The organism is Carnobacterium iners (genome assembly GCF_900177385.1).
Classification (GTDB): Bacteria; Bacillota; Bacilli; order Lactobacillales; family Carnobacteriaceae; genus Carnobacterium_A; species Carnobacterium_A iners.
Map to the genome: position 1 here is coordinate 1,134,385 of NZ_FXBJ01000002.1, position 230,686 is coordinate 1,365,070.

The following is a 230,686-nucleotide window of genomic DNA, read 5'->3' on the forward strand; positions in this document are numbered from 1 at the left end:
ATGCCAAAACTGCTTTGGTCTTGGCATCTCTTAAAGATATTTTTTTGAAAAGGGATGGAAAAAGTGAAAAAAATAGACGCTATTCGTAAAGAAAATCAAACGTATACGATTTATGATGTAACTAGTCCAGAATTTAAAGCATACGGAGCTATTCTTGAAGGCTATGATATAGCAGGTATTAAAGAATACGCAGAAAAAGCGATTGATGTTCCTAAAGAAGGAAACAGTTATTCTCCATCTAATAGTGAATTAGAAACATTCAAAATCATTAAAGAAATAAAAGCAGATATTTATGCAGGGCTGCCAATAGAAGCTGGCGAGTGTGCGGGTAACAACACCTCATTTTCAGCATATGAGTACCATCAAGGTAGCGAAGTAAATATTGTTTTAACAGACGTTTTAATGGTATTAGGCAAAAGAGAACAAGCAGTAGATGGCGTTTTTAATGCGCAAAAAGACGCAAAAGTTTTTTATGTTCCAGCAGGTACTATAATCGAGATGTACGGCGCCACGCTTCACTACAGCCCTTGTATCGTAGATGAATCTGGATTCAAGGTGATTGTTATTTTAATTAAAGGATCAAACGAACCATTTGAAGGCGAATTCGAGACTAAAAATAAGGAAATTGTTAAAACAAACAAATTTCAATTGGTACATGAAACGAGAAAAGATAAAATAGCAGAAGGGGTCAAAATTGGCTTGGTTGGAGAATTAATCGTTCTTAAACCAGTTCATTAATAAGCTAGACAAAAAAACCAAGACAACTGTCTTGGTTTTTTTGTCTAAATAGGTAACTCTTATTTGAACGTCATTGAAAACGTCATTTTTTTAGTATCTGAAGTAGCTAAAATACAATTGCCTTTTTTGTCGTACAAATCGCCTATTTTACCAATTTGGTCAGGCAATCCGTAAAACGGTTCAATACATAAGAAAGGTGCTTTTTTATTTTCAACGGTCCATAGGGTTAAGTAAGGGAACTCACTTACTTCTAATGTAATACTATTCTTAGAAAGAGGACTAGATAAAGTAACACTCGCAACATTTTCGTCGATAATTAACAAGCCGTTGTCAAACGTTTGATAGTCTAATTCCAATACGTTCTCTTTTGTTAAAGCTAACTCTTTGTTGTTTCCTGTAATAAATGGAAAAGGTCCATCATCAATTTCTAAGACGTTAACAGAATTTTTTAAAGCTGGCTCAAAGGTCAACTGATAATCTGAAAAGACTCCGTCATTATTTAAAGGGATATTAAATCCGGGGTGAGCACCTAAAGAAAAAGGTAGTTTAATCGTTTCGCTGAGATTTTCAACGCTATAGTGAACAGCAAGATTTTTTTCTTCTAATAGATAGGTGATTTGTAACTTGAAATCAAAAGGATACATTTTTTTAGTCTGTTCATTTGCTGATAAAGAAAACAATGCTTGTTTGTCACTTTGACTGACAAGTTCAAAATCAAACTCTCTAGCGAAGCCGTGTTGACTCATTGTGTATTCTTTTTCTCCGATAGTATAAGCATCTTCATTTAGTTTACCGATAATAGGAAATAAAATAGGGGCCTGTCTTCCCCAGTACTGGCTGTTTCCGGTCCAAAGGTAGTCAAAGGCATCCACTTTATTATAAACCTTCGCAAGCTCTGCACCTTTTTCTTTAATAACAACAGTCAAATACTCATTTTCAATCGTAATCATTTAAACTCCTCCTTAGTTAATGTACCAAATAAATAGAATCTTGATTGACTAACCTATTACGATGGGTAAGCTCAGGCTAACTCGTCAAAGAGTTAACAGTATTTAGTGCTTTAGTGTGATTCATTTAAGTTTTTCTCTTGAATACGCTCACAATTATGTAATAAGGCTGAAAAAATTAAGATACTACTCAGTAAAACCTATCATTAAAAACAAACAAAGTCAAACAAAGAAAAACAAATGAAAACAAGAATAAGAACGATAAATAGTTGGATTAGCTGAGGAGTAGGGGTTAGCTAATGAGTGGATAATAAGCTAAAGAGCTTTACATTTAATACCCCTACACGTATAATAGTTTAATAGTATCTAAAAGAATTGAAAAAGAGTGTAAAGGAGTTTTAGATGTGTTGAACTTATTTTCTAATCCGGTTTTCATTCCTTTGCTTTTGATTAGTCTAGGAATTGGATTGTGGTGGCTATTGACCTCCTTAACGGTAAGTGAAAAGAAAGAGACGTTAAATCACTTTGTTGATAAAGTATTTTACTTTTTTTTTATTGCCTTTGTAGGGAACGGATTCTTTTATTTTTTTGAGATTATCGCTCTGCCTTATCGTGCATTAATCTTGTCAACGACAGCCGTATCTGTTAGCTTTCTTTTAGTGCTAGCTTATAGTTTTTATCGCTATTTAAAAAACGATAAAACAGAACAAAAAATACTAGGAGCTATTTTTCAATTGGTATCTTTAGTAGGAATCATTAACCATATGTATTATTACTTCTTATACAAAAGTCCTCTAATGATCGGATTGATTTTATTATTTTCCGGTTTACTCTTGTTATCTTCTGCTACACTCTTAAGAGGAGATAGTTGGATAATGGCAAGTGGCTTATTAGGTACTATTTTTCATCTTTTAATAACAAGAAGCCAATCGGTTTTGTATTTTGGCTTTGTTGTTACTCCCGAACTACTTGTTTTTATAGCAATTGAATGGATCATAGTCTTAGTCGTATTATTAAGGAGGCAAAAACAATCGAAACGGACGTAACATTATGGGTAGCTTTTGGTGCAGGAGTATTATCATTTTTATCTCCATGTGCACTTCCGCTATTGCCTTTATATATTTCCTATATCACAGGGAAAAATATTCAAGAAGTGAAAGAAAATAAATCATTTAAATTTAAAAAGAATGTCTTATTGCATTCTTTAGTATTCCTATCAGGAGTATCGGTTGTTTATATTAGTCTTGGTTTAGGAATGAGTTACTTAGGGGATGCTTTTAGTCAGTTGATGACTGGTTCAATTAGTCTACTATTGCAGCGATTTGCTGGTTTATTAATTATTTTTATGGGACTCCTAACTACTGGACTCCTTAAATTTCCGGCTTTGTTAGGAGATTACCGATTTTTAAAAGCCAATAAAACGGTTAGTTTTTCTTCTACATTTTTAGTAGGATTAGGCTTTGCTGCAGGTTGGACGCCTTGTATCGGACCAATCTTTTCTTCTATCTTATTATTAGGAACAGCAGTCGGTTCTCCTCCGTTACTTTATCTAATTATGTATGTAGTCGGTTTTTCATTACCCTTTTTATTGGTTTCTTTCTTTATAACTAAGTTAAAAAACATCTTGAAATACAGTGATTTAATTATGAAAATTGGTGGAGTTGTTTTAATTTTATTAGGTATTTTACTATTGACAGGTACCTTAGAAAGTATATCCGAATGGGTAGCCCGTTTATTAGAAGGAACAAAATTTGAATTATTAGGATAAATGAGGTGGACGAAAATTGAAAAAAATAATTTGGGCTATTTTAGGACTGGTACTTATTTTTGTTCTTGTCGATTTTGGCTATGACTTTGCTCAAGAGAGAAAAGATGAAAAACAAGCAGCTTCAGATGCTAGAATGCAACAAGAAGAAAGCCAATCAAAACAAGTCCTTGAAGAAGGCAATAACTCAGGGCAATTAGCTTACGAATTTGAAGCAGAAGATATGGCTGGGAGCATGGTAAAGCTATCAGATTATCGTGGAAAAAAGGTATTCTTAAACTTTTGGGCAAGTTGGTGTCCTCCTTGTAAAGTAGAGATGCCACATTTAAAAGAATTTTCTGAAACGCAAGAAGATGTGGTTGTATTAGGCGTGAATGTGACAACGTCAGAAACCGATCTTGCAAATGCTCAGCTATTTCTAGACGAATTTGATGTTGATTACCCAAATGTTTATGGCACGCAAAAAATGTTTAATTTATACCGCGTTCAATCCTTGCCAACATCTTATATTATTGATAGTCAAGGAGTTATTCAAGAGAGAATCGTAGGACCAGTAACAAAAGACGTCTTAACAACAAAATTTGATTTAGTTAAGTAAAGAACAGCAATTAGAGAGAAGGCAGAGTATGAATATATTCCCACAAGCTAAATCATTAAAAGAAATTTTAGAGTTTATTGAAGAACACCGCTTTTCATTTGTTTATATCTCGCGAGAAAATTGCAGTGTGTGCCATTCTGTTCAACCACAAGTACAAGAAATACTGAAGGAGTTTCCAACGATTCACCCAATTCAAGTGAGTGCAGATGATGTTCCAGAGGTAGCAGGCCAATTCACGGTCTTTACAGTTCCAGCATTATTACTTTTTGTAGAAGGAAAAGAAACAATCAGAGAAGCCCGTTTTGTAGTAATGGACGATTTGCATGATAAGTTTACACGTGTTGTCGAAAATCATTAAATTTTATTAAAAATAAAAGCTCTTTCAAAAGTTATTTTTTGAAGGGGCTTTTTATAGTGGTTTAAATCTACTGAGAACGTTGTAATCATCAAATGTATTTATATTTGATAATTACAATGAAATGGTCAATATAAGGAGGATTTGAAAAAAATGATAAGACATAAATAACGAAAGCGACTTAATTTAACAGATAATTTAAAAAATGTCTGAATAAAAAATCTATCTATTTAGTATCGTTCTATTAGTATTATGTTATACTTAGTGTAAGAATGTATAATGTAAATTTTAAGAAGTGAGAGCAGAGTATTCTAAAAAAAATCGCATTGCTTTGCTCAAAATAATATTAGAAAATTAGAATAATTATTTACCTGAAAGAGTTAAAAAGTACATATTTAACGTATTTAGATGATAAAAAAAGGATATAAAAAAAGATAGCCGAATCAGTAAGCAAAAATCTGAATAAGAGTTAAAAGTGAGTAAAAGCTAAAAAAAGTAGTGGGAACCTATCTTTAATCTAAGGTGCTAAACTAACTACGATACGATTCCTTTTTTTGATTATACCTAGGCTAGGAGATTAGATCAAAAATAAGTAAAAGTTTGCATTAAGATTAACGAGTAATAGCCGATTTTATATAGTAGAAGAGGAGGTTATCTATGGACGCTTTTCAGCTCTATTTCCAACCAAAAGTAAATGTGCAAAATGATCAAGTTCTTGGTTACGAAGTTTTATTGAGGAACACACACCATTGTCCTTGTTATCCTGCTTCCGATATGGAGGATATTATCAACAATCAACAAAAACACGCTCTTTTTTTAACTTGGTTTCAAAAAGAATTAACAGAGATAGTGGTATCATTTCCAATGTTAAATTTTTCTATCAATCTAGCACCAAAACAGTTACTTTATAGAGAAACGCATCTTTTCTTGAGCGCAATGCAACCATTTAAAAAACAGTTGGGTATAGAAATAACAGAAGCACCCATACTTTTTGTTGAAATAGCTCATTTTTCGAACGTTAAAATGATTGATAGTTATTTGGAATGTGCCCTCTCATCAATAAAGGAAAAAGGATACACTCTTTCTTTAGATGACGTAGGCTCGGGGCGAAATTCGCTAGAACAAGTTCTAAAATATGTTAAACACATCAATCAAATAAAATTTTCGTTAGTAAAGTATGCCCACAAAGGAATGGACGATGAAACAATTAAACTTTTTTTAAAAGCTTGGAAAAATTTCGCAGAAAGCTATCATTTGGAATTGGTAATAGAAGGTATTGAAGATCAGTTGACTAGCAATGCTTTTAAAGAACAAGGAATTCTTCTCCAACAAGGTTATCACTTTGGCAAACCATCAAAGAGTTTCAAATCTGAGGTCTATCAATAAAAGTAGAATAATGTAATTAAGCTAAAGGATAGGAGGTACTAAAATAATAAAATTAATCTTTCTGGGTACGATCGCCAATCTTTCTGTTATTAGTATGATGTCTTACTTAGGCATTAAACTCATTCCTAATGAAAGAAATTTTATTCTAAATAAAAAACAGAAAATATTGATTTTCTTATTTGCAGGATTAACAAGTTTTATTGTGATGTCTTTTTCTTTGGATTTGCCGGAAAATATGAAAATTGATTTGAGACATGTGATTATCATATTCTTAGTTCATTATTTTGGACCTACATTTTCTATTCCAATAACTATTTTTGTTTCAATTTTGCGACTCTATTGGGGAGTCAATCAAGCTTCTGTTTTGTCCGCTACGGCTTATATTTTAATAGGGGTTATATTATCGGTTCTATACAAATATCTGCCTACCTTTATTAATAGATGTGCAACATTGATTTTATTTAATACTCTTTTTGTAGTAACAGCTGGCTTTAATGTTTATTATTTAACTGGAAATATCTTGTTCAGTCTTAATGTATTCTTTTTATTTTGGCTAATTTCTACTACAGTAGTTGTCTTAGAAAAATTGTTTGTTGATGATATGATACGAAATCGGCAAATGTATTTAAGCGAAAAAGAATATGCAAAACGAGATTATTTGACAGGGTTACTAAATATGCGAGAGTTCAATAGACAATGGCAGTTAAATCAGAAAAATGATACTTATTACAATACTGCATTTTTGATGCTAGATGTTGATCATTTTAAACTAATTAATGATACATATGGACATCCAAATGGCAATTTAGTTTTACAGCAGTTAGCGATGATTTTGAGGATAAATGCTCCAGATACTGAGCAGATTTACCGTATAGGTGGAGAAGAATTCTGCCTCATTTTAACTAATTATACAGCTAGTGAGTTAAATGATTTAGCTGAAAAGGTAAGAGCGGTCGTTGCTTCAAACCCCTTTAAACTTGAAGAGGATAACAGTGTAGAAGTCACTGTTTCGATAGGGTTAGCTTCAACTGGAAATAAAGATTTAAAAAAACTGTATCGTTTAGCAGATCGTTGTTTGTATCAAGCTAAGGATCAAGGTAGAAATAGAGTAGTTGCTTTATCGATGTAACATAGTTCTTTATTAATAGGATTAGGAATTTTAAAAATAAAGAGTAGTTGAATTAAATAGAAACAAATTAAAGATTGAGGCTTTTGCTCAATCTTTTTTTTGAGGTAAAAAGCTTTACAAAAAATACCCTTATAGGTATAATGTGAATACGGTAAAGGGTATATAGCTGAAATGTAAAAAGGCTGAAGTTAAGAGTATTATAAAAAATGGTTAATACGATTTTACTCATAGTTATCTTTGAACAAAATTCACTAAGTAATGAGATGAAAAATTAGGAGGAATAATATGTTTTTTAAAAAAGTACCATCTATTTCTACAAAAGAGTTAGAAAATAAATTAGTAGAGAAACCGCAAATTATTGATGTTCGTGAGCCTCATGAATTCAAGGCTGGACATATTTCAGGTGCTAAAAACGTTCCGCTTGGGAAAGTTGCAAATCATGTTACAAAAGGAACGACTTACGTTGTATACCAATCTGGGATGCGCAGCAAGAGAGCAACCAAACAATTATTAGCTAAAGGACAAGATGTTGTGAACGTACGTGGCGGAATGTCAAGCTGGGCAGGTTCTGTCAGAGGAGGAAAGTTATAATGAAAATTGTTATTATTGGTGGAGTAGCCGGTGGAATGTCTGCGGCAACAAGATTGAGACGTTTAAATGAAACAGCAGAAATTATTGTATTAGAAAAAGGACCGTATGTATCATTCGCCAACTGTGGTTTGCCTTATTATATTGCAGGTGAAATAGAAGAAAGAAGCGACTTATTGGTCCAAACACCAGAACAATTGCATGCACGTTTTGGATTAGATGTACGTCCTAATAGTGAAGCCATGTTTATTGATTCTGATAAAAAAGAAGTTGAAGTGAAATCTGAAGAAGGAACGTATACGTTATCTTACGATAAATTAATTCTTTCTCCTGGATCTAAAGCATTTGTACCACCAGCTGAAGGGTTAGCTGAAGCTGAAAATGTCTTCACTTTACGTTCTGTACCGGATGTAGATAAAATTATGAATCACGTAGAAAAACTTAATCCTAAAAAAGCAGTTGTTATTGGAGCTGGCTTTATCGGTTTAGAGATGGCAGAAAGTTTGGTCAATCGTGGTATCCATGTCACTATTATTGAAAAAGCACCACACGTATTGCCACCTTTTGATGAAGAAATGGCTGCTTATTTAACAAAAGAATTAGAAAGAAATGGTGTTAAATTGCATACCAATCTTGCAGCGAGTGCTTTTAAAGAAAAAGGCCGCATAGTTGTATTGGAAAATGGCGAAGAATTAGAAAGTGATTTAACATTAATGTCTGTAGGGGTTATTCCAGAGACAACTGTTGCAAAAACAGCTAATATCCAAACAGGTATTCGTGGTGGAATTGTGGTAGATTCAAATTACGAAACAAGTGTTAAAGATATTTATGCCGTTGGTGATGCCATTATTGTTAAACAACAAATTACTGGTGAAGAGACAATGATTGCCTTAGCTTCACCTGCCAACCGTCAAGGTAGACAAGTTGCCGATGTGATTAGCGGGCTAAATAGAAAGAACAAAGGCAGTATCGGTACAGCAATTGTACGCGTATTTGCCGTGGTAGCTGCATCAACAGGTTTGAACGAACGCCAATTGAAACAAAGTGGCTTAGAATATGATGTTGTTCACGTGCAAGGTAAAAACCATGCAGGTTACTACCCTAATGCGAGCACTATTTTATTGAAACTTTTATTTAATGCTGCTACTGGTAAAATTTATGGAGCACAATCCATTGGAGAAGATGGTGTAGATAAAAGAATTGATATCATAGCAACAGCTATCAAAGGGGAATTGACTGTTGAAGACTTACCAGAATTAGAATTCACATACGCTCCGCCATTTGGTTCAGCTAAAGATCCTGTTAATATGGCAGGTTATGCAGCAACGAACATGATGGAAGGCTTATCTGAATCTGTTCAATGGCACGAATTAGAACGTATGCAAGAAGAGGGTTGGTTGTTACTAGACGTTCGAACAGAAAGTGAATTAGCAACGGATGGCAAATTAAAAGACGCTCTAAATATTCCGTTAGATGATTTACGTGAGCGTTTAGATGAATTGCCAAAAGAACAACCCATTATTGTTAGCTGTCAAAGTGGCTTACGTAGCTACATTGCAGAACGTATCTTAAAACAAAACGGATTTACTGCTAAAAACTTAGATGGTGCTTTTGCACTTTATTCTGTAGTAAATTCAGAAAAAGTGGCCAACTAATGTATCAATCTATTTCAATGCCAGAATTTGCACAAGAGTGGAAAAAAACAACGCGTCCTTTGGTTGATGTTCGTGAGCTAGACGAGTGGGAAAATGGTCATATTGAATGGGCTATCCATTTACCCCTTAGTGATTTTCCGAATTTAAACGACAGACTTGAAAAAGGGAAAGAGTATTTTGTTATGTGTCATTCAGGCGGACGTTCCGCAATGGCCTGTCAATACCTAGCTAAAGATGGATTCACTGTTACGAATATCATGGGCGGTATGTCTGCATGGAGAGGCGACGTTGTCTAAGTAGTTGTGATAGTCACCGCTAATTAGTAAAAATAAAAACGGATCAATTAAATACCTGTAGTAGAAAGCCAAGAGACATATATATTTGTTTCTTGGCTTTCATACTTGCTATAATAGAAGTTGTTCCTTAACAGAGCAACTTTTTATACTTTTTAAGCAAATTTTTTAAAAAAAGGAGAATAAGTATGTATGAGTCAATCGTTGAATTAAACCATGTGAGTTTTAAAGTAGCCGATAAATTAATTTTGAATGATGTGAGCTTTTCAGTAGACAAAGGAGAGTTTGTAACGATTACTGGACCATCTGGAAGTGGCAAAAGCACTTTATTAAAAATAATCGCTTCTATGCTTTCTCAAACAGCTGGAACTATTCACTACAAAGGTAAAAAAATTGAAGAGTACAACCCAATTGACTACCGTAAAGAAGTATCGTATGGTTTCCAAACGGCTGTATTGTTTGGAAAAACAGTGGAAGATAATTTGATTTTTCCATATGAGATTAGGCAAATATTGTTTGATCAAGATAAAGCAATAAGTTACTTAGAAAAAGTAGGATTAGATGAAAGCTATTTGACAAAAAATATCAACGACTTGTCGGGTGGAGAAAAACAGCGAATTGCTTTGATACGCAATGTCTTGTTTTTACCGGAAGTTCTTTTACTTGATGAAGTTACTAGCGCATTGGATGAAGAAAATAAACAAGTTATTGGCCGCTTTGTAAAAGAAATGAATCAAACTAAGCAGATTACTGTCTTATGGGTGACACACAACTCTAGTGAAGTAGAGGAATCAGATCGAGTGATAAACATTATTAATGGAGGAGTGGAAGAAAAAAATGGACTTGAGCATCAATAATACCTCGTTGGTTTTTGCAATGGGACTAGTTTTAGTTGCCTTAGCAATTGTCTATCGAGAAAAATTAGATTTAGGAAAAGATATTATTATTGGCGTTATTAGAGCAGTCATTCAATTAGTTATTGTTGGGTATGTTCTAGGTTATATTTTTAAATTGGATAATAATATTATTACGTTTACCATGGTACTAGTTATTATTTTTAATGCTTCTTATAATGCTGGCAAAAGAAGTCAAGGACTTCCAAATGCTTTTAAAATCTCTTTTATTGCTATTTTAACGGCGACATCTCTAACCTTAGCGATCTTGTTGCTATCTGGTTCACTTATCTTCAAACCTTCTCAAATCGTTCCTATTACAGGAATGATCGCCAGCAACTCAATGATTGCTATTGGGATTAGTTACCGAAATTTAAATGGGAAATTTACTGACCAAAGGCAACAAGTTTTAGAAAAATTAGCTTTAGGAGCAGACTTAAAACAAGCCTCTATCTCCATTGTTAGAGATAGTATTAAAGCTGGTATGTCGCCAACAATTGATTCAGCTAAGACAGTTGGACTAGTTAGTTTACCAGGAATGATGTCAGGTCTAATGTTTGCCGGAGTCGATCCGAATGATGCGATAAAATATCAAATCATGGTAACGTTTATGCTACTTTCTACAACGAGTATTGCCTCTGTAATTGCCAGCTACATGGCTTATAAGAATTTTTATAATGAGCAAAAACAATTAATTGGGTAACTCCATTTAATACGTTTAATAGCTAGCTAAAAACTTTTTAAAATAAAGTAGAAACACAAAAGAAAGTTCGCTGACACCAATAGTGTAGTGAACTTTCTTTCGTATCAAAAATTGAAATGAAAAAAGATAGACTAGTTGAGCGTGCTAGTCTAGTTGATTAAAAGACTGTATAATAACAATAAAGGGAAAAGATAGAAATTAAGCTTGCTAAATTAGTTGGGAAATAATAGATAAGAGGTGAAAAAAATGAAACCACTCGTTAAAATAGCTTTAAAATTATTGTCTTCTCCAAAAATAAACATGGAAGAAGATTATCTTTGGATTCGCAAGGTTCAACGGCTTTTTTCAGGAAAACCGATTCGCTCGAACTATCGAATTTTAGACCGGAAAATCTATTCAGCAGATAAAAGTCACGATATTCCGGTACGTATTTTTAAGCCAGCTGAAAAGAAATCAGACGAGGTTTTATTATTTTTTCACGGTGGTGGATGGGTAATCGGAGACATCAATACGTACACAAAACCTTGTATAAATATGGCTGATTTAACCGGAAGGACCGTTTATTCAGTAGATTATCGCCTAGCACCGGAGTTCCCTTATCCGGCGGGGCTAGAAGATTGTTACCGTGTTGCGGATGCGATGCTAGATAATCTATCGTTAATTGGACTAACAAGCGCATCCCAGTTAACCTTAATTGGCGATTCAGCTGGTGGAAATCTAGCAGCTGCTGTTTCTTTGTTGCTACGAGATAATCGAAAAGACTATCCACAAAAACAAATTTTACTTTACCCTATTACCTACTGGGATCACACGGAAAATTCACCCTATGAATCGATCAGAACAAAGGGAACAGATTACGGATTAACTGCAAAAAAAGTAAGTGAGTATATGGATTTGTATCAACCAGATAGAGAGAAAAGGAAAAGTCCTTATATATCCCCATTAATAGCAACTGATCTTACTAGACAACCGAATACGTTGATTCTGACATCTGAAAATGATCCCTTGCGAGATGAAGGTGAGGCATACGCAAAAGCACTAAAAAATGCTGGGAATACGGTACGCGTTTCTCGAGTTAAAGAGAGTGTTCATGGATTTATTACGTATCCTAAAATCTCAAAGTTAGTGATAGAAGCTTATCAACAGATAAATAACTTTTTAGACGAGGAGTAGGAAATAAGAAAGAAAAGGAGAAAATAAGATGAAACGAAAAACCTGGGTACGACTGGATAATGCTTCTAATATTTTTTTAGCTGCGATGACGAACAGAGACACAAAGGTTTTTCGTTTAACAGCAGAAATGACTGATTTTGTTGATCCTAAACTGTTGCAAAAGGCGCTAGACAAAACCTATGAACAATACTTGCTTTACCATAGTGTGCTGAGACGAGGAGTCTTTTGGTATTATTTAGTGATGAGTGAAATAAAGCCTAAAGTGGTAGCAGAAGTCTTGCCACCCTGTTCCCAACTTTATCATTTTGATCAAAAAGAACTATTGTTTAGAGTCATCTATCAAGAAAATCGCATTCATTTAGAAGTTTTTCATGTGTTATCAGATGGGATAGGCGCAATGTGGTTTTTTGAGGATCTCGTTAAAGAGTATGTTTATTTGCGGGTACATGAGATTGCTGAAAACAAGTGGGAAAAAACACCTCTCGAGATAGAACAACATTTAGAAGATAGTTTCAATCAACATTTCCGTCAAGAAGGTCAAAATACCTTTAGTGATGCTGCTCGATCCGCATTCTTCTCTGTTGTCAAAACAAGTAAGCAAGCAGGTAAAATAGTTGTAAAGTATGGTAAGAAAACATCTTCTTGGTTCGGTTCGTCTACAAAAATAGAATCCAATAAAAAACATATCTATCAAATAAGAAATAAAAAAACGCCAGATAACCGTCCTCGAGTAGTGGACTTAAGTGTCCCATTAAAAGAAACACTCCAATTGGCTAAAAAACAACAAGTCTCTTTAACAATTTATCTAATTGCTTTATTTTTTGAGGCTATTAGAAAAGCCGAAGTGAATTTTAAACAAACGGATACAATTGCTATTTCTGTTCCAGTTAACTTACGACAATTTTACAATTCGAACTCTGCTCGTAACTTTTTTAGTACGGTTTTATTAGAATATACGTATGGAGAAGAAGATGATTTTAATCATCTTTGTATAAGTTTAAGTGAGCAGTTACGCCACCACTTAGAACCTGAAAGATTATCGCAGCGGCTAAATAAATTAATTAAAGCAGAATACCATCCAATTGCACGAGTTTCGCTAAGACCCTTTAAAGATGCTATTCTAAAACTGATTAATCGACAAAATAACCGAAAGGTAACGGTTGCGATGTCTAATTTGGGACAATTAGCTTTACCGCATCCTATCAATACCTACATTAAGCAAGTTTATTTTAAAACATCAGCTGTTAGACCACAATTTTGTATGATTAGCTACGAGGATAACTTAACGATTAGTTTTACGTCGCCTTTTATTGACGTATCTATTCAAAAAGAATTTAGTCGTTTTTTAAGTGAAGCAGGTTTGCCCGTGAGCGTTGCGGTTAACCAAGTGACGACTGCTGAGTTAGGAGAGGAGAGCTAATGAGTTATTGTTCAGTATGCCAGACCGCCATCGAAGGCAATTGGAAAGACTGTCCCTTATGTGGTCAAGCACTTGATCAAAAAGCTGCAACAGCTGAATCTAATCCTTATCCACCCATTCCCTTACGCTACAATATAAAAAAAGTTTTTAGTCTATTAATGATTTTTACAATCATAATAGGGCTATTGTTCATAGGAATAGAAGAAATTTGGCTAGATCAAAGTCAAGGATTAAAACTAGCCGTACTTGGTATCGTGAGTTTATGGACAGTGGTTTATACTTTAATTAGAAAAAGAAGAAATATTGCTAAAAGCATTCTTTACTTATTGATTATTGTTTCTGTGATTAGCATCTATTTAGATTATTCATTGGAGTGGAATGGTTGGTCAACAACTTATGTGATTCCAGTTATTTGTATTTTTGCTGACTTAGCGTTAACGATTTCAGTGAAAATTATTTTCCTAGAAGTAGGAGATTACATTCTTTACTTGTTGATTGTGGTTATTTTAGGTTTTTTTCCAGCACTATTTCTTTTCCTTAATTGGACAACTAATCCTATTCCATCTGTATTATCGATCATTATTAGTGCAATTATGTTTATAGTTTTATTTGTTTCTCATAGAAAAGTTATTATGTTTGAATGGGAAAAACGAATGCAAATCTAATGGTTATTAGTAAATGAGTTGGGATTGATGAAAAATAAAAATAGCCTTCAACCTCTTACAGGGCGAACTTTGTAAGAGAGAAGGCTATTTTTATTTTTTAGGTTTTTTTGGACAAAATAAGGAAGTGTTTTCAGCAATAGTAGCAAATAGACCAAAACCGATACCTAGAATTGGGAAAATCATCCAACCAGGTGACCATGTCTGGAACAATAAACCTGAAATAACGTAAATTCCTGCAGCAAGTGGGAAAACGACGTTAGCCACGTTAGTTGTTAATCGTTCACTAGCTATTTTTTTTGGAGTATAGTTGCCAACGGAAAGCAGCTTATTGTAAGTGGCATAGATAATGCCGAAAAATACGAAAAGAAAGACACCAATAGAAACAAAGCTGAGTAAAAAGATAAGCGGCCAAAATGGATTTGAATTGATAAATAGTAAAGAGACTAAAAGAAAAACAACTCCTACAATACAAAAGAGGATACCCATTGTTATTCCTCTCGTAAATTGCGATTGGTACTCTGTTTTTTCTTGAGCTAATTCGGACTGTGTTAGAGAATCGACTGAAATCAGTTTTCCTTCTAGATTAAACTCTCGTTCTTTCATGCCAAAAGCAACGAATAAGCTAATAGCAATAGCGTTTAAAAGTAAAACTGGAACCAAAGAAAATAAGATCAGTTGCGTAGATTCTAAAGAAGAAAAGAAAGGGAGAAAAGGTGCGGTTTCTTGGATGAGTAAAGAGAATACTGGAGAAAATAATATAAGAGAAACACCACTGGCAACAGCTAAACTAAACCTCGAACGATGAGCCTTAAACATTTCGACTTCAGCTTTTGACCAACTAAGCGTTGTTTTGTCAACCTCAGATTCTTCAGTAGATAAGTTTATTTTAGTAAAGTAGTTATCTACGTCACCAAATTCAGCTAAAACGCTAGCCGTGGCTTGCTGTTGGTTTTGGTTTTCAGTGATTAATTGTGCGTATCTTTTTTCCATATCTGATAACATTTTTTGTTTTAATTTAACCATCTCTGGGGTTTGTGGTAACTGTTCAAAAATAGAATTGACGTAATTTATGATGATAAACATAACTCATTCTCCTTTCTTTGATAGATAAATGCATGGTTTATTCTTGAATAGAGTCAGTCAACTGTCTTAAGTAGCAAAGGGTTTAATCAAATGTTCTTTAACAAAGACAGTCAGCTATCCTACGCAAGTTCCCTTGAGTAGCTGCTAATGATTCAACGTATTTTCCACGTAATTTACCCATGGTAATCACCCTTATTCTAACACTAAAAAATTAATTATCCCTTAAGAAAATGTCATTATTTGTAGTAATGGGAGCCCTATAGGTAACTATTACTGTCCAGGGAACACCCATTCCAAATAACATAAACGAGCTAGAGAAAAGATAAGGCTAAGATTTCGACTAAACTAACTTAATCTTTTTCTCATAAAGAGGTTGTTAAAAAAGCGTTCTAATTTAGTAGAATTTTTCTTAGTGAAAATGAATAAAAAATAAAAAGAAAGAAAAAGCGCCTCAAATTGACTTTTTCTTTCTTCATTCACATTTACTAGTTAGTTTTCGCGTACATCTTTTATCGCATCTAATATTTCCACGTCTGCTGGAGAGATAGTGAAATCAAGTTGACTATTTTCAATGATACGACTTTCATGAATCGATTTTGGTAAAGGCAACGTCTCTTTTTCTATACAGTAACGAATAGACAACTGAGCAGGAGTTACGTTATATTTTTTGGCCATCCCAACTATCTTAGGACTATCTAAGATATCGCCTGTAGCTAAGGGTGAATAAGCTTCAACAAGAATGTTATTTGTTTTACAAAAAGCCAATAAATCTTTTTGGTCTCTTCCAATATAGAAAGGGATTTGGTTAGCCATTGGTACAATGTCGCATGCATCGATTAAAGCCTGGATATCCTCTATTGAAAAGTTAGAGACGCCAATCGCACAGATTTTTTTATCGTTGTATAATTTTTCCATTGCTTTCCAAGTTTGAATATTTTCTTTCGTACAATCTTTGCCGATTTCGTCCCATGGCCAGGGCGCATGAATAAGGTAAAGATCAATGTAATCCATTCCTAGATTTGTAAGCGTCGTATTGAAAGCTTCTAATGTTTCATCGTATCCTTTAATTTTCGCAGGTAATTTACTTGTTAGAAAAATAGCGTCACGGGATAAGCCAGAATCTTTAATGGCTTTTCCAACATTTTCTTCATTTCGATAGGCTAAGGCAGTATCAATATGCGTGTAGCCATTCTTGATAGTCATGGTTACAGCATCATACGCCTCTTCATTTGGAATCTGCCACGTACCGAAACCGATGTAGGGAACAGTCGTACCGTTATAAAAGGTAAATTGTTTCTCTTTCATTTGAAATGTCCTCCTTATTCTTTATCCATATTCGTTTGGTGAGTGGTAATCGTTTTCATAATTCCATTATACCAAAAATACTAGTGGATTAAAACGATAGAGATTTTCAAATGAAGAATCTCTATCATTTTTAATAGAAATCAATGATAAGAACGATTCAGAATGTGTTATGATGAATAAGATAAATAAAACGATACCAATAAAAAGTGAGGAATCAATCAATGAGTAAAACAATATTAACAGGTGATAGACCAACTGGAAAACTACATTTAGGTCATTATGTTGGCTCTTTGAAAAATAGAGTGATGCTACAAGGTGATGAAGAAAATAAAAATTTCATTATGATTGCAGATCAACAAGCACTAACAGATAATGCAAAAGATCCTAAAAAAATACAAGATAGTTTGTTTGAAGTTGCGTTAGATTATTTAGCAGTAGGCTTAGACCCAGCTAAATCAACAATTTTTGTACAATCTCAAATTCCACAACTAGCAGAATTAACGATGTACTATTTAAACTTAGTAACGGTTTCACGATTAAAACGCAATCCAACAGTAAAATCAGAAATCAATGAAAAGAACTTTGGCGAAAGCATCCCAGCTGGCTTTTTCATGTATCCGGTTAGTCAAGCAGCTGATATTACAGCCTTTAAAGGCACACATGTACCTGTCGGAGAAGATCAAAAACCAATGATTGAACAAACCAGAGAAATTGTGAAAGATTTTAATCGAATTTACAATACAAACACATTGGTTCTGCCAGAAGGCATTCTTCCTGAAAAAGGGCAAGAACGATTAGTCGGCATTGACGGCAAAGGAAAAATGAGTAAATCATTGAAAAATGGTATCTACTTATCGGATTCGTCCGATGATATTAAGAAAAAAGTCATGAGTATGTATACCGATCCAGATCACATTCACGTAACCGATCCTGGAAAAGTAGAAGGCAACGTTGTCTTCACGTATTTGGATGTCTTTGGAACAGATAAAGAAAAAATTCAATCCTTAAAAGAAGAGTACCAACATGGTGGTTTGGGAGACGTGAAAATCAAGCTATACTTAAATGATATTTTACAAGAATTCCTACAGCCGATTAGAGAAAACAGAGAACATTTTGCAAAAGACAAAAATGAAGTTTACCGTATGCTGAAAAATGGTAGCCTAGCTGCTGAAAAAGTAGCAGCGCAGACCTTATCTGAAGTTAAAGTTGCAATGGGGATCAATTACTTCGGTTAGTCTCTTTTAAATCAAACGTAAAGCTTACCCGACATTTTTTAATGCATCGGGCAAGCTTTTTTTTATTTGTTTTAAAAATATGGAGCGTTTCCTTCTTGATTCCTTTCAAAGCTTATTAAGTGTATCTGAAAGGCGATTCTTGGCATCTCAGGTTTGAAATCATTTATCGGTTATTCTTTTTCAGTAAAATTAAGGTATTAAATAAAAAGGATTTCAGTCATGAATTCAAAAGGAGGAAATGAAGATGGTAACGTTAGTTGGTGGAATAGTATTCTTGGTTTTAGGTTATTTTACGTACGGGAAATACATTGAAAAGAATTTTTTAATTGATCCAGACCGTGCGACTCCTGCAGAAGTATTAAAGGACGGATATGATTTTGTTCCGATGTCAAAATCGAAAAATGCTATTATAGAATTGTTAAACATTGCTGGAACAGGCCCCATTTTTGGCCCTATTATGGGAGCCCTATATGGACCCGTTGCTTATATATGGATTATTGTTGGGTGTATATTTGGCGGGGCAGTCCATGATTATATGATCGGGATGATCTCCCTTCGCAATAATGGTGCTCAATTACCAGAATTAGCTAGTAAATATTTAGGAAAACCCGTTAAACACGTGGTTAACATCTTTTCAATACTGTTATTAATGTTAGTCGGGACTGTTTTTGTAACATCACCTGCAAGCTTGATAGAAAGCATTACACCAAGTTGGTTAACGACAGGCACAATTGTAGTATTAATTTTTGTTTACTACATCATCTCAACTATTTTACCAATTGATAAAGCAATGGGTAAAGTGTACCCTTGGTTTGGTGGTATTTTAATCATCAGTACCATTGCTATTGGCGTTAGTTTATTGTTTGGTGGACACACTATACCAAACTTAACACTAGGCAATATGCAAAATTTTAATCCAGGGGGTACACCGATATTTCCTGCTTTATTTTTTACTATTTCTTGTGGAGCAATCTCAGGATTCCATGCAACACAGGCTCCGATGGTTGCACGTACCAGTACAAATGAGTGCGAAGGCCGATTTACTTTTTATGGCATGATGATTGCAGAAGGCGTTATTGCCATGATTTGGGCAGCAGCATCCATGTCTTTATTTGACGGTCAAACGCTGAGCCAAATGATCAGCGCTGGTACCCCTTCAGCAGTGGTCAATCAAGTTTCTATTTTATTGTTAGGAAACGTTCTTGGTACAATTGCTATTCTAGGTGTTATCGTTTTACCCATTTCTTCAGGTTTATCTGCTTTTAGAAGTTTGCGTATTATTTTATCTGATTATTTACACATCAAACAAGATACCATTAAGAAAATCCTCATGGTTACTTTACCATTGTTTGCTATTTCTTTTGTGTTAACAAATATGGATTTCACTATATTATGGAGATATTTCACTTGGGCAAACCAAGTGACTGCCGTTATCGCACTCTTTATATCAACGCGTTATCTATTCTTGAAGGATAAAAACTTTTTAGTAACCTTAATTCCTGGGGTATTCATGTTGTATGCCTGTGTGGTTTATATTATTAGTGAACCAATTGGGTTGCGAATGGGATTAACAGGATTGACCTATATCTTAGCATTCCTTGTTTCTTTAGCTATATTAGGTTTATTTTGGAAAACAGGACAAACTCAAAAAGCTGGACTGGATCCAAATGGAGAGATATTAAATGACCAACTTCCAATCGGCACATTTGCCAACGGAAACTAAGTAGAATTAACTGATCAATCACTCTTTTTAAGTAAGGTAACAAATTGTATCTATGAAAACAGACGAGTTTTTTTGAAATTCTTTCCACTGGGCACTTTTAATACGAAAACGAACGAGTTGCAGATGTTTTTTATCTAACTCCTCTGGAAAAGAGTGAAAACGGACGAGTTGGTTAATTTATAGAGCTGACTTGTCCTTTATAAAAATAAAACAGTGAAAAAAGTGACGTTTGGCAGAATTGAAGCAATAATAGATTCTTAAATAAGAAAAAGACGAGCAGGCTTCGTCTTTTTTTGTTTAATGTAAATTGCTAGCATAAAGGGCTCATTCTTCATGTGATTTCGCTTTCATGTTATACTGTGAGCAGCTAGATGCCATTTTTTAAAAAAGAGAGGAAGGAAAAGATGATGATGGAAGAATTAAAGAAATTGGTATTCGCAGGAATCGGGGGAGCTGCTCTAACTTATGAGAAAGCTCAAGAAGTCGTTGAGAATTTAGAAAAGAAAGGCAAACTTTCGGTAGAGGAAGGCAAGCGCTTAAAAGAAGAATTAGTGCAACGTAAAAATGGCAGCGAAAGAGAATCGAATAATCATGAAGATGTCGAAGCACACTTAATTGAGATGACAGCAACACATAGAAAAGATATTGATGAATTGGAAAGAAAAGTAGCAGAATTAACACAAAAAGTAGATGAATTAAGGAGTAAGCAATAAGTTATTAACGGTTAGTGGAGGTTAAGAGATGGAAAAGTCAGGTGGTGAACGATTAAGAGAGATTGCAACGGTTCTTGCTTCGTATGGATTTGGCTATCTCTACCGAACGAAGTTTAAAAATGCCAATCAAAAGCAAGATGCCGTTAGTCTTCGTAAAGCCTTTGAAGAATTAGGATCTAGCTTTATTAAAATCGGGCAAATTATTTCTACTCGTCCAGATTTATTGCCACAAGACTACATTGACGAACTGTCCAAACTACAAGATAACGTTCCTCCTTTTCCTTTTAGTGATATCCAACGTATTTTTAAAGAAGAATTTGGTGAAGAAATTAAAATGGTTTTTGATCAAATAGAAGAAATACCACTAGCTAGTGCATCTATTGCACAAGTTCACCGTGCTAGGATGAAAAATGGTGAGGAGGTTATTGTAAAGGTTCAACGCCCAGATATCGAAGAAAATTTGTTAAGAGACATTGCTTTATTTTCTCGAATTCTATCGTTAGCGCCAAATACGATAAAAGATTTGATCTCTGATTCTGATTTAGCTCTCAAAGAAATTGAAGAAGCTACAAAGATTGAACTAGATTTTAGAAATGAAGCGACTGCATTGCTTAAGTTTAAAGTATTCAATAGAGAGCTTGAATCTGTTGGAGTACCAAATCTAGTAATTGCTTATGTTTCGAAAAGAGTCTTAGTAGAAGAATACATCGAAGGAATAAAAATTCTTAATTTACCTAAATTAGAAAAAGAAGGTTACATTAAAAAAGATATTGCAGAAAAATTAATCGTTTGCTTTTTTTCACAAGTTTTTAAAGATGGTTATTTTCATGGTGACCCACATCCTGGCAACATCTTAATTAGAGATAAAAAAATTGTCTTTATTGATTTTGGAATTATGGGCGAACTAGCTGTCGGAAATAAAGAAAGTTTAATCAAATTATTAAAAGCAATTGTTTTTAATGACGTTGATTTAGTGATGAATATTCTTTTGAAAATAGGTGTAACAAAAGAACGGATTAATCAATATGAGTTCTATGAGGATTTAAATTATTTTTTTGAAACCTATTTAACGGCAAGTTACCAACAAATAAACATGAGCACGCTGTTTTCTGATATTTTGGAAGTAACCCAAAAGCATCGCATTATTATTCCCACTGATTTTACGATGTTGGTTAAGTCGATGGGCATGCTTGAAGGTATTTTAGCGGAATTAGATCCAGAAATAAATGTCTTGAAAGTTGCTAATCTTTATCTACAAGCGAGCGATGATTTGTCTCTTTATGATTCTATTTCTAAAGAAAAGTTAGCGATTACGAGCTACAAACTGTCAAAAGATATCATTGGTTTCCCAAACCAATTAAGACAACTATTAACGAATGCGAATAGTGGCAGAGCAAAGTTACACATTGAGCTAGTGGATGCCGATAATAAATGGAAAGGCCTCAATAAAATGGTTAACCGATTAGTTTTCGCGTTGATTATTGCGGCACTGATTCTTTCGTCAGCTATTATTGTCGCAATGGCGGAAAGTTCAAGTGTTTCTGTGATTGGGATTGTCATTTTTTTAGGTGCAGGTTTAATGGGCATTTGGCTCCTCATTTCTATTATTCGTTCAGGAACATTGTAATTAAACAGACAGACAGAAAAACAGTAAGCATATAAGCTTGCTGTTTTTCTGTCTGTTTGAATAATAAGGTTGCGTTTTCAAATCTTTTTTCTCTTGTTTTTTAACGACTTAATGGATGAGCTGAATGAAATGAGAGCCTTTTCTATTCTTGGCTAAATAAATTTCTTTTTTTTAACAATAAGTTTCAAATAATACTTAAAAAAAAGAAAAACTAACCGATATGGACAATGGCTAGTAATCTGATAGTTAATGAGATTTTAATCATATGATAAGTTGAGTGAAATAAATACGCCACGTATGAACTAGTCAATTTTGATTACTTAAGAGGAGGCTTTTTTAGTGGTTCGTAAAAATAAAAAATCAACAGTTAGAAAAAAAAGTATAGGAATGAAAGTCGGACTGACATTATTCTTGTTATTTATTATACCCGTCATAATTGTTTTATCAGCAACGACTATCAATACGAGAAACTCTATTACTAAACGAATTGAAGCAAGCGGAAAAAGCACCACAACTCAAGTAGCCAATCAATTTGAATGGGCAGGACAAGAGTTGGAAGATACAATAGAAGCCTTAGCTCAAAATCCTAATTTCAGATACACGGAAAAAGGGCCGGAAAAAAACGATGCCATCTTAGAAGATTTAAAACTAGCTAAAGCAAGTGGACTCTACATAGCAGATGCGTACTATGCACCAATAGAGGGCGGATTAATCAGAGAAGAGGCTATTGAAAATTTTGATAGTGCGTCAAGAGTTTGGTTTCAACGAGCTGTTGAAAGACGAGGGGCAATATTTTGGACTGAACCTTACACAGACCAAGTAACAGGAGAGATTAGTCTAACGATTTCTAAAGCCATTATCAAAGAAAGTGAAATCATTGGTGTAATAGGATTGGATTTGAGTCTTGAAAATCTCACGAAATTAATTACCTCATCGCAAGTTGGCACAACAGGAGAAATTTTTGTTCTTTCAGATAAAGGAAGCTATCTAATCTCTAGAGATCAAGAAAAAATAGGGAAAGATGTTTCAAATAAGCCAATCTTTAAAGAAGTAGATGATCAGTTTGGTTTTATCTCAGATAAAACCTTCAATAAAGATATTCAAACGTATTATAAAAAAGTTAGCCGTTTAGGCGTTATCATTTATGGAGCAGTCCATTCCGGTGAAATGGCTGAAGAAAATCAAGCAAGTATTAGAAGTGGTTTGATTGTAACCATGCTTTCTTTCGTCGTAGCACTAATAGTTGCTTTGTTGTTCACTTTGATTATTAAAAGAATTGCCAATACAATCATTTCAGCATTTACACGAGTCGAGCAAGGGGATTTAACAGTTCAAATGACTCATTCAGATATTACGATAATGCCTAAAATGAAATGGCTGGAAAGATTTAAGACTAATTCTAAAAAAACATCTAAAGTGGCTTCTAAGCCAGTTATTGAAAAAGAAATCAATGCAAATGGTGACGAGCTAAGTCAAATTGCTTTCTCATTTAATCGAATGGTAAAAAATTATAAAGCGATTGTTGGCGAGATTAAGAAAAATAGCCAAACAATCTTAGACATGACATTGTCACTAACCGAAATTTCAAAACAAACCACTTCTGCAACCGAAGAAGTCTCTGAAACAATCAGTGGGATTGCTGAAGCAACCGGCATACAAACACAAGATACAGAAGAAACAGCTAACAAAATGGATGAACTTTCAACGATTTTAGCAGGAGTTGAAGAAAGTGTTCAAAAAATTGGACAAAGTGCTGATGATACGACTGTAGCTAATGGTCTCAACAGTGAAAAAATGTTTGATGTATATGAAAATTGGCAAGCTAATATTCAAATGATGCTCCAATTAACAGAAAGCATCAATGCGGTTGATGAAGACATTCAAAGCATTGAAAACATTAGTAAAGCAATCAGTGGTATCTCGGCTCAGACAAACTTATTAGCTTTAAATGCTTCTATTGAGGCAGCAAGAGCTGGTGAATCAGGTAGAGGCTTTGCGGTAGTTGCTGACGAAGTAAGGAAATTAGCAGAGCAAAGTGCTCAATCAACTCGAAGTATCACAGATATTATTAAAACGGTTCAAAAGAGTTCTCAAACGATGATTGCGAAGATGAGTGAATCTTTTGAAGAAAGCGAAAAACAAACGAAAACCATTGACGAAGCGATTGATGCTGCTAATACCGTAACAGACCAAATGGACATTTTAGTAGAAAATATTATCAATGTAGTAGGCTTAAGTAGTCAAATTGAAAGCAAAAAAGATGATACGATTGCTTCAGTTGAAAATATAGCTGCTTCAGCACAAGAAAACTCTGCCGGTACCGAACAGGTTTCTGCAAACGCTGAAGAAATACTAGCAACAATGGAAGAATTTAGTGCAAATATTTATGACTTAGATAACATTGCGAAAAAATTAGCTGATGGAACAAGTCAGTTTAAATTAGAGTAAGATTTTTCTTGAAATTCAACGAATCATCTATCAATAGGACATTGAATCAGCAGGTACTCGATTGTGCAAAAAAGAAGCAAATAGTCCTTTTTTGTACAAAAGATTTCTGCTGGTTTTCTGTTATTATTTAAAGAGAGAGTCAAACAAGAGTATTGGAGGAACAAGATGGAAAAGTTTATTGTTTTCACTAGTGGCGCTCAAAATTTTGCCATACCTATCACAGCAATCGAAAAAATTATTATGATGCAAACCCCAACTAGAATCCCAGATACGTCTTCTTATCTATTGGGAGCGATTCCTTATAGCGATCAACTATTGCCAATTATTGACTTAAGTGAACGGTTATTCGGCCAAAAAACAGTCAGAACAGATAGCACGAAAATTATTGTTGCTGAATGGAAAGAGTTGAAAATTGGTTTAGTAGTAGAAGATGTCTTATCTGTTAGCAATTTTGCGGAACTGTCAAAAGATGAAGCAGAAGAAGATATGCGAGAAGCAGCCAAATATGTACGTGCTTTATTTAAAACAGAAGAAGGCATCGTTTTAGTGTTAGATGTAGATGACCTGTTCTCATCAGAAAATGAAAGAGAACTAATCGAATTAATCAATAAATAAAAAATCTTCAAAATGAGTCGTGAGATAAAAGAATGGGGAAAAGGCATGCTCAACGAAATAAAAGTAGGTATTTCAGACTATAAGGTAGCGAGGATACCTCAAGTATTAATGACGATTGGACTAGGTTCTTGTGTAGGAATTGCCATTTACGATCCTAAAACAAAAATTGGTGGACTTAGCCATATTATGTTACCAGACAGTAGTTCATTTAAAAATGCCAATAAAATTGAGAAATTTGCTGATTTAGCTATTCCGCAAATGGTCTCTGAGATTAGAAAAGAAACAAAAAATCAGAAGTTGATAGCGAAGATTGCGGGCGGTGCTAGTATGTTTCAAACAGCCAATGATTCTTATATAGGAAGTATCGGTGAACGAAATGTAGCTGCAGTCGAACGCAGTTTAAAATTGTTAAATATTCCTTTATTAGGAATCCATACAGGAGGAAATATGGGCAGAACAATGATTGTAGATTTAAATACTTTTGCAGTCACGGTTCGAATGGTTAACCGAGAAATTATCGTATTGTAACAGCGAATAGGAGCGAGTAGAGAAGATGGGAATAAAAGTGTTGGTCGTGGATGATTCTGCATTTATGAGAAAAATAATAACTGAAATGATATCAGAGGTAACAGGTTTAACCGTTGTTGGAACAGCTAGAAATGGCCATGATGCGTTGAAGTCTATCCCTTTGTTAAAGCCAGATATCGTGACGTTAGATATCGAAATGCCAGGTTTGAACGGGCTAGAGACACTTAAAAGAATCAAAAAAGAGTTTGATATTCCTGTAGTCATGATGAGTTCCCATAGCGGAGAAGCGATTACGATCGAAGCATTAGAGCTAGGCGCAATGGATTTTATTGAAAAGCCAGTCGATTTAAAAAATCAAGCAGCAGAATTTAAAAAAGAGATTGAAAAAAAATTAAACCACTAGTAGAGACAAAAGAAGAACGAACTCCAAAAAAACAAACAGAAAAAGGAACGACCACGAAAGAATGGCAAAAAAATGTTCCTAAAAAAATAGAAGCGATTGTTATTGGAGCATCTACTGGAGGGCCAAAAGCCTTATTACACATTATTCGTCACTTGCCAGAAACCCTGGCTATTCCAGTACTTATTGTGCAACATATGCCCAAAGGCTTTACGTTATCATTTGCTGAACGTTTAAATTTAAAATCAATAGTAACAGTCGTTGAAGCAAAAGATGGAATGGCTGTTGAAAAAGGGACAGTCTATCTAGCTCCAGGAGATTACCATATGACTATCAAAGAAAATAAAATCGCGTTAAATCAAACACCAAGAATTTTAGGAGTACGACCAGCAGTAGATTATTTATTCCAATCAGCAGCTATGCGTTATAAATCAACGCTAGTAGGCGTGATTTTAACTGGGATGGGACATGACGGCAGTGAAGGAATGAGAGAAATTAAAAAACAGGGTGGTTTTACACTAGCGCAAGATCGTGAAACAGCCGTTGTCTATGGGATGCCAGGAAATGCAGTGAAAAAAGGCGTGGTAGATGAAGTGGCTAGTTTGACAGAACTATCGGATAGGATAAATTGGATGATAAGGATGAGACAATGAGCCTAAACTATGAGTTTTTTTATGAATGGACCAATAAAAATTTAAATCTTAATCTAGCTGGCTACAAAGAAAAACAATTGCAAAGAAGAATTGCCAGTGTCATGAAAAATGCTGGTGCCTTTACGTTAGAAGATTATTCAAAAAGAATAGAAAAAGATGAAACCGTTAAACAACAATTCTTGGATTACATCACCATCAATGTAACAGATTTCTTTCGCAACCAAGATATTTTTGAAGAATTTGAATCAGAATTAAAAATCTTATCGCAGACCTTTCCTTCCATGAAAGTATGGAGTGCCGCGTGTTCAACTGGAGCAGAAGCGTATTCAATGGCTATGATTTTTGATAAACACCAATTGAGAATGGCTGAAAAAATCCTTGCCACAGATATTGATGAAACAATATTAAAAAGAGCAAAAGAAGGCATGTATAAAATTCACGAAATGAAAAACGTTCCTGCAAAAGAACGGTCAGCTTATTTTGATGAAAAAGAAGGAATCTTTTATTTAAAATCCAATATTAAAAATAAGGTGCAATTTAAACGACATGACTTAATCGCAGATAAATTCCAAAAGAATTTCCACATCATTGTTTGTCGAAATGTGACTATTTATTTTAAAAATGAAGTGAAAGAAGAGTTATATCAAAGATTCAGTGATTCACTTGTTAAGGGTGGCATTTTTTTTACAGGAGCAACAGAAGCTATCTACAGTCCAGAGATTTACGGATTGAAAAAAATATCTGCATTTATGTATGAAAAACTGTAAACTAAATAAAGATTCAAATAAACGAACGTGATACAAAAATCTCTTCTTCATTTAGTAAGAAAATGAAAGGGAGTGGTTGGTCTTGATAACAAATGTGACCAACAGATGAAATAGGAGGAACACTATGGATGAAAATAGTAAATACCTCGAATTGTTTTTTGAGGAAGCAGACGAACATCTACAAAGTTTGAATGAACAAGTATTGGAATTAGAAAAACACCCTGAACAATCTGGAATAGTCGACGTAATGTTCAGATCAGCCCATACCATTAAAGGCATGGCAGCTACGATGGGATTCGACACGATGGCTAAATTGACCCATAACATGGAGAATATTTTTGATTTATTGAAGTCAGATGTGATTCAAGCAGATGAAAAATCTATTGCGTTAATTTTTGATTGTTTAGATACTTTATCAGAATTGGTTGAAGACTTACGAGAAGACAACAAAGTTGAACGAGATATTTCACTATTGCTTGAACAACTAAATATGGTTGTAAACGGGGAAGATGAAACACCAACTGTAGAAGTAGACGAGACAGATGAACGGTTTAACCTAACATTACATAAACTAGAAGATTCCGATACTCAAGTGATTGAAAATGCGCTAGAAAATGGTTTCAATGCTTATCGATTAGCGGTTAAAGTAGCTGAAGACAGCAGTATGAAAAATGCCCGTGTTTTCTTAGTGATGAGCAAACTAGAACAACAAGGTGATGTGCTTTATGTTGAACCTGCCACAGAAGTGTTAGAAAATGAAGAGTTTGGAGAAGTATTCAAATTATTATTCTTGAGCAAGTCAGACGAAGAAACGGTTAAGAATCTTGCATTAGACAATAGTGAAATTGATGATGTATTGATCGAAACTATTAAAGATGTTCAAGCGCTCATCAACACCAACAGACTAGCGCCAGAAGAAAAAAAAGAAGAAGTTGTTGTAGCTGAAAAAGAACAAATAAATGAAGTTGTAAGCGAAAAAAATAAAAGTGCGGCAAAAACGTCACAAAAGCAAGCGATGAATCATTCGGTACGTGTGGATATTGATAAACTAGATACCTTCATGAACTTGGTGTCAGAATTAGTCATCTACCGCACACAATTAGAAGATTTTAGCACACAACTTCAATCTACCGGGTTAAATGAACCACTTGAACAAGTAGCCAGAATTAGTTCAGAATTGCAAGAATTGGTCTTGAAAATTAGAATGCAACCTGTCAGCGCAGTGATGAGTCGTTTTCCAAGAATGGTACGTGATTTGGCTAATGATTTAAATAAAGAATTTGAGTTAGTGATTGAAGGGGAAGATACAGAGCTAGACCGTACTGTTGTGTCTGAACTAGGAGAACCATTGATTCATTTAATCAGAAACGCAGCCGATCATGGAATTGAAATGCCAAGCAAACGGTTAGAGTTAGGTAAACCTGCTAAAGGGCAAATTAAAATTACTGCTTATCAAGAAGGGAACCGGGTTGTCTTAACTGTTTCTGATGATGGCAAAGGACTAAATCCTGCAGTCATAAAAGAGAGTGCAGGTAGAAAAGGCATTCCAACAGAAGGATTAAACGATAAAGAGTTGCAACAATTGATCTTGCATGCAGGATTTTCTACTGCAGAAGAAGTAACCAGTATTTCTGGACGTGGCGTTGGCATGGATGTCGTGAAACAAAAAATCAATCTATTAGGTGGAACAATTGAAATTGATAGTGTCATTGATAGAGGAACGATCTTTAGAGTGAATCTGCCATTGACTTTGTCTATCATCCAATCGTTGTTGATTAAAGTAGGAGAAGAAACTTTTGCTATGCCACTTGGTATTGTTCAAAAAATTATTAAACCAGCAGCGGCAGAGATTATTCAAGTCCACAATCGCGAGGTTTTCCTGTTTGAAGAACAAGCTCTTCCTGTTATTCGCTTGAATGAAGTTTTTGATATCCCAGCAATAGAAGGAGACAACCTTCACTTGATTTTAGTCAATCAAGGAGATAAACAATATGCTTTGGCAGTGGATGATATTATTAGACAACAAGAAATTGCGATTAAAAAACTAGGAACCGAATTATCCATGATGAAGAAATACTTAGGGGCAACTATTATGGGAAATGGTGGTATTATTATGATTTTAGATATTGCTAGTATCTGTAAAGAAACGGGTCAGGAGAACAATTATGAACTCTGAGTACTCTGCTTTAGAATTAGACGCTCTTAAAGAAGTGATTAATATCGGTGGTGGGAATGCCGCAACTAGTTTATCTAATTTAATTGACAAACCAGTAAATATGACCGTTCCTATTATAGAAATGTTGGATTATTCAGAAGTCTATGAACAAATTATGCCAGAAGATGCGGTCGTAAAAGCTATTATGATGAGAATGTTTGGTGATGCAGATGGGATGTTTCTGTTTACAGTCGATCAAGCTGCTTCTGAAAGTATTGTTAAGATGATGATGCCCGAAGGAATTAGTTATTCAGAACTATTAGCTGATTCAGCTTTACAAGAGTTGGTTAACATTCTAGTTCATTCGTTTTTAAATGCGATTATTAAATTGTTGGATATTCAGCTAGTAACTTCCGTGCCACTATTGACAAAAGATATGTTTGGGGCGATTATGAGTAGTGTCTATGTAGAACAAGGGCAATATGAAGAGTCCGTTATGATTATCAAAAACGAGTTTTACTACGCTGGAGACCGCTTAGAGTCTTCATTGTATTTTGTTCCTCAACCAGGAATACTAGAAAAAATGTTTGAACTATTAGGAGTCGGAGGAGAAGATTAATATGACAAAAAGAGTAATGATAGTAGACGATGCAGCATTTATGAGAATGAAACTAAAGGATATTTTACAAAAGAATGGGTATGAAGTAGTTGCAGAAGCACAAAATGGTATAGAAGCTATTGAGAAATATAAAGCAGAAAAACCAGATTTAGTTACGATGGATATCACCATGCCAGAGATGGACGGCGTAGAAGCTCTAAAAGGTATCAAAGCATTTGATCCAGCATCTAGAGTTGTTATGTGTAGCGCTATGGGACAACAAGGAATGGTAATGGATGCCATTCGTTCTGGAGCAGTTGATTTTATTGTCAAACCTTTTGACACAGACCGTGTTATCAAAGCGTTAGACAAAGCAGCACTGTAGGTTATTCAGATGACACAGATAATTGTTTTTACGCTAAATAATAAGTATTATGCCTTCTTATCTGAAGAGGTTGAAGAAATATTAAAAAAAATGCCTTGGACAGCCATTCCGCAATCCCCAGAGTGGGTACAAGGATTAATTAACCTAAGGGGAAACGTCATTACATTGATAAATTTTTACAAACTTCTATCTCCCTCTGTTGAAACGAAAGAATTATGTTACAATAATATTGTCATTGTGAAAAACAAAGATGAAAAATTAGCATTCATGGTGGATAATGTTGAATGGGTCACTGAAATTGATCCTGCCGATATTCAACATATGGCTAATAAAACCAATGATCATATCTCTGGATTGATTCAAATAAAAGATCAACTAGTGAATATGATTAACATGGAGACACTATTTTATAAAAATGAGGGATAATAGTGAAACAAGTTTTATCACAACAAGAAATTGATTCTTTATTGAAAGCTGTCAAAAGTGGTGAGATAGACGAAAAAGGGCTTGAAGAGCAAGAAAACGAGAAAAATAAAGTCAAAAGTTACGACTTTAGACGTCCTGCTCGTCTTTCTAAAGAGTACATCAGCACCTTAAATATGGTCTTTGAAGAATTTTCAAAAATTGTCGGAAACCGATTATCAACTCAAGTTAGGCATAATGTTGAATTGCATCTTGCTTCAGTTGAACAAGTGAGTTTTGATGAGTTTGTCCACTCCGTCCCACGTTTTACGTTAATGGGATTGTTTCATTCTAGGCCTTTAGAAGGCACACAAATTATTGAATTAAGTCCGCAGCTTTCTCTGCAATTAATTGATCTCTTGTGTGGCAGTTCTGAAGTAAGGTCTGACGAGGATCAACAAAATAAAACTAACTTTACCGATATTGAAAAAGCTATTTTGACAGACATATTGGGTGATTTCGTTCATTCTTTTGAATTGGCTTGGCAAGATGTTATCGAACTAGACGTAAAGCTAGAGACAACAGAAACCAATCCGCAGCTATTACAAAACATGTCTCCTAACGAACCGGTCATTTTAGTGACATTTACCGTTGACTTGTTCAATGTACGAACGTTTGCCAACATTTGTGTTCCTTATATATTTTTTGAAACGATTTTAGATAAATTAAGTTTGAAGAATTGGTTTGATACTGAAAGAGGAGCAGACCGTTCAGATAATAAAAGAATAGAAACCAGTTTAAATTCCGCCAAAGTAAATCTGGAAGTACTTTTAGGAAAAGCTACCATGACCTTAGAAAACTTTTTGCAGTTGGAGTTGGGTGATATTATTCCTTTAGATGGAAAAACATCAGATCCACTGGTTATGTCAGTCGAACAACGCCCACATTATCTTGTTAAACCGGGATTGAAAGGCAAAAATAGGGCAGTAGAAGTATTACAGTATATTGAAGGAGAGATAAACTGATGAGTAATGAAATGCTATCTCAAGAAGAAATAGACGCGATGTTAAATGGGCCTACTGAAACACTAACGGATACAATGAATGTAATTGATAAAGACCAAGAAGATATCATTGGCGAAGTTGGAAATATCACGATGTCCCAAGCAGCAACCACACTATCGTCTATTTTGAACCACCGAGTCACGATTACCACACCACGCGTCTCTTGTGTCAAGTTTGAAGAAATTATCAAAGAGAGTACAACGCCTAAAGTGGTGACAACAATCGAATTTAAAGCCGGTTTAGTCGGCAGTAACTTGTTAATGATGGATGTTAATGATGCAATTATTATTGCTGATTTAATGATGGATGGCGATGGTGATGCGACTGGAAAAGAGTTTGGTGAGTTAGAATTAAGTGCCGTTGGCGAAGCGATGAATCAAATGATTGGTTCATCTTCAACAGCGATGGCAACCATGTTAGAACGAACTGTCGATATTCTACCGCCAGACGTTGAAGTTTGGGAAGACATCGATGCGGTCCAATATGATAAAATCGCTGCGGATACGGTTGTCTGTAAGATTTCCTTCAAAATGACTGTCGATGATCTAATCGAAAGTGAAATCATGCAAATTTTCACATTAGATACCGTTAATGATATTTCGACCATCATGATGGGTAGCAACGACGCAGAAGTCTTAGACCATAAAAAGCCTGTTGCTCCAATTCAACAACCCATTCAAGAACAAAAAACAAAGCCAACAGCACAAACCGAACCAAACGATAGAGTAGCCATCCAATCACCTGGCTTCCAAGAATTAACCGATAACAACACATCAAATAATATCAATAACCTGGATCTAATCATGGATGTCCCATTGCACTTCAGTGTCATGCTAGGCGAAAAACAAAAATCAATCAAAGATATCCTATCACTAGGCACAGGCTCAGTCGTTGAACTAGATAAAATGACTGACGAACCCCTTCAAATATTTGTTAACAATAAACTAATCGCAGAAGGCGAAGTCGTCGTCATCAACGAAAGCTTCGGCGTCCGAATCACCAACATCCTAAGCCAAGAACAAAGAATCAAGAAACTAAAGTAAAAAACCAGGATGTGGAGAACTCTGTTCAGTCATGAAAGAAAAATAGGAAATGACAAAGAGGATGCTTTTTATCCTCACAGTCATTTATCATTTTTCCGAATGACTAGAGTTCGGAACTCAACTAAAGTAGGATGTGTAGTGCTCTTGCCAGCTCTGACAGGAAAATGAAAAATTACCGCAAGAGGCCACCGGCCTCGAGGATACTTTTGAATTTTCCCAAAGAGCTAGAGTACGCAACTCAACTTAGGAAGATGCGAAGAACGCTGCATAGGTACGACAGAAAATTAGAAAAATTACCGCAAAAGGCTGCAAGCCTTGAGGATAATTTTGTCTATTTTTCCGAGTGCCTAGCGTTCGTAGCTCATTTAAGAATAGGCACAGCCCTAAAAGAACCGATACTACGTATCTTTCAACCTAGTAACACCACTAAAAAAGAACTGAAACAATTTGTTTCAGTTCTTTTTGCTTTTTAATTAAGATTAGTGATTGTTTCGTTTCGCCATTTTATGTAGAATGAAATTAGTTTAGCTCTTTTAAATTTTTGAAAAATATTAAGGGTTAAGTTTCATAAACATTATCCGATATGGATTAAGAAGAAGAAAATAAGTCTATTAATCACTTATGAAACTGAATTTAACCCTAAAAATAAACTTTAAAAGTAGAAAAACTCAAAAGGAGTGCTGAAAGATGAAAATTGAAAATGGCTATAATAGCTACTTAAACGCGGTTCGTCAAAGCAAAGACAATATACCAACAAAAAATCTATCATCTAAAACTGAGCAGGTAAAAAAAGAAAATTCTGTTCAGGTCAATATTTCAGATACAGCTAAAAAAATGGCTCAAGCAAAATCTGCCGGTTCAAAAGATATCGATATCGAAGCGATTAAAAAATCTGTCATGGATGGAACCTACAGCGTTTCACCTGAAAAAATCGCTCAAGGTATGATCAATGCTATGAATGAGCAAGGGAAGTAAGGATAATAATGAAAAAACCAACTCAAGTGATCGAAATACTAAAAAAATTCAAAACAGTCTTACTAGCAGAAAAAAAAGCCCTAATAAAAAATGATAGTGCTAAAGTTATCGCTGTAATAGCAGAAAAAGAAACCTTTATGGAAGTTCTTCCAACGCTTGATGCAAAAGAACTCAATAAAGAAGACTTGTCTGGGATTGTGGAAGAAATAAAACAATTACAAGAGACGAACTTATTGCTAACAAAGCAAGCTTTGCAGTATCAAGGAAAAATGATGGAAGCTATCACAGATAGCGCCAAGACATCAGGTTCAACCTACTCTAAGAACGGGCAATACAGTGCTGAAAAACAATCATCGATTATCGATCAATCCCTATAAGAAGGTGGAAAAGAAATGTCAGGTTTATTTGGAATATTAAATAACTCATCAAAGGCTTTAAATGTTCAGCAATCGGCTCTGCAAACAACTAGTCATAACGTAGCTAATGCAAATACAGAAGGCTATTCAAGACAAAAAGTAAATATGGTAGCGGAGAATCCTTATACTGTTTCTGGCATCGGTCAATTAGGAACAGGGGTAAGAATTTCTTCTGTTGTTCGAATTGTCGACCCTTATGTTAATAATCAGTTGCGAAATGAAAACTCTTCTTTAGAGATGCACAAACAAAAATCGGATGTTCTCGGTCAGTTAGAAGTTGTTTTCAACGAACCTTCAGAGACTGGATTAAATAAAAGCATCAGTCAAGTCTTCTCTTCATGGACTCACTTAGCTTCTAACCCAGAATTAGCTGCTGCTAAGACAATGGTCGTTCAAAATTCAGAGAACTTTACAGACAACCTACACCATATGTCCAATCAAATAGAAAAATTGTACGATGGAACGGTTAAGAGTATTGAAAAAGACGTGTTAGATTTTAATGCTAAAGTAGGACAGTTAAGTTCGTTAAACAAGCAAATTTTTAATGTAGCAGTAAAAGGTGAATCACCAAACGATTTATTGGATCAACAAGATAAGATATTGGGTGAGTTAGCCGGAATTACTGGTGTAGAAGCTAGTTACGATAAATTTAACCGTATAAGCATCACTGTTGGTGGAGAACAAGTGTTAAATGGAAACTCTATAAAAACACTCGGAACATCTTCTGACTCTGTAGGTGGATTAGTCGTTAATCAAGAGGGTGGCGAGAAAACAGCTATTGCAATCAAAACCGGTAGTATCAAAGGCTCACAAGAAGCACTAGTAGAAATTGACAATAAAAAACAAGATTTAAACGATTTAGCATTCAATTTTGCGACTGCAGTAAATACGATACATAGCGACAACAAAGAAGGAATCCCATTCTTTGATCTGGACTCAACAAAAGATGGCAATTATGCTTCATCCATTACTGTAAATTCAGTAATCTTAAATGATGTGACTAAAATCAATGCTGGGAAAAATATTAAAGAAGGAGAAGTTGTCGGTGGTGATGGAACACGTGCTCAAGCGATAGCATCTTTACAAAACACATTACTAGGTGATCCAAAAACGGATATAAAGTACAATAAAGATACTATGTCTATTACTAATGTAGTTGGTGGCTCTACGGTATCAGGAGCCTACAATAATACCGTAACTGAAATGGGAATTGTGAAGCAACAAGCCGACAATATGGCTGAAAGCCAAGAAGGTTTAGTTAGTCTCTTGAAAGCTCGTCGTGAATCTATTTCGGGTGTATCTATTAACGAGGAAGTAGCCGATACAATGAAATACCAAACGGCATTTCAAGCTAATTCTCGTATCATTTCCGTCGTATCAGAAATGCTCGATACGTTAATCAATCGAACAGGGGTGTAATTCATGCGTGTAACAGATTCTTTAATGTCACAAAGTTTTTTAAGAAACTTAAGTACCAACACGAAAAAAATGTTGAAGTATCAAGAACAGCTGTCAACGCAAAAAGAAGTGAACAAGCCTTCTGATGATCCACTACGCATTTCTAAAATTTTAGACTTAAACAATACGATTATCCAAAATGACCAATACAAAACAACGATTAGTGATGCTGTTCAGTGGACGAATGTCCAAGATTCAGCTTTAAGTAGTACAACAAAGTCTTTACAACGAATAAAAACATTGATTCAATCTTCTGCTAATGGCACAATGACTCACTCTGATCGTCAAGCCAATAAAGCTGAGATTGAGTCAGAAATTCATGGAGTAGTAGATGCATTAAATACAAACTTTGGTGGACGATATGTCTTTGCAGGAATGAATACAACAGAAGTTCCATTTGAAGTTAAATCTGTAGATGGTGAAATTACTGAAATTATTTATAGTGGAACAAAGGAAACTGATGGGAATACCAATTTATCTCGGGAAATTGCACCAGGAGTTTCAATAGAATTGAATACTGATGGAAATGCACTGATGAACGAAAAAGGTACAAAAGAAAAACCCAATAATTTAGGTTCCTTTTTTAATGATGTATTGAAAGCTTTGGATTCAGATGATACTGAAGAATTATCTGGATTATTAGATAGAGCCGATCAGCAACTTGAAAATGTTGTATCCAATCGTTCTAAAACCGGAGCAATTTTCAATCGGTTAGAAGCAACATCAGAGCGTAATAACAGCGAGAAGTTAAATCTTAAAACGATGTTATCTGAAAACCAAGATATTGATCTAGCTGAAAAATATATGGAGTTTACAATGGAACAAACAGCGTATCAAGCTTCTTTATCAATGGGTACAAAAATTTTACAAACGAATATCTTGAACTATCTATAATAGATGGTTCAATTTTTTTGTAAAGTTTTACTATTCACACTTAAGTCTAATTCAAACTCACCGATATAGGGGATAGAAGGCAAGTTATTCTACTAAATATAAAAAAATATTAAAATATAAATAATAAAAAACACTTAACAGAAGATTAATCATGCCGATATAAAAGGTAGAAGGCAACACCTTCACAAATAGACTCTAGGAGGAACATTATCATGAGAATTAATACAAATACAGCAGCAATGAATACTTATTCTAACCTTACATCAGCTAACGCTTCAAAAAGCAACTCATTAGCTAAATTATCATCAGGTCTACGCATCAATAAAGCAGGAGACGACGCAGCTGGTTTAGCTATTTCAGAAAAGATGAAAAATCAAGTTAGCGGAATGACTCAAGCTTCACGTAACGCACAAGATGGTATTTCTTTAATTCAAACAGCTGAAGGTGCTTTATCTGAAACACACAGTATCTTAAATCGTATGCGTGACTTAACGGTTCAATCATCTAATGACACAAACACCATAGATGATAAAAAAGCTATACAATCAGAAATCAATTCTCTAACTAGTGAAATCGACCGTATTGCTTCTGATACAGAGTTTAATACGAAAGGTTTAATGAATGGCGGAGAGATTACTAGTGGATCTATAACTGATGCAAAATTAGACTATACAGCTTTAACCTCGGCATACGCAACAACAGGCGCTACTGGAGTAACATTTACAAGTGGAGCAGATACAGCACCCACTCTTGAGAAAATAAGCAAGAGTGATTTAAATAAAACTGTAGATTCATATAATTTGAAAAATGATATTTCAATAGATGATACTGATGGAACTGTTGGTGGTTCAGGTGGAGTTGACCTTGCGGAATTAACTAAGATCTATGACGCAGTGGCAGGGAATACTACTCCAACCACAGCTTTTGCTGATACTAGTGCAGCAAAAACTGCATTAGCTGCATTAACTACTACTCAAAAAACTGATATTAATGAAAAATATAATACATCTAAAGATATATCAGTAAGTGACATCAAAGAAGCAAAAACAACAAAATTTTCTTTCCAAATTGGCGCAAATGCAGGTCAAAAAATTGATGTTGAAATTGCAAATTTAAGTAAAAAAGGTTTAGAATTGACTGATTTAGATGTAGTAAATGGAGATACAGATAAGATATTAGAAAAATTAGATGAAGCTATTGGTACTGTTTCTTCACAACGTGCTAACTTAGGTGCTGTTCAAAATCGTTTAGATCACACAGTATCTAACCTAGCAACAACAAAAGAAAACTTATCAGAAGCTAATTCACGCATTACTGACGTAGATATGGCTGAAGAAATGATGAGCTTTACGAAATCAAACATCCTTTCTCAAGCATCAACTTCAATGTTGGCTCAAGCAAACCAAATGCCTCAAAGTGTCCTTTCATTATTACAATAATCAACTAAAACAGTTTAAACAGATTTCACAAAAAGCCGGCGCTTTGCCGGCTTTTAGTTTATAATGGAGTTTGTTTGCCAGAAGAATGGAGAAGACAGAGATGGATATTGTTCAAGCTATCAATACTGTGCTTCAAACACGTCCGATTGGGATTGAATCAAGTACTCAATCTAAATTCAAAGAAGAAAAAACTCAATATCAGCAAGAACAGTCACAAGAAGTGGTTTTTTCCAAAGAAGAATTGCAAAAAAAAGTAGATGAAATAAATGAGTATGTTCTAGGCTTCAATGCACAATTTTCATTTAAAGTGCACGAAGGAACAGGGAGAACATTTGTACGGTTGATTGACATGCAGACACACGATATTATCAAAGAAATTCCACCAGAAAAAATGATGGATGTTGTCGCTGGAATATGGGATTTAATGGGTATTGTAGTAGATAGAAAGGAATGAGAGCATGGCAAATGATTTAAGTTTTATGGGATCGTATTCAGGAATTGATATGAATACCGTTGACTCATTGATTCAAGCAGAGTCAGGTAAATTAGTGAAATTTACCAATAAACAAGCCAGTTTAACAACTGAGAAAAATGCATGGAAAGATATTAATACACGTTTAAGTAGTTTGTATGAAAAATTAGGAAGCTTACAAGAAGAAAAGACCTTTCAATCTAGAAACACGACAAGTTCTGATGCAACTAAACTAGCTATTTCCGCAAAAGAAAATGCTCTATTGGGTGATTATTCTGTTGAAGTAAAAAAATTAGCTACTTCTACTACAATAACTTCTGGAAAAATCCCGGCTGCAGAAAATAAATCGATTAAAGATGCACTAGATTTATCGGGAGACTTCACAATTAGCAATGATGAAGATAGTAAGGCTGAACCTGCAAAAGTAACATTTAGTATTGATATCAAAGCTGAAGATAGTTTGAAAGATGTTGCAAGTAAGATAAATGAGCAAACCAAAGCATCTGGCATTCAAGCCAAAATAGTCGATAGGCAAATTATTTTGACCGATACTAAAATGGGAGATCGTACATTTACCGTTGGGGGAGACCTTACTGAAAAATTAGGATTTAATAAAGATTCAGTACTTATAGAAAATAGACCGGATAGTACTACAGGTCAAAAGTCTGAAATAATTGTTGATGGAATAACGATTACTAAAGATACCAATACGATTGAAGATGCAATTGATGGCGTTACGCTAACGCTTAAAGAACTCAGTGAAACAGGTAAATCAATGACTGTAACAGTAAAAGAAGACACAGCGAAAACAGAGAAAGCAATCCAAGATGTAGTCGACCAATACAATTCTATTTTATCTTTTGTAGGAGAACAACTGAGTGTTGGTGATCCTTCGGCAGAAAAAAATAAAACCGGTGCTTTAGTCGGGGATAGTTCATTGATGCGTTTGGAAACCGGTCTTCGTTCTTTAATGACCGCCAATGTGAATAACGGCAGTACGTCTGTAAAAAATATGAAAGACCTAGGTATCTCGGTTGACCGAGAAGGAAAAGCTACGTTAGATACAAAAAAATTAAAAGAAGCGTTAGCAACAAATCCTACTGCTGTGAAAAACCTTTTCTTTGCAGCTGAAAAAGTAGAAACAGACGTTGAAGGTGAACCGTTAATGACTGCTGAAAAAGAAAACGGTATGGCGCAAAAAATGCGTTCATTGATTAATAGTTATATCTCTGATAAAACGGGTATTATTACAAATAAATCTAGTACTTTTGATAATGAGATTAAAGACATTAGTAAAAGTATTACAAGTTTTAATGAACGCTTAGAGAAAAAGCGCGCAAATTATATCGCGATGTTTACTCGCTTAGATACCGTTATGATGGAAGCCGAATCACAAATGGCTTATTTAAACAGCCAATTCAATCCACCAAGTAAATAATAGTTCTAAAAAAGGATGTTTTATAATGACAACAACTAAACACTGGAACCAAATGCGTTCTGAATTGTTGGAAAAGATGTATCAAGTCGTGACCTCCTGGGATGGAACAACCCAAGAAGCTTTAGTCATCACTGAAAAAAACCAAGAAATATTAATACATTGGCAAAACATGACGAAACAAGTAGGCAATGAAGAATTTTTGCCTTATACTGAAATCGAAAAAGAAAAACAAACAGAAATTTTGAGTTTCCAACAAAGAATGATCGCTTCTATCAGTAATGAACGTTTGGTAGTGATGTCTCAAATGAAACAGATCAACCAAAAAAATAAAGTGCGAGACAATTATGTTTCAGTGAAACGTGATTCGCTGTTTATTGACAAAGGTTTATAAAAAACAACCGGTCATCTTAGAAACAAGAAGAGACTAAGATAACCGCTACATATGATTTACTACAATAAGAAAATAAAGGAGAACAAACCTATGGGCTACAGAAACGTGCCAAATGTTTACAAACAAAACCAAATCTTAAACGCAACACCAAAAAAATTAGTCATCATGCTTTATGAAGGAGCCATCAAAAACTTGAAATTAGCTGAACTCTCAGCTGCTGATAAGAAAATTGAAGCAACCAGTAATGCCTTAATTAAAGCCCAAGAGATTATTCAAGAATTAATCGTGACGTTAGATTTTAAAAATGGTGGCGAAGTAGCGGAGAATTTAAACCAATTATATGATTATTTTATAACGGAGTTAATTAAATCCAATCGTTCTAAGGATCCAGAGAGCATGAAAAAAATTCGTGAGTCTTTAGAAGAGCTGCGCGATACGTGGCTAGAGATTTAAATTGAATTGTCGATTTTTAGACACATTTCGTTAATTTTTTAGACGTTTTTAAAAGGCCTTGAATTAATAGTGTTATCTTTACTTTTTCATAAAAGTAAAGATTTTTATTTTGTTTGAAAAGTAAGCGCTTAATGATAGTTGGAACCTTGACAACAGTTTTTTTCATAAACTAATGTCAAGTCTTTTTTTTATTTTAAAAAAATAATGAAAAATTGCTAAAAAATTAAACAAACAAAAGTTATTGCTCAATGAATTTAATTCGGTTATACTAACATTCGTGGAGAGAGAAGTAGATTTTTATTCAAAAATCCATACGTTATTTTAATATAAATACATAACGTACGTATTATTTTGGCAAATGTCTATTTTCTTTAAGCTAAATAAGTTTAAACGATAAAAACTATTTCGCAATGGGGGATATAAAATGAGTAATTCTGCGTACAATTTAATTAAGAATGCCCTTGATGCTACAGAGTTAAGACAGCAAATGATTTCAAGTAATATTGCTAATGTTAATACGCCTGACTATAAAGTAAATAAGGTTGATTTTGAAAATAGATTAGAAAAAGCCTATGACGGAATCGGAATGACAAAAACGAATGTCCGACATATTGGAATTGGCAATCCGGATGAGGTTACGGCGGTTGTGACAAAACGAACAAATTCTATTGTGAAAGAAAACGGAAATAATGTAGACATTGATATGGAAATGACCGATGAAGCTGCAACAACGATTCAATATAACGCTCTTATCACGCAACTAAATGCCAAGTATTCTATGATTCATAGCGCCATCACAAAATGATTCAACAATCTGGAGGACGAAATAATGTCGATTTTTAATTCCTTACATATTAACGCGAGCGGCTTAGGCTTGGAAAGATTGAAATTAGATACAATATCGACTAATATTGCTAACATTAACACTACGCGAACAGAAGATGGTGGGGCTTTCATAAAAAAAGAAGTGCTTTTCGAAGAAAGTTTAAAACAAGTTAAATCTCCTTTTACAGGAAATATGGAGAAAAAAAGTTTCGGAGTAAAAGCAACTGAAATAGCAGAAAATGAAGACGGAATCGTCATTGAATACAATCCGACTCATCCAGATGCCGATGAAAACGGCTATCTACAATTATCAAATGTCAATATGGCTGATGAGATGATTGAGATGATAACAGCTCAACGCAGCTATGATGCGAACGTTACAGCTATGAATGCGAGTAAAGAAATGTTAAAAAAAGCTTTAGAAATTAGAACAAATTAATAAATAATAGACATAGAGGAGAATGCAAGTGAATATAGAAAAATTAGCAACTAGTCTATTAACCGGCGAGAGTAAACCGGTTACACAAGCGATGAAAGCGCAAGAAGCACCAGAATCTGGCTCGTTTTCAGGGATGGTTGAACAAGCAATGGTAAATCTAAATGATAAACAATTGGCAGCCGATCAAGCTGTTCAAGGTCTTGCAGCAGGTGATGCTGACAATTTACATACGGTTATGATTCGTACATCAGAAGCTCAATTAACATTAGATCTAGCCTTACAAATGAGAAACAAATGCTTAGAAGCATATAACGAAGTTAAAAATATGCAATTTTAATGAGTAATCAAGGGAGCTACAGCACTAATGGGAAATTTTCAAAAAACATGGAATGGGATCAAAGAAGGTTGGAATGGTATAGGTAGACAAAAGCGTGCTAGCTTAGTCATCTTACTCATTTTGATTGCCTCAACTGTAATAGGATTAACGTATTACACACAAAAAGTAGAGTATGCAACGTTGTTTTCTAATCTAGAAGAGACAGATGCAGGAGTCATTGTGAATGATTTAAAAACTAAAAAAGTAAAATACAAACTAGAAGAGAATGGAACAACTATATTGGTTGATAAGAATCAAGTAGATACTTACCGAATCGATCTAGCCGTTAACGATATGTTGCCACAAAACTCAACGGGTTTTGAGATTTTTGATACGACAAGTATGATGGCTACCGATGAAGATCGAAAGATTATGTATCAACGGGCAGTGACTGGAGAACTGGAACGATCTATTTCAGCATTGGATTCAATTGAAACCGCTAAAGTCTTATTGTCTATGCCAAAAGAGAGTGTGTTTACTAGTCAAGAAGACAAATCAAAGGCATCCGCATCGGTTGTCTTAACAACGAGTAACGGTAAAATACCAGACAGTTCGGCTGTTCAAGGCATTGCTTCATTGATTGCTGGTGCAGTTGAAAATTTACCTAAAGAAAACATCAAAATAGTCGACACAAAAGGCAACTTGTTAAGTGCCGCCCTAGAAGACGATGCTAGTTTGAATGCAACTGATATGGTGAGCAAATATCAAGCAATTAAAAATAGATACGAACAAGAATTAGAAGAAAAGTTAATCGATACACTGGGTCCTATTTTCGGAACAGAGAATGTCAATGTTGCAGTGAGTGCAGATTTAAACTTTGATTCAGTTCAAAAAGAAAATGTGACGTATTCAGATGAACCAGTCTTGAGAAGTGAAACTGTTTCTGCTAGTGGTGGAACGATTGATGTTGCTGGAGGAATTGGAACCGATAATGTGGTTAATGAAATCATCGAAGGCGAAGGTGGAGTAAGTTCTTCCTATGACCGCACAGCTAATTATGAGTTGGACACAGAGACAACCAGTACAGCTAAAGCACCTGGTTCACTTAACCAATTGTCGACGTCGATTATTTTAAACAAAACCTTAAGCAAAGCGGAAGAAGATCAAGTCCAAGAAATTGTTAAAATGACGATTGGCTTTGCTGAAGACCGAGAAGACCAATTGACTGTCCAAGGGATGGAATTTACAAAAGGGCCAGAAGACGTTGTGCCAACTACTCCTAAAGAAATTATTGGCAACACCATTAGAGCAACCTTATTGAGAGATTGGCCTTATTTAGCTGGCGGATTAGGAATTCTACTATTGTTAATGATTTTAATGATGGTCTTTCTGAGAAAATCTAAAGATGATACGGATGACGAATTAGATTTTGAAGAAACTATAATAAACACATCAGCGAGTGATTTAACAAATGAATTAGAAATGAATAAAATGAAAAAACTAAAAGAAAAACAAGAAAAATTAGCGAAAAGAGAACGAATGGAAAGAAACGACCGAGAAGCGGCAGAGTTAACAGAAGAGTTAAATCAAGCTATGTCTGTTAAGGAAAAAGCAGCCAGAGAGTTTGCAAGAGATAATCCGGAAGCTTCTGCAGATCTGATTAAAATATGGATGAGAGATGAGTAGGTGGATGATGTGCAAGAAATAGATGGCATAAAAAAATCTGCAATATTGTTGATTTCCTTAGGGCCTGAAACAGCAGCGAAAATCATGAAAACATTGCCGGATAGCTATATCCAAAAAGTCAGCTATGAAATTGCCAATATTGATTACGTAAAACCAGAAGAACGCGATGCAATCGTCAATGAATTTATCGAATTATCACAAGCGAGAGAATACATGATTGATGGCGGAATTGATTACGCCAAAAACTTATTAAATATGGCTATTGGTCCTCAAAGAGCAAAAGAAGTGATCGATATGTTAAATCAGATTCAATTACGCGAGAGACCGTTCAATATCGCTAGAAAAGCCGATCCACAGCAGCTAACGAATCTTTTATTGAATGAACAGCCTCAGACAGTTGCGTTGATTTTGTGCTACATGCAGCCTGATAAAGCAGCGTTGATTTTATCTCAATTCTCATTGCCTCTGCAATCAGAAATTGCAGAAAGAATTGGAACCATTACAAGTACATCACCGGCAATTATTGAAAAGATTGAAAAAGTCATTGAAAACAAATTTTCTAATTACATTGAAAATGATATGGAAACTGTCGGTGGCGTTAAAACATTGGTTGAGATACTTAATTCCGTTGGGCGAAGCACAGAGAAGAACATCATTAGTGTCTTAGAAGAAAAACAACCTGAATTAGCCGAAGAAGTTAAGTCTAGCTTGTTCACCTTTGAAGATATCACAACGCTTGAAAAAGGCGATGCTCAAAAAGTTCTTAGAGAAATCGACAATGATGATTTGGCATTGGCGCTTAAAGGTGGATCAGATGAAATTAAAGAATTTATCTTTTCTAATCTATCTGAACGCGCAGTTGAAACACTTAAAGAAGACCTTCAATTCATGGGACCTTCTCGTTTATCAGCTGTAGAAGAAGCTCAACAACGAGTCGTTTCTGTTATCCGGATGTTGGATGAGAAAGGTGAAGTTTATTTGAGAAGAGGAGAACAAGATGCCATCATCTCATAATATTATTAAACGAAACCATTCTTTTTCAGAGGAACAAACGTCGTTAATTCAAACAAAATTAACTGTAAAAAAAGTAGTAGTAGTTCCAAAAGAAACAAGTAACGAAACGCATAAAGGTATCAACTATGAAGAATTAGCAACTATTAAAGCAGAAGTTTCAGCTGCGAAAGTACAAAAAGAACAATTAATTTTCGCTGCCGAACAAGAAGCGGAGACGTTGAAAGCAGACGCTGTTCAGACTGGATTTGCTGAAGGACAAATAAGCGGATACGAAGCGGGTTATTCAGTAGGTTATCTTGCTGGGATGCAAAAAGCAGAAGAAGAGAGTGTCAAAATGAAAGAAAATAGTCAGCAGATGCTGATGGAAGCCGAAGCATTTGTTGAAAAATACTATAAAGAACAAAAAGAAGCGTTGCTAGATTTGGCAGGACATATGGCAGAAACCATTGTCCATAAAACAATCGATACCTCTTCAGAACAAGTGATGGACTTAGTTAAGCCGGTTATTCATCGGTTGAGGCGTGAAAATCAGTTGATTACATTGTCTGTGCGACCTGAACAAAATAAATTAGTTAAAGAAAAATTAAGTGAGTTAGAAAAAGAGCACCCAGAGATTCGTTTTGCAGTATTAACGGACAACACGCTCGATGAAAACGGGTGTACGATTGAAAGTGCTCACGCGATTGTTGACTTACAAATACGAAAGCAACTCGATGCAATGCTGACTGAGATGAAAGAGATGGAGTGAAGTACCCGTGTTTAGCCTACCCTTTGAAGCGTATCACAATGAATTAAACAAAAAAACTTACCACTTAAAACTGGGTAAAGTTAGCCAGGTAACAGGTTTGATTATTAAAGTTGAAGGATTAGATGCCTTTGTTGGAGAGGTTTGCGAGATACGAATCAAGTCTTCCGATAGGATTGCTTTAAGTGAAGTAGTTGGTTTCGTAGAAGAGACGGTTTTATTAATGCCGTTAGATGAATTAGATGGTATTGGTCCGGGTTGCTTGGTACGTCCAACAGGAAAAATATTAAAAGTTGAAATTAGTGAAAAGCTTTTGGGCAATACGTTAGATGGCTTAGGCCGTCCGATGGATGAAAACCTGAAAGTAGATGGTGTCTTTTATGATGTTAATCGTAGTTCACCAAATCCTTTCAAACGTAAAAAAATTCAAGATATAATTCCAACAGGTATCAGAGCCATAGATGGTACACTAACCGTTGGCGAAGGTCAGCGGATGGGGATATTTGCTGGGAGTGGTGTCGGAAAGAGCACCTTGCTTGGTATGATGGCGCGTTACATAGAAGCAGACATCATTGTTATCGGTTTAATCGGAGAGCGTGGTAGAGAAGTTCTTGAGTTTATTGAAAAAGACCTTGGAGAAGAAGGCTACAAAAAGTCTGTTGTTGTCTGCGCAACATCGGATATGCCTCCTCTTGTTCGTTTAAAAGGTGCGTCAGTCGCAACGACAATTGCAGAATATTTTAGAGACCAAGGAAAAAAAGTGGTTTTAATGATGGACTCGGTTACTCGAGTGGCTATGGCACAAAGGGAAATTGGTCTTGCGACAGGTGAGCCCCCGACAACCAAGGGGTATACACCGTCAGTTTTTACAACGTTACCAAAGTTGTTGGAACGAAGTGGCATGTCAGAAACAGGATCAATTACTGCTTTTTATACGGTACTTGTTGAAGGGGATGACATGAACGAACCCATTGCCGATTCCGTACGCGGGATTTTAGATGGACACATTGTCTTATCGCGTAAAATCGCTTCAGAAAACCATTATCCGGCAATTGATATCCAAAATAGTATTAGTCGGTTGATGAAAGATATTACGACAGAAAAGCACCATTTAGCAGCCGGTAAGTTAAAAGAGAATATGGCGATCTATGCTGACTCAAAAGATTTAATCGATGTTGGAGCCTACCGAACAGGAAGCAATCCCTTAGTAGATAGAGCGGTTCAGTTAAATAACCCGATAAAAAATTTCTTAAGACAAAAAGTAGACGAAGAGATTGTGTTTGAAGATGTAGTTGCTTCTTTAAATACCTTGTTTAAAACGTTCTAAGCGAACAACTAGTTAATCGAATAACTAAAGTAAAAGAGGTGTAAGTGTTGAGCAAGTTTAAATTTTCAATGGAGAAAGTTCTGGATTGGCGTTCGGATACTGAAGAAACGAAAAAGAAAAATCTTGGAGATACTGAGAGAGAAAAAACCCGACAAGAAAATCTATTACAAGATATGGTCCAAGAAAATATAAAAATTAAAAATGAGACGTTAACTACAACGCGCATAGATATTTTACGTCGTCAAAATATGTATAAAGTTATGCTAGACGAAAGAATTATCCAGCAAAAAAATCAAATAGACATCGCAAAAAAATCAGTTGATATAGCTCGCTTAGAGTTAATGGAAGCCCACAAAGAAAAAAAGGTTATGGAGAAGTTGAAAGAGAAAGAATTCAACTTGTTAACAAGTTTAGAAAAAAGTGAAGAACAAAAACAATTAGACGAGATAGCTACTTTAAGTTATGGAAGAACGTATTATTAACTTTCTTCAAGCTTCGTTAAAAAAACGACTGAGATACATAAAAGATCAAAACAAAAAGATAAGAAAGGAGGTAAGCTAGATGGTTAACCCTCTCATCCAGTCAGTAAAAGCAACGGACATACGTCATATAGATAAGATAGTAAAAAAAGAGCCAGTATCTAAAGAACAGTTTCAAGCTCAATTATCTAAACAGACTAAAAAACAATTAAGCGAAAAAGAAACGAGTTCTAAATCTGAAGAAAAGACGAATGAATCGAAAGACAAGCCATTAAAGAAAGAGGAAGATCAAGTGACAAATTTTTTATTTTCGGGTTCTATAATGACTGTTCAAAACGAATTGTTAAAAGGATTGAAAATAACTCTACCTGAAGCTGAAATGGAAACTGCACAAGAATCAGGTTTTGAGTACATAAATGCAATAGACAAAACAAGTATAGAAAAAGGGTTAGAAGTAACACTAGCCGTTCAAAAAAGAAACCCAGAAGGAGCAACAGAACACAATAAATTGTCAGTAGGAAAAACTGTGGAAAATAACTCCAACCTCTCTTTTGAAGAAGTAACTACTCGAACGACAGCTGATAAAACGATAAATGGTTCACAAAAAAATATTATCGCTAATCTAGTTGTATCTGAAAGTGAGAACGATCAGCTTAATCAACTAGTAGATATAGAAATCAATTCAGATAAAACGTTGACTGATGTGACGTTGTCTAAAGATGTAGGAAATATAACTCTCTTTAATAACTTAATGACACCACGTCTATTAACGAAAGAGTGGACTCGAGCCAAAAATAGTATAGAAGCAGAAATACCTAATGAAATAGATCAACTAGTTTCAAATGAAGTAGTGGATTCCACCAAACTAATTGATCAACTAGAAAATGACTCTTCTGTTGCGAGTAAAGCTATTTTGAAAGAAAGTGATAAACTATTCTCAACACTTATTGCTAGTGAAAAAGAGCAGCAGCTATCAAGCGGTGACGAGGCAAATTCTACTGTTAAAGTAGATGGTTCAGGTGTTATTCAAAAGCAAGCAAGTGAACCAAGTGTTATAAAGGTAATGAACCAGGACACGATTAAACAAAAAGTCACTCATGAAGTCAATCAACTGATTTCAAAAGAAATAGAACAGTTTCAAACAAAAGGACAATCAAGTGCAAAAATAACGGTTTCACCAAAAGGGATGGGAGATATTTCTATTTCATTGGAGTTAAAAGATAACGTGCTATCTACAAAAATTATTGTGGACAGTTTGAATACACAAGAACTTTTAACCGGCGGGGTACCAAAGTTAGCTGACAATCTAAATCGTCATTCTATCCAAATAGGAGAAGTGAGCATTCAACTAGCAACATCAGATCAAAATGGTTCCCGTTTTGATCATAAACAACATAAAAAAGGGCAACAAGCAAAAATAAATAGGTCTAGAGGATTGAACGCAAAAAACATACCGGTTAAACCAACACCAGAAATAAGTGAGGAATTAGGACGATTGAGTATTTTAGTTTAAACGAATGGAGGAAGAAAATGGATATCCCAAATGAGTTCCATATTGGTTCAGTAAAAAGCCTAGCTCCAATTAAAGGCAAAGGAAATGAAATTTCGACAGATGATTTCTTACAAATTATGGCTGCAACGATGAAGATGCCTCCCATGCCAGGAGGAAGTGAAGGCGGTGGTGGTGGCGGAGAAACCGACCAGTTAACCCAGTTGGCCACTTTTAATATGTTAGATCAACTAACTAAAATTTCGGAGAAGATGAATTCCGGCTTATTAATTAATCAACAGCAACAGGCGTTTAATCTAATGGGTAAAGAAGTAAAAGTGTTAGATGGAGAAGGTTTTGCTACCGGAATCGTAGAAAAAGTTAGATTTGACAAAGGCTATGCAACCATCCAAGTGAACGGAAAGAATTTTTATTTGAACGATATTATAGAAGCAAGCAATAAAGCCTAAAATAAAAGTAAAAAACAACTAAAGAGATAGGGGCTAAAAAGCCTAGAGTCCGTAAAAACAAACGGATTAATTGGATGGAGGAAGCAATATGTTAAAATCTTTGTATTCAGGTGTTACGGGAATGAAAAATATTCAAACTAAAATGGACGTTATTTCGAATAATATAGCTAACGTCAATACGACTTCTTTTAAAACAGGAAGAGTTCGTTTTGAAGATATGATTAGTCAGACAAATGCTAGAGCACAAGCCGGAACAAATGCCCAACAAGTTGGACTTGGTGTGCAAGTAGGTTCAATTGATACAGTTATGTCGGGTGGATCATTGCAATCAACGGGTAGACCATTAGATTTCGCTATTGAAAATGGCGATAATTCATTCTTCACGGTCCAAAGCGGAACTGAAAAATTTTATACACGTGATGGTGGTTTCTATCTAGATAATACCGGAAACTTAGTGACCAGTAGTGGATTAAGCATTATGGGATACACACAAAGTGCACCAAATTTAACCGTTGATACTTTTGATACTGCTAATATAGCTAAAACACTAAGTGCGATAAAAATTACACAGACAATACCTGGTGAATTAGATGCTAATGGTAAAGACTCCTCTTTACAAGATTTCACGATAGATAAAGATGGCTATATTGTAGGAACTTATAGCAATGAAAAATCTTATATTGTAGGTCGTGTAGCCTTAACGAGTTTTTCTAACCCAGATGGTCTGGAAAAACAAGGTGGAAACTTATATGCAGAGTCAGCGAACTCAGGTAAAGCTGAACCAGGGAACCCTTCAGATCCAGGATATGGCTCTGTACGTTCAGGATTCTTAGAAATGTCTAACGTTGACTTAGCGAACGAATTTACTGATATGATTGTTACGAGCAGAGCTTACCAAGCGAATTCAAGAAGTATTACAACATCTGATACGATGCTAGAAGAATTGATTAACCTGAAGAGATAATCCATTAAGAAATAGTTCATCTCGAACGCTAAATTAGGTGTTCGAGTGTCTGTTTTCTATTTATAGCGATAGGAATGAGGATATAAAGTGATTGCTTTAACAGATGTTTCAGGAAGAGAGTTTTACTTGAATTGCGATTTAATATATAGAATAGACCGTTCTTTCGATACAATTATTACTTTAACAGATGGAAAAAAACTAAGGGTGATAGAAAAAGAACCTGAAATTGTAGAAAGGGTAATTGCTTTTAAAAGAAAAATACATAGCGGTTTTTCAGAGGGAGATCAATGAAAAAAAATATAGTACCATTTGTCGGCTTTATCTTAGGGGTTGCGTTAATTGTTTGGTCCATAACGTCTTCTGGAAACTTAACAAGTTTTGTAGACGTTCCATCGTTGATTATTACGCTAGGGGGATCATTTAGTGCATTGCTAATTAGTTATCCATTAAAAACATTGAAAAAAATTCCATCGATGGTTAAGAATTTAATGATGGATCCTAATAAAGACTATGGCAAATTAATTGAAGGATTTTCTGAATATTCTAGAAAAGCTAGAAGCCAAGGAATCTTATCTATTGAGGGCGACTTAAAAGATGAAGACAATGAATTGGTTGTGACGGGATTACAAATGGTTATTGATGGCATGGATCCAGAAAATATTCAAGAAATCTTGGATATAAAAATTGATAATATTGAAAAAAGACACCGTGAAGGTCAAGAAATCTTCTTCAAATGGGGAGAATTGGCTCCTGCTTTTGGTATGATCGGAACACTCATTGGGCTAATTATCATGCTTGGTGAATTAGATGACCCAAGCGCTATAGGAGTTGGTATGGCAACAGCTTTATTGACAACATTGTACGGTAGTTTTATGGCTAACTTAGTCTTTTTACCAATAGCGACTAACTTGAAATTGCAAACAGACAAAGAAATGCAAATGTGCGAAATGATTACGGAGGGAATACTAGCGATTCAAGCTGGACAAAACCCGCGTATTATCGAGCAAAAATTAAGAAGCTATTTGCCCGACGACAATAAAGAAGAGGTCTCAGAAGAGTCCGGACAACTTCAGCGTGAGGAGCAGTAAGGATGGCTAGAAGAAAAAAGGTAGAGCAAAAAGCCGAGAGTACAGGCGGATGGATTGTCACGTTTTCTGATTTAATGTCATTACTGCTAACTTTTTTTATTTTGTTGTACTCCATGTCTAGTGTTAGTGAAGCAAAGTTTTTAGAAGCTTCTCAATCGCTTCAAATGGCACTGAATGGAAGAGGCGGAGGAACGACTATCTTAACGGATTCAACATCAATCGTTAAAGAACCGCCGGCTTCTCCGACAGAAGAAGTTATTAATCCTGAAATAGAAGAACTTTACGAAAAAGTAACTGGCTATGTAGAAGAGAATGATTTGACATCAAAAGTTTCGATTGAAATGGATAAGGATGGTGTTTATGTTGATATTAAAGAATCAGTCTTGTTTGGTTCGGGTAATACAGATATTTCTGAGCCAGGCAAAAAAACATTGAGTGTATTAGCTGAATTAGTGAACTCTTTAAAAAATGATTTAGTTATTGAAGGGTATACCGATGATGTTCCAATTAGAAATTCGAGTTTTTCTAACAATTGGGAGTTGTCTTCAGGACGAGCAATATCGGTCTTACGTTATTTAAGTGAACAAGAAAAAGTTGATTCAAAACGTTTGTCAGCTAAGGGTTACGGAGAATATACTCCAAGCGTTCCAAACAACACAGACGCAAATAGAGCAATAAATAGAAGAGTGAATATTGTTATTGTTTACGATAGTCAGGAGGCCAGGCGTTAAATGAAAAAGAAATCAGATGGAAAAGAGACTGATGAAACTAAGAAGAAAAAATGGTTTCTTCCGGTCATTATTATTATTTCAACAGTAATTATTGGCGGAGTGATTGTCTTTGGTTTCACTTCGGGTAAAGCCCAAGCGTTTATGAAAAACTTGAGTGAAGAAAAAGTAGTAGAAACAACAGTCCCGTTGGAGGAATTTTTAATTAATTTGACTTCAGAAGAAGGTAAAAAGGAACAGTTTCTTAAAATTGAGTTATCTGTTTATAGCGAAGAAAAAGATTCACAAGAAGTCATTGTTACTAAGACTCCTCAAATCAGAAATGCCGTTATTAACGTATTAAGAAAACAAACGCCAGAGACTGTTTTCGGAGAAGACCAAGAATTGATTGCTCTAAAACAAGAACTGATTAGTCAAATTAATAAATCACTAGGAAAATCGCTTATTAGCGATATATTTATTACGAATATCATTATGCAATAAAGAAAGTGAAAGGAAGCTGAAACATGGGATTGGGTGTAGGTTCAGGGTACGTGGTTAAAAGTATTTTAGCATTAGTTGTGATTATATTTATTGCCAACTATAGTTTGAAATATTTAAATACTTTTATGACAAAAAAAGGAAAAGCGATCCGTATTATTGAAAGAACAGCAATTAATAAAAGCTCATCTATTTGTATTGTAGAAATAGCGGGCACTTATTATGTCATGAGTTTTACGGAGACGCGTAATGAAATCCTTAGAGAGTTAACAGGATCTGAAAAGGAAGCTGTTATTCAGTCTCAAGAATTGGAAGAAAGTAACCAAGAATCGCCTGATTTATTTAAGGGTAAGCCTACCCAGGTGTTTAAAGAGCTTCAAACATGGTATCAAAATTTTTATGAAAAGAGGAAATAAACTTGAAGAAAAAAGTACTATTCAGTTTGTGCTTTATCCTCTTTTTACTCATCTTTAGTTTTCCACAAACAGTTTCAGCAGAAAGTCTGATTGATGGCTTAACTGATGCGATTGAAAACCAATCTGATGGAACGTCAGATGTTGTGAAATTATATGTGCTGATGGGTTTACTTAGTTTGGCACCAACGTTTTTAATACTGACTACGAGTTTTACGCGAATTATCGTTGTGCTATCTTTTGTAAGAAGTTCATTAGGAACACAGCAAAATCCGCCTAACTTAGTCTTAACGGGCATTGCATTATTCTTGACGTTTTTTATTATGCAGCCGATTTATACGCAAGTAGCAGATGAGGCCTTAATGCCATACTTGAATGAAGAAATATCTGGCCAAGAAGCATTTGGAAAAGCGGAAGTGCCGTTAAAAGATTTTATGTATAGACAAACAAGAGATGAAGACATCAAATTATTCTTAGATATATCTGAAACGAAAAAACCAGATAATTTAAATGATTTGCCTTTAACGATTGTGATTCCAGCATTTGCGATTAGTGAATTGCGAACAGCTTTCAGTATTGGATTTTTAATTTTCATTCCTTTTTTAGTCATTGATATTGTTGTAGCCAGCATATTGATGTCAATGGGGATGTTCATGTTATCTCCGGTTATGATTTCGATGCCGTTTAAGCTGTTGTTGTTCGTCCTAGTTGACGGTTGGTATTTAGTCATCGAATCACTTGTTACAGGTTTTCAATAGGGGTGTAAAATGACAATAGTAAAAGTTTTAGACATTATCAGAGAAGCATTTACGACCATGATTGTTGTTGCTGGACCAGTATTAATCATTGCCCTTGTAGTGGGATTGTTAATCAGTATCTTACAAGCAACCACGCAATTACAAGAACAAACACTTAGTTTTGTTCCTAAAATATTAGCTGTAGTTGTTTCGTTAATCGTTTTTGGTAACTTTATGTTAAATGCTTTGATTGGGTTTACCCAAAAAATATTCGAAATGATTGCTATGTTGTGATCGAGTGGATTACGGGTCTTCAAGTTCAAACGTCACTTTTAATTCTAATGAGAATATCAGCCTTTTTCATGATTAGTCCAGGGTTTTCTATGAAAGGACTGCCTAATTTAGTTAAAATTGGTTTATCTGCTGGATTAACAATCGCAGCTTATCCAGTAACTCAAGCTTTATCATCACAAGTAACCATGCAGGTTTTTGCAGTTTTGGCAATAAAAGAAGTCTTATTGGGATTAGCTATTGGTTTTATTACAAAGTTAATCTTCTCCGCAATTGAGATGGCTGGTAACTTTGTCGATTTCCAAGTTGGTTTTCAAATGGGAGCTGTATTTGACCCAGCATTAGGTGTGAGCTCTTCCTATTACGGGAAAATTTATTACTGGATGTCGATTTGTATTTTCTTTATAACAGATTTACATCACTTAGTATTAAAAACCGTCATAAAAACATTCCAGTCTGTTCCAATAGAAAGTACAAATTTAGGTGGGTTCGGCGTTGAAGGAATGGTAAAATTGTATTCAATCGTTTTTGAAGCAGCCATCAATTTGGCTGCTCCGTTAACGATTGTGGCATTGTTTACCGAGGTAGTATTGGGATTGATTTCGCGAACGGTTCCCCAAATCAATGTGTTGATTTTAGGAATGCCATTGAAAATTATTGTGAGTTTCATTTTTATTTTATTATTATTACCAATGATATCAAGCAATATTCAAGATATATTGCCTATGATGACGAAATACATCAATGAATTTATCCAGTCGTTGCCGACAGCGTGAGGTGAGAAAAGATGGCAGAAAAAGATGGCAAAACAGAAAAACCCAGTCCTAAGAAGTTTAAAGACGCAAGAAAAAAAGGGGAAATTGCTAAAAGCCAAGATTTAACTTCTGCTATCACCTTTATCGTTTTTACCGGTGCTTCGGCATTTTTAGGACCATACATATTAAAGCAAGGATTTTTATACTTAAGAGTTTACTTATCAGAAGGACTGTTAGTCTCTGGAATGGAAAACAGTTTAGGCAACATCGGTATGAAAGCCATTATGTTTACTCTCGTATTAGCGGGGCCTTTTCTGGCTATTGGTTTTATTGCATCACTGTTAGCAAGCATGCTACAAACAGGTTTTCTATTTACAACTACGGCTATAAAATTTGATATTAAAAAAATAAATCCAGTTAGTGGATTTAAGAACATGTTTAGTAAAAAAACACTGTTTGCTTTGTTAAAAAATATTATGAAGCTTGGTTTAGTTTTTTGGATGTCATACTTGATGATTTCATCTTCGATAAACCACGTGATAAACTCAAGTAATGTTGGTACTGAGAAATTATTCTTCTTAGTTATGGAATTAGTTAAAAGCTTAGGTGTCCAATTAGGAATAGTATTGTTGGTATTAGGTATCGCAGATTACCTTTACCAAATCTATGATTACCGCAATGGGTTGAAGATGTCTAAACAAGAATTAAAAGATGAGTACAAGGAAAGTGAAGGAGATCCACAGATTAAAGGTAAGCGTAAGCAATTCCACAGACAGATGACCAGTGGTTCATTGATGGATGTGGAAACAGCGACAGCGGTCATCACAAACCCGACTCACCTGGCCATCGCTATTCGTTACGAAAAAGGAAAAGATGAAGTACCGATTATTGTTGCTAAAGGAGCCGACCATCAAGCAGCTAAAATTAGAGAACGAGCAAAAGAATCGAATGTTCCTATTATAGAAAATAAACCAGTTGCTAGGGCGATGTATAAATCGATTGAAGTGGGACAGCCTGTTCCAGTAGATATGTATCAAGCGATTGCTGAAATTTTAGCCTTGGTTTATCAAATGGAACAAATGAATAAACGCAAAATTTAAAATTGCTTTAGAAGATGAGGAGTCGAAGAGATGTTAACTGCTTTTACGGGAAAATTTGGAAAACTAACAGAATCATTAGATGTCTTAATAGCCTTTTTTGTAGTCGCTATTTTAGGAATGATTATTATTCCACTGCCATCTTTTTTATTGGATTTTATGTTGGTTGTCAATATTGCATTATCCATTACTATATTACTATTGACTCTTTTTTCTAAAAGCGTATTAGAGTTTTCAACCTTTCCAACCTTATTACTAATCACCACCATGTTCAGGTTAGCACTAAATATTTCTTCTACTCGACTAATCCTAACAGTCGGTGAAGCTGGATCGGTTATTGATACCTTTGCCAATTTCGTAGCAGGAAACAATATTGTAGTCGGAGCAGTTATCTTTATCATCATTGTTATCATTCAATTGATGGTTGTTACAAATGGTGCAAGTCGTGTATCAGAAGTATCGGCGCGTTTTACGTTAGATGCCATGCCAGGAAAACAAATGTCCATTGATGCCGATTTAAACTCAGGTTTAATTGACGAAGATACGGCTAAAAAAAGACGGTCAGATTTAGAACGAGAAACACAGTTTTTCGGAGCAATGGACGGAGCGAGTAAGTTTGTTAAGGGTGATGCCATAGCTGGTATCATTATTACAGTGATCAACTTAATCGGTGGAATTGTCATTCATACTGTCCAAAGTGATATGGGTTTTTTGGAAGCATTGAACCAATTTGGAAAACTAACAATTGGTGATGGACTAGTAAGTCAGATTCCTTCCTTATTAATTTCAGTTGCTTCTGGTATTTTAGTAACACGTTCAGGAAGCAGTACAGGTTTTGGTACTGTAGTAGGTAAAGAGCTGTTTAGTTCACCTAAAGTGATGATGATGTTGGCCTCTATTTTAATATTATTTGCTATCATACCTGGTTTTCCTACCCTTCCATTTTTAGTGTTGGGTTTAGCAGCAGGTGTTAGTGGTTACTTGACTATGGAGAATGAAAAAAAGCAACAAGCAGAAGATAAAACAGATGAAATGAAAAGCCAAACAGCCTTACGTACAAGGCAAGAAAAAAATGAAGAAGAGTCCATCACTTCGTTTCAAGTTGATCCGATTTCAGTTGAGATTGGTTATGGTTTGATTCCGATTGCAGATGAGACAAAGGACAATAACTTGATGGATCACATTTCCATTATTCGCAAACAAAGTTCTCACGAGCTAGGGATTCTCCTTAGTCCGATTCGTATTCGTGATAATCTGCAGCTAAAAGCAAACGATTATCTCATCAAAATAAAAGGAAACACAGTAGCAAAAGGAGAACTTTTCTTAGATAAATTCTTAATTGTCGATCCGGGTGAAACGGATTTTGATTTTGATGGTATTTTAACAAAAGAACCAGCATTTGGTTTAGATGCGATGTGGGTAAACGAATCAGATAAAGAAGCCGCAGATTTAAGAGGATATACGGTTGTTGAACCCTTAACTGTTTTAGTTACGCACTTAAAAGAAACGCTTTATAAATCAAGTTACGAATTATTGGGTAGACAAGAAGTCAAACAACTTTTAGAAGGCATTAAAGATAAATACGGTGTTGTGATTGATGAATTAATTCCAGATATTTTACGACTAGGCGAAGTTCAAAAAGTGCTGCAGAATTTATTAAAAGAAAATATCCCTATCAACGATTTAGTGACCATCTTAGAAACATTAGCAGATTATGGGAATACAACAAAAGAAGCAGAGTTGCTAACAGAGTATGTGCGCCAATCATTGAGTAGAACAGTAGTTAAGCCACACTTAGATGATAATGGAGTATTGCAAGTTGTGACGATACTGCCAGATACAGAAGAAATGATTAGTCGAAGCATTCAAAAATCTTCCGCCGGTTCAATTCCAGTTCTTCAGCCAGAAATGGTGACAAAACTGTTTGACAGTATCACAGCGACTCATAATCAATTGGTTATGAGAGGGGTTCCGCATGTTTTATTGTCTTCACCTAAAATTAGGCCCGCTTTGAAAAATCTGATTTCATACAATTTTCCTGATTTAGCAGTGTTATCGTTAAATGAAGTTCCTAATGATGTAGTGATTGAAAGCGTTGGAATGATAGAAAGTTAAGACAACCCAACAAAAAAATAGATTCATCAAATTTTCTAGATGAGGGGGAAAGCAGATGTATTATGAAAACAATCGGGAAAAAGAAATCATAAAATACCTGCCCTTAGTGGAAAAGGTGGTAAATGGGCTGAAAATTAAACGCAGTGAGTATGATCATAATGATTTGTACAATATCGGTGTGATTGGTTTAATGGATGCTCTTGAAAAGTTTGATAAATCAAAAAAAGTGCCTTTTGAAGGCTATGCTTACATCAGAATCAAAGGAACGATTATTGATGAAGTCAGAAAAACAGCACCTGTTTCAAGAACACGCATGACTCGCTTAAATGAATATTACCGTGCGAAAGAAAATCTTGAGAAATCAATGATGCGAACGCCGACAGAAATAGAAGTTTGTCAGGAATTGGCTATTACTGAAAAGCAGTTATCTAAAATACATGAAACCGTTCATCAGCTAGCTTCTGTTTCTTTAGAAAAAGCTATGTTTAGTGATGATGGCAATGAAAATGAATTGATTAATTTTTTAGAAGATAAACAAGTAGAAGATACCCAGGATATTCTTACCAACAAAGAGCGTCAAGGATTGTTAACAGAACATATCACTCAGTTATCTGAGAGAGAACAAATTGTTTTGAATATGTACTATGTTGATGAACTATCTTTAAAAGAAATTGCGTACGTTTTTGATATATCTGTGCCACGTGTTTCACAAATTCATGGAAAAATAATAGTGAAACTAAGAGAGTCGATGAGGAGAGAATACGATGATTAGAAGTATAGATACGCTTAGCCGGAATTTTAATGTTTTACAAAAAAGGCAAGAAAATATCAGTGCGAATGTTGCTAATATAAACACAGCAGGATATAAGTCACAGGAATTGATTCAAAGTACACTGGCTTCTAAGACAATGGTTAATCATCTAGGAGGTCCTAAATTGAACCAACAACAAAACCTAGGTGGTTTTAGTTTCGGCAATCAACTAGATGAAGTTTTCAAGAACTTTGAACCAGGTGGATTGAAAGGAACATCTTCTCAAACAGATTTTGCTCTAAGTGGAAATGGCTTTTTTACATTAGCTGGAGATGATGGACAAACGTACTACACAAAAAATGGTCAGTTTTTAGCAAACGATAACGGGGAACTCGTCAATCAGGATGGACACCGTGTGATGGGTAAAGATGCAAGTGGTCAACCAACTCCTATCCAGATGAATGCAACTGACTTTTCAGTAAATAGTTCAGGAATGATTAATGGTACAGCATTGCAGCTCTTGTTAACTGAATTTGAAAACCCAGCCACTCTAAATAGTATGGGTGGCACATTGTATACAGGGCAAGGTGGAACGATAATGAATGGTGAAATGACAGTCTTTCAAGGAATGATAGAGACGTCAAACGTTAAAACAGTTGATGAAATCACTAATTTAATGCTTGTTTCTAGAGAATTTGGAGCCAATCAAAAAGTGCTAAGTGTAGCTGATGAAACGTTAAAAAAATCAGTCAATGAAATTGGAAGAGTCTAGGAGGAAAAAGAAGTTGAGTATACCTTTAAGTATCAGTAAAAGTGGGTTAAATGCTATTCAAACATCGATGGATGCTCTATCAAATGACATTGCTAATGTGAATACAACCGGCTATAAATCAAAAAATATCCGCTTCAATGAATTATTGAAAAATGATATGAAGGGTGGAAACATCCTGTTATCCGATCAAGCGCAAAATGGCGCAATTAATAGAGGGACAAAAAGTGGTTATACCACTATGAATCATGCGCAAGGGTCGCTAATTTCTGATACTAATCCGTATCATTTAGCTATTGAAGGCAATGGTTTTTTTGGAGTAACCGATACAAATAATCAATTCTATTTAACTCGCGATGGCGCTTTTCAACTGAACGGCGATAAGTCTATTACTAACGGAAATGGCGATCGTTTAGCAATTGAAGCGGCTATCCCAGTTGAACAATGGCCTGAAGGAGACGTTAGTATTTCTGAAACTGGTGACGTTCGTATTCAATCAGCTAACGGAAATACACTCGTTGGAAAAATATCTTTGTTTAACCCTGCTAACACAGATGCAATGGTTTCAGTAGGAGAAAATAAGTTCAGTTATATTGGTGATTTTGTTGAACAAGATGGCTTAATTCAGCAGCATTATTTAGAGGCTTCTAACACAGATTTAGCTACGGCTATTACAGATATGATGTTAGCCCAACGCTCGTATTCTTTGAATATGAAAGTAGCACAAGGAACAGATGAAATGATGTCAGTCATTAACCAATTCAAACAATAGACCGAAATTTTTATTGCTAAAATAATAAGCATAATAGTACATTTAGTGACATGTCTCCTTAGGCAAACGCATTTACGATGTTAGGTTGACTCAAAATGAGTCAGGAAAGAATTTGAGGGTAGATAGGTGATGAAGCATGATTAAGATGGAAAATGTAGGAAAAACCTATCCTAAAGGAGTAAAAGCACTTCGGGATATGTCGGTATCGATTGAAGCTGGAGAATTTGTCTATATCATTGGAGCAAGTGGTTCTGGAAAATCGACTTTTGCAAAGCTAATTATCCGAGAAGAGAAAATGACTAAAGGGAAAATGACTGTTTGTGGATTTGATTTAGCAAAAATAAAAAGTAAAGACATTCCTAAATTAAGACGCCAAATAGGGGTAGTCTTCCAAGATTATCGGTTATTGAAAAATCGTACGGTTTTTGAAAATATTTCTTATGCATTAGAAGTAATCGGAACAAATCCTGAAGAGATAAAAGCCCGTGTAATAGAAGTGTTGATTCAAGTTGAACTTGAAGATAAAGCTGATCAAAAACCTACAGAATTATCTGGTGGAGAACAACAAAGAGTGGGAATTGCACGAGCAATCGCTAACAAACCTAAAGTTCTTATTGCAGATGAGCCGACTGGAAATTTAGACCCTAAAACAGCTCTAGAAATTATGCGTTTGTTTTACCGTATTAATTTAACGGGTACGACCATTATTATGGTCACCCATAACCTTGCTATTGTAAATAAAGTACACAATCGTGTAATCGAGATTAAGAATGGTGCACTTGTTGACGATAAATGTAAAAATAATGGAAGCTTGCAATATGATTATAGTTCAGGGGATTATATCTTTATTTAACTTTTATAGTTGTATTTGAAAATACTGAGACAATTGTCTTAGTATTTTTTCTTTTGCTATAAAGTTTTAATTAAATAGACCGATATAAAAAATGAGATGAAAATAGAAGGCAGGTGTCTGACAAGTTTGAATAGAGTACAAATCAGTTTTTAAAAAGCTAGCTTGTATTAATTTTTAAACTGTACATAAGTAAAAGTAAGACAACATGACAGGATTAAACTAAACTAATGAAAAAGAGGATTAAAAAAATGAAAAAAAGAAAAGAAAAAAAAGATAGAATTACAAGCTTAAATACAAAAATACTGGCAGGATTTGCTGTAATAGTTGTGTTAATCATGATGCAAAGTATGTACAATGTGATTTCTTTAAACGATGTAAATAAGTCAGTGGAAACCGTTATGGAAAAAGAACTAAAACTTTTAATTACCAATAATGCATTATTAGTAGATGTTCATAAGCGGACAAGTTTGGTACGTGGATTTTTATTATATGAAGATGAAGCTTACCGCACACAATTTAATGAAGAATTAGCAGGTGCGATAGCACTAGAAAATACAGCTCTTGAGACGAGTGACGCACCTGAAATGAAAAAACTCATTGGTAGAAAAATTTCTTTAGGAAATTTGACGGATGAAACTTTCGAAGCGTATGATAATGGGGAAAAATCTAAAGCTGAAGATATTATGAATCTCCAAGCTAAAGCATTGGAACAAGAATTAGAAAAGGGCTTTTCGGATTTATCGACTTATCGAGAAAAAAGAATTCAAGATTTAGGTCAAGAAATTATAGCAAACGGCAAAACAATGAGAAACTCTGGGATTATTGTGACGATTATTGTGGCAGTATTTTCTGCAATCATTGCTTATATTACCTCAAGAAACATCACAAGACCAATTAAACTTGTTATGAAACAAATGAAAGAAATCTCAGATGGTAACTTAAAAGTTGAGCCATTAACGGTAGCAACTAAAGATGAGACCGGCCAATTATCCGAATCAATGAATGTTATGCAAAATGTATTAAAAGAGATGATTCACAATCTTTCAGTTGCTTCGGAAACATTGACAGCTAACAGTGAAGAGTTAACGCAGTCAGCGTTTGAAGTAAAAGCTGGCTCAGAACAAGTAGCAACAACGATGCAAGAACTAGCTACAGGTTCAGAAACACAAGCTAATACAGCGAGCAGCCTATCGATTGTAATGGGTAATTTTACTAAAAAAGTTCAAGATACAAACAAAAGAGGAGACCAAATTAATAAAACGTCTCAACAAGTTTTAGAAATGACCAATCAAGGTGCAGAATTGATGGAATCTTCTACTCAGCAAATGCAAAAAATTGATCGAATTGTCCAAGATACGGTTGAAAAAATGGGAACATTGGATAACCAAACAAAAGAAATATCCGATTTAGTTTCCATTATTCAAACCGTTGCAGATCAGACAAACTTATTGGCTCTAAACGCAGCAATCGAAGCGGCAAGAGCGGGAGAACATGGTAGAGGATTTGCAGTTGTTGCAGACGAGGTTAGAAAACTAGCCGAACAAGTTGCGGTCTCCATTGCAGATATTACTGGATTCGTAAATACTATTCAAAAAGAATCAAAAAATGTAAGAGAATCTTTACAAATAGGTTATACAGAAGTTGAAGAAGGTACAGCACAAATTAAAACAACCGGAAAAACGTTTAATAAAATTAGTAAGTCGGTCACAAGTATGGTCAGTGAAATTCAACAAATTTCTAATAATCTAGAAAGTATAGCAGTCAATAGTGAAATTATGGGAAGTTCGATTGAAGAGATTGCCGCTGTTTCTGAAGAATCAGCTGCTGGAGTAGAAGAAACGTCTGCTGCTACACAACAAATTAGTAGTTCGATGGAAGAAGTATCTGGAAATTCAGAACACTTAGCTGCATTAGCAGAAAATTTAAGTCAAATGGTCAATAAGTTTAAACTATAAAAAAACCCATCAACTGATGACAAGAGAGGAATCCATCTTGTGTAATCAGTTGATGGTTTTTTTGATAGATAGAGACGTTTATACTATAATACAATGAAGACAAAACTCACTAGAAAGAAGGTATAAGAAAATGAATGAAAAACAACTTTGGAAAGAATTTATTGAGAAATACCCAGAATATAAGAATGAAAAATATGTAGTTTGGCAATATGGTGTTGTGCCTGACGAACTAGCTAACTTAACAAAGCAAGAAATAAAAACAGCTACTTCTTCAGCCTATGACATATATGCTTTAGAAGGAGAAGCTCTGCCCGAAATTGGCGAATGGAATATAATAATGGACAGTAAGGTCCAAGCCATTTGTATTACGCGAACGACGAAGGTCTATATTGTACCTTACAATGAAGTGACAAGTGATCATGCCTTTAAAGAAGGAGAAGGTGATCGCTCCTTAACGTATTGGAGAGCGGTTCATAAAGACTTCTACTCTAAAGAGTACGTAGAAAATAGGTTAGTATTCAGTGAAAAAATACCTGTTGTTTGTGAAGAGTTCAAATTAATGTATAAGGAAGACTAATTAACTGAAAGGATATCAGTAAGAAGCTGGCGGAACGTCGAACGATTTTCTTCTGTAAAAGGTTTAGGTCCTTTCGTTCGCTTGCCACTTTTACGAACCATTGCACTTAGATACCGATCTTGTAATAAGCGGTCAATATTATCTGAAGTATAACGATACCCACTATGGTGTATTACAATAGCTCCTTTTGCTAGCGCTAATGAAGCTAATCCGTAATCTTGTGTTACAAGTAAATCATCTTTCTTTAGTAGACGCATGATACGGTAATCAGCTGCCTCGGCACCCGTATCTACATAGATTGTTTCAACTCCGAAGGGCTGTTCTTTAGTTGAAAAATGAGAAATACTGGTTACTAAGATAATAGGAATTTGTTTAGCTATTCCTTCTGAGATAATGATATCTTTTACAGGGCAAGCATCTGCATCAATATAAATAGCTTTTGGTTGGGTTGCATTCATTAGCGGTAATCCTTTCTGTTGTTAAATAGTCTATTTAAAAATAGTCTAGGTTTATTTTACAAGAAATAAACGAGACGTGCAAAAAATGATAAGAATGACAAGATAATAGAACAGATAGGTAAATTAAAAAAAGATATCCCCAACAAAACGCTTTTTGCTGGGGATAACTTTTGTAGTTGAAGGTAAATTATTCTTCTTTTTCACCAATAACTTCTGGTTCAGCAGCTTCTTCAGTTGTCTCTTCTTCAAGAGCAGCTGGTTGCGCTACGATTACAACTGTTTCGTCTTGCTCATCAAAAACAGTAACAGATTTGTCTACGATAATATCTGCAACAGTCATAGAATCACCGATGGTTAGTTTGCTAACATCAAGAACATATTCGGTAGGAATATTATCCGGAGTTGTTTCAATTTCTAATTCATTTAATGTTTGTGAGACCATACCTAATTTAACTTTCTCAGTTCCTTCAAGAACAATAGGAACAGTAACTGTTAATTTTTGTCCTTTTTCAATTGCTTGAAGTTCTACATCTAAAATTTGAATTTTTATAGCAGAGCTTTGGTAATGCTTGATGATAACTTGTTTAGGCTTTTCGCCTTCAACAACAACATCAAAAATACCGTTTTTCCCTAATTTTTTTAATACCTCAATAAAATCTTTTTCATTAAATAGGATTGAAGTAGCGTCTCCGCCCTTGTTGTATACAACAGCTGGAATATCATGTTCTTTTCTATACCTCTTAGCTGAAGCCGTTCCAACTTCTGATCTTAATTCTGCGTTTACTTTCATAAATCTTTCCCCTTTCGTATTAGCTTAGTATAGTTGCTTTACACAATTCGTCTGAATCTAAAAAAAGAAAAGATCGAAAACTAAGCATTGAAATTATCTTCACTAACCATTATACCAGAGATAGATAGAAGGTCCAAACGAAATGATTTTAATGATAGTGTCAACTTATTGTTGGAAAAAAATAATGATACCTGGTTAAAGTAGTTTACTCCGTTTATGCAATGCCTACCGCACTTCGTTTGCTTCATCTGATAAATAAGTAAAAGAAAATTTCTTTTACTTATTTATCAGATCCATTTGAAAACCTTTATTTTCCTCGTAAACCTTTTAATACAATACTTAATGGTGTTTTTTTACTTTGCGTCAATGCAGGAAGATTACCAGATACACTTTGGAATTGTTGGCCATATTTTCGATTGACTCGTTTATCTAATTTTTCAATCGTTGTTCGATGAGTACAATCTTTTCTTTCCTTTTCTAGACCCTCTTTTATATCGCCTCCATTAAGCGTATAAGCTCTTAGCTTGGCAATGTGTTCCGCGCCTGTTAGGCTCCAACCTAAGGGCCTAGAACTTAATCGTGCAGATAGAACATGGCTCACGTGACCTTCGGCACTGCATCCAAAATAATCTAGATTCTTTTGATTTTGAATAGCCGTCCAGTGTCTAAAAATATACCTTTTAGACTCTAATAAAGCAATCCTTTCAGAATCGTTTAACTCATCATCTAATCGTGTTTGATAAAATAAGTGAAGGAGATCTTTTTGACCTTTTACTATCCATCCGTAGAGGATGGAAAACCACTCTTGGTGACCCACGCAGGCTTTTTTAATGTACTTTATTAAATGGAAACTATCTAGGATAAATGTACTATTTGGAATGATTTTAGCTCCTGCTTTAATCCAGGGAGCGCCATCTCCAGAAAGATAAATGTGTTTTACTTTCTCTAAATCATACGCTTCATCAAGATAGTCTAACACTGAGAACCATCATTCTTCATTATTTGGGTAAAGCCCAGTAAAGTAACGTTTCCCTTCCAATTCTATTCGCTTAGCTGTACCAACCACTTGTTTGCGACCTTCATAAACATACACAAGTTTCATAAACCGATTTTTACCATCTTGATAGGCAACGTGGTCTTCATCTGCTTCAATATATAAAACATCCACTATTTTTTTCTGTGAAGGAATAGCGACCTCAGTAGGTTCTAATAGATGTTTATGAACGACGTTCATGACGGATGTGCGGCTACGAATAGAAATAGTTTTAAAACTATCGATTGTTTTTTGATAGGATAAATCTTTCACTCTTTCTAAAATCTCAGCTTCTAATCCTAAGTCCATACGACTATGAGGAGCTAAGTCTAAATGATCGTCTACTAGATAGGTAAACTGACCACTTTGTTTATTTTTATAGTACGTCCGTTTTAGGACGACGTCTCCCATAGTAGTAGAAAGTCGTTTCTCATCATTCTTCCGTTGAACATGCCAGGCTTCTTTTCTTCCTGGATAGTGTTTTAGAGAATCATCTAAGTTTTCAATGAAGTCTTCTACTAAAGCAATACCAATTTGATTCATCGATTCTTGGACGTCAGAAATAAGATTATGGAAAGCCAATTCTTTCTTTTGTGTTAAATCTAAATTTTTTACCATTGTTTCACTGATTTTTTCAACTGCATACTGTATAATGTCCATTAAGGAACAACTCCTGTTCTATGTTTTTAGTGGTAAAAACAGTTTAACACAGGAGTTGTTTCTTTTTTTTAGTTTCCAACAATTATTTTACACTAACGATTTTAATTTATTTATCCCAATTGATTGTTTTCAATAACCATAGCTATGCCTATACCGCCACCTACGCATAAAGAAGCAAGCCCAAAGCGGGCTTTATTTTTTAATAGCTCATGAATTAAGCTAACGACAATTCTAGACCCTGATGCGCCAATGGGGTGACCCAGTGCTATTGCGCCACCGTTCACATTAACTTTTTCTGGATTTAACTTCAAATCGTTAATAACAGCAACACTTTGAGCAGAGAAAGCTTCATTTAGTTCAATTAAATCAATATCTGCTAAGGATAACGTTGTTTTTTTCAAAACGTTTTTTATTGCATAATAGGGGGCATATCCCATTATTGCAGGATCGACACCAACTTCTGCGTAGCCTTTAATGGTTGCTAAATAAGGCAGACTCAGTTGCTTAGCTAATGATTTTTTCATTAAGACAAGCGCTGCGGCCCCATCATTGATTCCAGATGAATTCCCAGCAGTAACCGTACCACCTTCTTTAAAAGCCGGTTTTAGATTGGCTAAACTGTCTAAAGTCGTTGATACCCGAATAAATTCATCTTCACTAAATAGTCCTTCTTTACCTTTTATTCCCTTAACAGGCACAGGGACAATTTCTTTTGTGAATTTGCCCTCTTTTTGTGCAGTCGTAGCTCTCATTTGGGATTCAAATGCAAATTGGTCTTGCTCAAATCTTGAAATACCATATTGTTCTGCAACGGTCTCAGCCGTTAGTCCCATAGGTAATTGGCTGAAAGCATCTGAAAGACCATCTCGCATAACGCTATCTGTCATCGTATCATCGCCAGCTTTTTTCCCCCAGCGATGGGAGGCCAAAAGATAAGGAGCTTGAGACATATTTTCAGTACCGCCAACGACTATCACATCAGCATCGCCTAATTGAATCGCTTGACTACCGAGAATGATGGCTTTTAAGCCAGAACCACAGACTTCATTGACGGTCATACCTGGAGTAACAAATGGGATCCCTGCATGAACGGCAATTTGACGGGCAGGATTTTGACCCGAACCTGCTTGTAAAACGTTACCAAAAATAACTTGATCAACTTGATCAGGAGCAATAGCTGCTCGTTTAAGAGCTTCTTTTGTAACAATCGTTCCTAGTTCAACAGCAGAAACAGAGTTCAAACTGCCTCCGAACTTTCCGATTGGAGTTCTTGCGGCACTAACAATAACGACTTCTTCCAATAGATACAACTCCTTTATGATAATTGGGTCACTAGTCTTTATAAGGCCCTTATTCCTCCTTATTGTACGCCATTATTTTTAATATGACACTTTAAGTTTTTATAAAATTCCTAAGATTTTTTTAAAAAAATAGGATAGAATATTAAGGTTATCTTTAATTTAGTACTCTCATCTTGTTTTTTGAATTATTGTGTACTATTCTTTAAATGGGCTATCAAGTTTAACGAGTGTAATGTATCTGTTGGTATAGGATCAATGTAAAGTAAGTTTCATTTAGGATAGCTGATTATTGGAGGAGATTTTTTTGAAAATAGGGATTGATAAAATTGGGTTTTATGTGCCAAATTTATATGTGGATATGCGTGAGTTAGCGACTGCTAGAGGAATAGAACCAGACAAATTAACAATTGGAATTGGACAAGAAAAGATGGCTGTTGCGCCTTTTACTCAAGATACAGTGACATTAGCGGCAAATGCGGCATTAAATTTATTAGACGAAGCAGATAAAAAAGCGATTGATTTGATTATTTTTGGAACAGAATCAGGGATAGATCAATCTAAATCTGCTGCTGTTTATGTTCATGAATTAGTAGGATTAGCTTCAGCTGCACGTTCTTTTGAAATCAAACAAGCCTGTTATGGAGCGACAGCAGGAATTCAAATGGCTAAAGGTCATATTGCATTAAATCCAGATAGTAAAGTGCTGGTTTTAGCTTCAGACATTGCTCGCTATGGCCTGAATTCTCCGGGGGAATCAACACAAGGGGCCGGTGCAGTTGCGCTAGTGATTAGTGCAGATCCTAAAATAATGGTGCTAGAAGATAAAAGTGCCTATCATACGTTAGATATTATGGATTTCTGGCGTCCTTCTTACTCAGATACGGCATTTGTTGATGGAAAATTTTCAAATGAACAATACATCTTGTTTTTTGAAACCGTCTGGAAACAATACCGAGCTAAAAGTGGTTTAGCTTTTAAAGATTTTGAAGCACTGTGTTTCCATGTACCGTATACTAAAATGGGACTTAAGGCTTTAAAACCAACTTTACAAGCAGAAGGAACAAAAGAAGACCAAGAACGGATACTAGAAAATTATCAAAAAAGCATTCAATACAATAAAGTAGTCGGCAATATCTATACGGGTTCATTGTACTTAAGTTTGCTTTCTCTTTTAGAGCAAACAGCCGGACTGGAAGCAGGCTCGAGAATTGGATTATTTAGTTACGGCTCAGGTGCGGTAGGAGAATTCTTTACCGGAATCTTGCAACCGGATTACCAAAATCATTTAAATAGTACCCAACATAAAAATCATTTATCAGCAAGAAGAAAAATTAGTGTTGAAGAATACGAATCTATCTTTAGACAAGAGTTGCCGATTGATGGTTCTACTATCGAATTAGATACGAGTAAAGATTTAGCCCCCATTTGTTTAGTCGGTATGACTGAAAATAAAAGACAATACGTAAACAAACAGCGTATGGCCTAATAATCAACTCAAAAAAGTAGTGAGACAGTAAGTGTCTCACTACTTTTTTGGTTTGTGGATACTTTTTTAAGGAACTGGGTTTCCAGCAGAGCGGTAAAGTTCATACCATTCTTCGCGCGTTAACTGGACATCAGAGGCTAAGACAGATTGTTTCAAACGCTCAGGTGTCATTGTTCCAACAATCGTTTGGATATGGGCAGGATGACGTAAAATCCATGCAATAGCTGCACCCGAAGGGTCAAGTCCATATCTTTCGCCGATTTCTTTTAGTTTATTATTTACTTCTGGGAAATTCGGATTATCGATGAAAACTTCTCCACCGGCTTTAACAGGTGACCAAGCTTGGATTGTCATTTTATTGAGACGACTATAATCAAGAATACTGCCATCACGGTTGATGCTGTTGTTGTCTTTTGTATTGACATTGATACCCGCATCGATCATTCCAGTATGCATTAAGCTGAGTTGCAATTGATTGGCAATCAATTCTTGCTCAACACTTTGTTTTAATAACTCAATTTGCATTGGATTATGGTTGCTTACGCCAAAATGACGAACTTTCCCATTTTTTTCCAAAATAGAAAAAGCTTCTGCTACTTGGTCAGGTTCCATCAATGCATCAGGACGATGCAATAATAGAACATCTAAATAATCTGTTTTCAACCGACTTAGACTTTCATCAACAGAATTAAGGATGTAGTCGGTTGAGTAATCGTAAAATCCTTTTCGTATAGCTGTTTTGCTTTGGATAATCACCTTTTCTCGAGCAGACGATTTTAAGTCAATCGTTTTTGAAAAAATTTCTTCTGACTTACCACCGCCATAGATATCCGCGTGATCAAAAAAGTTTACGCCTAAATCTAAAGCGTTGTCCACAACGGCTGTTGCTTCTTTTGCGGATAGACCAGCCATCGTCATACAGCCTAATCCAATATTGGAAACCATTAAGTCACTTGTTCCTAATGCTATTTTTTTCATTCCATCATGCTCCTCTTATGTTCAATCTACTTAACAATAAGTAGTATACCTCTTATCAGTTTAACATGGAAACGAATACAGGTAAAACACAATTTGTTTGCCAACATTGTGTTTTACCGATCAAATAATAAAGTAAATCTAAATATAATCTGAGGAAACCTATCGATGCAAGTAATAAGTTGGAATAACGAATAAAAAATTAGATAAATTATTCACAAATAGATTGACAGAGAAATAATTTAGGATTATAGTAGTTACTAAAGGTAGCTACTAAATAAACAAGAGCAAATAAGTGAAAATAATCACTTGATAAAGGGGGAGAAAAATGAATTCAGTAATAGCTGTTATGAAGGATTATCAATTTTCAGAATACGAAACACTCGTTTATATTGCCTTATTAAAAAAATCTAGCCAAACAGGTTATGAAGTAAGCAAGAATTCAAGTGTTCCTCGCTCGAAAGTATACAATACGCTAAATGTGTTGTTAAAAAAAGGAATTGTTATTTGCAGCAACACAGACCCAGTGCTTTATATGGCTCAGCCAGTTGAAAAGGTGATTGAACAATTAAAGAAGAAAACACAAAGTGATTTTGATGAAATTGAAAAGAGTTTAGGCAGTATTGAAGAAACAGAAATAACAGAAACGTTATGGAATTTTTCAGAATACAATCAAGTCATTGAAAAAATAAATGAATTAATTGAAAGTTCAAAAAAAGATTTGTACTTACAAGTTTGGGAAGAAGATTTAACAACAGAGATGGTAGAATTGCTTACTAAAGCAGAAAAACGCTTAGAGAACTTTATCGTTATTTTATTCAGTCAAGCACATCGGTATGAGCTACCATTTACACGTTTTTATAAACATGGGTTTGAAGAAGATAAATTAAAAGATTATGGCAGTCGCTGGATTAGTCTGGTGGCAGATTCAAAAGAAGTGGTTTATGGGACATTGCCAACAGATCAGCCAGATGTTATTTGGACAAGAAATCATTCGATGGTTAAGTTAGCTAAAGAATACATTATCCATGATGCGTATAATTTGCGCATGATTAAGCAACTAGAAGACCCGGCAAAAAAAGTATTTGGAAAAGATTTAATGGATGTTAGAAATATTTATAAAAACTAAAAAATTGTTGGAGGAAACTATCATGACCACGGTATTATTATCTTTAATTGTAATTGTGAACTTATTTTTTGTACTCTCTTTTGTGAAAGATTTAATAAAGCATAAAAGTGAAATCATGACCGAACCAGCTACTACGTTGGCACTTCCATTTACTTCATTCTTCATGTTTTTGCTTTCTACTTTTGGCATCTCCGATTTTGCCATCGGAACAGTTTTATATCGAAAATTAAAATGGGTTCCTTTAAAAAAACTACCAGGAACACTTAATGCACAGTGTGTTATTCCAGTAGCAGCAATGGCTCTTTCTTATATCACCTCAATTGATGTAGGGGTGAAGACATTAGCGGTTTGTATTATCAGTCAAGTTATTGGAGCTTATGTAGGACCACGGTTTGTCGTAAAATTACCAGAAAAAACGATCAAACAATTTGTTTCTATTGGCCTAACTGTTGCAGCTGTCTTAATTCTAGCCGGAAAATTCAATTTGATTCCTTCTAACGGAACAGCAACTGAATTATATGGCTTTAAATTAGTAACAGCAGGTATATTATTATTCGCTTATGGCGCATTAAACAATATCGGTATTGGCTCATATGCTTTAACAATGGCAACCGTTTATGCTTTGGGTATGAACCCAGCAGCAGCTTTTCCTATTATGATGGGAGCCTGTACATTCTCTGTTCCGATTGGAAGTATGCAATTTGTTAAATTTGGTGAGTATAGCCGTAAAATCACATTATTCGCTTCAACATTTGGTGTCTTAGGTGTATTAACAGCCGTTTACTTTGTTAAATCATTAAACGTTGATATGCTTCAGTGGTTGGTTATCGCTGTATTACTTTACACCGCAATCAGTATGATTTTAGAAATGCGCAAAGCAAAAATGAGTTTAGTAAATAGCGTTAACTAAAAAAATAAAGTTTAAGAAGCTGTCGTTAAAAGGCAACTAAAATGAGTTTCATGAAGGAGAGAAAAGAATGATTGTATTAACGAAAGAAGAAATGCAAACTGTTTTTACAATGGAGGAAGCTATTCAAGCAGATAAAGAAGCTTTACGCCTTTTCTCACAGGGGAAAAGCACGGTTCCATTACGTACGAATATTGATGTTCCTGAACATGGTGGCCAAAGCTTATATATGCCAGCTTATGTTGCTGGCGACAACCAAGCTTTAGGAGTCAAGATTGTCTCGATTTACCCAGGTAATATTGCAAAGAACTTACCAAGTGTTCCAGCAACCATGGTTTTATTAAATGCCGAAACGGGAATAGCAGAAGCGATGATGGATGGCACTTATTTAACACAATTGCGTACTGGAGCTGTTCAAGGAGCGGCAACAGATGTTTTAGCTCGTAAAGATGCTAAAATCGCTGCTTTAATCGGTACAGGTGGACAAGCTATTTCTCAACTAGAAGCGATGTTGACGGTTCGTTCATTAGACGAAGTCAGAATAGTAGATATCGACAAAGAACGGTGTGAACAATTTGTTAAAGAGATGTCAGAACAATTTGCTCATTTTAATACGCAATTAATTGTAGTAGACAATTCAGAAGCAGCTGTTAAAGGCGCAGATATTATTACTTCTGTGACAACATCTAAACGTGCAACATTCTCTGGCGAACACGTAAAAAAGGGTGCTCATATTAATGGTGTTGGAGCGTACACTCCTGAAATGCATGAGTTACCAAGTGAAATTATTGTCCGTGCAGATAAAGTTATTTTCGACACAATGGAAGGTGTTCTAGCAGAAGCGGGGGACATCATTACTCCGTTAAACGAAGGATTAGTAGAAAGAAGTCAGTACCAAGGAGACCTTGGTGAAGTGATGTTAGGTAAAATTTTAGGTCGTGAAAATGAAGAAGAAATAACCGTCTTTAAAACGGTTGGAACAGCCGTATTGGATGTTGTGACAGCAAGAAAAATTCTTGCAAAAGCTAAAAAACTTGGAGTTGGAACACAAATTGCCTTATAAAAAATGGGGATAACACCTAAAAAAACAACTAGTGAGAAAACTCAACTAGTTGGTTTTTTAGGTAGTGTTTTCTATTCTCGAGCATCCGTATCTTGGTTTGTTCCAGGTGACAAGGGCATACTTGGGTTATCAATAGGATGTTCTCCACCAAATGTCCCGTCTGTTTTTTTAACTGGAATACCGTCAACGGTTAAACTTTTCTTTTTATCATTCGATTGAGGAATATCAGCATGCGCAGCTGAATATTCTCCTACGTTTGATAGGATATCCTCATTTTCTAAATCAGCATCAGTCGTATAAATTAAGTCATCGGTTTGATTTGACTGTGAGGATTCTTCGATTAAGATAACGAACCCACCATTTTTGACGGCTTTATTGTAACGTTCGGTGATGGATGGATCCAAATTATATTTGCCAAGCGGATTTTCTAAATCGCCATCTGTAAAAATATCTCTCGTTCGATCCCAAATAGACTGGTGGTGAGCTTGAGTTACTGGATCGATATCAGCAATGGTTAAACTCTCAATTCGACCTTTGTTTTCCTTGTATGTGACAACAGTAATATCAGCGGGTGCATAACCTGCCACTAACAAGTGTTCTACTCCTGCCGCAGCTTCTTCAACGGATTGGTAAGCATATTTAAAAATTTTTGACATTACAATTCCTCCTCGTTTAATGTTATTCCTACTATTAGCGTAACAAATAAAGAAAGGGTTTCCAAATAAAAAGCCTTTAAAGTAGAAGAGACTAGTTAATGAGTGAATAAAGGAAACAGATAATTGGACATTTTCATTTCTTTTATTTATACTTATTATAAAGTGATAAGCACTTTAATACGATTGTAGGAGGAAAAGAAACATGTCAAAAACGAATACCGAAGTACAAACGGCACTGAATAACTTGGTGGCAACTCATAGAGTTTTTACTAGTAAATTATATCAGCATCATTTTTATGTACAAGGAACTCACTTCTTTACACTACATGAAAAATTTGAAGAGTTATACAACGAAGCAACAGAGCATTTTGATGAGTTAGCTGAACGTTTACTAGCATTAGGTGGTAAACCTTATTCAACGTTACAAGAATTTTTAGATCATTCTATTATTAAAGAAAAACCTTATACAGAAAAAATATCAGATACAGATATGGTAAGTTCAGTAGTAGCTGATTTTCGTATAATGAGAGAAGAATTAGCGAAAGCGATTAAACTAACGGGTCAATCAGGGGATGATGTGACACAAGATATGTTAATTGGCTATAAAACTGAAATAGACAAACACATCTGGATGTTCCAAGCTTTCCTTGGAAATAATCCTTTAGATGGTGAATAAAGAGTCATTTTTCAAGGGGAAACACCAAATTTATGGTGCTTCCTTTTTTTTTGAAAAAATTAATTATTAAATCATCTAGAAACGCTCTTATCATATTTAGTCCAATAGGCTTTAATGGTGGTATACTATTAAGGACAAAAGAAGAAGAGGAGTGAAGATAAATGGCTAGAGAAAAAAAATTCTCAACAGAGGATATGTATATGGAGACTCATAAACTTTTACTATCCGTAGGTTACGATAAATTTTCATTTGGATTATTAGCAACTTCGTTGAAAGTGTCTCGAGCAGCTATTTATAAGTATTACACAAATAAAGATGAATTAATTTATAGTTACATGGTTTCTGAAATGGAAAAAATGGTAGAAGATCTTGATCAAATAGAATGGATTTCAGGCTATCTTTCTCAGTTTCAGCAATTATTTGCGTTAATTTTTGAATACAGTGATCTCCACCAAATTTCCTTTATGATTCCAACTAATGGAAAAACAGATAGCGCTAAAATAAAAGAGAAGAAACAGCAATCGTTAGTATTGCATAAACGTTTTTTTGAACAAATCCAACAGTTCATTCAAATTGGCCAAGATAAAGGGTATATAAAACAAACGATTCCAATTGGTTTAATAATTGAACTTATTTTTCATAGTGTTACCATTCCTAATCGATCAAGACTTACGCAACAAGAAAGAGCTAGTTTTTTACAAGAAATTATTTGTCAGGGAATATTTGAAAATCAAAGTGACACGAGTGTCACTTTGAGGCATACTAACTGTACAACTTACGAGTTAGTTTATTTGAAATGAGGCCCAGAAGATGTTTTTAGCGCTAAAAGAGTTAACCTATTCAAAAGGTCGTTTTATTATGATTAGCTTAATTATTGTTTTGATTTCCTGGCTAGTATTCTTTTTAGCCGGGTTAGGCAATGGTCTATCTGATCTAGGAGCAGCAACGTTAAAGTATGCACCAGTTGATTATGCAGTATATGAAGAAAACTCAGACTTTTCTTTTTCTAAATCAATGTTATCGGAATCTTTAGCAGATGACTTGTTGAAAGAGAAAGGAGTAACTGCTGTTGCTCCAATTGGGACGGCATCGGCATCTATTCGTCAAAGAAATAGCGATGAGGAGACTGCTTCAAAAATGGATGTTTTAATCGTTGGTATCCGTCCGGGATCTTTTATGGAACCGAATGTTACAACTGGAAAATCACTACAGGCAAGCAATCCAGCAGGGGTTATCGTAGACCATGCTTTGGAACTTGAAGGCTTCAAGTTGGGAGATAAATTAACTATCAATGGTTCAACACAAGAGATGGAAATTAGTGGTTTTACTAAAAATCAGTCATTGAGTCATCAACCGGTTGTGTTTTCCTCATTAGAAAAATTACGCGAATACAAATACGCAGCTCCCGGTTCAGATAATGGAATAAAAGATGCGGTTAATAGTGTTTTGATTCAAGGTGAAGAAAGTGAACCAAAAGAGATAGAACAATCTATTAGCGGTGTCCAAGTTGGTTCCAAGAAAGAAACAATTAATGCTGTTCCAGGATATGCTGCAGAGAATGGTACGATTTCAATGATGGTAGGATTTTTAATTATTATTTCTGCAATTATCATTGCGGTTTTCTTTTATATTTTAACTAGTCAAAAAATACAACAATTTGGTGTAATGAAAGCCATTGGTGGCAGCAATTGGTTTATCATCAAATCGGTTGTTTCACAAGTCTTTATTCTATCCATTGTCAGTATCTTGATAGGAATTTTGTTAACTTATGTAACGGCAGCTGCTTTACCGGACTCGATGCCTTTTAACTTAATTAACTCATTAGTTATCTCGTATAGTCTAGTGTTATTGGCTATCAGTGTTATTAGTTCATTCTTTTCGGTGTTGAAAATAGCGAAAATTGATCCATTGACCGCATTGGGAGGGAAAGAATAATGGCAGGGTTACGATTAAAAAACGTCTCAAAAACTTATCAAGAAGGCGAATTTGAAACAATTGCTTTAAATGACGTCACATTAGCCGTTAACCCAGGTGAATTTATAGCCATCATTGGGCCATCAGGTTCAGGTAAAAGTACCTTTTTATCTGTCTCAGGAGCGTTGCTTCAACCAACAAAAGGTGAAGTGTCAATTAATGATGTAGCTATTTCTACCTTGAAAGAAAAAGAGCTATCCAAGGTTCGGTTGGAACAAATTGGGTTTATTTTACAAACATCAAATTTGATTCCTTATTTAACCGTCTTAGATCAATTGTTAATTGTTAAAAGAATGGGTGGTAAAGTTACTGCTCAGGCAAAAAAATATGCGCTTCATTTATTGTCAGATTTAGGGATGGCTAGTAAGATAAAAAAATTTCCAAATGAGCTGTCTGGTGGAGAACGCCAACGAGTTGCTATCGCACGCTCGTTTATGAATGATCCGGAATTGATTTTAGCAGATGAACCAACGGCCAATTTAGATACAAAAAGAGCCAATGAAGTCGTCCAGCTCATTGCTCAAGAAGTGAAATCTAGAGGCAAAGCGGCGATTATGGTTACTCATGATGAGCGTATGTTAAAATATTGTGATCGTATTTATCGAATTGAAGACGGTATACTTTCACAAGAAGATTAAATGATCAACGAAATTCAAAAAAGTAAGCCCCATTTTTTTGTACAAAAAAACGGGGCTTACTTTTTAATTTTTCTAGAAAATAAAAACACTTATGTAGTGTATCTATTGCTAAATAGGGATAAGAAATCTTTTTTAATGAGTAAAGCTGTCTTTTTTTAAAAGGCGTTCAAATAAATCATAAATAGGCTTATTTATTTTTTTCAAAGAAACTGGGCGATGATGACTATTTAAAAAACAGTGTTTGCTTATTCCAGTAGCCCTTAGTTCACCTGATAGTTTATCTATGACTTGATAGGAAATCGTTAATTTGACGCCGTTAAAAAAATCAACGACAGGAATAATGTAGACGGTTTGATTGTAATAGACCATTGATTTATAGTCACAATGAATAGCTAAAACAGGAATAATAATTCCTGATTCTTCCATTTGATCGTAGCCAAATCCGATAGAATCTAATAAGTTTGTTCTAGCTTCTTCAAACCAGCGAATGTAATTAGAATGATGAATAATTCCCATTTGGTCGGTCTCGTAATATTGAGCCTTATGTTCGTAGTGTTTTGATTCAATATCCATAATAATTCCTCACTTTAACTCGTTGTAATAAGTCGTTACCCTAAATGGATAAGCAATAAGTTGACTTTTAAAGGGCTAACAAACTTGGTTTTAATGGCTGGCTTTGAGTAGATGCTAGATAACCATAAAGTGAACCCGTATAGATGGATTCAAAAATAGGCAATACCTCTAGATCTTGTGGTGTAATAAAATGCATTTCTTTTTGAAAATCATAAATCTTGCTATCCGCTAGTAATGTAGCAACAAACTGAGAACAGAAAAAGACATCATCTCTGACAAAGTCAATATTAAGAGCAAGTGTTACTAGCCCCATTAAATTGTAGTGATATATATTCTTTGTTTGTTCATAATAGCGAATTAAATTTGTCAATAAGGTAAATTGATTTGGTGTGACATCACAAGAAAGAATATTGCATTGTGCGCGTATAAAATATTCTCTAGTTAAATCTTCTTGGATAAATCCTGCAATAAAAGGATTATTAGGTCTTTTTCTACCAAAGCTGTACATATCGGTTAATGAAGAATCTAAAGCAAGTGAAGCATGGTTGTATTCAGCTTTAGTATAAAATTTAATTGTTTTGGAAAGAATCGTATTTGTATCGGTTAAAACGAGATATATTTTCATAGAATTACCTTCTTTTTATAAATTAGCTAGGTTATTTTGTCTTTATTTCTATACTGTAAAATAATAGCTGAATTAAAATAGCCTGTTGTCTGTTAGAAACGATAAAGTCTTTTTAAGTATACACTATCCATAATTTTTTACTAGGCTTCTTTATTAAAAGGCCCTATTTATTAATAAAAGTAGTGATAATTTTAGGTTTATGTATATTTAATGAATAAACAAATTCGTTTTCAAAGGGTTAAATTTGCTAAATCTTAAAAATAATTATACCATATAAAGTAGAATAGGTTATCTCCACGTGAACGAATGTAACTAGTTTTTGAAAGGAAGATTGAACATGACAACTAAAAAAATCATACCCATTGTAAGTGCAGCAGATGACCAGTATACGCCTTACCTCAGTGTGATGATAATGACCTTACTAGAGCATTTAGCTGATAATGTCGCTATCATTTTTTATATCATTGATGATCATATTTCAAGAGAAAGCAAAGAAAAGTTGACTCAAGTTATTTCTAATCATTCGTCTGAGATTCATTATTTAGAAGTTGACTCTGAATTGTATGCAGGTGTATTAGAAAGTGATCATATCAATCAAACGGCTTATTATCGTATCTCGTTGCCAGATTTATTAGAAGGTAAGAACTATCAAAAGGTTCTGTATATTGATTGTGATGTGCTTGTACTAGATGATGTATCAGTATTATATGATACCGATATTGGTGAGAACATCATTGGTGCTGTTATCGACCCAGGCCAAGCTCTTGTCTTAGATAGACTTGGTATTGATACAGCGGATTATTATTTTAACTCAGGTCTCCTACTAATTGATTTAGCGAACTGGCGAGCAGCGAAGATAACTGAAAAAACGTTAACTTTTTTAGAGGAAGAAGAGGACAAAATCATTTATCATGATCAAGACGCACTTAATGCGATTCTTTATGAAAGATGGTTTCCACTACACCCTAAATGGAATGTACAAACATCGCTATTATTTGAAAGACACCGACCACCTACTGCAAACTACCAAAAACAATATAAAGAAGCCATTAAACAGCCCTCAATTGTCCATTTTACTGGCCATGACAAACCTTGGAATTCAAATGAATATCATCCTTATAACCGATTATACTTGAAAGAACTAGCTAAATCACCCTTTCATCAATAAGAAATAGACACTGAAAAGCAACTCACTTAAATCCTTTCGATGCCTGAAAAAAGACCCTTTTCTTAGGTCTTATTTAAGCTAACCAAAATTTAGGGAATTTAATGGAATAGAGGAGGAATCGCGATGTTTGATATTAAAAATATAACTATCGTTTCATCCAGTAATGAAGAGTTTGTTCCACATCTTACAACGTTGTTTCTTTCTTTATTAGAAAGTAAAGATACTAATATCCGTTTGAATTTTTATGTAATAGACGATAACATCTCATTCAAGTCAAAATTGTTACTAAACCGGACAGTAAATCAATATAAAGCACGTATTAGTTATTTAGCTATTGATGAAGCTGAATTTGAAAATGTTGTAGAAAGTGAAAGGATTCCTAGAACGGCTTATTATAGAATTTCTATTCCCAATCTTTTAGTTAACACAGATCGTGCGATTTACCTTGATTGCGATATGCTTTGTTTAGAAAACATTGAAAATATATGGGATATAGACTTAGGCAGTAAATTACTTGCTGCGGTTGAAGATGCAGGCTTTCACAATCGTTTAAATACAATGGGGGTGAATTGCCAGTCAGACAAGTATTTTAATTCCGGATTATTGTTGATGGATCTTAAAAAGTGGCGTGAAGAAAAGATAACGGAGCAAGCTTTTGAGTTTATAAAACAACACCCACACTTATTGAGGTTTCATGACCAAGATACATTAAATGCCATATTGCATGATCGCTGGTTAGCATTGCACCCTCGTTGGAATGCTCAAACTTACTTGATGTTAGCTGAAAAACAGCACCCAACAATCCAAGGAGAATTAGAGTGGCAAGAAGCTAGAGAGCATCCAGCACTTATCCATTTTTGTGGACATGAAAAACCATGGCATGAAAATCCCGTTCATCCCTATAGAGAACACTATTTCACTCTAAGAAATAAAACAGCTTTCCCATTAAATCAATTCGAAGAGATTAGTGAGATGTAAGCAGAAAAGCACCTAGAGATTTAACCATCAGAAAACAGATTTTAAAAGAAAAGTAAGAATGTATCTTTTTTAATAAGCATGATTTAAAAAGAAGGCAATAAAAAATGATTTTGAGACAGATTTGTCTTAAAATCATTTTTTATTTTTAGGTTTTTAGAATAGGAGAATAAAATAAAATTAGTTTCCTTCAACCTACATCTTAGTCATAAAAGCAGAAGGCGACTGGCCATAATGTTTTTTAAAGAGTTTACTAAAGTAGAGGGCATCATTGTAGCCAACCAGCTTCGAAATCTCTTTGATGCTCATATTCGTTTTTGTATCGAGTAAAAGCTTAGCTTGTTCTAGACGCACTTTAATTAAGTAATTGATAGGTGAATCGCCTGTTTCTTCTTTGAAAATACGCGATAGATTAGTTGAGCTAAGGAAATAGTGACGCGCTAAATCGTTCAGCGTAATGTCTTTTCGATAATGTGTTTCAAGGTAATGGATAATTTCATTGACCGTTTGTTGTTTCTTTTGTTCATCGGCCGTTAGAGTTTCTTGGATTATTTTATTCATCAATGCAGAACTGTCTCTCAAAAGCAAAACAATCAGTTGAGTGACAAGAGCTTTTAACATAAGTTCAACTCCGGGTTTATTGGCAGCACGTTCAGCAATAATTTTTTGGCAAATAATAAAAAATTCTTTGTTGTGCTCTTTTAAATGAATAATAGGCGACTCTACTGGGAAAAAATCTTTCGGAAAACAATCTAATAGGATATTTCGAAAGCCAATATGAAGTTGAGTATTTCTCATATTATTCAGAGCTTGTTCGTAGTGAATGGTACCTGGGTTAAATAAAAGAATGGTTTCTTTTTCTAAATAGACTGTATGATTATCAATGGTATATAGGGTTTCACCATCAATAATAATAGAGATTTCTAAAAAATCATGGGAATGACTTTTTCCAGAGGATGGACCAATGGTTAAAACATCGAAAATGTATAACACTTCAGGATTGAAGATTTTTGCATTCACTTTGAACATTCACTCACCTCCAAGAAAAGGGATTCGTATTTTACGTCCGCATTTAGTTACTTAAAAGTATAAAGTATCTTATGAAATAGCGCAATGATTGAATCTAATTAGAAAAAAACTCTCTCAGATGGTTGGTTACTCCATCTCTTTTAGTCGTATAAACCATTCTTTTCGTTTAATTTTTTCGTTATGCTTAATGCAATTAGTAAATCAAAGGAGGTTAAACAGATGGGAAGTATTAGATGGGTTTGGAAATACATTCGTACTTATTGGTTAAATGTTTCAATAGGAATTGCTTTGGTTATTTTTGTGGCTTTATTAAATATTGTTTCTCCATTAATTGGAGGAAGAATTGTTGATGACGTTATTGTAAAAGGAGAAGCTGGATTGTTAGTCCCATTGCTAATCGTGATGATACTTGCTTCGCTCGTTCGAACGATTCTTCGCTATGTGTACCAAATCATGTTTGAACAAATAGGTCAAAATGCTCTATTTAATATACGTGAAGAAATGTATCGTAAACTTCAAGAACTTGATTTTAGTTTTTTTAACAATACAAGAGTTGGCGATATTATGGCCAGAATGACAGGTGACACAGATGCGATTAGACATGCTGTTTCATGGCTGTTTTATAATGTGCTAGATAACTTCTTGTTGCTTGTTTCAGCGATTGTCGTGATGGGTATTATCGAATGGCGTTTAATGTTAGCGTTGGTTTTTATTACACCTTTTATAGGACTATTGACGATAACATTGTCTCGTAAAGCCAATCCTGTTTTTTACCAAATTCGTGAAAGTTTTTCTAGATTAAACTCGATGGTGGAAGAAAATATTAGTGGAAACAAAGTCGTAAAAGCTTTTGCGAGAGAAGAATATGAAATCAAAAAGTTCAACGGATACAATGAAGACTACAAAAACAAAAATTTAGCATCAGCAGCGGTTACTAAAACCTATTTGCCATTATTAGAAACGTTGGCGTCTTTCTTATCGGTTATTACAATCGGACTTGGTGGACTGTTAGTCATTGATGGCAGTATGACGTTAGGGGATTTAGTAGCTTTTAATGGCTTTATTTGGATGTTAACTATCCCAATGAGAAATGTGGGCTGGTACGTCAATGACTTGCAACATTTTATCACATCGACTTATCGCATTAGAGAGTTGTTAGCAACTAAACCAAAGATACCACTTGAGAAAAGACAAACGACACCGACGATTAGAGGCATTGTTGAATTTCAAGACGTTTCATTCCATTATGCCGATGATCCCGATACAGAAGTGTTAAGCCATATCTCGTTGAAAGCCTCACCAGGTCAAACAATCGGTATTCTAGGTGAAACTGGTTCAGGAAAATCGACATTAGTAAACTTAATTTTACGGTTTTTTGATCCGATAAAAGGACGTATTCTGATTGATGGTCAAGATGCACGGAAAATTAATGTCAGAGAATTGCGAAAGCATATTGCTATTGTGATGCAAGATGTCTTTTTATTCTCAGAAACAATCAAAGAAAACATTGCTTTTGGAACACCAGAAGCAGAGCTAGACAGAATCAAACAAGTGGCTCGTGTGGCGGATGCCAGTCCCTTTATTGAAGAAATGCCAGATAAGTACAATACTTTTCTAGGAGAACGTGGTAGTGGCTTATCAGGTGGACAAAGGCAACGGATTTCATTAGCAAGAGGCTTGATGAAAGATCCTTCTATTCTGATTTTGGATGATACAACTTCTGCGGTTGATATGGAGACAGAAGTGAAAATTCAACAAGAATTACAAAACGTTTCACAAAAGAAAACAACCTTTATTATCGCAAATCGGATTTCCTCAGTTAAAACAGCCGATGAAATTTTGATTCTTTCTAAAGGGGAAATAATCGAGCGTGGAACACATGCTTCTTTACTCGAAGAAAAAGGCGCTTATTACAGAATCTACTTGGAACAGTTAGGCAAATCAGATGGCGATGAGGAGGTGTCAGATAATGGACCAGAATAGTGTGAGAAAAGATGAAGAACTAAAAGAAGAGTTTAATATAGAACAGTTTAAACGATTAGGCGGCTATTTAAAACCGTATAAAAAATCTGTATCTAAAATATTAATTGTCATCTTGTTATCCAATATTATTATGGTGTTAGGACCTTATCTAACTAGTATTGTTATCGATGAGGCTATACCGAATAAAGATACTACTCAAATGGGCTGGATTATTCTGATTTTTTCACTAGCAACTCTTATTGGTGGTTGGTGCTCGCGGTATCGGATTCAACACATCACCTTACTAGGACAAAATGTGTTAAAAGATATGCGACTACAAATTTTTGAACACCTTCAAAAATTATCTTTTTCTTATTTTGATACTCGTCCACATGGCAAGATTGTTATCCGAGTAGTCAACTACATTAATTCATTAAGTGATTTGCTTTCTAATGGATTAATCAATGTCATTTCAGATGTATTGAGTTTAGTTGTAACGCTCGTTTTCATGTTCTCACTAAATGTCAAATTAACGCTGTATAGTTTTATTTTATTGCCATTTCTATTTTTGGTGACCTTGTTTATTCAAAAAGCCCAACGAAAAGCTTTTCAAGCAGTTAGCAACAAACAAGCAAACTTAAATGCTTATATTCATGAGAGTATTTCTGGAATCAAGGTAACCCAATCGTTTACTCGTGAATCGATGAATAATGAAATCTTTTCAGAGGTCAGCCAAGATCAAAAAATGAGTTGGTTAAAAGCCGTTAAGATTCAATTATTATTAGCGCCAACGATTCAAAATAGTGCGACACTGACCATTTCACTTATTTACTTTATTGGCGTGAAAGGTTTAGGAGTAGATGTTACTACGGGGGTTTTGATTGCCTTTATTGGTTACGTAAATAATTTCTGGAATCCGATGGTTAATATTGGGAACTTTTATAACTCCTTGATTACCGGGACTGCTTATCTTGAACGTATTTTTGAAACACTTGATGTAGAACCTGAAATCACAGATAAAGGTGAGGCTTTTGTTATGCCACCTGTAAAAGGGGATGTTGTATTTAAAGAGATTACCTTTGGTTACAAACCAGAACAAACAATTTTTGAGAAATTATCTTTTCATGTTAAACCAGGCGAAACCATTGCGATAGTTGGCCCAACTGGAGCAGGTAAATCAACAATTATTAATTTAATTAGTCGGTTTTATGATGTGAACGAAGGGGAAATCTTAGTAGATGGGATTGATATCCGAGATGTCACGCTAAAATCACTGAGAGACCAAATAGGCGTTATGTTGCAAGATACGTTTATTTTTTCGGGTACGATTATGGAGAATATTCGTTATGGGAAATTAGATGCAACCGAAGAAGAAATAATATCGGCAGCTAAAATTGTTCGAGCACATGAATTTATCATGCAACAAAAAAAAGGCTACCAGACAGTGATAAAAGAAAGAGGCGGCACACTATCAGCTGGACAGCGGCAATTGATTTCTTTTGCACGGACGTTATTAGCAGATCCAAAAGTACTGATTCTAGATGAAGCCACTTCTAGTATTGATACTCAAACGGAAATCCTTTTACAAGAAGGACTCGATTACTTGTTGAAAGGACGGACAGCATTTATTATTGCGCACCGTTTATCGACAATTAAAAATAGCACACGGATCTTTTATATCGCTGATAAGGTTATTCAAGAATCAGGCAGCCATAATGAGTTAATGGCTCAAAAGGGGTTATATTACAATCTATACAAAACACAATTTAATTTATTGCAAAAAATATAAAAAAGGATAGCAAAAGATAAAAAAACGCACTGCAAACGAAAGGGCTTGTAGTGCAATTTTTTATAAACTAGCCACAATTATCCTAGCTTCATTGTTTTGCTAGCAACTAAAAAAGGTGTATGATGGAGTTGGATGAGAATTAAAGGAATGAAAAGAGGATGAAAATGGAAACACAGATTTTTGAAAGTGAACATCAAGTTAATTATTACGAATGTGATGCTAGTCAACAATTGACTATTTCCATGTTGGTTAATATTATGATGCAAGCATCAGGAGAACAAAGTCATGAGTTAGGTGTAGGAGATGAAGCCTTAGCTAAGAAAGGGTTAGCCTGGATTGTCCTGCAATATACGGTTGATATCAAGCATATTCCAACTGCTCATCAAAAAATAAAAGTTACTACACAAGCTTTATCTTATAATAAACTATTTTGCTATCGTGAATTCAATGTATACGATGAAATAGGCCAATTATGTGTAACAGCTAAAAGCACGTTTGCTTTGTTAGATAGTGAAAAAAGAAAAATGGTTCGTATTCAAGATGAAGTTGTTGCTCCTTTTAAAGCACCCTTTTCAAAAAGACTGATACGTACACCTAAACCAGAAAAAATAAAGGAAGAGCAATCGACAGAAAGTGAGTACCGTGTTCGTTACTTAGATATTGATACAAATCTGCATGTAAACAACTCGAAATACTTAGATTGGTCGGTAGACACATTGGATTATGAATTTCTAACAACACATAAATTAACCCATCTTACAATTAAATTTGAAAAAGAAGTTTATTATGGGCATCAGATAAAAAGTCAGATGAGTCTCTTAGAAAATGAAACTGGCCAATTTATTTCTGCTCATCGCATTATGACCGGAGAAGTCGTAAATAGCGAAGCAAGTATGACTTGGGAAAAAATTGAAAAGGAATCAAGTAGGTGAAAAGATGGTAACTATTAACGATATTGCTCAGCAAGCAGGAGTTGCTAAAAGTACCGTATCTAGATATCTAAATGGTGGATCCGTAAGCCAGAAAACAAAAGATAAATTAGCTGCCATTGTAGCTGAAACAGGTTATAGACCCAATACTTTTGCACAGAGCCTCAAAGCAAAGAAAACAACTATTATCGGAACAATTATCCCGCGATTAGATTCCTATTCTGCAAATGAAGTTTTAATCTCTATTGATAAAGGGTTAAGAGAGAAAAATTTTCAATTGCTTATTACAAATACAAACCAAGATTCTAAAAGAGAAATAGAGAGTATTTATTCATTAGCAAGTCAAAAAGTTGCTGGAATTCTTTTATTTGCAACAGTGATCACTGAAGCCCACAAAAAAGCGATTGCTGATGTAGCGATTCCGGTTATTTTATTGGGTCAACAAGCCGATGATCTTTATTCAATTGTTCATGATGAATATGATGCAGGCTATAAAATAGGTAAATATGCGACCGACTTAGGGCATAAAAACTTTCTTTATTTAACGGTTTTTGAAGCAGATGTAGCGGTAGGTAAAATGCGCAAAAAAGGTGTATTGGACGCACTAAATGAAAGCAAAGAGACGACTATTGAACTGGTTGAAACAAGTTTTACTTTTGAAAAAGCGTATGAACAGGTTATTAAAATGCTGCCAAACGTAACAGCCTCTTATATCATTTGTGCGACAGACAACATTGCTTTAGCTGTATTAAAGGCAGCACATCAATTAAAAATAGTTATTCCAAACGTATTTTCATTGTCTGGCTTTGGTGGCTATCAAATTACGACAGTCGTTTCGCCAACGATTACGACGGTAAAATATGCCTATCAAGAATTAGGCGAAATAGCCGTTAAAAATTTACTTTTGCTACTAGAAGGTTTACCCGTTCCTAAAAAAACAATTTTAAAGAATAAATTAATAGAAAATGAATCAACTAAAAGATTGAATTAAACAATTTCCAGTAAATCCTTAATCTTTTTACTAGTCGTATCTGACGGTGCAGCGGTAGTAAAAGATTGAGGGATTTTATTTTTTAAAGAGCTTTTAAAAAAAAAATTAATGCAAAAAAATTAATGTTTTAGACTAGACAAAACAAATAAAAACGGTTACAATAAAAAAGAACCGGTTCCAAAAAGCATCAAAACATTAAAAGGAGGAAATAAACATGACGGAGAACCAAAGAATTGCTAAAGAAGTAATTGAGGCAGTAGGTGGAAAAGAAAATATTCAATCGGTCACTCATTGTGCGACACGTTTGAGAATTATGGTAAATAAAGAAGAAAGTATTGATAAAGAAGCAATAGAAAATATTGATAAAGTAAAGGGAGCGTTTTATAATTCAGGACAGTTTCAAATCATTTTTGGAACCGGTACCGTTAATAAAATCTATGAAGAAGTGGCTGCGCTAGGTTTGACTGAAAGTTCAACAAGTGAAATGAAACAAGAATTTAAAAAACAAGGAAATGTTTTTCAGCGCACGATTCGTACCTTTGGAGATGTATTTGTTCCTATTATTCCAGTATTGGTTGCAACCGGACTATTTATGGGTTTACGTGGTTTATTGACACAAGAGCAAGTGTTGGCAGTTTTTGGTTTAGTACCAGCAGATATTAGTGCAAACTTTTTATTGTATACGCAAGTATTAACTGACACAGCCTTTGCATTTTTACCAGCCTTAGTTGCTTGGTCTTCATTCAAAGTGTTTGGCGGATCTCCCGTTATTGGGATTGTTTTAGGTTTGATGCTAGTTAATCCGGCCCTTCCCAATGCCTACGCAGTTGCAGGCGGCACCGCTGATCCAATTACGATGTTTGGTTTTATTCCTGTAGTAGGTTATCAAGGAACGGTTCTACCGGCCTTTATTGCTGGTTTTGCAGGAGCTAAACTAGAAAGATGGATACGCAAACGCGTTCCAGAGTATTTAGATTTATTGCTTACACCGTTTTTGACATTATTAATTATGAGTATCTTATCGCTATTTTTGATTGGACCTGTTTTTCACTCTTTAGAAGAAGTTGTATTAAATGCAACTGTTTGGGCATTAGCTTTGCCATTTGGTTTAGCTGGATTAGTTATCGGTGGATTAAACCAAATTATTGTCGTAACCGGTATTCACCATCTGTTTAATTTCTTAGAAATTCAACTGCTAGCAAATACTGGAGTAAACCCTTATAACGGTATCATCACTGCTAGTGTGGCTGCACAAGGTGGTGCTTCATTAGCTGTAGCAATGAAAACAAAATCTAAAAAATTAAAAGCATTAGCTTATCCTTCGACCTTATCCGCTTTTCTAGGGATTACCGAACCAGCAGTATTTGGTGTGAATTTGAGATATGTCAAGCCATTCATCTTTGGCTTAGTTGGTGGAGCAGCCGGTGGATTCTTTGGAAATATCATGGGATTAGAAGCTTCAGGCATGGCAGTAACCGTTATCCCAGGAACGTTATTGTATTTAAATAGTCAAATCATTTGGTATTTATTAACAAATATCATTGCGATTTCTGTAGCGTTTGTGTTAACTTATTTCTTTGGCTACAGCGATAAAATGAAAGATGAACTAGAAGCGTGAAAGGAAGTTTAAAAAATGGCACAGAATAAAACAATGGGGAAATATGAGTTGGGGTATCACATTACCCCTGCTAAGGGACTACTAAATGATCCCAACGGATTGATTCAGTTTAACGGGGTATATCACGTTTTTTACCAATGGAATCAAAACGGAACAACTCATACAACTAAAAGCTGGGGCCATGTTATTTCTGATGATTTGATTCATTGGGTGGATCAACCAGTGGCGTTAGAACCGGATCAATGGTTTGATAAAGATGGTTGCTACTCAGGCAGTGCTGTAGCGTTTGAAGACAAGCTTTATTTATTCTATACCGGTAATGTTCGTAATGAAAAGAATGAACGCGAAAGTTACCAATGTTTAGCCGTTTCAAAAGATGGTGTGCATTTTGAGAAAAAAGGACCCGTTATAGATCAACCAAGTGGTTATACAGCACATATAAGAGATCCAAAAGTATGGCAAAATGAAAACAATGAATGGTGGATGGTATTGGGTGCTCAAAAAGAGGACTTAACAGGCGATACATTGATTTACCATTCAACTGATTTAATCGATTGGACTTTTAAGGGATCGTTGATGGATCAAATTGAAGATATGGGTTTTATGTGGGAATGTCCTGATTTAACTCAATTTGAAGGAAAATCAGCTTTTATTTTTTCTCCTCAAGGACTAACCGTTAAAGGGGATGAATTCAATAATATCTATCAGTCTGGCTATTTAACAGGAGACTTTACAAAAGCAGGCAAGTTTCTACCAGATGATTATCCTTTTAGAGAACTAGATAGAGGTTTTGAATTTTACGCTCCTCAAACGTTCCAAGATTCTAAAGGTAGACATATTTTATTTGGTTGGATGGGTGTAATGGAACCGGAAGTCGAAGCAGCCGTTCCAACTATTCAAGATGGTTGGATTCATAATTTAACTATTCCAAGAGAATTAGACTACGCAAATGGACAATTGATTCAGCGACCAGTAGTAGAATTGGAAAAATTAAGACAAGGTCAACCTCAAGTTCTCATAGGGAAAACGAAAGAATCGTTGCAGCTATCTACGCTGCAAAATGAACTGTTATTCAATTGGAAAGAAGCTGCCGGATCATTTGCTTTTCAAATCAGAAATGAAGTGTTAGTTGAATACAATCAGGATTCTGGTCGCATCCAAGTAACTCGTACAAATTGGCTGACTAAAAAAAGAGAGTCACGTGCAGTAACACTTAAGCGTCCGTTGACTCAGATGCAAGGCTTTCTTGAAAGTTCCACGCTCGAGCTCTTTATTAATGATGGAGAAGAAGTGTTTTCTTTACGTTATTTTCAAGGTCAAGAAGTGAAGACAGTGGCGGTTTCTTTTTGTGAAACAGGTAAAGAACCAGAGATAATAATTTATTCTTTAAAGCACTAAATAAAAAAGCTGGGACTAGCTGTTCCAGCTTTTTTCTGTTCTAGTTTTTCGTATCAAGTTAAGGTATATTGGATGAATAGAGAACTTACAGAAGGACTAAACGAGATGAGTTTTAAAAAAATGAATAAAACTCGAAAAACACTTGAGGAAGAAGGATATATTGTGGAAAATAAAGGTGAAACAAAAGGTTCAATAAAAAAATTTCTTTTTCTGATGAATCAACTCAATTGGCCGAAAGGGAGAATGGCACTTGCTTTTTTATTGTCTTTATTTTCAACGGGTGCAAGTCTAGCTATTCCATTAGTAACAAAAGAGCTAGTTGATTCCTTAACAACAGCCTCTTTTAATTGGCAAACGGGTTTCTTTCTATTTGCCGTTTTCGTCTTACAAGGTTTATTGGGTGGACTTTCGCTTTATTTATTAGCGTACATAGGCGAAACGATTGTTGCAGATTTACGGATTAAATTATGGAATAAAGTCCTTAGGTTACCTGTTTCTTATTACGATGATAATGAAACGGGAGAAACGATGAGTCGTATCACACAAGATACATCACGATTAAAACAACTCGTCTCAGAGCATCTCGTTTCATTTATTACAGGAATGATTTCGATTATTGGTGCGGTAGGTATCCTTTTGTATCTGGATTGGAAAATCACCCTTTTAATGTTAACGAGCATACCCATTAGTTTAGCCATTATTTTACCGCTTGGGAACATCATGTATAAAATCGCTCGAGCAACACAAACAGAGATGGCCACTTTATCTGGACATCTCAGTAGAGTATTAGGCGACATTCGTTTAGTAAAGGCTTATCAAGCTGAATCTAAAGAAGGTGAAAAAGGGGAAAAAGCCATTCATTCGTTATTTTTGTTTGGCTTAAAGGAAGCAAAAATCCAATCCATTATCTCACCAGTGATGACGCTGGTTATGATGAGTATTGTTGTTGTTATCCTAGGTTATGGTGGAGCGCAAGTGTCAAAAGGTCTTTTGAGTGCAGGAACTTTGGTTGCTATCATCTTTTTATTATTCCAGATTATTGTACCTTTTGCACAAATGACTCAAGTTTTCACTATTTTTCAAAAAGCCGTTGGAGCAACAGAACGAATCCAGGAGATTCTTGATATGGCTAGTGAACAAGCGGATGGAATAACGGTTATTTCTGAAGGAGCGTTGTGTTTCGAAGGGGTTTATTTCTCTTACGAATCAGGTGCAGAAGTATTAAAAGATATTTCATTCCAAGTACAACCGGGTACGATTACTGCATTTGTAGGACCGAGTGGTGGAGGAAAGACAACTATTTTTTCACTGTTAGAACGATTTTATCTGCCGACAGCTGGGGAAATACGTTTAGGGGGAACACCAATCGCTGCTCTTGCATTGTCTAATTGGCGAAAGCGAATCGGTTATGTCTCTCAAGAGAGTCCTTTACTGAGTGGAACGATTATGGATAATATTGTCTTTGGATTAGCAAATCGACCGTCAATAGAAGAAGTAAAAAGTGCGGCACAATCAGCAAATGCATTAGAATTTATTGAAGAAATGTCGAATGGATTTGAAACGCTTGTTGGAGAGAGAGGTATGAAGCTTTCTGGTGGTCAACGCCAACGAATTGCTATTGCACGAGCCTTGTTAAATAATCCTGAAATTTTGTTATTGGATGAAGCAACCTCTAATCTAGACAGTGGCTCTCAAACACATGTGCAAGAAGCATTGCAACGACTGATGAAAGGACGTACCACGTTGATTATTGCCCATCGATTATCGACAGTTGTTGAAGCAGATCAACTTGTTTTCTTAGAAAGAGGTCGCATTACTGGGATGGGTACTCATCAAGAATTACTTGAGTCTCATTTGTTATACCGAGAATTTGCTAAAGGACAAGGATTGTTATCCTAATACCAATCTTTTTCAACGTACGAACCAATAGTGATAAGCAAAAAAACTCAAGATATACTTATCTGAGTTTTTTTATTTATTTAATTTAAGAAAAGAGCACTAAAAATACTGAGCAATTTCAGCTGGATCTTTAGTGGTATCTAAAGCGACCATTAATTTGATTCGTGCTTTAGGACCAGTTAAGCCATTGGTAAAAATAACTCCTGCTTCATGCAGTTGTTTTCCACCGCCTAAATAATCGTAGACATCTTGTGCAATCCCATTAAATGAGCGAGAAACTAAGACAACAGGAATCTGTTTATCTAGTAAACGATAGAGAGCCGGCAAAACAGCAGGTGGCAGATTACCGGCACCCAAAGCTTCAATAACTAATCCATCTGTTTCAGGTTTGTTTAAAGCCTCAAAAAGAATGCCGTCCATTCCAGCATAAGCTTTTAGCACGTACACGTTCTTATCGACTGAAGAAATAGAAAACTGCTCTTCTGTAATGAGTTTTTGATAAAATAAAACCTCATTTTTAGAAATTAAACCAATTGGACCAAATGTAGGAGTCTGAAAGGTAGCAACATTTGAAGTATGTGTCTTTGTTACGTAACGAGCGGTATGAATTTCATCATTCATAACAACTAAAACACCTTTATTTTTGGCTTCTTCAGATAAAGCTACCCAAACAGCGCTTTGGAAATTATATAAACCATCTGAACCAATTTCGTTGCTTGAACGCATAGCACCAGTGATAACGATGGGCAAAGCGTGACTGAGTGTCAAATCCAAAAAGTAAGCTGTCTCTTCTAAAGTATCGGTCCCATGAGTAATCACGACACCGTCAGCTTCTTTTAATAGAATAGCTTGTTCTATACGGTTTTTTAAGGTCAGCATTTCTTTAGGAGTGATGTGAGGAGAAGGCAGCTGGAAAAAATCTTCTACTATTAAATGAGCTTCTTTATCAAATAAATGACTGTGCTTTTGTAGAGGATTTTCTGCATTTGGACGAACTTTACCAGTAGTTTGGTCTTCACTCATGGCGATTGTTCCTCCTGTATGCAGAACCAAGATTGTTTTCAAATAAATCGTCCTCCTTATCGGTAAAGTTGAAAGCTAAGTGTTAATTAAAAAAAGGATTGAATTGTTTTTCTTGTCCAATAGTTGTGTGTGGCCCATGTCCAGGATAAACGCGCATGTCATTGGCTAATACAAATAGTTGCTCTTTGATGCCAGTTATTAAATCTTCTGAATGACTAAATGGCAAATCAGAACGACCGATGCTATTTTTAAATAAAGCATCACCTGTAACAACGAAATCAGAGAAAATAAAACTAACTCCACCAGGAGAATGCCCTGGAGTAGGAACGACACGAAATGCCAGTCCGTCAAAGGTATACTCTTTGATCATATCAAACTCAAACTCAGCTGGTTGAGCAATAATAGGTTGTAAAAGTGAATTCGAAAGATTCAGTGCAGGATTCATTAGCCAATTCTTTTCTAATGAGCTAACGTAAACAGGAATGTTATACGTTGAGCGAGTCTGTTCTAATGCTCCAATATGATCGAAATGACAATGGGTTAATAAGATAGCGACAGGTACAACTTGTAAAACTTCAATGACTTGCATGATTTTTGGAAAGTCTGCTCCCGGATCAACAATTAAAGCCGTTTTATCTTGATAAATAATGTAACAATTTTCTTCAATTGTTCCAGTAACCAATTGTTTGATTTCAGTCATTTATATGACCCCTCTCATATCCATTTACAACTAGTATACTTGAAAAAAACTTAAATCAACAGTTCTGTAAAACGTAAGATTAGGGAGCTTTCATTTAGTTTTCTTTAAATGAATGCTATAATTTAAACTAATGGGTTAGAAATGAGTCTGGTATTTGAAAAGAAAGGATTCCTATTTTGTCTTTATTTATACACTGAGAAGAAGTTTACAGTCTGAATTGTGAGAGACAATTAAGTTAGTGAATAAAAAGCTATATTTAAATGTAAATCCTGTTATACTGATAAAAATAAAACAAATGAGTGAGGTTATTATGAAAAGAAATAGGTTTGAAGAATTTAAGATAGGACAAGAGCTAATTGATGCATTAGAAAGTTTGCGTTACTTTAAGCCAACTGCTGTTCAAGAAGAAGTATTGCCTTTAGCATTAGCACAAAAAGACGTGATTGTTGAATCACAAACGGGTAGTGGGAAAACAGTTAGTTATGGTGTCCCATTATGTGAAAATGTCTTATGGGAAGAAAATCATCCACAAGCGTTAGTTTTGGTACCGACAAGAGAACTTGCGTTGCAGGTAAAAGAAGATATCACTAATATTGGTCGCTTAAAGCGAATAAAAGCAACAGCTGTTTTTGGGAAATCTTCTTTTGAAACGCAAAAATCAGAATTGAAACAAAAAAGCCACATTGTTGTTGGAACCCCTGGTCGAGTGTTGGACCATTTACAAAAAGGGACCTTTAAAGTGGATAAATTACGTTATTTAGTGATTGATGAAGCAGATGAGATGTTAAACATGGGCTTTATTGATCAAATGGCGGCCATTATTGAATTTTTACCAGAAGAACGTCAGACACTCTTGTTCTCTGCAACAATGCCAGCAGAAGTTGAACGATTAGCTAGTTTCTATATGAAGGCTGACAAAGTATCGGTTAAAATTGAAGCAACAGAAGAATCTAAACCACAAATTGTTCAATCTTATATAAAAGTTGAGCCTGATAAGAAACCAGAGCAACTGTTAGATTTGTTGACAATCGAAAATCCAGATAGTTGTATGATTTTTTGTAATACACAAGAAGCAGTTAATCAGTTGTATCTCTTCTTGAACAAAGCTGGCTTAACGATTGATAAGATCCATGGCGGCATGGTACAAGAAGATCGCTTTAGTGTAATGGACGATTTCAGAAAAGGAAAATTCCGTTATTTAGTTGCGACTGATGTAGCAGCTCGTGGAATTGATATTGATAACGTCACACATGTCATTAACTACGATGTACCTGTAGAAAAAGAAAGTTTTGTTCACCGCACAGGAAGAACAGGACGTGCTGGGAAAACAGGAACAGCTTTAACCTTAGTAACACCAAAAGAAAGACCTTGGTGGCAAGAAGTTAGAGCCTATGCCCAACAAGAAATCACAGAAATTACACCACCGAATAATCGTTTCGTTCAATCAAAGAAATTTGCATTTGAAAAGAAAATGCAAGAGCGTTTAATAGTAAAAACAGCTCGTAATAAAGAATTGAACCGTGGCATTACTAAGATTTATTTTAATGGCGGCAAAAAGAAAAAATTAAGAGCGGTGGATTTCGTTGGAACCTTAACAAATATCCCGGGTATAAAAGCAGACGACATCGGGATCATTACGATTCAAGAAAATGTTACGTATGTAGAAGTACTAAATGGCAAAGGCCCGAGAGTCATTGAAGAAATGAAAGAACGAACCATTAAAGGCAAGCAATTAAAAGTCCATAAAGCAAATGCAAATAAATAAAAAAAGACCACAGGCCAACTGAACAGTTGGCCGTGGTTTTTTTTACACTAAATCATTTAGCATAAAGTTCTTTTATTTGTTCTTGAACAGTTTTATTTTCTGAGAACGCTTCATAAGTCGTATCTGCACGGTCAACAACCCCGTTAGGAGTAATCTCGATAATACGATTTGCAATCGTTTGAACGAATTGATAATCATGTGAAGCAAATAACATCGCGCCTTTAAAGGTCATCAAACCATCGTTTAAGGCAGTAATAGATTCTAAGTCCAAGTGATTTGTTGGATCATCTAAGACTAATACGTTCGCTTTACTCAACATCATTTTTGATAACATACAACGAACTTTTTCGCCACCGGAAAGCACACCAATTTTTTTCAAAACATCTTCGCCAGAGAAAAGCATACGGCCTAAGAAACTACGCAAGAAAGTATTGTCGCTTTCTTCTTGTGAAGCAAATTGACGTAGCCAATCGACTATCATCATATCAGACTGTTCGAATTCTGAAGTAGTATCTTTAGGCAAGTAAGTTTGAGAAGTGGTCACACCCCATTTAAAGGTTCCTGAGTCAGGCTCCATTTCACCCATAATAATTTTGAAAAGAACCGTAATGGCTGCCTCATTCATACTAGTGAAAGCAACTTTGTCGTCTTTGTTTAAAGCAAAACTAATATTACTCAATATTTTTTTGCCATCAATTGTTTTTGAAATATTTTCCACACGGATTAAATCATTTCCGATTTCTCTATCCGGAGAAAAACCAACAAATGGGTAACGACGTGAAGAAGGCTGGATATCATCCAAAGTAATCTTTTCCAACGTTTTTTTACGTGAAGTCGCTTGTTTAGATTTAGAGGCATTTGCACTAAATCGAGCGATAAAGTCTTGTAATTCTTTGATTTGGTCTTCTTTTTTGGCATTTGCATCACCAGCTAATTTACTAGCTAATTGACTTGATTCCAACCAGAAGTCATAGTTTCCAACAAAAACTTTAATTTTACCAAAGTCAACGTCAGCCATATGAGTACAAACTTTATTCAAGAAGTGACGGTCATGGGAAACAACAATAACGGTATTAGGGAAATTAATTAAAAATTCCTCTAACCATTCAATTGATAACTTGTCTAGACCGTTCGTAGGCTCATCAAGTAAAAGAACATCAGGTTTACCAAAAAGGGCTTGGGCTAAAAGAACTTTAACCTTTTGTCCTCCAGATAATTCGCTCATCTTAGTGTCATGTAAATTATCTAAAATGCCTAAACCTTGCAGTAAAACAGCCGCTTGGGGTTCAGCTTCCCAACCATCTAACTCTGCAAATTCGCCTTCCAATTCAGCAGCACGAATCCCATCTTCATCTGTGAAGTCTTCTTTCATGTAGACAGCGTCTTTTTCTTTCATGATTTCATACAAACGATCGTGTCCCATAATAACCGTTTCTAAAACGGTGTATTCTTCATAACCATAGTGATCTTGTTTCAAAGTCGTCAAACGTTCGTCGGGGCCAAGTGCAATATTTCCAGTTGAAGGTGCAATTTCACCAGATAAAATTTTTAAAAAAGTTGATTTTCCTGCACCATTTGCACCAATTAAGCCATAGCAGTTGCCAGGGATGAATTTAATATTTACTTCATCGAATAACTTGCGGTCGGAAAATTCTAAACTAACATTAGATACTGTAATCATTTATTTTATTTACCTCTATTCTATAGTATATCTAGCCTATTTTAACATGGATAGAGACTGAAATCTATGCTAAAAAAGTTATTTCCATTATTTCGATGAAACCTGATGAGAAAGCCTATTTTACAAACAAAGAACAGCGTTTCTAAATAGCAAATAGGTTTATCTATCTCTAAATAAAATTACCTTTTAAACTTATTTACTAGTTTACCTGCATTGGATAGGCTATCTAAAAATGGTAGACTTAACGTTTAACTTCAGTAAATAAATATAAAACGACTTTATTTTCATAAAGCAGATGCACTTGATTGCGGTAATTACGAGTCCGACTATAAATACGCCAGTTTATTATAGGAGATGAATTTAAAGATAATAACTTGGTGTTTTGTAAGAGAATAGTTAATAAAGAGTTTGTTTCATGGATAACTAAGTCATCTAAAGAATCAAATTCTTCTTTTGATTCTGTTTCTAATCTTGTTAAAATTTGAATATGTTTAGAACGATAAAGCGGATCTTTTTTAAAGTGACTTTATCTGTTTCAAAAGAAAATAACACACCACTATCCATAGAAGGTTTGTCCAATGACAAAGAAAGTGGCAGTTCCTGAATAGATGCAGTGTGATTTTTTATAGTTGAATAAATAGGTTCACCTTTTACTAGTTGCAATAAACCCTTCTTCTCACTCATTTTTAATAGATAAGTATCTACTTGAGGATTCTCGCCATACTGAATTAAATCATGGTTTTGCCATTCTGTTTTACTCGTGTAACGCGTACTCAATTGAACTAATCTAGGGTTCAGCTGATGGACTGGTTCATTAAATAAATAATAAGAAGAAACTAAGCATTCAAATAAGCCCTTTTCAGCAGCTGCTAGAGCCATTCTCCCGTTTTTAGAAAGATTGATTTGGTACATTGGAATAGAAGAAAGGTGTTCTTTTTTTGCTTCTTTAGCAATTAATGAATAGCGATAAAACCCAGAAGCATCAGAATAGTACAAGACATGATCAAAAATAGCACTGTCATAGATAGGTTCTGAAAAAAAGATCGATTTTTCTTTAAATGGCTCTAATGCTTCAAGTTTCAATGTTAACTGTTCGGTAGGTTGAGGTTCAAAATAAATGGTTCGATCCACAAAAGCTAGATGTCTCACCCATTTGTTCCAATCATAAATAGCTAATTCATTAGTTGACAGCCACAAATAGAATTTACCGCTATAAAGTTGAAAATCTTGAAAGACACCATTAATGGTAATTTTAGTAGTTAATATGTGTTCAAAATCCATTTTACTACCCCCTTTCAATCCGGCTTTCTCTTTTATCTATTGTATCATTTTTAGATGAAGTTACGGAATGAGAATGAGAAAAAATAATGAAATAGAATAGGATAATTGGTAATTCTAGTAGGAAATGAGACAATACAGTTAAATAAAATCATAAAGGGGCTAATAGATATGATAAAAAAAGGGATTTGGTTAGCTTATGAAACAACGAAAGAACAAATGGATAGAATCAAGCAACTAGCACCTAACTACGAATTAATTAAGGGGTGGGACAAAAAAGAAGAGCTAGACTTTCCATTAGAGAATATTGAAATAATCTATGGGTGGAAAGGCCAGAGAAGTAAAGAATTGTTAGCGAATCAAAAGAACGATTTGAAGTGGATTCAAGGTCAGGCTGCTGGAGTAGATTTTTTAGATTTAGAGGGTTTAAAGAAAAAAAACGTTGTATTAACAAACGGCAGTGGAATCCATAGCATCCCTATTGCAGAATCTGTTTTTGGCATGCTATTAACTTATACCAGGGGAATTCAAGAAGCCATAAGAAATCAACAGAAAAGTACCTGGAATCAAACGGAAAGCTTGATAGAACTTCATGGAAAAACAATTATGATTGTTGGTACAGGAAAAATAGGAAAAGAAATTGGGCGAATGGCAAAAGCCTTTAATATGAAAACAATTGGAATAAACAGTACCGGACATCCAGTCGACTACATGGATGAAATGTATGATCAAAAAGAGTTGATCCGACAAGTATCAAAAGCAGATATAGTTGTGAATATCCTACCGCTAACAAAGAAAACGAGTCGTTTTTTTGACGATGAGCTGTTTGATTCATTTAAATATAAAACACTCTTTTTAAATGTCGGACGTGGACCATCAGTGGATGTTCCAAGTTTAATTAGGGCTTTGAATAATGGAAAAGTAGCCTTTGCAGGTTTAGATGTTTTCGAACAGGAGCCACTAGAAAAGGATAGTCCTTTATGGGTTCGTGATGATGTACTTATTACACCACATATATCCGGTATAGCAGAAGGTTTTAAAAAACGCTTATTTGTTTTATTTGAAGAAAATTTAAAAGCCTATATGCAAAATAAATTATTACCGGTAAATGTTGTGGATTATGAAAAGAAGTATTAACGAATAAAGTGAAAGAAGAGAGGTCTTTAAGTAATAGACTTCTTATTTTAAGCAGAATAACTTTTCTTTAAAAAACAATATTGTTTTTTAAAATGTGCTGAAAAAGCCTGTATAGTTAGTTTTTATAAAGTTCATTTTTAAAAAAGAGCACTTATTCTTGTTTTATTTCTTGTTTCTTTGACTGTCGTACAAAGGGTTGTTAATCTAGCTAAGTAGAAGAATAAAAAGAGAATCATTGAGGAGCGAGATAAAGATGAAAAAGAAACTAATTTTAGGATTAATCGCAGCTGTAAGTTTAACACTAGGGGCTTGTAGCTCGAATGAAAAAAACGACAATCAAAATGAACAAACAGCATGGGAAGGGATACAAGAAAGTGGCATTTTAAAGGTTGCGACATCAGGAACCCTTTATCCTAATTCATTCCATGAAAAAGATACAGATAAATTAACGGGGTATGAAGTCGAGATTATTCGCGAAGTTGCCAATCGATTGGATTTAGAAATAGAATTTACTGAAATGGGAGTAGATGGTATGTTAACTTCTGTTAATAGTGGAGCCATTGATGTGGCAGCGATGGGAATTGATCGTGATGGGGAAGACGCAGACAAATACAACTACACTATTCCTTATAAATACTCTTATGGCGCAATGGTTGTTAGAAAATCAGACGACTCAGGGATTAAAACTTTAGAAGATTTAAAAGGGAAAAAAGCAGCCGGTGCAGCGACAACCTCTTATATGAAAGTTGCTCGTCATTTTGGATCAGAAGAAGTTATTTATGATAATGCAACAAATGACCAGTACCTAAGCGATGTAGCGAATGGACGAACAGATGTTATCTTGAATGATTACTATTCTCAAAAATTAGCAGTGGCAGCATTGCCAGAGATCCAAGTAAAAGTACACGATATTTTTTATAATCCTTCTGAAACAAATTACTCAATGAAAAAAGGCAACGATGAGTTAACAGAAAAGGTAAATGCAATGTTAGAAGAGATGATTTCTGATGGCACATTATCAGAACTGTCTAAAGAATTTTACGCAGGCGAAGATGTGACCAAACAAATAGACTATGATTTTCCTGAAATTGAATTTAAGGAGTAGAAAGACGGTGAGTAAGGATGCTTGATATCCAATGGCAATACATTTTTGATCCTGTTTTGGCTTGGAATAGTTTGCCTTATGTATTAAAAGGGCTAGGATACACTTTAGGGATTTCAGTAACGAGCATGACAATAGGTCTGGCAATCGGATTTCTATTAGCTATTATGCGGATGTCAGAGAGGAAACTAGCCAGTATAATCGCAAGAATTTATATTTCTTTTATGCGAGGTACGCCGTTGCTTGTTTTGTTATTTATCCTTTATTTTGGGTTCCCTTTTATAGGGATTCAATTTTCAGCTGTAAATGCAGCAATTATTGGGTTTAGCCTAAGTTCGAGTGCTTATATTGCTGAAATTTTACGCTCAGCATTGATTTCAGTTGATAAAGGACAATGGGAAGCAGCCTACGCTCTAGGATTAAAATGGCCAGTAGTGATGCGGAAAATTATTATTCCTCAAGCGATGCGAATAGCTGTTCCACCTCTAAGCAATGTTTTATTGGATTTAATTAAAGGAACAGCTTTGGCAGCAATGATCACTGTTCCTGAAATCTTTCAACAAGCTAAGATTGTTGGTGGAAGAGAATTTGACTACATGACGATGTATATTTTAGTAGCTTTAGTTTATTGGGCGATTTGCAGCATCTTCGCTCTCTTTCAAGATGTTCTTGAAAAAAGAATGGCCGTTTATACAAATTGACAGTAAGTTTTGACGAATAAAGATAACCTTAAAAAAGAATTTTTTTTGAGGTTATTTTTATTCCTTTTTTTATTATCAAACAAATAAATGAGTTTTTGACTAATTCTTTCTTGAAGTCGTTGTCAAAAAAGGATATAGTCATAAGTACTAAAAATAGTATCTTAAAGAGGAGTATCATATGATAGAAACAAATGAACAGAAATTAACTTTTTCTTCTTATCTTTATATTGGTTCAATGTTGTTCGGTTTATTTTTTGGTGCAGGTAACTTAATCTTCCCAGTACACATGGGTCAACTTGCAGGTTCGAACGTTAATTGGGCAACACTAGGATTTCTAATTACTGGTATTGGATTGCCTTTTTTAGGAGTCGTTGCAATAGGGGTTTCTAATAGTAGTGGATTGTTTGAGTTATCTAGCCGGATTCATCCTTACTATGGTTATTTCATGACAACAGCCTTGTACTTAACGATTGGACCATTTTTTGCTTTACCAAGAACGGGGACTGTTTCTTATGAAATCGGGCTGGCTCCTTATATTGGAGAACAGTATCAGACTGTAGGATTAGCAGTCTTTACACTAGCCTTTTTTGGATCAGCCTTATTGCTTTCGTTAAAACCTACTAAAATATTGGTTTACGTAGGAAAAGTATTAAATCCTTTATTTTTAGTATTTTTAAGTGTGTTAATGATTACAGCCTTTATTAAGCCTTTAGGCGGCATCTTAAAAGCGCCTATTACTGGAGATTATGGAACAGCTCCATTTTCGAGCGGCTTTACCGAAGGCTATAATACAATGGATGCTTTAGCTTCATTAGCATTTGGTATTATCGTCGTGCAAACGATTAAAGGATTGGGTGTTACGAAACCTGCAGCTATAGCAAGAGATACCATTAAATCTGGTTTAATTAGCATGATTCTAATGGGCCTTATTTACGCAGGATTAGCTTATCTGGGTACAATGAGTGTTGGGCGCTTTCCTGTTTCTGAAAATGGTGGCATTGCTTTGACGCAAATTTCTCATTATTATTTTGGTTCATTAGGTAGTATTTTATTAGCTATTATCGTTACCGTAGCTTGTCTTAAAACAGCTATTGGACTAATTACAGCTTGCTCAGAAACATTCCATGGAATGTTCCCTAATTCATTTAGCTACAAAACTTATGTTTTTATCTTTAGTATCGTAGCTTGTTTAGTAGGGAATGTTGGATTGACAAAAATTATTAGTTATTCTATTCCTGTGTTGATGTTCTTATATCCTTTGGCTATCACGTTAATTTTATTAGCCTTAATCTCGCACTTATTTAAAAATCGTCAAGTAGTTTATGTTACAACAACGATTCTAACGCTTTTTGTTAGTATTGCAGATATGTTAAATGCTTTACCAGATACAATTCGCGATATAGCTATTATTCAAAATATATTAGTATTTTATAAAACATACTTACCATTCTTTGAAAATGGCATGGGATGGTTATTGCCAGCAATGATCGGGTTAATTATTGGGTGGACCGTCAGTTTAGTCACGAAACCGAATCCTAAATAAAAAGTAAAAAACAAAAACGACCTTTTATAAGGAGTTTTTGTTTTTTACTTTGCTTTAAAAAATAAAATAAGCGATATGAAAATGATAAATACTAACGAAATATCGTAACACAATTGTAATTAAAGCTAAATAATGTAAAAAAAAAGTAAAATCGTTTGATAAATAATACAAGAACGTGCTCTTTTACAAATGACTGATGAGTAAAAGGTTCTTATTTAACAATAAGATTTCATTCACTCTAAAAGGTCTTCAGTAGAGTTGACAAGGATATCATTTTTCTTCACGATACCAACTATATAAAGGTTGACGTAAAAAAATGTGATTCCGCAATCGTCTGTAACGCATCAAGTTCTTTTGATTTGTAGCTCCTTGTTGCCCAGAGTCTGTGTACAAACCAATGATAGGTATTCCGGCTTGGTAAGCCACGCCAATCTCTGTTGTAAACCCTATATCAATAAATACACCATCTGAAACAGCATTCATAAAGTGATGGTTATTAGTTGATTTGTATCCATTTTAGCAATCATGAGAGAGTCAGTATAGGCATTTTTATCGTCGATTTTCATTTGTTATTGGGGAACATAAAGTTCTAATTTAGGATGCAACACTCTTGTTTTTTTCACTAGATACTGATCATACATTCATTCTATTCCTGAAAATAATGGACTTGCAAAATAAGCTTTCTTTGTCATTTTTTCAATCCTCCTAATACGATTGTTACAAAAACAGGATAGCTTAAATCCGATTTGTAACAAAAAGTAATTCTCTTGAAACATACTTATGAATTATATCCGTTATACTAATAGAGGTAGAAAAATGAGCGAATATAAAAAAAGTGAGATGAAAGGATTGTAAATCTATGAAATTCAGTAAACTATTCATAAGTTCAATGATGGTATTTTTATTGCTAGGAGCAGTTCCTAATACCGTTTTTGCAGCAACGAAGTTAGAAAAAATAGAGGTACAGTCGTTGTTAGAAAAAGAAAAAATGGTGAAATTAGATGATGAAATTAGTCAAACATTAGTAAAAGTAAACGAAAAAAATACAGAACTTGAAAACTTACAAATCGAAATAGAAAAGAAAAAAGAAACAATTGGACAAACAACAGCAGAAGTTAAAAAGCAAAAAGAAGTGGTTGCTGCTCGTCTAGAACAAGCTCAAAATCGGTTGCAGACAATTCAGACTTCTGAAATGAATCAAAATGTAGTTGTGTCATTATTTGAATCAGAAAGTGTGACAGATTTATTTAATCGTGCTTACGTTTTAGTGACATTGCAATCTGCTGGAAATGATCAAATGAATATCGCAAAAGAAGAGCAAGAAAAGTTAGTTGTTCTTCAAGAAAAATTAAACACAGAAGCATTAGTGTTAGAAGAGCAAACGCAGGATTCGAAAAAGCAAAAAGTTGCATTAGATAACCAAGTTGCTAGTTTACAAAAAACGATGGATACAAATCAAGAAAGCTTAGCTAAATTAGATGCAGAAAAAAGAGCAGAAGAAACAAAATTAGCACAAGAAACAAGATTAGCACAAGAAGCAGCTAAGAAAGCTGAGTCTTCACAAATAGCTGTAAAAGTGAACATAGAAAAAGAGTCAAGTGCTTCAGTGAACACAAACACAGCACAACCAAACACAGCACAACCAAACACAGCACAACCAAACACAGCACAACCAAACACAGCACAACCAAAAACTGAGAACAAGCAAGAAATTTCAACAACATCTTCAGGTAGGACGATGGTTGTATCAGCAACAGGCTACTCTACAGCACAACCGGGATTAAGTACACATACTGCAACCGGAATCAATTTATTGCAAAATCCAATGGTTATTGCAGTAGATCCGCGCGTTATTCCATTAGGAACTATGCTTGAAATACCAGGTTATGGTGTTGCTATTGCAGGAGATACTGGTGGAGCAATAAAAGGAAATAAAATCGATATTCATTTTTCAACAGTAGGACAAGCACTATCATGGGGTAGAAGAACGATTACAATCAGAGTTTTAAATTAAGTATGAAATGAAAGAATGGGTGAATAAGTTGACTGAAGAAGTAGATATTGATTTTTATCAGGATAATGATGAAGCAGCTTTTTTAGAGGCTTGGGAAGAAAAATTCGGTCCGATCACGAATGAGGGTATTGAAGAATTATACCAAAAGATTGCTTTAGATATTCAAGAAAAAGTTCAAACCGAGCAAGTTAAACTAGGGAAAAAATACGTTTATCAAGAAGTTCTAGTTGGTTACTGTGATTATAGTACGGCTAATAATTTGTTTCTTTTTGGACAATCGAAAAAATAGAAGTCAATAAGCAAAACGACAAAATAACTTTTGTCGTTTTTTGTTTTCTTTTGAGATAAAGGTTAGTGTAAAATAATTGTTGGAAACTAAAAAAAAGAAACAACTCCTGTGTTAAACTGTTTTTACCACTAAAAACATAGAACAGGAGTTGTTCCTTAATGGACATTATACAGTATGCAGTTGAAAAAATCAGTGAAACAATGGTAAAAAATTTAGATTTAACACAAAAGAAAGAATTGGCTTTCCATAATCTTATTTCTGACGTCCAAGAATCGATGAATCAAATTGGTATTGCTTTAGTAGAAGACTTCATTGAAAACTTAGATGGTTCTCTAAAACACTATCCAGGAAGAAAAGAAGCCTGGCATGTTCAACGGAAGAATGATGAGAAACGACTTTCTACTACTATGGGAGACGTCGTCCTAAAACGGACGTACTATAAAAATAAACAAAGTGGTCAGTTTACCTATCTAGTAGACGATCATTTAGACTTAGCTCCTCATAGTCGTATGGACTTAGGATTAGAAGCTGAGATTTTAGAAAGAGTGAAAGATTTATCCTACCAAAAAACAATCGATAGTTTTAAGGCTATTTCTATTCGTAGCCGCACATCCGTCATGAACGTCGTTCATAAACATCTATTAGAACCTACTGAGGTCGCTATTCCTTCACAGAAAAAAATAGTGGATGTTTTATATATTGAAGCAGATGAAGACCACGTTGCCTATCAAGATGGTAAAAATCGGTTTATGAAACTTGTGTATGTTTATGAAGGTCGCAAACAAGTGGTTGGTACAGCTAAGCGAATAGAATTGGAAGGGAAACGTTACTTTACTGGGCTTTACCCAAATAATGAAGAATGATGGTTCTCAGTGTTAGACTATCTTGATGAAGCGTATGATTTAGAGAAAGTAAAACACATTTATCTTTCTGGAGATGGCGCTCCCTGTATTAAAGCAGGAGCTAAAATCATTCCAAATAGTACATTTATCCTAGATAGTTTCCATTTAATAAAGTACATTAAAAAAGCCTGCGTGGGTCACCAAGAGTGGTTTTCCATCCTCTACGGATGGATAGTAAAAGGTCAAAAAGATCTCCTTCACTTATTTTATCAAACACGATTAGATGATGAGTTAAACGATTCTGAAAGGATTGCTTTATTAGAGTCTAAAAGGTAGATTTTTAGACACTGGACGGCTATTCAAAATCAAAACAATCCAGATTATTTTGGATGCAGTGCCGAAGGTCACGTGAGCCATGTTCTATCTGCACGATTAAGTTCTAGGCCCTTAGGTTGGAGCCTAACAGGCGCGGAACACATTGCCAAGCTAAGAGCTTATACGCTTAATGGAGGCGATATAAAAGAGGGTCTAGAAAAGGAAAGAAAAGATTATACTCATCGAACAACGATTGAAAAATTAGATAAACGAGTCAATCGAAAATATGAGCAACAATTCCAAAGTGTATCTGGTAATCTTCCTGCATTGACGCAAAGTAAAAAAACATCATTAAGTATTGTATTAAAAAGTTTACGAGGAAAATAAAGGTTTTCAAATGGATCTGATAAATAAGTAAAAGAAATTTTCTTTTACTTATTTATCAGATGAAGCAAACGAAGTGCGGTAGGCATTGCATAAACGGAGTAAAATACTTTAACCAGGTATCATTATTTTTTTCCAACAATAAGTTGACACTATCGAGATAAAGCATAAGTCTTTACAAATAATAAAGAGAGTTGTAAGCTGATAACGTTTAAGTTGTCTAAAAGCAATAGGAGGCATAAAAATGACGAGAGAACACATTAATAATAAGTTGCAATTGCTTCCTGACTTACCTGGATGCTACATTATGAAAAACAGCGACGATGAAATCATTTATATTGGAAAAGCTAAAAATTTGCGAAATCGTGTTCGTTCTTATTTTAAAGGAACCCATGAAGGGAAAACGGAATTACTTGTAAAAGAAATCGTTGACTTTGAAACGATCATTACAGGAACAGATAAAGAATCCTTATTATTAGAAATTACGTTAATAAAAAAACACCAGCCTAAATATAATATAAAATTAAAACAAGGAACAAGCTATCCCTATTTAAAAATTACGAATGAGCGTGATCCTCAATTGATTATTTCTTCTGAAGTAAAAAAAGATGGAGGGATTTACTTTGGGCCGTATCCTAACGTCTATGCAGCAAGTGAAACACAGCACTTTATTCAAAAAATCTATCCGCTAAGACGGTGTAATGGCTCTCAAAAACGAGCTTGCCTCTACTACCATATAGGACAGTGCATGGGGCCTTGTGATCACAAAGTACCGGTTGAAGAATACAAAGCGCAAATAGAAAATATTAAACGATTTTTGAATGGCGAAGTTAAGGCTGTAAAAAAAGAATTGCGGATTAAAATGATTGGAGCAGCTAGCGAACAACAATACGAAAGAGCGGCTGAATACCGAGATCAGATTCAGTATATAGAAACAACTGTCGAAAGGCAGAATATTATTACAAATGACTACACAAATCGAGATGTATTTAGTTTTTATATGAATAAAGGCTGGATTTCTATCCAAGTCTTTTTTATCCGACAAGCAACTTTAATCAAACGAGAAGCAGCTATTTTTCCATGTTACGATACCCCACAAGAAGAGTTATCTTCTTATATCGTCCAATTTTATCAAGAAGAAAATCATATCCTACCCAAGGAAATCTTAGTTCCTGACGAAATGGATACCGCTATTTTAGCAGAAGTTTTGGGAATATCTGTAAGAATCCCTGTTAAGGGACGCAAAAAAGATATGCTAGATCTTGCAACTAAAAATAGTGAGATTACGTTAAATGAAAAGTTTAAATTGATTGAAATGGATGATCGAAAAACAATCGGTGCAATAAAAGAATTATCTGCTGCAATGAACTTGCCTTATATTACACGAATTGAGGCTTTTGATCATTCCAATATCCAAGGAACCAACCCTGTTTCTGCAATGATTTCTTTTGAAGATGGGCAACCAAATAAAAGCAATTACCGTAAATACAAAATTAAAACAGTCCATGGAAGCAATGAATTAGCAACGACTGAAGAAGTGATAAGAAGACGGTATGAGCGTTTGTTAAAAGAGGGTAAACCACTTCCTGATTTGATAATGATGGATGGAGGTAAAATACAAGTAAATGCAGCTATCAATATTTTAGAAAATGAATTAGGATTGACTATACCAGTAGCGGGTATGGTTAAAGACAACAAACACCGTACGTCTTCTTTAATTTATGGAGAAAATCATGAGGAAATTAGTTTAAAACCAACAAGCCAAGCTTTTTATCTAGTTCAACGGATTCAAGATGAAGTTCATCGCTTCGCGATTACGTTTCATCGGCAATTGCGAAACAAAAATAGTCTTTCCTCAAAACTAGATCAAATAGATGGAGTAGGACCTAAAACGAGAACAAAGATTTTAAAACAATTTAAATCTTTAAAAAAAGCTAAAGAAGCAGATATTGAAGAAATTATAGGATTAGGTATTCCAACTAAAGTAGCAGAAAGAATAAAAAATGAATTAGACTAACAAAAAGAAGAAAACCCTATTAATGGTTTTCTTCTTTTTTATACGAATGTAGCGTAAATACAGAGAGACCTGAATCATTAATCAATAGGACGTTCGCATTGATTAAACCGCTCTCGCCTCGTAGGATTAAAGCAGATTTTTTTTGATCAAAATCAAGTTTTAAATCGTTGTCTAAGAAATCTAAACTCCATCCTTGGACAGGCAAATCACCAATCGTTGTGCTAATGAAAGAATCTACTTCAGGATCTTCTTTTTGCGTTATTTTTAAGGTAAATAAGCCGCTATTCCCACAAACACAACCAATGTTAGATTCATAATAGAGAATAAGATTGCCAGTAGCTAACTTTTTCGCTAAAGAAATCCGTTCTTGAGCCGTTTTTGTTAGTGTTAAAAACATTATTTATTCCTCCTTGTGCTTCACTTAATGGTAACGTAAATGTGGATTAAAATCCAATGACAAAACTTAAAGAAATAAAAAACTTTGCCCATTTGAATGGACAAAGTTTTTTCTATACTAAAATTTTATTTAAAAAGTCTTTCGTACGCTCATTCTTAGGAGAATTGAATAACTCTTCAGGAGTCCCTTCTTCAACAATATAACCAGCATCCATGAAGATAACACGGTCAGCTACTTCTTTGGCAAAGCCCATCTCATGAGTAACGACAACCATGGTCATGCCTTGACGAGCGAGGAGTTGCATAACTTCTAATACATCTCCAACCATTTCAGGATCTAACGCACTAGTTGGTTCGTCAAAGAGCATAATATCAGGTTGCATAGCTAATGCTCTAGCAATAGCTACACGTTGTTTTTGACCACCAGATAAGGAATTCGGATAATCGTTAGCTTTTTCAGATAAACCGACTGTTTCTAGCAACTCTAATGCACGTGCTTTAATTTCATCTTCTTTTTGATTTTTTAATTCTTTTGGAGCTAAAGTAATATTTTCCAATACGGTTAAGTGAGGGAACAGATTAAAATGTTGAAAAACCATTCCGATGTTTTCTCTAATTTTATTAATATTTTTTGAATGATCACTTAAATTATTATTATCTATAGTAACTTTTCCACCAGAAATATCTTCTAGTTGGTTAAGGCAACGTAAAAATGTACTTTTACCCGACCCAGAAGGTCCAATGATGCAGACAACTTCGCCTTCTTGTATCTCTACGTTCAAATCTTTTAAGACCTCTAATGAGCCAAAGCTTTTTTTAAGGTTTTCTACTTTTATTTTAGTCATTGTTTAGTCTCCGTTCCAAATAATTTGAAATTTTAGTGAGGATAGTAATAACAATAAGATACATTAAAGCAATAACTAACCACATGTTTCCTGATGAGAATGTACGAGAAATAATAATTTTTCCTGTTTGAGTTAATTCTACTATTCCGATAACAGATAAGATAGACGTATCTTTTAAAGTGATAACGAATTGGTTAATAAAAGAAGGAATCATAATCTTAATTGCCTGTGGGAGAACAATCTTACGCATGGCAGTATTGTAAGGAAGTCCTAAACTTCTTGCTGCTTCTAATTGTCCATTATCGACAGCTTGAATCCCTCCACGAACAAGTTCGGCAATATAAGCAGCGGTATTCAAGCTTAATGTAATAATACCAGCTACCGTTGCAGAAAGACGCAAGTCAAGCAATTGTGGAATTGAGAAGTAAACGAAAAAGGCTAAGACAATTAAAGGAATACCACGAAATAAATCTACATAAAGAGAAGCGATAATATTTAGTGCTTTGTTAGGTGAAGCACTAAATAGTCCTAGGATAACTCCGACAATTGTAGCAATAACGAATGCGACAAAAGTTAAAATCAAGGTACGTCCTAGTCCTTTTAATAGTTCACCACTATTTTCTGTGATTAAACCAAAGAAACCAATATCTGATGCTGCAGATACAGCATCTTCACCAATATACGTATCTAAAATTTCTTGATATTTTCCATTTGCTCTAATATTAATTAGTCCTGCATCAAACATTTCAAGTAATTCAGGATTTGTATCTTTATTTACAGCAAATCCATATTTATCACCCGGTTCAGGATCTAAAGGCGTTTTTAATTTTAAACGATCATTTTTTAATGCATATGCCATAACTGGATAATCTTCAAAAGCAGCGTCTGAGTTACCAGCTTGAACATCTTCGTACATATTTGCTGAATCTTCGAAAGTATTTATCTTGAAATCAATATCTTTTTGAAGCGTTTCAGCAAAGGCAGAACCAGTTGTTCCTGTTTTAACAGCAACAGTCTTACCTGCTAAGTCTTCATAACTTTTAATTGATTCATCAGATTCAGCGATAGCCATAACGACACCACTTTCAAAATAGGGCTCTGAAAAGTCAAAAGTTGCTTTACGCTCATCTGTGATACTCATTCCGGCAATCATTCCATCGACTTGATTGGTTTCTAGAGCTTGTAAAGAGGCGCTAAAACCAAGTGGTTTTACTTCGTATTCAAAACCTTGATCTTGGGCGATAGCTTTTAGAAGATCCATATCGATTCCAACGTAGTTTCCGTCAGTATCTTGGTATTCGAAGGGAGCAAAAGTCACGTCCGTTCCGATAATATATTTACCATCTTTTGCTTGTGCAGAGATTTCTTGCGGGTTAAGAGCTGCAGAAAAAAGCCCTAGTAATAGTATTATTGCTGTTAAAAATAACGAGCGCTTGTGAATAGTCATAAGTTTCCTCCTTTATCATATTTTTATAGTCTAATTTAAATTTAAGCAGATTGCAACCACTATATCATCTGGCGGTGTAAGAACTTCTAACATGTTTTTTCATCAATAATGATTCAGTTGAAATTTATCTTACTCTTAGCTATAGTTGTAAATGAAAGTAAGGAGTGAAATAAAAGGTGATAAGAATGGCTGAAAAAAAAGATATAAAAGAATTATGTGACTTAATTTGGATCGTGTTAAAAGATATGGAATTACCTATATTAAATGAATTGCCTGAAGAATCATTAAAAAAATTGATGCAAGAAGCGATGTTGAATGAGCATTATCGCTATGGCTATCGCAATGGTATAGTTTGTGTTCGCGACAATCAATTAGCAGGAGTTTGTTTTGGATATAAAGGGGAGTTAGAACCTATTATTGATCAACCTTTGATCAAAATCATGGAAGAATTGAATTTTAAAACCCGATTATTATTTACTGATGAAGAAACTCAATCAGGGGAGTGGTATTTAGACACTCTTGTAACCGCACCAAACTTTCGCAGACAAGGCGTTGCGTTAGAACTTCTGTCAGCTCTTCCTGATTTTGTTAAAAAGCAAGGAGAGACCATCATTAGCTTAAATTGTGATCAAGATAACGAATCTGCTAAACAGTTATATGAAAAGATGGGTTACAGAAAAGTTGGAGAGCGTACGATTATCGAGCATCGCTACAGTCACATGCAGTATACAATAAAATAAGGATAGCAAAAACTGAATTCACTTTAGTATAGGAGTAAAAAATAGGAATGAGGAGTCAATAATCTCACTCCTCATTCCTATTTTTTAGAGGATTAAATGAATTGAATAGCTTGTTTTTTTAGTCGCTTTACTTTAGCAGGTTCTCGTGTCACCGATAGGTGATCAACGATAACAGCTAGGCACAAACAAATAGGTACATTTTTTTGTTGTTCAATGGATAGAGTATAGGAATCGCCAAAAGATAAATAGGTTTTTTCCATTTCCATAATCGTTTTTTTACCCTTTTTAACCCTATAATGGTTAGTATTAAAATCACCTTTTACACTCCAAGCTAGCGGACTAACTTTGAAATAAGGTCCTTTTAGACCACGATATTTTTTTATCGTCGCTATTTTTTTACCAGCAATAATCAAATTAAATTTAGGAAATAGAGAGAGGGTAGTTTGTTTTACTTCAATAATTAAATCGCCGTCAATTCCAAAAAGAGAAAATCCATCGCCAACTCGACCCCATTTACCAACAATGAGATAACACTCTTTGCCCTTTTCATCTGAAACAATTAGGCTATTTTTTGTAGACACATAGTCTTGTTTTATATGAAGATGAATCATTTTACTCACCTCAATTTAGTTTTTAACTCTTTTTTCTTCTTAATTATAACAAAAAAATAGGAGAAAACGAAGAGTTCAACGAATGAGAATACAGTTAAAAATAAAAAAAGAGTTGAATTAATGAAATCTCTGCTAAAAAAGCGAAGAGCATTGATTCAACTCTTTAACAATTACCTATTTGTATTGTTAAAGACATGGTTTAAATCTTGGATAGCTTTAACTAATTCGTCTAACTTATTTTCCATTCGTTGTAAAAGAAACCAAGCGACAAAAATAGGAAATCCAAGATTACCAATGACTTCTACAATAACAGATAGCCATTCTGGATTTGTTTCCAAATAAATGCTCCTTTCTTAAATTAGTCGTTCTAAAAGATAACGAAAGATGAAAAAAAGGTGTAACCATTTAGTTAAATACTGTAAGAGAAAACAAGAAGAAATAAAGCAAAGAACCCACTCTAATAGAGAAATAACTAGGGTAGGTTCTGCTATAATCGTTAAAAGTAGTTATCAGGTTTTAGAGCAATAAACGAGTTAGTTAATTAAATCGTCTCTTGTTTAGACAAGCGGTAACCACTGTGGTAAACAGAACCAACGTATTGGTTGTATTTAAATCCGCTACGAATAGCTTCTGTTACAAAATCTTTTGCTTTTATAATCGATTCTTCAACGCTTAATCCTTGAGCCAACCCAGCTGTAATGGCTGCGGCAAACGTACAGCCAGCTCCATGATTATAGGCAGGAGCAATCTTTTCACTCTTTAAGACGTTGAAAGTTGACCCATCATAGAATAAATCAATAGCTTTATCGCCTGCCAGAGCTTTTCCACCTTTGATTACGATATTTTTTGCTCCAAGTTCGTGTATTTTTATAGCAGCTTTTTTCATGTCTTCTAGTGTAGTTAATTTTCCGAGACCAGAAAGGACACCTGCTTCAAACAAATTAGGTGTCACAACAGTTGCTAAAGGTGTTAAAATATCGCGTAATGCATTAGCATTTTCTGGATTTAACACTTCGTCTTCGCCTTTGCAAACCATTACTGGATCAATAACGATATTTTCTAACTGGTTGTCTTTGATCGCTTTGGCAACAACAGTGATAATCTCTACATTTGGTAACATACCTGTTTTCACAGCTGCAATTTTCTCATCGCTTGCGAAAATTGTTTTTAATTGAGCTTCTATGACGGGAATGTCAATCGTTGTTACACCATGGCTCCAGTTGTTATCAGGATCCATTGTAGCAATTGCGGTTAGGGCAGATAGGCCATAAGTACCATATTCAGCAAATGTTTTAAGGTCTGCTTGTATTCCAGCACCGCCACTTGAGTCGCTTCCTGCAATTGTTAGTGTTCTTTTAATATCTGCCATTCTTATTCCTCCTAAAATTTAATCACTCTCTCGTAAAAAATCACGATAAGTAATCCTATTATACTGTTTTTTGTTCGTAATTCAACTACCTATCTATTTATTGAGCGAGTTGTTTGGCCATCTCATCATTTAATGCTAGTAAAATAGACTCAGCTACACCATTTTCACTATTTGTAGAAGTAAGGTATTTGGCATGTGCTTTTACACCTTCTTCAGCATTTTCAACAGCTACGCTATAACCGGCAACCTTTAGCATGGATACATCGTTGTAGTTATCTCCAAGAGCCATGATATCATCTGTATGAATGTCTAACGCTTGGGCCGCTCGAACTAAAGCTAAACCTTTTTGCGCTTTAACATGATTAATTTCAATATTATTAACAAAAGAAGCGGTTATGGCTAAGTCACCAGTTTCCTTCAAATCTTCAGCAAGTGGTTGAAGAACTTTTGGTCCAGCTCCACTAAACACAATAATTTTTAAAATCTCAATAGAATCGTCATCTATTAGTTCCTTGTAGTCTGTAACATAATTAATATTCATAATTTCTAAACGTGCTGCGGCTAAAACAACAGCCATTTTGAAAGAGGTGTCTGGATTCGTTCGATAAATTAATGAAGCAACAGCTTCAATACGTTTTGCCTTATTATCTGAATAAACTCCCAGAGAAGTTGTCATCTCACAGTACAAACCTAGTGCTTTAGTTTTTTCTAAAATAGCTTTAACTGTTTCTTTACTCAAGCCAATATTTTCGATAATCTCGCCTTTTTCATTGTATACTTGTGCACCATTAAGCGTGATTAAGGGGCAAGAGATACCAACTTCTTCAATCAAAGGTTTAGCTTCTGAGTATCCTCGACCTGTAGCGATCATAAAATGAATCCCTTTTTTTTGAGCAGCTAAAATTGCTTTAGCATTTATATCTGAGATGACCATCTTTTCGTTAAGTAAGGTCCCGTCCATATCCGACGCAATTAGTTTAATCATGAATGTATTTCCTCCTAAGTGCCTTTTTATCCTTATTCAGTCTACCATTTTTTTAATCAAAAAAGTATCTATACCTTCTATTTTTAAGCAAAGAAGGTACAAATAAGGTAGCTGAAATACTTGTGTAGAAAGATAAACTTTAGTACGATACAGATGGAATCAAAAAGAGAGAGAGAGAAGGCTAAAGATGAAGATACCCATTGAAAATGATTGGCTTCCAATTTTAAATCAGCCTAATTTAGATGCAACTTATCAAAAACTAACCTTATTTTTGACAAACGAATACCAAAATAAAACGATTTACCCAGAAAAAGAGCAAATCTGGCAAGCTTTTGAATGGACACCCTATCGAGATGTTCGAGTCGTTATATTAGGACAAGATCCTTATCATGGCCCTAACCAAGCTCATGGATTAAGTTTTTCTGTTAAACCAGGTATAAAAACACCTCCTTCTTTAGTAAATATTTATAAAGAACTTGAGACAGATCTAGGATGTGATCGAGTTAACCATGGATATTTAAAGTCTTGGGCCGAGCAAGGTGTGTTATTATTAAACACTGTATTGACGGTACGAAAAGGTGAAGCTCATTCACACCGTAAAAAAGGATGGGAGGAGGTTACGGATCACGTTATTAAAGAATTGAGCAACCGAGAAGAGCCGATAGTTTTTATTTTGTGGGGGAATCCTTCTATCGATAAAAGAAACTTAATTAATGAGGAAAAGCACGTTGTCTTAACTTCCTCGCATCCAAGTCCGCTTTCAGCGTACCGTGGTTTTTTTGGTTCAAAGCCTTTTTCAAGTACAAATGTAGCATTAGAAAAATTGAATCAAGCTCCGATTAATTGGCAACTCCCTGAAAAAGTCTAGTTTTTAGTACAGACGTAGGATATAGGGTGGAACTGTACTAGTTTAGATAGACGAATTGTAAGGAAATCAATTAAACAAAGTGTATTCTGGGGAAACAGAAAGAAATAACTGTTATTTCTTGTTGAGAACGAGTATGATAGAGAAGAAGTGAAAAAACACACAATGTGGAGGGAATTAACGTGGAATTATTTGACGGTTTGAAATTTAATATTGTAAGGAAAAATATTCGTATTGTTTTTCCAGAAGGAACAGAACCCCGTATTATTGGAGCTGTTGTCCGTTTACAAGCAGAAGAACTGATCCAACCAGTTTTACTTGGTAATCCAGAAGAAATTAAAGAGGTTGCTAAAAAACGTGGATTTAATGTAGATAATATTGAAATTATTGATCCAAATAATTATGAAGCTGCTCAAGAAATGATTCAATCTCTTGTAGATCGTCGTAAAGGAAAAGTAACGATTGAGCAGGCAACAGAAATGATTAAAGATGAGAATTATTTTGGCACGATGCTAACATATATGGGTAAAGTTGATGGACTAGTTAGTGGAGCTATTCATTCTACCAGTGATACAGTACGCCCAGCACTGCAAATCATTAAAACAAAACCTGGTGTGAGTCGCACAAGTGGTGCATTTATTATGCTACGCGGCCGTGACAATGAAAAATACTTGTTTTCAGATTGCGCAATCAATGTTAATCCAAATGCTCAAGAATTAGCAGAAATTGCTGTTGAAAGTGCAAAAACAGCTGAACTATTTGGTATAGAGCCTAAAGTTGCTATGCTAAGTTTTTCAACTAAAGGATCAGCTAGAGCAGAAGAAGCAACTAAAGTAGCGGAAGCAACAAAAATTGCTCAAGAATTAGCTCCTCATTACGAAATTGATGGCGAGTTACAATTTGATGCAGCATACGTTGCATCCGTTGGACAACAAAAAGCACCAAATTCTAATGTTGCTGGTCAAGCAACTGTCTTTGTTTTCCCGGAATTGCAATCAGGAAATATTGGTTATAAAATCGCGCAACGTTTTGGTAACTTTGAAGCGATTGGACCCATTTTACAAGGCTTAAACAAACCGATTTCTGACCTTTCACGTGGATGTAATGAAGAAGATGTTTATAAATTAGCTATTATCACAGCTACCCAAAGTTTAATGAACGAATAAGGTTGGTTTAAAAAGTAAAGCCTCTCCAGGGCTTTGCTTTTTTATTTTAACTATTTTGAATTCCTCTTATATTAGTACATGCTCAAGGGGGAATGTTTGCGCTTACGAATAGAAACTCACTATAATAGAAGAAGAGAAGAAATGAAGGAGGAAAAACCATGAGAATAGGAATTATAGGAGCTACGGGGAGAGCCGGTTCTCGTATTGTTGCGGAAGCTCTTGTTAGAGGATATTTAGTTGTTCCGTTAGTCCGAAATGCTCATAAATTAAAAGAACAAAACTGGGAAGTTGTAGAAAAAGACTTATTTGACTTATCTTATACGGATCTTGCAGGACTGGATGTGGTAGTAGATGCCTTTAAGCCGTCCCAAGGACGAGAAGAACTGCATCAAAAGAGTATCGAACACTTGATTACTCTATTAGAAGGCCACAATAAGCCGAGATTAATTATAGTAGGTGGATCAGGTAGTTTAATTGTAGATAGACAAACGGGTATACGCCTATCTGAGACGGAAGATTTCCCCCATAGCTCAAAACCTACTGCTTATCATATGGGAAAATCATTAGAGCTATTGTTAGCTGCTAAAGAACTGAATTGGATCTATATTAGCCCTTCAAAACATTTTATACCAGATGGGATTCGAATTGGTAGCTACCAATTGGGTACTGATTTTCTTTTAACCAATCATTTAGGACAAAGTGAGATTAGTTACGCTGATTATGCTATTGCATTAGTAGATGAAATTGAAAATAGGGCTTTTGAAAATAGAAGAATAAATTGTTGTAGTAAATAGTAAGAAATCAAACGGACTATTTCATTAGTGGCTAAAGAATATTAGCCCGTTAATTGAATAGTTTGGCTTTTTTAGAATTCATCTATTATAATCATAAAAGGAACCTACAAAGCAGAAAAGTAAGAAAGATAAGAGGGATTAAATTGAATCAACTTTATGCAAATAATGAATCAGAAACAAAGCAAGTTGCACAAGAATTAGCAAAGTTTTTAGAGCCTGGGGATTTAATTTTGTTAGAAGGAGGTTTAGGTGCGGGAAAAACAACTTTTACTAAAGGATTAGCAATTGGGCTAGGGATTAAGAAAGTCATCAAAAGTCCAACCTATACGATCATTCGCGAATACTTAGATGGTAGATTGCCGCTCTATCATATGGATGTCTATCGCTTAGAAGAAACAGGTGGAAGGGATTTAGGACTAGAAGAGTACTTTGAAGGAGAAGGCGTTTCAATCGTTGAATGGGCTAAATTTATTCCAGAAGACTTGCCAACAGACTATTTACAAATTAAACTTCAGCCAGCTGGACAAGACTTAATGGAAAGAGAAATTTTATTCCACGCTGTTGGAGAACATTACAATCAATTACTGAATCTTTTTTTAGAAGAGAGATAAAAAAACCAACACTAAAAAAAGTGTGGGTTCTATAAAATAAAGGCTATTTAATTAAACGTGTTTAACCAATTTCTTAAGAAGATCTGTACCAAAATGATTTTCTAAATACAATAAGATTTCAGCACTCGCATTGCTATCATCTAGAGCGTGATGGTGATTTTCTAATTGGATGCCTAAATGAGCTGATACCGTATTTAATTTATGATTAGGAATCCCGGTAATTAGTTTACGGCTAGATTGAACGGTGCAAAGTGTTTGGAAATGAGGTTGTTCAATATGGTAATAGTCGAGAGTACCTTGTAAAACACCTCTGTCAAAGGGAACGTTATGGGCAACGATTAATTTATTCTCCTTAAAACAAGGCTTAATATCTTCCCAAACACGGTCAAATCTTGGTGCGTATCGAACATCTTCTGGATGAATACCATGTACTTGAATATTTCGCCATGAGAACTCTGTCTCTGGTTTAATTAAAGTATAGTAGTGATCGACAATCCGGCTATTTTTAACAATCGTTAAAGCAACAGAGCAAGCGCTATGACGTTGGTGACTGGCAGTTTCAAAATCTAATGCAACAAAATTCATGTTTTACCTCCTCGAACAGATAGTCATTTAATAGTATAATCGCTTTCAGTCAAAAAAGCTAATTGCAATAAAATAAAAAGATAAAAAAGAAGTCCAGGCGAATTGAGAAGAACAGTTGATGTTTTCTCAATTCTAACAAGGCTTCTTTTTTTTTTAAGCTTTTTTACGAACGATTAGTTTAGTTATTTCCATTAAAACAACAGATCCAAAGGCTAACCCAGCAGCAATTCTCCAATGTACCCAACCAAAATCAGCAGGGATAGCAAAGAATTCACGAACGCCAGGAAGGACAGTTAAACCATATAAAGAGAAACAGAAAATAACTGCAAGTATAACATAGATATTAGAAAATAATCCTGCTCCGATAGATGTTTGAGAATTAGAACGAGCAGGGAAAGTTTGTAAGGTTCTTGCCAATATCAAAGTAGTAAAGGCCATTGCAACACTTATTTCGTTTGAATAACCTAATCCGATGTATTGCGAAATAATAACGGCAATACCGATTAAAGATCCACGATAAAGAACAGAGACTAGCGTTTCACCGGCGAAGATGCCTTCGTTTGGATCTCTAGGTTTACGCAACATAACATTTGGTTCGCCTTTTTCCATGCCTAAAGCAATCGCTGGAACAGAGTCGTTAACTAGATTAATGAATAAGAGTTGTAAAGCAGTGAATGGGTTTACCCAGTCCATCAATAGCGCAGCAACAATAGCGATAATTGCTCCTAAATTACCGGCAAATAGATAGGCGATGGCTTTTTTTATGTTATCGTAGACATTACGTCCAACTTCAACTGCACTGATAATAGAAACGAAGTTATCATCTGTTAAAACCATAGCAGCAGCATCCTTAGCTACATCTGTTCCACTTCCCATTGCAATACCAATGTCTGCTTGTTTTAAGGCAGGTGCATCGTTAACACCGTCACCCGTCATAGCAGAAACTTTGTCTTTAGTTTGCCAAGCTCGTACAATCCTGATTTTATTTTCAGGAGAAACACGTGCATAAACAGAGATTTTTTCCAATTGTTCATTTAGCTCGTCTTCTGTTAGCGCATCTAGTTCTTGACCGGTTAAAGCAATATCTCCTTCTTGTGAGATACCAATATCACGCGCAATAGCTTGAGCGGTTGTTTTATGGTCCCCAGTAATCATAACTGTCTTAATACCTGCTTTTTTAGCTTGTTCAACAGCTCCATAGACAGCTTCACGAGGAGGGTCAATCATAGCCATAATGCCGACAAGAATTAAATCATTCTCATCTTCAAATTGAATAGTCTGTTCGTCAGCAATCGGTTTATAAGCAAACGCTAAAACTCGTAATGCACGATCTGAGAAAGCTTCGTTTTTATCTTCTATTATTTTTAAACGTTCGTCAGTTAAAGGAACAATTTCTCCATCGATTAAAACTTTTGTACTGCGATCAAAAATAACGTCTGGTCCACCTTTAGTTAACATCATAGATTCATCGTCTATTTTATGAACAGTAGACATCAATTTACGATCAGAGTCAAAAGGCAGTTCAGCAATACGAGGGTGTTTTGTACGTATCTCATCGTAGGGCTGGTTTACTTTATTGCTAAAAGAGACCATAGCGACTTCGGTAGGATCACCTAGCTCTTGTCCTGTTTCGCTGATCGTTGAATCGTTAGCTAAAACAGCAATTTGCATAAGACGTTTTTCATCAAATGTCCATGTTTCTGGTTTGTCATTAAAAGGAGCAGATTGACCGTTTAATAAGAAGTAGTCAACAATAGTCATTTTATTTTGCGTTAAAGTTCCTGTCTTATCGGTACAAATAACGCTCGTTGCACCCAATGTTTCTACAGCTGGTAACTTACGAATAATCGCATGACGTTTAGCCATTTTGTTGGTTCCCATTGAAAGGACAATCGTAACAATCGATTGTAAAGCTTCAGGAATCGCAGCAACAGCAACGGCAACAGCAAACATAAAGGCATTTAATAAGTCTACGCTAAGATTAGCTGTACCACCAAAGTAAATACGGACGGCTTCAATAACAAAAATAAGAATAGAGAGAATTAAAATTCCAATTCCAAGTTGTTTGCTAAATTGATCCAATTTTTTCTGTAATGGCGTTTGTTTTGTCATAGCACTTTCCAATAAATTAGCAACTTGGCCAATTTCAGTTTGATTTCCTGTTGCAGTGATAACAAATACACCACGACCATAGACAACCAGTGTTCCGCTATGAACCATATTAGAACGATCTCCAACTGGAACAACGTTTGAAAGAGTTGCGATATCTTTATCGGCCGGAACAGATTCGCCAGTCAGCATGCCTTCATCAATTTTTAATGAACCAGCTTCGATTAAACGGCCATCAGCAGGTACATAATCTCCTGCATCTAAAATAACGATATCACCAGGTACTAATTGATTAGCAGCTAAAGATATTTTTTCTCCATTTCGAATCACTTTAGCTATCGGAGCAGACATATTTTTTAAAGCATCTAAAGAGCCCTCAGCTTTTTTAGTTTGAACCACACTAACGACTGAATTAATCATTAGAACGGCAAAAATAATAAGAGACTCAACAACCGAACCGATTAAAATTTGAACGACGGCTACAATTAATAAAACGATAACCATTGCATCTTTGAACGTTTCTAGAAAAAGCTTCAAGACTGAATCTTTTTTTACTGATTTTAACTCATTGGTTCCAAATTTTTTAAGGCGACTGTTTACTTCCTCGTCCTTCAATCCATTGGTTGTCGTATTTAATTCTGCTAAGATATCTTTTTGTTCTTTTTGGTAATCTTTCAAGTGGAACACCCCTTAATTTATTATTTTTTTATATAGATGCAGTAAAAAGCGATTTAGATATTGGCTTATCGGTTGAATACTAGCTAACAACCCAACAAATTGTATCTGTTAACCGGTATGAGAATACCTCCTTAAGTTTCTTTTAAGAAAAATGATAAAAAAAGAGACTTATGCAGAATTATCTCTTTGCAGAAACAATGTGCATAAGTCTCACCGTTTAAGACAACACCAGTAAATTTTGCGAATTTACTTGTTGGTGATGTTGCCACAGCCAATGCTGCCGGTTACTCCCTTATGTATGAAAATAGGTAGCTTATCTTTTTTCTTCTTTTACAGTATATAATTTTTTTAAAAATAAAGCAATTAAAACAATCTTTTAGATCTCAATTGTCTATCTAGTTTTATAAAATGAAATAATTTCTTGTGTTCGCTTTCATTTAAATGTATACTTGTTTTAAATATAATGTATAGACAAATAAAATTAAGAAGGAGAGAACAACAATGAAGTATCAATTTCCTGAAAATTTTTGGTGGGGCTCAGCAGCAAGCGGTCCTCAAGCAGAAGGTATTTACGAAGGAGACAAAAAAGGAGAAAGCATTTGGGACCATTGGTATGAAGAAGAACCCGAAAAATTTTTTAATCAAGTAGGACCAGAAAAGACGTCCCGTTTTTATAAAAAATATCAAGAAGATATTCAATTAATGAAGCAAACTGGACACAATAGTTTTAGAACCTCTATCCAATGGAGTCGACTTTTTCCGGATAATACAGGAAAAGTAAATCAAGTAGGCGTAGACTTTTATAATGCCGTTATTGATGAGCTAATTGAAAAGGATATTGAACCGTTTATAAACTTATATCACTTTGATATGCCTATGTGGTTACAAGAAAAAGGTGGTTGGTTGAATCGTAATACAGTAGAGGCTTATACTCTATTCGCTAAGACTTGTTTCGAGTTGTTTGGCGATCGTGTAAAAAAATGGTTTACACACAATGAGCCAATCGTGCCGGTTGAAGGAGGTTACCTTTACCAATTTCATTATCCAAATGAAGTCAATATGAAACATGCGGTCCAAGTAGCATATCATGAGGTTCTTGCAAGTGCAAAAGCAATAAAAATTTACCATGAGATGAAACTTGATGGTGAGATTGGAATTATTTTAAATCTTACACCAAGTTATCCTCGTGATGAAGCGAATCCTGAAGATGTAAAAGCAGCTACTATTGCAGATGCATTCTTTAATCGTTCTTTTCTTGATTCTGCAGTAAAAGGAGAATTTCCAAAAGATCTAGTAGATTTGTTGCGCGCTATCAGTCATCTTCCTGAAACTGAAATAGGTGATTTAGCTATTATCAAAGAAAATACAGTTGATTTACTAGGCGTAAACTATTATCAACCAAGAAGAATCAAAGCAGAAGAGTCTGATGAAAAATTAGCACAAGGACCAATGCCAGATGACTATTTTGATAATTATGTAATGCCAGGACGTAAAATGAATCCCTATCGTGGATGGGAAATTTACGAAAAAGGCATTTACGATATTCTAACGAACTTAAGAGAAAATTATGGGAATATTCGATGTTTCATTTCTGAGAACGGAATGGGTGTTGAAAATGAAGAACGCTATATTAATAAAGAGGGCGTAGTAGAAGACGATTATCGAATTGAGTTTGTTAAAGACCATTTAGCTTATGTCCATCAAGCCCTTCAAGAAGGAAGCAATGTTCAAGGTTACCACATGTGGACGTGCATGGATAACTGGTCATGGATGAATGCTTATAAGAACCGTTATGGTTTTATTTCGGTTGATTTAAATCAAGAAGGAAAGAGAACAATTAAAAAAAGTGGCCACTGGTTTAAAGAAATGACCAGCCAAAATGGATTTTAATAGAATAATAAAGTAAAGCGAAGAAAGATTCCGATTGAGATTATTCTCATACGAATCTTTCTTTTTTCATAAGTTTCTTACCGGTTAGTCATAGGATGGATATAGGAAATAAACGTGTGTAGCACTTAATACTGCCTGTCAAATGGACTGATTAGTTACGATTTTACTGAAATAATGATAATTATAGGATAGAAAAATAAAATGAAACATACCTTAAGCTACGCTCATTTTGTTAAAAGATATGGTTTAGATAATAAAAGACTAGACATTAATTAAATAAAATGGTATTCTTTTTATGTAATCGATTTTAAAAAAAGATAGGTTGACTAAAACTAGGCCAGTTATCAGTCAGTAATAAATTAAAGAAAAGAGGACAAATCAATGAATGAGTTTATTGATAAGTTAGGTGAAAAATTACTTCCTATTGCCGGGAAACTTGGTGAAAACCGTTACCTTAAAGTTCTACGTGATGCGTTTATGCTTGCTTTCCCTATTACCATGTTTGGATCAATTGTAGTTGTATTAAATAACTTGCCATTTTTTAGTGATGCAACAAAAGGTACTTTAGGAAACTTATTTGGAAATGGACAAAATGCGACGATGTCAATTATGACGATTTTTGTTACCTTTGGTATTGGATATTACTTAAGCAAATCCTACGATGTTGAAGGTATCTTTGGTGGAGCAGTTTCACTAGCTTCTTACTTAATTTTGACACCGTTCTCAATGTTAAGTGAGTCAGGAGAAGTAATACCCGGTGTATTAGCATTAGATCGTTTAGGTGCAAAAGGCATGTTTATCGGTATGATTGCAGCATTTGTTGCTGGAGAAATTTACACACGAATGGTTAAAAGAGGATTTATCATCAAAATGCCTGAAGGCGTTCCGCCAGCAGTTGCAAATTCATTTGCAGCCTTATTACCTGCTATTATTACTTTAACAACTTTCTTATTACTTAATGCAGTAGTAGTTGGTTTCTTTGATACAAACTTACATGATCCTGAATAATTCATAGCTTTTCTAAAAATACTAATCGATGTTGATTTTACAGCGTTTAAACTAATTTGCTTTATCACCCATTAGGTGATGAAAAAAGAACCCCTTTCTGCTATGGTTATATCATCACAACCAACCAATAGAAAGGGGTTCTCTCAATGATTACTTTACAAGAAAAAGCAATGAAATTCAATAACCATTTATAAGTCTCTCATACAGGTGGTCGTTTATCGAGTGATTCAGGATTAATTTTAGTTGATGAATTAATGGATACTTTTCATTTTGAAGAATTGTCAAAAAAACTCATTTCATATAATGAAAATCGTCGCTATTGGAAACACACTAACCATAAAATTTTAAAACAACTAATTCTTCAACTAATTGCTGGCTATAAAGCTGATTCGTCTGCGACTATCTTACAGTATGATCCAGTATTACAAACTCTATCACAAGAAGAGTGTTTGGCTTCTCAACCGACTATCTCTCGGTTTCTTGATCGCATTACAGACCAAACGATTAATGATTTACAAACCTTTAATCAAACATTAATTGACCAAGCGAGATTTGTTCGCAATGATATGAATATGATTATTGATTTGGATTCTACACACTCTGATACCTTCGGTATTCAGGAACAAACAGATTATAATGCCCACTATCGAACAAACGGTTATCATCCATTAGTCGCATTCGATGGATTAACGGGCGATTTTTTAAAAGCTAAACTTCGTTCAGGAAATTAATACACGTCTAAAGGAGTTAAAGAGTTTCTTGAACCGTTATTAGATCATTATAATCAAGCAATCCCTACGACAGATATTTTAGTGCGTGGAGATAGTGGATTTGCAACACCTGATATTTATGAGTTATGCGAAGAATATGGGTCAAACTTTGTCATTCGCCTAAAACATAATAATAATTTATACCGATTAGCAGAAGAGTTTGTGTATTACGACGATAATTATCCTTGGAATGAAAAAGAAGAATACTATTATTCCGTTTCCTATCAAGCAGCGTCTTGGTCTAAACCGCGTAGAGTATGCATTCAATCCATTCGAGAAATGGGTGAATTACTTTTCAAGCATACGTTTATTGTCACAAATTTTTCAGAAAATATTTCATCAAAACAAGTTTTTAAGACGTATAAAAAGCGTGGTGCTATGGAAAACTACATTAAAGAAGCAAAAAATGGTTTCTATTTTGATAAGACAGATAGCCCTAAATTTATTGAAAATCATGCACGTATGATGATAAGTGTCCTTGCATACAACCTAATCAATTTTTTGCGTACAACTTGTTTTGATAAAAATTATAAAGGACTTCAAATTAATACGATTCGTCTTCGCTTATTCAAAGTAGCTGGCAAACTAGTGAGTACTGCGAGAGAAATGTATCTAAAAATTTCTAGTTCGCATGTTTATCAAGCGGAGTTTTATGCCGTCTTTAATCGAATCCAAAGGATTCGGCATTATATTTAAAAACTCCTTAATTTTTTTTAAAAAAACCAATCAAAACCAAGGACCAACTATGCCCAAAATTCGTACTTTCTTAATGAGAAACCAATAAATAAATGAATTAAGTACCAAAAAGTAAAACTATTAAACGTTAATTTGAAAAAAATTTGAAAAAAGTGTGTTAATTGATTAAAAACAACAAAAAATTAAAGGTATGAATTATTCAGGATGATGTTGTTTACACTGCTATTCAACAACCTCTTACAGCTCTTGGTAGTGGATTACCGGCTACATTGATTGCAGTATTCTTAGTTCAATTCCTGTGGTTCTTCGGACTACATGGTCAAATTATTGTTAACTCAGTAATGGACCCTATTTGGAATACGTTAGCTTTAGAAAATCTTGATGCTTATAGAGTTGGTGAAACTTTACCACATATTGTAACTAAACCATTTATGGAAATTTATACTGTTGGTATGGGTGGATCAGGAAGTACACTGATTGTTGTGTTACTATTAGCTTTTGTTATGAAGAGTAGACAAAATAAAGATATTGGTCGCTTAGCTCTAGGGCCTGCAATTTTCAATGTAAATGAGCCTTTGATTTTCGGTATGCCTCTAGTATTAAATGCTTCAATATTTATCCCTTGGATTTTAGCTCCATTAGCAACTACGGCCTTTAACTATTTTGTAATGGCTGCAGGAATATTCCCAGTCCCAACAGGGGTATTGGTCCCATGGACAGTACCTGTTATTATTAATGGCATCATGGCTACAAGTTCATTTATGGGCGGGTTACTTCAAGTAATAGATATGGCTCTTATCGGAGTTATTCGGTTCCCATTCTTAAAATTAGTTGATCGTGCTAACTTAAATCAAATAAAAATGAGTGAACCTGAAAAAGGTTAATAAAAAAACAAACAACTAATCAAAAGGTTAGTTGTTTGTTTTTTAATTCTTGGTCTCTAAAATAAGGTGTTTTACTCTAGACCTTTAACAAAGCAGTGACCCTTGTCATCGGGATAGGAGTGACTGTTGTTTGGTAATTTTACAGCTAGTTCTTACTTTAGACTGCTATAGCGGTTTTTTATTTTATGATACGTTCTAAGGTGATTTCTTACAGCTAAATGACGATTGATAGTTTCTATTATCCTCTTGAAATATAGGTGTATAATATGTTCGATTACCGCTGCCATTTTCTAAAAAAGCCTCTTCCTTTCACAACACCCTCACTAAGAACTTCGCGGGTAAATAGGTGTCATTTGAAGTTTAAAGTAGTCAAGCGCTTCAATATGAATCACTACTGTTATAATATTGATGACTGGTTTAGCTTTTAATTGACAAACAGAAGTGCTCCTAATGAAGTGTTCCTAATATAGTGAATGGTTATTAACCCAAACCCAAAGAAATGGCTGTATTTTGTTGTGTTCTGTTACATCAATTTTTATAGATAAATAGTCTTTATTCTTAAGAAAAGTAGGAGACGTGGTCAAATTAATAAAATATCGTAAATTTCAAGTAGGCATCCGATTATGTATAAAGAACAGCAGATTTTTTACTTTTAGTTATGATCTGTTTCGTTTTTTAGTGTTATAAAATTTTTTTAGTTCATTCAATTGATTAAACCGAAAAAATATTTTTGGAATGAATAAAACCCCTAAAATAAATAAGAATACTCTTTGAAAAGACTAGTCTTTTCAAGCGGTATAAGGTATGATAAACGTTATGTAAGAGGAGGTACGAAAATGGTAAAATATGAAGCCATCGCTAATGAGATGAGACAGCGAATATTAACAGGTACGTACCCTATTGAATCCCTTATCCCGGATCAAATTAGTTTAGCCAAAGAGTTTAGAGTCAGTCGGATGACAATGAAAAAAGCCTTAGATATTCTTGCAATGGAGGGTCTTATTTACCGACAGCGTGGGTCAGGTACATTTGTAATGAAAACAGCCCTATTAAATCAACAAGACTCAGCTGTAAATGAATATGAAGGATTAACCAAACAGTTGAGTGGAAAAAAAGTCACGAGTAAAGTAATTGAATTCAATGTAGAATTCCCTTCAGAAGAGATAATGAAACATTTAATGATTAAAAAAAAGCAACCCGTTTATAAATTAGTCAGATTGCGAGTAGTGGATGGTAATCCTTATGTCTTGGAGCATACATATATGCCAGTTGACTTAGCAGTAGGATTAACGGAAGAAATTTTAGAACAATCTATTTATCGCTACATCCATGAAGAGCTAGATTTACATTTTGGTGGTGCGTTTAGAAAAATTCACGCAGATAAGTCCTCTCATTACGATCAAGAGTACCTCAATTGTAAAATAGATGATCCAATATTAGAAGTAGAACAAGTCGTTTATTTGAAAGATGGACGTCCATTTGAGTATTCTCGGAGTCGCCATCGTTACGATACACGAAGCTATACCATATCAGATATTAATAGAAATAACTAATACTCGAAAGCATCCTAACCTATGTTCAGTAGGATTAAGATGCTTTATCTCTTTTATTTTAGAATCAATTCTACAGGACAATGATCTGAACCCATAATTTCTGAGTGGATTTTTACATCGGATAGCTGACTTTCAAGCCGATTGGAAATACAAAAGTAATCAATTCTCCAACCAGCATTGTTTTTACGAGCATAGAACCGATAGCTTCACCATGAAAAAGCACCTTCTTCACTAGGGTAAAAATAACGAAACGTATCTATAAAACCTCTATCAAGTAAAGCAGTAAAATTAGCTCGTTCTTTATTTGTAAATCCTGGGCTCTTATGATTGGTTTTCCAGTTTTTTAAATCAATGTTTTTGTGAGCAACATTTAAATCGCCACAAAAGATAACAGGTTTTTCTTGATCTAATTTAGCTAGATAATCAGAAAAATCTTGATCCCATTTCATTCGGTAGTCTAAACGAGCTAAATCGTTTTTTGAATTAGGTGTGTAACAAGTGACAACATAGTATTCAGAATAGGTGAGAGTGATGACTCGTCCCTCATTGTCGTGTTCTTCTTTGTTGATTCCATAAGATACACTAATTGGTTCATGTTTAGTAAAAATAGCCGTTCCAGAATACCCCTTTTTTTCAGCATAATTCCAGTAACTATAGTAACCAGGTAAGTCTAAGTCAATTTGGCCTTCTTGTAACTTTGTTTCTTGCAAACAAAAAAAATCTGCATTAAGTTCGTCGAAGATATCAATAAATCCTTTTTTTACAACGGCACGTAAACCATTTACATTCCATGAAATAAATTTCATCAGAAATAAACCCCTTTCGTCCAAATGTTTTAGTTTTATTGTACAGGAAGGAATAAAAATAGTAAATTTAGGTAGCAGATAAAATGAAAAAAATCACTAGTGTTGCATGAAACATTATGTATTTCACAAATTTGTTTATATTATTCCAATATGCAAAAAAGTCCTTTATACTGAACTCAGATGACTCATCCAAGACCAATAAAAAGGACCTAACACATGGATAAGTATAAAACAAATTCTGCTTTTAATAAATGGTTTTCTTCCATTAAGCTAAATCTTTTACCAAGCCCTATTCAAAAAAAGATTGTTGACTTTGATAAATACCATAAGAAACTTAGTTTCTTCCAAGCTCTTCAACTTTTTCTTCATGGAATCAATGACGAAAAAGAAAGTCTTAGAGAGATGGATGCGGCTTTTGTTTCGAAAGAACTTCAAAAAGAAATGGGTATGACTAGTATCAGTTATTCTCAGCTCTCTAGAACTCTCTCAAAAATAGATTCAGAGATTCTTTTAGCCATTTTTAGTCAGCTAGTTAGTCAGGCTAAAAATAAAAGGCCCGTAACGAAACGAAATAGTCTCTACCTAATTGATTCTTCGACGTTTTCACTTAACCAAAACCTTTATCAATGGGCTGATTTTCGTAAAACAAAATCAGGAGTTAAGCTTCACTTAAAACTCTGCTTTATGGATAATGACCATCTTTACCCAGATGAATTTACACTGACTAACGCCGTCGAGCACGATACAAATCAGTTAGAAGTATTGGTTAATCAACCTGAAGCGACTTATGTGTTTGATCGCGGTTACCTTGATTTTGAACGATTAGATACGATGCACTCGCAGGGCTACTTCTTTGTGACAAGAATCAAAAAGAATACAAAAGTTCATGTTTTAGAACCATTAGTAGCTTTCAAGAGTGAGTCCGTTATCAGCGACCAAATGGTCGCATTAGGTGCTCAGAACCATCTAACGTCCAGATTTCGTTTAGTAACCGTTCAAGACAAAAAGGGGAAAACTCTCCAGTTTATTACCAATCGTTTTGACTGCTCCTCTACTGACATTGCAGAAATGTACAAAGCACGTTGGCAAATAGAGCTGTTTTTCAAGCATATTAAACAACATATGACGATTAAAAAGTTTTTTTCGAGAAGTGAAAAAGGGGTTGTCAATCAGCTGATTTTAGCCATGATTGCCAGTTTATTAACCTATTTGATTAAGTTAAAAACAAAAAGTAAACAGTCTGTTTTCCAAATCAAACGATTTTTTCGTTATCTGTTATTTCAACCGGCAGAAGAATGGTTTAATCTTTTGATACCGACTTAGACCCTTAAAGAAAGGGTGTCCGTTGGTAATGGAATCAGTTGAATAAGCAAAATTTTCTGGAAATAGTCATCTTTTGCGTAAGCACTCCCTTTTTTTGCCTTTTTTCAGAAAAACAAGAAATGAGGTCAAATTAAGCTATGTTTATGCAACACTAGTGGAAAAAAATATAAAAATAATAATCAGAAATGAGGAACAAAGATGTTAAAAATTGGTATAATTGGATTAGGTAGCATTGCACGAAAAGCTTATTTACCTGTTGATATGGAAATGCAAGATAAAGTAGAATGGCATCTTTATACTCGTAACCAGAACAAACTTCAAGCGATTGGAACCCAATACAACAATACGAATCTCCATTCTTCTATAGAATCCCTTATTGAGAGTGGGATAGAGGCGGCTTTTGTTCATACAGCTACACATACACATGCCAAAATCGTTAAGCAGCTAATCGAAAATGGTATTCATGTTTACGTAGATAAGCCGATTAGTGAAGACTTAGAAGAAGTGGAAGAGTTGATTCAATTAGCCAAGCAAAAGCAAGTTTTACTTACAGTCGGTTTTAATCGACGATTTGCTCCAATGATTCAAAAATTAAAAGATATTCCAGATAAAAATATGATTTTTATTCAAAAAACAAAACCAAATAGTACTGGAACGGTTAAATTCGCTATTTATGATATGTTTATTCATGTGTTAGATACGGCTTTATTCCTATTAGACAGTCCTATTATTGATATATCTTTTAGTGTGAATGAAAAAGACGGAGAATTAAAAAATTCTGTAGTCAATCTGACTACAGAAAAAACTGTTTGTATTGCATCGATGAATTATGTTTCTGGTGCGAACTACGAATCTGCTGAGGTTCATTCTCCTACCGGGATGCATCGCGTTATCAACTTAACAGACTATTCTAGCGATATAAACGGTATACAGACTACACAAATGTTTGGCGATTGGGAACCAACGCTAGAAAAAAGAGGGTTTGCACCTTTAATTCGTTTGTTTTTAGCAGCGGTCGAGTCAGGTATTAATCCAGTTTCAACCCAAACGACTTTATTATCCCATCAATTGTGTGATAAGATTGTTAAAATTAAGAAATAAAAATTAACTAAAAAAATTTACGTAAAAAAATGAATTGCAGTAGACTGTAAAAAATAAAATAAACGAATCCATTGAGAAGAATCCATTCAGAATCATCCCTTGCTGTTAGAATAATCTACTAATAGGCTTTACTTTTCTATTAATGAGTCTATAATACATTTGTGCGTCTAAGATTTTTGAGAAAGAGGTTGCCTTTATGTTATCTGATAAATTTAGAAAACTATCGATATCGACTCGAATAGCTTTCAGTTTTGCTTTTGTTATTTTTATTGGTTCATTATTATTAAGTTTACCCATCAGTACAGCGGTTACTTCGCAAAATACGTACTTTGATAACTTATTTACAGCTGTTTCTTTAACATGTGTTACAGGATTATCTACTACCCCAATATCTGAATCGTATACTATTTTTGGACAAGTTATCTGTATTATTTTAATGCAAATAGGTGGACTTGGACTGATGACAATCATTGCAACTATTTTGATGAGGCTAGGTAAAAAAATTAGTTACACGGATACGATGGCAGTAAAAGAAGCTTTAAATAGAGAAAAGCTAGGCGATTTCAAAACATATGTATTATCGATATTCAAATACACACTAGTCATTGAAGGAATCGGCATGTTTTTGTTAGCACTGCGTTTTGTTCCTGATTTTGGGTGGGCTAAAGGCTTATTTACCTCTTTATTTTTAGCTGTTTCAGGTTTTTGTAATGCTGGATTTGATAATATGGGAGCGATTAGTCTTCAAAATTATGTTCATGATCCTTTGGTGACGTCAGTTATTGCAACACTAATTATTTTAGGCGGAATTGGATTTTCTGTTTGGTTTGATGTGACATTTAATGTGTATTCTATTATTAAAAATAAAAAGAAATTAGGATTTAAAAAAATGTATCGCTTGCTGAGACCTCATACACGTTTAGCGATTAATATGTCGGTTATTTTATTAGTTGCAGGAACAATTATGTTTATGGTGGTGGAATGGAATAACGCTTCTTCAATTGGAAATTATACAGTTCCTCAAAAAATTATGGTTTCTTTTTTTCAATCTGTGACGATGAGAACAGCTGGTTTTGCAACGATTGATTACGCAACTGTTTTACCATTCTCGTTATTATTTTCTATCTTCTTAATGTTTATTGGTGGGTCCCCTGGTGGTGCAGCTGGAGGAATAAAAACAACAACCTTTGCATTGGTCGTCTTATTAGTCATAAATGAAATAAGAGGTCAAAACAATGTTAACTACGCAAGCCACTCTATTCCGGTAGAAACAATTCGTAGAGCAATCGTAGTCGTCTTTACTTTTTTTGCTTGCTTAATGACAGGCTTTAGCGTCTTGCTAATTGTTGAAGAACAACCGTTTGTCATTTTATTGTTCGAAGCAGTTTCAGCACTTGGTACAGTTGGAGTGAGCGTTAATTTAACGCCAGAACTATCAAGAATTGGTCAAACTGTTTTGATGTTCTTAATGTTTATTGGACGAATAGGTCCAATTACAATTTTTTTAAGTCTTGTCAGAAGAAAAGGAAAAAGAAAAGAACGAGTTTATGCTAAAACAAATATTTTAATTGGATAGGAGAAAATGAATATGCCCATAAAAACAATTGGTGTATTAGGATTAGGTATATTTGGTTCTTCCATTGCTAAAGAATTAAGTGAATTTGATTGCGAAGTAATCGCCGTCGATATAGATGTTAGCAATATTAATAGAATAGAACCTTTTGTAACAGAAGCGATACAAGGAGATATTACAGATTTAGAGTTTTTAAAAAATATTGGACTTGAAAATTGTGATGTTGTTGTCGTAGCAACAGGAACAAGTCTTGAATCAAGCGTTTTGGCAGTGATGAATTGCAAAAAATTAAATATTGATAGAATTATTGCGAAAGCTAAAAATAAAATGTTTATGGAAGTTTTAACCGCTGTTGGGGCAACAACAGTAGTCCGTCCGGAAAAAGAAATGGGAGAAAGAGTAGCTAAAAGCTTGCTAAGACGAAACATTACAGATATTGTTGACTTAGATGAGCAATACGCTGTAATTGAATTTTACCCACCTATAAAATGGGTTGGACGTTCTTTAGAAGAATTAGATCTGCGAAAGCGATATGAGATGAACATTATTGGCATTAGAAAAAAAACAATCAGAAAGCTAGATGTTTCATTTGGTCCGGATTACGTTATTCAAAATAATGATATCATAGTAGGAATAGCAGAATCTGAAATATTCGAACGGTACGACTACCTTAATAAACTAAGATAATAAATTAAAAAGAGTACGAAAGAAAAAAGCTGAAGTTATTTAATTATCTTTAGCTGAGGATCTAAGAATGGTGTGAGGAAAAGTATAAAAAATTTTCAAATACTGAGTCGGCATGTTAGAATATTGAAAAGCAAATTAATTTTGAGGGGTCATTATGTAATGCTAATAACAAGAATGAAAGAAAAATTTCCTGATTCAATCATAAAAGAAAAAGAACCTTTGTCTCTTTACACTTACACAAAAACTGGCGGACCGGCAGATATATTAGTATTGCCTCAAGAAAAATCTGAGGTAGTTGAGTTAGTGGAATGGATTAACGAGAATAACTTGTCTTTAACAGTTTTAGGTAACGCCAGTAACTTGATTGTGAAAGATGGTGGGATACATGGTGTGGTAATGGTTTTGACTGAAATGAAGGCTATTTCTATTTCAAAAACACATATTGTTGCACAAAGTGGAGCGCGCTTGATTGACACGTCTTATGCGGCGTTAGATGCGGAGTTAACAGGTTTAGAATTTGCCTGTGGTATACCTGGCAGTATTGGTGGAGCAGTCTTTATGAATGCTGGTGCCTATGGAGGCGAAGTTAGTGAAGTAATTGATATGGTAACGATTTTAACTCGTTCCGGTGAAGTAAAAGAATTGAAAAACAAAGATCTTGAATTTCGTTACCGCCATAGTGCAATACAAGAGACGCGAGATATTGTTTTAGAAGTAGAGTTTCACTTAGAAAAGGGTAAAGCGAGTGAAATCAAAGAACGGATAGAGGAATTAACTTTTTTACGTAAAGCTAAACAACCCTTAGAATACCCGTCCTGTGGAAGTGTATTTAAGCGCCCAACGGGCTATTTTACAGGGAAATTAATCCAAGAAGCAGGATTACAAGGTAAGATATACGGGGGTGCTCAGATTTCAGAGAAGCATGCGGGCTTTATTGTGAATATTAACCATGCTACAGCAACGGACTATATAGAATTAATTGCTCATGTACAAAAAACTATTTTAGAAAGTACAGGTATTGAACTTGTACCAGAAGTTCGTATCATAGGTGAAAATATCCTTTAATAATAAACTAATAGCTAAAAAAATCAAAAACAGAATTTATTTTCTGGTTTTGATTTTTTTATTGATTTTAGTTTGATAAAAACTATAATTAGAAGGTATGAGTAAAAGCATTCGTTGGTGCTAATCTACTAAAAGGCAAAACAATAAAGAGATAACGTTATGCCTAATCTTTTGTGAGAAAGAAAAAATATGGAATAGAGCTTATTTTTATTTTTTTCAACAAATGGCTTTAAAAAGACAAGCGATAGATACTTTAAATAAAATGATGAAAATAAAGCTATTTACAAAAGGAGTATTAAAAATGACAGAAAATATCATTATCCGTTTTGAACATGTAAAAAAGCAATACGATGACGACGAGCCGGTATTAAAAAATATTAATTTTGAAATTGAACAAGGTAAATTTTATACGTTACTCGGACCATCAGGTTGTGGGAAAACAACCATTTTACGATTAATTGCAGGATTTACTGAAGCAAATGAAGGAACCATTACTTTAGATGGGAAAGTTGTCAATGATTTGCCAGCTAATAAGCGTAAGGTAAACACTGTTTTTCAAGATTATGCTTTATTTCCACATATGAATGTTTATGAAAATATTGCTTTTGGGTTGCGGATTAAAAAGATAAATAATAAAACAATTAAAGAAAAAGTTGAAATGGTATTAAAGATGGTTCGTTTATCAGGTTATGAAAATCGCGATATTAGTGAAATGTCCGGTGGTCAACGTCAACGTGTAGCGATTGCGCGCGCGTTAGTTAATGAACCTGAAGTTTTATTGTTAGATGAACCGTTATCTGCATTAGATTTGAAATTAAGAACAGATATGCAATACGAGTTGCGTGAGTTACAACGTCGACTGGGTATCACATTTGTTTTTGTTACACATGACCAAGAAGAAGCACTAGCGATGAGTGATGAAATCTTTGTGATGAAAGACGGAGAAATCGTACAAAGTGGAACACCTGTTGATGTATACGATGAGCCAATTAACCGGTATGTTGCTGATTTTATTGGAGAAAGCAATATCGTTAAAGGGCATATGATTGAAGATTACCTTGTTTCTATTGTAGGGCATTCACTCGAGTGTGTGGACGCTGGAATGAAACCTCATGAAAAAGTTGAAGTGGTTTTACGTCCAGAGGATCTAGGTTTAACGACTGTTGAAAAAGGAAAGATTACCATTAAAGTAAATACACAGCTTTTTAGAGGGGTCCATTATGAAATTATTGGACATGATCGCGAAAACAATGAATGGATGGTTCATTCAACTAAAAAGGCAACAGTTGGAAGTGAAGTAGGGCTATATTTTGAACCTGAAGACATACACGTGATGCGCTTTGGAGAATCAGAGCAAGAATTCGATGCACGTCTAGAAAGCTATGAAGAGGAGTAAGGAGGACAAAAAATGACGAAACAATCAAAATTATTTTATTTTATACCTTATAGTTTGTGGCTGATATTTTTTGTCGCTACCCCTTTACTATTAATTTTTTATCAATCTTTTTTTACAGTCGAAGGACAGTTTACACTAGCAAATTACCAAACGTATTTTGAATCAGGTACTTATTTAAGAATGACAGTAAACTCAGTTTGGTATGCTTTTTTAATAACGATTTTGACCTTGCTGATTAGCTATCCAACAGCCTATTTATTAAATAAAACAAAACATAAGCAATTATGGCTATTGCTAATTATTTTACCCACTTGGATAAACCTATTGCTAAAAGCTTATGCTTTCATTGGGATTTTTAGTATTAATGGCTCGGTAAATGATTTTTTAATGTTTATTGGAATTGGCAGACAACAAATCTTATTTACCGATGTTAGTTTCTTATTAGTAGCAACGTATATTGAAATTCCATTCATGATTTTACCTATCTTTAATGCATTAGAAGAACTAAACCCATCATATGAACGAGCTAGTCGTGATTTAGGAGCCAATGGACTAGATACATTTAGACGGGTAGTCTTTCCTTTGACTTTAAATGGTGTTAAAAGTGGGATTCAAGCTGTATTTATTCCGTCTTTGTCTTTATTTATGTTAACTCGTTTAATTGGTGGAAACCGAGTTATTACCTTAGGTACAGCTATTGAACAACACTTTCTTGTTACACAAGACTGGGGTATGGGTTCAACAATTGGAGTTGTCTTAATTGTTGCGATGCTTTTAATTATGGTTTTAACTGGTGAAAAGAAAAAGAAAGAGAGGAGACGTAAATGAAAAAGAAATCGATTAAGTGGTCTAATTTTTATTTGATTGCTGTTTTTATTGTTCTTTATGCTCCTATATTTTATTTGATTTTCTATTCCTTTAACTCAGGAGGAACGATGACTAGTTTTGAGGGATTTACTTTGGACAATTATTTAGCTGTTTTTGAAGATACACGTCTAATTACGATTGTACTAAATACGTTACTTGTTGCTTTACTTTCTTCATTAGTCGCAACAACTATTGGAACCTTCGGAGCTTTAGCTATTTATTATACAAAAAAAAGACAAACGCGTACGACATTACTTAGTTTGAATAATGTCTTAATGGTCTCGCCAGACGTTATTATCGGTGCCAGTTTTCTGATTCTATTTACGTTTATTGGTTTCAGTTTAGGATTTGCATCGGTTTTACTTTCGCATATTGCGTTTAGTATTCCAATTGTCGTTTTAATGGTTTTACCTAAATTAAAAGAAATGAATGATACGATGATTATGGCTGCCCGTGATTTAGGTGCTAATAATTGGCAAGTTTTAAGTAAAGTTATTTTGCCAAGCATCACTCCGGGTATCTTAGCAGGATTCTTCATGGCTTTTACCTATTCATTAGATGATTTTGCAGTAACCTTTTTTGTAACAGGAAATGGTTTTACAACACTAGCTGTTGAGATTTACTCTAGAGCAAGACAAGGAGTGAGTTTAGAAATTAATGCATTAAGCGCATTAATGTTCTTGTTCTCTCTTTTACTAGTTGTCGGTTATTATTTTATCCAACAACACAATCTATCGAAAAAACAAAAAAACAAAAAGCGATTAGCAGCTGAGGCGGTGCCGATTAGATGAAAAGAGTACTAATTATTATTATTTCAATTTTAGCCGTCAGTATGGGGTTGTATGTTTCTGTTGATCAATTGAGTAAATCACAAGGCATTACGTCAGACAATACTCTGAATTTTTATAACTGGGGAGATTACCTTGACCCAAAATTAATCACTAAATTTGAAAAAGAAACAGATTATCGTGTGTCTTATGAAACTTTTGATTCAAACGAAGCGATGTATACTAAAATTGAACAAGGGGGAACAGCTTATGATTTAGCTGTTCCTAGTGAGTATATGATTCAGCGGATGATTAAAGAAAATATGGTAGTCAAATTAGATCACAGTAAAATTAAAGGCTTAGAAAATATAAATGAGTTATTTTTAGATCAATCCTTTGATCCCAAAAATGCGTATTCGATTCCATATTTCTGGGGGACACTAGGCATTATCTACAATGATAAATTTATAGATAAAAAAGATATAAAGCACTGGGATGACCTTTGGAGACCAACATTAAAAAACGAAGTCATGTTGATTGATGGAGCTAGAGAAGTAATGGGCTTATCTTTAAATAGTTTGGGCTATTCACTAAATACAAAAAATAAAAAGGAACTAAAAGCAGCAGCAGATAAATTAAATACTTTGACACCTAATGTTAAAGCTATTGTGGCAGATGAAATTAAAATGTATATGATTCAAGAAGAAAGTTCCGTAGCCGTAACCTTTTCTGGAGAAGCAGCAGAAATGTTAGATCAAAATGAGAACTTGCATTATGTCATCCCGGAAGAGGGCTCTAATCTTTGGTTTGATAATCTTATCATTCCTAAAACGGCAAAAAATAAAGAAGCGGCCTATGCTTTTATTAATTTCATGCTTGAGCCAGTAAATGCTGCTCAAAATGCTGAATATATTGGGTACTCAACACCAAATGAAGCGGCAAAAAAACAATTGCCAATAGAGATAACAGAAGATGAACAGTTTTATCCTAGTGCTCAGACATTAGAAAATCTAGAAGTCTATGATGATTTAGGCAAAGAGTTTATTGGTGTGTACAACGATTTATTTTTAGAATTTAAAATGTACCGTAAATAAGATGAAATAGCGATGATTTAAACAAGTGTGTTCTTAGTATGGTACACTGCCTGTTGACGTTACTTAACCAAATGAACTAAAACCATTAAGTGAATGAAAAAGATTTTGAATAAATAGATGGATTTGTTCAAAATAATGAACGGGAGCAAAGTGAAATAATGATAAATGAGTCGGCAGAAGAGTTATGGGAAAATTTCAAACTTCAAAATTCTACATTACCAAATCATTACGATTTAATGACTTTTGGAGATACCAAAGATAGAGCAAATCATTCTGCAGCATTAATTTTAGAAGGATTAAAGACAGCAAAAACAACGTTGTTGCTAGAATATCAAAGAAAAGAAAAATCCGTCCCTCAAGAAGGAAGCTATTGGATGATTCTAGATGGCAACGAACAAGCTATCGGAATAGCGCAACTATTAAAAGTATCTATCTTAGCATTTGATCAAGTATCGGCTGAAGTGGCTTATGAAGAAGGCGAAGGAGACTGTACTTTAACTGGTTGGCAAGAGCTATACCAAGATTATTTTGAAAAACAATGCAAAGAGGAACACTGGCATTTCTCTACAAAGATAGAAGTCGTTTGTATCCAATTTGAGTTTGTTTATGCCGCATAAAACTTTTTTTAAAAAAATATTTAAGTGTCAAGCGAAAGTTAAAATGTCCTAAAACCAAGGGTCACATTAATGCAAGCTTTTACTTCGCAAAAGCTTGCATTAATGTGACCGAATTTGTTAAAATTAGTCTTAAGCTGTTTGTTCAGCTTCATACTCTTCGAGTGTTTTTCCGACACTACGAAGATATCTTTTGAAAGACTCTAGTTTCCACGGGTGAGATTGTGGGGGAATATACTGGCGTCTTTCTTTTTTTTGCTCTGGAATCGAATCAAATTCTTGTGAGTAGTAGTCATGTTCTTTCAGTCTCCTTGGCGTGTATATTTTTTCAGCTATATTTACATAGATATTTCCATTAAACGCTTCGATAATTAGCACCTTTGATTTTCGCGTAAAGTATTTATCTTCACTACCTTCCGTAGGCAGGTAATAGCTATTTTGATAACGAATATGATGCCCACTATCCACTTTTCTATTAGCTACTCGTGCTAATAATAAATTGATTTCTGATTTAGTTGGTGCATTTTCATAGATGGATTCCTTCGTTTTATTACCAAACTTCTTATTAAAAGTTCTAACCCATTTTATTAAAAAGTGATTGGCTTCCTCCATAGACTGTATTCCAGCTAATTCTAAATCTACAGGAAGTCGCGATTGAACAGTCCCGTTTAAACGCTCTACACGGCCCTTAGCTTGTGGTATAGACGTGGTATTAACCTCAATACCGAGTTGATGACAGGCAAAACCAAACTGGGTAAATGTATCTTCTTCAACCGCTCTCATGGCTTTTGATGTGTATTCAAAAACAGTTCGTTTATCTGTTAAAAAAGCTAAGGGGATGCCTTGTTTCGTTAGGATTTGATTGAGCACATGATAATAGCCCTTGAGTGTTTCTTGCGTATCGAAATAAGCCCCAACGATGTTACCAGAAGCGTCATCAATAGCTAAATGAAGATGTGCCACATCTTTACCAAACCAGTTATAGGAGCTGGCATCCATTTGAATAAGCTCCCCCTGATATTTCTTTCTAGGACGGCTAGGATGGCTTTTTTCGGGTAACTCCATTTGATCTTCTGCTCTTGGAACCAGTGGGTTCTCAACCTCTTTTTTTCCTTTCATTGATTTAGCTTTGATTCGAGCTTTTATTTTCTTACGCGTTTTTCTTTGAGTTTTAGGTGATAGAATATGAGCTTGATATAAAATACGGCGAATAGTCGTATCAGTGTAACAGATGTCATGATCTTCCTTCAAAATTTCAGTAAAATGCTTCACGTTAGGTTTTATCTTAAAACTTTGATAGAGCTCAATTACTTGTTTTTTTGTTTCCTTAGGCACGGCGTGCTTAGCTATTTTTCCTCTATTACCGTGTGAAAAAACACCTTTTCCTCCTTCTTGATATTCTTGAATTAATCTGTTGACTTGCCTCATCGAGAGCCCAAGTTCAATACAAGCTCTCTTTTTGTCCTTTCTTTTTTCTGCCACAGCTTTTATTGCTTTATATTTCTTATCTTCATTCATCGTTAGTAGGATCCTTTCATTAGTTTATTTTATCATTTTGGGACATTTTATGCTTCGACCTACTTAGGACATTATCACGTTCGAACGATAAAAACTTTTTTTAAAAAAATATTTAAGTTGACAGAGCTGGCTTAAACATATAAAATTGAAATTAATAAAATATCGGTACCTTTAAAATCAGTCCAGAGAGGCTGACAAGGTTTGCACTGTCTATTGAGGCAGTGTTGTACTGCTGTACGTATACGCAGACTCCTTGTCGTTTTTTGACAAGGGGTCTTTTTGTATGTGCAGGTACTGGTGAATAATAAGGAGGAGTAAAATGGAAAACACTCAGCAAGATAAGGATTATTCATTAGCAAAAGTAAAAAAAGAGGATAAAAAGGGATTTTGGTCTATGCTTTTTATCATGTTAGGCTTTACGTTTTTTTCCGCAAGTATGTTAACAGGTGGAACTCTTGGAGCTGGACTGTCCTTTAAAGACTTCGTGATAGCTGTGTTCATTGGAAATTTGATCCTAGGTATTTACACAGGATTTCTTGCTTTTATCAGTTCGGGTACAGGATTATCTACTCATTTACTAGCAAAATACTCTTTTGGAGAAAAAGGTTCTTACCTAGTTTCATTTCTTTTAGGAGTGACACAAGTTGGTTGGTTTGGAGTAGGAATCGCAATGATTGCTCTGCCCGTTCATAAAGTAACAGGGATAAGCATTCCACTTTTAGTCATTAGTGCTGGAATTGCAATGACAACCTCTGCTTTTTTTGGAATGAAAACTCTTGCAATTATTAGTTTCATTTCTGTACCGGCTATTGCCTTATTAGGGGGTAAGTCGGTTATAGACGCAATTCAATCTGCAGGTGGGATGAAAGAGATTTTGTCTCTTACACCAACCAATCCCATTACAATGGGCACAGCTATATCATTAACAATAGGTTCGTTCGTTAGTGGAGGCTCAACAACAGCAGACTTTACTCGATTTGCGAAATCTCAAAAAATCAGTGTTGTTACAACGGTCTTAGCTTTCTTTGTTGGAAACTCACTGATGTTCTTGTTTGGAGCCATTGGAGCAATGGTTACGGGCTTATCAGATGTTTCAGAAGTCATGTTCTCACAAGGCTTAATTATTCCAGCTATCGTCGTATTAGGATTAAATATCTGGACAACAAATGATAATGCAATCTATACAGCAGGACTTGGTTTTTCTAATATTACAAAACAACCAAAGAAAAAGATCGTCCTGATTTTAGGACTTCTTGGGACACTATCTTCTCTCTTCTTATACAACAATTTTCAAGTATTCTTAGGTTCGCTAGGCACATTCATTCCACCAGTTGGCGGGATTTTGATTGCAGATTATTTCTTGCATGATAAAGAAAGATACAAGCATTTTGATACGCAAGAGTTTAGAAACGTAAACGTTCATGCCTTATTGGCAACCGCGATAGGATCACTAGCTGCACTTTATGTGCCGGGAATCGCAGCTATTAATGGTATTTTTGTAGCTATAGCAACTTATACCGTTTTGGTTAAAGTGATGAAGCCATCTCAAGTGGCATTAAAAATGGAAAGCTTAACCAATGAAATCAGTTGAAAAATAAAGGGGATTAAAAAGTGTTAATAAAAAATGGCTGGCTTTATGATCGAAATAAAAAACAAGATATTTTAATTGAAGAAGGCATCATTACACGGATTGAAGATAGCATTGCATTGGAACAAGTAAAAGGACATCAAGTAGTGGACGCAAAAGGTAAACTGGTATCAACACCATTTATCGAACCACATATTCACTTAGATTCTGTTTTAACTGCTGGAGAGCCACGATGGAATGAAAGTGGAACTTTATTCGAAGGCATCGAAACATGGTCAGAAAGAAAGCAATTTCTTACAATTGAAGATGTGAAAACAAGAGCTCGTAAAGCCTTGAAAATGCAACTAGCTAATGGCATTCAATTTGTCAGAACACATGTAGATATCACTGATCCTTCTTTAACTGCACTAAAAGCATTGATTGAATTACGCGAAGAAATGAAAGACTATGTAACCATTCAACTTGTGGCCTTTCCACAAGAGGGTATTTTATCTTATCCTAATGGACTTGGTTTATTGGAAGAAGCTTTGAAGTTAGGAGCAGACGTTGTTGGGGGTATTCCACATTATGAATTTACGCGCGAATATGGGGTTGAATCAATCAACCAACTATTCGAATTGGCTATAAAATACGATGTACTTATTGATGTTCATTGTGATGAAATTGATGACGAACAATCGCGCTTTTTAGAGGTGCTAGCTACAAGAGCTTACGAATATGGTGTTGGAGATAAAGTTACAGCTAGTCACACAACGGCAATGGGTTCTTACGATGACGCGTATACGTCAAAGTTGTTTCGTATATTGAAACTATCTGGTATTCATTTCGTTTCAAACCCATTGGTTAATATCCATTTACAAGGCCGATTTGATAGTTACCCAAAAAGAAGAGGACTAACAAGGGTAAAAGAATTGCTGGCAGATGGAATGAACGTAGCATTTGGACACGATGATATTTTTGACCCTTGGTATCCTTTAGGAACGGGTAATATGTTACAAGTTCTGCATATGGGGCTGCATGTTGGCCAAATGATGGGGTATGAAGAAATCAATCAGTCACTTCACTTAATTAGTACAAATAGTGCTAAAGTGATGCATGTCCAAGAGCAATACGGGATTGAAATAGGTAAGCCAGGTAATATAATTATTTTAGATGCAGATAGTGGGTATGAAACTGTCAGAAGACAAGCTGTTGTCTTGTATTCTATTCGTAATGGACAGATTATTTCCCAAACAACTCCAGCAATTTCTATTGTAGAAATTGCTGGAAAAGAAGAAATTACTTTTTCAAAATAAAAAGAGAGCAACGTTGTTAATAGAAAATATAAAATAGCTAATCCTTCTTATTCTGATAGATAAGAAGACTACTAAATACTGCTAATAAATGTTTGAAATAAAACCTACAAACTAAAATCAAGAGCGAAAAGACTCTATTTTAGTTTGTAGGTTTTTTAATTGTTTTTTAAAAGGATATCATAGTTAGTCCGATTATTGCTTTCTAGCTAATATAAATGGTAAAATAAAAAGGTAAGACTTTTCTTTGACTAACAGTTAGTCAAGTAGCCAAAGTGAAGTTAGAAAATAAGTTTAGCCAAAAGTGTTTAGAATTCTACATATTTTTTAGTTTATATTATTTTTTTGTAAAAAAAATCTGATGAAAATAAGGAGGAAATAGTATGAATGTTAAACAAATGGTTGGAGAAAAAGCAGCAGAGTATGTTAAAGAAGGCATGACTGTTGGATTAGGAACAGGTTCAACGGCTTATTATTTGGTTGAAGCGCTCGGTAAAAGAGTGAAAGAAGGTCTAAAGATTACAGGAGTAACAACATCTACTCGTACAAAAGAGCAAGCAGAAGCATTAAATATCCCGCTAGCTAACTTAAATGATGTCACAAAGATTGATTTAACGATTGATGGATCAGATGAAGTAAGTGAAAATCATCAAGGGATTAAAGGTGGTGGTGGTGCTTTATTGTTTGAAAAATTAGTAGCCAATGCAAGTGATAAAGTTATTTGGATTGTTGACGATAGTAAAATGGTGAAAACACTTGGTGCATTTCCTTTACCGGTTGAAATTGTGTCTTTTGGATACAAACAACTTTTCAGATTATTTGAATCAAATAATCTACACCCTGAGTTGCGTTTGAATGAGTCAAAAGAAATTTATGTAACAGACGGTGGACATTATATTGTTGATTTACATTTAGGTGCAATAGAAAATCCTCATGAGATGGCTATTTGGTTAGATGGGCTAACAGGAGTAGTTGAACACGGTTTATTTCTAGATATGGTTAATACAGTTATTGTGGGACACGGAAATACTGTAGAAGTGCTAGATATTAGATAAAGAATAAGAATTTGATGATAAATTGCTAATAAAATATCAATAATATATATTATTGAAACCGGTAACACATCAAAGTATGGTAAAATTATACTACAAAATGAATTGAAGGAGACAGACGGATATGCGGATAGTAGACTTGATTGCTAAGAAACAACACGGAAAATCATTAACGACGGAAGAAATTAATTTTATGATAGAAGGATTTACAACTGGTGAGATTCCTGATTATCAAATGAGTGCTATGGCAATGGCAATTTACTTCCAAGGAATGAACGATCATGAACGCAGTGATTTAACAATGAGCATGGTGAATTCAGGAGAAACAATTGATCTGTCTGCTATTCATGGAGTAAAAGTCGATAAGCATTCAACAGGTGGAGTAGGCGATACAACTACGATAGTACTGGCTCCTTTGGTAGCTAGTTTAGGAGTTCCGATTGCTAAGATGAGTGGTCGTGGATTAGGTCATACTGGCGGAACGATTGACAAACTTGAAGCTATCCCAGGATTTACTGTTGAATTAACACAAGAGAAATTTATTGATTTAGTTAATAAAAATAAAGTAGCAGTAGTAGGTCAATCTGGAAATCTAACACCGGCGGATAAAAAATTGTATGCTTTACGCGATGTTACAGGCACTGTGGAATCGATTCCTTTAATTGCTAGCTCAATTATGAGTAAAAAAATAGCTGCTGGAGCAGATGCAATCGTTTTAGATGTAAAAATAGGTGCGGGTGCATTTATGAAGACAGAAGAAGATGCAAGACAATTAGCACATGCTATGGTTAAAATTGGAAATTTAGTTGGACGTCAAACAATGGCTGTTATTTCTGATATGAGCCAACCTTTAGGTAATGCTATTGGAAATGCATTAGAAATAAAAGAAGCTATCGACACACTAGAAGGACATGGTCCAGAAGATTTAGTTGATCTTTGTTTAACATTAGGTAGTCAAATGGTTCATCTAGCTGGAATAGGCAGTAACTTAGCTGAGGCCAGATTACTACTAGAAGAAAACCTAAATAACGGTAAGGCTCTTGAGAAATTTAAAGAATTTGTTGCTTCACAAGGTGGAGATGCTTCGGTTATTGATCATCCCGAACGTCTTCCACAAGCTGCTTATCAGACAGAAGTATTGGCTTCTCGTGATGGTGTTCTTTCTCAAATCAATGCAGATGAAATCGGAATAGCAGCGATGATGCTAGGAGCCGGTAGAGCAAACAAAGAAAGTGTTATTGATTTAGCTGTTGGTTTAATGCTGCGTAAAAAAGTTGGAGATACCGTTAAAAAAGGCGAGTCTCTTGTGACTATTCACAGCAATCAACTAGACGTAACGGCAGTAGAAAATAAAATCCAGGAAAATATCATGATTTCAGAAAAAGCAGAACCTATTCAATTGATTCACGAAGTTATTCTTGATTAATGAGTTTAATTTAATTAAGTTTTAAATAAAAAAATCGATTGCTTGCCCATCACTGTTGGGTTAGAGCAATCGGTCTTTTTTATTCAACAAATAAGTAATGCAGGATAGAAACCATAATTAGGAAAATACCAAGAAACAAAATACTGCTCATAAAGACATGTAAGTAAGCCCAAAATCCTCCGCTTGCTACGATTAAACGAAATGCTGATGAAAATAGATACACTAAAAAATAAAGACAACTAATAAAGAAGATACGTAACAGAAATTTTTTTAGCATTATTTTACCTAACCCTCTTTTTATCATTTAGCTAGTAGACTTAGCATAGCAAAATAGATTTAACAGTACAATACCCTCTTTAAGATAAATAAGCATAAATTGATTTTAATTAAAATTAGATGAGGAAAAGAGAAAGGAATATGCTATACTAGCTGTTACTGTTTTTGTGTTAAGGAGGAAAATAAATGAAAAGAAAAGATTGGCAAGATGGGCTTAAAATTATTTTCCCGGTAATGTTAGGGTATATTCCATTGGGCCTAGCTTGCGGCATGCTTTTGTATGATTCTGGTTTTAGTATTTCAGCTATTTCATTGATGAGTTTCATTGTTTTTGCAGGAGCTGCTCAATTTATGGCTGCTTCAATAGTTGTCATCGGATCAACGGCTCCAACGATTATATTAATGGTTTTCTTTTTGAATATTAGGCACTTATTAATGAGTTCTAGTTTATCTGGTTTTTTCAAAAAAAGCTCTATTCCTTTTATTTTATTATTTGGCCATACGCTAGCAGATGAGGCTTATGCTATTAATTACAACCAGTTTAAAAATCATGAGTGGACACACTACCAAGCGTTAGCCACAAACGTGTTAGCCACAAACGTGTTAGCCTACTTAACTTGGGTTGTTAGTACAACAATTGGGGGATTTATTGGTAGTACATTAACGATTGATATCACGATTATGAATTATGTTTTAATTGCGATGTTTATTGCTTTGTTAATCAATCAGCTTGTTTCTAAATTATTTGTTTTTGTAGGATTAGTAGCGGGTCTTTTATCGGTTGGTTTGATGGAATTATTGCATCATAATATTGCTTTAGTTATTGCAGCAATTCTAGCGTCTCTTTTCGGTTATCTAGTAGATAAGACTAGCGATGAACAAAAGGTAAAGGGGGCTTTACATTAAATGAAATTAAATCCATGGACTTTGATTATTGGCATGGCGATAGTAACGTATTTGCCTAGAATGTTGCCAATGCTTGTGTTGAGTAAACGAACAATTCCTGAAAAACTAGCCAAATGGATGTCGTTTATTCCCGTTTCTATTTTTTCAGCATTGATTTTTTCTGATATTTTTTTCTGGGATGGGAATTTAACTATTGATCCATTAATTAATTTTAAGTTAATCCCATCCATTTTAACAGCAGGAGTAGCTTATTATACTAAAAGCTTATTGTGGTCAATGGTTGTAGGAGTCGCTAGTCTCTCTTTGTTTATTTATTTAAATTGAAAAATTCTACAAGTTATCCTTAAAAGAACCATGCTATAATAAGCTAGAAAAGAGTTTAATGTGGCGCAATTAAAATAGACTTACTGGAGGAAAGATATGCCTAATTTAATGAATCGCGCGACAAAAAAATGCATTGAGTCAAAAGCAGTCCAAACCCATCGTGTATTGCCATCCGATTTGAATCATCACCAAACTTTATTTGGTGGGAATTTAATGAGTTGGATTGATAACACAGCTTCTATTTCAGCGGCTCGTCATTCAAGAGGCATAACGGTGACAGCTTCAATCGATTCACTAGATTTTTTGCACCCCTTACCAAGCAACCATTCTGTTTGTATTGAAAGTTATGTTTCAGGAGTAGGGAAATCCTCTATGGAAGTTTTTTGTAAAATTATGGGAGAAAATTTAATGACTGGAGAACGGTACTTAGCAGCAACGAGTTTTAGTACGTTTGTTTCAATGAAAACTGAATCCAAACAAAGTGTTGTGGTACCTTTAATCGAACCCACAACGAAAGAAGAGAAATTAGTGTGTAGTGGTTATGAAAAGCGCCACGAAAAGCGTCTTTTAAATCGTGAATTCAATGAAAAATTTGCAAATATCATTTCTTATTCAACTGCTTGGGAAGACTAAAATAAAAGTAAATAGAAACGATTAGGAGGAACAATCTTGATATACAAATGCACCGATAACCAGAGGGATTTAGTTCTAGATTTTTTAACAATCGATCCAATAACAAATTTATTTGTCATCGCAGATATAGAAAGACATGGATTTGATTCTTTAGATCAAGATATTTGGGCATACACAAATGATCTTGATGAAATTACAGGAGTATTGTTGAGGTATAGAGATATTGCTATTCCGGTTCATGGAGAAGAATTTTTTGGTTTAGAGACGTTTTTACCTTTATTGCAGAGTTTAGATGAGATTAAAGCAATTAGTGGAGAAAAGAAAGTGATCGATCAGTATATCGACTATTTTCCGGAACTAGAAAAAGCTGAAACCGTTATTTCTGTTTGTGATGAATTACTAGTGCTTCCTCAAAAGATGGATTTTGTACAAACGTTAGAAAAAGCAGATATTCCTGCTTATATCAACTGGCAAAAAGAGTGTTTTGAAACTTTATCAGAAACAGAGAGAGTACTATCAGAACTGATAGAAAACGACGATATTCGCATAAAAATCATTAAAAATGAAAAGAATGAAATTATTTCTTCAGGAAGACTATCAGCGGAGAGTTCAACGGCAGCGATGATTACCCGAATAGGTACAATAGAGTCTGAGGAAGGCAAAGGATATGCTAAAGCTATTGCAGCTTCTCTTACTCAAGACTGTCTAGAGAAAAATAAAAAAGCTTGTCTGTTTTATCATAATCCAGTAGCTGGAAGTATATACCATCAGCTAGGCTTTAAAGATACAAATAAAAATTGGGTGATGTTAAATCCAAAAAAAGAAGAAGAAGATAAAAAAAATATTTTTCAAGAACTGATGAGTTAGTAAAAAAAAGAGGAAGAGGCTAGGACAAAAATGTCCTAGCTTCTTTCCTACGTTTTTAATAATGCATTCAAACTAGTTTGAATGCATTATTTAGCATCTCTACTTTATTTTTACAAGTGTACGTCCTTGCATATTGCCAGCTAAAATTTTAGAAAAAGCTACAGGTAAGTCAGTTAAATTAATTTGTTGATCAATCATATCAGCCAAACCATTAGGCTTCATATCTGTTGCAAGTCTTTGCCATAGTTGTTTTCTTAACTCGGTTGGGCATTCAACAGAGTTTATCCCGATTAATTTTACACCACGCAAGATAAAAGGCAAAACAGTTGTTTCGAACTTTATGCCACCAGCATTTCCGCTTAACGCAATTGCCCCGTTATAGTGCAGTTGAGCTAACAAAGTGCTTAATTGAGGACCTCCAACTGGATCAATAATAGCTGACCAACGCGGTTTAGCTAATGGCTTAGGTTTTGGTAAGTCAATATCAGCGATAGATAAAATAGATTTAGCTCCTAAGCTAGATAAATAATCGGCTGATTGTTCTTTTTTACGAGAGACAGCTTCAACAGAATAACCTAGCTTGTCTAGCATAGCAATAGCCATACTGCCTAAACCACCTGTAGCACCTGTAACTAGTATATTGCCTTGGCTGAGATTGATTCCAGCTGATTCTAACGCTTGAATAGACTGTGCAGCTGTAAAACCAGCTGTTCCGATAATCATCGCTTCTTTTAAACTTAAACCTTCTGGTAATGGAACGACCCATTCACTCGGAACACGAGCATACTGACTATACCCACCGTCGTGTGCCACTCCTAATTGATAGCTTGTAACAATAACAGAATCGCCTTTTTTAACTGTCGGAACAGCGGACTCAACGACGATCCCACTTAAATCGATCCCTAGCGTAAGTGGGTAATTCCTTACAACGCCACTACCTGATGTTGCAGCTAAAGCATCTTTATAATTGACACCTGAGTAGTGAACCTCGATTAAGACTTCTCCTGCAGGTAACTCTTCTTTAGTTATCTGTTGAATAGCAGTGACAAGTGTGTTGTTTTCTTCCTTTGCAATAAAAGCTGAAAAAGACTTCATTAATAAAACCTCATTTCCTTTTAGTTAGATGCTGACATTTCGCCTATTTTTCTGTAGGAATCTTCAAACAAAAAGACGCGATACTAAGAATCCAATTTATATCACGTTTTTTTAATTAGTTTGTTGTCGAACGAACAGCGAAGCGAGTGTAATCAATCCCGCGTGCTAGACACCAATCTTTTACTTCACCAGTAAGAATAAAATCTGTTTGTTGTAAATCGGAAACAGTTTTTTTACCGACTAGTGTCATGATGGATTTTAAATTTTCTTTCCAGTCATTGATTTGGCTAATGGTCTCATCGACACCATCTTTAATCATCATATTTAAAATTAGAGAAGAGATACCTACCGCTTTAGCTCCTAGAGAAAGAGCCTTTACGATATCTAATGGGTGACGAATCCCACCTGAAGCAAGGATATCAGCAGTGGTTAAGAATTCTTGTGCTTCTAGCAAAGAGATAACTGAAGATTGTCCCCAATTTTCTAAATAATCTATTTTATTTGTTTTACGACGGTAGTTTTCAATTTGAGCAAAGTTCGTGCCGCCTTTTCCACTAATATCGATTGTTTTTACGCCAGTAGCCAGAATGGATTCGATTGTTTCTCGGCTCATACCAAAACCCACTTCCTTAGCAATAATAGGAACATCTAATGCAGCGGTGATGGCACTCAATTGTTCAAGCCAATTAGAAAAATCGCGGTCTCCTTCAGGCATAATCAACTCTTGAGGAGCATTGATATGAATTTGCAAAGCGTCAGCCTTCAGCAAATCTACAGCTTTTTTAGCATTTTCAACTGTTTGACCTGTTCCGAGATTAGCAAAGACAAGACCAGCTGGATTAACCTCTCTGATAATCGTAAAGCTATCTTTTACACTTGGATCTTTTAAAGCTGCACTCACTGAACCGGTTGACATAGCGATACCTGTTTCGTGAGCAACAGTAGCGAGCTTTTTATTGATTTTTTTTGTCCAGTCACTGCCACCGGTCATAGCGTTAATGTAAAAAGGGAAATCCAACCGAAATGAAGCAAAAGAGGTTGAAAGATTAACCTCTTCAACAGACATTTGTGGGAAAGAATGATGGACATAATGGAGTGCATCAAAATCAGACTTAGAAGATTCTTGGAAAAAATTCATTGCTAAAGAGACGTGTTCATTTTTCCGGTTATTTGCAGGGTTCATGAAAATCATCCTTTCTTTATATAAGTTATTTATTTGTATAAACGTGTAGAGGCAAATTCGTGATGCCTTCTTTTTCCCAAGCCGTCATTAAAGGCAATAATCCTTCTCTACGATTAAACAAGACAATTCCACAGTCGCCTCCACCAGCACCAGACGATTTTGCTGCACCATGATACTGTTCAGCTACGTTACATAATTGAGTTAAGGCAGGAGTTTCAATAATGACACCCGTATCTTGGCTCATTTTTATTAAAAGCTCACGGTTTTTTCTAATTTGTTGTTGAATCATCTGGATGTCGTTATGCTGAAACCCTTCAATCATTTGGTTCACACATTGCTTGCTGTCTTTTAAAAAGTTGTCATACGCATTTTTATCACGATTTCTTTGATTGGTTACTTCATCAACTAAATCGGAAGTAGAAGCAGGCGAACCTGTCCAGCCAATAACCAAACGCAAATCGCGAGGTGGCGTTAAAGGCTTAATAGAAAGAAGAGGCCAGTCGTTATCAATTAATTCTTTTATAGAATACTGTTCTTTTTTTTGTTGAGAAGCGACCCAATCACGATCAAAAGTAGTAAAGGCTATCCAGCCACCATAAACACTAGCTGCTACATCGCCACAAGACCCGTTACTTTTGACAGACAGATGAGCTAAAGCAGCTAGTTTAAACACTAATTCATCATTAGAATCTAAGTTGTAAAACTGACACAAAGCTTTGATAGTAGCGACAGTAACAGCGGCGCTAGAGCCTAAGCCATACTTTCGACCGTTAGAGCTGTCTAACTCGCTGTCTATTGTTATACTAAAAAAAGCGAGCTCTTTGTTTAGTTCTTTAGCGTATTTTTCTGTAACTGTAATAGCTGCCAAAATATAATGAAAAGGATTTTCTCGTTTATCTAAGACCAGTTGATCATTGTGTCTTCTCCATAAAATAGGTAAATTTCCATATTGGAAGGAAGTAATACTGCCAACATGTTTTGTCTGTTCAAGAGATACCGTAATAAATTGATCAACGGCTACGATAATAGCCGGATGGCCAGGTTCGACCACGGCGTATTCACCCGCAATATAAAGCTTACCAGGTGCTGAGACTTCTATCATTTACTATTTCCTCCTTTGAGATTCAATCGAAATCTCTACTTTGTCAGAACTTTGAGACCTTCACCAGGTTTAGCAATAATTAATTGCTCTGGATTAAATTGTTTTGCAAATCGTGCTTTTATTTTTTCACTATCCGTTAAGCGACAAAGAACTTTGACGTTCGGGCCTGCATCCATTGTAAAATAACACGAAATACCTTCTTGGCGCAATTGTCGGACCAGCTGCATTGCAACGACACTATCTGGTTCCCAATAAGAAAGAGGGGGGTTAGCGCCTAGCATTGTGCCATGCATTTTCATTCCATTGCTTTCAGTTATTTCGCCCATTTTTTGGAAATCTTGTAAGCGAATAGCTTTTTTTATTTCGATTAAATCGTTAGCCGTACTGTCTAGCCAACCGGTGTAAAAAGGTGAGGTTTCTACTGTGTTTTTCATCCCTTCACGACTGGACATTTCTTTTTTACGACTGTTAACAACGACGACAAGCATCCCGATATCCCAATCAGCGTCGTCAATTGGCACAGCGTAAGAATCAGCAGCACAAGTACCCATCTGCCATTCAACAAAGCCACCATAGATACTACGTGTAGCTGATCCAGACCCTCTACGTGCATAGAGAGACAATTCACGTTGAGTTAATTGAAGATGACACGCTAAGTTAGCAGCACCTGCCAAAGCAGCCATTCCAGATGCAGAAGAAGCTAGGCCAGCTGCCGTAGGAACAAAGTTGGTACTTTTAATTAATGCAGGAGAAGAAATGCCGGCAGGTTTTCTAAATAAATTTAGGAAAGTGCTGACTTTTTCTGTAGCTGTTTTATTTTGTAAACGATCATTTAAGTAAAAAGTATCGGATTGAAGAGAGTTATCAAAAGTAACCGAAGTATCCGTATAGAAAGCATCTAACGTTAAAGAAAGACTACTACTCGCTGGTAAGATAAGTGCTTCGTCTCTTTTTCCCCAGTACTTTATCAAAGCAATGTTTGTATGCGCTCGAACTATTTTTTCAGTCATCATACCCGTCCTTTCTCATGTTGTAAAGCCATGTGTGCTGAGCGCCTGCTTCTAGCAAGTCCGTAGCTAGTCGTTTAGCAGCAGTTTCGTTTTTTGCTAAGGCAATCATACAGCCCCCACGTCCGCCGCCGGTTAGTTTCGCACCCAATGCACCTGAGTCTAATGCAGTATCAACAAGGCAATCTAATTCGCGATTACTGACACCTAATGAGCTAAGTAACTTGTGTGCTTGAGTCATATTAGTTCCTAAGGTAATAGCTTGATTTTTTTCGATGGCTAATTTAGTCTTTTTAGCTAATTGACCTAATTGTTTTATCAAATAACCGGTTTGCTTAGGTGCAGATTGATACAACTGCGCAATGTGTTCGACTGCTTCTTTTGTTTGGCCTGTGATACCTGTATCGGCTACGACTAAGTAAGCGGTCATATTAAGTGGAAAGAATTCAAATTCTTGGCCTTTAACATAGTAAAGAGGAGAATTGCTACTGGTCATTGCCGCATCTAAACCGCTCGGATTGCCGTGTGCAATCGTTTCAGAGATATTGGTTAATTCTAACAGAACAGTATTCGATAAAGGTTCATCAAAATAACGAAACAAAGCACGAATAGTTGCTACAGCAACAGCGGCACTAGAGCCCATTCCTCTTTCAGCAGGAATCGTACTGCTAATAGTAATAGTAAAGTTCTCTAAGGGTTTAGCTAAGGTCTTGACGGTTTCTTTAATGACTGTTGCTAAATTTAATAAACGTTTAGGAGCTTGAGATAACGGTCCTTTATAAAAAAAACAATCTAGTATAACCGGTCCAGTCGTTGTTTCAATGACCGTTTCAATCGCAGTAGCAAGAAAGGGAATCGCGATAGCGGGTTCACCGTAAACAACGGAATGTTCGCCTATCAAGATAATTTTTCCGTTTGATATGCCCGTTTTTTTCATAAGAGATCTCCTTTTTCATTCTGTTTTTTTATAAGAGTGTTAATTTTTCAATAATCCAAGGTGCAGCATATAATGTCATAAACTGAATACCATAATTGACACCCATCTTATTTAATGAACCGCAAACAATTCCAATTAATAAGACTCCAAAGATGTTAATCAGTCCTGCATCCATATAAGCTAGCAATAAAATGAAAGAAATAAATAATCCGAGAACAGCTTCATGCGGAATTTTAGTTAATACAAACCGCGAAATGACTTCAGCGTAACGATTAATAACAAAATAAGAAAGGCTGCTCGCGATTAAAGCTCCAACTAAAATAGCCCAAACAAAATCGCTTCTACTCAGTAGATGGTGTAAATTATTATCAACAGTAAAAACAGGTGGGGCATTGAATAAAGCATTTCCTGGTCCAATAGATGTCGGGGACAAAGGAATACCTAAAGCAATTAACGGGATAATGATACCAGATAAGTACGTTGATTGTGCTAAAGCACTCATTACTGTAATGCTTGTAGAAGCTTTTTCAATTAGATCTTTTTTTCTATTTCCAGCAGCTCCACCAATTAAAATAATCAAACCAACCGGACTTAAAACAAAGAAAAAGTTCGCTAGCATAGCGGCAAAAGAAGCAGATTTCACTTCTGATTTTGTTAGAATTTTAAATGGATTTAACGTTTGTTTGCCACTCATTTTATTAGAAAGTGTAATAGATTTTGGCTGATCTGTTAGCATACTTGCTAGACCTTCTTTTGTTAATAGTGAAAACAATGAGATAATTAAAGGTCCAATCGTAATTCCTAAGAAGAAAGACGTCGTAATAGTGGTTTCTCTAGGGACAACTTCCATTCCCCAATAAAGGTAGCGCAAACTTTGAAACAACAGCGCCAAAGGAACAATGCTTAATAAAGCTAGGACTTTATTTTTTCCGATTAAGGATAAAAAGACAGCTCCAATAACAAATAATAGTGGAGCATATGGCTGAATAATTGTACCATAAGGAGCGAGTAAATTAGCCACAATAAGCGAAATAGGAATAGCAATAACGGTACCAATCAATGAACCAGCAGCCATTTTTTTGATTGTGATAGCGGATAGGCCTTTATTTTTCAAAAAAAGAGCGTGCTCAATCATTGGACTAGACATTACGCCGCCCGGTAAACCAACGAGTGCAGTTGGCATCGCATTAGTTAAATTCAGTGTTATGATAGCTGAAATAAAAAAAGTTAAGATAATGATTGGTGGTGCTCCAGCTAGAACAAGTGCAAGTGTGACGGGAAGAAGCACCGATGTTTCATCCGTTCCTGGAATAAAACCAATAAAGGTATACAATAAAAAAGCTGATAAAGAAGCAAAAATCATTTGAGAGAGTAAAAGAATTGTCATTCGTCATTCATTCCTTTTTGAGTAAGAGCTTGCTTATCTTGTTCAGTAATTGCAACGGCATTTGTTATCACGCGCTTTGGTTTAATAACTACACTGGAAACAATAAAACCAATCAAGGCTCCAGCTAATCCAAAGAATAATTGTTTGGTTTTATCGCCAGCAGGAGCTAAGAAAAAAGCACCCATCGTCGAGAAACTTGAAAATGAAATGGCTAAAACTAAACTTCGAATAGCGACAACATCCCCCCAAATTTCAACCAATTTATTTTTGCTTTCTTTCATATTCATCCTCCTATTAATAGCAATACATCTTGCGCCAAAACAATAAAAAAAGAGGATAAGTATTCTATCCTTAACAAACTAATACTACACTAAATAGCGTATTCCTGACTAGTTAAGTTTCTTTAAAGATAACGTACTTAATTAAACGCATTTAAGAGAAGACTACAAAAAAAACAAATTATTTGTTATACTTATACAGAAGTTTATAAGAACATGGAGGGCCGCTGTATGAAAGAATCAGCAACATTTCATATCATCGAACGGGATGAATGGAAAGAATTAAATATAAAGACAGTTGCTCCACTGAGTCATCAAGAATTAGAAGAGTTAACGGGTTTAAATGACCGCATTTCTCTATTAGACGTTGAAGAAGTTTATGTACCTATTATTCAATTATTAGATGTCTATATTCACCAATATGAACATTTGCAAGCAAAAAAGAATGCTTTTTTAGGACAAGAAATTGTTAAAAAACCTTATATTATTGGGATAGCAGGAAGTGTTGCTGTGGGCAAAAGTACGGTTGCGAGGTTATTACAGACGCTCCTTTCTCGTGTTTACAAGGATAAAACTGTTGATATGATCACTACTGATGGCTTTCTTTATCCAAATGAGATTTTACGAAAAGAACAGCTAATAGATCGAAAAGGCTTTCCTGAAAGTTACGATATGGCAAGGTTGATTACTTTTTTAGGAGATGTGAAAAATGGGAAGGAACGAGTCGTTTCTCCGGTTTACTCACATCAAATTTACGATATTATAGAAGATGAATTTCATGTGTTGTACCAACCCGATATCCTAATAGTAGAGGGAATCAATATTCTTCAGTTGCCAACGAATGAGCAAATTTATATTAGTGATTTTTTTGATTTTTCCATCTATGTAGATGCTGAACCAGACCAAATTGAAAAATGGTATTTGGAACGCTTTGGTACATTGTTGGATACAGCCTTTATGGATCCAAGTAACTATTATTATCCCTATGCTCAAGGTGATCGAGCAGACGCATTTTTAATGGCGCGAGGTATTTGGAAAAAAGTTAACTTAAAAAACTTAACGGAGTTTATTATGCCAACCCGAAATCGGGCAGATCTAATTTTGCATAAAAGCGAAAATCATTTTATTGATCGCTTATTGCTTCGAAAGTATTAAAAAAAAAAAAAAAAGCGTTTTCGACATATTGATTTGTCAACTCATACTCGATACAATGAAGCGTAACAGAGAAGTATAATCTAAATTAGATAACGAACTGGAATGAATAAAAAACAGATGGGGTGAATTGTGTGGCACTAACGACTGATTTAACAGAGGTTGAAAAGATTGTTGTACTGGATTTTGGGAGTCAATACAATCAATTAATAACACGACGCATTCGAGAATTTGGCGTGTTTTCTGAACTGATTTCTCATAAAGTAACAGCAGAAGAATTAAGCAAGATGAATGCCAAAGGAATTATTTTCTCAGGTGGACCAATGAGTGTGTACGATGAAGGGGCTTATTCTGTTGATCCTGCAATCTTTAAATTAGGTATTCCTATCTTAGGTATTTGTTATGGTATGCAATTGATGACAACGGCATTAGGTGGAAAAGTAGAAGTAAGCTCAAATCGCGAATATGGTAAAGCAGACATCAAACTAACAGATACCTCTGCACCTCTATTCGGTGGTTTAGCAAGAACAGAAACGGTCTGGATGAGTCACGGTGATTTAGTTACTCAAGTGCCTGTAGGCTTTGAAGTTGCTGCAACAAGTCTCCACTGTCCAATCGCATCAATGGTTGACTCGAAAAGAAATTTCCACGCAGTCCAATTTCATCCAGAAGTACGCCATACTGAACAAGGAAATGCGATGCTAAAGAACTTTGCTTTTTCTGTCTGTGGATGCGAAGGAACTTGGAGTATCAGCAACTTTATCGAAATTGAAATTGCAAAAATTCGTGAAACAGTTGGAACTAAAAATGTCTTGTTAGCTCTATCAGGCGGAGTAGACTCAAGCGTTGTTGGGGTCCTATTGCAAAAAGCTATTGGCGATCAATTAACCTGTATTTTTGTTGACCATGGCTTATTGCGTAAAAATGAAGGCGATCAAGTTATGGATAGCCTAGAAGGCAAATTCGGCTTAAATGTCATCAGAGTAGACGCTAAAAAACGCTTTATGGATAAATTAATAGGCGTGAGTGATCCTGAACAAAAGCGTAAAATTATTGGAAATGAATTTATTTATGTTTTTGATGACGAAGCTACAAAATTAAAAGGCATTGAATTCTTAGCACAAGGAACCCTTTATACAGATGTGATTGAAAGTGGAACAGATACCGCTCAAACGATTAAATCACACCATAATGTAGGTGGGCTTCCTGAAGACATGCAATTCAAATTAATTGAACCATTAAATACCTTATTCAAAGACGAAGTTCGTGAATTAGGAATTGAATTGGGTATGCCTGAGAGCTTAGTATGGCGTCAACCTTTCCCAGGTCCTGGCTTAGGAATACGTGTACTTGGCGAATTAACAGAAGAAAAAATAGAAATCGTTCGTGAAAGTGATGCTATTTTACGTGAAGAAATCGCCTTAGCTGGACTAGATCGAGACGTCTGGCAATACTTTACCGTCTTACCTGGTATCCGCAGTGTCGGTGTGATGGGTGATGGTCGTACGTATGATTACACTGTTGGTGTTCGTGCTGTTACTTCAATTGATGGGATGACAAGTGACTTTGCTCGTCTTCCATGGGATGTCTTGCAAAAAATATCCGTTCGTATCGTAAACGAAGTGGCGAACGTTAACCGTATCGTATATGATATAACGAGTAAACCACCATCAACTATCGAGTGGGAATAGAATAAGAAGAAATAGCCTTACAAGTTTTATAAAAAAACTTGTAAGGCTATTTTTTTCATCACAAGATTTGGACACCTTTTATTATGAATAGATATAAACACGCAACAAAAGCCTCTTTCTATAGCCGTAGATAATATAGAAAGAAAATCGTTTATGTAAGATTAAATCGTGTTTAATGAAAATCGAAGTGACAAAGAATGAATATAATTGTATGTGTATCACTAAAACTAAAATACAATCTAGTAAGAAAAAATAATCGTTTGATTGATTTTGATTGAGCAGTTTTTTTACTTAAAATAGCTTGTTCAACTATTCTGCTTATTTTTTCTTTCTCAGCTATTGACCGATAGTATTTATCGCGTTCGTATATAGTGAATGTGTCAGATTATTGTCGCGATTAAAATGAAAGTAGTATCATGTTTTGTTTTTAAATTAACCTCTTTCGAATACTTCATGGTATAATTAAATTACAAAAAAAATAGATAAAAATAAGTATAATTAGTAGGTTTCTAATGAATACGTTATTGAAACTTTATATAGAATTGCTAAAGGATTTATTTTAACTAAGGGCAAGCATTCTTAATTTATACCATGCGAATTTAACGTTGTTTATTGGGAATGCATTAGCATCAATACACCACGGAAATTACATGGTTTTTTTTATTATAAAAACTATAGCAAAACGGTCTATTCAGTAAATAGTATAATGAATATATTTAAATTATGATAGAGCTAATATTTACTGAAAAATCATTGAAAGAGTAGCTATGAACTATGAATGAATTTAAGGAGGTGATAAGAGCATGAAATCAAAAATTATCAAAATTGGATTTTTGTTCTTTATTGGCTTGTTATTATTTTTCTTAATAAGACCTTTAGTTTCTGAGACACCAGAAAAAACAAAAATAGTTATTTTCGGTCTTGGAAAAGCAGACAGCATTTATATAGAAAGCGAAAATGAAACAATTTTAATTGATGCAGGGTTAAAGTCAACTAAAGAAGAATTAGCATTAAAGTTAAAAGCAGTAAGAGTGAAAAGATTAGATTATTTAATCTTAACTCATCCAGATAAAGATCATGTAGGTGGTGCGTCATATATCTTAGATGGATTTGAAGTTGGCAAACTCATTCAGTCCAATCATTTTAAAGATACTAAACGTGAGGCGCGAATCCAAAAAGTTGTAGATGAAAAAGAAATTGAAAATGTACGACTAACAGAAGACTTATCATTTGAGTTAGGCACCTTGAAAGTTACAATAATTACTCCAGAAGAAAATGACTATAAGGGGGATAACGACCATTCTTTAATCACTTTAATAGAAGATGGAGACTTGAATTACCTTTTTGCTGGAGATGCTGAAGAAGAATTATTAGAAGAAACGCTAAAAATTGATCTTCCTAAGATAGACTTATACAAAGTAGCTCATCATGGTAGAGAAAATCCTAACTCAGAAAAATTTATAGAGAAGATATCGCCCAAGCTATCGGTTATCACAAATTCTAAAAAGGATAGTGAGGTAGAAGATTTATTGGAAAAACAAGGCTCCACTGTTATGTATGCGTTTGAAAAAGATATCCATCTCTCTAGTGATGGAAAAGAAATAGAATATAAATAGGAGGACATGATGGCTGATAAAACGCTAAGGGTTTCTAGAGTAGAGTTAAAGCATCAAATAAATTACTTTCAGTATCTTTCACTTTCTCATAAGCTGGCAAATGTTTTGGTTGCAGATAAGCATAATGGTGTTATGGGTTATACAATTAGATCTCTTTATTTTGATGATTTTGCAGACAGTGATTTTTATGAGAAACTTGCTGGAATTGAAAATCGTAAAAAAATCAGATTGAGAGTTTATAGTCTAAATGCCAAGCAAGCAAAGCTTGAAATAAAAAGAAAATTTGGCGATAGTCAAGAGAAAAAAACGGTATTAATAGATAAAGCTGACGCAGAAGAGCTAATTAAGCAAAATTATGAAGTACTCAGAAAATATGATTCTGAAACAGCACAATCAATTTATCTCATTATGAAATTAAATAGGCTTAGACCGGTTGTTCTAATAGAATACAGGAGAAAAGCCTTTATTCATCAGATGAATAACATAAGAGTGACTCTTGATAATGATATTAGATCAAATGAGATTGATTTTGGATTGTTTGATGAAAAAGTTATTATGATACCAACGGATGATTATGATACAAATATTTTAGAAGTAAAATACAATAATTTTATATTCAAATATATTACCGATATATTTTCACCTCTTGATTTAGAGAGACAATCTTATAGTAAATATATGGTCTCGCGAAGAATATTTGAAAGATATATGGGATAAGGGGGATTAATTAGGTGAGAGAAGTTCTTTATAATTTATTATATGAAAATTCAACAACTGTTTCACCGATATTTGTGATTCAAAATATGAGCGTAGCTCTCGTATTAGCACTTATAGTATGTATAACCTACAAGATAACATATAGCGGCGTGTCTTATAGTAAAAAATTTAATACATCCTTACTAATGATGAGTCTGATAACGACTATGGTTATGAGTATATTAGGTAGTAGTCTAGCCTTATCTTTAGGGATGGTTGGGGCTTTATCTATAGTAAGGTTCCGTACGGCTGTCAAAGATCCAAGAGATACAACGTATATATTTTGGGCTATTTCTATTGGTTTAGGAGCTGGATCATCTAACTATTACATTATTATAATTGGAACGATATTTGTTGCAATTATTACTGTAATAGGCGATATAACCTTCAAAGGAAAAGAAGTGTATTTAGTCATTGTAAGAGGAGATTTAACTAGTCTAGAAGAGGTAAGATCTGCTTTATTTAATACTTATAAAGCTGGCAAACTTAGAGCTGAAACAATAACCGATGACTATGCCGAGATTGTTTATCAAGTCATGCTAAAAGATAACAGTTCTATTGGCGAATATGAAAAAATTAAAAAAATAGAAGGTGTATATTTCGTGAATATGGTTTCTAAAGATGGTGAAACTTTAGGATGAAGCATACAAAAATTGTTAAGAAAAAGAAAAAGATGGTTATCTTATTGTATTTGGGCCTAATGATAGCTGGTTTTTTTTTAGTTATCAATTTGTACCTAAATCCAACTAATGCAGATAATAGTGTTACAGAAGACAGCCATTCTGATTTTACTGAATTGAGAGAAGAGAAGAAAAACAATTTGCCTATCATGGTAATAGATACAAATGGCCAAGTAATAGAGTCCAATCTTGAAAAAAAAGAAGTGGAAATAAATGGAGTAGAAAGAGAAGTCTTTCAGCCTTCTAAAAAATACCAAGTGAGTATGAAATTATATGAACCCAATTTAGCTGGTTATACGGTTGTAGATAAGAATGCCACGCCAACAGTTGAATCAGATTTAGTTATAAATGTGAGAGGACAATCGTCTTTAAGGTATAAGAAAAAACAATATACAATTAGGTTAATAGATGAGTACGAACTAGAAAACCCTCAAGAATTATTAGGAATGAATATTCATGATAAGTGGGTTTTAAATGGTATGTATAGCGATAAAAGTCTAATTAGAAACTATTTATCTTACAAAATGGGGAGAGATACTATGGAATACGCTCCTGATACAAGATTTGTTGAACTCTATATGAAAACTACTGACGAAGAGATAAACTTTCAAGATGATTATATGGGAGTCTATCTGTTAACTGAAAAAATCGAACGAGATGAAAATAGAATTGCTATCGATAAGAATAATGATAAATACAAAGATATCAGTTTTATTATTTCAAGAGATAAAATAAAGTATGAAGATACTGTATTAAAAAGCGATTGGAACATGTTAGAAGATGATTTTATAGTAGATGAAAATAATAATATTAAAGCGAGGACCGTTTTTACGACAACGTATCCTAGCAAGAGCAACATGACTGAATTGTATGAACAAGGGATAATAGATTATATTAATAAGTTTGAATATTCTTTGAGAGCTAGCAATTTTGATGATAAAAGAGAAGGATTTAGAAAATATGTAGATGTTGAATCATTTATAGATTATGCCATTATAAATGAAATTACTAAAAACGTAGATGGTGGAGAAGTGAGTGCTTACTTTCACAAAGATATAGGCGGCCTTCTTAACGCAGGCCCTATCTGGGATTTTGATCAAAGTCTGGGTAATACTCTTTTGGAAGAAATGAATGAACCAACTGGTTTTCGTATGGTAAACATTATTTGGTATGAAAGACTATTTCAAGATGAAGCCTTTGTAAAGAGATATAAAACGAAATATAGACAATACAGAAACACAATCTGGTCAGATAAGAATATTGACAAATTGATTGACGAAGCGATACTTGAATTAGGGCTAAGTGCAGATAGAAATAGAAGGAAATGGTATATACAAGATTCTAAACAAGATTATGAGAAAGAAGTAGAGGACATAAGAGTTTTTCTGAAAGAAAGGTTTTCTTGGATGGATGAAAACATTAATCTTTTAAATAGAATCAAAGAAAATCCTATAGAATAGGTGATATAATTGAACATTAGAAAATTTACTCTCGTCTCGATAACCTCAGTGATACTGATAGCACTTTTGTTTTTACTTTCTTATCAAAGGTATTTTTCAGATAACCTGAATACGGAATCTGAAAGTTTATCTAATTATTCTAGAATTGTAAAGACCGATGGAAAAGATATAAAAATCTATAAAGATGCTGAGTGGGAAACCATTAAATTAAAAGGAGTAGAGTTGAATTCTTTCAAGCCAGGGCATACTAGATTTGAAACAAGTACTCCTAAAAATGAAATAATAAAATGGTTAGATGAAATAGGAAAGATGAACGCAAATGTTATAAAGGTTCCATACATCCAGTCTCCTAGCTTCTACGCTGCTATTTATGACTATAATCTTAATAGAGAAAAACCGATTTATGTGATGCACGAGATTATGTTAGATGAAAAAGCGGTATTAGAAAAATATGATGCTTTTAATGAAAAGATTCTTGATAATCTAAAAAAAGATGTAAAGAAAACAATAAATGTAATAAACGGGCAAGCTCTAATCCTGAGTAATAAAAGAAGTCACAGAGGCCTTTATCTAAAAGATATTTCTAAGTATAATTTAGGCCTTATAATCGGGACAAATACAAACCCAGAAATAGTGACACTTACAAATGAAAGGCACAAAGAAAAAAAAGAATACGATGGAAAATATTTTTCAGTCAAGGATGGCAGTGCATTTGAAGTTTTTATAGGAGAAGTGTTAAATTTTTCTGCTAAGTATGAGATTGAAAAGTATGGAAAATCTAGTCTTTTGTCTTTTTTGACATCTGCTGAAACAGATTCATTTGAATATAAACATGAATCTAATTTAACAAAACATGCGAATATAAATATTGAACATATCACCCCAAAAAAAGGCAATAATCTGTTTGTGAGTTATAAATACCATATAGCTTCTTTAGATTTCTTAGAATATGAATATGAAGAACATGAAAAATCGTTAGGTAACGGCACATCTGTAGTTCAAAAACATTTGGATAGATTAAATAATTTTTATGAAATACCGATAGTTATTTCTGATACAGGAATTTCATCTTCTAGGGCTAAATCAAAAATAGATCAAATTGACGGTTTTGATAGAGGAGGATTTTCAGAAAAAGAACAAGGTGAAAGAATCGTTGATTTGTTAGAAAAAATAAATACATCGGGTGCAGCGGGGGCAATAGTAAGTTCTTGGCAAGATGATTGGACAAGATTAACAAGCTTTGGTTTGGTTGAAGATTATTTAGACTTAAATAATTCAAGCTACTGGCATGATTTACAATCTAGTGATGAAAGTTTTGGTTTTTTGAAGTTCGAATCTGGTAACGAGGAAGATAAAGTATATCTTGATGGTAATTTTTCGGACTGGAAAGATACAAAGACTATCTTGGAAGAAGATGAGATAAATCTCAAAATAAAAAATGATTTATCTCATCTTTATATACTGATAGAGAAGGAGAACTGGTCATTAACTGAAGACTTACTTTACCTCGGGATAGATGTTACTCCTTTAAGCGGTTCTAATAAATGGGAAGATGAAGCTGAATTTTCTAATGATGCAGATTTTATAATAAAATTACAAGGATACAACGAATCTAGAATAGTAGTAAATGAAAGGTACAACCTATTCAATTATCTCTATAAATATTATGCCAATATAATAGAAAAAAAGAGCAAAGTACCTGATAAAGATAGTGAAAAATTTGAAGCTATTTACCTACTAAATAGAAAGAAATTTTATTTGAAAGATAACAATCGAGTATTGTTTCCAATTTATTATGAAACTGGCAAATTAGCGTATGGAATAGATAACCCAACGAATGAAGAATTTAATTCTAAAGTGGATTTTAATAAAGAAGGAAATAAAGTTGAAATCAAGATTCCGTGGTCATTATTAAATGTAAAAGATCCATTACAAAGAAAAGCTTACGGAGATTTTTACTCAGATGGTTTAGATAGTCAACAGAAATTAGAAAAATTAGGATTTTCTATCAATTATAAAGGTAAAGAAAAAAATATTATAACAAAAGAATCATCGTATAATATAGAAAAAATAAAAAAAATGGTTTACTTTGAAAGATTAAAAGATTCTTACTATATAGTAAAAGATTATTGGGCTGAAAACCCTGAATAAAATAAAAAATAAAGGATGTGAAAGTTATGACTGTTTATACTGCATATTTTAGTTTTATCGTGTTTGTATTGCTACTGCTTTTAATAAACTCATATTTTTTAATCTCTTTGAATATTGAAAAAAGAAAATACAATGAAATAGAAAAGCGAAAAGAAGGAATTAAAGAATCGCTCATAAATATTCTTGAAAATAAAGCAACAAATAAAATAGAAGAAATAAATAAGCTTAAAGACTGTTTTAATAGAAAAACGGATATCCAAGCATTTCACAAAGCAGTTAAAGAATGCTATGAAGACAACCTCTATAAAGATGAGCTGTCACACTTATTGGAAGAAATTGTAAATATTAATAAGATAGTTAAAAGTGGAATTGTTAGAAAAGAATATAAAGAGAGCTATGCGCTATATTTACTTTCTGAATTTAAAATGAGAAATGAAGAAACTGGAGAGTTTGCTTTATCTGCTCTAGACAAAAATTCTTTGCATGTTAGAAACAATGCTTTGAACGTGATAAATAAAAACAACGATGTAACGATTATGATGAAAGCAATAGAATTAATTAATAGCAAAAAACATTATTTTAATGATAAGACAATTATAGATTTTTTAGATAATTATGATGGCGATAAGGACACGCTCGATAATGAAATATATCTACAAATGGATAGATATAACACAAATCTAAAAAAAAATATTATTAGTCATTTTATAAATACAACTAATGGAACTCAAAAGATAAAAGATAAAATATTAAATTATCTTCAACAAACAAATGAAAAAGAAATAGTCATTTCTAGTACCAGATATTTTAATAAGATCATAGATCAAAGATCCAAAAATAGCATAGTAGAAAATATAGAAAGCGAAGACTGGGAAGTAAGGGCAGTAAGCGCAAGAGTAATTCGCAACTATCCTAGTGAACAAATTATAGAAAAACTCAAAAACACACTTACAGATGTAAACTATTATGTTAGATACAATAGTGCAGAATCATTTTTAAAACTAGTAGATAAAAAAGCCGTTATAGAAGAGGCGATTAAAAATGAAGATCGATTTGCAAGAGATATATTATTGTACTCTATGAATACAAGAGGAATAATAACAATCGAAGACTATGAGACTCTAGTAATAAAAAATAAAGAGGCTGAAAATATGAAAGGAAGTGCTTTGATATGAATATAGTTGATATTATCTATGCGATTAACGTATTTTTCTTTTTTTATATGTTTCTGTATGCATTAGTATTCTTTGCAACGACAATATTTTCAGCATTCAACTTAGATGATTTTTTTAAAAGGAAAAACCATATGAGCCAAACAGTCATAAATAATCGAGCTAACTTCATTCCGATATCTATTTTAGTTCCAGCGTATAATGAAGAAGTTACAATAGTAGACAGTATAAAATCTCTTTTAAACTTAGATTACCCGACATACGAGATTATTATTGTAAACGATGGTTCAAAAGATAAAACTGTAGAAACTGTAATTGAAACTTTTAACTTAAAAAAAGTTTTAAAACCTTATCGAAGATTAGTTGAATCTAATGAGGCCTTAGGAATATATGAAGGCGGAGAAAAAATTAAGATCATTTTAGTGGATAAAGAAAATGGTGGTAAATCGGACGCCCTTAATATGGGAATAAACGTAAGTTCGTTTCCGACATTTTTATGTGTAGATGCTGACTCAATGTTACAAGTTGACGCTCTTCAACGTATTGTAGAGCCGTTTCTAGAAGATGATACAACTGTTGCTGTTGGAGGAAACATAAAAATATCAAATCATGTAATCATAGAAGAAGGTAAGGTTTTGGAGGTAGAGAGTCCGAAAAAAGCTTTGGTTATCTTCCAAATGATAGAATATCTTAGAGTGTTTTTAAATTCTAGAATATCTTTAAATGGCATAAATGGGAATTTAATCATTTCTGGTGCCTTTGGTTTGTATAACAAACAGGCGATAGTAAATATTGGTGGATACACAAATGGACTTATGGGGGAAGATATGGAAATTGTAATGAAAATCCATTCTTTCTATAAAAAAAACAAAATCCCATATAAGACTTCTTATGTTCCAGATGCTATTTGTTGGACACAAGTACCAGAAGACTTAAACACGCTTAAAAGACAAAGAAGAAGATGGCATGTAGGTCTTGGACAGAGCCTAAAAATGCATAAATATATGTTCTTGAATCTTAAGTATGGATTAGTCGGAATGATATCATTCCCTTACTTCCTTTTATTTGAATATATAACACCTTTTTTAGAGGTGCTAGGCATGGTAACCATTACCTTATCTTACCTGCTTGGAATTATAAATTTGAATTTCTTTTTGTTTTATTTACTGATCTATATGGGTTATAATATTATTGTTTCTATGATTTCTATAATTATAGAAAGATATATGTTTAGTGCTACTACTAGCACAAGGCTTACTCTAAAACTTATTTTTTATAGTATCGTAGAATCTTTTGGGTATAGACAAATGATGTCTCTTTTTAGAATTGGAAATATATTTAAACGAAGCCACCAATGGGGAGAAATGACCCGTAAAGAAGGGAAAAAAGCAGAAGTTGACCATAGCGTAGAAGTTCCAAAATAAAAATCAATAAAGTATTGCTTACTGGAGAACTCAAACGATTTACGTTTAAGAATATAGGTAAATTTAAAGGCTAAATAGTTATACAAAGAACCATTCAAATTAATATTTTGAATGGTTCTTTTACTTCTTTTAAAAAAAGCGGCTCTTTGTCGAATCATGTCGATGAATCCAGAATTATAAAACAATACAATGACTTTATAAAACTTATTCAACTAAATGATGAATGAATCAATTTTTAAGTTCGAAGTGTATTGCAATGAAATTAAAATCTTGATTTTAAATTTAAAGAAGCTTCAAAAAACGAAGTTAATTTTTTTGAAACTTTTAGTGCATTGTCTGTCGCCCCAATAGGACCGTTATTGTGTCGATATTTTAAACTCGTTTTTATATAAGAGGACAACCTTTTAGAGGCTTCATTTAAGTAATCAAGAGAAAGATTATAATCCTTTTGAGCAAACGCATAAATTAAATTCTGATATAACTTGTAACTAACTTTAAATTCTTCGCCTAGCTTCAATAATACCCGCTTGACTTTTATGCTTTTAAACAAACGTCGATAAGTATAAGAATAGCCATTTAAATGAGACTTTCTTTTTGGAATTAGTTTCCAGTAATATTCAAGTTTTCTAAATCCTCCGAATTTGATGTACGATAGTGATTCATTATTTTGATTCTAGCTTTATCAAGAGAACGACCAATTAACTTTACAAGATGAAAAGTATCTATAATAATTTTAATTTTAGGAAATAGTTCATAAATCAATGTTAAATAAGCCATATTCATATCTATCATACTAGTTCCTACTACTGCACAAGTCTGCTGGGATTAGTCAATAAAGTTATTCCATAAGGAGTTTAATCGTCTATCTGACAAAATATCTATGATAGCGTGCTTTTGAATCGATGTAAATGAAACTTACTTTTTTATTTACAGACTGAAAGTCATCAAAAATAAGTGATTTGATAATTTGAACGAAATTGATTACCGATTTCTACTAGTATTTTAGATGCCATCAAGAGACTAAAGTACTATTTTTTCGCTAAGTTTTTTTCTAATGTTTTATCTTTATCTTCTACTACACAATCGTAGAATTTTCTTTTTTCCTCCTATAATTTGTACACCGATTGGTTGTATAGGATAGAGTACCAAATAGCATTTTTAACAAGTATCATTTTACTTATTTTTTTCATGAAAAATTTCTGGAAAGGTATTATTTTTATCTTTCAAATCAAGTATAATTCAAATATAATGAGAATGAGATAGCTTAGGACCTCCTTAGATTTGGTTGTGGTAACTATTATTCTATCGGATTTTCTTATATATTTCTATTTTTTTACATAAAAATAGTCGTTAGTGATTTTTATATTTCCAACATTATAAGTTATACATCTAAAAAAGTCTGTCTCTTTAATTTTTAGATGTTTCAAGTATAATAAAAGCAAGTTAAGGTAATTATTTTTGATAATAAATTCAAGAATTGTTTTGCTAAAGAGTTAGCTATTTTTTAATGTGCAGGTGTATGTGTGTTACAAATCTTGACATTTTGAGCAATTTTGATAAAATTACACAAACAACTTTTAAACTAAGTAAGGATAGTAAAGTAACCTCCTTAGTTTACTTACAAAGCGATTTAAAAAATAACGCTAGCATAGTGTGTAGTTAATTTAATTTCTTCTGTCTATGAGCTTTTGAAGATTTTACAGATATAAGGCCAGTTAAACGATTAATTTTAATAAGGAGGCAGTTATGACTAAGATACATGAATTAAAAGCAACAGTCGAGACAGTGAAATGGGGATATTACGATAATTCTTGGAAGCCTGTGTTAACGATTGAATCAGGGGACTTCGTTGATATTGAAGCATTGAATCATCAGTCTGGAGATGCACCAGATTTATTATTTGACGAGGCTATCAAAGAAATTTACGATGTTGTACCTAGAGATATGGGAGATCATATTATAACTGGGCCAATCTATGTTAAAGATGCTGAGCCTGATGATATTATTGAAATGAAGATTATCGAAACAAAACCTAGAATGAACTATGGATCAAATGTTATAGCGAATTGGGGTAATTTATCCAATAGTTTTAATCGTGAAGAATCTATCTTTATTTACGAAGTGGATCCAGAACAAGGAATAACTTATCCTATTGTTTGTGGCAGAATAAAAGTACAGAACTCTGCAGCGTAAGAGTACAGAGTTTTGCAACGAAAAAATCATTGCCAGCCACCCGATAAACCTTTAATGTTTTAGTGTCGAAGCTAAACATGGAGGTTGGAAGGATGCTGACAATGACTGATATTAATACTATCAAAAATTTGCGAAATAATCACGGACATTCGGTAAATAAAATTCGAAAAGATTTAAAAATTAATTGGAGAACAGCTAAAAAATATGCTGATGGTGATCAAGTACCATCAGAAACGATTCGTTTAAAAAAAGGAATGATGTATGAAGAAAAATGGGGAGATATTGTAAGTTCTTGGTTGGCAGAGGATGCCAGATTGACGAAGAAAAAACGACGGACGAATACCCAATTCCATAAGGAATTAAAGGAAATCGGTTTTAATGGTTCTTATCGTACCGTTTGTATGTTTGTTCAAGAATGGCATGTGACCCACGTTGATGGTGGTGTGGATAATGGATTTGAACGGTTAGAGCACCCTCCTGCCGATGCGCAGTTGGATTTTGGAACCATGGAAGTGGAACACAAAGGTGAGTTTAAAGATGTTAAAGCACTTGTTATGACCTTTCCATACAGTAATGCAGGATTTGCAGTAGCTCTTCCATCCGAAAATCAAGAGTGTTTGCTTATTGGAATGAAACAACTTTTTGTGCAAGCTGGCGGTGTTCCAAAAAATATCCGCATTGATAATATGTCAACGGCTGTAAAGAAGACGAAATCAAAGTTCGAAAAAGCCCAGTTGACCGATGGTTTTCAACAGTTTGCCAATCATTATGGATTTAACACACAAGTTTGTAATCCAAGGAGTGGGAATGAAAAAGGAAGCGTAGAAAATAAGGTTGGTTATGTGCGCTATAACTTCTTCCCAACTGCTCCTAGAATGATTGATTACAAATCATTGAACAAAGACCTTTATACTCAGCTGATTAAAGATAGAAATCGCCAACATTATGAAAAGAACTCACTAATAGAAGAGTTATGGACAGATGAAGCACAAGCCCTTTGGGCACTTCCTGAAACAGATTATCCAGTAAGAAGAGAACTAATTGTTACTACGAATAAGTATAACGAAATTCTATTGGATAATACAAAAACCCATATTTCGCGTGCGAGAAATCACTCCTTACTCACTGCTTATCTGACATGGGATAAGTATAAAATTGTTTCTGGAAATGGTGAAATCATTGGTGAAGGGGATCGTCCGTATATGGGCAATTCTCGTAGAATCCCTTGGGAAATAATTATGAAAGATTGGCGCCGAAAATTGAGTACTATTCATTATTCAAGATATTGGAAATATTTGCCTGGTAGAATCCAACATTACTTAAATACAGATGATTTGCACATGCTTTACGACAGAGTCTCAGAAATTTCAAGCTTGCTGGCACACAATGACATGGCAACCATTAATGAACGATTCTTTGAACTTATTGGGAAACAAGCTGAAGACTCTGATCCGTATCAAGTTAGCTGGTCTGCTTACGACAAACTTACAAAGAGGGCAAACTAAATGAATAATCAATTGGACGATTTATGTAAGTCATTGCATCTTACTCATGTGGCAAGACAGGTAAACGAAATAAAGGATGAGTCAAAAGAAGCGTTTATAATAAGCCTACTTCAACACGAAGTAAACTGTAGAGAAACAGTGAAAATTGAACGATTCCAAAAAAGTGCTAAATTCCCTTCGCAAAAGTCTCTAGATCAATACGAGTGGCATCAACACATAAAACTGCCTACGGCAGAAACGCGTAGTGAGTTAGAGTCATGTGCATTTATCCCTAGAGCGGAAAATGTTGTTTTGGTTGGTTCTCCTGGAACTGGAAAAACTCATCTAGCAATTGGTATTGGTCGTAAAGCTTGTGAAATTGGTTATGAAACGAGGTTTCTACGGGTATCTGATCTTGTGATAGAACTGGAAAAACATTGGCGTAATCATACACTGGAACTGTTTAAGAAAAGATTTGATAAAGTGAAATGTATCATTCTTGATGAGATGGGTTATGTACCGTTTACTAAAGATGGCTCTGAACTCTTATTTCAGCTCATCAGTGATTGGTATGAAACAAAAAGCGTCATCATCACATCAAACCTTGAATTCAGCCAATGGAATCGCGTATTCGTTGACCCTAGGTTAACAGCTGCCTTAGTGGATCGTTTGATCCATCATGCACATATTTTAAGTTTTACTGGTGAAAGTTACCGACTCAAAAATGCTTTATCAAATACATCAAAATAACGAAACTATCGGGTGGCAACATTGTGTACTTTTCTTTGCAATCTTGTGTACAAAACTATTGCAAAATACACCTATCTTTAGTTTTCCATATCCAAGACCAATAAATGCACCAGGACTTGTTACACCAGTAGGATCAGTTGAAAGAATGCCAATAACCGAGAAGCTAACGATACCATTAAATTTATTTTTTGGTGTTGCTGGAGTATTGCCTGCAAGAAATGGCAAAGTTCATTCGCTTCATCCTTTTGATTTTGGTGGAAATATTGACAACAAAAACTTTATTAAGGGTACTTCAATGTACTATAAAGTACAGGTAGATGGAGCTGGTGTTTACGTTGGAGATAGCCATTTTTCACAAGGAGATGGTGAACTTAGTGGGACAGCTATTGAAGGTAGTCTAAATGGTCGTATCCAGATTATTCTTCATAAAGGTAAAAAACTGTTTAAAAATCCAATTTTAGATTCGGGTGAGCATTGGGAGACTCATGGCTATGGTCATACCTTGGATTTAGCTAATAGACAAGCAGCATTAGAAGCTGTTGACTTTTTAACCCATCGTTTCAAAATTTCTAGAGAACTTGCGTATTCAACATTAAGCGTTAAAGGTGATTTTCATGTAACGCAAGTCTCTAATGGTATCCTAGGGGTTCATTGTAAGATGTTGAAAGAAGCCTATAAAAATTTAGAAGTAAATAAAGAATCTATTTAAGGCTAGTAAGTTTGATTAGCGATTATTCATAAAAATAAACCCTGATACTATTAGGGTTTATTTTTTTACTTTAATAATAGTTGATAAATCTTTAGAACACAGTGAAAAGAAAAATATTGTATTTTTTAAATCAATTTTAATGAGTAGAAAGTCAAATAAGTTGTTATTATTACGAATTAGTAATAATATAGAGACAGTATCAACGATAAGATAAATACTAGTAAATAAATGATTCGAGCCGATAGATGGCATTTACAGTATTTTTGAAGTAAATGGTTTAAGAAAAAATTGTAATAAATACAGGGGGTAAATAAAGAATGAATGAAGTAAAACAATTTAAAGGTATCCACCATGTGACCGCAATAACGAGTAGTGCAGAAAAAATCTACAAATTCTATACAGAAGTCCTAGGCTTACGTTTGGTGAAAAAGAATGTAAATCAAGATGATCTTTCAACCTATCATTTATTTTTTGCTGATGATCGCGGCAACCCAGGAACCGATATGACTTTCTTTGACTTTAATGAAAGTGCTGCTCATCAAAAAGGGACAAATGACATTTCTAGAACGAGTTTTAGAGTGCCCAATGACGAGGCGTTGAAGTATTGGGAAAAAAGACTAACTTATTATACAGTTAAACAGGATAATATACTCACTCATTTTGGTAAACAAGTTCTTTATTTTGAAGATTTTGATAAACAACAATACGCTATTTTCTCAGATGAAAAAAATACAGGGATAGGTTCAGGAGAACCTTGGTATAAAGGGCCAGTACCAAATGAGTATGCGATCACTGGATTAGGTCCGATTTTCTTGAAAGTTCAATTTGAAGAAATGATGGAAAATGCTTTAGTCAAAGTTATGCAGATGCAAAAAGTAGCAAGTGAACACAATTTTACACTCTTTGAAATGGGTGAAGGTGGAAATGGTGCTTCAGTTATTGTGGAAAAAGATGATACATCACAAAGTGCGAGACAAGGCTATGGTGGAGTTCACCATGTAGCGTTTAGAGTGGAAGACAAAGAGCATCTTGATGCTTGGGAAAATCGATTTAATCAATTAGGTCTTACAAATTCTGGTTTTATTGATCGTTTTTATTTTAAAGCAGTCTACATTCGCTTATATCCCAATATATTATTTGAATTATCAACAGAAGGTCCTGGATTTATTGATGACCAAGAGGCTTATGAAGTTCTAGGTGAAACATTGACACTGCCGCCTCACTTGAGAAATAAACGAGAATATGTTGAAACCCAATTACCACATTTTGATACAATAAGAAGTACCAAAAATTTTGAAAAGGAATATTTTAATCAATGAAAAATGAGCTGAAAAGTTTAATTATCTTATTCAAAGCTTATAATAGTATTGAAAAAGATGTAAAACACTCGCTTGCTAATACGGGAATCAATGTAAATGAATTTACAGCTATGGAAGCCTTGTATGTAAAAGGCTCCCTAACAACTCAAGAGCTTATTGATACAGTTTTAATACCTAATAGCAGTATGACCTATGTCTTAGAAATATTAAATAAAAAAGCTTATATTATAAAAAATAAAAAAGAGTCAGATAAGAGAATTCAAATTATTACGCTGACGGTACTTGGTACAAAAGTATTTAAAGAAATATACGAAAAGCATTTTTCTTATATGCGTTCAATTTTTGATGTATTAAATAAAGAAGAAGAACAACAGCTGCAATATTTGTTGAAAAAACTAGGTAAAAAGTCAGGTGATAAAGGATGATGCAACAAGTAATTGCTGTAGGAACAAACAACCATACTATTATTTCACTTCACGGAACAGGCGGAACAGCTACAAGCTTATTTGAACTAGCTCATATCCTTGATCCTAAAGCTACAAAAATAGGCTTTCAAGGAGAAGTGAATGAAAATGGAATGAATCGTTACTTTGCGCGCTACCCAGATGGTAGTTTTGACCTTCCAGGCTTAGATGAAGCAACTCAAAATCTTTATGATTCAGTTATTGAGATAGCTGGGAAAGTTGGTCTAGAGAAGAATAACTTAACTATTATCGGTTATTCTAATGGAGCAAATCTCGCAAAGAATCTGTTGAAAAATTTTAGTGACTTGCCAATTTCGACTCTTCTTTTATTTCATCCTTCTCCGATCAATTCTGATAAGAAATTTAAGAGACAATCAGGAGTAAACGTTTTAATGACTTCCGGAAAGAATGATTCTTATATTAGTGAAAGCCAATTTAAAGAGCTTGAAACAAGTATGTTAGCTGCTCTAATAAATGTAGAAACCTATACTCATGACCAAGGACATCAACTAACTCAAGAAGAAATAGAACAGGCAAAGAGCTTTCTTTTGCAAAAAAATGGAGGGTTTTAATGGCTAAATTAAAAATAGACTTTGATACGATTGATGAAGCAAGTAGAATGAAACTTGTTAAAGGCAGTATTATTCCACGTCCAATTGCTTGGATAACGAGTTCAAATGAAAATGGTAGTATTAACTTGGCGCCTTTTAGTTACTTTAATGTTATTTCACCAACGCTAGTCATTGTGTCATTTCAAAGAAATGGCGAACAACAAAAAGATACTTTTGTGAATATTTCTAGAGAAAGAGAAGCGGTAATTCATATAGTGGATGAATCTCTTATCAGTGCAATGGATATTTCTTCTACACCACTAGCAAGAAATAAAAGTGAATTAGAATTAACTGATTTAAATTTGAGTCCAAGTATGAAAGTTAAGACGCCTGGTATAAAAGAGGCTCTAATACGTTTCGAAGTTGTTTTAGAAGAGTCCTTGACTCTGAAAGATTACGATAAAAATAAAGAAGAGGCCGATCTGGTTATTTTACGAGTAATTGCTTCTGTTATAGATGAAACAGTCTACGATTTGAAACAAGGTTATGTATTATCTGAGGTCTTACGTCCAGTAGCCCGTTTAGGTGGAACAGATTACGCGGGGATACAATCTCTCCCTTTTAAACGTAATTTTTAACAGACAGAAAAAAGCCATTAGATTTTCATTAAATCTAATGGTTTTTTTGAGATTTTATTTACTCAAAAAGCTTTTTTAATTGAGAACTATCTAAGTTCATTTAAAAATGAAGGTAATAACTGGTTAATAAATAGTCATTATTGTACTTGATGGCCATTTTTAAGAGCAACCCTTTAACTGCATTAATGGAGTAGGTTCCTTTTTTGAAAGATTCAAGATAAGATTCATATTTTTTACGCTCTTTTTCTGTAGCAATTTCTTTAAAGTATCCCCATACATGTGAAATAGCATTTAATCGGGTACCCTCGTTTGGCTCTGTAGCCATAGCTCGATCGATTAAGGAATAGAATTCAATTACAGGATAAGCTTTTTTATCTTCCAAAAGAACTTGAATCTCTTTATATAAAGTTGGATTGTGTTCTAAAATAGTGTATTTGTATTTAGCCCATTCTTGTTCTAAGTTTGAGGTTTTTTTGTTTTCAGAAGTTAAATTAGCAGCTTTGATAGCTGATAGATTCTTATCTTTTACTTCTAACATAATATCTACATTGGGAATACTTTTTAGGAAGATATCAAAGACAGCTAGATCAATCGTTTTAGAGTGACTTCCTGCTCTTTTCAAGTTGGCACCTTGCGAGTAGTGAATTTTTTGGATACCATCTTCAACTGACCAAGTTTGATTGGCTAAAGTAATAAAATGACGGTCATCTTTAGAAACATCAAATGGAAGAACTTGGTTATGCAAGTTATCGTAGACAACTGGAATACGATTATTCATTCCAATAGCTAGAACATCGCCTATATGATACGATTTATCATCATTTTCAATAATTAACCGATCTTTTATATCCTGACTTAAAAGAGCATAATTTTTTTCGAATCTCGCTATGGCAGCTTCTTTGTCTCCGTATACACCTCCAATATGAAGGATAATTTTACTAGATTTAGCTGTTTCTAGTGCAGTTAAAAAACGAGTATGGTAAGCAAGATCTTCTACGGCTCTTTTAACGATATCTTTATTTGGTGAATTCAAAACAGTATACTGTCCTGGATGCATGGATACTCTGATAGACTGTTTTTTTAATTTTTTAGCAATGGAATGAAATTCCTCTTTAAAAAGAGTATCCCAGGAAAGAGTATTTATCGGGCTTGAACCAAAAGGAATGATATCCGAACTAATCCTAAAATGGGTAATACCCATCTTAATATTGTAATCAAGAATTCGATCTAAAGTATCTAAGTTGTGTTTAATAAGTATTGATAAATGCTCTGGAGTTGCAGATTTGAGAGTACACGTTTTAAAGTTTGTATTGTATACACCAACAGTTAAGCATGCGTAACCAATTTTCATAGAATTCTCCTTTTAATAGCGACTTATTTTAATCTCTATTGTATCACAATTAGAACAGAGAATAGGCAGTTTAAAATGATTGAAATCTCCTTATCAGCAATAGAGTCAGACTCAAAAACAGCAATAAATCAAACTAAATAAACTTTATCTCTAAAGATACAAAAAATGAGCTATGAGGAATATAACCTCCTGATAACTCAAGATAATTTAAAAAGGAGAAAAAACAACTTATACATATGGAAGCATTTAAAAAATAGATTAAGTATTTTTTATTTCTATAAAGAGACGCTAAGATATATATAAAGGGTTACAATAACCCAGTAGTTTTTTACGATTTAGTTAAACCAAATAGCGCGTTCTCTTTTGGCACTTTCTACTGAATCGGATGAATGGACTGTGTTCTCGGATAAGCTGATACCATAAAGAGCACGGATAGTGTTGTCTCCAGAGTCTGCTGGATTAGTTGTTCCGTTCAATGCTCGAACGCGGCTAACAGCATTATCGCCTGCTACTACAACAGCAACTATTGGACTTCTTGTTAAATAACAAACTAAACGATTAAAAAACGGTTTGCCCTTATGCTCGGCATAATGTGTTTCTGTAATTTCTTTAGAAGCAGTCATATATTTCATATCGTTAATAGTCAAACCATTTCTTTCATATTCTGAAAGGATTTTCCCAATCAAATTTCTTTCTACTGCATCTGGCTTTAGTAATATTAACGTTTTTTCGTTCATTATTGAAAACCCTCCCAAAAGTATAGTAACAAGATTCTAACACATCTTAAGTGTCTTGTGTAGAAAATAATGTTTTTTATAAGAAGTTTTCACAAAGATAAGGGGATTTGTTAGTAATTTTACTTAGCCTATGGTAAAACGTAACTAAAGAGGAGGTTTTATAAATGGAAAAAAACTTTGATGTTATTGTTATTGGTAGTGGCGTTGGAGGTATGGCAGTAGCAAAGGGCTTAGCAGCTCGGAAAAAAATAGCGATTGTAGAAAACGATTTATGGGGTGGAACTTGTCCTAACAGAGGTTGCGATCCTAAGAAAGTTTTGTATTCAGTCGTTGAAGCAAAAGATGCAGTTACCCAATTAACGGGGAAAGGTTTTTCTGTCACACCTCAAGTTCACTGGCCAGAATTAATGTCATTCAAAGAAAGCATCATTAATCCGATGTCAAAAGGATTAAAAAAAAGTATGGATTCATCAGGAATCGAAACCATTGCGGGAAAAGCAACTTTTATTAATAAGCAAACGATTCAAGTAAATGAAGATACCTTAACTGCTGATAAGATTATTATAGCGACAGGAGCAAGACCAGCGATACTGTCAATTAAGGGGAAAGAACATTTATTAACCAGTACTGATTTCTTATCTTTATCTGAGATGCCTAAAAAAGTAACATTTATTGGAGGAGGCTATATTGCATTTGAATTGGCAACAATTGCGAATGCTGCTGGTGCAGAAGTTCATATCATTCATCACAATAAGCGTCCTTTAAAAGAATTTGAATCAGAGCTTGTTAATGAAATCGTTCATCAATTAGAATCAAAAGGAGTCATTTTTCATTTTGATACCGATACGACAAAAATTGAAAAGAGTGGAGAATCATTTATTTTACAAGCTGAAAATAATTTTACATTAGCGACCGATTTAGTCTTTTGTGCCACTGGACGTATTCCTAATATTGAAGAGTTAAACCTTGATAAAGCAGAAGTAGCTTACGATAAAAAAGGGATTCAAACCAATGATTATCTTCAAACGAGTAATGAGAATATTTTTGCATGTGGAGACGTGTTATCAAAAAGTGCAGGGAAATTGACTCCTGTAGCAAGTTTTGAAGGGGCTTATTTAACCAACTATCTAACTGGAAAGACAACTGAAAAAATAAACTACCCTTACATTCCAACGGTTATTTACTCTAATCCTAAAGTAGCTCAAATAGGCATAACGACTGAACAAGCATCTAAACAAGAAGAGAAGTATACCGTCTCTTCAATAGATGCTACTTCTTGGTTTAGTTACCATCGGACAAACGAGCCTGTCTCAAAAATAAAGATAGTTACGAATCGTGAAACAGGTCTGGTCGCTGGAGCAACTTGTTTGAACGGAAAAGCCGATGAATTAATCAATTACATCAGTCTATTAATGGATCAAAAAATGACGAAAAAAGAGACTGAACAGTTGATAATGGCTTACCCAACAGTTGCTAGCGATTTAAGTTCTATTTACAAATAAAGCTCCCTATTATTTCAGCTTATAGTGTAGTGAACTTAACTGTTTCGTGTGCAATAAGTTAGCTACTAGGTGTACAATAATAAGTATAAGAACAAGTGAAAGTGGGGAAAATGTGAAAAGAATTGTATTTGTTCGTCATGGACAAAGTGAATGGAATGCATTAAACAAATTTACTGGCTGGATGGATGTTGACTTGAGTGAGGTAGGGTTAAAAGAAGCTCATGAAGCAGGTAGAAAGATTAAGGAGGCGGGAATTGAGTTTGACATGGCTTTCACGTCTGTTTTAAAAAGGACAATTAAAACCTGTCAGATTGTGTTAGAAGATTCTGATCAACTTTGGGTTCCAGAAATAAAATCGTGGCGCTTGAATGAACGCCACTATGGGGCTTTACAAGGATTGAATAAAAAAACCACTACAGATAAGTATGGTGTCGAACAAGTCCAAATGTGGCGCCGTTCATACGATACGTTGCCACCATTATTAAAACCAGACGATTCTAATTCAGCACTAAAAGATCGCCGTTATGCTAATTTACAAAAAAGAGTGGTTCCGATGGGTGAAAACTTAGAAACAACTCTAGAACGGGTCATTCCTTTTTGGGAAGATCAGATTGCGCCAGCTATATTGGATACTAAGACAGTACTCGTAGCCGCCCATGGGAATTCACTGCGTGCATTAGCTAAATACATTGAAGAAATTTCTGACGAAGATATTATGAAGTTGGAAATACCAACTGGTCAACCATTAGTTTACGAATTAAATGATGAATTAGCTGTTATTAAAAAATATTATCTGTAAAAAATAAGAATAAAAGGGAATTTCTCTTTTATTCTTATTTTTTGTCACTAAAGTTGACACTATCTGTCACTAAAGTAAAATAGACGTTAATAAAATAAAAAGTTATACTAGTAATGATTCATTCTAACTTAAATGATTAAATGATTAAAGTCGAAAGTAGTGAAAATGACTATTATGTTAACTTTAAAAAAAATATATAAAACACACAAGGAAGTAATTGGTTATTTATTTTTTGGTGTATTAACAACGCTTGTTAATATGAGTGTCTTTTATACGCTTGACACAGTACCAACCATTCATTATCTATTTGCAAATGCAATTGCTATTATTGTATCAATTATCTTTGCTTTTTTTACAAATAAAAAGTATGTCTTTAAATCTGAAACATCAACCCTCTACGCTTGGCTAAAGGAGTTCTTTTTATTTTGTAGTTTCCGGTTAATTTCAGCTGGATTCGATATGTTCAGCATGTTAGTGTTAATCGGTTTTTTTGAATGGGATTCTAATTTAGCTAAGCTAATTACTCAGGTGATTATTATCAGTTTAAATTACTTTTTTAGTAAATGGCTTATCTTTAAGAAATGATAAAGTTAGTCCAAATTTTAAACATCTTTGATAGTCCTAATTCCGATTACTGAACTTAAATCAGATAAATCTTCTATAACTCTTATAGAGGAGAACTTATCAGGAATACTTAATGTATAAATAACAAGGAAGACTGCTTCATCTTCTTTAAATGAGTCTACCAAATAATCTAAGTCAATTACGATAATGCTGTGCTCATCAAAATAGTTTTGAATAGTTTTTTTTGTTTCTTCTCGGTTATAATAACTAACTTCAAGAGTTTTATAATCTTGTACGCGAAAAACTTTTCTAATCGCTAGTAAGATTAAGAGAATAATAATGCAACCTGAGAAGGCGATAAAGTAATAACCCATCCCTGCTGCAATACCCAAACTAGCCGTTGCCCAAATAGAAGCGGCAGTCGTTAAACCAGTAACACTTCGTTTAGTTACAATAATCGTACCAGCACCTAAAAAACCAATTCCACTAACAATTTGAGCAGGTAAGCGTGTTACATCAGTATTTAAAATCTGTAGCAAATCAGGATTTCCCATTGCTAATTCAATGGTTGTGTAAGTTGCTTGAATTTGAACTAAGGAAAAGAGAGCAGCTCCTACACAAACTAAGATGTGAGTTCTTAAACCAGCGTTGTGTCCTTTAATCTCTCGTTCGTATCCAATGATGCCTCCAAACAATACTGCTACAAGTAATCGGCCGATAATTTCTAAGTAATCTAAGACAAACACAATGGAACACCGACCTTTCAAATTTATCTACTTTAAGGGATAGAGTCAGAATAGAAAATTTTCTGATTGACTGATAACCAATCTCTTTAAAGTTCTTTTTCTAAAAGCACACAAGGAACGTTATTCTCATAAAATTCATCGGATACAATTTTATAATCTAATTCCTCATAGAATGAGGCAGCTGTTTGTTCAGAATGAATGGCGGCCTTAATGCAGCCTTTTTCACGTCCTATATCTTCCAAAGCTTGAATGATGGTTCGACCTAATTTCTGTCCACGATACTCTTTTAACGTTGCAATTCGTCCTATTCGAATAGTTTCGCTATCGAGTAATTCATATCTACCTGTAGAAACAGGCTTTTCAAGATCATACATGACGGCATAATCAATTGTTGAGATATCTAATTGGTCAAATTCTTCAGCAAGTTCCATTTGTCTTTCTAATACAAAAACAGACATCCGGACGTAAAAAGCACCTGCTTTATTCCAAATATCACTTCCAATATAAAGTTTCATTTTAGATTAAACCTCCTCTTATTTTGTAAGTTACTGCCAGTTTGTCAAATGTATAAATAGATGTCTATAAAAGAGATTGATTTCTTAGTCGTTATTCTTATATATAAAGGAACTAAAAAACAAGATAAAGATAAAAATAGCACGAGTTGCTTTTGCTGTTTTAGTAGTATTTTGTTTAATTTTAACCACAGTATTACCTAGACAGGATTTAGCGTTAGTTGATGAACCATAACTACTTACCTAAAAAATATTGATAAAAGTTATTTTAATTTAGTCTTCATTTAGACACTAAATAAGCAGCTTTTAATCAACAAGGTAGAAAGTTACTTGTTTTTATTAGGCAAATGGAGTAAAAAAGTGGAGTATAATGCCAATTACTCCAGCAAACAACATAATATAAATAGGATTTAATTTAAATTTCCTTAAGATAAATAAACAGAAAACAAATATCCCAACCGAAATCCAGCTTAAGTCCTCTATTTTAACTGGAAAGCTGTCTTTATTAAAAAATGCAGTTAATAAAATTGATAATCCGGCAGAAGCAATTAAAGCAACGACTGCTGGTCTTAGACCTTTAATGACACCTTGTACCATACTGATTCCTTTATACTTATAATAAAGAGTGGCTAAAGTTAATACAATAATAGCAGAAGGTGTCACACATCCTAAGGTAGCAACGATTGCCCCAGGTAGGCCAGCAACTTTTGTCCCAACAAATGTTGATGTATTAATGGCGATGGGACCAGGAGTCATTTGTGAGATTGTTAAAATATCGATAAATTCGGTTGAAGTTAGCCAAGGGTGAACCTCAAGAACTTGCTCTTGGATAAGTGGCAATGCAGCATAACCGCCACCAAAACTAAATAACCCAACTTGGAAAAAACTCCAAAATAATTGTAAGTAGATCAAATTAACTTTCCTCCTTTGTATTAAGAAGGTTTACGCGATAAGTAGTATAAGCACCGATTGCTCCAGAGATAAATAAAATCAAGACAATATTAACATTAAAAATCGCTGTCGCAATAAAAGCGAGGATCATCACGATAATAGGAAGCAATCTTTTATCCTTTACAATTGTCATTCCCATGTTAATCACAACGTCAACAATGACAGCAGCAACACCAGCTTGCATGCCAAACAACAAGGCATTAATAACGGCATTTTCACGAAAAGCGATATAAAAATAAGACACAAGAGTAATAATAAACAATGGAGGTAGAATTGTTCCTAAAGTTGTTAAGAGAGCACCGGGAATACCAGCCATTCTATAACCTATAATAATAGAAGCATTTACGGCAAGCGGCCCAGGAGCGGATTGGCCTATAGCAACTAAATCTAACATTTCTTCTTCCTCAATCCATTTTAAGTCTTTAACAAATCGCTTTTGCATCAAAGGGACGATTACGTATCCACCACCAAATGTAAAAGCACTTAATGTAAGTGTGGAAGAAAATAGAGTCCAATAAAACTTTTTATCTTTCTTCAATAAAACCCTCCTCAAAAAATTAGTCCTCTCTATTGTACATTATTTGTCTTAAAATAAAGACTAATTTGTAGCGAAAGAGTTAAGGAAATCTTTCTCAACCAGTTATCTTAAGATAAAAGTGTCGTTGGATTTGCAAATTTATTCAGAATACTGAATAATAAGAAGAAATGACGCTACTAATTTGATAAGAATAAAACAAGAGTAGAAAATATAAAGTAACTATATACTAAGGCGGTGAATTCATGCAAAAGAGAGAACTAAAATTTCCAGGGTTAGATGTGCGAATAGAAGAGGCACAAAAAGTACAATTGGAAATCTTAATAGAATTTGATCAAATCTGTAAAAAGCATGGGATACACTATCAACTATTCTCAGGAACATTAATTGGAGCAATTAGACATAACGGTTTCATTTCTTGGGATGACGACATAGATGTTTGCATGTTGAGAGAAGAATACGATCGGTTTTTAGCTATTAGTCCAAAAGAACTAGATGCAGCTTATTTTTTACAAAATTACCATACGGATGAAAATTTTCAATCGCAATATTCAAAAATAAGAAAAAATAAGACCCGCTATGTTGAGAATCTCGTGCAAGATGTTGAGATGCATCAAGGCTTTTTTATTGATGTTTTCCCATATGATCACGTGCGTCCTGGAACACTAAAAGGTAAGGCTCAAAGAATAGCAATAGATCAATTAAAATTAATGAATTATTGCCGAGTTATGAGAGTCAACAATAATGAAAAGAAGCCAGGTTTAAGGATAGCTAAAAAAGCAATGTATTATGTTTTAAAAGGAGTGCAAAAAAATAAGGTCGATCGATTGATAACAAAATTAGCGTGTATCTTTAATGAAAAAGACGAAGAATATGTTGGTGAATTAAGTATTTCAACAGGTAAAGATACTTATGACTCATTCGTTTTAAAAAAAGCATTCTTTTATGATTCGATTGATTGGGATTTTGAAGGATACACGTTTCCAGTACCAAGAGCATACGATGAAATTTTAACGAAAAATTACGGCAACTATATGGAAATGCCGCCTTTAAAAGAGCAAGCGCCTCATCATGGAATTATCGAAATTAACTTCAATACCCAAAAATAAACAGATAAGAAGGGAAGAAAAAATGGGGAATTCAAATGAGAAAGTATTAGATCAAACAGTTATTTCTGTTATCGCCGAGGTGATGACTATCGAACCAAGTGAGATAAAAAATATGACCTATCTAAAAAAGGGGATGACAAACGATTCATTTAAGTTTGAAGTCAAAGACAAAAGTTACATCATTCGTATTCCTGGCGCCGGTACAGATAAGTTGATTAGTCGATCAAACGAGTACGATGTGTATGAAGTGTTAAAAGGAAAGAAAATCAGTGATAACGTCGTTTACATCTCTAATGAAAGCGGCATCAAGATAACGGAGTTTTGGGAGACTGCAAGAGTAAGTGACCCCTTTGATCAAAACGATGTTCAACGATGTATGAAAAAACTAAGAGAATTTCATAATAGCAATTTAAAAGTTGCTCACACCTTTAATCCTTTTGAAGAAATCGAGTTTTACGAAAGCTTAAGACAAGGTAAACCATCCGTATTTGAAAATTATGTTGAAGTAAAGAAAAACGTGCTGTCCTTAGAAAAACTAGTCAATCAACTGCCGAAAAATTTTGTATTGGCTCACATCGATTCTGTTTCAGATAATTTTCTGTTTCTAGAAGATGACGTCTTTGTCATTGATTGGGAGTATGCTGCGATGCAAGATCCTCACTTTGACGTAGGAATGTTTGCTATTTATTCTATGTACAACAGAGAACAAACAGACTACTTAATCGATAGTTATTTTGCTGGTGAGTGCGCAGAGGAAACAAGAATCAAAATATATTGTTACATAGCGATAGGTGGATTACTTTGGAGCAACTGGTGTGAGTATAAGAGTGCTTTAGGAGTCGATTTTGGTGAATATGCACTAAAACAATTCGATTATGCGAAAGAATATTATTCTATTGTTGTAGATGAACTCCTTCCAAAAACTAATCTTACTTTGGAATAAGTAAGGCAACAGGGAGAGAATAAAATGAGTATAAACGATCAGGCATTACTTAAAGTTGAGAACGCTATTATTATGGCTGCAGGACTTTCTTCTCGATTTGCACCTATTTCTTATGAATACCCAAAATCATTGGTAAAAGTTAAAGGGCAAGTCTTAATTGAACGACAAATTCGTCAATTACAAGAAGCAGGAATTGAGGATATTACAATTGTAGTGGGTTTCAAAAAAAAACTATTTCAATATTTAGTAGAAGAATTTCAAGTTACATTAGTAGAAAACTCTGATTATGCTACTCGTAATAATCACTCAACGCTTTACGCGGTTAAAGAAAAATTAGGCAATACGTATATCTGTTCAGCAGATAATTATTTTACCCAAAACGTTTTTGAACCTTATGTTGAGAATGCTTATTACTCTTCTGTTTATGAAGAAGGAGAAACCGGTGAATGGTGTATCGAAACTGATGCAACGGGTCTGATAACAGATCTAAAGATAGGCGGTGAAAATAGTTGGGTAATGTTGGGACATGTCTTTTTTTCTAGTGTCTTTTCAAAAAGATTTGTAGCTATTTTAGAATCAGTCTATGATGAGCCAGAAACACCTCTTTTATTATGGGAAAGCATTTATCTCAACCATATCGATGAACTTACTCTCTACAGTCGTCACTATTCTAAAGAAATTATCTTTGAGTTTGACACACTAGATGAACTGAGAAAGTTCGATTCAGATTACATCGATTCAACTGGTTCAAAAATTCTAGAAGCCATTTCTAAACAAGTAAGCTGTAAAGAAAGCGACATCTTAAGGATTACTCCGATAAAAGAAAAAGATGTGACAACGGGCTTTAAGTGTTTGATAAAAAAAGAAAACTATTCTTATATTTACGAAACGAAGAAGTTAATAAAAGATAAAGAATGAAAAAATGTTTAGGAGAATGAACTATGGCTTATGGCTTATTAGCAGGTTTTTTTTGGGGATTGGATACCGTTATACTAGGTATTGCTTTAGTTATGTCACCGTTTGTATCGACTGAACAAGCTATTTTATTAGCACCCTTTATCAGCACGTTTATCCATGATGTGTGTTCTTCATTATGGATGCTGTTTTATATGGGAATTAAAAAAGAGTCGAAGAAAATATTTTCTGCATTAAAAACAAGAAGTGGAAAAATTATTGTGCTAGCAGCCTTGCTTGGTGGACCTATTGGAATGACAGGATATGTTTTATCAATAAACTATATTGGTGCAGCTTACACAGCGATTATATCGGCCTTATTTCCAGGAGTTGGGGCATTATTATCTTATATCTTTTTGAAAGAGAAAATGAAAGGTTATCAAATAGCAGGATTAACTGTCAGTATTTTAGGGGTAATAGCATTAGGCTATACACCTGGTGGCAGTGAAACGAATAATACGGTAATAGGATTCTTGTTTGCTTTTATGTGTGTTATCGGGTGGGCTTCAGAAGCGGTTATTATAGCTTACGGACTAAAGGCTCAAGAAATCAGTGACCACTTAGCTCTTCAAATAAGACAGTTAACCTCTGCTGTTTTTTATGGAGCGATTATCATACCGTTTGTTAGAGGTTGGTCGTTTACTTTATCACTAATTCCTACACAAACAACAGGGATTATCTTATTAGCGGCATTATTTGGTACAACCTCTTATTTATTTTATTACAAAGCGATTAACAAAATTGGTGCTTCTAAAGCGATGGCTTTAAATATTACCTATTGTGCTTGGTCGATTGTATTTGGAGCGGTTTTACTCAATGAAGAAATTTCATTGAGAAGTATTATTTGCGCATTGATTATTGTAGGCGGATCGATTACCGCAGCGGCAGATATGGGAGAAATGTTTAAATTTAAGGAAAAATCGTTTAGTTAATGAAATAGAATTAGTTTAAAATATTTTGAGAACGTATTCTTTGATTAAGCAATCAAAACTCGTTATATTAAGACTAATCGTCAATGAGTTTGACTCATACAAAATCAAATAGAGAAGAAAGGATTGATACAATGGATAAATTCATGGATAGAGCCGTTGAATTATCGTTAGAAAATGTTCGTAGTGGAGGAACACCTTTTGGAGCAGTACTAGTTAAAGATGGCGAGATTATCTCTGAAGGAGTAAACGAATTACACCATACTTATGACAGTAGTGGACATGCAGAAATGCTAGCAATACGCAGAGCACAAGCAGAACTTAAGACACTTGATTTATCAGATTATACGATGTACGCTAGTGGTGAACCTTGTCCAATGTGCTTATCAGTTATGTATATATCAGGAATTAAGAAAGGCTACTATTGTGCTTCAGTTGATGAAGCAGCAGAAGTTGGGATGAGTATTTCTAAAGAGATTTATGAAGATTTTAAAAAAGATCGAGCAGAACGTAAGCTAGTGATGAAGAATATGCCTCTAGAAGAAGCACAAGAAAACCCGATGGATTTATGGGTCGAAAAGAATAAAAACTAAATAAGAATGAACGAACCCAACAAACTATAAAAAGGTAGTGTAGTTTATTGGGTTTTTTTGTTGAAATTAAACTTAATAGACAAAACCAGTTCATTAAAATAGTTCGCTAAAGCTTACTATGTTATAATATTGTCTATCAGTTTAGTTTGAAATTAGCGATTATAAAAGTTTTAAACGGTATAAAAGATGCGTAAGTAAACTGAAATGAATACGATTTCCTTTAGAAAGGTGGCATACCATGAATAAGTTTACTCAATTAAGAGAGGATTATTTTAATGAAAATACCCTTCGTTCCTTTCCTACACTTTTTTTAGAAAAGTATAAAGAGGAACACTATTTTGATGAAAAAAAAGAGCAAATCTTAGACCACATCAAAGATAGCTTTGCATTAGACACAAAAAAAGAGCTAGTGGAGAAAGACCTGATTGGTTTATTGTCTTATTTAGGTCAAGACGAGTACTTAGATCGATATATTGTAAATAGTATTACCAAGAATTGTCACATGCTTACTGAAGAAGGTTTTGATAGAGAGGTACGCTATTATTTAGCTCAAAAAAATCCAAATGACTCAACGGTCTTTGCGCTAGTAGATAGCTGTATTGAATGCAATAGAAATGTATTGAATAAAGAGAGAATCACGAGCTTATTAATAAATCATTCAAAACAATTAGATATCTTTTCGATACTAATAGACTACCTTTATCATTTCAAAGTAGACGGATATGAAGCAATTATTTATGAATGGTTAAAAGAAGATTATCCAATAAATATCAAAATCCAACTAATTGATTTATTGATAGAACTTTATTCACTAGAAAATCTAAATTACAATGCAATAGAAGCATTATCACCTTTTCAAAAAAACAAAAAATTATTTAGCGATTATAAGACAATTCTTAATAAAGAAAAGGTAGTTAAAACGAATGGACTAACGATTTTACAATCGATGTTTTATGGCGATTTTGAGAACAGTGGTAAAGGAAATAATGGTGGGATAGCTGTATTTTTAAAAACATTAGGAAACGAGTTATCTGAATCAGACCAAATTTCACTAGTTGTGACATTAACCATTACAAATGAATGGTTAGACAACCAGTCAATAATGAATTATTATTCAGATAATCATCTCTTTATAAGAGCCCCTATTTATATTGATACAACAGATAAAGATCCTTTTTTAAAAAAAGAACGATTTATAAAAAGAGCCGTTGACCGGTTCCTTAAAAAAGTAGGAATTGAACCAGATATTTTCCACGTTCGTTATTTAGATAATGCCTCTAAAGCGATAGCGCTCTTAAGTAAAGAACGAGGAAAGAAATTTGTTTTTACATTGACACCGGATCCTCATAGAAATATGACCAACAAGGATGGGGCACTAAAAGTCTATCCTTTCAATGAGTATGTTCAAAAAATAAATAAAATTATGATAGGCGATGAACTTATTTCTGAAAGTGATCAAATAGTAGGAATAGGCAACTACAAAGTGAAAAAAGAATTAGAGTTGTACTTTCCCCAGTTAGTAAGAGAAGATAAAAAAGAGACCATCTGGATGATTAGTGAAGGTATACAAGCGGATAGCGCTTTTGAGAGTAAGAGTGAAAAAGTGAATCAGCCTAACGAATTAAAACAGATTGAGTTTAAAAAAGGTTTCTTTGATAAACCAATTATTCTAAATGTTGGAAGATTAGAACAGCAAAAAGCGCAAGACGAATTATTAAAAGCTTGGGGAAATTCGAGTATTTCTGAGGTATACAACTTATTGGTAATTGGTGGAGATTTAGAAAACCCTAGTAAAGATGAAAAGAAGATGCTGCATTCGTTCGAAGAGTATTTTTCTGATCATTCACAGCTAAGAGACTATTTTCATCATATTGGTGCACTATCAAATGAAAATATACGGCTAATTGAGAAAAAAATTATGCAACATCAAAAACAGTATCCGCAAATTTATCTTTGTTCTAGTAAAAAAGAAGAATTTGGAATAGCTATTTTAGAAGCTTTATCACAAAAATTCTTAGTATTAGGACCTGAAAGAGGTGGCGTAAAAAGTTATATAGAAAGCGGCACCAATGGTTTTCTAATTGATACGACGAATTGGCAAACTATTTTTGAGGAAACAAAAATGATTATTGAAAATTTGAAAAATAATCCAGTAGTCTTTGAGGGAATTCAATCAGCTGGAGAAAAAACGGTTAAAGAACGATTCTCTATGGAAAAAATAGCTAAAGAGTTTCTGTCGTTTTATTTATCTTTAAAAAGGAGCAAAGTAAATGAATACTAATCATATCTTTTTTATTAGTCCCCCGTTTTATTCTCATTTCACTCCTCTTTTAGTCCTTGCAAAGAGCTTTAAAAAGCTTGGAAAAGATGTAACATTTGGCTGCAGCACGGAGTTTAAACAACAAGTAGAGCAAGCTAACTTAACTTTTTATGAAATTGATATTAGTAAAAACAAAAATGTTGGAAAAGCTGAAGTAACAGACCAACCGGATTCAGAGAAAGATCGATTAGACGGATTTTTTGAAGCTACACGAAAAGGTGCGGTCGAGACACTCATTACACAATCAAAACATCGAAAAAAAGACATGCTTTATAAACCAGAAGAACTTATCTCGAAAATAAAAGCAATTGATCAATCGCTTATAATTGATTTATATGTAGTTGATATTCTTTCTTATGGCGTTACGTTGGGATTGTATGTATTAGATTTGCCATTTGTAACATTTTGTCCACCGCACCCAAGAACGATTCCATCAGAAAACGAGCAGTATGGTGTTCCTAATAATTGGCCAAGTTCCATACCGGTTGACAATAGGCAACTGGAAGAGCTAAGACAGGTTTCAGAAAATACGCAAAAAGAATTTACAATGATTTTTAATGCGATGCTAGAAGACAATAAGAGCCATCGTGATAAGGTAGAAAATGCCTTTAGTTTAGTTTCAGATAAAGCTATTTTATATAATTACTTTGATTTTGATGCAATTGAAGACAAGCAGCAACAACCAAATAAAATTTTTATGGGCAATTGTTTTGAAGAGGAATCACTAAATGAAGAGTGGTCAAAAAAGGTAAATACCAAAGAGACTAAAATTTTAATTACATTAGGTACTTTTTTATCTAATCGAGTAGATGTTCTGGAGAAGCTGATAAAAGGTGTTGAAAAACATAATCCCACAGCTCTATTAATTGTTTCAGCTGGAAGCAATGCTGAAAAATTAAAACAATACCGTTCTTCTTCTGTAATCATCGAAGAGTTTATTCCTCAAAAGGCTTTGATGCCTTATATGGATAATGTTATTTTTCATGGCGGTTGTAATACGTTTACTGAAGCACTGTATTATGGTAAGCCAATGATTATTTTACCCTTTTCAAGTGACCAATTTAATATTGCCTATGATTGTGAAAAAAAACGACTAGCAGAGATATTAAATCCCAATACCTTTACAGAAGAGGATTTAGTAACAGCTCTTTCAAAAGTAGCTGCACAATCAATTAAAGAATTGACCTATTGGAGTGAGATTTCTAAAAAAAGAGGACCTGATTATGCTGTTAAACAGTTATTAGGAGACGACTAAAAAGATAATATGTAACTAAATAAACTAGCGAAAGCTAACCAAACATATACGATAGGAGCGAATCTAGTGAGAAATTTTTTTATGAAAAGAGATGAACCAATTAATAGAAGTAAGTACGATGTAGACGGGGTTCCCCTTTTAAGAGAAGCTGTTCCATTGGGCTTACAACATATTTTCGCTATGTTTTTGAGCAATATAGCCGTTCCAATCATTGTAGCAAAAGTAGTCGGTATCTCAGGAAGAGACCTGACCGTATTAGTACAAAGTGCAATGATTATGGCTGGAGTAGCCACACTAATTCAATGTTACCCAATTTGGAGAGTTGGGGCTAAACTTCCAGTAGTGATGGGAAGTAGTTTTGGATTCTTGCCAACAAATATCTCTATTGCAAGTGGCTACGGGATTTCTGGCTTATTAGGCGCAACATTTGTTGGCGGACTTTTTTGTGCAGGACTAGGTTTTTTCATTACACCACTAAGACGCTTTTTTCCAAAAGTTGTAACAGGAACTGTTGTATTGACAATAGGCCTATCTTTATTGCCGACTGGAATAATAGCAATGGCTGGTGGAAGTGGCTCGCCAACATTTGGCTCTGGAAAAAATTGGTTGGTCTCGCTATTTGTGATGTCTTTGGTTTTACTTTTAAATCAATTTGCAAAAGGAATGGCCAAAACGTCTTCTATTCTAATTGCTATTATGATTGGCTATGTACTGGCATTATTCTTAAATATGGTAGAGTTTGGAGCTATTAATAAAGCATCTTGGTTCTCATTGCCTCAACCATTTTACTTTCCATTAGTCTTTAAATGGGGAGCAATAGCACCAATGTTAATTATGTTTGTTGTCACTGCTGTAGAAACCGTCGGAGATGTCACGGCGATAACAATGGGCGGATCAGATAGAGAACCGACAGATAGGGAGTTATCTGGATCAATCTTAGCAAACGGGATAACGTCTTCTTTAGGAGCCATGTTCAACTCTCTGGCAAACACGTCTTTTAGTCAAAACGTTGGAATGATTTCATTTACTAAAATGATGAGTCGCTATATTGTTGCTGTTGGTTCAGTCTTTTTAATCGCAGCCGGTCTGATTCCTAAATTTGGGGCAATATTATCTACTTTACCTCAAGCTGTTATTGGTGGTGCTTCTATTATTATCTTTTCTCAAATCACATTAACAGGGATCAGTATTTTAACATCAGAGCCTTTAACGGATCGTTCAAAAGTAATTATTGGCCTTTCGTTAGTATTTGGTCTAGGATTAACCCAAGTTCCAGGTGCAATGGTTGCTTTACCAAGCTTCTTAGCAACATTATTTGGAGGGTCAGCTATTGTGATTGCATGTCTAGTTGCATTAAGTTTAAATATTATTTTACCTAAAGAACAAACAAGCTCTCAAAAGTAAGAGCGCTAGCGTATTGAATAGTACTTTAAAAGAAGAAAAGGGGTTTGCCTGTTTTTATTTGTAGGAATGAATAAAAATGTACAAACCTTTTTTCTTTCTTTTTGTTAGAGAATTACTTATACTGAACTAAGCGCTAGAAGGAAAGTAGGAGATAAAATGGTTGAAAAGTATGATTATATCGCTATCGGTGGCGGAAGTGGCGGGATAGCTTCTATTAATCGTGCAGGAATGCATGGTGCTAAAGGTTTACTGATTGAGGGAAATGTTATTGGTGGAACATGCGTTAATGTAGGATGCGTTCCTAAAAAAATTATGTGGCACGGAGCTCAAATGATGGATGAAATGAATTTATATGCTCCTGATTATGGCATTGATATTCCTACTAAAAAGTTGAACTTTTCTAAGTTGGTTAAAAATAGAGAAACCTTTATTGAAAGATTGCACGGGAGCTACAAGAGTGGGCTAGATAGCAATAATGTTGATTTACTAAATGGGTATGCTAAGTTTTTAGATAACCAAACAGTTGAAGTAAATGGGAAAAGATACACCGCAGATCATATTTTAATTGCAACAGGTGGAAAGCCAGAATTCCCAGCGATTCCAGGGGCTGAATATGGTATAGACTCAGATGGCTTTTTTGAATTAACCGAATTACCTGAGCGAGTAGCTATTGTAGGAGCAGGATATATTGCGGTTGAATTAGCGGGTGTATTACACGGCTTAGGCTCCGATACACATTTATTTGTTCGTCAACACGCTCCTTTACGTAATTTTGATTCTATTATTGTTGAAGGACTACTCGAGACAATAGAACGTGAAGGTGCTAAATTACACACCTATGCGACGCCTAAAAAAGTTGAGGAAAATGAAAATGGCAGTTTAACTCTTCACTTAGAGGATGGAACAACCCATGAAACAGATACGATTATTTGGGCAATAGGACGTGAGCCTAATACTCAAAATTTGAACTTATCTTTAACAGATGTAAAAGTGAATGAGGGTGGATACATTCGAGTTGATGAGTTTCAAAATACGACGGCTAAAGGGATTTATGCGGTTGGGGATGTAACCGGTCGTATCGAATTAACGCCAGTTGCTATTGCAGCAGGAAGACAATTATCTGAGCGTTTGTTCAATCATAAACCGTTAGCGCATTTAGATTTTGATAATGTTCCAACAGTTGTTTTCAGTCATCCGCCAATTGGAACAGTGGGTATGACTGAAGAACAAGCAATTGATAAGTTTGGTGTAGCACAAATAAAAACTTACGAAACGCGTTTTACAGCTATGCATAGTTCAATTACCAAAAATAGACAAAAGACGTATATGAAACTAGTGTGTTGTGGACCTGAAGAAAAAGTTGTTGGTTTACATGGAATGGGAGCAGGGATGGATGAAATGTTGCAAGGTTTCGCTGTTGCTATCAAAATGGGAGCAACTAAAGCAGATTTTGATGCTACAGTAGCGATTCACCCAACTGGTGCTGAAGAGTTTGTGACAATGAAATAAGTTGTTTAACAAAAAATAAGCATAAAAATAAAAAATCTCCAATCACAAAGCCCGTTAGGATTTGTGATTGGAGATTTTTTTATTGAATTTATTTTTATTCTTCAACTAGTTCGATACTTACACCATAGTGATCTGAAATAACAGGATAATTTAGTCCGTTGAAAATAACTTGAGATTGTTTAACAGGAATCGCTTTATTTACAAAAATAAAATCTAGCCGCAGCTTTTCTTTGTTATTAGACCAACCATCTATATTGCTTTCAACAGTATCTCCAACATCTTGTTTAGTTGCCAACAAAAAAGTATCAAACCATTCTTTGCTAACTAAGTCATATCCTTCATCCGTTGACTGTGAAGGGTTGTTGAAGTCTCCCATTAAATAAATAGGGCCAGTTAATGTTTTAAAAAAGGTAGAGCATACAGCCCATTGATCTTTAAACGTATCCTCTTCGTCATGCCACCAACCCAAATGAAGATTAACATACCAGCTGTTTTTAACTTGTATGCTAACTATCGAACGGGTTTTATGATTAGTATACGCTAAGCTTTTAGAAGCGTGAAATGTCTTGATTTCTTGAATAGGATCAAGACTTAAAAAGGCTAAGCCTTCATCGTAAATATCGTATCCAATATGAGAGGGCTGCCACGTCCAATGGTAGGTTAATCCCATCTGTTCTAGTTTCTGTTGAACTTGGTAAGCAAAGTTATCTCTTTTAATTTGGATGGCAGAATCAGCAGGGTAATAGGTAGAGGTATTTGATAAATCGATTGCAGATTCATTCATCGATTGATTAACCTCTTGAAAAGCTATGATATCAAATTGATTTGACAAAATAGCCTCAACCAGGAGGCTTAATTTTGTCTGTGGTTGTTCTTCTAACCAACTATGTGTGTTTAATGTTAAGAGTTTCAATACCTTATATCCCTAAGGCATCTTGAATATCTGATTTTAAAACGTCTGCTTTTGGTCCATAAACAGCTTGGATTCCTTGACCTTTTTTAATTAGTCCTAAAGCACCAGCTTTTTTCCAAGCAGCTTCATCAGCAACTAAATCAGGATCTTTTACACTAATGCGAAGACGAGTCATACAAGCGTCAACGTCTGTAATATTTGATGGACCACCTAACAAGGCAATAATATCTGTAACTTGTTTTGATGCTGCTTCAACTTTTCCAGAGTTACTTGAAACGCTATCTACTTCTTCATCAGTAATAGATGCTTCGTCAATATAATTTCCTAAGCGTCCTGGAGTAGCAATTTTAAAACGACCAATCATGTAATAAGAAATAAAGTAAGCAATAGCAAAGAACGCGATACTACTTAATACAAAGTTAACAACATCCCATGCTAAACCGGCGTTAAGAGACATTGGAATACGAGTTAAGAACTCTAGGTTCCCGAATGAGTGAACACGTAATGGAATAATGTCAGCTAATGCAAATGAAAATCCTTGGATAACAGCATAGACAACATAAAGTAAAGGTGCAGCGAACATGAACATAAATTCAAGTGGCTCAGTTACACCGGTTAAGAAAACAGCAATAGCAGCAGAAAAGAAAATAGATTTATATTTTCTACGTTTTTCTACATCTGTTCTACGGTACATAGCAAAAGCTACACCCATAAGTGTTCCAGTTGCTCCAATCATTTGACCAACTTTGAAACGAGCAGGAGTAATACCTGTCAATAGAGCTTGATAAGCACTGGTATCACCAGATTCTTTTAAATTTACTAAATCACTAACCCAAGCTAACCAAAGTGGATCTTGACCAAATACTTGAGTTCCTACATTTGCACCAGTTAAAATAGTGTACGTTCCACCTAGAGCAGTGTAGTTAATTGGAATTGTTAACATGTGGTGCAATCCGAATGGCAACAATAAGCGCTCTAATGTTCCATAGACAAATGGAGCTAGTATAGGTGCAGTGTCAGCGGAAGTAGCAATCCATTGACCAAAGTTATTGATTCCCGTTTGAATGATTGGCCAAAAAATAGCTAATACTAGAGAAACAAGGACAGACCATAAGATAACAACAAATGGTACAAAGCGTTTTCCGTTGAAGAATGAAAGTGCTTCAGGTAATTTACGATAATTATAATATTTATTAAAGACAACTGCTCCGACAAAACCAGAAATAATTCCTACAAATACGCCCATGTTTAGAGCGGGTGAACCTAGTACAGAAGTGAAGTAACCATTTACTAAAATTTCTGAACCGAATAATGTTTTAGTTGTTGCACCTTCTGTTAATAACATATCAGAAGAAACGCCAAAAATAGAACCAGTAGTTACGTTAATTAAAATAAAAGCTAAAATAGCGGCAAAAGCTCCACCAGCACGTTCTTTAGCCCAAGAACCACCAATAGCTACAGCGAATAGAATATGTAAATTTCCTATTACACCCCATCCTAAACTTTCCATCACACTTCCGATAACAGACAATAACTGAATGTCCCCACCGAACATAACAATCATTTTACCGATACTGATCATTAAACCAGCTGCAGGCATAACAGCGATAACAACCATTAAAGCTTTACCTAGTTTTTGCCAAAAATCAAATGAGAATGTTTTCTTCATTACTTGTTCCAACTCCTTATAGTTTGTTCGTTAACTGCGTCTGCGCAAACGCTTGCTCTTAGTATAGTCAGATACTAAATAAAATGCAAGCGATTTCTTTAATGAAAAAACCTGTTAACGGTAACAGAATCAATAAAAAACGATTATAAGACATTCTACTATGACGAAACTATAAATATTTACCCTAAAATACAAATAAAATGAATTTGACAACGCAAACGTTTGCGTTTAAGATGATAATATAAATTTAACTAGCTGATAAAAACAAACAGCTCAAGGAGGAACCAAATCAATGAAACGTTTATTCGAATTAGATGAATGGAAAGTACAAACACATATGTTGGAGAAAAAAGACCGACGTTTACAGGAAAGTCTAATGAGTATTGGAAATGGCTATATGGGTATGCGGGGTAATTTTGAAGAAACCTATTCAGGTGATCACCATCAAGGAAGTTATCTTGCGGGAGTTTGGTATCCTGATAAGACACGTGTTGGTTGGTGGAAAAACGGATATCCTGAATACTTTGGTAAAGTAATCAATTCGATGAACTTTATTAAATTGGATATTTATATAGATGGAGAACGAGTAGATTTGTACGAAGATTCTATCTCAGAATTTGAGCTGTCTTTAGATATGCAAAAAGGGATTTTATCGCGTAGCTACATAGCCGAAAAATTGGGCAGTCGCATTCATGTTGAAGTCGAAAGATTCGTCAGTTTAGCTCAAAAAGAACTTTGTGCTATTCGTATGAAAGTGACTAGTTTGACTGGAGAAGTAACAATTGGTTTTGCGCCGGCTTTAGATGGAAATGTAGTAAATGAAGATTCAAATTACGAAGAAAAATTTTGGCTACCAATTTCTATTACAGAAAATAGTCTAACCGTTGAAACCAAACCAAATGACTTTGAAATAGAGCAATTTACTGTAGCTGCAAAGATGCTGAACCGCGTCGAAAACGTTGAATATGTTCGCTCTAGTACGACAGATATGTCTGTTGTCCAAGAATATTCTGGGAAATTAAAAGCTAATGAGTCAGCAACGATTGAAAAATTAATTACTTTAACAACTTCTCGTGATAGTTTGAAAGAGGAAGTTACAAAAAAAAGTATGCAAATAAGTGAATCTGTTGCAGCGTTCTCATTTGAACAGTTGCGTCAACAACAGGTAAGTCTTTGGCAAGAACGTTGGGATAAAGCTGATGTTATTATAGGTGGAGATCGTGCAGCGCAACAAGGCATTCGATATAATTTATTTCAACTGTTTTCAACGTACTACGGGGAAGATGATCGTTTAAATATCGGTCCTAAAGGTTTTACCGGTGAAAAATACGGTGGAGCAACTTATTGGGATACAGAAGCGTATGCCATTCCGTTGTATTTAGCACTGACAGATCAAAAAGTCTCAAAGAATTTATTGAATTATCGCCACAATCAGTTGCCTCAAGCAGAACACAATGCGCGTCAACAAGGTTTGAAGGGTGCACTCTATCCGATGGTGACATTTACAGGCGTAGAGTGCCACAATGAATGGGAAATTACGTTTGAAGAAATTCACCGCAATGGAGCAATGGCTTATGCGATTTATAATTATACGAATTATACGGGTGATGAAAGCTATTTAATGGATAAAGGACTAGATGTTTTAGTAGGCATCAGTCGGTTTTGGGCTGATCGCGTTCACTACAATCAAGATAAAGACCAATACATGATGCATGGCGTAACCGGTCCTAATGAATATGAGAATAATGTGAATAATAATTGGTATACGAATAAAATTGCTATTTGGACGTTAAACTACACGTTGGCTTCATTAGAAAAAGCAGAAAATAAAAAAAGAACTTTAAATATAAGGAAAGAAGAAAGCAAGAAATGGCAAGCTATTATCGATAAAATGTACTTTCCCTATGATGAAAAAAGAGAGATTTTTGTCCAACACGATACATTTTTGGATAAAGAGCTTCGCCCTGTTTCAGAATTAGATCCAGCAGAATTGCCTTTAAGCCAGAATTGGTCTTGGGATAAAATTCTACGTTCACCTTATATCAAACAAGCAGATGTGCTACAAGGAATCTATTTCTTTAAAGAAGAATTTACAGCAGCAGAAAAGCAACGTAACTTTGATTTTTATGAACCATTAACCGTTCACGAATCTAGTCTTTCACCGAGTATCCATGCTATTTTAGCAGCTGATTTACAAAAGGTAGCTAAGGCCGTTGAATTGTATAGCCAAACCGCTCGTTTGGACTTAGATAATTACAACAATGATACAGAAGATGGGTTACACATTACATCGATGACAGGTAGTTGGCTGACAATTGTGGAAGGCTTTGCTGGTATGCGTACAGCAGGAGGAAAACTATCGTTTGCACCGCTATTACCTGATAACTGGACGAATTATGAATTCCATATTAATTACCGCGAACGTTTATTGAAAATGACAATAGATAATACTATTAATGGATTAACCGTTACTCTCGTTAAGGGTTCACCGATTGAATTAACACTGTACGAGGAACAAATTCTATTAAAAGATGAGTACAACGGATCTTTGAAAAAATAAAATAAGAAATAGTGTGAAAAGGGGAGATAAAAGTGAAGGCTGTATTATTTGATTTAGATGGAATTATCACAGACACAGCAGGCTACCATTTTTTAGCTTGGAAGACTTTAGCTGAAAAATTAGGAATTGAAATAGATAAAGAATTTAACGAACAATTAAAAGGAGTGAGTCGTACAGATTCACTCGAACTAATTTTAAAAAAAGGCCAATTAAAAAATGAATTCACACTAGCTGAAAAAGAAGCATTAGCCGCTAGTAAAAATGAAGAGTATAAACAAATGATCGAACAAATGAGTTCTGCTGATATTTTACCAGGTATTGAATCATTATTAGTTGACTTAAAAAATGACCATCGTTTACTAGGATTAGCATCTGCCAGTCAAAATGGACCAGTTATTTTAAAAAAATTAGGATTGTATGACTTATTCGATACGATTGTAAATCCAGCTGAGCTATCCGCTGGCAAACCTGATCCTGAAATTTTCCAAAAAGCTGCTGAACAATTGGGCTGTTCTGTTAGTGAATGTGTTGGGATTGAAGATGCAGCAGCAGGTGTTGAGTCCATTAATCGCGCAAATATAGTTTCAATTGCTGTTGGCGATAAAGAGGTCTTAAGTGCTGCAGATAAAGTTGTAATAGCGACAAACGAACTAACGGCAGACTTAATAAAGAGGATTTGGACTGAATGCCATGAAATTAATTAAGCGGCATTATGGTTGGATAGAAGATCAAGAAATTATCGAATATCACTTAGTCAATAATCAAGGAGCCGTATTTAAATGCTTAAATTATGGAGCTATTGTTACAGCTATTTTGGTTCCTGACAAAAATAGAAGCCTAGAAAATGTCGTGCTTGGTTTTGACCGGCTATCGGATTACCTTGCCTACCCTTCTTATTTTGGTGCGTTAATCGGACGAGTTGCCGGAAGAATTCGAAAGGGTCAATGGTTAGATCATCAACTAACACTAAATGAAGGAAAGCATCACATTCACGGTGGAGAACCAAATTTCAGTCATCTTGTTTGGGAAACGAAAGAAATAACAAACCAAACGGATAAATTAGGAATACAATTCAGTCATCATAGCCCAGCTGGCGAAAACGGTTATCCTGGTAACCTAATTGTAACAGTAACCTATTTCTGGACAAATAATCATACATGGATAATGAATGTAGAAGCTCAAACAGATGAACAAACGCTATTCAATCCAACTAATCACACCTATTTTAATTTAAGTGGAGATACTAAACGCACAATAGAAACTCATCAACTTCAGATGTCTAGCGAGGTTTATGCTGAAACAGATGACGAAAAATATCCCACGGGTCGTCTACTAGCAGTTGAGGATACTGTCTATGATTTCAGAGAGCCAACTTCATTGCGAAAAGCTTTGAACAAAAATCCTAAGGGATATGATACACCATTTAAGTTGCAAGAAGGCAAAGTAGTGTTAAACGAACAAGAGAGCGGTCGAAGACTGGAAATTAAAACAACACGAGAGTCTGTTGTTGTGTTTTCTACAACTGGAATGGAAGAAGATTATTTTATTAATGGTAAAAAAATGTGCAGTCATCTAGGACTAGCATTAGAGACGCAAGAATTGCCTGATGCGGTTCATCATGAGCATTTTCAATCCATTATTCTTGAGCCTAATAAACCCCATTCTTCTCAAACAAGTTATCATTTTTCTGTTTAAAGAAACTTGTCAGTCTACAGATTATGGCTTATGATAAGAGAAAACGATGATCAACTATAAGGAAGTGGATTTTTTGGCTATTACAATCAAAGATGTTGCGAAAAAAGCAGGTGTAGCTACCTCAACTGTTTCACGCACGATCCAAGATCATTCAAGTATCAGTGAGAAAACTAAAAAAAAGGTTCGTTCCGTAATGGAAGAACTAGGTTACCAACCTAATTTGGCAGCAAGAGGATTAGTAAGTAAAAACATGCGAACAATTGGAGTGATTTTACCTGTTTCCGATGGAACAGTATTTAAAAATCCTTTTTTTCTAGAAATGATTCGCGGAATCAGTAAAGCTTGTAATGAAAATAAGTATATGGTAGCTTTAGCTTCAGGAACAACGCAAGAAGAGTTGCTTGAAAGCATTCAAACAATGGCTAAGGGCGGCAGAGCTGATGGCTTTATTGTTCTTTATTCTAAAAAAAATGATGAAATTATTGAGTATTTACACCGAGAAAAATTATTTTACGCTATGATCGGTAAGCCTTATGAATATGAAAATGAAATTGTCTATGTCGATAATGATAATAAATTAGCTGGTAGAGATGCAACAAATTACTTATTAGCTTTAAACCATAAAAAAATAGCTTATATTAATAAACATGCGGATCAAATGATGTCTGCAGAAAGATTACTAGGGTATAAAGAAGCTCTTTTATTAAAAGGAATTGAGGTTAATCCCAAGTATATTTTAGAAGAGAAAATGATATCTACTAACCAAAAAGAAAAAATAAAAGAGTTGTTTATTTCAGAACAACACCCAACTGCAGTAGTAGCAGGGGATGATTTAATTGCAATGGAATTAGTTTATCTGTTCAAAGAATTTAATTTACGTATTCCTGAGGATATATCAATTATTAGTTTTAATAACTCTATTTTTGCGAAGATGGTCCAACCATCATTAACCTCAATTGACTTACACGTAGCTTATTTAAGTGAACAAGTAGTAGAAAAATTAATAGATCTTATTGAGGGAAAACAAAATTTAGCTATCAAAGTTATTTTGCCACACGAAATTATTGAACGAAAATCATGCAAGTTGAATCAAACCGCATTCTAGTTTATTCTTTTATCTGCCTTTCTAAAAGGAAGTGTAGGATAGTCAACAGCTATCCTACAATTATTTGCTTAGGAAAGCAGGGTTTATTAGAGTTAACTTATTTTTTTACTGATTAATTATTTAACTAAAAAATCAGAAATAAAAATACTGAATGATTTAATAATAAAAAGGCTGGAATTAATAAAAAAACAATAAAAGAAAGTTGTGCACAACCTGTTGATTACTTTGTTCACAACCTGTTAAGAAAGAGAGATAAATTTATCAATCTAGCTATAATAGCATTAAAAAAAAGATTAAATGAAAAAAAAGAAAGTTGTTCACAAAAGGCAGTGGATAACTCTTTAATAAATCATAAAATAGGTGAGAAAATATTCTTAATGAGTGTACAAATAAAAGGAAAAAACTTTAGAATAATAACTGAATGATTTTTTTAAACGTCTTGTCTATTTGTAATAGTAGAAAGGATTAAAATCCATGAAACAAATACGAACGATAAAAACTTTTTTTTAATTATTGTTAATAAATATATTGTAATAAGAATTTTTTTATTCTATAATAAGTGGAGACGAAGAAATACACTCTAATATAATTAAGCGATATGGGCTTTAAGTTTCTACCGGACACCGTAAATGATCCGACTATTAGGGGAAAGCTGCTTTTTTGCTGTCCCAAAATAGTTAGGATTGTACGGTTGATAGAAAATCAGCTGTTTTTTTGCGTTTATAAACGTTTATTGTTAATAAACTAAAACAAATTGCCTAATAGTCATACTGATTAAATTAGAAAAGAATGTATTCTTGTACTTCTTTGTAACTATAAATAAGGTGGGAATAAAAAGTGGAAAATTTTTTCAAACTGAAAGAAAATGGAACAACAGTTACAACTGAGGTTATAGCTGGAATAACAACATTTTTTGCAATGTCTTATATTATATTTGTTAATCCTGCAATATTATCTTTAACCGGTATGCCTACTCAAGCTGTTTTTCTTGCTACTCTAATTGCTTCAGCAATTGGAACCTTAGTCATGGGACTATTTGCAAATGTCCCCTACGCACAAGCTCCAGGGATGGGGTTAAATGCTTTCTTTACGTATACAGTTGTTTTCGCTTTAGGTTTTTCATGGCAAGAAGCTTTAGCGATGGTTTTCATCTGTGGTATTTTCAATATTCTAATAACGGTCACAAAAATAAGAAAAATGATTATCAAGTCTATTCCTGAACTCATTCAAAATGCGATTGGTGGAGGAATTGGAATTTTTGTTGCTTACATCGGTATTAAAAATGCAGGCTTTTTACAGTTCACTTCAGAAAGTCCAAATATTCAATCAATTAATAACGCTGCTTTTAACGCGACAGAAGCAACGTATACAGGCGGTATTGCTAGCGTAGTAACTGATGGTGGCATTATTCCTGGTTTAGTTAATTTTACGGATAAAGGAACATTACTAGCCTTAATTGGTTTAATCATTACAGTGATTCTTGTAGTATTAAATGTTCGCGGTGCTATTTTAATGGGTATTATTGCTACGACCCTGATTGGCATTCCAATGGGTATTGTTGATTTATCTGCTATTTCTAATCCAGATAATTCTTTAGGAAATGCTATTTCAGAATTACAAATTACATTTGGTGCAGCGTTTGGTGCGAATGGGATGATTTCATTATTCTCAGATGCCTCTCGTTTGCCTTTGGTTTTGATGACTATCTTTGCTTTTAGTTTATCAGATATTTTTGATACAATCGGAACATTTATTGGAACGGGTCGCAAAACAGGTATTTTTACTACTGAGGACGAGTTAGCTTTAGAGAGCGGATCAGGCGTCAAATCTAAAATGGATAAAGCATTGTTTGCAGATGCGATTGCAACGTCAGTCGGAGCGATCTTTGGTACATCAAACACAACGACATTTGTCGAGAGTGCTGCTGGAATTGGAGCGGGTGGTCGAACGGGTTTAACTAGTGTAGTAGTCGCTATTTTATTCTTATTATCTAGTTTGTTTTCATCGGTTATTGCTATCGTGCCTCCACAAGCAACGGCAGCATCATTGGTTATTGTTGGCATTATGATGATGTCTTCATTGCTTGAAATACAATGGAATGATTTAGAAGAAGCAATCCCCGCATTTTTCACCTCGGTCTTTATGGGATTAGCATATAGTATTTCTTACGGAATTGCTGCTGGTTTTATCTTTTATGTCATTGTTAAAGTGGCTAAAAAGAAAGCCAATGAAATTCATCCAGTCTTATGGATTTCAACCGGTCTATTCATCTTAAACTTTATAGTACTAGCATTTATCTAACAAGGCCTTAAACTTAGTCTCTTGTCTTTCATTATGGAAGATAGGAGACTATTTTCTGTTTCTTTTTATAAAGATTATATAGTCATTAGAAGATAAAAATAAAGTGCCGTTATTTTTATTAAGAACTGTTACACTAAAAGAAATAAGTAGATTTTTTTAAAAGAAAGGAATAAAAATATGACACCATTTACTGAAAAAGCCATAGCAGTAATGAAAAAGATTCCAGCTGGAAAAGTGATGACTTACGGGCAAGTTGCTGAAATAGCTGGAAATAAAAGAGGAGCAAGACAAGTTGTTCGACTCTTGCATTCGATGAGTAAAAAGGAGAATCTTCCTTGGCATCGAGTTATAAATGCTAAGGGTGAGATCGGATTAAAAGATGAAGAAGGAAGATTTACTCAAAAAGAAAAGTTAAATGCTGAAGGAATTCATTTGATGAAAAATGGGAAAATAGATTTACTCATCTACCGGTATCAACCATAAAAAAGAGGGGAATTACTGATAAATAAAGGCTTTTAAAAAATAGCTTATTGGCTTTGTACAAATCTTTGCTTTGCTAATTAGAGAGGGATATAATTAATGTAATAAGGAATAAAAGAATTAGCTATCTAAGAAATGGAGATGAGACTGTGGACAAGAACAACCAAAAGAACAAGACTTTCTTTACGTTAGAAAAAGAAGCTGTTTTTGATCAAGCACAATCCTCTGAAAAAGGATTAACTTCAGCGCAAGCAGAAAAAAGAATGGCAGAATACGGACCCAACCAGTTAAATGAGGGGAAAACTAAAAGTCTACTCGTCAAATTCTTTGAGCAATTTAAAGATTTTATGATTATTGTCTTATTGGCTGCAGCTGTTATATCGGGTATTTTTGGAGACATAACTGACTCCATTATTATTCTCGTTGTTGTTGTTTTAAACGCTGTTTTAGGCGTCTTTCAAGAAGCGAAAGCCGAAGAAGCCATTAACGCTTTAAAGGAAATGTCCTCGCCAGAAGCACGTGTGAAACGTGACGGCACAATTGTTTCATTGAAAAGCGACCAACTCGTTGTTGGCGATGTCGTTTTATTAGAAGCAGGCAACATTGTACCAGCAGATTTACGCTTAATAGAAGTGGCTTCTTTGCAAATTGAAGAGTCTGGTTTGACTGGAGAATCGGTTCCAGTGAATAAAGAGTTAACCGTTCTTGAAGACGAAAAAGCAGGCATTGGAGATCGGACGAACATGGCTTATATGAATAGCAATGTTACATACGGTCGTGGTGAAGGTGTGGTTGTAGGAACGGGAATGAACACAGAAGTAGGCGGAATCGCTAAGATACTTGCTTCAACAGACGAAACCGTGACACCCCTTCAAAATAATTTGAATCGTTTAGGTAAATATTTAACAGTTGCTATTTTGGTTATTGCCATTATCATATTTATTGTTGGATTATTAAACGGCCGCGGTTGGCTTGATATGCTGTTAACGTCTATTTCATTAGCTGTAGCTGCTATTCCTGAAGGCTTACCTGCTATTGTGACAATCATTTTAGCACTAGGAACACAAAAAATGGCTAAAAGAAAGGCTCTCGTTCGTAGATTGCCAGCAGTTGAAACATTAGGCAGTACAGATATCATTTGTTCTGATAAAACGGGAACGCTCACGATGAACCAGATGACGGTTGAAAAAATATACGCTAATGGCCAACTTCAAGATAGTACTGACTCATTAGAAATTGATTCACCAATCTTGTATTCGATGATGTATGCAAATGATACTCAGATATCAGGGGATGGAACATTAATTGGTGATCCGACCGAAACAGCCTTGATTCAGTTTGCTCTAGATAAAGAAATCAATGTTTCTGAAGTCTTAGCTAAGGAACCTCGAGTCGCTGAAATTCCATTTGATTCAGAACGAAAGCTAATGTCTACTGTCCAAAAACAAGCAGACGGAAAATTTTTAGTTTCTGTCAAAGGAGCACCTGATGAATTATTAAAGAGATGTACACGGTATATTCAAAATGATAAAGTCGAAAGATTAGATGAAGCAAGTAAGAAAATAATTTTAGAGACTAATCACGAATTAGCTATTCAGGCATTGCGTGTTTTAGCTACAGCTTATAAGCAGGTAGAAAGTATACCTACTGACATGAGTTCAGAAAATGTAGAACAAGAGTTAGTTTTCTCAGGTTTAATAGGAATGATTGATCCTGAAAGAGAAGAGGCAAAGGGTGCTGTGTCCGTTGCACGAAGAGCAGGAATTCGTTCGATTATGATTACTGGCGATCACCGTGATACTGCAGAAGCGATTGCTAAACGATTAGGTATTTTAGAAGCAACACAAGTTGGAGGAGTCATTACAGGCGCTGAATTAGATCAGATTAGCGATGAAGAATTTTCAACTAGAGTAAAAGATTATTCTGTTTATGCTCGTGTTTCTCCCCAACATAAAGTACGGATTGTTAAAGCTTGGCAAAAAGCTGGAAAAATTGTCGCGATGACAGGGGACGGTGTAAACGATGCACCAGCTTTAAAAACAGCAGATATTGGTATTGGAATGGGAATTACCGGCACTGAAGTATCAAAAGGTGCCAGTGATATGGTTTTAGCAGATGACAACTTCTCAACTATTGTCGTTGCAGTAGAAGAAGGGAGAAAAGTCTTCTCAAATATTCAAAAGTCTATTCAGTTTCTATTATCTGCAAATTTAGGTGAAGTGTTAACTTTATTTATTGCCACTCTTCTTGGGTGGAGTATTTTAGCACCTGTGCATATTTTATGGATTAACTTGGTAACAGATACATTCCCAGCTATTGCTTTGGGATTGGAGCCTGCGGAAGCAGACAGCATGGAACAAAAACCTCGTGGAAAAGAAGCGACATTCTTTTCCAATGGTGTCCTAGGTAGTATCATTTATCAAGGGGTTATTGAGGGTGGCATTACGCTATTTGTTTACTGGTGGGCGACGTATTATCCTATACATGCGGGAAATGCTGAATTGATTCATAATGATGCTTTAACAATGGCATTTATCACACTAGGAATGTTGCAACTATTCCATGCCTTTAATGTAAAATCCGTTAAAAAATCTCTCTTTACAGTAGGTTTCTTTAAAAACAAAATGTTTAACTTATCTATATTGGTTTCAGGAGCATTGTTAGCGGTTGTTGTTTTAATCCCTGGCTTGAATGATGCGTTTAGAGTAAGCCACTTAGATACAATCCAATGGGTAATTGTTTTAAGTGCGTCATTTTCTATTATTCCGATAGTAGAACTTATCAAATTAGGTATCCGTACTTTTGATAAAAGAGGATAAACGATAATCAACTAGATAATAAAAAAAGTTTTATTGAGGTTAAGTAAGCTCAATAAAACTTTTTTTATTTTAAAAGCCTGAGCTTAATTGTTGAACTTCTTACTAAAATAAAGTAGAATAAGGAATCACTAAATTTGGATCATTATTCCTCACATTTAGGGCGTTCGTTCGGGAAAAACGATTGTCTGAGACCTTTAATCTTATGATACACTGGCTTTCCAAGTCATGGGAGGCAAAACAAAGGGAGGATCATCATGACAAATCTTTATATCATCATTGCACTACTTTTATTTGTGGCGGTCATTTATGCTTTTTGGCGCTTACAAAAGAAACATATTAAATTTTCAACACGCGTTTTTATTGCGTTAGGTTCAGGTATCGTTTACGGTGCAATTTTGCAATTAATTTTCGGAGCAACTGGGGAAGTAACAACAGGGGCAATTCAATGGATTAATGTCGTTGGAACAGGGTATGTGCGTCTGTTACAAATGTTAATTATGCCATTAATTTTTGTTTCAATTGTTGGAGCATTTACTAAAGTTGAAGGAACAAAAGATCTAGGGAAAATTAGTGCGACGGTCTTGACGGCCTTGTTAGCAACGACAGCTATTTCGGCATTGGTTGGAATTGGAAGTGTGATGCTTTTCAATTTGGATGGTGCAGAATTTGTTCAAGGAGCTGCTGAAACAACTCAAATTGCAGCGTTAGATGAACGAAAAGAAATGGTTGTAGATTTATCGTTACCAGAGCAAATAGTGAACTTTATTCCATCTAATGTTTTTGCAGATTTATCTAATTCTCGCTCAACAAGTACAATTGCGGTAGTTATTTTTTCTGCTTTTGTAGGAGTAGCGTATCTAGGAATCATTCGAAAGAATCCGGAAGACGGAGCTTTCTTTGAAAGAATAATTAAAAGTTTATATGCTATCGTGATGCGTATCGTTACGTTAGTTTTAAGATTAACACCTTATGGAGTTTTTGCTTTAATGATAAAAGCTCTATCAACAAGTGATTTTAATGCATTAGTGAATCTAGGCAAATTTGTTCTAGCCTCCTATGCCGCAATAATTACGGTGTTCTTAATCCACATGCTTATTTTATTAGGTTACAAAGTTAGTCCTATACAATACCTAAAGAAAACCTTGACAGTTTTGAGCTTTGCATTTACCTCTCGTTCAAGTGCAGGAACATTGCCATTGAATATAGAAACGCAAACCAAAGCTTTAGGAGTAGATGCTGCTTCAGCTAACTTCGCGGGGACATTTGGTATGTCGATTGGGCAAAATGGTTGTGCGGGTGTTTATCCTGCAATGTTAGCGGCTATTGTAGCCCCTACAGTTGGAATTGATGTCTTTAGTCCAGCCTACATTTTTACTATTGTAGCGGTTGTAACAATCAGCTCATTTGGTGTTGCCGGTGTTGGTGGCGGAGCAACTTTTGCAGCTTTAATTGTTTTAGGAGCATTAGACCTTCCAGTAGCGATTGTTGGATTAGTTATTTCTGTTGAGCCTGTAATTGATATGGCACGGACATTATTGAATGTTAATGATAGCATCTTAGCTGGTATCATTTCATCAAAACGAGTAAAACGCTTTGATGAATCAGTATTTAATGATGATGAAGCAATCATCAAATCAGATATCTAATAATAAAAAAACATCCTTCTCATATGAGAGGGATGTTTTTTTTAACTTATTCGTATCTGAGTGCTTCAATTGGATCGAGTTTAGCGGCTTTTCTAGCTGGATAGATACCAAAGAATATCCCGACTGCAGTTGAAAAGAGCAATACGGCCGCTACAGCAGTAAAGGTAATGCTTGGTACAATATCTAATGCACTACCTACACCAAAGGCTAAGAGAATACCCAATACGAGACCGATAATGCCTCCAATTAAACTTAAAACAACAGCCTCCATTAAAAATTGCATTAAAATTGTCCCCGTTGTTGCACCGAGTGCTTTACGTGTGCCAATTTCACGTGTGCGTTCCGTAACAGAAACCAACATAATATTCATTACCCCAATGCCACCTACTAATAAGGCAATAGCAGCAACAGCAGCAATAAAATTAACAAACAAACTCAATACAGAATTTACTTGGTCTAAAGCTTGTAAGAAATTCGTAGCTGTACAGTAATCTTTACCTAGTGTATTGTGCCTTGTTTCTAATAACCGGACCATTTGTTTAGATACAGATTCAATTGAATTTTTATCGGTTACTTGAACCGTTAAGCTTTCTATTGTCGTTACATCAGGATTTAAATTACTCATTGTTGTCAAAGGGATAGCAAGATAAACAGGAATCTGAGTAATATCAAAGGCGCCTTGCAAATTATCAAAAGTCCCCTTAACAACTCCGATGACTCGCAAACGAATACTATTCCCTGTATTTCCTGAAAGAACTAGTTTTTCACCGACAATATTGATTCGATTATTAAATAAAGCTTTAGCCGTATCTTCACTTACTACGACAACATTCTTACCATCTTGATAATCTGTTTCATTAAAATAACGGCCATAGACAAGAGTGCTTTCCATAGCTTGATTGGTGTATTGCATATCTGGTGTTCCGCTCAAGACTAAAGAAGATCGCTTATCAAATTCAGACTCGACAAAAGCTTGAATGGTTTTATCAGGAGAAATATGTGTAATAGCTGGAATGGATAATTTTAATGCTTGAATATCTTCATCTGTAAACGCATCACTTCTAGACGCATCTTCGCTTAAAGAAACAGAGATAGTCGAAGCTCCAAGATCGTCAAATGTACCTGTAATTTTTGACGTTGCGCCATTACCAATAGCAAGAATAGCGATGACAGCTGCAATTCCAATGATAATACCTAACATGGTCAAAAAAGAACGCATTTTGTTAGCTAGAATACTATCGATAGCCATTTTGAAATTTTCTTTAATACTCAAAAAATCAGCTTCTTCCTATATTATTTCTGGTATCTGCGAGTGGTCTTCCTTGAGAGCGCCGTCAAAAAATGAGAGAATACGCTTAGTATAAATAGCTACTTCAGGTTCATGGGTAACCATCACGATAGTTGTTCCTTCTACATTTAACTCTTGAAAGATTCGTAAAATACCAATTGCTGTTTTAGAATCTAAATTCCCAGTTGGTTCATCGGCCATTAAAACAGAAGGATTATTAACGATGGCACGAGCAATAGCGACACGTTGCTTTTGTCCGCCCGAAATTTCATTAGGCTTATGTTTGACGCGGTTAGCTAATCCAACTCGTTCCAAAGCTTTTAGAGCTCTTTTTTTTCGTTCTTTAGCAGGAATACCGGCATAAATCATTGGCAATTCAACATTTTCTAAAAGAGTCATGCGTGGCATTAAATTGAAAGATTGAAAAACAAAACCAACTTCTTTATTGCGAACATGTGCTCCTTCATTGTCGCTAAGTTTGCTAACATCTACACCATTTAGAAAGTACGTACCTGAATCAAATTGGTCTAATAAACCTAAAATATTCATAAGAGTTGATTTACCTGAACCACTAGGACCCATAATAGCAGTAAATTCACCATCCGTGATAGACAACGTGACATCGTCTAATGCTACTAGAGACTCATCACCCGTTCGATAGGTTTTAACAATATTTTTTAATTCAATCATGCTATCACCATCTTTCTATTTTTTCGAAACAGCTATTCCATCTTTTACTTTTTCATCAGGTGATAAGATAATAGTCTGGTCAACCTCTAATCCGCCTTTTACTTCAACAGCCGTATCAGACTGAGTACCTACTTCAATTAATTGAGCCTTAGCTATGCCGTCTTCAACAAGGTAAACGTAAGGTTTGTTTTCTGCATTATAAAGTAAAGATTCAATTGGTAAAGAAAGAACATCTTTTGCTGTTTCGGTAACAATTTCAGTATCAATATCAAAGCCTGCAAAAAGACCTATTGATGCTTCATCGAAAGCAATCGTTGCAGATAAAGCCGCTGTGTTGCCAAATTGGCCGCTCATTACTTTAGCAGTTGGATCAAGTTGTGTCACTTTCCCTTGGTAAGTCTTTGAACCACTAGTTAACGTCACCACTTGTTCTTTTTTAACACGAGGTGCATCTGATTTTGTTAATTGAATCGCAACAAGTAAGTTAGTTAAATCGGCTAATACAATAGCCGATTCACCAGTTTGCATGCTTAAATCAACCTCTTCGGGAGAAAGATTAACTGCTGTAATGGTCCCTTTAAATTCAGCTCTTTTTTCTGAACCATCTTGATAGAGGACCAAACGGTCATCTTCTTCAACTAGATCACCTACTACGACGTCTACTTCTGAAACAAGCCCTTGTCCAATAATTTCTTGTGTTTGGTTAGGCTTTATTATTCCTGTAGTAGAAAGTGTTTCGACAATCGTTTCTTTGCTTATCGTGGCTGTTCGAACGGAAATAGCCTCATTGCTTGTTGAAGATGTAAAGATGCTGTAGCCAATAAAAGCAATGATAGCCACTAAGATACTAACGCTCAGTATTTTTTTTGTAGTCATAAAATCATTCATCCTTTCTTTTTAGAAAAACAGTAACAAGATAAAATAGGTATGACATACTGTCATCCGTTAATTTTACTTTTTTAAGGGATGTCTGTCTACTAAGTGCTCTTAAGATTAAATAAAATAAGAATAAAGATTACATGAGCATATCATTCAATTTTTTTCAATAAAATGTGTATAGTTAAAGAATCATCTAAGAAAATATGTTTCTTAGTAATAATAGTATGAAACAGGGGAATAAAAGAGGCCTTTTATGAAGATAGAATTATTTGCAATAGGAGATATCCATGGTCAAATTAGTTTATTTAAAGAAATGTTGACCCACTGGAATAAAGCTACGCAACAATTACTGTTAATAGGAGATATTGGAGATAGAGGAGAAAATCCAAAAGCCTGTTTTATTTTAGCTGATGAATTAGTAAAAGAAAAAGAAGCGATTTGGATAAAGGGAAAACATGAAGAAACGCTCTTGAATTTTCTAGAACAACCAGAAAAGAATGTTGATTTATATGCTAGGAATGGTGGATTGAAAATCCTTGAAACGTTCCTCCGTGGAGGATTAGCAGACGAATATTCCCCAACGGAAATGGCGATACTAATCGTCAGTCGTTACCCATGCTTTAAAACAAAGGTTAAACAATCTGCCGATTTATTATGAATGGGCAATTTTATTTTTGTATATGCTGGTGTTGACTTAACTAAAAAAGATTGGAAGCAAACTTCGCCAAGAGATTTTGTTTGGATTCGAGAACCGTTTCGTTCGACGAAAAATAAAACTGGTAAAACAATTGTCTTTGGCCATACCATTACTTCTTCTTTATATGGGGATAATCAAACATCAGACTTATGGATAGAAGATAATAAGATTGATATCGATTTCGGAGCTGTTTATGGTGGTTCTTTACTTGGCGTTTTTTTTGATGAAATGACTATACTTAAGCACTATAAGCTCGTAAATCAAGGATATGTTTGGGATGCAAAGAGTTAACAGAAAGAGAAAATAAGAATTAGGAGAATGAAGATGATAAAATTTAAAGACGTATCAAAAGAATATATACCAGGAACTCCTGTTATTTCCAACTTAAATTTAGAAATCAAAGATGGCGAGTTTTTTGTATTGATTGGTCCTAGTGGATGTGGGAAAACAACACTACTAAAGATGATTAATCGATTAATCTCATTAAATTCTGGCTATATTTATGTAAGAGATAAACCAATCAGTGAGTATAATATCCAAGAGTTGCGTTGGAATATGGGCTATGTATTGCAACAAATTGCTTTATTTCCTAACATGACTGTGGAAGAAAATATTACTACTGTTCCTGAAATGAAAAAATGGTCTAAAGATAAGATGCACGATCGAGTGACGGAATTACTTGAGAGTGTTGGACTAGATGCAAAAAGTTACCGTAATAGAAAAACATCTGAACTATCAGGTGGGGAACAGCAGCGAATTGGTGTTTTAAGAGCTTTTGCAGCAGATCCTGATATTATCTTAATGGATGAACCTTTTGGTGCGTTGGACCCAATTAGTCGTAATAATTTGCAAAAAGATGTTGTAGAGATGCACAAAAAATGGGGGAAAACAATTGTTTTTGTCACCCATGATATGCAAGAAGCGATATCGCTGGGAAACCGTATCGCCTTGATTGATAAAGGAGAAATCGTTCAATTAGGAACTCCAGAGGAAATAGTGAGTCATCCTAAAAATGATTTTGTTAGGAATTTTTTAAAGTCAGGTAATATTGAAGTGGATAAAACTCAAACGATTCAAGACCTCATTGAAGGTGGTTATGTAACATCAATAGATAGCCAAGAAAAAAGCGAAACAATATTATCGACAGATGATACCTTAGATCAGCTAATCGTTAGTATGTCAAAAGGGGATACGGTATTTATTAAAGATGCAAATAGTCAGCTTATTGGAAAAATTTCAAATCAACAATTAATGTCATATTTAGCAGCAACTATTGAAAATAGAGGTGAAGTCGGATGAATGAACTAATAAATACGTTTCAAGATCGTAAAGGACTATTATGGACGGCTTTAATAGAGCACATTCAGCTCTCATTTATTTCTTTATTAATTGCAGTTGCTCTAGCTATTCCACTAGCTATATTTTTAACGCACCACAAAAAGATAGCTAATCCAATTATTCAAGTAACAGCTATCTTTCAAACGATTCCTTCATTAGCTTTATTAGGTTTAATGATACCACTAGTCGGAATTGGGAAATTACCTGCCGTTATTGCGTTAGTTATTTACGCTTTACTGCCAATACTAAGAAATACCTATACCGGATTAACGGAGGTTGACCCTTCTTTAGTAGAAGCAGCAGATGCAATGGGAATGGACCGCTTTAGAAAATTAATAAAAGTAGAAATGCCTATTGCTATGCCTGTTATAATGGCAGGGATTCGAAATGCGATGGTATTGATTATTGGTACAGCAACGATTGCGGCTTTAATTGGAGCTGGAGGACTCGGAAGTTTGATTTTATTAGGCATTGACCGGGGCAATAATTATCTAATCTTATTAGGTGCAGTACCTGCAGCTTTATTAGCAGTTGGTTTTGATTATCTCCTTAGTTACTTTGAAAAAACATCGTTTAAAAAGACTGTTATCGTACTTGGTGCTGTAACGGTAGTAGTAGCGGGGATTCTACTTATTCCATTGTTTACAGGACAAGATAAAGAAATTACAATTGCCGGTAAATTAGGCTCAGAACCTGAAATTATTATGAATATATATAAAGAACTGATTGAAGATCAAACCGATTTGACAGTAGAATTGAAGCCAAATATGGGTAAAACAACTTTTGTCTTTAATGCTTTAGAATCAGGGGATATTGATATTTATCCAGAATTCACAGGAACAGTACTGGCTACTTTCTTGAATGAACAAGCTGTCTCAACAAGTGAAAAAGAAGTATATGAACAAGCTCGTACTGGCTTATCAGAACAATACGAAATGGCATTGCTTGAACCAATGGCATTTAATAATACGTATACATTAGCTGTAACTTCTGAGATAGCCAAACAATACAATCTAGAAAGTATGTCTGATTTACAAGATGTTTCAGATAAAGTTAAAGTTGGTTTCACACTTGAGTTTGCTGACCGTCAAGATGGTTACCTAGGTATTCAAGATTTATATGGTGTTACATTTGATGATTTAAAAACAATGGAACCTAAACTGCGCTATCAAGCTATTGAGACAGGTGACATTAATTTGTTAGATGCTTATTCAACAGACAGTGAATTAGAAGAATACGAATTAGTTGTCCTAAAAGATGATAAAGGGTTATTCCCACCTTACCAAGGCGCACCTTTAATGCTTGAGAAAACATTAGAGAAACACCCTGAATTAGAAGGTGTATTAAACACACTAAGTGGGCAAGTAACAGACGATGAAATGCGTAAAATGAACTATGAAGTTAACGTAAATAGCCAAACTCCACAAAAAGTAGCTCAAGACTTCCTAAAATCAAAACAACTAATCAAATAAGATGCGAAGCACTCTGTTCAGCTCTGAGAGGAAAATGAAAAATACCGCAAGAGGCCGCAAAAGCCTCGAGGATAATTTGAATTTAAAAAAAGAGCCAGAATTTAATTCTAGTTGATTATAAAAAAGAGAGAGAATGGAGCAGTTGTTCCACACTCTCTCTCTTGCTTTATAGTGGATAAAAAGTTAGGGTAGATAGACTACTAGTAAAGAAACGAGGGTTAAAATGAAAATAGGTGTATTATCAGATTTGCATATTGATACAAATGGTAAACACTTACCAGAAAATGAAACCTATGCAATTCTGTTAAGCAAACAGATAAAAAAACAAAAAATCGATCTTTTTTTAATTGCTGGAGATATCAGCAGTGATTACCATGAATCGCAAGCTTTTCTGGATGAACTAACAGCATTAAGTAAGATAAAAATATTATTTGTACCAGGAAATCATGATTATTGGTCTAGAATAAACGGTGAAAAGGATACGAAAAAAATCTATCAATTTTTCAAAGAACAACCAGAAAGCATCTTAGAAAAACCTTACATCATTAATGATGAATGGGCAGTAGTCGGTAATTCAGGCTGGTATGATTATGGATTTGCAGATACAAATCAATACAGTACGGCTGAATTTCAAAAAATGTCTTTACGTGCAGGAACTTGGCAGGATAAGAAGTTTTGTGATTGGGGAGTGTCTGATCAAGCGGTTACTCAATGGATGTTAGAAAAAATAGAAGAAGATTTAGCTAAAATAGGAGATCGGAAAGTTATTTTGATGACTCATGTAGTGACACATCCTAAATTCGTTGTGACTTTGCCGCATAAAATTTATGATTATTTTAATGCCTTTTTAGGAAGTTCAACGTATGAGAGGCTTTATGAAAACTACCCTAATATTGCATACAGCATTATGGGACATGTTCACTTTCGGAAAACAGTTTTCGTAAATCAAGTACAATTTATTTGTGCTTGTTTAGGTGGCAAAAAACATTGGCCGACTAAAAGTGCAAAATCAGAGTTATTAAACGCGATGATAACGTTCCAATTACCTGGAAACACTAGGAACTAATTAACAAATAAAAGCGACTATTTTTTGTAGTTGCTTTTTCATTTTTTATATTTTTGAAAAAGAATTATAACAACTTTAGTTAAAAGTAGAAGATTATGCTAAAATAAGGAAGATGAATGGAAATAAGAAAGGAAGAAATAAATGACAGATACAACAGAAGTTTTAGTGCTAGATTTATTGAAAAAGGAACTGAAAAGCTACTCAACTAAACAACTAACAACCGTTTTAAATTTATTATCAGAAGGCAACACAGTGCCTTTTATAGCTCGTTACCGTAAAGAAATGACTGGAACTCTAGATGAAGTTCAAATTCGTGAAATAGAGGAACGTTACAATTACCTTCAAACATTAGAAAAGCGTAAAAAAGATGTTATCCGCACAATTGAAGAACAAGGTAAGCTAACACCCGAGCTGAAAAAAAGCATTGAGCTAGCTGAGAAAATGCAACTAGTGGAAGACTTATACCGTCCTTTTAAGCAAAAACGAAGAACGAAAGCGACGATAGCTAAAGAGAGTGGCTTAGAGCCATTAGCTGATTGGATGCTTACTTTTCCATCTGTAGCTGTCCTGGAAGAAGCAAGCAATTATATTGATGATGAAAAAAATGTGGAGTCAGCTGAATCTGCTTTAGCAGGAGCGCATGAAATTATTGCAGAAACAATCAGCGATGAACCACGCTATCGTATTTGGATAAGAGAATACACGCTTAAAAATGGGATGCTAACGACTAATGTAAAAAAACAAGAAAAAGATGAAAAAGGTGTCTTTGAAATGTATTATGATTACAAAGAGCCAGTTGTTAAACTAGTCTCTCACCGTATACTAGCGATTAATCGTGGAGAAAAAGAAGATATCTTAAAAACAGCATTGGTTGTAAATGAAACTACTGTCTTTAATTATCTAGTTAAAGAGTTGATAAAAGAAGAGGACTCAACAGCAACGGCTTATATCAAAGAAGCGATTGAAGACAGCTATAAACGCTTCATTGGTCCCTCAATTGAACGGGAAATTCGCTCTGAATTAACTATAAAAGCAGATGAGCAAGCCATTAATATTTTCGGTGAAAATTTACGAAATTTATTATTGCAACCACCGTTAAAAGGAAAAGTTGTTTTAGGACTTGATCCAGCTTATCGGACAGGTTGTAAACTAGCCGTTATTGATCCGACAGGTAAAGTGATGGATATTGATGTTATTTACCCCCATAAACCAGCTGGCAATGAAGCACGCGCGAATGCTGCAGTTAAATTTAAACAGTTAATTGAAAAGTACGAAGTAGAAATGGTTGCTATCGGAAATGGTACAGCTAGTCGCGAATCAGAAACGTTTGTATCTGATAACCTAAAAGAAATCGAACGCCAAGTATTTTATATGATTGTTAATGAGGCAGGAGCGTCTGTTTATTCAGCTAGTCCGATTGCTCGTGAAGAGTTCCCTGATTTACAAGTAGAACAAAGAAGTGCTGTGAGTATTGCGCGCCGTTTGCAAGACCCATTAGCTGAATTAGTTAAAATAGATCCAAAGTCAGTTGGTGTTGGTCAATACCAGCACGACGTTTCACAAAAACATTTAGAAGAACGATTAGATTTTGTTGTAGAAACAGCTGTTAACCAAGTAGGTGTTAACGTAAATACTGCTAGTGCACAATTATTGAAGCATGTTGCAGGATTGAACAAAACAACAGCAAACAACGTGATTACTTACCGTGAAGAAAATGGACGCTTTGAAAGCCGTGCTCAGTTGAAAAAAGTTCCACGTTTAGGACCCAAAGCGTATGAGCAATCTGTTGGATTTATGCGAATCGTTGATGGTGAAAACGTGTTAGACAATACGGGTATTCACCCAGAGACTTATAAACAAGCAAAAGAAATTCTTGATTTAGCGGGAATAGCTTTAGAAGATGTAGGCAGCATGAAAGCTAAAAAATCTTTAGAGTTACTAGATATAGCTAAATTAGTCGAAGCAACAGCGCTAGGTAAAGAAACCGTAAAAGATATGCTAGAAGCTTTATTTACACCAGGTCGCGACTTACGTGATGAAATGTCAGCGCCTTTATTGAGAACAGATGTATTAAGCATGGAAGACTTACAAGAAGGAATGGAATTAGAAGGAACGGTTCGTAATGTAGTTGATTTTGGTGCATTTGTAGACATCGGAGTAAAACAAGATGGATTAGTGCATATTTCGAAACTAAGTAAAGGTTACGTCCAACATCCAACAAATGTAGTAGCTGTTGGAGACGTTGTTACCGTTTGGGTAGAAGATATCAATGTTAATAAAGGCCGAATTTCATTGACGATGTTGGCCCCTAAAAAGAAAGATTAATCCAAAATAGAAAAACAAGATAAGAAGTCACTAAGAGATGACTTTTCTTGTTTTTTTGTTTAGTTATTACTTGCTACTACTTTTACCTGTGAGGAGATTTCTTGAACTTAGATCATCTATTTCAAGATTCAGAAAAAATACAGATAGTGAAAAAGCAAAAAAATATCTAAATACATGAGAAATTAAATTTTATTTTTAGGTATCCGGGTAACTATAAGAAAAAAAGTGAGCATCCTTACTTTAAAGAGACTAAAAAAATAAGGCTTATTGATTGGTAATTTTTTGGTGAGTGCTGGGGAAAATCATACAGAGAAGCTTAGTATGTTGCTACAGATTATTTAAACACGATAAAAGACTTTCTAGTTTAGCAGATAGTGAGAAAATTAATGTATTAATAGTAAACAAATCATGGTGGGATACAGTAGATGGACTTCATAGAGTGGTAGGTTGTCTGGCTATAATTATCCGGAGTTAAACAAAGCAATGATTCTATAGAGCTTTGACGAAAACATCTGATTAAGGAGAGTTACAATTGATCATCAACTTCTCAGAAAAGAAAAGATGAATAAAGAGCTTTTAGAAGAAACGATCATTCATAACTTTGGTTAAGATGAATTTTTTTATTAATAAAGCAATTGGCTGGGTACTAAGAGACTAAAGTAAAGAAAATCCAAAATGGGTAAGAGCGTTTATTGAAACACACAAAGGGAAACTTTCAAAATGAAGTATCAGAGAAGGTAGCAAATATGTCTAGTCTAAGGAGATGCTAGTCCTATGAAAGAGGAATGGAGAAATAAGTTTGAAACAAGTTGAATTACAAAAATTGGTAGAAGAAATATCCATAGTTTATTTTAAACAACCATTTGAACACGTTGCTACTTTTAATAGTCGTTTACGCACAACGGGTGGACGGTATCATCTGAAATCACATAATTTAGACTTTAATCTGAAAATTTTAGAAGCATTTGGCATGCTAGAATTTATAAAGGTTATTAAACATGAACTATGTCATTACCATTTGCATCTTGCTGGAAAAGGTTATCAACATAAAGACAACGATTTTAAGGTATTGCTGAAACAAACAGGTGGGAGTCGATTTGTTCAATCAGTAAAAATAACTAGCGATGAAAAAAAAATATGGCTCTATCAATGTAAAAGCTGTCAAATAATTATTCGTAGACAACGTCGTTTTAATACAAAAAAATTTGTTTGCGGAAAATGCAAAGGCAAATTAATTTTACAGGATTTGCAGCAATAACTTTAGATAGTAGACTAATAATTTTTTTAACCTATCAGAATATGAGGTGATAGAATGTATCAAAGTACAGCTATTCAAGAACTATTAACAAAAACTTTTCCAGACTACAATAAAAAAGCAGCTAAACAGGAAGCGATTAATGAAACAGACAAACAATTTACCTTATTAAGTGGATTAGTTGAACCAGAAGAAATTAAAAAAGATTGGTTAATAGATTCTTTTTTAACTAAAAGAAAAACAGATTTTACAACCTCTCGTGCAGTGAGCCTTGCGAACGAATGGGACGTTTCCCCTGAATGGAAAGGTCAACTAGATCAAGCAATGGTTCGTTTAAGTAACCGAACTAGGGTGGTGTCTGTCATAGACTACGGTGCGGTTGGCGACGGCATCACAGATTGTACGCAAGCTTTTGAAAAAGCTGTTTCATCAGGATTTCGCTGTGTCGTTATTCCACCAGGAAAATATTGTGTAGATGGCATTAAATTGCCCTCTTATATAGAGTTGATTGGGAGCGGGACAGAACAAACGCACTTGATCCTTTCTGGTTCTGCACCTAAAAGAGCAAAGCTACTGACAAATCGTCATTATTTAAAAGGGAATAGCCACATTCGAATTGAAGGCTTAACATTAGATTGGAACCATAAGCGAATTTCAGGTAGCCAAAGAACAGCATCAGGTGGGACTAGTTCAAGTGGACTCACATTAGCTCATGTTCGTTTTGCTTTAGTTCGAAACGTGACAGTAAAAAACCCGGGTCTACATGGTGTTGATGTCACCTCAGCTTTTTACAGTTATTTAGGAGATGGCAAGCGTTCGCGTCTTGGAAGCCAGTATGTTTGGGTAGATCAAGTAGAGTCTTTTGGATTTGGCGACGATGGTATTACAACACATCATAGCGATGATATTTTAATTTCTAATTGTTTTCTACACCATCCAAGTGGACGCGCACATAAAAAAGGCTTTTCTAATTCTAATGGGATAGAAATAGATGATGGCTCTCAACATGTAACACTAGTTAATAATTTAAGTGCCTACTGTTTTGGGGGTATAGAAATAAAAGCTCATAAAACAAGTTCGGCAGCTACAGATACCCAAATTATTGGTCATTTTTCTTATTGTGATAATCGTTCCTATAATTTTAGACATATTGGACACCATCTTTCAACTGATGAAGCAAGTTTTTCAGCTTTTGGAATACGCGGAACGTTTCTTGCTTCTTACTTTCCTCAAGAAATAAGCCTCTATGCTAACTCTACAAAAAGAGCTCTCGTCATATCAGCTTATCAAAAAGTAGCAATCAATCATTTTTTTGCTAAAGCACAATCAAATTTACCAATAGATTCTAGAAATAGAGCTATTTCAATTCAATACAGAGCAAGTGAAGTAATGATAAAGAATATTAGACTTAAAAATTATCCTGAGATAAATCAAGCTATTCGAGTGAGTGCTTCAACTTCTCATGTTCAAGTAGCACATAAGTAAAAATAAACGCCACACATTTTTTATGTGGCGTTTATTTTTATTAGATAAAGTATTTAGAAAAAAGTAAAACGATTGAAATTTAGAGGATAATTCTACTATATTATAGCTAAATTGTATTCCTATTAATAAACCCAAAGAATCATGCTAAGATTTTGTTTTAGTCAAGTGACTGCTACTTTTTTAATGTCAATAAATAGTTATGAGACGTATTTTAAGTTTTTTATGACTCATTTTACCTATTGCAAATTCACTCATGTAATTGTATAGTGATTAGTATAAGAAACAAGCTGTTTTTTTAATAGCTATCTATCCAACCAGGTAACGAAAATAATGCGGTCGTGGCGGAATGGCAGACGCGCCAGCTTGAGGGGCTGGTCGGGGTATCCCCGGTGGAAGTTCGAGTCTTCTCGGCCGCATAATATAAAAAGGTAAAGTGGCAGAGCTCAACTGATGATACAATTAGTGAGTTCTATTTTTATTGCCAAATACTTAAAAAACCTAAGAAGATTAAGGAACTACAAAATAAAAAAAGGTTGTTACCCAATAAATGTAAGCGAATACTTAAAGAAAATTAATAAGTTGAAAACGGGCGATGACAAAGTGTATTCTATTCTTTTAGTAGATGATGAACAATACATAAGACAATCCATTATTGAATTAGTGCAGTGGGAAAAGAAAGGCTTTTTTATACTGGAAGAAGCTGGTAATGGCGAAGAGGCCCTAGAAGTAATGGAAAAATATGGGCCAGATATTCTTATCGCAGATATATGGATGCCAGTCATGGATGAGATTGAATTATCTAGACGGATAAGAGAAAAACATCTATCTGTTAAAATTATTTTTCTAAGTGGTCATAATGATTTTGACTATGCAATAAGTAGAATAAAATTAAATATTATTGAATATTTATTGAAACCTATTTCGATAAGCGATTTAGAATGTATGCTTGAAAAGGTTCATGAAGCGTTGGATGAAAAAAAGAGAAGTGAATGATTTGGATAGAATAGAAACAAATTACTTAGAAAAATTTTAAGGAATTAAAATGTCCTTTTTAGTTTCATTGATTACGTATAACTATAAAGACATTCCTGGAGAAGAAATAAAAAAATTAGTTGAGACCTATCGATTAAATCTAAAAGGAAATCGACAAGTAATATTAAATGTCAATATTGATAAACTAAGTTTTAGAAAGAGTCAGTTGGACAATCATAACTTGGAGATGATGAAGTTCTCGCTAGCAAATGTTATCCGTCGAATCTTTAATAAGTACTAAAATAGCGAAGTGTTTAATTTCACAGCTAATATTGTTTTGATGCTATCATATACAAAAGAAACGATTGATTTATACAAAGATAGTATTGTAAAAGAAATCCCATTTTCTTTTACAAATGCACTAATAAAAATCCGAATGGAAAAGGTTAAAGAGTATTTGTTGACGACAGATTGCAAAGTACTTGAAGCAGCAGTAGATTCTGTTTATACCGATCAGCATTATTTTTCTTATTGCCTTAAAAAATATTTTGGAGAATCGCCAATTAAAGTCTGTGAAACATTCAAAGAAAAAGAGTTATTAATTTAATTTATCAGCAGTAAAGAAGTGAAGCCATATGTTTAAATCTATTAGACAAGTAAGTAGCTCTTGATCGGGCAAACAATAAAAAATAGCTGAACCCATTTTTACTGAAGTCGAATGGATTACAAAAAAATATGTACTAGCCAAATAAACAGAAATTTTTATTTCCATTTTCTCCCTATTATCCCTAATAAAAAAAAAGACTAAAAATAGAAATTCTTAATTCTTTTTTAATTTCACTTGATAGCTTACTTCTGTTATTATGTTAAAGTAGCAAATTATATAGTAAATGAGGATGAATATGAATTATTTAATAGATATACTTAAAGGAATGGTCATTGGGATTTCAAATATTATACCCGGAGTAAGTGGAGGAACGATGGCGGTTTCGCTTGGAATTTATGATCGTATGATCTTTTCAATTAGTCAGTTATTTAAGAATTGGAAGGCTAGTTTAAAAACACTGTTGCCTATCTTGATTGGTGCTGCATTTGGAATCGTTGCGTTCACGTACACCATTGAATTTTTATTAAGTCAGTACACACTTCCAACAGCATTAGCTTTTGTTGGGTTAATATTAGGTGGAGTTCCCGTTTTATGGGTCTCTTTTAAAGCAGGATTAAAAATGAAGAACGAAAAGCTAACCATTAGTCACTTAGTTGTTTTTATTATTATGTTTGCATTAGTAGCTGTTTTACCTATGTTTCAAGGAGTTGAGTCTTCTTTTGAAGCTATTGCAATTACACCAGTTAGTATGATAAAACTCTTCTTTATTGGTATTATCGCTTCGGCAACAATGATTGTTCCGGGTATGAGTGGTTCATTAGTTTTAATGATTTTAGGGTACTATTATTCTATTATCAATACGATTACGAGTTTTATTGATGCTTTACGAGCCGGAGATATGGTATCTCTTTTACCTAATTTTATTATCTTAAGTGTTTTTGGTGTTGGTGTTTTAATTGGAATCTTTTTAATTAGTAAAGTCATTGAGTATTTATTTAAGCATTATAGTTCGTTAACGTACAGTGGTATTTTAGGTTTAGTATTAGCTTCGCCTTTTGCCATTATGTACAATACCGATGCGTTAAATGATTTAACTACAGCAAATGGATTACCCTTTGCCCTGATTGGATTAGCCTTAATGGTTTTATGCTTTATGGGGATTTATCAGTTAAGTAAAAAAAAGATTCACTAAGATAAATTGTATGAAATGTGTAAAAAAGTAGAGAAATCTACTTTTTTTTTGTGAAAAATAAACATCGTATCATTTTGAACAAAAACAGTATCATATCAAATAATTCTTTACTGCTTAAAAAGTTAACGTTTACATGTAAGGGGAATAAATTAGTTGGAGGTTCGGAAAATGAGTAAATTTAAAAAATTGTTAGCTTCAGCTGCGGTATCAACGATTAAAGATGTAGGTATTGAAGTAAATGAAATTGGACAACAAGTAGCAAACTGGGATGCAGATAAAGCGAATACAGCTTGGTTATCTCGTGGAAGCGATAACGTCGAAGTTGTTTTAGTGAATAATGATTCAATGGCATCTGGTGTAACCTCTGCATTGCAATCTGTTGGTTACAACAAGGGCGGTGACAAACATATTACCGTATTTGGCGTAGATGCTACAGATGAAGCAGTAGATTTAATTGCTAAAAACTATATGTCAGGTACCGTTAAACAAGTTGCAGTAGGAATGGCAGAAGCTATTTGTGCATTAGAGTTAAACGCTACTCAGGGCAAAGATTATATTGAAGGCACAGACTATGAATGCGATGATACAGGAATTTCAATCCTTCTCCCTTATCAAGTTTATTCTAGGGAATAATTAGTTTGTCAACTAAGGTTTGATATTTGTCGGCGTAAGTCTTTATCTTCAGTACATCATCAAAGGACTAATTATCATTTTAGCTATTTCTATTGATGTCCGTAAATACATTGTTAAAAAATAAAAATAGTAGTCCAGATTGGAGAGTCTCATTTTGGAAGAAATAGAAAATGTTGATTTATCAAAAACAGAGGAACAAGCAAATGTAAAAAAAGTCTTATACAAAGATTTACTTTATGAAAAAATTGACGTTAGCGTAGATTCAATAAATAAATTTATATTTGGAATTGTTGTAGCATTGGCTATTGCGTTACTAAGTTAATAAAATAAAAAGACATTTACATTAGTGGACTATAATTTTAGTTCATTCAGTGGATGTCTTTTTATCTAAATATTTACTCAGACTGAATAAGCTAATCACATCGGTTGTTATCTATATATGGAAACGATATAATAAAAAAGTATAGTAAATAATTGAAAGAAGCGGAGTGATTCAATGTATCAAGCAGCAGAAGATCGTTATGAAAAAATGATTTACAATCGTGTGGGAAATAGCGGATTAAAATTACCAGCTTTATCACTAGGACTGTGGCATAATTTCGGTGATGTCGATTTATTTGAAAATAGTCGTAAAATGGTTCACCGTGCTTTTGATTTAGGTATTACTCATTTTGACTTAGCAAATAATTATGGTCCTCCTGCAGGCAGTGCGGAAGAAAATTTTGGTCACATACTAAAAAAAGATTTACTTCCTTACCGTGATGAATTAATCATATCTAGTAAAGCAGGTTACTATATGTGGCCAGGACCTTATGGTGAATTCGGTTCTAAAAAGAATTTGACAGCTAGTATTGACCAAAGTTTAAATCGTATGGGGCTAGACTATGTAGATATTTTTTATTCTCACCGTCCAGATCCAGATACTCCTTTTGAAGAGACAGCTCAAGCTTTAGATTTAATGGTTCGTCAAGGTAAAGCTTTGTATATCGGTATTTCTAATTATTCTGCTGAACAAACAACAGAAATTACAAAAATATTTAAAGATCTTAAAACTCCGTTTATTATCCACCAACCATCATACAGTATGTATAATCGTTGGATAGAGGATGGCTTACAAGATGTTTTACAAGAAAACAAACTAGGTTCTATCGCTTTTAGTCCATTAGCTCAAGGTATGTTAACAGACCGCTACCTTGGTGGCATTCCAGAAGATTCTAGAGCAGGACGTTCAAGCAGTATTTTTCTAGATGAAGAAAAAGTTCATGCTAAAATAGATCAATCTAGGGCTTTGAATACTATTGCAAAACGTCGCGGGCAAACATTAGCTGAGATGGCTGTTTCATGGATTTTAAGAGATGGAAAAGTAACAAGTGTCCTAATCGGAGCAAGTAAAGTTAGTCAAATCGAAGACAATGTTAAAGCGTTAGATAATCTTAATTTTACATTAACAGAATTAGCTGAAATTGAAAAAATCTTGCGGTCTTAATTAAAAACTTAGAGTTGAGGGCGAAAATCGTTTCGTCTTCTTTCGTTGGAGGATAAAAAAATGAAGCTGAATCGCATTCACCATGTGGCTATTATCGCATCAGATTATGAAAAGTCTAAGTATTTTTATACAGACATACTAAATTTAGAAATCATTCGAGAAAATTATAGAAAAGAACGAGATTCGTATAAGTTAGATTTGAAAATTGGAGAGAGCGAAATAGAATTATTTTCCTTTCCAAATCCACCGGAACGCCCGACGACCCCGGAAGCTCGTGGATTAAGGCACCTCTGTTTTTCTGTAGATGATCTTAATAAAACAGTAGCTGAATTAAACCAAAACGGCATTGCAACAGAAAGGATTCGTCTAGATGAGTTTACTGGAGGCTTATATACGTTCTTAAAAGATCCAGATGGTTTACCAATCGAGTTGTATATGACGAATAAATAAAAAGTAGAAAAGGAGTTTTTAAAATGGCGAAAACGATGTTGCATACGTGTGTGAGAGTAAAAGATTTAGAAAAATCAATGGATTTTTATACCAATATACTTGGTTTTTACCAAGTTAGACGTGCAGATTATCCAGATTCGAAATTTACACTTGTTTATTTAGCTATTAAAAAAGGCGGCTATGAGCTAGAATTAACGTACAATTATGATCAAGCAGAACCTTACGAATTAGGAAATGGCTATGGTCATATTGCTATCGGAGTAGACGATTTAAAAGCAACACATCAAGAATACAAAGCAACAGGCAACGAAGTAACGGATTTGAAAGAACTAAGTGATGGAGCAGCAAATTACTTCTTTATTTCAGATCCAGACGGTTACAAGATTGAAGTTATTCAAAATAAGTAAGGTTACAATTGATAAAGATAAAAGAAAACGAGTAAGGGATAAATTTCCCCCCACTCGTTTTTTTCAATCTATTTTTTTTTGGTCCCAATTTCCTCCATAAGGTGCATCATATTTCTGCTGTGCCAAGGTGATGCAGCATTTTCTTGCGGAATAAAGTAATGTTCTGCTAGTTTAGAGTCATTTTGATATTCGACAATTAGTTTATTATCAGCGGCTGGTTTTTCGAAATAAAGATTTTTAATTTCACTTAATGGTACTTGATTATAAATACCTTCTTTTAAGGAATTTGTTTTTTGATCTAAAGGAATTAAAACCAATTCATTCTTTGAAAAATTGATACAATAGGACTTTTGTTTATTTTTTTTGAAAATAGAAACAAGCCAATTTTCTTTAGATGGTACTTTTTCAGCTAAAATAGATTGCCCCTGTTTCGATTCTAAACCGTGTCGTTTTAGAAAATTTAAAACAGTTTCTTCTTCCATTTTTGTGAAGCCTCCTCTAATAATTTGACTACCACGTTTGAATAAAACGCCTATTACCAGTATAAGGCA

212 protein-coding genes, 1 tRNA gene, 11 pseudogenes and 1 riboswitch are annotated in these 230,686 nt (G+C 34.5%); of the genes and pseudogenes, 175 read left to right on the plus strand and 49 right to left on the minus strand.

Going from position 1 to position 230,686, the window contains the following annotated elements:
• Positions 1-63 precede the first annotated feature (63 nt).
• Positions 64-738 (plus strand): DUF4867 family protein, encoded by a 675-nt coding sequence (locus tag B9Y54_RS05525; protein ID WP_090004976.1) that lies wholly within the window; start codon positions 64-66, stop codon positions 736-738.
• Between the two features lie 59 nt (positions 739-797).
• Here the strand turns inward: B9Y54_RS05525 and B9Y54_RS05530 are convergent, their stop codons facing one another.
• A complete protein-coding gene (locus B9Y54_RS05530; RefSeq protein ID WP_085559339.1) occupies positions 798-1,688 on the minus strand; it encodes an aldose 1-epimerase family protein in 891 nt (296 codons plus the stop codon).
• A gap of 401 nt (positions 1,689-2,089) precedes the next feature.
• On the opposite strand from B9Y54_RS05530, the gene B9Y54_RS05535 reads away from it, so the two are divergent.
• The 14 genes from B9Y54_RS05535 to B9Y54_RS05600 all read left to right on the plus strand — a co-directional run bounded on the left by B9Y54_RS05535 (position 2,090) and on the right by B9Y54_RS05600 (position 14,308).
• The gene (locus tag B9Y54_RS05535) at positions 2,090-2,731 is read left to right on the plus strand and encodes a hypothetical protein (protein WP_085559340.1); all 642 of its coding nucleotides are present in this window, start codon (positions 2,090-2,092) and stop codon (positions 2,729-2,731) included.
• A complete protein-coding gene (locus B9Y54_RS05540) occupies positions 2,674-3,453 on the plus strand; it encodes a cytochrome c biogenesis CcdA family protein (RefSeq protein WP_085559341.1) in 780 nt (259 codons plus the stop codon). Before B9Y54_RS05535 ends, B9Y54_RS05540 begins: the two co-directional genes overlap by 58 nt.
• Before the next feature lie 16 nt (positions 3,454-3,469).
• Positions 3,470-4,048, plus strand: coding sequence for a TlpA family protein disulfide reductase (locus B9Y54_RS05545; RefSeq protein WP_085559342.1), 579 nt, complete (start codon positions 3,470-3,472; stop codon positions 4,046-4,048).
• 28 nt (positions 4,049-4,076) lie between these two features.
• Complete coding sequence (locus B9Y54_RS05550) at positions 4,077-4,406, plus strand: thioredoxin family protein (protein WP_085559343.1); 330 nt, start codon at positions 4,077-4,079, stop codon at positions 4,404-4,406.
• A 654-nt stretch (positions 4,407-5,060) separates the two neighbouring features.
• The gene (locus B9Y54_RS05555) at positions 5,061-5,789 is read left to right on the plus strand and encodes an EAL domain-containing protein (protein WP_085559344.1); all 729 of its coding nucleotides are present in this window, start codon (positions 5,061-5,063) and stop codon (positions 5,787-5,789) included.
• A gap of 94 nt (positions 5,790-5,883) precedes the next feature.
• Positions 5,884-6,918, plus strand: a complete 1,035-nt coding sequence (locus B9Y54_RS05560; RefSeq protein WP_085559345.1) for a GGDEF domain-containing protein — start codon at positions 5,884-5,886, stop codon at positions 6,916-6,918.
• Positions 6,919-7,203: 285 nt separating this feature from the next.
• A complete protein-coding gene (locus tag B9Y54_RS05565) occupies positions 7,204-7,509 on the plus strand; it encodes a rhodanese-like domain-containing protein (RefSeq protein WP_085559346.1) in 306 nt (101 codons plus the stop codon).
• Positions 7,509-9,161, plus strand: a complete 1,653-nt coding sequence (locus B9Y54_RS05570) for an FAD-dependent oxidoreductase (protein WP_085559347.1) — start codon at positions 7,509-7,511, stop codon at positions 9,159-9,161. Before B9Y54_RS05565 ends, B9Y54_RS05570 begins: the two co-directional genes overlap by 1 nt.
• A complete protein-coding gene (locus B9Y54_RS05575) occupies positions 9,161-9,457 on the plus strand; it encodes a rhodanese-like domain-containing protein (RefSeq protein ID WP_085559348.1) in 297 nt (98 codons plus the stop codon). Before B9Y54_RS05570 ends, B9Y54_RS05575 begins: the two co-directional genes overlap by 1 nt.
• A gap of 185 nt (positions 9,458-9,642) precedes the next feature.
• Positions 9,643-10,311 (plus strand): ABC transporter ATP-binding protein, encoded by a 669-nt coding sequence (locus B9Y54_RS05580; protein WP_085559349.1) that lies wholly within the window; start codon positions 9,643-9,645, stop codon positions 10,309-10,311.
• Positions 10,292-11,050: an ABC transporter permease gene (locus B9Y54_RS05585; RefSeq protein WP_085559350.1), complete on the plus strand. Its 759-nt coding sequence runs from the start codon at positions 10,292-10,294 to the stop codon at positions 11,048-11,050. Before B9Y54_RS05580 ends, B9Y54_RS05585 begins: the two co-directional genes overlap by 20 nt.
• Positions 11,051-11,296: 246 nt before the next feature.
• Complete coding sequence (locus B9Y54_RS05590) at positions 11,297-12,223, plus strand: alpha/beta hydrolase (protein ID WP_090004978.1); 927 nt, start codon at positions 11,297-11,299, stop codon at positions 12,221-12,223.
• Positions 12,224-12,251: 28 nt separating this feature from the next.
• A complete protein-coding gene (locus B9Y54_RS05595; protein ID WP_085559351.1) occupies positions 12,252-13,643 on the plus strand; it encodes an alcohol acetyltransferase in 1,392 nt (463 codons plus the stop codon).
• Complete coding sequence (locus B9Y54_RS05600) at positions 13,643-14,308, plus strand: DUF6320 domain-containing protein (protein ID WP_085559352.1); 666 nt, start codon at positions 13,643-13,645, stop codon at positions 14,306-14,308. Before B9Y54_RS05595 ends, B9Y54_RS05600 begins: the two co-directional genes overlap by 1 nt.
• Before the next feature lie 90 nt (positions 14,309-14,398).
• Here B9Y54_RS05600 and B9Y54_RS05605 read toward each other — a convergent pair whose 3' ends face one another.
• Positions 14,399-15,391: a hypothetical protein gene (locus B9Y54_RS05605; protein ID WP_085559353.1), complete on the minus strand. Its 993-nt coding sequence runs from the start codon at positions 15,389-15,391 to the stop codon at positions 14,399-14,401.
• Between the two features lie 489 nt (positions 15,392-15,880).
• Positions 15,881-16,696: an aldo/keto reductase gene (locus B9Y54_RS05610; RefSeq protein WP_085559354.1), complete on the minus strand. Its 816-nt coding sequence runs from the start codon at positions 16,694-16,696 to the stop codon at positions 15,881-15,883.
• A 221-nt stretch (positions 16,697-16,917) separates the two neighbouring features.
• Here B9Y54_RS05610 and trpS point away from each other — a divergent pair, with 221 nt between their 5' ends.
• From trpS to B9Y54_RS05875, 52 genes are all read left to right on the plus strand, one after another.
• Entirely contained in the window at positions 16,918-17,931 is a 1,014-nt protein-coding gene (gene trpS, locus B9Y54_RS05615; protein WP_085559355.1) for a tryptophan--tRNA ligase, read from the plus strand.
• 244 nt (positions 17,932-18,175) lie between these two features.
• Positions 18,176-19,654, plus strand: a complete 1,479-nt coding sequence (locus B9Y54_RS05620) for a carbon starvation CstA family protein (RefSeq protein WP_085559356.1) — start codon at positions 18,176-18,178, stop codon at positions 19,652-19,654.
• Positions 19,655-20,058: 404 nt separating this feature from the next.
• Entirely contained in the window at positions 20,059-20,367 is a 309-nt protein-coding gene (locus B9Y54_RS05625) for a phasin family protein (protein WP_085559357.1), read from the plus strand.
• A gap of 28 nt (positions 20,368-20,395) precedes the next feature.
• On the plus strand, positions 20,396-21,994 hold the full coding sequence (locus B9Y54_RS05630; RefSeq protein ID WP_085559358.1) for an ABC1 kinase family protein: 1,599 nt from the start codon (positions 20,396-20,398) through the stop codon (positions 21,992-21,994).
• A gap of 339 nt (positions 21,995-22,333) precedes the next feature.
• Positions 22,334-24,442, plus strand: coding sequence for a methyl-accepting chemotaxis protein (locus B9Y54_RS05635; RefSeq protein WP_234987832.1), 2,109 nt, complete (start codon positions 22,334-22,336; stop codon positions 24,440-24,442).
• Positions 24,443-24,607: 165 nt separating this feature from the next.
• A complete protein-coding gene (locus B9Y54_RS05640) occupies positions 24,608-25,057 on the plus strand; it encodes a chemotaxis protein CheW (RefSeq protein ID WP_085559359.1) in 450 nt (149 codons plus the stop codon).
• 12 nt (positions 25,058-25,069) lie between these two features.
• Positions 25,070-25,585, plus strand: a complete 516-nt coding sequence (locus B9Y54_RS05645; protein ID WP_420836091.1) for a chemotaxis protein CheD — start codon at positions 25,070-25,072, stop codon at positions 25,583-25,585.
• Positions 25,586-25,610: 25 nt separating this feature from the next.
• Positions 25,611-25,988 carry a response regulator gene (locus B9Y54_RS12745; RefSeq protein ID WP_085559361.1) on the plus strand — a complete coding sequence of 126 codons (378 nt, stop codon included), beginning with the start codon at positions 25,611-25,613 and terminating at the stop codon, positions 25,986-25,988.
• A gap of 152 nt (positions 25,989-26,140) precedes the next feature.
• Entirely contained in the window at positions 26,141-26,638 is a 498-nt protein-coding gene (locus B9Y54_RS12750; protein ID WP_234987834.1) for a CheB methylesterase domain-containing protein, read from the plus strand.
• Positions 26,635-27,405, plus strand: a complete 771-nt coding sequence (locus tag B9Y54_RS05660) for a CheR family methyltransferase (protein WP_085559363.1) — start codon at positions 26,635-26,637, stop codon at positions 27,403-27,405. The genes B9Y54_RS12750 and B9Y54_RS05660 overlap by 4 nt, the downstream gene beginning before the upstream one ends.
• A 124-nt stretch (positions 27,406-27,529) precedes the next feature.
• Entirely contained in the window at positions 27,530-29,581 is a 2,052-nt protein-coding gene (locus tag B9Y54_RS05665) for a chemotaxis protein CheA (protein WP_085559364.1), read from the plus strand.
• Positions 29,571-30,179: a chemotaxis protein CheC gene (locus B9Y54_RS05670; RefSeq protein ID WP_085559365.1), complete on the plus strand. Its 609-nt coding sequence runs from the start codon at positions 29,571-29,573 to the stop codon at positions 30,177-30,179. The genes B9Y54_RS05665 and B9Y54_RS05670 overlap by 11 nt, the downstream gene beginning before the upstream one ends.
• A gap of 1 nt (position 30,180) precedes the next feature.
• On the plus strand, positions 30,181-30,543 hold the full coding sequence (locus B9Y54_RS05675) for a response regulator (protein WP_085559366.1): 363 nt from the start codon (positions 30,181-30,183) through the stop codon (positions 30,541-30,543).
• 9 nt (positions 30,544-30,552) lie between these two features.
• The gene (locus tag B9Y54_RS05680; RefSeq protein WP_234987836.1) at positions 30,553-30,969 is read left to right on the plus strand and encodes a chemotaxis protein CheW; all 417 of its coding nucleotides are present in this window, start codon (positions 30,553-30,555) and stop codon (positions 30,967-30,969) included.
• A 2-nt stretch (positions 30,970-30,971) separates the two neighbouring features.
• On the plus strand, positions 30,972-31,970 hold the full coding sequence (gene fliM, locus B9Y54_RS05685; protein WP_085559367.1) for a flagellar motor switch protein FliM: 999 nt from the start codon (positions 30,972-30,974) through the stop codon (positions 31,968-31,970).
• The gene (fliY, locus tag B9Y54_RS05690; protein ID WP_085559368.1) at positions 31,970-33,052 is read left to right on the plus strand and encodes a flagellar motor switch phosphatase FliY; all 1,083 of its coding nucleotides are present in this window, start codon (positions 31,970-31,972) and stop codon (positions 33,050-33,052) included. The genes fliM and fliY overlap by 1 nt, the downstream gene beginning before the upstream one ends.
• 687 nt (positions 33,053-33,739) lie before the next feature.
• Positions 33,740-34,027 carry a flagellar biosynthesis anti-sigma factor FlgM gene (gene flgM, locus B9Y54_RS05700; protein ID WP_085559370.1) on the plus strand — a complete coding sequence of 96 codons (288 nt, stop codon included), beginning with the start codon at positions 33,740-33,742 and terminating at the stop codon, positions 34,025-34,027.
• Positions 34,028-34,035: 8 nt separating this feature from the next.
• Complete coding sequence (locus B9Y54_RS05705; protein WP_085559371.1) at positions 34,036-34,404, plus strand: flagellar export chaperone FlgN; 369 nt, start codon at positions 34,036-34,038, stop codon at positions 34,402-34,404.
• A gap of 15 nt (positions 34,405-34,419) precedes the next feature.
• Positions 34,420-35,862, plus strand: a complete 1,443-nt coding sequence (flgK, locus tag B9Y54_RS05710; RefSeq protein ID WP_085559372.1) for a flagellar hook-associated protein FlgK — start codon at positions 34,420-34,422, stop codon at positions 35,860-35,862.
• 3 nt (positions 35,863-35,865) lie between these two features.
• Positions 35,866-36,795: a flagellar hook-associated protein FlgL gene (gene flgL / locus B9Y54_RS05715; RefSeq protein WP_085559373.1), complete on the plus strand. Its 930-nt coding sequence runs from the start codon at positions 35,866-35,868 to the stop codon at positions 36,793-36,795.
• A 212-nt stretch (positions 36,796-37,007) separates the two neighbouring features.
• Positions 37,008-38,234, plus strand: a complete 1,227-nt coding sequence (locus B9Y54_RS05720; RefSeq protein WP_085559374.1) for a flagellin N-terminal helical domain-containing protein — start codon at positions 37,008-37,010, stop codon at positions 38,232-38,234.
• 85 nt (positions 38,235-38,319) lie between these two features.
• On the plus strand, positions 38,320-38,688 hold the full coding sequence (locus B9Y54_RS05725) for a flagellar protein FlaG (protein WP_034552221.1): 369 nt from the start codon (positions 38,320-38,322) through the stop codon (positions 38,686-38,688).
• 4 nt (positions 38,689-38,692) lie between these two features.
• A complete protein-coding gene (gene fliD, locus B9Y54_RS05730) occupies positions 38,693-40,144 on the plus strand; it encodes a flagellar filament capping protein FliD (RefSeq protein WP_085559375.1) in 1,452 nt (483 codons plus the stop codon).
• A gap of 25 nt (positions 40,145-40,169) precedes the next feature.
• Positions 40,170-40,535, plus strand: coding sequence for a hypothetical protein (locus tag B9Y54_RS05735; RefSeq protein WP_085559376.1), 366 nt, complete (start codon positions 40,170-40,172; stop codon positions 40,533-40,535).
• Between the two features lie 90 nt (positions 40,536-40,625).
• A complete protein-coding gene (gene fliS, locus B9Y54_RS05740) occupies positions 40,626-40,988 on the plus strand; it encodes a flagellar export chaperone FliS (RefSeq protein ID WP_085559377.1) in 363 nt (120 codons plus the stop codon).
• A gap of 424 nt (positions 40,989-41,412) precedes the next feature.
• Entirely contained in the window at positions 41,413-41,793 is a 381-nt protein-coding gene (gene flgB, locus B9Y54_RS05745; RefSeq protein WP_085559378.1) for a flagellar basal body rod protein FlgB, read from the plus strand.
• Between the two features lie 24 nt (positions 41,794-41,817).
• Positions 41,818-42,252 carry a flagellar basal body rod protein FlgC gene (gene flgC / locus B9Y54_RS05750; RefSeq protein ID WP_085559379.1) on the plus strand — a complete coding sequence of 145 codons (435 nt, stop codon included), beginning with the start codon at positions 41,818-41,820 and terminating at the stop codon, positions 42,250-42,252.
• A gap of 28 nt (positions 42,253-42,280) precedes the next feature.
• Complete coding sequence (fliE, locus tag B9Y54_RS05755; protein ID WP_234987838.1) at positions 42,281-42,589, plus strand: flagellar hook-basal body complex protein FliE; 309 nt, start codon at positions 42,281-42,283, stop codon at positions 42,587-42,589.
• Between the two features lie 27 nt (positions 42,590-42,616).
• Positions 42,617-44,254, plus strand: a complete 1,638-nt coding sequence (fliF, locus tag B9Y54_RS05760) for a flagellar basal-body MS-ring/collar protein FliF (RefSeq protein WP_085559381.1) — start codon at positions 42,617-42,619, stop codon at positions 44,252-44,254.
• 9 nt (positions 44,255-44,263) lie between these two features.
• Positions 44,264-45,268, plus strand: a complete 1,005-nt coding sequence (fliG, locus tag B9Y54_RS05765; protein ID WP_085560517.1) for a flagellar motor switch protein FliG — start codon at positions 44,264-44,266, stop codon at positions 45,266-45,268.
• Complete coding sequence (locus tag B9Y54_RS05770; RefSeq protein WP_085559382.1) at positions 45,252-46,016, plus strand: FliH/SctL family protein; 765 nt, start codon at positions 45,252-45,254, stop codon at positions 46,014-46,016. The genes fliG and B9Y54_RS05770 overlap by 17 nt, the downstream gene beginning before the upstream one ends.
• Positions 46,017-46,023: 7 nt before the next feature.
• The gene (fliI, locus tag B9Y54_RS05775) at positions 46,024-47,340 is read left to right on the plus strand and encodes a flagellar protein export ATPase FliI (protein WP_085559383.1); all 1,317 of its coding nucleotides are present in this window, start codon (positions 46,024-46,026) and stop codon (positions 47,338-47,340) included.
• A gap of 44 nt (positions 47,341-47,384) precedes the next feature.
• A complete protein-coding gene (gene fliJ / locus B9Y54_RS05780; protein ID WP_234987840.1) occupies positions 47,385-47,822 on the plus strand; it encodes a flagellar export protein FliJ in 438 nt (145 codons plus the stop codon).
• A 79-nt stretch (positions 47,823-47,901) separates the two neighbouring features.
• Complete coding sequence (locus B9Y54_RS05785; protein ID WP_085559384.1) at positions 47,902-49,332, plus strand: flagellar hook-length control protein FliK; 1,431 nt, start codon at positions 47,902-47,904, stop codon at positions 49,330-49,332.
• A gap of 17 nt (positions 49,333-49,349) precedes the next feature.
• The gene (locus tag B9Y54_RS05790; protein ID WP_085559385.1) at positions 49,350-49,778 is read left to right on the plus strand and encodes a flagellar hook assembly protein; all 429 of its coding nucleotides are present in this window, start codon (positions 49,350-49,352) and stop codon (positions 49,776-49,778) included.
• 88 nt (positions 49,779-49,866) lie between these two features.
• The gene (locus tag B9Y54_RS05795) at positions 49,867-50,742 is read left to right on the plus strand and encodes a flagellar hook-basal body complex protein (RefSeq protein ID WP_085559386.1); all 876 of its coding nucleotides are present in this window, start codon (positions 49,867-49,869) and stop codon (positions 50,740-50,742) included.
• Between the two features lie 87 nt (positions 50,743-50,829).
• Positions 50,830-51,033: a flagellar FlbD family protein gene (locus tag B9Y54_RS05800; RefSeq protein WP_085559387.1), complete on the plus strand. Its 204-nt coding sequence runs from the start codon at positions 50,830-50,832 to the stop codon at positions 51,031-51,033.
• A complete protein-coding gene (locus tag B9Y54_RS05805) occupies positions 51,030-51,830 on the plus strand; it encodes a motility protein A (RefSeq protein WP_085559388.1) in 801 nt (266 codons plus the stop codon). The genes B9Y54_RS05800 and B9Y54_RS05805 overlap by 4 nt, the downstream gene beginning before the upstream one ends.
• A gap of 2 nt (positions 51,831-51,832) precedes the next feature.
• Positions 51,833-52,561, plus strand: coding sequence for a flagellar motor protein MotB (locus B9Y54_RS05810; protein ID WP_085559389.1), 729 nt, complete (start codon positions 51,833-51,835; stop codon positions 52,559-52,561).
• Positions 52,562-53,041, plus strand: coding sequence for a flagellar basal body-associated FliL family protein (locus tag B9Y54_RS05815; protein WP_085559390.1), 480 nt, complete (start codon positions 52,562-52,564; stop codon positions 53,039-53,041).
• Between the two features lie 23 nt (positions 53,042-53,064).
• Positions 53,065-53,454 carry a flagellar biosynthetic protein FliO gene (locus B9Y54_RS05820; protein WP_234987841.1) on the plus strand — a complete coding sequence of 130 codons (390 nt, stop codon included), beginning with the start codon at positions 53,065-53,067 and terminating at the stop codon, positions 53,452-53,454.
• The gene (fliP, locus tag B9Y54_RS05825; RefSeq protein ID WP_085559391.1) at positions 53,451-54,209 is read left to right on the plus strand and encodes a flagellar type III secretion system pore protein FliP; all 759 of its coding nucleotides are present in this window, start codon (positions 53,451-53,453) and stop codon (positions 54,207-54,209) included. Before B9Y54_RS05820 ends, fliP begins: the two co-directional genes overlap by 4 nt.
• A 9-nt stretch (positions 54,210-54,218) precedes the next feature.
• On the plus strand, positions 54,219-54,482 hold the full coding sequence (gene fliQ, locus B9Y54_RS05830; RefSeq protein WP_085559392.1) for a flagellar biosynthesis protein FliQ: 264 nt from the start codon (positions 54,219-54,221) through the stop codon (positions 54,480-54,482).
• Positions 54,479-55,255: a flagellar biosynthetic protein FliR gene (gene fliR, locus B9Y54_RS05835; protein ID WP_234987843.1), complete on the plus strand. Its 777-nt coding sequence runs from the start codon at positions 54,479-54,481 to the stop codon at positions 55,253-55,255. Before fliQ ends, fliR begins: the two co-directional genes overlap by 4 nt.
• Positions 55,256-55,266: 11 nt before the next feature.
• Entirely contained in the window at positions 55,267-56,334 is a 1,068-nt protein-coding gene (gene flhB, locus B9Y54_RS05840; protein WP_085559393.1) for a flagellar biosynthesis protein FlhB, read from the plus strand.
• Between the two features lie 30 nt (positions 56,335-56,364).
• Complete coding sequence (flhA, locus tag B9Y54_RS05845) at positions 56,365-58,446, plus strand: flagellar biosynthesis protein FlhA (protein ID WP_085559394.1); 2,082 nt, start codon at positions 56,365-56,367, stop codon at positions 58,444-58,446.
• 55 nt (positions 58,447-58,501) lie between these two features.
• Complete coding sequence (locus tag B9Y54_RS05850; protein ID WP_085559395.1) at positions 58,502-59,218, plus strand: sigma-70 family RNA polymerase sigma factor; 717 nt, start codon at positions 58,502-58,504, stop codon at positions 59,216-59,218.
• Entirely contained in the window at positions 59,211-59,969 is a 759-nt protein-coding gene (locus B9Y54_RS05855; protein WP_085559396.1) for a flagellar hook-basal body protein, read from the plus strand. Before B9Y54_RS05850 ends, B9Y54_RS05855 begins: the two co-directional genes overlap by 8 nt.
• 13 nt (positions 59,970-59,982) lie before the next feature.
• Positions 59,983-60,738 carry a flagellar hook-basal body protein gene (locus tag B9Y54_RS05860; RefSeq protein WP_234987845.1) on the plus strand — a complete coding sequence of 252 codons (756 nt, stop codon included), beginning with the start codon at positions 59,983-59,985 and terminating at the stop codon, positions 60,736-60,738.
• Between the two features lie 136 nt (positions 60,739-60,874).
• On the plus strand, positions 60,875-61,591 hold the full coding sequence (ftsE, locus tag B9Y54_RS05865) for a cell division ATP-binding protein FtsE (RefSeq protein ID WP_090004984.1): 717 nt from the start codon (positions 60,875-60,877) through the stop codon (positions 61,589-61,591).
• Between the two features lie 248 nt (positions 61,592-61,839).
• Positions 61,840-63,546, plus strand: coding sequence for a methyl-accepting chemotaxis protein (locus B9Y54_RS05870; RefSeq protein ID WP_085559398.1), 1,707 nt, complete (start codon positions 61,840-61,842; stop codon positions 63,544-63,546).
• 130 nt (positions 63,547-63,676) lie between these two features.
• Positions 63,677-64,123, plus strand: coding sequence for an ASCH domain-containing protein (locus tag B9Y54_RS05875; protein ID WP_085559399.1), 447 nt, complete (start codon positions 63,677-63,679; stop codon positions 64,121-64,123).
• Here B9Y54_RS05875 and B9Y54_RS05880 read toward each other — a convergent pair.
• The 4 genes and pseudogenes from B9Y54_RS05880 to B9Y54_RS05900 form a co-directional block, all read right to left on the minus strand.
• Complete coding sequence (locus tag B9Y54_RS05880; RefSeq protein ID WP_085559400.1) at positions 64,120-64,581, minus strand: YaiI/YqxD family protein; 462 nt, start codon at positions 64,579-64,581, stop codon at positions 64,120-64,122. The genes B9Y54_RS05875 and B9Y54_RS05880 overlap by 4 nt on opposite strands.
• Positions 64,582-64,768: 187 nt before the next feature.
• A complete protein-coding gene (locus tag B9Y54_RS05885) occupies positions 64,769-65,371 on the minus strand; it encodes a 50S ribosomal protein L25 (RefSeq protein WP_085559401.1) in 603 nt (200 codons plus the stop codon).
• Positions 65,372-65,678: 307 nt separating this feature from the next.
• A pseudogene (locus B9Y54_RS12755) lies at positions 65,679-67,064 on the minus strand (ISLre2 family transposase).
• Positions 67,065-67,174: 110 nt separating this feature from the next.
• Entirely contained in the window at positions 67,175-68,365 is a 1,191-nt protein-coding gene (locus B9Y54_RS05900; RefSeq protein WP_085559404.1) for an acetyl-CoA C-acetyltransferase, read from the minus strand.
• A gap of 304 nt (positions 68,366-68,669) precedes the next feature.
• Here B9Y54_RS05900 and B9Y54_RS05905 point away from each other — a divergent pair, with 304 nt between their 5' ends.
• Positions 68,670-69,851 (plus strand): hydroxymethylglutaryl-CoA synthase, encoded by a 1,182-nt coding sequence (locus B9Y54_RS05905; RefSeq protein WP_085559405.1) that lies wholly within the window; start codon positions 68,670-68,672, stop codon positions 69,849-69,851.
• Positions 69,852-69,917: 66 nt separating this feature from the next.
• Here the strand turns inward: B9Y54_RS05905 and B9Y54_RS05910 are convergent, their stop codons facing one another.
• A complete protein-coding gene (locus B9Y54_RS05910) occupies positions 69,918-70,829 on the minus strand; it encodes an aldo/keto reductase (RefSeq protein WP_085559406.1) in 912 nt (303 codons plus the stop codon).
• Between the two features lie 325 nt (positions 70,830-71,154).
• On the opposite strand from B9Y54_RS05910, the gene B9Y54_RS05915 reads away from it, so the two are divergent.
• From B9Y54_RS05915 to B9Y54_RS05925, 3 genes are all read left to right on the plus strand, one after another.
• Entirely contained in the window at positions 71,155-71,955 is an 801-nt protein-coding gene (locus tag B9Y54_RS05915; RefSeq protein ID WP_085559407.1) for a TrmB family transcriptional regulator, read from the plus strand.
• Between the two features lie 22 nt (positions 71,956-71,977).
• Positions 71,978-72,865 carry a sulfite exporter TauE/SafE family protein gene (locus B9Y54_RS05920; protein WP_085560522.1) on the plus strand — a complete coding sequence of 296 codons (888 nt, stop codon included), beginning with the start codon at positions 71,978-71,980 and terminating at the stop codon, positions 72,863-72,865.
• A gap of 67 nt (positions 72,866-72,932) precedes the next feature.
• On the plus strand, positions 72,933-73,925 hold the full coding sequence (locus B9Y54_RS05925) for an ornithine cyclodeaminase family protein (protein WP_085559408.1): 993 nt from the start codon (positions 72,933-72,935) through the stop codon (positions 73,923-73,925).
• 71 nt (positions 73,926-73,996) lie between these two features.
• On the opposite strand, the gene B9Y54_RS05930 is transcribed toward B9Y54_RS05925, so the two are convergent.
• Complete coding sequence (locus B9Y54_RS05930; protein WP_085559409.1) at positions 73,997-74,581, minus strand: general stress protein; 585 nt, start codon at positions 74,579-74,581, stop codon at positions 73,997-73,999.
• 202 nt (positions 74,582-74,783) lie between these two features.
• On the opposite strand from B9Y54_RS05930, the gene B9Y54_RS05935 reads away from it, so the two are divergent.
• The 4 genes from B9Y54_RS05935 to B9Y54_RS05950 all read left to right on the plus strand — a co-directional run bounded on the left by B9Y54_RS05935 (position 74,784) and on the right by B9Y54_RS05950 (position 77,869).
• Positions 74,784-75,257, plus strand: coding sequence for a Dps family protein (locus tag B9Y54_RS05935; protein ID WP_085559410.1), 474 nt, complete (start codon positions 74,784-74,786; stop codon positions 75,255-75,257).
• Positions 75,258-75,418: 161 nt separating this feature from the next.
• Positions 75,419-76,057: a TetR/AcrR family transcriptional regulator gene (locus B9Y54_RS05940; protein ID WP_085559411.1), complete on the plus strand. Its 639-nt coding sequence runs from the start codon at positions 75,419-75,421 to the stop codon at positions 76,055-76,057.
• A gap of 10 nt (positions 76,058-76,067) precedes the next feature.
• The gene (locus tag B9Y54_RS05945; RefSeq protein ID WP_085559412.1) at positions 76,068-77,192 is read left to right on the plus strand and encodes an ABC transporter permease; all 1,125 of its coding nucleotides are present in this window, start codon (positions 76,068-76,070) and stop codon (positions 77,190-77,192) included.
• Entirely contained in the window at positions 77,192-77,869 is a 678-nt protein-coding gene (locus B9Y54_RS05950) for an ABC transporter ATP-binding protein (RefSeq protein ID WP_085559413.1), read from the plus strand. The genes B9Y54_RS05945 and B9Y54_RS05950 overlap by 1 nt, the downstream gene beginning before the upstream one ends.
• 132 nt (positions 77,870-78,001) lie before the next feature.
• Here the strand turns inward: B9Y54_RS05950 and B9Y54_RS05955 are convergent, their stop codons facing one another.
• Both B9Y54_RS05955 and B9Y54_RS05960 read right to left on the minus strand, forming a co-directional pair.
• Positions 78,002-78,442, minus strand: coding sequence for an acyl-CoA thioesterase (locus tag B9Y54_RS05955; protein ID WP_085559414.1), 441 nt, complete (start codon positions 78,440-78,442; stop codon positions 78,002-78,004).
• A 67-nt stretch (positions 78,443-78,509) separates the two neighbouring features.
• Positions 78,510-79,067, minus strand: coding sequence for a hypothetical protein (locus B9Y54_RS05960; protein WP_085559415.1), 558 nt, complete (start codon positions 79,065-79,067; stop codon positions 78,510-78,512).
• A gap of 337 nt (positions 79,068-79,404) precedes the next feature.
• On the opposite strand from B9Y54_RS05960, the gene B9Y54_RS05965 reads away from it, so the two are divergent.
• Together B9Y54_RS05965 and B9Y54_RS05970 are read left to right on the plus strand one after the other, a co-directional pair.
• Entirely contained in the window at positions 79,405-80,235 is an 831-nt protein-coding gene (locus tag B9Y54_RS05965; protein ID WP_085559416.1) for a glycosyltransferase family 8 protein, read from the plus strand.
• Positions 80,236-80,358: 123 nt separating this feature from the next.
• Positions 80,359-81,213 carry a glycosyltransferase family 8 protein gene (locus B9Y54_RS05970; RefSeq protein WP_085559417.1) on the plus strand — a complete coding sequence of 285 codons (855 nt, stop codon included), beginning with the start codon at positions 80,359-80,361 and terminating at the stop codon, positions 81,211-81,213.
• A 192-nt stretch (positions 81,214-81,405) separates the two neighbouring features.
• Here the strand turns inward: B9Y54_RS05970 and B9Y54_RS05975 are convergent, their stop codons facing one another.
• Positions 81,406-82,239: a helix-turn-helix transcriptional regulator gene (locus B9Y54_RS05975; protein WP_085559418.1), complete on the minus strand. Its 834-nt coding sequence runs from the start codon at positions 82,237-82,239 to the stop codon at positions 81,406-81,408.
• 219 nt (positions 82,240-82,458) lie between these two features.
• Between B9Y54_RS05975 and B9Y54_RS05980 the strand changes: the two genes are divergently transcribed.
• From B9Y54_RS05980 to B9Y54_RS06010, 7 genes and pseudogenes are all read left to right on the plus strand, one after another.
• Positions 82,459-84,222, plus strand: a complete 1,764-nt coding sequence (locus B9Y54_RS05980; RefSeq protein ID WP_085559419.1) for an ABC transporter ATP-binding protein — start codon at positions 82,459-82,461, stop codon at positions 84,220-84,222.
• Positions 84,209-85,990 carry an ABC transporter ATP-binding protein gene (locus tag B9Y54_RS05985; RefSeq protein WP_085559420.1) on the plus strand — a complete coding sequence of 594 codons (1,782 nt, stop codon included), beginning with the start codon at positions 84,209-84,211 and terminating at the stop codon, positions 85,988-85,990. Before B9Y54_RS05980 ends, B9Y54_RS05985 begins: the two co-directional genes overlap by 14 nt.
• Positions 85,991-86,154: 164 nt before the next feature.
• Positions 86,155-86,922 carry an acyl-[acyl-carrier-protein] thioesterase gene (locus B9Y54_RS05990; RefSeq protein WP_085559421.1) on the plus strand — a complete coding sequence of 256 codons (768 nt, stop codon included), beginning with the start codon at positions 86,155-86,157 and terminating at the stop codon, positions 86,920-86,922.
• Between the two features lie 4 nt (positions 86,923-86,926).
• Entirely contained in the window at positions 86,927-87,910 is a 984-nt protein-coding gene (locus B9Y54_RS05995) for a LacI family DNA-binding transcriptional regulator (RefSeq protein ID WP_085559422.1), read from the plus strand.
• A 214-nt stretch (positions 87,911-88,124) separates the two neighbouring features.
• A pseudogene (locus B9Y54_RS06000) lies at positions 88,125-89,504 on the plus strand (sucrose-specific PTS transporter subunit IIBC); the annotation flags it as partial.
• A gap of 39 nt (positions 89,505-89,543) precedes the next feature.
• Entirely contained in the window at positions 89,544-90,926 is a 1,383-nt protein-coding gene (locus B9Y54_RS06005) for a glycoside hydrolase family 32 protein (protein ID WP_085559424.1), read from the plus strand.
• Between the two features lie 72 nt (positions 90,927-90,998).
• Complete coding sequence (locus tag B9Y54_RS06010) at positions 90,999-92,825, plus strand: ABC transporter ATP-binding protein (protein ID WP_234987847.1); 1,827 nt, start codon at positions 90,999-91,001, stop codon at positions 92,823-92,825.
• 99 nt (positions 92,826-92,924) lie between these two features.
• Here B9Y54_RS06010 and B9Y54_RS06015 read toward each other — a convergent pair whose 3' ends face one another.
• Positions 92,925-93,890: an asparaginase gene (locus B9Y54_RS06015; protein WP_085559425.1), complete on the minus strand. Its 966-nt coding sequence runs from the start codon at positions 93,888-93,890 to the stop codon at positions 92,925-92,927.
• A gap of 40 nt (positions 93,891-93,930) precedes the next feature.
• A complete protein-coding gene (locus tag B9Y54_RS06020; RefSeq protein WP_085559426.1) occupies positions 93,931-94,548 on the minus strand; it encodes an MBL fold metallo-hydrolase in 618 nt (205 codons plus the stop codon).
• 310 nt (positions 94,549-94,858) lie between these two features.
• Between B9Y54_RS06020 and B9Y54_RS06025 the strand changes: the two genes are divergently transcribed.
• Entirely contained in the window at positions 94,859-96,313 is a 1,455-nt protein-coding gene (locus tag B9Y54_RS06025) for a DEAD/DEAH box helicase (protein ID WP_085559427.1), read from the plus strand.
• A gap of 52 nt (positions 96,314-96,365) precedes the next feature.
• On the opposite strand, the gene B9Y54_RS06030 is transcribed toward B9Y54_RS06025, so the two are convergent.
• Complete coding sequence (locus B9Y54_RS06030; RefSeq protein ID WP_085559428.1) at positions 96,366-97,994, minus strand: ABC-F family ATP-binding cassette domain-containing protein; 1,629 nt, start codon at positions 97,992-97,994, stop codon at positions 96,366-96,368.
• 474 nt (positions 97,995-98,468) lie between these two features.
• The gene (locus B9Y54_RS06035; protein ID WP_085559429.1) at positions 98,469-99,275 is read right to left on the minus strand and encodes a hypothetical protein; all 807 of its coding nucleotides are present in this window, start codon (positions 99,273-99,275) and stop codon (positions 98,469-98,471) included.
• Positions 99,276-99,443: 168 nt separating this feature from the next.
• Between B9Y54_RS06035 and B9Y54_RS06040 the strand changes: the two genes are divergently transcribed.
• The 4 genes from B9Y54_RS06040 to brnQ all read left to right on the plus strand — a co-directional run bounded on the left by B9Y54_RS06040 (position 99,444) and on the right by brnQ (position 103,755).
• Positions 99,444-100,409 (plus strand): phosphoglycerate dehydrogenase, encoded by a 966-nt coding sequence (locus tag B9Y54_RS06040; protein ID WP_085559430.1) that lies wholly within the window; start codon positions 99,444-99,446, stop codon positions 100,407-100,409.
• Positions 100,410-100,662: 253 nt separating this feature from the next.
• Positions 100,663-101,514 (plus strand): transporter substrate-binding domain-containing protein, encoded by an 852-nt coding sequence (locus tag B9Y54_RS06045; RefSeq protein WP_085559431.1) that lies wholly within the window; start codon positions 100,663-100,665, stop codon positions 101,512-101,514.
• A gap of 17 nt (positions 101,515-101,531) precedes the next feature.
• Positions 101,532-102,212, plus strand: a complete 681-nt coding sequence (locus B9Y54_RS06050) for an amino acid ABC transporter permease (RefSeq protein WP_085559432.1) — start codon at positions 101,532-101,534, stop codon at positions 102,210-102,212.
• A gap of 178 nt (positions 102,213-102,390) precedes the next feature.
• Entirely contained in the window at positions 102,391-103,755 is a 1,365-nt protein-coding gene (gene brnQ, locus B9Y54_RS06055; RefSeq protein ID WP_085559433.1) for a branched-chain amino acid transport system II carrier protein, read from the plus strand.
• A gap of 233 nt (positions 103,756-103,988) precedes the next feature.
• Here brnQ and B9Y54_RS06060 read toward each other — a convergent pair.
• Positions 103,989-104,396, minus strand: a pseudogene (locus B9Y54_RS06060) (nucleoside 2-deoxyribosyltransferase).
• Positions 104,397-104,614: 218 nt separating this feature from the next.
• Between B9Y54_RS06060 and B9Y54_RS06065 the strand changes: the two are divergent.
• The 4 genes and pseudogenes from B9Y54_RS06065 (at position 104,615) to uvrC (ending at position 109,616) form a co-directional block, all read left to right on the plus strand.
• Positions 104,615-105,769 (plus strand): 3D domain-containing protein, encoded by a 1,155-nt coding sequence (locus B9Y54_RS06065; protein ID WP_085559434.1) that lies wholly within the window; start codon positions 104,615-104,617, stop codon positions 105,767-105,769.
• 19 nt (positions 105,770-105,788) lie between these two features.
• Complete coding sequence (locus tag B9Y54_RS06070) at positions 105,789-106,058, plus strand: hypothetical protein (protein ID WP_234987939.1); 270 nt, start codon at positions 105,789-105,791, stop codon at positions 106,056-106,058.
• Positions 106,059-106,258: 200 nt separating this feature from the next.
• A pseudogene (locus tag B9Y54_RS12760) lies at positions 106,259-107,602 on the plus strand (ISLre2 family transposase).
• Between the two features lie 241 nt (positions 107,603-107,843).
• Positions 107,844-109,616, plus strand: coding sequence for an excinuclease ABC subunit UvrC (uvrC, locus tag B9Y54_RS06090; protein WP_085559439.1), 1,773 nt, complete (start codon positions 107,844-107,846; stop codon positions 109,614-109,616).
• Positions 109,617-109,635: 19 nt separating this feature from the next.
• Here the strand turns inward: uvrC and B9Y54_RS06095 are convergent, their stop codons facing one another.
• The 3 genes from B9Y54_RS06095 to B9Y54_RS06105 all read right to left on the minus strand — a co-directional run bounded on the left by B9Y54_RS06095 (position 109,636) and on the right by B9Y54_RS06105 (position 112,304).
• Complete coding sequence (locus tag B9Y54_RS06095) at positions 109,636-110,013, minus strand: iron-sulfur cluster biosynthesis family protein (RefSeq protein WP_085559440.1); 378 nt, start codon at positions 110,011-110,013, stop codon at positions 109,636-109,638.
• Positions 110,014-110,125: 112 nt separating this feature from the next.
• Positions 110,126-110,857 (minus strand): amino acid ABC transporter ATP-binding protein, encoded by a 732-nt coding sequence (locus B9Y54_RS06100; RefSeq protein WP_085559441.1) that lies wholly within the window; start codon positions 110,855-110,857, stop codon positions 110,126-110,128.
• Positions 110,850-112,304, minus strand: coding sequence for an amino acid ABC transporter substrate-binding protein/permease (locus tag B9Y54_RS06105; RefSeq protein ID WP_085559442.1), 1,455 nt, complete (start codon positions 112,302-112,304; stop codon positions 110,850-110,852). The genes B9Y54_RS06100 and B9Y54_RS06105 overlap by 8 nt, the downstream gene beginning before the upstream one ends.
• A 185-nt stretch (positions 112,305-112,489) precedes the next feature.
• On the opposite strand from B9Y54_RS06105, the gene B9Y54_RS06110 reads away from it, so the two are divergent.
• Positions 112,490-113,044 carry a GNAT family N-acetyltransferase gene (locus tag B9Y54_RS06110; protein WP_234987940.1) on the plus strand — a complete coding sequence of 185 codons (555 nt, stop codon included), beginning with the start codon at positions 112,490-112,492 and terminating at the stop codon, positions 113,042-113,044.
• A 92-nt stretch (positions 113,045-113,136) separates the two neighbouring features.
• Here the strand turns inward: B9Y54_RS06110 and B9Y54_RS06115 are convergent, their stop codons facing one another.
• The 4 genes from B9Y54_RS06115 to B9Y54_RS06130 form a co-directional block, all read right to left on the minus strand.
• The gene (locus B9Y54_RS06115; protein ID WP_085559444.1) at positions 113,137-113,655 is read right to left on the minus strand and encodes an LURP-one-related/scramblase family protein; all 519 of its coding nucleotides are present in this window, start codon (positions 113,653-113,655) and stop codon (positions 113,137-113,139) included.
• A gap of 170 nt (positions 113,656-113,825) precedes the next feature.
• Positions 113,826-113,993, minus strand: a complete 168-nt coding sequence (locus B9Y54_RS06120) for a YvrJ family protein (RefSeq protein WP_090005166.1) — start codon at positions 113,991-113,993, stop codon at positions 113,826-113,828.
• A 203-nt stretch (positions 113,994-114,196) separates the two neighbouring features.
• The gene (thiD, locus tag B9Y54_RS06125; RefSeq protein ID WP_085559446.1) at positions 114,197-115,024 is read right to left on the minus strand and encodes a bifunctional hydroxymethylpyrimidine kinase/phosphomethylpyrimidine kinase; all 828 of its coding nucleotides are present in this window, start codon (positions 115,022-115,024) and stop codon (positions 114,197-114,199) included.
• Between the two features lie 97 nt (positions 115,025-115,121).
• On the minus strand, positions 115,122-116,009 hold the full coding sequence (locus B9Y54_RS06130; RefSeq protein ID WP_085559447.1) for a Cof-type HAD-IIB family hydrolase: 888 nt from the start codon (positions 116,007-116,009) through the stop codon (positions 115,122-115,124).
• A gap of 187 nt (positions 116,010-116,196) precedes the next feature.
• On the opposite strand from B9Y54_RS06130, the gene B9Y54_RS06135 reads away from it, so the two are divergent.
• The 4 genes from B9Y54_RS06135 (at position 116,197) to tsaE (ending at position 119,445) form a co-directional block, all read left to right on the plus strand.
• Positions 116,197-116,877, plus strand: coding sequence for a uracil-DNA glycosylase (locus B9Y54_RS06135; RefSeq protein WP_085559448.1), 681 nt, complete (start codon positions 116,197-116,199; stop codon positions 116,875-116,877).
• A 179-nt stretch (positions 116,878-117,056) separates the two neighbouring features.
• A complete protein-coding gene (pta, locus tag B9Y54_RS06140) occupies positions 117,057-118,040 on the plus strand; it encodes a phosphate acetyltransferase (protein ID WP_085559449.1) in 984 nt (327 codons plus the stop codon).
• Positions 118,041-118,198: 158 nt separating this feature from the next.
• Positions 118,199-118,834, plus strand: a complete 636-nt coding sequence (locus B9Y54_RS06145; protein WP_085559450.1) for an NAD(P)-dependent oxidoreductase — start codon at positions 118,199-118,201, stop codon at positions 118,832-118,834.
• A gap of 143 nt (positions 118,835-118,977) precedes the next feature.
• Positions 118,978-119,445, plus strand: coding sequence for a tRNA (adenosine(37)-N6)-threonylcarbamoyltransferase complex ATPase subunit type 1 TsaE (tsaE, locus tag B9Y54_RS06150; RefSeq protein ID WP_090005164.1), 468 nt, complete (start codon positions 118,978-118,980; stop codon positions 119,443-119,445).
• Positions 119,446-119,496: 51 nt separating this feature from the next.
• On the opposite strand, the gene B9Y54_RS06155 is transcribed toward tsaE, so the two are convergent.
• Together B9Y54_RS06155 and B9Y54_RS06160 are read right to left on the minus strand one after the other, a co-directional pair.
• The gene (locus B9Y54_RS06155; RefSeq protein WP_085559451.1) at positions 119,497-120,030 is read right to left on the minus strand and encodes a 3'-5' exonuclease; all 534 of its coding nucleotides are present in this window, start codon (positions 120,028-120,030) and stop codon (positions 119,497-119,499) included.
• Positions 120,031-120,183: 153 nt separating this feature from the next.
• Complete coding sequence (locus tag B9Y54_RS06160; protein WP_085559452.1) at positions 120,184-122,817, minus strand: cation-translocating P-type ATPase; 2,634 nt, start codon at positions 122,815-122,817, stop codon at positions 120,184-120,186.
• A 501-nt stretch (positions 122,818-123,318) separates the two neighbouring features.
• Here B9Y54_RS06160 and B9Y54_RS06165 point away from each other — a divergent pair.
• From B9Y54_RS06165 to B9Y54_RS06185, 5 genes and pseudogenes are all read left to right on the plus strand, one after another.
• Positions 123,319-124,707 (plus strand): glycoside hydrolase family 1 protein, encoded by a 1,389-nt coding sequence (locus B9Y54_RS06165; RefSeq protein ID WP_085559453.1) that lies wholly within the window; start codon positions 123,319-123,321, stop codon positions 124,705-124,707.
• A 381-nt stretch (positions 124,708-125,088) separates the two neighbouring features.
• Positions 125,089-125,706 (plus strand): annotated as a pseudogene (locus B9Y54_RS06170) (PTS transporter subunit EIIC); the annotation flags it as partial.
• A 155-nt stretch (positions 125,707-125,861) separates the two neighbouring features.
• Positions 125,862-127,181: pseudogene (locus tag B9Y54_RS06175) on the plus strand (IS1380 family transposase).
• A 206-nt stretch (positions 127,182-127,387) separates the two neighbouring features.
• Positions 127,388-128,065: pseudogene (locus B9Y54_RS06180) on the plus strand (PTS transporter subunit EIIC); the annotation flags it as partial.
• Between the two features lie 836 nt (positions 128,066-128,901).
• Positions 128,902-129,618: a GntR family transcriptional regulator gene (locus B9Y54_RS06185; RefSeq protein WP_085559454.1), complete on the plus strand. Its 717-nt coding sequence runs from the start codon at positions 128,902-128,904 to the stop codon at positions 129,616-129,618.
• Positions 129,619-129,671: 53 nt separating this feature from the next.
• On the opposite strand, the pseudogene B9Y54_RS06190 reads toward B9Y54_RS06185, so the two are convergent.
• A pseudogene (locus tag B9Y54_RS06190) lies at positions 129,672-130,424 on the minus strand (exodeoxyribonuclease III).
• Positions 130,425-130,640: 216 nt separating this feature from the next.
• Here B9Y54_RS06190 and B9Y54_RS06195 point away from each other — a divergent pair.
• The 10 genes from B9Y54_RS06195 (at position 130,641) to B9Y54_RS06240 (ending at position 140,914) form a co-directional block, all read left to right on the plus strand.
• Entirely contained in the window at positions 130,641-131,747 is a 1,107-nt protein-coding gene (locus B9Y54_RS06195; RefSeq protein ID WP_085558865.1) for an IS4 family transposase, read from the plus strand.
• Positions 131,748-131,945: 198 nt separating this feature from the next.
• Positions 131,946-132,848 (plus strand): Gfo/Idh/MocA family protein, encoded by a 903-nt coding sequence (locus B9Y54_RS06200; RefSeq protein ID WP_085559455.1) that lies wholly within the window; start codon positions 131,946-131,948, stop codon positions 132,846-132,848.
• A gap of 196 nt (positions 132,849-133,044) precedes the next feature.
• The gene (locus B9Y54_RS06205) at positions 133,045-134,424 is read left to right on the plus strand and encodes a TrkH family potassium uptake protein (protein WP_085559456.1); all 1,380 of its coding nucleotides are present in this window, start codon (positions 133,045-133,047) and stop codon (positions 134,422-134,424) included.
• Between the two features lie 12 nt (positions 134,425-134,436).
• A complete protein-coding gene (locus tag B9Y54_RS06210) occupies positions 134,437-135,108 on the plus strand; it encodes a potassium channel family protein (protein ID WP_085559457.1) in 672 nt (223 codons plus the stop codon).
• A 159-nt stretch (positions 135,109-135,267) separates the two neighbouring features.
• A complete protein-coding gene (gene murB, locus B9Y54_RS06215; RefSeq protein ID WP_085559458.1) occupies positions 135,268-136,173 on the plus strand; it encodes a UDP-N-acetylmuramate dehydrogenase in 906 nt (301 codons plus the stop codon).
• Positions 136,174-136,474: 301 nt separating this feature from the next.
• Entirely contained in the window at positions 136,475-137,569 is a 1,095-nt protein-coding gene (locus B9Y54_RS06220; protein WP_085559459.1) for an ABC transporter ATP-binding protein, read from the plus strand.
• Between the two features lie 12 nt (positions 137,570-137,581).
• Complete coding sequence (locus tag B9Y54_RS06225) at positions 137,582-138,397, plus strand: ABC transporter permease (protein WP_085559460.1); 816 nt, start codon at positions 137,582-137,584, stop codon at positions 138,395-138,397.
• Complete coding sequence (locus B9Y54_RS06230) at positions 138,394-139,227, plus strand: ABC transporter permease (protein ID WP_085559461.1); 834 nt, start codon at positions 138,394-138,396, stop codon at positions 139,225-139,227. The genes B9Y54_RS06225 and B9Y54_RS06230 overlap by 4 nt, the downstream gene beginning before the upstream one ends.
• Entirely contained in the window at positions 139,224-140,297 is a 1,074-nt protein-coding gene (locus B9Y54_RS06235; RefSeq protein ID WP_085559462.1) for an ABC transporter substrate-binding protein, read from the plus strand. Before B9Y54_RS06230 ends, B9Y54_RS06235 begins: the two co-directional genes overlap by 4 nt.
• Positions 140,298-140,455: 158 nt before the next feature.
• Entirely contained in the window at positions 140,456-140,914 is a 459-nt protein-coding gene (locus B9Y54_RS06240) for an ASCH domain-containing protein (RefSeq protein ID WP_085559463.1), read from the plus strand.
• 129 nt (positions 140,915-141,043) lie between these two features.
• On the opposite strand, the gene B9Y54_RS06245 is transcribed toward B9Y54_RS06240, so the two are convergent.
• The gene (locus tag B9Y54_RS06245; protein WP_085559464.1) at positions 141,044-142,429 is read right to left on the minus strand and encodes an ISNCY family transposase; all 1,386 of its coding nucleotides are present in this window, start codon (positions 142,427-142,429) and stop codon (positions 141,044-141,046) included.
• Between the two features lie 319 nt (positions 142,430-142,748).
• On the opposite strand from B9Y54_RS06245, the gene codB reads away from it, so the two are divergent.
• From codB to B9Y54_RS06265, 4 genes are all read left to right on the plus strand, one after another.
• Positions 142,749-144,020 carry a cytosine permease gene (gene codB / locus B9Y54_RS06250; RefSeq protein ID WP_085559465.1) on the plus strand — a complete coding sequence of 424 codons (1,272 nt, stop codon included), beginning with the start codon at positions 142,749-142,751 and terminating at the stop codon, positions 144,018-144,020.
• Between the two features lie 20 nt (positions 144,021-144,040).
• Positions 144,041-145,312 (plus strand): cytosine deaminase, encoded by a 1,272-nt coding sequence (gene codA, locus B9Y54_RS06255; protein ID WP_085559466.1) that lies wholly within the window; start codon positions 144,041-144,043, stop codon positions 145,310-145,312.
• Between the two features lie 380 nt (positions 145,313-145,692).
• Complete coding sequence (rpiA, locus tag B9Y54_RS06260; protein ID WP_085559467.1) at positions 145,693-146,364, plus strand: ribose-5-phosphate isomerase RpiA; 672 nt, start codon at positions 145,693-145,695, stop codon at positions 146,362-146,364.
• 121 nt (positions 146,365-146,485) lie between these two features.
• Positions 146,486-147,787: a pyrimidine-nucleoside phosphorylase gene (locus B9Y54_RS06265; protein ID WP_085559468.1), complete on the plus strand. Its 1,302-nt coding sequence runs from the start codon at positions 146,486-146,488 to the stop codon at positions 147,785-147,787.
• A gap of 79 nt (positions 147,788-147,866) precedes the next feature.
• On the opposite strand, the gene B9Y54_RS06270 is transcribed toward B9Y54_RS06265, so the two are convergent.
• Positions 147,867-148,064 carry a hypothetical protein gene (locus B9Y54_RS06270; protein WP_085559469.1) on the minus strand — a complete coding sequence of 66 codons (198 nt, stop codon included), beginning with the start codon at positions 148,062-148,064 and terminating at the stop codon, positions 147,867-147,869.
• 185 nt (positions 148,065-148,249) lie between these two features.
• Here B9Y54_RS06270 and B9Y54_RS06275 point away from each other — a divergent pair, with 185 nt between their 5' ends.
• The 4 genes from B9Y54_RS06275 (at position 148,250) to B9Y54_RS06290 (ending at position 150,793) form a co-directional block, all read left to right on the plus strand.
• Positions 148,250-148,969, plus strand: a complete 720-nt coding sequence (locus B9Y54_RS06275; protein ID WP_085559470.1) for an AzlC family ABC transporter permease — start codon at positions 148,250-148,252, stop codon at positions 148,967-148,969.
• Positions 148,970-149,293 carry an AzlD domain-containing protein gene (locus B9Y54_RS06280; protein WP_085559471.1) on the plus strand — a complete coding sequence of 108 codons (324 nt, stop codon included), beginning with the start codon at positions 148,970-148,972 and terminating at the stop codon, positions 149,291-149,293.
• Positions 149,294-149,389: 96 nt separating this feature from the next.
• A complete protein-coding gene (locus B9Y54_RS06285; RefSeq protein ID WP_085559472.1) occupies positions 149,390-149,926 on the plus strand; it encodes an acyl-CoA thioesterase in 537 nt (178 codons plus the stop codon).
• Between the two features lie 36 nt (positions 149,927-149,962).
• Positions 149,963-150,793, plus strand: a complete 831-nt coding sequence (locus tag B9Y54_RS06290) for a GNAT family N-acetyltransferase (protein WP_085559473.1) — start codon at positions 149,963-149,965, stop codon at positions 150,791-150,793.
• Between the two features lie 99 nt (positions 150,794-150,892).
• Here B9Y54_RS06290 and B9Y54_RS06295 read toward each other — a convergent pair whose 3' ends face one another.
• From B9Y54_RS06295 to B9Y54_RS06325, 7 genes are all read right to left on the minus strand, one after another.
• Positions 150,893-151,888: an oxidoreductase gene (locus B9Y54_RS06295; RefSeq protein ID WP_085559474.1), complete on the minus strand. Its 996-nt coding sequence runs from the start codon at positions 151,886-151,888 to the stop codon at positions 150,893-150,895.
• 115 nt (positions 151,889-152,003) lie between these two features.
• Positions 152,004-153,071 carry a type 2 isopentenyl-diphosphate Delta-isomerase gene (fni, locus tag B9Y54_RS06300; protein ID WP_085559475.1) on the minus strand — a complete coding sequence of 356 codons (1,068 nt, stop codon included), beginning with the start codon at positions 153,069-153,071 and terminating at the stop codon, positions 152,004-152,006.
• Between the two features lie 25 nt (positions 153,072-153,096).
• Positions 153,097-154,173, minus strand: coding sequence for a phosphomevalonate kinase (locus B9Y54_RS06305; protein WP_085559476.1), 1,077 nt, complete (start codon positions 154,171-154,173; stop codon positions 153,097-153,099).
• 35 nt (positions 154,174-154,208) lie between these two features.
• Positions 154,209-155,183 (minus strand): diphosphomevalonate decarboxylase, encoded by a 975-nt coding sequence (gene mvaD, locus B9Y54_RS06310; RefSeq protein WP_085559477.1) that lies wholly within the window; start codon positions 155,181-155,183, stop codon positions 154,209-154,211.
• Positions 155,176-156,117: a mevalonate kinase gene (mvk, locus tag B9Y54_RS06315; protein ID WP_085559478.1), complete on the minus strand. Its 942-nt coding sequence runs from the start codon at positions 156,115-156,117 to the stop codon at positions 155,176-155,178. The genes mvaD and mvk overlap by 8 nt, the downstream gene beginning before the upstream one ends.
• 28 nt (positions 156,118-156,145) lie before the next feature.
• Entirely contained in the window at positions 156,146-157,504 is a 1,359-nt protein-coding gene (locus B9Y54_RS06320) for a tripartite tricarboxylate transporter permease (RefSeq protein ID WP_085559479.1), read from the minus strand.
• Positions 157,501-157,785, minus strand: coding sequence for a hypothetical protein (locus B9Y54_RS06325; protein ID WP_085559480.1), 285 nt, complete (start codon positions 157,783-157,785; stop codon positions 157,501-157,503). The genes B9Y54_RS06320 and B9Y54_RS06325 overlap by 4 nt, the downstream gene beginning before the upstream one ends.
• Positions 157,786-158,013: 228 nt before the next feature.
• On the opposite strand from B9Y54_RS06325, the gene coaA reads away from it, so the two are divergent.
• The 9 genes from coaA (at position 158,014) to B9Y54_RS06370 (ending at position 169,884) form a co-directional block, all read left to right on the plus strand.
• Positions 158,014-158,937, plus strand: a complete 924-nt coding sequence (gene coaA, locus B9Y54_RS06330) for a type I pantothenate kinase (protein ID WP_085559481.1) — start codon at positions 158,014-158,016, stop codon at positions 158,935-158,937.
• 131 nt (positions 158,938-159,068) lie between these two features.
• Positions 159,069-160,625: a glutamine-hydrolyzing GMP synthase gene (gene guaA, locus B9Y54_RS06335; RefSeq protein WP_085559482.1), complete on the plus strand. Its 1,557-nt coding sequence runs from the start codon at positions 159,069-159,071 to the stop codon at positions 160,623-160,625.
• A gap of 803 nt (positions 160,626-161,428) precedes the next feature.
• The gene (locus tag B9Y54_RS06340) at positions 161,429-162,241 is read left to right on the plus strand and encodes a ComEC/Rec2 family competence protein (RefSeq protein WP_085559483.1); all 813 of its coding nucleotides are present in this window, start codon (positions 161,429-161,431) and stop codon (positions 162,239-162,241) included.
• A gap of 9 nt (positions 162,242-162,250) precedes the next feature.
• Complete coding sequence (locus B9Y54_RS06345) at positions 162,251-162,958, plus strand: polyphosphate polymerase domain-containing protein (protein ID WP_159446062.1); 708 nt, start codon at positions 162,251-162,253, stop codon at positions 162,956-162,958.
• A gap of 14 nt (positions 162,959-162,972) precedes the next feature.
• A complete protein-coding gene (locus B9Y54_RS06350; protein ID WP_085559485.1) occupies positions 162,973-163,638 on the plus strand; it encodes a DUF4956 domain-containing protein in 666 nt (221 codons plus the stop codon).
• Positions 163,635-165,137, plus strand: coding sequence for a CotH kinase family protein (locus B9Y54_RS06355; protein ID WP_085559486.1), 1,503 nt, complete (start codon positions 163,635-163,637; stop codon positions 165,135-165,137). Before B9Y54_RS06350 ends, B9Y54_RS06355 begins: the two co-directional genes overlap by 4 nt.
• A 48-nt stretch (positions 165,138-165,185) precedes the next feature.
• On the plus strand, positions 165,186-167,288 hold the full coding sequence (locus tag B9Y54_RS06360) for a hypothetical protein (protein ID WP_143062483.1): 2,103 nt from the start codon (positions 165,186-165,188) through the stop codon (positions 167,286-167,288).
• Between the two features lie 26 nt (positions 167,289-167,314).
• Positions 167,315-168,463, plus strand: a complete 1,149-nt coding sequence (locus B9Y54_RS06365) for a HEAT repeat domain-containing protein (RefSeq protein WP_085559488.1) — start codon at positions 167,315-167,317, stop codon at positions 168,461-168,463.
• Positions 168,460-169,884: a glycosyltransferase family 2 protein gene (locus B9Y54_RS06370; RefSeq protein ID WP_085559489.1), complete on the plus strand. Its 1,425-nt coding sequence runs from the start codon at positions 168,460-168,462 to the stop codon at positions 169,882-169,884. Before B9Y54_RS06365 ends, B9Y54_RS06370 begins: the two co-directional genes overlap by 4 nt.
• Before the next feature lie 600 nt (positions 169,885-170,484).
• Here B9Y54_RS06370 and B9Y54_RS06380 read toward each other — a convergent pair.
• Positions 170,485-170,688, minus strand: a pseudogene (locus B9Y54_RS06380) (transposase); the annotation flags it as partial.
• A 942-nt stretch (positions 170,689-171,630) separates the two neighbouring features.
• On the opposite strand from B9Y54_RS06380, the gene B9Y54_RS06385 reads away from it, so the two are divergent.
• The 8 genes from B9Y54_RS06385 (at position 171,631) to B9Y54_RS06420 (ending at position 177,992) form a co-directional block, all read left to right on the plus strand.
• Entirely contained in the window at positions 171,631-172,077 is a 447-nt protein-coding gene (locus B9Y54_RS06385; protein ID WP_085559492.1) for an acetamidase/formamidase family protein, read from the plus strand.
• A 92-nt stretch (positions 172,078-172,169) separates the two neighbouring features.
• Entirely contained in the window at positions 172,170-173,582 is a 1,413-nt protein-coding gene (gene istA, locus B9Y54_RS06390) for an IS21 family transposase (RefSeq protein WP_085559493.1), read from the plus strand.
• A complete protein-coding gene (gene istB / locus B9Y54_RS06395; protein WP_085559494.1) occupies positions 173,583-174,311 on the plus strand; it encodes an IS21-like element helper ATPase IstB in 729 nt (242 codons plus the stop codon).
• Complete coding sequence (locus tag B9Y54_RS06400; RefSeq protein ID WP_159446063.1) at positions 174,265-175,020, plus strand: acetamidase/formamidase family protein; 756 nt, start codon at positions 174,265-174,267, stop codon at positions 175,018-175,020. The genes istB and B9Y54_RS06400 overlap by 47 nt, the downstream gene beginning before the upstream one ends.
• Positions 175,021-175,337: 317 nt before the next feature.
• Positions 175,338-176,339: a VOC family protein gene (locus B9Y54_RS06405; RefSeq protein WP_085559496.1), complete on the plus strand. Its 1,002-nt coding sequence runs from the start codon at positions 175,338-175,340 to the stop codon at positions 176,337-176,339.
• Positions 176,336-176,764: a MarR family winged helix-turn-helix transcriptional regulator gene (locus B9Y54_RS06410; RefSeq protein WP_085559497.1), complete on the plus strand. Its 429-nt coding sequence runs from the start codon at positions 176,336-176,338 to the stop codon at positions 176,762-176,764. Before B9Y54_RS06405 ends, B9Y54_RS06410 begins: the two co-directional genes overlap by 4 nt.
• Positions 176,761-177,375, plus strand: a complete 615-nt coding sequence (locus B9Y54_RS06415) for an alpha/beta hydrolase (RefSeq protein WP_085559498.1) — start codon at positions 176,761-176,763, stop codon at positions 177,373-177,375. The genes B9Y54_RS06410 and B9Y54_RS06415 overlap by 4 nt, the downstream gene beginning before the upstream one ends.
• Complete coding sequence (locus B9Y54_RS06420) at positions 177,375-177,992, plus strand: flavin reductase family protein (protein WP_085559499.1); 618 nt, start codon at positions 177,375-177,377, stop codon at positions 177,990-177,992. Before B9Y54_RS06415 ends, B9Y54_RS06420 begins: the two co-directional genes overlap by 1 nt.
• A 100-nt stretch (positions 177,993-178,092) precedes the next feature.
• Here the strand turns inward: B9Y54_RS06420 and uvsE are convergent, their stop codons facing one another.
• Together uvsE and ndk are read right to left on the minus strand one after the other, a co-directional pair.
• Complete coding sequence (gene uvsE / locus B9Y54_RS06425; RefSeq protein WP_085559500.1) at positions 178,093-179,343, minus strand: UV DNA damage repair endonuclease UvsE; 1,251 nt, start codon at positions 179,341-179,343, stop codon at positions 178,093-178,095.
• Between the two features lie 335 nt (positions 179,344-179,678).
• Positions 179,679-180,080: a nucleoside-diphosphate kinase gene (ndk, locus tag B9Y54_RS06430; protein ID WP_085559501.1), complete on the minus strand. Its 402-nt coding sequence runs from the start codon at positions 180,078-180,080 to the stop codon at positions 179,679-179,681.
• 164 nt (positions 180,081-180,244) lie between these two features.
• On the opposite strand from ndk, the gene B9Y54_RS06435 reads away from it, so the two are divergent.
• The 3 genes from B9Y54_RS06435 to B9Y54_RS06445 all read left to right on the plus strand — a co-directional run bounded on the left by B9Y54_RS06435 (position 180,245) and on the right by B9Y54_RS06445 (position 182,966).
• Positions 180,245-181,582 (plus strand): dihydrolipoyl dehydrogenase family protein, encoded by a 1,338-nt coding sequence (locus B9Y54_RS06435; RefSeq protein ID WP_085559502.1) that lies wholly within the window; start codon positions 180,245-180,247, stop codon positions 181,580-181,582.
• A gap of 112 nt (positions 181,583-181,694) precedes the next feature.
• Entirely contained in the window at positions 181,695-182,381 is a 687-nt protein-coding gene (gpmA, locus tag B9Y54_RS06440) for a 2,3-diphosphoglycerate-dependent phosphoglycerate mutase (protein WP_085559503.1), read from the plus strand.
• A 165-nt stretch (positions 182,382-182,546) separates the two neighbouring features.
• Positions 182,547-182,966 carry a GtrA family protein gene (locus B9Y54_RS06445; protein WP_234987851.1) on the plus strand — a complete coding sequence of 140 codons (420 nt, stop codon included), beginning with the start codon at positions 182,547-182,549 and terminating at the stop codon, positions 182,964-182,966.
• Positions 182,967-182,983: 17 nt separating this feature from the next.
• Here B9Y54_RS06445 and B9Y54_RS06450 read toward each other — a convergent pair whose 3' ends face one another.
• From B9Y54_RS06450 to B9Y54_RS06465, 4 genes are all read right to left on the minus strand, one after another.
• Entirely contained in the window at positions 182,984-183,691 is a 708-nt protein-coding gene (locus B9Y54_RS06450) for an MgtC/SapB family protein (protein ID WP_085559504.1), read from the minus strand.
• Between the two features lie 86 nt (positions 183,692-183,777).
• Entirely contained in the window at positions 183,778-184,206 is a 429-nt protein-coding gene (locus B9Y54_RS06455; RefSeq protein WP_085559505.1) for a GNAT family N-acetyltransferase, read from the minus strand.
• Positions 184,207-184,542: 336 nt separating this feature from the next.
• On the minus strand, positions 184,543-185,115 hold the full coding sequence (locus B9Y54_RS06460; protein ID WP_085559506.1) for a chromate transporter: 573 nt from the start codon (positions 185,113-185,115) through the stop codon (positions 184,543-184,545).
• Between the two features lies 1 nt (position 185,116).
• Positions 185,117-185,692, minus strand: coding sequence for a chromate transporter (locus B9Y54_RS06465; protein WP_085559507.1), 576 nt, complete (start codon positions 185,690-185,692; stop codon positions 185,117-185,119).
• Between the two features lie 242 nt (positions 185,693-185,934).
• Here B9Y54_RS06465 and B9Y54_RS06470 point away from each other — a divergent pair, with 242 nt between their 5' ends.
• From B9Y54_RS06470 to gorA, 9 genes are all read left to right on the plus strand, one after another.
• Positions 185,935-186,798, plus strand: a complete 864-nt coding sequence (locus B9Y54_RS06470) for a LicD family protein (protein WP_085559508.1) — start codon at positions 185,935-185,937, stop codon at positions 186,796-186,798.
• A 22-nt stretch (positions 186,799-186,820) separates the two neighbouring features.
• On the plus strand, positions 186,821-187,741 hold the full coding sequence (locus tag B9Y54_RS06475) for a choline/ethanolamine kinase family protein (RefSeq protein WP_159446064.1): 921 nt from the start codon (positions 186,821-186,823) through the stop codon (positions 187,739-187,741).
• A gap of 24 nt (positions 187,742-187,765) precedes the next feature.
• The gene (locus B9Y54_RS06480; RefSeq protein WP_085559510.1) at positions 187,766-188,659 is read left to right on the plus strand and encodes an NTP transferase domain-containing protein; all 894 of its coding nucleotides are present in this window, start codon (positions 187,766-187,768) and stop codon (positions 188,657-188,659) included.
• Positions 188,660-188,682: 23 nt separating this feature from the next.
• Positions 188,683-189,627 carry a DMT family transporter gene (locus tag B9Y54_RS06485; protein WP_085559511.1) on the plus strand — a complete coding sequence of 315 codons (945 nt, stop codon included), beginning with the start codon at positions 188,683-188,685 and terminating at the stop codon, positions 189,625-189,627.
• Between the two features lie 83 nt (positions 189,628-189,710).
• The gene (locus B9Y54_RS06490) at positions 189,711-190,217 is read left to right on the plus strand and encodes a nucleoside deaminase (RefSeq protein WP_200805361.1); all 507 of its coding nucleotides are present in this window, start codon (positions 189,711-189,713) and stop codon (positions 190,215-190,217) included.
• A 238-nt stretch (positions 190,218-190,455) separates the two neighbouring features.
• The gene (locus B9Y54_RS06495; protein ID WP_085559512.1) at positions 190,456-192,498 is read left to right on the plus strand and encodes a glycosyltransferase family 4 protein; all 2,043 of its coding nucleotides are present in this window, start codon (positions 190,456-190,458) and stop codon (positions 192,496-192,498) included.
• Positions 192,488-193,792, plus strand: a complete 1,305-nt coding sequence (locus B9Y54_RS06500) for a glycosyltransferase (protein WP_085559513.1) — start codon at positions 192,488-192,490, stop codon at positions 193,790-193,792. The genes B9Y54_RS06495 and B9Y54_RS06500 overlap by 11 nt, the downstream gene beginning before the upstream one ends.
• 66 nt (positions 193,793-193,858) lie before the next feature.
• A complete protein-coding gene (locus B9Y54_RS06505) occupies positions 193,859-195,196 on the plus strand; it encodes a uracil-xanthine permease family protein (RefSeq protein ID WP_234987853.1) in 1,338 nt (445 codons plus the stop codon).
• 156 nt (positions 195,197-195,352) lie between these two features.
• Complete coding sequence (gene gorA / locus B9Y54_RS06510; protein ID WP_085559514.1) at positions 195,353-196,705, plus strand: glutathione-disulfide reductase; 1,353 nt, start codon at positions 195,353-195,355, stop codon at positions 196,703-196,705.
• A 94-nt stretch (positions 196,706-196,799) separates the two neighbouring features.
• Here gorA and B9Y54_RS06515 read toward each other — a convergent pair whose 3' ends face one another.
• Together B9Y54_RS06515 and B9Y54_RS06520 are read right to left on the minus strand one after the other, a co-directional pair.
• The gene (locus tag B9Y54_RS06515; RefSeq protein WP_085559515.1) at positions 196,800-197,618 is read right to left on the minus strand and encodes an endonuclease/exonuclease/phosphatase family protein; all 819 of its coding nucleotides are present in this window, start codon (positions 197,616-197,618) and stop codon (positions 196,800-196,802) included.
• Positions 197,619-197,631: 13 nt separating this feature from the next.
• Positions 197,632-199,287: pseudogene (locus B9Y54_RS06520) on the minus strand (PTS transporter subunit IIBC); the annotation flags it as partial.
• A gap of 292 nt (positions 199,288-199,579) precedes the next feature.
• Between B9Y54_RS06520 and B9Y54_RS06525 the strand changes: the two are divergent.
• From B9Y54_RS06525 to B9Y54_RS06560, 8 genes are all read left to right on the plus strand, one after another.
• The gene (locus tag B9Y54_RS06525; RefSeq protein ID WP_085559517.1) at positions 199,580-201,847 is read left to right on the plus strand and encodes a glycoside hydrolase family 65 protein; all 2,268 of its coding nucleotides are present in this window, start codon (positions 199,580-199,582) and stop codon (positions 201,845-201,847) included.
• A 32-nt stretch (positions 201,848-201,879) separates the two neighbouring features.
• Positions 201,880-202,551, plus strand: a complete 672-nt coding sequence (pgmB, locus tag B9Y54_RS06530) for a beta-phosphoglucomutase (RefSeq protein WP_085559518.1) — start codon at positions 201,880-201,882, stop codon at positions 202,549-202,551.
• Entirely contained in the window at positions 202,538-203,542 is a 1,005-nt protein-coding gene (locus tag B9Y54_RS06535; protein ID WP_085559519.1) for an aldose epimerase family protein, read from the plus strand. The genes pgmB and B9Y54_RS06535 overlap by 14 nt, the downstream gene beginning before the upstream one ends.
• 46 nt (positions 203,543-203,588) lie before the next feature.
• Complete coding sequence (locus tag B9Y54_RS06540; protein WP_234987855.1) at positions 203,589-204,647, plus strand: LacI family DNA-binding transcriptional regulator; 1,059 nt, start codon at positions 203,589-203,591, stop codon at positions 204,645-204,647.
• A 561-nt stretch (positions 204,648-205,208) separates the two neighbouring features.
• Positions 205,209-205,308: riboswitch (purine riboswitch) on the plus strand.
• 176 nt (positions 205,309-205,484) lie between these two features.
• Positions 205,485-206,948 carry an NCS2 family permease gene (locus B9Y54_RS06545; RefSeq protein WP_085559521.1) on the plus strand — a complete coding sequence of 488 codons (1,464 nt, stop codon included), beginning with the start codon at positions 205,485-205,487 and terminating at the stop codon, positions 206,946-206,948.
• Positions 206,949-207,125: 177 nt separating this feature from the next.
• A complete protein-coding gene (locus B9Y54_RS06550; protein ID WP_085559522.1) occupies positions 207,126-207,431 on the plus strand; it encodes an MGMT family protein in 306 nt (101 codons plus the stop codon).
• Between the two features lie 146 nt (positions 207,432-207,577).
• Complete coding sequence (locus B9Y54_RS06555) at positions 207,578-210,247, plus strand: cation-translocating P-type ATPase (RefSeq protein WP_085559523.1); 2,670 nt, start codon at positions 207,578-207,580, stop codon at positions 210,245-210,247.
• Positions 210,248-210,501: 254 nt separating this feature from the next.
• Positions 210,502-211,893, plus strand: a complete 1,392-nt coding sequence (locus tag B9Y54_RS06560; RefSeq protein ID WP_085559524.1) for an L-cystine transporter — start codon at positions 210,502-210,504, stop codon at positions 211,891-211,893.
• A gap of 46 nt (positions 211,894-211,939) precedes the next feature.
• Here the strand turns inward: B9Y54_RS06560 and B9Y54_RS06565 are convergent, their stop codons facing one another.
• From B9Y54_RS06565 to B9Y54_RS06575, 3 genes are read right to left on the minus strand one after another with little or no spacing between them, the layout of a single operon-like run.
• Positions 211,940-213,142, minus strand: a complete 1,203-nt coding sequence (locus B9Y54_RS06565; RefSeq protein ID WP_420836097.1) for an ABC transporter permease — start codon at positions 213,140-213,142, stop codon at positions 211,940-211,942.
• Positions 213,143-213,181: 39 nt separating this feature from the next.
• Positions 213,182-213,871, minus strand: a complete 690-nt coding sequence (locus tag B9Y54_RS06570) for an ABC transporter ATP-binding protein (RefSeq protein WP_085559526.1) — start codon at positions 213,869-213,871, stop codon at positions 213,182-213,184.
• Between the two features lie 15 nt (positions 213,872-213,886).
• Positions 213,887-214,747 (minus strand): efflux RND transporter periplasmic adaptor subunit, encoded by an 861-nt coding sequence (locus tag B9Y54_RS06575; RefSeq protein WP_085559527.1) that lies wholly within the window; start codon positions 214,745-214,747, stop codon positions 213,887-213,889.
• 256 nt (positions 214,748-215,003) lie between these two features.
• On the opposite strand from B9Y54_RS06575, the pseudogene B9Y54_RS06580 reads away from it, so the two are divergent.
• From B9Y54_RS06580 to gloA, 17 genes and pseudogenes are all read left to right on the plus strand, one after another.
• A pseudogene (locus B9Y54_RS06580) lies at positions 215,004-215,738 on the plus strand (metallophosphoesterase).
• 33 nt (positions 215,739-215,771) lie between these two features.
• Complete coding sequence (locus B9Y54_RS06585) at positions 215,772-216,746, plus strand: ABC transporter ATP-binding protein (RefSeq protein WP_085559528.1); 975 nt, start codon at positions 215,772-215,774, stop codon at positions 216,744-216,746.
• Positions 216,743-218,257 carry an ABC transporter permease/substrate-binding protein gene (locus B9Y54_RS06590; RefSeq protein WP_085559529.1) on the plus strand — a complete coding sequence of 505 codons (1,515 nt, stop codon included), beginning with the start codon at positions 216,743-216,745 and terminating at the stop codon, positions 218,255-218,257. Before B9Y54_RS06585 ends, B9Y54_RS06590 begins: the two co-directional genes overlap by 4 nt.
• A gap of 223 nt (positions 218,258-218,480) precedes the next feature.
• Complete coding sequence (locus B9Y54_RS06595; protein ID WP_085559530.1) at positions 218,481-219,323, plus strand: metallophosphoesterase; 843 nt, start codon at positions 218,481-218,483, stop codon at positions 219,321-219,323.
• Positions 219,324-219,464: 141 nt separating this feature from the next.
• Positions 219,465-221,648 carry a Tex family protein gene (locus B9Y54_RS06600; protein WP_085559531.1) on the plus strand — a complete coding sequence of 728 codons (2,184 nt, stop codon included), beginning with the start codon at positions 219,465-219,467 and terminating at the stop codon, positions 221,646-221,648.
• 799 nt (positions 221,649-222,447) lie between these two features.
• Entirely contained in the window at positions 222,448-222,906 is a 459-nt protein-coding gene (locus B9Y54_RS06610) for a SprT family protein (protein WP_085559532.1), read from the plus strand.
• Between the two features lie 54 nt (positions 222,907-222,960).
• Positions 222,961-224,388 (plus strand): glycosyl hydrolase family 28-related protein, encoded by a 1,428-nt coding sequence (locus B9Y54_RS06615; protein ID WP_085559533.1) that lies wholly within the window; start codon positions 222,961-222,963, stop codon positions 224,386-224,388.
• A gap of 332 nt (positions 224,389-224,720) precedes the next feature.
• A tRNA-Leu gene (locus B9Y54_RS06620) sits at positions 224,721-224,804 on the plus strand.
• A 34-nt stretch (positions 224,805-224,838) separates the two neighbouring features.
• A complete protein-coding gene (locus tag B9Y54_RS06625) occupies positions 224,839-225,381 on the plus strand; it encodes a response regulator (RefSeq protein WP_085559534.1) in 543 nt (180 codons plus the stop codon).
• Positions 225,382-225,430: 49 nt separating this feature from the next.
• Positions 225,431-225,661 (plus strand): hypothetical protein, encoded by a 231-nt coding sequence (locus B9Y54_RS06630; protein ID WP_085559535.1) that lies wholly within the window; start codon positions 225,431-225,433, stop codon positions 225,659-225,661.
• Positions 225,662-225,670: 9 nt separating this feature from the next.
• A complete protein-coding gene (locus B9Y54_RS06635) occupies positions 225,671-225,967 on the plus strand; it encodes a helix-turn-helix domain-containing protein (RefSeq protein ID WP_090005069.1) in 297 nt (98 codons plus the stop codon).
• Positions 225,968-226,262: 295 nt separating this feature from the next.
• The gene (locus B9Y54_RS06640; protein WP_085559537.1) at positions 226,263-227,159 is read left to right on the plus strand and encodes a DUF368 domain-containing protein; all 897 of its coding nucleotides are present in this window, start codon (positions 226,263-226,265) and stop codon (positions 227,157-227,159) included.
• 168 nt (positions 227,160-227,327) lie between these two features.
• Entirely contained in the window at positions 227,328-227,792 is a 465-nt protein-coding gene (locus B9Y54_RS06645) for a substrate-binding domain-containing protein (RefSeq protein WP_085559538.1), read from the plus strand.
• Between the two features lie 154 nt (positions 227,793-227,946).
• Positions 227,947-228,114: a hypothetical protein gene (locus tag B9Y54_RS12330; RefSeq protein ID WP_159446065.1), complete on the plus strand. Its 168-nt coding sequence runs from the start codon at positions 227,947-227,949 to the stop codon at positions 228,112-228,114.
• A 174-nt stretch (positions 228,115-228,288) separates the two neighbouring features.
• Positions 228,289-229,278: an L-glyceraldehyde 3-phosphate reductase gene (mgrA, locus tag B9Y54_RS06650; protein ID WP_085559539.1), complete on the plus strand. Its 990-nt coding sequence runs from the start codon at positions 228,289-228,291 to the stop codon at positions 229,276-229,278.
• Positions 229,279-229,338: 60 nt separating this feature from the next.
• Entirely contained in the window at positions 229,339-229,728 is a 390-nt protein-coding gene (gene gloA2, locus B9Y54_RS06655; RefSeq protein ID WP_085559540.1) for an SMU1112c/YaeR family gloxylase I-like metalloprotein, read from the plus strand.
• A gap of 23 nt (positions 229,729-229,751) precedes the next feature.
• Positions 229,752-230,135 (plus strand): lactoylglutathione lyase, encoded by a 384-nt coding sequence (gloA, locus tag B9Y54_RS06660; RefSeq protein ID WP_085559541.1) that lies wholly within the window; start codon positions 229,752-229,754, stop codon positions 230,133-230,135.
• 68 nt (positions 230,136-230,203) lie between these two features.
• Here gloA and B9Y54_RS06665 read toward each other — a convergent pair whose 3' ends face one another.
• The gene (locus B9Y54_RS06665; RefSeq protein WP_085559542.1) at positions 230,204-230,617 is read right to left on the minus strand and encodes a hypothetical protein; all 414 of its coding nucleotides are present in this window, start codon (positions 230,615-230,617) and stop codon (positions 230,204-230,206) included.
• Positions 230,618-230,686: the final 69 nt, after the last annotated feature.

What these genes read in the sequence shown, in the direction of transcription:
- B9Y54_RS05530 (WP_085559339.1), bottom strand. Translation starts at nt 1,688, where the DNA reads ATGATTACGATTGAAAATGAGTATTTGACTGTTGTTATTAAAGAAAAA.
- B9Y54_RS05540 (WP_085559341.1), top strand. Translation starts at nt 2,674, where the DNA reads ATGGATCATAGTCTTAGTCGTATTATTAAGGAGGCAAAAACAATCGAA.
- B9Y54_RS05550 (WP_085559343.1), top strand. Translation starts at nt 4,077, where the DNA reads ATGAATATATTCCCACAAGCTAAATCATTAAAAGAAATTTTAGAGTTT.
- B9Y54_RS05555 (WP_085559344.1), top strand. Translation starts at nt 5,061, where the DNA reads ATGGACGCTTTTCAGCTCTATTTCCAACCAAAAGTAAATGTGCAAAAT.
- B9Y54_RS05560 (WP_085559345.1), top strand. Translation starts at nt 5,884, where the DNA reads ATGATGTCTTACTTAGGCATTAAACTCATTCCTAATGAAAGAAATTTT.
- B9Y54_RS05565 (WP_085559346.1), top strand. Translation starts at nt 7,204, where the DNA reads ATGTTTTTTAAAAAAGTACCATCTATTTCTACAAAAGAGTTAGAAAAT.
- B9Y54_RS05570 (WP_085559347.1), top strand. Translation starts at nt 7,509, where the DNA reads ATGAAAATTGTTATTATTGGTGGAGTAGCCGGTGGAATGTCTGCGGCA.
- B9Y54_RS05575 (WP_085559348.1), top strand. Translation starts at nt 9,161, where the DNA reads ATGTATCAATCTATTTCAATGCCAGAATTTGCACAAGAGTGGAAAAAA.
- B9Y54_RS05580 (WP_085559349.1), top strand. Translation starts at nt 9,643, where the DNA reads ATGTATGAGTCAATCGTTGAATTAAACCATGTGAGTTTTAAAGTAGCC.
- B9Y54_RS05585 (WP_085559350.1), top strand. Translation starts at nt 10,292, where the DNA reads ATGGACTTGAGCATCAATAATACCTCGTTGGTTTTTGCAATGGGACTA.
- B9Y54_RS05590 (WP_090004978.1), top strand. Translation starts at nt 11,297, where the DNA reads ATGAAACCACTCGTTAAAATAGCTTTAAAATTATTGTCTTCTCCAAAA.
- B9Y54_RS05595 (WP_085559351.1), top strand. Translation starts at nt 12,252, where the DNA reads ATGAAACGAAAAACCTGGGTACGACTGGATAATGCTTCTAATATTTTT.
- B9Y54_RS05600 (WP_085559352.1), top strand. Translation starts at nt 13,643, where the DNA reads ATGAGTTATTGTTCAGTATGCCAGACCGCCATCGAAGGCAATTGGAAA.
- B9Y54_RS05605 (WP_085559353.1), bottom strand. Translation starts at nt 15,391, where the DNA reads ATGTTTATCATCATAAATTACGTCAATTCTATTTTTGAACAGTTACCA.
- B9Y54_RS05610 (WP_085559354.1), bottom strand. Translation starts at nt 16,696, where the DNA reads ATGAAAGAGAAACAATTTACCTTTTATAACGGTACGACTGTTCCCTAC.
- trpS (WP_085559355.1), top strand. Translation starts at nt 16,918, where the DNA reads ATGAGTAAAACAATATTAACAGGTGATAGACCAACTGGAAAACTACAT.
- B9Y54_RS05620 (WP_085559356.1), top strand. Translation starts at nt 18,176, where the DNA reads ATGGTAACGTTAGTTGGTGGAATAGTATTCTTGGTTTTAGGTTATTTT.
- B9Y54_RS05625 (WP_085559357.1), top strand. Translation starts at nt 20,059, where the DNA reads ATGATGATGGAAGAATTAAAGAAATTGGTATTCGCAGGAATCGGGGGA.
- B9Y54_RS05630 (WP_085559358.1), top strand. Translation starts at nt 20,396, where the DNA reads ATGGAAAAGTCAGGTGGTGAACGATTAAGAGAGATTGCAACGGTTCTT.
- B9Y54_RS05640 (WP_085559359.1), top strand. Translation starts at nt 24,608, where the DNA reads ATGGAAAAGTTTATTGTTTTCACTAGTGGCGCTCAAAATTTTGCCATA.
- B9Y54_RS05645 (WP_420836091.1), top strand. Translation starts at nt 25,070, where the DNA reads ATGAGTCGTGAGATAAAAGAATGGGGAAAAGGCATGCTCAACGAAATA.
- B9Y54_RS12745 (WP_085559361.1), top strand. Translation starts at nt 25,611, where the DNA reads ATGGGAATAAAAGTGTTGGTCGTGGATGATTCTGCATTTATGAGAAAA.
- B9Y54_RS05660 (WP_085559363.1), top strand. Translation starts at nt 26,635, where the DNA reads ATGAGCCTAAACTATGAGTTTTTTTATGAATGGACCAATAAAAATTTA.
- B9Y54_RS05665 (WP_085559364.1), top strand. Translation starts at nt 27,530, where the DNA reads ATGGATGAAAATAGTAAATACCTCGAATTGTTTTTTGAGGAAGCAGAC.
- B9Y54_RS05670 (WP_085559365.1), top strand. Translation starts at nt 29,571, where the DNA reads ATGAACTCTGAGTACTCTGCTTTAGAATTAGACGCTCTTAAAGAAGTG.
- B9Y54_RS05675 (WP_085559366.1), top strand. Translation starts at nt 30,181, where the DNA reads ATGACAAAAAGAGTAATGATAGTAGACGATGCAGCATTTATGAGAATG.
- B9Y54_RS05680 (WP_234987836.1), top strand. Translation starts at nt 30,553, where the DNA reads ATGACACAGATAATTGTTTTTACGCTAAATAATAAGTATTATGCCTTC.
- fliY (WP_085559368.1), top strand. Translation starts at nt 31,970, where the DNA reads ATGAGTAATGAAATGCTATCTCAAGAAGAAATAGACGCGATGTTAAAT.
- flgM (WP_085559370.1), top strand. Translation starts at nt 33,740, where the DNA reads ATGAAAATTGAAAATGGCTATAATAGCTACTTAAACGCGGTTCGTCAA.
- B9Y54_RS05705 (WP_085559371.1), top strand. Translation starts at nt 34,036, where the DNA reads ATGAAAAAACCAACTCAAGTGATCGAAATACTAAAAAAATTCAAAACA.
- flgK (WP_085559372.1), top strand. Translation starts at nt 34,420, where the DNA reads ATGTCAGGTTTATTTGGAATATTAAATAACTCATCAAAGGCTTTAAAT.
- flgL (WP_085559373.1), top strand. Translation starts at nt 35,866, where the DNA reads ATGCGTGTAACAGATTCTTTAATGTCACAAAGTTTTTTAAGAAACTTA.
- B9Y54_RS05720 (WP_085559374.1), top strand. Translation starts at nt 37,008, where the DNA reads ATGAGAATTAATACAAATACAGCAGCAATGAATACTTATTCTAACCTT.
- B9Y54_RS05725 (WP_034552221.1), top strand. Translation starts at nt 38,320, where the DNA reads ATGGAGAAGACAGAGATGGATATTGTTCAAGCTATCAATACTGTGCTT.
- fliD (WP_085559375.1), top strand. Translation starts at nt 38,693, where the DNA reads ATGGCAAATGATTTAAGTTTTATGGGATCGTATTCAGGAATTGATATG.
- B9Y54_RS05735 (WP_085559376.1), top strand. Translation starts at nt 40,170, where the DNA reads ATGACAACAACTAAACACTGGAACCAAATGCGTTCTGAATTGTTGGAA.
- fliS (WP_085559377.1), top strand. Translation starts at nt 40,626, where the DNA reads ATGGGCTACAGAAACGTGCCAAATGTTTACAAACAAAACCAAATCTTA.
- flgB (WP_085559378.1), top strand. Translation starts at nt 41,413, where the DNA reads ATGAGTAATTCTGCGTACAATTTAATTAAGAATGCCCTTGATGCTACA.
- flgC (WP_085559379.1), top strand. Translation starts at nt 41,818, where the DNA reads ATGTCGATTTTTAATTCCTTACATATTAACGCGAGCGGCTTAGGCTTG.
- fliF (WP_085559381.1), top strand. Translation starts at nt 42,617, where the DNA reads ATGGGAAATTTTCAAAAAACATGGAATGGGATCAAAGAAGGTTGGAAT.
- B9Y54_RS05770 (WP_085559382.1), top strand. Translation starts at nt 45,252, where the DNA reads ATGCCATCATCTCATAATATTATTAAACGAAACCATTCTTTTTCAGAG.
- B9Y54_RS05785 (WP_085559384.1), top strand. Translation starts at nt 47,902, where the DNA reads ATGGTTAACCCTCTCATCCAGTCAGTAAAAGCAACGGACATACGTCAT.
- B9Y54_RS05790 (WP_085559385.1), top strand. Translation starts at nt 49,350, where the DNA reads ATGGATATCCCAAATGAGTTCCATATTGGTTCAGTAAAAAGCCTAGCT.
- B9Y54_RS05795 (WP_085559386.1), top strand. Translation starts at nt 49,867, where the DNA reads ATGTTAAAATCTTTGTATTCAGGTGTTACGGGAATGAAAAATATTCAA.
- B9Y54_RS05805 (WP_085559388.1), top strand. Translation starts at nt 51,030, where the DNA reads ATGAAAAAAAATATAGTACCATTTGTCGGCTTTATCTTAGGGGTTGCG.
- B9Y54_RS05810 (WP_085559389.1), top strand. Translation starts at nt 51,833, where the DNA reads ATGGCTAGAAGAAAAAAGGTAGAGCAAAAAGCCGAGAGTACAGGCGGA.
- B9Y54_RS05815 (WP_085559390.1), top strand. Translation starts at nt 52,562, where the DNA reads ATGAAAAAGAAATCAGATGGAAAAGAGACTGATGAAACTAAGAAGAAA.
- B9Y54_RS05820 (WP_234987841.1), top strand. Translation starts at nt 53,065, where the DNA reads ATGGGATTGGGTGTAGGTTCAGGGTACGTGGTTAAAAGTATTTTAGCA.
- fliQ (WP_085559392.1), top strand. Translation starts at nt 54,219, where the DNA reads ATGACAATAGTAAAAGTTTTAGACATTATCAGAGAAGCATTTACGACC.
- flhB (WP_085559393.1), top strand. Translation starts at nt 55,267, where the DNA reads ATGGCAGAAAAAGATGGCAAAACAGAAAAACCCAGTCCTAAGAAGTTT.
- flhA (WP_085559394.1), top strand. Translation starts at nt 56,365, where the DNA reads ATGTTAACTGCTTTTACGGGAAAATTTGGAAAACTAACAGAATCATTA.
- B9Y54_RS05850 (WP_085559395.1), top strand. Translation starts at nt 58,502, where the DNA reads ATGTATTATGAAAACAATCGGGAAAAAGAAATCATAAAATACCTGCCC.
- B9Y54_RS05855 (WP_085559396.1), top strand. Translation starts at nt 59,211, where the DNA reads ATGATTAGAAGTATAGATACGCTTAGCCGGAATTTTAATGTTTTACAA.
- ftsE (WP_090004984.1), top strand. Translation starts at nt 60,875, where the DNA reads ATGATTAAGATGGAAAATGTAGGAAAAACCTATCCTAAAGGAGTAAAA.
- B9Y54_RS05870 (WP_085559398.1), top strand. Translation starts at nt 61,840, where the DNA reads ATGAAAAAAAGAAAAGAAAAAAAAGATAGAATTACAAGCTTAAATACA.
- B9Y54_RS05875 (WP_085559399.1), top strand. Translation starts at nt 63,677, where the DNA reads ATGAATGAAAAACAACTTTGGAAAGAATTTATTGAGAAATACCCAGAA.
- B9Y54_RS05880 (WP_085559400.1), bottom strand. Translation starts at nt 64,581, where the DNA reads ATGAATGCAACCCAACCAAAAGCTATTTATATTGATGCAGATGCTTGC.
- B9Y54_RS05885 (WP_085559401.1), bottom strand. Translation starts at nt 65,371, where the DNA reads ATGAAAGTAAACGCAGAATTAAGATCAGAAGTTGGAACGGCTTCAGCT.
- B9Y54_RS05910 (WP_085559406.1), bottom strand. Translation starts at nt 70,829, where the DNA reads ATGAAAAAAATAGCATTAGGAACAAGTGACTTAATGGTTTCCAATATT.
- B9Y54_RS05915 (WP_085559407.1), top strand. Translation starts at nt 71,155, where the DNA reads ATGAATTCAGTAATAGCTGTTATGAAGGATTATCAATTTTCAGAATAC.
- B9Y54_RS05920 (WP_085560522.1), top strand. Translation starts at nt 71,978, where the DNA reads ATGACCACGGTATTATTATCTTTAATTGTAATTGTGAACTTATTTTTT.
- B9Y54_RS05925 (WP_085559408.1), top strand. Translation starts at nt 72,933, where the DNA reads ATGATTGTATTAACGAAAGAAGAAATGCAAACTGTTTTTACAATGGAG.
- B9Y54_RS05930 (WP_085559409.1), bottom strand. Translation starts at nt 74,581, where the DNA reads ATGTCAAAAATTTTTAAATATGCTTACCAATCCGTTGAAGAAGCTGCG.
- B9Y54_RS05935 (WP_085559410.1), top strand. Translation starts at nt 74,784, where the DNA reads ATGTCAAAAACGAATACCGAAGTACAAACGGCACTGAATAACTTGGTG.
- B9Y54_RS05940 (WP_085559411.1), top strand. Translation starts at nt 75,419, where the DNA reads ATGGCTAGAGAAAAAAAATTCTCAACAGAGGATATGTATATGGAGACT.
- B9Y54_RS05945 (WP_085559412.1), top strand. Translation starts at nt 76,068, where the DNA reads ATGTTTTTAGCGCTAAAAGAGTTAACCTATTCAAAAGGTCGTTTTATT.
- B9Y54_RS05950 (WP_085559413.1), top strand. Translation starts at nt 77,192, where the DNA reads ATGGCAGGGTTACGATTAAAAAACGTCTCAAAAACTTATCAAGAAGGC.
- B9Y54_RS05955 (WP_085559414.1), bottom strand. Translation starts at nt 78,442, where the DNA reads ATGGATATTGAATCAAAACACTACGAACATAAGGCTCAATATTACGAG.
- B9Y54_RS05960 (WP_085559415.1), bottom strand. Translation starts at nt 79,067, where the DNA reads ATGAAAATATATCTCGTTTTAACCGATACAAATACGATTCTTTCCAAA.
- B9Y54_RS05965 (WP_085559416.1), top strand. Translation starts at nt 79,405, where the DNA reads ATGACAACTAAAAAAATCATACCCATTGTAAGTGCAGCAGATGACCAG.
- B9Y54_RS05970 (WP_085559417.1), top strand. Translation starts at nt 80,359, where the DNA reads ATGTTTGATATTAAAAATATAACTATCGTTTCATCCAGTAATGAAGAG.
- B9Y54_RS05975 (WP_085559418.1), bottom strand. Translation starts at nt 82,239, where the DNA reads ATGTTCAAAGTGAATGCAAAAATCTTCAATCCTGAAGTGTTATACATT.
- B9Y54_RS05980 (WP_085559419.1), top strand. Translation starts at nt 82,459, where the DNA reads ATGGGAAGTATTAGATGGGTTTGGAAATACATTCGTACTTATTGGTTA.
- B9Y54_RS05985 (WP_085559420.1), top strand. Translation starts at nt 84,209, where the DNA reads ATGGACCAGAATAGTGTGAGAAAAGATGAAGAACTAAAAGAAGAGTTT.
- B9Y54_RS05990 (WP_085559421.1), top strand. Translation starts at nt 86,155, where the DNA reads ATGGAAACACAGATTTTTGAAAGTGAACATCAAGTTAATTATTACGAA.
- B9Y54_RS05995 (WP_085559422.1), top strand. Translation starts at nt 86,927, where the DNA reads ATGGTAACTATTAACGATATTGCTCAGCAAGCAGGAGTTGCTAAAAGT.
- B9Y54_RS06005 (WP_085559424.1), top strand. Translation starts at nt 89,544, where the DNA reads ATGGCACAGAATAAAACAATGGGGAAATATGAGTTGGGGTATCACATT.
- B9Y54_RS06010 (WP_234987847.1), top strand. Translation starts at nt 90,999, where the DNA reads ATGAATAGAGAACTTACAGAAGGACTAAACGAGATGAGTTTTAAAAAA.
- B9Y54_RS06020 (WP_085559426.1), bottom strand. Translation starts at nt 94,548, where the DNA reads ATGACTGAAATCAAACAATTGGTTACTGGAACAATTGAAGAAAATTGT.
- B9Y54_RS06025 (WP_085559427.1), top strand. Translation starts at nt 94,859, where the DNA reads ATGAAAAGAAATAGGTTTGAAGAATTTAAGATAGGACAAGAGCTAATT.
- B9Y54_RS06030 (WP_085559428.1), bottom strand. Translation starts at nt 97,994, where the DNA reads ATGATTACAGTATCTAATGTTAGTTTAGAATTTTCCGACCGCAAGTTA.
- B9Y54_RS06035 (WP_085559429.1), bottom strand. Translation starts at nt 99,275, where the DNA reads ATGGATTTTGAACACATATTAACTACTAAAATTACCATTAATGGTGTC.
- B9Y54_RS06040 (WP_085559430.1), top strand. Translation starts at nt 99,444, where the DNA reads ATGATAAAAAAAGGGATTTGGTTAGCTTATGAAACAACGAAAGAACAA.
- B9Y54_RS06045 (WP_085559431.1), top strand. Translation starts at nt 100,663, where the DNA reads ATGAAAAAGAAACTAATTTTAGGATTAATCGCAGCTGTAAGTTTAACA.
- B9Y54_RS06050 (WP_085559432.1), top strand. Translation starts at nt 101,532, where the DNA reads ATGCTTGATATCCAATGGCAATACATTTTTGATCCTGTTTTGGCTTGG.
- brnQ (WP_085559433.1), top strand. Translation starts at nt 102,391, where the DNA reads ATGATAGAAACAAATGAACAGAAATTAACTTTTTCTTCTTATCTTTAT.
- B9Y54_RS06065 (WP_085559434.1), top strand. Translation starts at nt 104,615, where the DNA reads ATGAAATTCAGTAAACTATTCATAAGTTCAATGATGGTATTTTTATTG.
- uvrC (WP_085559439.1), top strand. Translation starts at nt 107,844, where the DNA reads ATGACGAGAGAACACATTAATAATAAGTTGCAATTGCTTCCTGACTTA.
- B9Y54_RS06095 (WP_085559440.1), bottom strand. Translation starts at nt 110,013, where the DNA reads ATGTTTTTAACACTAACAAAAACGGCTCAAGAACGGATTTCTTTAGCG.
- B9Y54_RS06100 (WP_085559441.1), bottom strand. Translation starts at nt 110,857, where the DNA reads ATGACTAAAATAAAAGTAGAAAACCTTAAAAAAAGCTTTGGCTCATTA.
- B9Y54_RS06105 (WP_085559442.1), bottom strand. Translation starts at nt 112,304, where the DNA reads ATGACTATTCACAAGCGCTCGTTATTTTTAACAGCAATAATACTATTA.
- B9Y54_RS06110 (WP_234987940.1), top strand. Translation starts at nt 112,490, where the DNA reads ATGGCTGAAAAAAAAGATATAAAAGAATTATGTGACTTAATTTGGATC.
- B9Y54_RS06115 (WP_085559444.1), bottom strand. Translation starts at nt 113,655, where the DNA reads ATGATTCATCTTCATATAAAACAAGACTATGTGTCTACAAAAAATAGC.
- thiD (WP_085559446.1), bottom strand. Translation starts at nt 115,024, where the DNA reads ATGGCAGATATTAAAAGAACACTAACAATTGCAGGAAGCGACTCAAGT.
- B9Y54_RS06130 (WP_085559447.1), bottom strand. Translation starts at nt 116,009, where the DNA reads ATGATTAAACTAATTGCGTCGGATATGGACGGGACCTTACTTAACGAA.
- B9Y54_RS06135 (WP_085559448.1), top strand. Translation starts at nt 116,197, where the DNA reads ATGAAGATACCCATTGAAAATGATTGGCTTCCAATTTTAAATCAGCCT.
- B9Y54_RS06145 (WP_085559450.1), top strand. Translation starts at nt 118,199, where the DNA reads ATGAGAATAGGAATTATAGGAGCTACGGGGAGAGCCGGTTCTCGTATT.
- B9Y54_RS06155 (WP_085559451.1), bottom strand. Translation starts at nt 120,030, where the DNA reads ATGAATTTTGTTGCATTAGATTTTGAAACTGCCAGTCACCAACGTCAT.
- B9Y54_RS06165 (WP_085559453.1), top strand. Translation starts at nt 123,319, where the DNA reads ATGAAGTATCAATTTCCTGAAAATTTTTGGTGGGGCTCAGCAGCAAGC.
- B9Y54_RS06185 (WP_085559454.1), top strand. Translation starts at nt 128,902, where the DNA reads ATGGTAAAATATGAAGCCATCGCTAATGAGATGAGACAGCGAATATTA.
- B9Y54_RS06195 (WP_085558865.1), top strand. Translation starts at nt 130,641, where the DNA reads ATGGATAAGTATAAAACAAATTCTGCTTTTAATAAATGGTTTTCTTCC.
- B9Y54_RS06200 (WP_085559455.1), top strand. Translation starts at nt 131,946, where the DNA reads ATGTTAAAAATTGGTATAATTGGATTAGGTAGCATTGCACGAAAAGCT.
- B9Y54_RS06205 (WP_085559456.1), top strand. Translation starts at nt 133,045, where the DNA reads ATGTTATCTGATAAATTTAGAAAACTATCGATATCGACTCGAATAGCT.
- B9Y54_RS06210 (WP_085559457.1), top strand. Translation starts at nt 134,437, where the DNA reads ATGCCCATAAAAACAATTGGTGTATTAGGATTAGGTATATTTGGTTCT.
- murB (WP_085559458.1), top strand. Translation starts at nt 135,268, where the DNA reads ATGCTAATAACAAGAATGAAAGAAAAATTTCCTGATTCAATCATAAAA.
- B9Y54_RS06220 (WP_085559459.1), top strand. Translation starts at nt 136,475, where the DNA reads ATGACAGAAAATATCATTATCCGTTTTGAACATGTAAAAAAGCAATAC.
- B9Y54_RS06225 (WP_085559460.1), top strand. Translation starts at nt 137,582, where the DNA reads ATGACGAAACAATCAAAATTATTTTATTTTATACCTTATAGTTTGTGG.
- B9Y54_RS06230 (WP_085559461.1), top strand. Translation starts at nt 138,394, where the DNA reads ATGAAAAAGAAATCGATTAAGTGGTCTAATTTTTATTTGATTGCTGTT.
- B9Y54_RS06235 (WP_085559462.1), top strand. Translation starts at nt 139,224, where the DNA reads ATGAAAAGAGTACTAATTATTATTATTTCAATTTTAGCCGTCAGTATG.
- B9Y54_RS06240 (WP_085559463.1), top strand. Translation starts at nt 140,456, where the DNA reads ATGATAAATGAGTCGGCAGAAGAGTTATGGGAAAATTTCAAACTTCAA.
- B9Y54_RS06245 (WP_085559464.1), bottom strand. Translation starts at nt 142,429, where the DNA reads ATGAATGAAGATAAGAAATATAAAGCAATAAAAGCTGTGGCAGAAAAA.
- codB (WP_085559465.1), top strand. Translation starts at nt 142,749, where the DNA reads ATGGAAAACACTCAGCAAGATAAGGATTATTCATTAGCAAAAGTAAAA.
- rpiA (WP_085559467.1), top strand. Translation starts at nt 145,693, where the DNA reads ATGAATGTTAAACAAATGGTTGGAGAAAAAGCAGCAGAGTATGTTAAA.
- B9Y54_RS06265 (WP_085559468.1), top strand. Translation starts at nt 146,486, where the DNA reads ATGCGGATAGTAGACTTGATTGCTAAGAAACAACACGGAAAATCATTA.
- B9Y54_RS06270 (WP_085559469.1), bottom strand. Translation starts at nt 148,064, where the DNA reads ATGCTAAAAAAATTTCTGTTACGTATCTTCTTTATTAGTTGTCTTTAT.
- B9Y54_RS06275 (WP_085559470.1), top strand. Translation starts at nt 148,250, where the DNA reads ATGAAAAGAAAAGATTGGCAAGATGGGCTTAAAATTATTTTCCCGGTA.
- B9Y54_RS06280 (WP_085559471.1), top strand. Translation starts at nt 148,970, where the DNA reads ATGAAATTAAATCCATGGACTTTGATTATTGGCATGGCGATAGTAACG.
- B9Y54_RS06285 (WP_085559472.1), top strand. Translation starts at nt 149,390, where the DNA reads ATGCCTAATTTAATGAATCGCGCGACAAAAAAATGCATTGAGTCAAAA.
- B9Y54_RS06295 (WP_085559474.1), bottom strand. Translation starts at nt 151,888, where the DNA reads ATGAAGTCTTTTTCAGCTTTTATTGCAAAGGAAGAAAACAACACACTT.
- fni (WP_085559475.1), bottom strand. Translation starts at nt 153,071, where the DNA reads ATGAACCCTGCAAATAACCGGAAAAATGAACACGTCTCTTTAGCAATG.
- B9Y54_RS06305 (WP_085559476.1), bottom strand. Translation starts at nt 154,173, where the DNA reads ATGATAGAAGTCTCAGCACCTGGTAAGCTTTATATTGCGGGTGAATAC.
- mvaD (WP_085559477.1), bottom strand. Translation starts at nt 155,183, where the DNA reads ATGACTGAAAAAATAGTTCGAGCGCATACAAACATTGCTTTGATAAAG.
- mvk (WP_085559478.1), bottom strand. Translation starts at nt 156,117, where the DNA reads ATGAAAAAAACGGGCATATCAAACGGAAAAATTATCTTGATAGGCGAA.
- B9Y54_RS06320 (WP_085559479.1), bottom strand. Translation starts at nt 157,504, where the DNA reads ATGACAATTCTTTTACTCTCTCAAATGATTTTTGCTTCTTTATCAGCT.
- B9Y54_RS06325 (WP_085559480.1), bottom strand. Translation starts at nt 157,785, where the DNA reads ATGAAAGAAAGCAAAAATAAATTGGTTGAAATTTGGGGGGATGTTGTC.
- coaA (WP_085559481.1), top strand. Translation starts at nt 158,014, where the DNA reads ATGAAAGAATCAGCAACATTTCATATCATCGAACGGGATGAATGGAAA.
- B9Y54_RS06340 (WP_085559483.1), top strand. Translation starts at nt 161,429, where the DNA reads ATGAAATCAAAAATTATCAAAATTGGATTTTTGTTCTTTATTGGCTTG.
- B9Y54_RS06345 (WP_159446062.1), top strand. Translation starts at nt 162,251, where the DNA reads ATGGCTGATAAAACGCTAAGGGTTTCTAGAGTAGAGTTAAAGCATCAA.
- B9Y54_RS06355 (WP_085559486.1), top strand. Translation starts at nt 163,635, where the DNA reads ATGAAGCATACAAAAATTGTTAAGAAAAAGAAAAAGATGGTTATCTTA.
- B9Y54_RS06365 (WP_085559488.1), top strand. Translation starts at nt 167,315, where the DNA reads ATGACTGTTTATACTGCATATTTTAGTTTTATCGTGTTTGTATTGCTA.
- B9Y54_RS06370 (WP_085559489.1), top strand. Translation starts at nt 168,460, where the DNA reads ATGAATATAGTTGATATTATCTATGCGATTAACGTATTTTTCTTTTTT.
- B9Y54_RS06385 (WP_085559492.1), top strand. Translation starts at nt 171,631, where the DNA reads ATGACTAAGATACATGAATTAAAAGCAACAGTCGAGACAGTGAAATGG.
- istA (WP_085559493.1), top strand. Translation starts at nt 172,170, where the DNA reads ATGCTGACAATGACTGATATTAATACTATCAAAAATTTGCGAAATAAT.
- istB (WP_085559494.1), top strand. Translation starts at nt 173,583, where the DNA reads ATGAATAATCAATTGGACGATTTATGTAAGTCATTGCATCTTACTCAT.
- B9Y54_RS06405 (WP_085559496.1), top strand. Translation starts at nt 175,338, where the DNA reads ATGAATGAAGTAAAACAATTTAAAGGTATCCACCATGTGACCGCAATA.
- B9Y54_RS06410 (WP_085559497.1), top strand. Translation starts at nt 176,336, where the DNA reads ATGAAAAATGAGCTGAAAAGTTTAATTATCTTATTCAAAGCTTATAAT.
- B9Y54_RS06415 (WP_085559498.1), top strand. Translation starts at nt 176,761, where the DNA reads ATGATGCAACAAGTAATTGCTGTAGGAACAAACAACCATACTATTATT.
- B9Y54_RS06420 (WP_085559499.1), top strand. Translation starts at nt 177,375, where the DNA reads ATGGCTAAATTAAAAATAGACTTTGATACGATTGATGAAGCAAGTAGA.
- uvsE (WP_085559500.1), bottom strand. Translation starts at nt 179,343, where the DNA reads ATGAAAATTGGTTACGCATGCTTAACTGTTGGTGTATACAATACAAAC.
- ndk (WP_085559501.1), bottom strand. Translation starts at nt 180,080, where the DNA reads ATGAACGAAAAAACGTTAATATTACTAAAGCCAGATGCAGTAGAAAGA.
- B9Y54_RS06435 (WP_085559502.1), top strand. Translation starts at nt 180,245, where the DNA reads ATGGAAAAAAACTTTGATGTTATTGTTATTGGTAGTGGCGTTGGAGGT.
- B9Y54_RS06445 (WP_234987851.1), top strand. Translation starts at nt 182,547, where the DNA reads ATGACTATTATGTTAACTTTAAAAAAAATATATAAAACACACAAGGAA.
- B9Y54_RS06455 (WP_085559505.1), bottom strand. Translation starts at nt 184,206, where the DNA reads ATGAAACTTTATATTGGAAGTGATATTTGGAATAAAGCAGGTGCTTTT.
- B9Y54_RS06470 (WP_085559508.1), top strand. Translation starts at nt 185,935, where the DNA reads ATGCAAAAGAGAGAACTAAAATTTCCAGGGTTAGATGTGCGAATAGAA.
- B9Y54_RS06475 (WP_159446064.1), top strand. Translation starts at nt 186,821, where the DNA reads ATGGGGAATTCAAATGAGAAAGTATTAGATCAAACAGTTATTTCTGTT.
- B9Y54_RS06480 (WP_085559510.1), top strand. Translation starts at nt 187,766, where the DNA reads ATGAGTATAAACGATCAGGCATTACTTAAAGTTGAGAACGCTATTATT.
- B9Y54_RS06485 (WP_085559511.1), top strand. Translation starts at nt 188,683, where the DNA reads ATGGCTTATGGCTTATTAGCAGGTTTTTTTTGGGGATTGGATACCGTT.
- B9Y54_RS06490 (WP_200805361.1), top strand. Translation starts at nt 189,711, where the DNA reads ATGAGTTTGACTCATACAAAATCAAATAGAGAAGAAAGGATTGATACA.
- B9Y54_RS06495 (WP_085559512.1), top strand. Translation starts at nt 190,456, where the DNA reads ATGAATAAGTTTACTCAATTAAGAGAGGATTATTTTAATGAAAATACC.
- B9Y54_RS06500 (WP_085559513.1), top strand. Translation starts at nt 192,488, where the DNA reads ATGAATACTAATCATATCTTTTTTATTAGTCCCCCGTTTTATTCTCAT.
- gorA (WP_085559514.1), top strand. Translation starts at nt 195,353, where the DNA reads ATGGTTGAAAAGTATGATTATATCGCTATCGGTGGCGGAAGTGGCGGG.
- B9Y54_RS06525 (WP_085559517.1), top strand. Translation starts at nt 199,580, where the DNA reads ATGAAACGTTTATTCGAATTAGATGAATGGAAAGTACAAACACATATG.
- B9Y54_RS06535 (WP_085559519.1), top strand. Translation starts at nt 202,538, where the DNA reads ATGAAATTAATTAAGCGGCATTATGGTTGGATAGAAGATCAAGAAATT.
- B9Y54_RS06540 (WP_234987855.1), top strand. Translation starts at nt 203,589, where the DNA reads ATGATCAACTATAAGGAAGTGGATTTTTTGGCTATTACAATCAAAGAT.
- B9Y54_RS06550 (WP_085559522.1), top strand. Translation starts at nt 207,126, where the DNA reads ATGACACCATTTACTGAAAAAGCCATAGCAGTAATGAAAAAGATTCCA.
- B9Y54_RS06560 (WP_085559524.1), top strand. Translation starts at nt 210,502, where the DNA reads ATGACAAATCTTTATATCATCATTGCACTACTTTTATTTGTGGCGGTC.
- B9Y54_RS06565 (WP_420836097.1), bottom strand. Translation starts at nt 213,142, where the DNA reads ATGGCTATCGATAGTATTCTAGCTAACAAAATGCGTTCTTTTTTGACC.
- B9Y54_RS06570 (WP_085559526.1), bottom strand. Translation starts at nt 213,871, where the DNA reads ATGATTGAATTAAAAAATATTGTTAAAACCTATCGAACGGGTGATGAG.
- B9Y54_RS06575 (WP_085559527.1), bottom strand. Translation starts at nt 214,747, where the DNA reads ATGACTACAAAAAAAATACTGAGCGTTAGTATCTTAGTGGCTATCATT.
- B9Y54_RS06585 (WP_085559528.1), top strand. Translation starts at nt 215,772, where the DNA reads ATGATAAAATTTAAAGACGTATCAAAAGAATATATACCAGGAACTCCT.
- B9Y54_RS06590 (WP_085559529.1), top strand. Translation starts at nt 216,743, where the DNA reads ATGAATGAACTAATAAATACGTTTCAAGATCGTAAAGGACTATTATGG.
- B9Y54_RS06595 (WP_085559530.1), top strand. Translation starts at nt 218,481, where the DNA reads ATGAAAATAGGTGTATTATCAGATTTGCATATTGATACAAATGGTAAA.
- B9Y54_RS06600 (WP_085559531.1), top strand. Translation starts at nt 219,465, where the DNA reads ATGACAGATACAACAGAAGTTTTAGTGCTAGATTTATTGAAAAAGGAA.
- B9Y54_RS06615 (WP_085559533.1), top strand. Translation starts at nt 222,961, where the DNA reads ATGTATCAAAGTACAGCTATTCAAGAACTATTAACAAAAACTTTTCCA.
- B9Y54_RS06625 (WP_085559534.1), top strand. Translation starts at nt 224,839, where the DNA reads ATGATACAATTAGTGAGTTCTATTTTTATTGCCAAATACTTAAAAAAC.
- B9Y54_RS06630 (WP_085559535.1), top strand. Translation starts at nt 225,431, where the DNA reads ATGTCCTTTTTAGTTTCATTGATTACGTATAACTATAAAGACATTCCT.
- B9Y54_RS06640 (WP_085559537.1), top strand. Translation starts at nt 226,263, where the DNA reads ATGAATTATTTAATAGATATACTTAAAGGAATGGTCATTGGGATTTCA.
- B9Y54_RS06645 (WP_085559538.1), top strand. Translation starts at nt 227,328, where the DNA reads ATGAGTAAATTTAAAAAATTGTTAGCTTCAGCTGCGGTATCAACGATT.
- mgrA (WP_085559539.1), top strand. Translation starts at nt 228,289, where the DNA reads ATGTATCAAGCAGCAGAAGATCGTTATGAAAAAATGATTTACAATCGT.
- gloA2 (WP_085559540.1), top strand. Translation starts at nt 229,339, where the DNA reads ATGAAGCTGAATCGCATTCACCATGTGGCTATTATCGCATCAGATTAT.
- gloA (WP_085559541.1), top strand. Translation starts at nt 229,752, where the DNA reads ATGGCGAAAACGATGTTGCATACGTGTGTGAGAGTAAAAGATTTAGAA.
- B9Y54_RS06665 (WP_085559542.1), bottom strand. Translation starts at nt 230,617, where the DNA reads ATGGAAGAAGAAACTGTTTTAAATTTTCTAAAACGACACGGTTTAGAA.